Origin of the sequence: Mycobacteroides sp. PCS013 (genome assembly GCF_049532645.1) — a bacterium.
GTDB lineage: Bacteria > Actinomycetota > Actinomycetes > Mycobacteriales > Mycobacteriaceae > Mycobacterium > Mycobacterium gwanakae.
Map to the genome: position 1 here is coordinate 4458714 of NZ_CP150131.1, position 224281 is coordinate 4682994.

The 224281-nt window shown below is 64.5% G+C and carries 227 protein-coding genes, 6 tRNA genes, 1 other RNA gene and 4 pseudogenes (2 of these 238 only partly in view); 138 read left to right on the forward strand and 100 right to left on the reverse strand.

The genetic code is table 11. From position 1 onward, the window contains the following. Positions 1-62 carry the beginning of an arabinosyltransferase domain-containing protein gene (locus tag RHO23_RS22130; protein WP_423488362.1) on the reverse strand. 3229 nt of this gene lie to the left of the window's left edge, so the window shows 62 of its 3291 coding nt (coding positions 1-62); the start codon lies at positions 60-62; its stop codon lies off the left edge, out of view. Positions 63-254: 192 nt separating this feature from the next. Between RHO23_RS22130 and RHO23_RS22135 the strand changes: the two genes are divergently transcribed. Beyond that, positions 255-1412 (forward strand): ATP-binding protein, encoded by a 1158-nt coding sequence (locus RHO23_RS22135; RefSeq protein WP_070921998.1) that lies wholly within the window; start codon positions 255-257, stop codon positions 1410-1412. A 15-nt stretch (positions 1413-1427) separates the two neighbouring features. Here RHO23_RS22135 and RHO23_RS22140 read toward each other — a convergent pair whose 3' ends face one another. From RHO23_RS22140 to RHO23_RS22175, 8 genes are all read right to left on the reverse strand, one after another. Continuing rightward, on the reverse strand, positions 1428-1589 hold the full coding sequence (locus RHO23_RS22140) for a hypothetical protein (protein ID WP_227465404.1): 162 nt from the start codon (positions 1587-1589) through the stop codon (positions 1428-1430). A 128-nt stretch (positions 1590-1717) separates the two neighbouring features. After that, entirely contained in the window at positions 1718-4948 is a 3231-nt protein-coding gene (locus RHO23_RS22145) for an arabinosyltransferase domain-containing protein (RefSeq protein ID WP_057965344.1), read from the reverse strand. A gap of 19 nt (positions 4949-4967) precedes the next feature. Beyond that, positions 4968-6857 (reverse strand): galactan 5-O-arabinofuranosyltransferase, encoded by a 1890-nt coding sequence (locus tag RHO23_RS22150; protein ID WP_423488363.1) that lies wholly within the window; start codon positions 6855-6857, stop codon positions 4968-4970. A gap of 7 nt (positions 6858-6864) precedes the next feature. Then, on the reverse strand, positions 6865-7644 hold the full coding sequence (locus RHO23_RS22155; protein ID WP_030096096.1) for a decaprenylphospho-beta-D-erythro-pentofuranosid-2-ulose 2-reductase: 780 nt from the start codon (positions 7642-7644) through the stop codon (positions 6865-6867). An 18-nt stretch (positions 7645-7662) separates the two neighbouring features. Beyond that, positions 7663-9063 (reverse strand): FAD-binding protein, encoded by a 1401-nt coding sequence (locus tag RHO23_RS22160; RefSeq protein WP_423488364.1) that lies wholly within the window; start codon positions 9061-9063, stop codon positions 7663-7665. A 61-nt stretch (positions 9064-9124) separates the two neighbouring features. Further along, entirely contained in the window at positions 9125-9541 is a 417-nt protein-coding gene (locus tag RHO23_RS22165; protein ID WP_030096094.1) for a GtrA family protein, read from the reverse strand. A 257-nt stretch (positions 9542-9798) separates the two neighbouring features. Then, positions 9799-10623: an alpha/beta fold hydrolase gene (locus RHO23_RS22170; RefSeq protein WP_423488365.1), complete on the reverse strand. Its 825-nt coding sequence runs from the start codon at positions 10621-10623 to the stop codon at positions 9799-9801. Between the two features lie 76 nt (positions 10624-10699). After that, a complete protein-coding gene (locus RHO23_RS22175; RefSeq protein ID WP_081346315.1) occupies positions 10700-12133 on the reverse strand; it encodes a PLP-dependent aminotransferase family protein in 1434 nt (477 codons plus the stop codon). A gap of 49 nt (positions 12134-12182) precedes the next feature. Here RHO23_RS22175 and RHO23_RS22180 point away from each other — a divergent pair, with 49 nt between their 5' ends. From RHO23_RS22180 to RHO23_RS22190, 3 genes are all read left to right on the forward strand, one after another. Then, the gene (locus tag RHO23_RS22180) at positions 12183-12647 is read left to right on the forward strand and encodes a carboxymuconolactone decarboxylase family protein (protein WP_423488366.1); all 465 of its coding nucleotides are present in this window, start codon (positions 12183-12185) and stop codon (positions 12645-12647) included. A gap of 108 nt (positions 12648-12755) precedes the next feature. After that, positions 12756-13337 carry a hypothetical protein gene (locus RHO23_RS22185; protein WP_064407560.1) on the forward strand — a complete coding sequence of 194 codons (582 nt, stop codon included), beginning with the start codon at positions 12756-12758 and terminating at the stop codon, positions 13335-13337. A gap of 57 nt (positions 13338-13394) precedes the next feature. Then, on the forward strand, positions 13395-14888 hold the full coding sequence (locus RHO23_RS22190; protein WP_030096089.1) for a bifunctional phosphatase PAP2/diacylglycerol kinase family protein: 1494 nt from the start codon (positions 13395-13397) through the stop codon (positions 14886-14888). Here RHO23_RS22190 and RHO23_RS22195 read toward each other — a convergent pair. The 6 genes and pseudogenes from RHO23_RS22195 to RHO23_RS22220 form a co-directional block, all read right to left on the reverse strand. Continuing rightward, positions 14842-15520 (reverse strand): annotated as a pseudogene (locus RHO23_RS22195) (phosphatase PAP2 family protein). The gene RHO23_RS22190 and the pseudogene RHO23_RS22195 overlap by 47 nt on opposite strands. 2 nt (positions 15521-15522) lie before the next feature. Next, positions 15523-16350 carry an ABC transporter permease gene (locus RHO23_RS22200; protein ID WP_057965337.1) on the reverse strand — a complete coding sequence of 276 codons (828 nt, stop codon included), beginning with the start codon at positions 16348-16350 and terminating at the stop codon, positions 15523-15525. Further along, on the reverse strand, positions 16340-17284 hold the full coding sequence (locus RHO23_RS22205; RefSeq protein WP_070917029.1) for a glycosyltransferase: 945 nt from the start codon (positions 17282-17284) through the stop codon (positions 16340-16342). Before RHO23_RS22205 ends, RHO23_RS22200 begins: the two co-directional genes overlap by 11 nt. Further along, positions 17277-17873 (reverse strand): annotated as a pseudogene (locus RHO23_RS22210) (ABC transporter ATP-binding protein); the annotation flags it as partial. The pseudogene RHO23_RS22210 and the gene RHO23_RS22205, both read right to left, overlap by 8 nt. A gap of 203 nt (positions 17874-18076) precedes the next feature. Next, complete coding sequence (locus tag RHO23_RS22215; RefSeq protein ID WP_057965334.1) at positions 18077-18595, reverse strand: bacterial proteasome activator family protein; 519 nt, start codon at positions 18593-18595, stop codon at positions 18077-18079. Next, the gene (locus RHO23_RS22220; RefSeq protein WP_423488367.1) at positions 18592-20568 is read right to left on the reverse strand and encodes a DUF6541 family protein; all 1977 of its coding nucleotides are present in this window, start codon (positions 20566-20568) and stop codon (positions 18592-18594) included. The genes RHO23_RS22215 and RHO23_RS22220 overlap by 4 nt, the downstream gene beginning before the upstream one ends. Before the next feature lie 109 nt (positions 20569-20677). On the opposite strand from RHO23_RS22220, the gene RHO23_RS22225 reads away from it, so the two are divergent. Continuing rightward, positions 20678-21874, forward strand: coding sequence for a cysteine desulfurase-like protein (locus RHO23_RS22225; RefSeq protein WP_030096083.1), 1197 nt, complete (start codon positions 20678-20680; stop codon positions 21872-21874). Between the two features lie 12 nt (positions 21875-21886). Here the strand turns inward: RHO23_RS22225 and RHO23_RS22230 are convergent, their stop codons facing one another. Beyond that, positions 21887-22873: an NAD(P)H-quinone oxidoreductase gene (locus RHO23_RS22230; RefSeq protein WP_057965332.1), complete on the reverse strand. Its 987-nt coding sequence runs from the start codon at positions 22871-22873 to the stop codon at positions 21887-21889. 253 nt (positions 22874-23126) lie between these two features. Between RHO23_RS22230 and RHO23_RS22235 the strand changes: the two genes are divergently transcribed. Together RHO23_RS22235 and RHO23_RS22240 are read left to right on the forward strand one after the other, a co-directional pair. Continuing rightward, the gene (locus RHO23_RS22235; protein WP_231897178.1) at positions 23127-23480 is read left to right on the forward strand and encodes a MarR family transcriptional regulator; all 354 of its coding nucleotides are present in this window, start codon (positions 23127-23129) and stop codon (positions 23478-23480) included. Between the two features lie 31 nt (positions 23481-23511). Beyond that, positions 23512-23598, forward strand: a tRNA-Ser gene (locus RHO23_RS22240). Positions 23599-23773: 175 nt separating this feature from the next. On the opposite strand, the gene RHO23_RS22245 is transcribed toward RHO23_RS22240, so the two are convergent. Continuing rightward, positions 23774-24295: an OsmC family protein gene (locus tag RHO23_RS22245; RefSeq protein ID WP_070922008.1), complete on the reverse strand. Its 522-nt coding sequence runs from the start codon at positions 24293-24295 to the stop codon at positions 23774-23776. 115 nt (positions 24296-24410) lie between these two features. Here RHO23_RS22245 and RHO23_RS22250 point away from each other — a divergent pair, with 115 nt between their 5' ends. Together RHO23_RS22250 and RHO23_RS22255 are read left to right on the forward strand one after the other, a co-directional pair. After that, positions 24411-25211 carry a class I SAM-dependent methyltransferase gene (locus RHO23_RS22250; RefSeq protein ID WP_064407565.1) on the forward strand — a complete coding sequence of 267 codons (801 nt, stop codon included), beginning with the start codon at positions 24411-24413 and terminating at the stop codon, positions 25209-25211. 29 nt (positions 25212-25240) lie between these two features. Continuing rightward, positions 25241-25576 carry a cupin domain-containing protein gene (locus RHO23_RS22255; protein ID WP_070941807.1) on the forward strand — a complete coding sequence of 112 codons (336 nt, stop codon included), beginning with the start codon at positions 25241-25243 and terminating at the stop codon, positions 25574-25576. Between the two features lie 76 nt (positions 25577-25652). Here the strand turns inward: RHO23_RS22255 and RHO23_RS22260 are convergent, their stop codons facing one another. Both RHO23_RS22260 and RHO23_RS22265 read right to left on the reverse strand, forming a co-directional pair. Continuing rightward, a complete protein-coding gene (locus RHO23_RS22260; RefSeq protein WP_423488368.1) occupies positions 25653-27524 on the reverse strand; it encodes a family 2A encapsulin nanocompartment cargo protein cysteine desulfurase in 1872 nt (623 codons plus the stop codon). Further along, entirely contained in the window at positions 27511-28434 is a 924-nt protein-coding gene (locus RHO23_RS22265) for a family 2A encapsulin nanocompartment shell protein (RefSeq protein WP_046252175.1), read from the reverse strand. Before RHO23_RS22265 ends, RHO23_RS22260 begins: the two co-directional genes overlap by 14 nt. A gap of 418 nt (positions 28435-28852) precedes the next feature. On the opposite strand from RHO23_RS22265, the gene RHO23_RS22270 reads away from it, so the two are divergent. Continuing rightward, the gene (locus RHO23_RS22270) at positions 28853-30124 is read left to right on the forward strand and encodes a thioester domain-containing protein (RefSeq protein WP_070922009.1); all 1272 of its coding nucleotides are present in this window, start codon (positions 28853-28855) and stop codon (positions 30122-30124) included. Here RHO23_RS22270 and hisC read toward each other — a convergent pair. Next, on the reverse strand, positions 30121-31164 hold the full coding sequence (gene hisC, locus RHO23_RS22275) for a histidinol-phosphate transaminase (RefSeq protein ID WP_423488369.1): 1044 nt from the start codon (positions 31162-31164) through the stop codon (positions 30121-30123). The genes RHO23_RS22270 and hisC overlap by 4 nt on opposite strands. A gap of 132 nt (positions 31165-31296) precedes the next feature. Here hisC and RHO23_RS22280 point away from each other — a divergent pair. The 4 genes from RHO23_RS22280 (at position 31297) to RHO23_RS22295 (ending at position 32535) form a co-directional block, all read left to right on the forward strand. Continuing rightward, positions 31297-31385, forward strand: a tRNA-Ser gene (locus RHO23_RS22280). Positions 31386-31433: 48 nt separating this feature from the next. Then, positions 31434-31509 (forward strand) — tRNA-Arg (locus RHO23_RS22285). A 28-nt stretch (positions 31510-31537) separates the two neighbouring features. Continuing rightward, positions 31538-31969 carry an SRPBCC family protein gene (locus RHO23_RS22290; protein ID WP_070922011.1) on the forward strand — a complete coding sequence of 144 codons (432 nt, stop codon included), beginning with the start codon at positions 31538-31540 and terminating at the stop codon, positions 31967-31969. Between the two features lie 68 nt (positions 31970-32037). After that, the gene (locus tag RHO23_RS22295; RefSeq protein WP_264918346.1) at positions 32038-32535 is read left to right on the forward strand and encodes a DinB family protein; all 498 of its coding nucleotides are present in this window, start codon (positions 32038-32040) and stop codon (positions 32533-32535) included. A gap of 44 nt (positions 32536-32579) precedes the next feature. On the opposite strand, the gene RHO23_RS22300 is transcribed toward RHO23_RS22295, so the two are convergent. Then, positions 32580-33185, reverse strand: a complete 606-nt coding sequence (locus tag RHO23_RS22300) for a TetR/AcrR family transcriptional regulator (protein WP_070922013.1) — start codon at positions 33183-33185, stop codon at positions 32580-32582. Positions 33186-33298: 113 nt separating this feature from the next. Here RHO23_RS22300 and RHO23_RS22305 point away from each other — a divergent pair, with 113 nt between their 5' ends. The 5 genes from RHO23_RS22305 (at position 33299) to RHO23_RS22325 (ending at position 37956) form a co-directional block, all read left to right on the forward strand. Then, entirely contained in the window at positions 33299-33523 is a 225-nt protein-coding gene (locus tag RHO23_RS22305) for a hypothetical protein (protein WP_044104904.1), read from the forward strand. Positions 33524-33600: 77 nt separating this feature from the next. After that, positions 33601-35190 carry a GMC family oxidoreductase gene (locus RHO23_RS22310; RefSeq protein ID WP_264918355.1) on the forward strand — a complete coding sequence of 530 codons (1590 nt, stop codon included), beginning with the start codon at positions 33601-33603 and terminating at the stop codon, positions 35188-35190. Positions 35191-35258: 68 nt separating this feature from the next. After that, positions 35259-35552 carry a hypothetical protein gene (locus tag RHO23_RS22315; protein ID WP_030096068.1) on the forward strand — a complete coding sequence of 98 codons (294 nt, stop codon included), beginning with the start codon at positions 35259-35261 and terminating at the stop codon, positions 35550-35552. Beyond that, positions 35552-37450 (forward strand): alpha/beta hydrolase, encoded by a 1899-nt coding sequence (locus RHO23_RS22320; RefSeq protein ID WP_057963507.1) that lies wholly within the window; start codon positions 35552-35554, stop codon positions 37448-37450. Before RHO23_RS22315 ends, RHO23_RS22320 begins: the two co-directional genes overlap by 1 nt. Continuing rightward, the gene (locus RHO23_RS22325) at positions 37447-37956 is read left to right on the forward strand and encodes a hypothetical protein (RefSeq protein WP_081349424.1); all 510 of its coding nucleotides are present in this window, start codon (positions 37447-37449) and stop codon (positions 37954-37956) included. The genes RHO23_RS22320 and RHO23_RS22325 overlap by 4 nt, the downstream gene beginning before the upstream one ends. Here the strand turns inward: RHO23_RS22325 and RHO23_RS22330 are convergent. Both RHO23_RS22330 and RHO23_RS22335 read right to left on the reverse strand, forming a co-directional pair. Continuing rightward, positions 37953-38624 (reverse strand): histidine phosphatase family protein, encoded by a 672-nt coding sequence (locus RHO23_RS22330; RefSeq protein ID WP_064407575.1) that lies wholly within the window; start codon positions 38622-38624, stop codon positions 37953-37955. The genes RHO23_RS22325 and RHO23_RS22330 overlap by 4 nt on opposite strands. A 17-nt stretch (positions 38625-38641) precedes the next feature. Further along, entirely contained in the window at positions 38642-39334 is a 693-nt protein-coding gene (locus tag RHO23_RS22335; RefSeq protein WP_070916923.1) for an SHOCT domain-containing protein, read from the reverse strand. A gap of 48 nt (positions 39335-39382) precedes the next feature. Between RHO23_RS22335 and RHO23_RS22340 the strand changes: the two genes are divergently transcribed. After that, a complete protein-coding gene (locus RHO23_RS22340; protein WP_264918362.1) occupies positions 39383-40624 on the forward strand; it encodes an acyl-CoA dehydrogenase family protein in 1242 nt (413 codons plus the stop codon). Here the strand turns inward: RHO23_RS22340 and RHO23_RS22345 are convergent. The 4 genes from RHO23_RS22345 to RHO23_RS22360 all read right to left on the reverse strand — a co-directional run bounded on the left by RHO23_RS22345 (position 40608) and on the right by RHO23_RS22360 (position 44264). Further along, positions 40608-41909: a threonine/serine ThrE exporter family protein gene (locus RHO23_RS22345; RefSeq protein WP_264918364.1), complete on the reverse strand. Its 1302-nt coding sequence runs from the start codon at positions 41907-41909 to the stop codon at positions 40608-40610. The two genes, RHO23_RS22340 and RHO23_RS22345, sit on opposite strands and share 17 nt — an antisense overlap. Positions 41910-41930: 21 nt before the next feature. After that, the gene (locus RHO23_RS22350) at positions 41931-42299 is read right to left on the reverse strand and encodes a LapA family protein (RefSeq protein ID WP_046252196.1); all 369 of its coding nucleotides are present in this window, start codon (positions 42297-42299) and stop codon (positions 41931-41933) included. Positions 42300-42402: 103 nt separating this feature from the next. After that, on the reverse strand, positions 42403-43485 hold the full coding sequence (locus tag RHO23_RS22355; protein WP_264918368.1) for a dihydrodipicolinate reductase: 1083 nt from the start codon (positions 43483-43485) through the stop codon (positions 42403-42405). Beyond that, positions 43482-44264 carry an SDR family oxidoreductase gene (locus RHO23_RS22360; RefSeq protein WP_057963514.1) on the reverse strand — a complete coding sequence of 261 codons (783 nt, stop codon included), beginning with the start codon at positions 44262-44264 and terminating at the stop codon, positions 43482-43484. The genes RHO23_RS22355 and RHO23_RS22360 overlap by 4 nt, the downstream gene beginning before the upstream one ends. Positions 44265-44335: 71 nt before the next feature. Here RHO23_RS22360 and RHO23_RS22365 point away from each other — a divergent pair, with 71 nt between their 5' ends. From RHO23_RS22365 to RHO23_RS22385, 5 genes are all read left to right on the forward strand, one after another. Next, entirely contained in the window at positions 44336-44956 is a 621-nt protein-coding gene (locus tag RHO23_RS22365) for a TetR/AcrR family transcriptional regulator (RefSeq protein WP_057963515.1), read from the forward strand. A gap of 63 nt (positions 44957-45019) precedes the next feature. Further along, positions 45020-45952, forward strand: a complete 933-nt coding sequence (locus RHO23_RS22370) for an ABC transporter substrate-binding protein (protein ID WP_057967402.1) — start codon at positions 45020-45022, stop codon at positions 45950-45952. A 4-nt stretch (positions 45953-45956) separates the two neighbouring features. Next, positions 45957-47063 carry an ABC transporter ATP-binding protein gene (locus tag RHO23_RS22375; RefSeq protein ID WP_264918373.1) on the forward strand — a complete coding sequence of 369 codons (1107 nt, stop codon included), beginning with the start codon at positions 45957-45959 and terminating at the stop codon, positions 47061-47063. A 1-nt stretch (position 47064) separates the two neighbouring features. Further along, positions 47065-47718 carry an ABC transporter permease gene (locus tag RHO23_RS22380; RefSeq protein ID WP_064410109.1) on the forward strand — a complete coding sequence of 218 codons (654 nt, stop codon included), beginning with the start codon at positions 47065-47067 and terminating at the stop codon, positions 47716-47718. After that, positions 47715-48473 (forward strand): ABC transporter permease, encoded by a 759-nt coding sequence (locus RHO23_RS22385; RefSeq protein WP_044104900.1) that lies wholly within the window; start codon positions 47715-47717, stop codon positions 48471-48473. Before RHO23_RS22380 ends, RHO23_RS22385 begins: the two co-directional genes overlap by 4 nt. On the opposite strand, the pseudogene RHO23_RS22390 reads toward RHO23_RS22385, so the two are convergent. Then, positions 48408-49067: pseudogene (locus RHO23_RS22390) on the reverse strand (winged helix-turn-helix transcriptional regulator); the annotation flags it as partial. The gene RHO23_RS22385 and the pseudogene RHO23_RS22390 overlap by 66 nt on opposite strands. A 93-nt stretch (positions 49068-49160) precedes the next feature. Here RHO23_RS22390 and RHO23_RS22395 point away from each other — a divergent pair. Beyond that, complete coding sequence (locus RHO23_RS22395) at positions 49161-49970, forward strand: class I SAM-dependent methyltransferase (protein WP_423488370.1); 810 nt, start codon at positions 49161-49163, stop codon at positions 49968-49970. A 100-nt stretch (positions 49971-50070) separates the two neighbouring features. Beyond that, positions 50071-50619 (forward strand): putative glycolipid-binding domain-containing protein, encoded by a 549-nt coding sequence (locus RHO23_RS22400; protein WP_030096051.1) that lies wholly within the window; start codon positions 50071-50073, stop codon positions 50617-50619. Here the strand turns inward: RHO23_RS22400 and RHO23_RS22405 are convergent. Next, on the reverse strand, positions 50616-51575 hold the full coding sequence (locus RHO23_RS22405) for a prephenate dehydrogenase (RefSeq protein WP_423488371.1): 960 nt from the start codon (positions 51573-51575) through the stop codon (positions 50616-50618). The two genes, RHO23_RS22400 and RHO23_RS22405, sit on opposite strands and share 4 nt — an antisense overlap. A 71-nt stretch (positions 51576-51646) precedes the next feature. Here RHO23_RS22405 and RHO23_RS22410 point away from each other — a divergent pair, with 71 nt between their 5' ends. Further along, a complete protein-coding gene (locus RHO23_RS22410) occupies positions 51647-52177 on the forward strand; it encodes a tRNA adenosine deaminase-associated protein (RefSeq protein ID WP_046252206.1) in 531 nt (176 codons plus the stop codon). Further along, positions 52174-52632, forward strand: coding sequence for a nucleoside deaminase (locus tag RHO23_RS22415; RefSeq protein WP_030096048.1), 459 nt, complete (start codon positions 52174-52176; stop codon positions 52630-52632). Before RHO23_RS22410 ends, RHO23_RS22415 begins: the two co-directional genes overlap by 4 nt. A 61-nt stretch (positions 52633-52693) precedes the next feature. Here the strand turns inward: RHO23_RS22415 and RHO23_RS22420 are convergent, their stop codons facing one another. Both RHO23_RS22420 and RHO23_RS22425 read right to left on the reverse strand, forming a co-directional pair. After that, complete coding sequence (locus RHO23_RS22420; protein WP_064407584.1) at positions 52694-53026, reverse strand: hypothetical protein; 333 nt, start codon at positions 53024-53026, stop codon at positions 52694-52696. 190 nt (positions 53027-53216) lie between these two features. After that, positions 53217-53513: a hypothetical protein gene (locus RHO23_RS22425; protein WP_030096046.1), complete on the reverse strand. Its 297-nt coding sequence runs from the start codon at positions 53511-53513 to the stop codon at positions 53217-53219. Positions 53514-53871: 358 nt separating this feature from the next. Between RHO23_RS22425 and RHO23_RS22430 the strand changes: the two genes are divergently transcribed. Next, positions 53872-53962 (forward strand) — tRNA-Ser (locus RHO23_RS22430). Here the strand turns inward: RHO23_RS22430 and RHO23_RS22435 are convergent. Further along, entirely contained in the window at positions 53941-54402 is a 462-nt protein-coding gene (locus RHO23_RS22435; RefSeq protein WP_423488372.1) for a hypothetical protein, read from the reverse strand. The genes RHO23_RS22430 and RHO23_RS22435 overlap by 22 nt on opposite strands. 50 nt (positions 54403-54452) lie before the next feature. After that, a complete protein-coding gene (locus tag RHO23_RS22440; protein ID WP_423488373.1) occupies positions 54453-55004 on the reverse strand; it encodes a DUF4334 domain-containing protein in 552 nt (183 codons plus the stop codon). Between the two features lie 85 nt (positions 55005-55089). Here RHO23_RS22440 and tgt point away from each other — a divergent pair, with 85 nt between their 5' ends. Further along, on the forward strand, positions 55090-56310 hold the full coding sequence (gene tgt / locus RHO23_RS22445) for a tRNA guanosine(34) transglycosylase Tgt (protein ID WP_423488374.1): 1221 nt from the start codon (positions 55090-55092) through the stop codon (positions 56308-56310). Between the two features lie 63 nt (positions 56311-56373). Further along, positions 56374-57603, forward strand: coding sequence for a cytochrome P450 (locus RHO23_RS22450; RefSeq protein ID WP_423488375.1), 1230 nt, complete (start codon positions 56374-56376; stop codon positions 57601-57603). On the opposite strand, the gene RHO23_RS22455 is transcribed toward RHO23_RS22450, so the two are convergent. Genes RHO23_RS22455 through RHO23_RS22465 form a run of 3 tightly spaced genes read right to left on the reverse strand, consistent with a single transcriptional unit; the run spans position 57600 to position 61035 of the window. Continuing rightward, positions 57600-59054: an ABC transporter permease subunit gene (locus RHO23_RS22455; protein WP_423488376.1), complete on the reverse strand. Its 1455-nt coding sequence runs from the start codon at positions 59052-59054 to the stop codon at positions 57600-57602. The two genes, RHO23_RS22450 and RHO23_RS22455, sit on opposite strands and share 4 nt — an antisense overlap. Before the next feature lie 44 nt (positions 59055-59098). Further along, positions 59099-59974, reverse strand: coding sequence for a tRNA glutamyl-Q(34) synthetase GluQRS (gene gluQRS / locus RHO23_RS22460; protein ID WP_423488377.1), 876 nt, complete (start codon positions 59972-59974; stop codon positions 59099-59101). Continuing rightward, positions 59971-61035 (reverse strand): ATP-dependent DNA ligase, encoded by a 1065-nt coding sequence (locus RHO23_RS22465; RefSeq protein WP_423489278.1) that lies wholly within the window; start codon positions 61033-61035, stop codon positions 59971-59973. Before RHO23_RS22465 ends, gluQRS begins: the two co-directional genes overlap by 4 nt. A gap of 18 nt (positions 61036-61053) precedes the next feature. Here RHO23_RS22465 and ligD point away from each other — a divergent pair, with 18 nt between their 5' ends. From ligD to RHO23_RS22480, 3 genes are read left to right on the forward strand one after another with little or no spacing between them, the layout of a single operon-like run. Continuing rightward, entirely contained in the window at positions 61054-62082 is a 1029-nt protein-coding gene (gene ligD / locus RHO23_RS22470; RefSeq protein ID WP_423488378.1) for a non-homologous end-joining DNA ligase, read from the forward strand. After that, positions 62082-63338: a glycosyltransferase 87 family protein gene (locus tag RHO23_RS22475; RefSeq protein WP_423488379.1), complete on the forward strand. Its 1257-nt coding sequence runs from the start codon at positions 62082-62084 to the stop codon at positions 63336-63338. Before ligD ends, RHO23_RS22475 begins: the two co-directional genes overlap by 1 nt. Beyond that, positions 63338-63844, forward strand: a complete 507-nt coding sequence (locus RHO23_RS22480) for a hypothetical protein (RefSeq protein WP_264918400.1) — start codon at positions 63338-63340, stop codon at positions 63842-63844. Before RHO23_RS22475 ends, RHO23_RS22480 begins: the two co-directional genes overlap by 1 nt. Here the strand turns inward: RHO23_RS22480 and RHO23_RS22485 are convergent. From RHO23_RS22485 to RHO23_RS22495, 3 genes are all read right to left on the reverse strand, one after another. Continuing rightward, positions 63841-64530: a hypothetical protein gene (locus RHO23_RS22485; protein ID WP_264918402.1), complete on the reverse strand. Its 690-nt coding sequence runs from the start codon at positions 64528-64530 to the stop codon at positions 63841-63843. The two genes, RHO23_RS22480 and RHO23_RS22485, sit on opposite strands and share 4 nt — an antisense overlap. Before the next feature lie 25 nt (positions 64531-64555). Next, a tRNA-Ser gene (locus RHO23_RS22490) sits at positions 64556-64644 on the reverse strand. 5 nt (positions 64645-64649) lie between these two features. Next, positions 64650-65831 (reverse strand): MFS transporter, encoded by a 1182-nt coding sequence (locus RHO23_RS22495; RefSeq protein ID WP_264918404.1) that lies wholly within the window; start codon positions 65829-65831, stop codon positions 64650-64652. Between the two features lie 137 nt (positions 65832-65968). Here RHO23_RS22495 and RHO23_RS22500 point away from each other — a divergent pair, with 137 nt between their 5' ends. The 8 genes from RHO23_RS22500 (at position 65969) to RHO23_RS22535 (ending at position 77117) form a co-directional block, all read left to right on the forward strand. Then, positions 65969-67348 carry an alpha/beta hydrolase gene (locus tag RHO23_RS22500; RefSeq protein ID WP_234798240.1) on the forward strand — a complete coding sequence of 460 codons (1380 nt, stop codon included), beginning with the start codon at positions 65969-65971 and terminating at the stop codon, positions 67346-67348. 66 nt (positions 67349-67414) lie between these two features. Next, a complete protein-coding gene (locus tag RHO23_RS22505) occupies positions 67415-68389 on the forward strand; it encodes an NADPH:quinone reductase (protein ID WP_264918407.1) in 975 nt (324 codons plus the stop codon). Positions 68390-68513: 124 nt separating this feature from the next. Continuing rightward, positions 68514-69062 carry an SRPBCC family protein gene (locus tag RHO23_RS22510; RefSeq protein WP_423488380.1) on the forward strand — a complete coding sequence of 183 codons (549 nt, stop codon included), beginning with the start codon at positions 68514-68516 and terminating at the stop codon, positions 69060-69062. After that, positions 69059-70624: an AMP-binding protein gene (locus RHO23_RS22515; RefSeq protein ID WP_057963532.1), complete on the forward strand. Its 1566-nt coding sequence runs from the start codon at positions 69059-69061 to the stop codon at positions 70622-70624. The genes RHO23_RS22510 and RHO23_RS22515 overlap by 4 nt, the downstream gene beginning before the upstream one ends. Then, entirely contained in the window at positions 70624-71829 is a 1206-nt protein-coding gene (locus RHO23_RS22520; protein WP_057967020.1) for an FAD-dependent monooxygenase, read from the forward strand. Before RHO23_RS22515 ends, RHO23_RS22520 begins: the two co-directional genes overlap by 1 nt. Continuing rightward, positions 71830-73770: an FAD/NAD(P)-binding protein gene (locus RHO23_RS22525; RefSeq protein ID WP_423488381.1), complete on the forward strand. Its 1941-nt coding sequence runs from the start codon at positions 71830-71832 to the stop codon at positions 73768-73770. After that, complete coding sequence (locus RHO23_RS22530) at positions 73767-75143, forward strand: lyase family protein (RefSeq protein WP_423488382.1); 1377 nt, start codon at positions 73767-73769, stop codon at positions 75141-75143. The genes RHO23_RS22525 and RHO23_RS22530 overlap by 4 nt, the downstream gene beginning before the upstream one ends. Before the next feature lie 186 nt (positions 75144-75329). Continuing rightward, positions 75330-77117 carry a helix-turn-helix domain-containing protein gene (locus RHO23_RS22535; RefSeq protein WP_423489279.1) on the forward strand — a complete coding sequence of 596 codons (1788 nt, stop codon included), beginning with the start codon at positions 75330-75332 and terminating at the stop codon, positions 77115-77117. Here the strand turns inward: RHO23_RS22535 and RHO23_RS22540 are convergent. Then, on the reverse strand, positions 77013-78299 hold the full coding sequence (locus tag RHO23_RS22540; protein ID WP_030096027.1) for an IS701 family transposase: 1287 nt from the start codon (positions 78297-78299) through the stop codon (positions 77013-77015). The genes RHO23_RS22535 and RHO23_RS22540 overlap by 105 nt on opposite strands. 314 nt (positions 78300-78613) lie before the next feature. On the opposite strand from RHO23_RS22540, the gene RHO23_RS22545 reads away from it, so the two are divergent. The 6 genes from RHO23_RS22545 to RHO23_RS22570 are packed head-to-tail and all read left to right on the forward strand — an operon-like array spanning position 78614 to position 85637. Continuing rightward, complete coding sequence (locus RHO23_RS22545) at positions 78614-80239, forward strand: carboxylesterase/lipase family protein (protein ID WP_423488383.1); 1626 nt, start codon at positions 78614-78616, stop codon at positions 80237-80239. A gap of 16 nt (positions 80240-80255) precedes the next feature. Then, positions 80256-81437, forward strand: coding sequence for a 3-deoxy-7-phosphoheptulonate synthase (locus tag RHO23_RS22550; protein WP_070922031.1), 1182 nt, complete (start codon positions 80256-80258; stop codon positions 81435-81437). Beyond that, entirely contained in the window at positions 81431-82189 is a 759-nt protein-coding gene (locus RHO23_RS22555) for a 2,3-dihydro-2,3-dihydroxybenzoate dehydrogenase (protein WP_030096024.1), read from the forward strand. The genes RHO23_RS22550 and RHO23_RS22555 overlap by 7 nt, the downstream gene beginning before the upstream one ends. A 3-nt stretch (positions 82190-82192) precedes the next feature. Then, complete coding sequence (locus RHO23_RS22560) at positions 82193-82828, forward strand: isochorismatase family protein (protein ID WP_070916902.1); 636 nt, start codon at positions 82193-82195, stop codon at positions 82826-82828. Next, the gene (locus tag RHO23_RS22565) at positions 82825-84681 is read left to right on the forward strand and encodes an anthranilate synthase family protein (protein ID WP_423488384.1); all 1857 of its coding nucleotides are present in this window, start codon (positions 82825-82827) and stop codon (positions 84679-84681) included. Before RHO23_RS22560 ends, RHO23_RS22565 begins: the two co-directional genes overlap by 4 nt. Before the next feature lie 5 nt (positions 84682-84686). Further along, positions 84687-85637: an amidohydrolase family protein gene (locus tag RHO23_RS22570; protein ID WP_423488385.1), complete on the forward strand. Its 951-nt coding sequence runs from the start codon at positions 84687-84689 to the stop codon at positions 85635-85637. Here the strand turns inward: RHO23_RS22570 and RHO23_RS22575 are convergent. After that, on the reverse strand, positions 85634-86089 hold the full coding sequence (locus RHO23_RS22575; protein WP_030096020.1) for an acyl-CoA thioesterase: 456 nt from the start codon (positions 86087-86089) through the stop codon (positions 85634-85636). The two genes, RHO23_RS22570 and RHO23_RS22575, sit on opposite strands and share 4 nt — an antisense overlap. 124 nt (positions 86090-86213) lie before the next feature. On the opposite strand from RHO23_RS22575, the gene ffs reads away from it, so the two are divergent. Together ffs and RHO23_RS22585 are read left to right on the forward strand one after the other, a co-directional pair. Continuing rightward, positions 86214-86310: signal recognition particle sRNA small type (gene ffs, locus RHO23_RS22580), an RNA gene on the forward strand. Between the two features lie 47 nt (positions 86311-86357). After that, entirely contained in the window at positions 86358-87641 is a 1284-nt protein-coding gene (locus RHO23_RS22585; protein ID WP_030096019.1) for an aminotransferase class I/II-fold pyridoxal phosphate-dependent enzyme, read from the forward strand. Here RHO23_RS22585 and RHO23_RS22590 read toward each other — a convergent pair. Together RHO23_RS22590 and RHO23_RS22595 are read right to left on the reverse strand one after the other, a co-directional pair. Beyond that, positions 87638-88294, reverse strand: coding sequence for a hypothetical protein (locus RHO23_RS22590; protein WP_057967032.1), 657 nt, complete (start codon positions 88292-88294; stop codon positions 87638-87640). The two genes, RHO23_RS22585 and RHO23_RS22590, sit on opposite strands and share 4 nt — an antisense overlap. Positions 88295-88327: 33 nt before the next feature. Continuing rightward, entirely contained in the window at positions 88328-89053 is a 726-nt protein-coding gene (locus tag RHO23_RS22595) for a hypothetical protein (RefSeq protein ID WP_064407605.1), read from the reverse strand. 95 nt (positions 89054-89148) lie between these two features. Between RHO23_RS22595 and RHO23_RS22600 the strand changes: the two genes are divergently transcribed. Then, on the forward strand, positions 89149-91155 hold the full coding sequence (locus RHO23_RS22600; RefSeq protein WP_064410113.1) for a DNA polymerase III subunits gamma/tau: 2007 nt from the start codon (positions 89149-89151) through the stop codon (positions 91153-91155). On the opposite strand, the gene RHO23_RS22605 is transcribed toward RHO23_RS22600, so the two are convergent. From RHO23_RS22605 to RHO23_RS22625, 5 genes are all read right to left on the reverse strand, one after another. Next, positions 91152-92462, reverse strand: a complete 1311-nt coding sequence (locus tag RHO23_RS22605) for a class I SAM-dependent methyltransferase (protein ID WP_030096015.1) — start codon at positions 92460-92462, stop codon at positions 91152-91154. The two genes, RHO23_RS22600 and RHO23_RS22605, sit on opposite strands and share 4 nt — an antisense overlap. After that, on the reverse strand, positions 92459-93829 hold the full coding sequence (locus RHO23_RS22610) for an FAD-binding oxidoreductase (RefSeq protein ID WP_064407606.1): 1371 nt from the start codon (positions 93827-93829) through the stop codon (positions 92459-92461). The genes RHO23_RS22605 and RHO23_RS22610 overlap by 4 nt, the downstream gene beginning before the upstream one ends. A 76-nt stretch (positions 93830-93905) precedes the next feature. Continuing rightward, entirely contained in the window at positions 93906-95180 is a 1275-nt protein-coding gene (gene eno / locus RHO23_RS22615; protein ID WP_064407607.1) for a phosphopyruvate hydratase, read from the reverse strand. Then, entirely contained in the window at positions 95177-96151 is a 975-nt protein-coding gene (locus RHO23_RS22620; protein ID WP_064407608.1) for an aminoglycoside phosphotransferase family protein, read from the reverse strand. The genes eno and RHO23_RS22620 overlap by 4 nt, the downstream gene beginning before the upstream one ends. Beyond that, complete coding sequence (locus RHO23_RS22625) at positions 96138-96809, reverse strand: TetR/AcrR family transcriptional regulator (RefSeq protein WP_193601851.1); 672 nt, start codon at positions 96807-96809, stop codon at positions 96138-96140. The genes RHO23_RS22620 and RHO23_RS22625 overlap by 14 nt, the downstream gene beginning before the upstream one ends. 91 nt (positions 96810-96900) lie before the next feature. Between RHO23_RS22625 and RHO23_RS22630 the strand changes: the two genes are divergently transcribed. The 3 genes from RHO23_RS22630 to RHO23_RS22640 are packed head-to-tail and all read left to right on the forward strand — an operon-like array spanning position 96901 to position 99425. Next, positions 96901-98094, forward strand: a complete 1194-nt coding sequence (locus tag RHO23_RS22630) for an acyl-CoA dehydrogenase family protein (RefSeq protein ID WP_057963549.1) — start codon at positions 96901-96903, stop codon at positions 98092-98094. A gap of 13 nt (positions 98095-98107) precedes the next feature. Beyond that, on the forward strand, positions 98108-98929 hold the full coding sequence (locus RHO23_RS22635) for an enoyl-CoA hydratase/isomerase family protein (protein WP_064407609.1): 822 nt from the start codon (positions 98108-98110) through the stop codon (positions 98927-98929). A gap of 49 nt (positions 98930-98978) precedes the next feature. Next, positions 98979-99425: an SRPBCC family protein gene (locus RHO23_RS22640; protein WP_064407610.1), complete on the forward strand. Its 447-nt coding sequence runs from the start codon at positions 98979-98981 to the stop codon at positions 99423-99425. Here RHO23_RS22640 and RHO23_RS22645 read toward each other — a convergent pair. Beyond that, entirely contained in the window at positions 99422-100165 is a 744-nt protein-coding gene (locus tag RHO23_RS22645) for an Rv3717 family N-acetylmuramoyl-L-alanine amidase (RefSeq protein WP_030096007.1), read from the reverse strand. The two genes, RHO23_RS22640 and RHO23_RS22645, sit on opposite strands and share 4 nt — an antisense overlap. Before the next feature lie 205 nt (positions 100166-100370). Here RHO23_RS22645 and RHO23_RS22650 point away from each other — a divergent pair, with 205 nt between their 5' ends. Continuing rightward, on the forward strand, positions 100371-100715 hold the full coding sequence (locus RHO23_RS22650) for a YbaB/EbfC family nucleoid-associated protein (protein WP_030096006.1): 345 nt from the start codon (positions 100371-100373) through the stop codon (positions 100713-100715). Beyond that, the gene (recR, locus tag RHO23_RS22655) at positions 100708-101316 is read left to right on the forward strand and encodes a recombination mediator RecR (protein ID WP_030096005.1); all 609 of its coding nucleotides are present in this window, start codon (positions 100708-100710) and stop codon (positions 101314-101316) included. The genes RHO23_RS22650 and recR overlap by 8 nt, the downstream gene beginning before the upstream one ends. A gap of 16 nt (positions 101317-101332) precedes the next feature. On the opposite strand, the gene RHO23_RS22660 is transcribed toward recR, so the two are convergent. The 5 genes from RHO23_RS22660 to RHO23_RS22680 form a co-directional block, all read right to left on the reverse strand. Next, the gene (locus RHO23_RS22660; protein WP_064407611.1) at positions 101333-102034 is read right to left on the reverse strand and encodes a hypothetical protein; all 702 of its coding nucleotides are present in this window, start codon (positions 102032-102034) and stop codon (positions 101333-101335) included. 32 nt (positions 102035-102066) lie between these two features. Then, positions 102067-102687: a hypothetical protein gene (locus tag RHO23_RS22665; RefSeq protein ID WP_415384054.1), complete on the reverse strand. Its 621-nt coding sequence runs from the start codon at positions 102685-102687 to the stop codon at positions 102067-102069. Between the two features lie 188 nt (positions 102688-102875). Next, entirely contained in the window at positions 102876-103589 is a 714-nt protein-coding gene (locus tag RHO23_RS22670) for a type 1 glutamine amidotransferase (protein ID WP_030096002.1), read from the reverse strand. Further along, on the reverse strand, positions 103586-104854 hold the full coding sequence (locus RHO23_RS22675) for a MurT ligase domain-containing protein (RefSeq protein WP_423488386.1): 1269 nt from the start codon (positions 104852-104854) through the stop codon (positions 103586-103588). Before RHO23_RS22675 ends, RHO23_RS22670 begins: the two co-directional genes overlap by 4 nt. A 113-nt stretch (positions 104855-104967) precedes the next feature. After that, entirely contained in the window at positions 104968-105528 is a 561-nt protein-coding gene (locus tag RHO23_RS22680) for a hypothetical protein (RefSeq protein WP_423488387.1), read from the reverse strand. 285 nt (positions 105529-105813) lie between these two features. Here RHO23_RS22680 and RHO23_RS22685 point away from each other — a divergent pair, with 285 nt between their 5' ends. The 5 genes from RHO23_RS22685 to RHO23_RS22705 are packed head-to-tail and all read left to right on the forward strand — an operon-like array spanning position 105814 to position 110699. After that, entirely contained in the window at positions 105814-106260 is a 447-nt protein-coding gene (locus RHO23_RS22685; protein ID WP_078284953.1) for a MarR family winged helix-turn-helix transcriptional regulator, read from the forward strand. 24 nt (positions 106261-106284) lie between these two features. Then, complete coding sequence (locus RHO23_RS22690; protein WP_070941843.1) at positions 106285-107352, forward strand: phosphotransferase family protein; 1068 nt, start codon at positions 106285-106287, stop codon at positions 107350-107352. Then, on the forward strand, positions 107349-108530 hold the full coding sequence (locus tag RHO23_RS22695) for an acyl-CoA dehydrogenase family protein (protein WP_423488388.1): 1182 nt from the start codon (positions 107349-107351) through the stop codon (positions 108528-108530). The genes RHO23_RS22690 and RHO23_RS22695 overlap by 4 nt, the downstream gene beginning before the upstream one ends. 34 nt (positions 108531-108564) lie before the next feature. Further along, complete coding sequence (locus RHO23_RS22700) at positions 108565-109548, forward strand: DEDDh family exonuclease (RefSeq protein ID WP_030095996.1); 984 nt, start codon at positions 108565-108567, stop codon at positions 109546-109548. Next, on the forward strand, positions 109548-110699 hold the full coding sequence (locus tag RHO23_RS22705) for a serine hydrolase domain-containing protein (protein ID WP_064407616.1): 1152 nt from the start codon (positions 109548-109550) through the stop codon (positions 110697-110699). The genes RHO23_RS22700 and RHO23_RS22705 overlap by 1 nt, the downstream gene beginning before the upstream one ends. A gap of 7 nt (positions 110700-110706) precedes the next feature. Here the strand turns inward: RHO23_RS22705 and rpsR are convergent, their stop codons facing one another. Genes rpsR through rpmB form a run of 4 tightly spaced genes read right to left on the reverse strand, consistent with a single transcriptional unit; the run spans position 110707 to position 111659 of the window. Continuing rightward, positions 110707-110952: a 30S ribosomal protein S18 gene (gene rpsR, locus RHO23_RS22710; RefSeq protein ID WP_057963556.1), complete on the reverse strand. Its 246-nt coding sequence runs from the start codon at positions 110950-110952 to the stop codon at positions 110707-110709. After that, positions 110952-111257 carry a 30S ribosomal protein S14 gene (gene rpsN, locus RHO23_RS22715; protein ID WP_030095993.1) on the reverse strand — a complete coding sequence of 102 codons (306 nt, stop codon included), beginning with the start codon at positions 111255-111257 and terminating at the stop codon, positions 110952-110954. The genes rpsR and rpsN overlap by 1 nt, the downstream gene beginning before the upstream one ends. 1 nt (position 111258) lies before the next feature. Continuing rightward, on the reverse strand, positions 111259-111423 hold the full coding sequence (rpmG, locus tag RHO23_RS22720; RefSeq protein ID WP_030095992.1) for a 50S ribosomal protein L33: 165 nt from the start codon (positions 111421-111423) through the stop codon (positions 111259-111261). Continuing rightward, positions 111423-111659, reverse strand: a complete 237-nt coding sequence (gene rpmB / locus RHO23_RS22725; RefSeq protein WP_030095991.1) for a 50S ribosomal protein L28 — start codon at positions 111657-111659, stop codon at positions 111423-111425. The genes rpmG and rpmB overlap by 1 nt, the downstream gene beginning before the upstream one ends. A 131-nt stretch (positions 111660-111790) precedes the next feature. Here rpmB and mrf point away from each other — a divergent pair, with 131 nt between their 5' ends. Both mrf and RHO23_RS22735 read left to right on the forward strand, forming a co-directional pair. Beyond that, a complete protein-coding gene (mrf, locus tag RHO23_RS22730; RefSeq protein ID WP_070922041.1) occupies positions 111791-112978 on the forward strand; it encodes a ribosome hibernation factor-recruiting GTPase MRF in 1188 nt (395 codons plus the stop codon). Further along, entirely contained in the window at positions 112978-113220 is a 243-nt protein-coding gene (locus RHO23_RS22735; RefSeq protein WP_030095989.1) for a type B 50S ribosomal protein L31, read from the forward strand. Before mrf ends, RHO23_RS22735 begins: the two co-directional genes overlap by 1 nt. A gap of 71 nt (positions 113221-113291) precedes the next feature. On the opposite strand, the gene leuA is transcribed toward RHO23_RS22735, so the two are convergent. After that, complete coding sequence (gene leuA, locus RHO23_RS22740; RefSeq protein WP_057963558.1) at positions 113292-115115, reverse strand: 2-isopropylmalate synthase; 1824 nt, start codon at positions 115113-115115, stop codon at positions 113292-113294. Between the two features lie 186 nt (positions 115116-115301). Here leuA and RHO23_RS22745 point away from each other — a divergent pair, with 186 nt between their 5' ends. The 4 genes from RHO23_RS22745 to RHO23_RS22760 all read left to right on the forward strand — a co-directional run bounded on the left by RHO23_RS22745 (position 115302) and on the right by RHO23_RS22760 (position 119497). Continuing rightward, positions 115302-116339: a hypothetical protein gene (locus RHO23_RS22745; RefSeq protein ID WP_064410116.1), complete on the forward strand. Its 1038-nt coding sequence runs from the start codon at positions 115302-115304 to the stop codon at positions 116337-116339. Positions 116340-116485: 146 nt separating this feature from the next. Further along, a complete protein-coding gene (locus RHO23_RS22750) occupies positions 116486-117361 on the forward strand; it encodes a hypothetical protein (protein WP_423489280.1) in 876 nt (291 codons plus the stop codon). A gap of 88 nt (positions 117362-117449) precedes the next feature. Continuing rightward, positions 117450-118055 carry a TetR/AcrR family transcriptional regulator gene (locus RHO23_RS22755; RefSeq protein WP_064407619.1) on the forward strand — a complete coding sequence of 202 codons (606 nt, stop codon included), beginning with the start codon at positions 117450-117452 and terminating at the stop codon, positions 118053-118055. A gap of 74 nt (positions 118056-118129) precedes the next feature. Continuing rightward, positions 118130-119497, forward strand: coding sequence for a flavin monoamine oxidase family protein (locus RHO23_RS22760; protein ID WP_423488389.1), 1368 nt, complete (start codon positions 118130-118132; stop codon positions 119495-119497). Positions 119498-119503: 6 nt separating this feature from the next. Here RHO23_RS22760 and RHO23_RS22765 read toward each other — a convergent pair whose 3' ends face one another. Beyond that, positions 119504-120106, reverse strand: coding sequence for a nitroreductase family protein (locus RHO23_RS22765; RefSeq protein ID WP_423488390.1), 603 nt, complete (start codon positions 120104-120106; stop codon positions 119504-119506). A gap of 86 nt (positions 120107-120192) precedes the next feature. Here RHO23_RS22765 and RHO23_RS22770 point away from each other — a divergent pair, with 86 nt between their 5' ends. The 5 genes from RHO23_RS22770 to RHO23_RS22790 all read left to right on the forward strand — a co-directional run bounded on the left by RHO23_RS22770 (position 120193) and on the right by RHO23_RS22790 (position 124758). After that, the gene (locus RHO23_RS22770; protein ID WP_030095982.1) at positions 120193-121458 is read left to right on the forward strand and encodes an aspartate kinase; all 1266 of its coding nucleotides are present in this window, start codon (positions 120193-120195) and stop codon (positions 121456-121458) included. Beyond that, positions 121455-122492, forward strand: coding sequence for an aspartate-semialdehyde dehydrogenase (locus RHO23_RS22775; RefSeq protein ID WP_030095981.1), 1038 nt, complete (start codon positions 121455-121457; stop codon positions 122490-122492). Before RHO23_RS22770 ends, RHO23_RS22775 begins: the two co-directional genes overlap by 4 nt. A 62-nt stretch (positions 122493-122554) precedes the next feature. Beyond that, entirely contained in the window at positions 122555-122968 is a 414-nt protein-coding gene (locus tag RHO23_RS22780; RefSeq protein WP_131727312.1) for a hypothetical protein, read from the forward strand. A 227-nt stretch (positions 122969-123195) separates the two neighbouring features. Continuing rightward, positions 123196-124209 carry a DUF4185 domain-containing protein gene (locus RHO23_RS22785; RefSeq protein ID WP_423489281.1) on the forward strand — a complete coding sequence of 338 codons (1014 nt, stop codon included), beginning with the start codon at positions 123196-123198 and terminating at the stop codon, positions 124207-124209. A 63-nt stretch (positions 124210-124272) separates the two neighbouring features. Beyond that, positions 124273-124758 (forward strand): hypothetical protein, encoded by a 486-nt coding sequence (locus RHO23_RS22790; RefSeq protein ID WP_070922043.1) that lies wholly within the window; start codon positions 124273-124275, stop codon positions 124756-124758. Here RHO23_RS22790 and RHO23_RS22795 read toward each other — a convergent pair. Continuing rightward, complete coding sequence (locus RHO23_RS22795; protein WP_070916871.1) at positions 124755-125588, reverse strand: alpha/beta fold hydrolase; 834 nt, start codon at positions 125586-125588, stop codon at positions 124755-124757. The two genes, RHO23_RS22790 and RHO23_RS22795, sit on opposite strands and share 4 nt — an antisense overlap. A 56-nt stretch (positions 125589-125644) precedes the next feature. Between RHO23_RS22795 and RHO23_RS22800 the strand changes: the two genes are divergently transcribed. The 6 genes from RHO23_RS22800 (at position 125645) to RHO23_RS22825 (ending at position 129703) form a co-directional block, all read left to right on the forward strand. After that, positions 125645-125995 (forward strand): DMT family protein, encoded by a 351-nt coding sequence (locus RHO23_RS22800; protein WP_030095976.1) that lies wholly within the window; start codon positions 125645-125647, stop codon positions 125993-125995. A gap of 46 nt (positions 125996-126041) precedes the next feature. Beyond that, complete coding sequence (locus tag RHO23_RS22805) at positions 126042-126470, forward strand: Fur family transcriptional regulator (protein WP_030095975.1); 429 nt, start codon at positions 126042-126044, stop codon at positions 126468-126470. A 21-nt stretch (positions 126471-126491) separates the two neighbouring features. Beyond that, positions 126492-127955, forward strand: a complete 1464-nt coding sequence (locus tag RHO23_RS22810) for a catalase (protein ID WP_217339963.1) — start codon at positions 126492-126494, stop codon at positions 127953-127955. A gap of 61 nt (positions 127956-128016) precedes the next feature. Further along, the gene (locus tag RHO23_RS22815; protein ID WP_064407626.1) at positions 128017-128445 is read left to right on the forward strand and encodes an organic hydroperoxide resistance protein; all 429 of its coding nucleotides are present in this window, start codon (positions 128017-128019) and stop codon (positions 128443-128445) included. Next, entirely contained in the window at positions 128445-129059 is a 615-nt protein-coding gene (locus RHO23_RS22820) for a sensor domain-containing protein (protein ID WP_064407627.1), read from the forward strand. Before RHO23_RS22815 ends, RHO23_RS22820 begins: the two co-directional genes overlap by 1 nt. Continuing rightward, entirely contained in the window at positions 129056-129703 is a 648-nt protein-coding gene (locus tag RHO23_RS22825; protein WP_057963566.1) for a sensor domain-containing protein, read from the forward strand. The genes RHO23_RS22820 and RHO23_RS22825 overlap by 4 nt, the downstream gene beginning before the upstream one ends. Before the next feature lie 98 nt (positions 129704-129801). Here RHO23_RS22825 and RHO23_RS22830 read toward each other — a convergent pair whose 3' ends face one another. Beyond that, positions 129802-130935: a nitronate monooxygenase gene (locus tag RHO23_RS22830; RefSeq protein WP_030095970.1), complete on the reverse strand. Its 1134-nt coding sequence runs from the start codon at positions 130933-130935 to the stop codon at positions 129802-129804. Between the two features lie 182 nt (positions 130936-131117). On the opposite strand from RHO23_RS22830, the gene RHO23_RS22835 reads away from it, so the two are divergent. Then, on the forward strand, positions 131118-132443 hold the full coding sequence (locus tag RHO23_RS22835) for an ammonium transporter (protein ID WP_217339961.1): 1326 nt from the start codon (positions 131118-131120) through the stop codon (positions 132441-132443). On the opposite strand, the gene RHO23_RS22840 is transcribed toward RHO23_RS22835, so the two are convergent. After that, on the reverse strand, positions 132427-133041 hold the full coding sequence (locus RHO23_RS22840; protein WP_423488391.1) for a methyltransferase family protein: 615 nt from the start codon (positions 133039-133041) through the stop codon (positions 132427-132429). The genes RHO23_RS22835 and RHO23_RS22840 overlap by 17 nt on opposite strands. Positions 133042-133163: 122 nt before the next feature. Here RHO23_RS22840 and RHO23_RS22845 point away from each other — a divergent pair, with 122 nt between their 5' ends. From RHO23_RS22845 to RHO23_RS22860, 4 genes are read left to right on the forward strand one after another with little or no spacing between them, the layout of a single operon-like run. After that, a complete protein-coding gene (locus tag RHO23_RS22845) occupies positions 133164-133817 on the forward strand; it encodes a sensor domain-containing protein (RefSeq protein ID WP_064407629.1) in 654 nt (217 codons plus the stop codon). Between the two features lie 49 nt (positions 133818-133866). Continuing rightward, a complete protein-coding gene (locus RHO23_RS22850; RefSeq protein WP_423488392.1) occupies positions 133867-134793 on the forward strand; it encodes a PfkB family carbohydrate kinase in 927 nt (308 codons plus the stop codon). Positions 134794-134837: 44 nt separating this feature from the next. Beyond that, positions 134838-135500 (forward strand): sensor domain-containing protein, encoded by a 663-nt coding sequence (locus RHO23_RS22855; protein WP_423488393.1) that lies wholly within the window; start codon positions 134838-134840, stop codon positions 135498-135500. A gap of 3 nt (positions 135501-135503) precedes the next feature. Next, positions 135504-136148, forward strand: coding sequence for a sensor domain-containing protein (locus RHO23_RS22860; protein ID WP_217339958.1), 645 nt, complete (start codon positions 135504-135506; stop codon positions 136146-136148). Here RHO23_RS22860 and RHO23_RS22865 read toward each other — a convergent pair. The 4 genes from RHO23_RS22865 to RHO23_RS22880 are packed head-to-tail and all read right to left on the reverse strand — an operon-like array spanning position 136133 to position 140328. Then, complete coding sequence (locus RHO23_RS22865; RefSeq protein WP_423488394.1) at positions 136133-137017, reverse strand: N-acetylglucosamine-6-phosphate deacetylase; 885 nt, start codon at positions 137015-137017, stop codon at positions 136133-136135. The genes RHO23_RS22860 and RHO23_RS22865 overlap by 16 nt on opposite strands. A gap of 1 nt (position 137018) precedes the next feature. After that, positions 137019-138032 (reverse strand): SIS domain-containing protein, encoded by a 1014-nt coding sequence (locus RHO23_RS22870; protein WP_046252274.1) that lies wholly within the window; start codon positions 138030-138032, stop codon positions 137019-137021. A 14-nt stretch (positions 138033-138046) separates the two neighbouring features. Next, complete coding sequence (locus tag RHO23_RS22875) at positions 138047-138949, reverse strand: N-acetylglucosamine kinase (protein WP_109535864.1); 903 nt, start codon at positions 138947-138949, stop codon at positions 138047-138049. Next, complete coding sequence (locus RHO23_RS22880; protein ID WP_423488395.1) at positions 138934-140328, reverse strand: sugar porter family MFS transporter; 1395 nt, start codon at positions 140326-140328, stop codon at positions 138934-138936. The genes RHO23_RS22875 and RHO23_RS22880 overlap by 16 nt, the downstream gene beginning before the upstream one ends. 52 nt (positions 140329-140380) lie before the next feature. Between RHO23_RS22880 and RHO23_RS22885 the strand changes: the two genes are divergently transcribed. Next, entirely contained in the window at positions 140381-141268 is an 888-nt protein-coding gene (locus RHO23_RS22885) for an LLM class F420-dependent oxidoreductase (protein ID WP_423488396.1), read from the forward strand. On the opposite strand, the gene RHO23_RS22890 is transcribed toward RHO23_RS22885, so the two are convergent. Then, positions 141237-141677: a nuclear transport factor 2 family protein gene (locus RHO23_RS22890; RefSeq protein ID WP_423488397.1), complete on the reverse strand. Its 441-nt coding sequence runs from the start codon at positions 141675-141677 to the stop codon at positions 141237-141239. The genes RHO23_RS22885 and RHO23_RS22890 overlap by 32 nt on opposite strands. A 59-nt stretch (positions 141678-141736) precedes the next feature. On the opposite strand from RHO23_RS22890, the gene RHO23_RS22895 reads away from it, so the two are divergent. The 8 genes from RHO23_RS22895 to RHO23_RS22930 all read left to right on the forward strand — a co-directional run bounded on the left by RHO23_RS22895 (position 141737) and on the right by RHO23_RS22930 (position 148998). Then, complete coding sequence (locus RHO23_RS22895) at positions 141737-142516, forward strand: SDR family NAD(P)-dependent oxidoreductase (RefSeq protein WP_030095957.1); 780 nt, start codon at positions 141737-141739, stop codon at positions 142514-142516. A gap of 35 nt (positions 142517-142551) precedes the next feature. After that, positions 142552-143790 (forward strand): ergothioneine biosynthesis glutamate--cysteine ligase EgtA, encoded by a 1239-nt coding sequence (gene egtA, locus RHO23_RS22900; protein WP_070922051.1) that lies wholly within the window; start codon positions 142552-142554, stop codon positions 143788-143790. Beyond that, positions 143787-145082, forward strand: coding sequence for an ergothioneine biosynthesis protein EgtB (gene egtB / locus RHO23_RS22905; RefSeq protein ID WP_423488398.1), 1296 nt, complete (start codon positions 143787-143789; stop codon positions 145080-145082). The genes egtA and egtB overlap by 4 nt, the downstream gene beginning before the upstream one ends. 1 nt (position 145083) lies before the next feature. Next, positions 145084-145764, forward strand: coding sequence for an ergothioneine biosynthesis protein EgtC (gene egtC / locus RHO23_RS22910; RefSeq protein ID WP_423488399.1), 681 nt, complete (start codon positions 145084-145086; stop codon positions 145762-145764). A gap of 2 nt (positions 145765-145766) precedes the next feature. Beyond that, positions 145767-146717, forward strand: coding sequence for an L-histidine N(alpha)-methyltransferase (gene egtD / locus RHO23_RS22915; RefSeq protein ID WP_423489282.1), 951 nt, complete (start codon positions 145767-145769; stop codon positions 146715-146717). Further along, positions 146714-147784, forward strand: coding sequence for an ergothioneine biosynthesis PLP-dependent enzyme EgtE (gene egtE, locus RHO23_RS22920; protein ID WP_423488400.1), 1071 nt, complete (start codon positions 146714-146716; stop codon positions 147782-147784). The genes egtD and egtE overlap by 4 nt, the downstream gene beginning before the upstream one ends. 169 nt (positions 147785-147953) lie before the next feature. Continuing rightward, a complete protein-coding gene (locus tag RHO23_RS22925; protein ID WP_064407640.1) occupies positions 147954-148439 on the forward strand; it encodes a hypothetical protein in 486 nt (161 codons plus the stop codon). 28 nt (positions 148440-148467) lie between these two features. After that, on the forward strand, positions 148468-148998 hold the full coding sequence (locus RHO23_RS22930; protein WP_423488401.1) for a hypothetical protein: 531 nt from the start codon (positions 148468-148470) through the stop codon (positions 148996-148998). Here the strand turns inward: RHO23_RS22930 and RHO23_RS22935 are convergent. Then, positions 148995-150470, reverse strand: a complete 1476-nt coding sequence (locus RHO23_RS22935) for a glutamate-cysteine ligase family protein (RefSeq protein WP_070953136.1) — start codon at positions 150468-150470, stop codon at positions 148995-148997. The genes RHO23_RS22930 and RHO23_RS22935 overlap by 4 nt on opposite strands. A gap of 195 nt (positions 150471-150665) precedes the next feature. Between RHO23_RS22935 and RHO23_RS22940 the strand changes: the two genes are divergently transcribed. From RHO23_RS22940 to glpK, 8 genes are all read left to right on the forward strand, one after another. Continuing rightward, a complete protein-coding gene (locus tag RHO23_RS22940; protein WP_030095948.1) occupies positions 150666-150965 on the forward strand; it encodes a hypothetical protein in 300 nt (99 codons plus the stop codon). Further along, on the forward strand, positions 150962-152119 hold the full coding sequence (locus RHO23_RS22945) for a hypothetical protein (RefSeq protein WP_030095947.1): 1158 nt from the start codon (positions 150962-150964) through the stop codon (positions 152117-152119). Before RHO23_RS22940 ends, RHO23_RS22945 begins: the two co-directional genes overlap by 4 nt. A 38-nt stretch (positions 152120-152157) precedes the next feature. After that, positions 152158-152787, forward strand: coding sequence for a TetR/AcrR family transcriptional regulator (locus RHO23_RS22950; protein WP_081336308.1), 630 nt, complete (start codon positions 152158-152160; stop codon positions 152785-152787). A 178-nt stretch (positions 152788-152965) separates the two neighbouring features. Next, positions 152966-154171 carry a lipid-transfer protein gene (locus RHO23_RS22955; protein WP_064407643.1) on the forward strand — a complete coding sequence of 402 codons (1206 nt, stop codon included), beginning with the start codon at positions 152966-152968 and terminating at the stop codon, positions 154169-154171. A 16-nt stretch (positions 154172-154187) separates the two neighbouring features. Continuing rightward, entirely contained in the window at positions 154188-155039 is an 852-nt protein-coding gene (locus RHO23_RS22960; RefSeq protein ID WP_057968984.1) for a MaoC/PaaZ C-terminal domain-containing protein, read from the forward strand. Between the two features lie 27 nt (positions 155040-155066). After that, a complete protein-coding gene (locus RHO23_RS22965) occupies positions 155067-155945 on the forward strand; it encodes an SDR family oxidoreductase (protein ID WP_070953137.1) in 879 nt (292 codons plus the stop codon). A gap of 91 nt (positions 155946-156036) precedes the next feature. After that, entirely contained in the window at positions 156037-156849 is an 813-nt protein-coding gene (locus tag RHO23_RS22970; RefSeq protein ID WP_418026090.1) for an MIP/aquaporin family protein, read from the forward strand. Next, a complete protein-coding gene (gene glpK, locus RHO23_RS22975) occupies positions 156842-158356 on the forward strand; it encodes a glycerol kinase GlpK (RefSeq protein ID WP_064407646.1) in 1515 nt (504 codons plus the stop codon). The genes RHO23_RS22970 and glpK overlap by 8 nt, the downstream gene beginning before the upstream one ends. A 75-nt stretch (positions 158357-158431) precedes the next feature. On the opposite strand, the gene RHO23_RS22980 is transcribed toward glpK, so the two are convergent. Next, positions 158432-159160, reverse strand: a complete 729-nt coding sequence (locus tag RHO23_RS22980; RefSeq protein WP_423488402.1) for a PadR family transcriptional regulator — start codon at positions 159158-159160, stop codon at positions 158432-158434. 139 nt (positions 159161-159299) lie between these two features. On the opposite strand from RHO23_RS22980, the gene RHO23_RS22985 reads away from it, so the two are divergent. Further along, positions 159300-159674, forward strand: a complete 375-nt coding sequence (locus tag RHO23_RS22985; protein ID WP_046255452.1) for a hypothetical protein — start codon at positions 159300-159302, stop codon at positions 159672-159674. Between the two features lie 4 nt (positions 159675-159678). Then, entirely contained in the window at positions 159679-160938 is a 1260-nt protein-coding gene (locus tag RHO23_RS22990) for a cation:proton antiporter (RefSeq protein ID WP_423488403.1), read from the forward strand. A 368-nt stretch (positions 160939-161306) separates the two neighbouring features. Here RHO23_RS22990 and RHO23_RS22995 read toward each other — a convergent pair. Continuing rightward, a pseudogene (locus RHO23_RS22995) lies at positions 161307-161618 on the reverse strand (RDD family protein); the annotation flags it as partial. Positions 161619-161704: 86 nt separating this feature from the next. Between RHO23_RS22995 and RHO23_RS23000 the strand changes: the two are divergent. Beyond that, entirely contained in the window at positions 161705-162697 is a 993-nt protein-coding gene (locus RHO23_RS23000) for a stage II sporulation protein M (RefSeq protein WP_057965852.1), read from the forward strand. A 3-nt stretch (positions 162698-162700) separates the two neighbouring features. On the opposite strand, the gene RHO23_RS23005 is transcribed toward RHO23_RS23000, so the two are convergent. The 5 genes from RHO23_RS23005 to RHO23_RS23025 are packed head-to-tail and all read right to left on the reverse strand — an operon-like array spanning position 162701 to position 167838. Continuing rightward, positions 162701-164050, reverse strand: coding sequence for a DUF58 domain-containing protein (locus RHO23_RS23005; RefSeq protein ID WP_423488404.1), 1350 nt, complete (start codon positions 164048-164050; stop codon positions 162701-162703). Continuing rightward, positions 164050-165024, reverse strand: coding sequence for an AAA family ATPase (locus RHO23_RS23010; protein WP_030095934.1), 975 nt, complete (start codon positions 165022-165024; stop codon positions 164050-164052). Before RHO23_RS23010 ends, RHO23_RS23005 begins: the two co-directional genes overlap by 1 nt. Next, positions 165021-166181, reverse strand: a complete 1161-nt coding sequence (locus RHO23_RS23015) for a DUF4350 domain-containing protein (RefSeq protein WP_423489283.1) — start codon at positions 166179-166181, stop codon at positions 165021-165023. Before RHO23_RS23015 ends, RHO23_RS23010 begins: the two co-directional genes overlap by 4 nt. After that, positions 166163-166810, reverse strand: a complete 648-nt coding sequence (locus RHO23_RS23020; RefSeq protein WP_423488405.1) for a DUF4129 domain-containing protein — start codon at positions 166808-166810, stop codon at positions 166163-166165. The genes RHO23_RS23015 and RHO23_RS23020 overlap by 19 nt, the downstream gene beginning before the upstream one ends. Then, positions 166810-167838: a glycerophosphoryl diester phosphodiesterase membrane domain-containing protein gene (locus RHO23_RS23025; RefSeq protein ID WP_070916827.1), complete on the reverse strand. Its 1029-nt coding sequence runs from the start codon at positions 167836-167838 to the stop codon at positions 166810-166812. Before RHO23_RS23025 ends, RHO23_RS23020 begins: the two co-directional genes overlap by 1 nt. Positions 167839-168134: 296 nt before the next feature. Between RHO23_RS23025 and RHO23_RS23030 the strand changes: the two genes are divergently transcribed. Continuing rightward, positions 168135-168833: a class I SAM-dependent methyltransferase gene (locus tag RHO23_RS23030; protein WP_070922064.1), complete on the forward strand. Its 699-nt coding sequence runs from the start codon at positions 168135-168137 to the stop codon at positions 168831-168833. On the opposite strand, the gene RHO23_RS23035 is transcribed toward RHO23_RS23030, so the two are convergent. The 4 genes from RHO23_RS23035 to RHO23_RS23050 all read right to left on the reverse strand — a co-directional run bounded on the left by RHO23_RS23035 (position 168830) and on the right by RHO23_RS23050 (position 172704). Continuing rightward, positions 168830-170158 carry an HNH endonuclease signature motif containing protein gene (locus RHO23_RS23035; protein ID WP_264918529.1) on the reverse strand — a complete coding sequence of 443 codons (1329 nt, stop codon included), beginning with the start codon at positions 170156-170158 and terminating at the stop codon, positions 168830-168832. The two genes, RHO23_RS23030 and RHO23_RS23035, sit on opposite strands and share 4 nt — an antisense overlap. A gap of 92 nt (positions 170159-170250) precedes the next feature. Further along, on the reverse strand, positions 170251-171075 hold the full coding sequence (locus RHO23_RS23040) for a DNA-3-methyladenine glycosylase family protein (RefSeq protein ID WP_264918531.1): 825 nt from the start codon (positions 171073-171075) through the stop codon (positions 170251-170253). A 38-nt stretch (positions 171076-171113) separates the two neighbouring features. After that, positions 171114-171719 (reverse strand): hypothetical protein, encoded by a 606-nt coding sequence (locus tag RHO23_RS23045; protein ID WP_030095927.1) that lies wholly within the window; start codon positions 171717-171719, stop codon positions 171114-171116. Positions 171720-171816: 97 nt separating this feature from the next. Next, positions 171817-172704 carry an HNH endonuclease gene (locus tag RHO23_RS23050; protein ID WP_423488406.1) on the reverse strand — a complete coding sequence of 296 codons (888 nt, stop codon included), beginning with the start codon at positions 172702-172704 and terminating at the stop codon, positions 171817-171819. A 168-nt stretch (positions 172705-172872) separates the two neighbouring features. Here RHO23_RS23050 and RHO23_RS23055 point away from each other — a divergent pair, with 168 nt between their 5' ends. The 3 genes from RHO23_RS23055 (at position 172873) to RHO23_RS23065 (ending at position 175374) form a co-directional block, all read left to right on the forward strand. After that, complete coding sequence (locus RHO23_RS23055; RefSeq protein ID WP_264918534.1) at positions 172873-174111, forward strand: acyltransferase family protein; 1239 nt, start codon at positions 172873-172875, stop codon at positions 174109-174111. Between the two features lie 72 nt (positions 174112-174183). Further along, complete coding sequence (locus tag RHO23_RS23060; RefSeq protein WP_423489284.1) at positions 174184-174876, forward strand: Rv0518 family GDSL lipase; 693 nt, start codon at positions 174184-174186, stop codon at positions 174874-174876. 15 nt (positions 174877-174891) lie between these two features. Continuing rightward, on the forward strand, positions 174892-175374 hold the full coding sequence (locus RHO23_RS23065) for a hypothetical protein (protein ID WP_264918537.1): 483 nt from the start codon (positions 174892-174894) through the stop codon (positions 175372-175374). Positions 175375-175381: 7 nt separating this feature from the next. Here the strand turns inward: RHO23_RS23065 and RHO23_RS23070 are convergent, their stop codons facing one another. The 7 genes from RHO23_RS23070 to ponA2 all read right to left on the reverse strand — a co-directional run bounded on the left by RHO23_RS23070 (position 175382) and on the right by ponA2 (position 181970). Continuing rightward, on the reverse strand, positions 175382-176098 hold the full coding sequence (locus RHO23_RS23070; RefSeq protein WP_264918538.1) for a GNAT family N-acetyltransferase: 717 nt from the start codon (positions 176096-176098) through the stop codon (positions 175382-175384). Between the two features lie 160 nt (positions 176099-176258). Further along, positions 176259-176843 carry a hypothetical protein gene (locus RHO23_RS23075; protein ID WP_030095914.1) on the reverse strand — a complete coding sequence of 195 codons (585 nt, stop codon included), beginning with the start codon at positions 176841-176843 and terminating at the stop codon, positions 176259-176261. Positions 176844-176912: 69 nt separating this feature from the next. Continuing rightward, the gene (locus RHO23_RS23080) at positions 176913-177056 is read right to left on the reverse strand and encodes a hypothetical protein (RefSeq protein ID WP_046252311.1); all 144 of its coding nucleotides are present in this window, start codon (positions 177054-177056) and stop codon (positions 176913-176915) included. Between the two features lie 181 nt (positions 177057-177237). Next, positions 177238-177311, reverse strand: a tRNA-Pro gene (locus RHO23_RS23085). 102 nt (positions 177312-177413) lie between these two features. Next, positions 177414-178484 (reverse strand): PLP-dependent cysteine synthase family protein, encoded by a 1071-nt coding sequence (locus RHO23_RS23090; RefSeq protein WP_064407660.1) that lies wholly within the window; start codon positions 178482-178484, stop codon positions 177414-177416. Position 178485: 1 nt separating this feature from the next. Continuing rightward, positions 178486-179448, reverse strand: coding sequence for a metallophosphoesterase (locus tag RHO23_RS23095; protein ID WP_030095911.1), 963 nt, complete (start codon positions 179446-179448; stop codon positions 178486-178488). A 101-nt stretch (positions 179449-179549) separates the two neighbouring features. Then, positions 179550-181970: a transglycosylase/D,D-transpeptidase PonA2 gene (ponA2, locus tag RHO23_RS23100; RefSeq protein ID WP_057967178.1), complete on the reverse strand. Its 2421-nt coding sequence runs from the start codon at positions 181968-181970 to the stop codon at positions 179550-179552. Positions 181971-182227: 257 nt separating this feature from the next. On the opposite strand from ponA2, the gene RHO23_RS23105 reads away from it, so the two are divergent. Further along, positions 182228-182545 carry a WhiB family transcriptional regulator gene (locus RHO23_RS23105; protein ID WP_030095909.1) on the forward strand — a complete coding sequence of 106 codons (318 nt, stop codon included), beginning with the start codon at positions 182228-182230 and terminating at the stop codon, positions 182543-182545. A gap of 85 nt (positions 182546-182630) precedes the next feature. On the opposite strand, the gene RHO23_RS23110 is transcribed toward RHO23_RS23105, so the two are convergent. Both RHO23_RS23110 and RHO23_RS23115 read right to left on the reverse strand, forming a co-directional pair. Further along, the gene (locus RHO23_RS23110; protein ID WP_030095908.1) at positions 182631-183752 is read right to left on the reverse strand and encodes an ArsA family ATPase; all 1122 of its coding nucleotides are present in this window, start codon (positions 183750-183752) and stop codon (positions 182631-182633) included. Then, a complete protein-coding gene (locus RHO23_RS23115) occupies positions 183749-184777 on the reverse strand; it encodes an ArsA family ATPase (RefSeq protein WP_264920080.1) in 1029 nt (342 codons plus the stop codon). Before RHO23_RS23115 ends, RHO23_RS23110 begins: the two co-directional genes overlap by 4 nt. A gap of 61 nt (positions 184778-184838) precedes the next feature. Here RHO23_RS23115 and RHO23_RS23120 point away from each other — a divergent pair, with 61 nt between their 5' ends. From RHO23_RS23120 to RHO23_RS23135, 4 genes are read left to right on the forward strand one after another with little or no spacing between them, the layout of a single operon-like run. Next, on the forward strand, positions 184839-185000 hold the full coding sequence (locus RHO23_RS23120; RefSeq protein WP_044104864.1) for a DUF4177 domain-containing protein: 162 nt from the start codon (positions 184839-184841) through the stop codon (positions 184998-185000). Beyond that, positions 184997-185470 carry a RidA family protein gene (locus RHO23_RS23125; protein WP_030095906.1) on the forward strand — a complete coding sequence of 158 codons (474 nt, stop codon included), beginning with the start codon at positions 184997-184999 and terminating at the stop codon, positions 185468-185470. Before RHO23_RS23120 ends, RHO23_RS23125 begins: the two co-directional genes overlap by 4 nt. Further along, on the forward strand, positions 185470-186258 hold the full coding sequence (locus tag RHO23_RS23130; RefSeq protein WP_423488407.1) for an MBL fold metallo-hydrolase: 789 nt from the start codon (positions 185470-185472) through the stop codon (positions 186256-186258). Before RHO23_RS23125 ends, RHO23_RS23130 begins: the two co-directional genes overlap by 1 nt. Positions 186259-186264: 6 nt before the next feature. Next, entirely contained in the window at positions 186265-187110 is an 846-nt protein-coding gene (locus RHO23_RS23135) for a DMT family transporter (RefSeq protein ID WP_030095904.1), read from the forward strand. A 12-nt stretch (positions 187111-187122) separates the two neighbouring features. On the opposite strand, the gene crp is transcribed toward RHO23_RS23135, so the two are convergent. Together crp and RHO23_RS23145 are read right to left on the reverse strand one after the other, a co-directional pair. Beyond that, complete coding sequence (gene crp, locus RHO23_RS23140; protein ID WP_030095903.1) at positions 187123-187797, reverse strand: cAMP-activated global transcriptional regulator CRP; 675 nt, start codon at positions 187795-187797, stop codon at positions 187123-187125. Between the two features lie 91 nt (positions 187798-187888). Beyond that, positions 187889-188227, reverse strand: coding sequence for a hypothetical protein (locus tag RHO23_RS23145; RefSeq protein WP_030095902.1), 339 nt, complete (start codon positions 188225-188227; stop codon positions 187889-187891). Between the two features lie 172 nt (positions 188228-188399). On the opposite strand from RHO23_RS23145, the gene nth reads away from it, so the two are divergent. From nth to marP, 4 genes are read left to right on the forward strand one after another with little or no spacing between them, the layout of a single operon-like run. Continuing rightward, the gene (nth, locus tag RHO23_RS23150; protein ID WP_423489285.1) at positions 188400-189191 is read left to right on the forward strand and encodes an endonuclease III; all 792 of its coding nucleotides are present in this window, start codon (positions 188400-188402) and stop codon (positions 189189-189191) included. Position 189192: 1 nt separating this feature from the next. Further along, the gene (locus RHO23_RS23155; protein ID WP_081346288.1) at positions 189193-189846 is read left to right on the forward strand and encodes a TlpA family protein disulfide reductase; all 654 of its coding nucleotides are present in this window, start codon (positions 189193-189195) and stop codon (positions 189844-189846) included. Between the two features lie 3 nt (positions 189847-189849). Beyond that, positions 189850-190614 (forward strand): NUDIX hydrolase, encoded by a 765-nt coding sequence (locus RHO23_RS23160; RefSeq protein WP_030095899.1) that lies wholly within the window; start codon positions 189850-189852, stop codon positions 190612-190614. Continuing rightward, complete coding sequence (marP, locus tag RHO23_RS23165) at positions 190611-191873, forward strand: acid resistance serine protease MarP (protein WP_030095898.1); 1263 nt, start codon at positions 190611-190613, stop codon at positions 191871-191873. The genes RHO23_RS23160 and marP overlap by 4 nt, the downstream gene beginning before the upstream one ends. Here the strand turns inward: marP and RHO23_RS23170 are convergent. Then, positions 191847-192809, reverse strand: a complete 963-nt coding sequence (locus tag RHO23_RS23170; RefSeq protein ID WP_057966437.1) for an alpha/beta fold hydrolase — start codon at positions 192807-192809, stop codon at positions 191847-191849. The two genes, marP and RHO23_RS23170, sit on opposite strands and share 27 nt — an antisense overlap. Before the next feature lie 32 nt (positions 192810-192841). Then, positions 192842-193366, reverse strand: a complete 525-nt coding sequence (locus tag RHO23_RS23175; RefSeq protein WP_030095896.1) for a phage holin family protein — start codon at positions 193364-193366, stop codon at positions 192842-192844. Between the two features lie 236 nt (positions 193367-193602). Here RHO23_RS23175 and RHO23_RS23180 point away from each other — a divergent pair, with 236 nt between their 5' ends. Then, positions 193603-194298 carry a hypothetical protein gene (locus RHO23_RS23180; RefSeq protein WP_030095895.1) on the forward strand — a complete coding sequence of 232 codons (696 nt, stop codon included), beginning with the start codon at positions 193603-193605 and terminating at the stop codon, positions 194296-194298. Between the two features lie 9 nt (positions 194299-194307). Here the strand turns inward: RHO23_RS23180 and acs are convergent, their stop codons facing one another. After that, the gene (gene acs / locus RHO23_RS23185; protein WP_423488408.1) at positions 194308-196254 is read right to left on the reverse strand and encodes an acetate--CoA ligase; all 1947 of its coding nucleotides are present in this window, start codon (positions 196252-196254) and stop codon (positions 194308-194310) included. A 184-nt stretch (positions 196255-196438) separates the two neighbouring features. Between acs and RHO23_RS23190 the strand changes: the two genes are divergently transcribed. From RHO23_RS23190 to RHO23_RS23210, 5 genes are read left to right on the forward strand one after another with little or no spacing between them, the layout of a single operon-like run. After that, positions 196439-198058 carry a peptide ABC transporter substrate-binding protein gene (locus tag RHO23_RS23190; protein ID WP_070941865.1) on the forward strand — a complete coding sequence of 540 codons (1620 nt, stop codon included), beginning with the start codon at positions 196439-196441 and terminating at the stop codon, positions 198056-198058. Next, on the forward strand, positions 198055-199107 hold the full coding sequence (locus tag RHO23_RS23195) for an ABC transporter permease (protein ID WP_406801082.1): 1053 nt from the start codon (positions 198055-198057) through the stop codon (positions 199105-199107). The genes RHO23_RS23190 and RHO23_RS23195 overlap by 4 nt, the downstream gene beginning before the upstream one ends. Further along, positions 199100-200014, forward strand: coding sequence for an ABC transporter permease (locus RHO23_RS23200; protein ID WP_423488409.1), 915 nt, complete (start codon positions 199100-199102; stop codon positions 200012-200014). Before RHO23_RS23195 ends, RHO23_RS23200 begins: the two co-directional genes overlap by 8 nt. Positions 200015-200032: 18 nt before the next feature. Continuing rightward, entirely contained in the window at positions 200033-201658 is a 1626-nt protein-coding gene (locus RHO23_RS23205; protein WP_423489286.1) for an ABC transporter ATP-binding protein, read from the forward strand. A 40-nt stretch (positions 201659-201698) separates the two neighbouring features. Beyond that, positions 201699-202442: a hypothetical protein gene (locus RHO23_RS23210; RefSeq protein WP_057966441.1), complete on the forward strand. Its 744-nt coding sequence runs from the start codon at positions 201699-201701 to the stop codon at positions 202440-202442. A 411-nt stretch (positions 202443-202853) separates the two neighbouring features. Here RHO23_RS23210 and RHO23_RS23215 read toward each other — a convergent pair whose 3' ends face one another. Next, the gene (locus RHO23_RS23215; RefSeq protein ID WP_046252336.1) at positions 202854-203735 is read right to left on the reverse strand and encodes an HAD-IB family hydrolase; all 882 of its coding nucleotides are present in this window, start codon (positions 203733-203735) and stop codon (positions 202854-202856) included. A 385-nt stretch (positions 203736-204120) separates the two neighbouring features. Here RHO23_RS23215 and ssd point away from each other — a divergent pair, with 385 nt between their 5' ends. The 7 genes from ssd to RHO23_RS23250 are packed head-to-tail and all read left to right on the forward strand — an operon-like array spanning position 204121 to position 208614. After that, positions 204121-205194, forward strand: a complete 1074-nt coding sequence (gene ssd / locus RHO23_RS23220; RefSeq protein WP_064410122.1) for a septum site-determining protein Ssd — start codon at positions 204121-204123, stop codon at positions 205192-205194. Beyond that, positions 205191-206351 carry a TadA family conjugal transfer-associated ATPase gene (locus RHO23_RS23225; RefSeq protein ID WP_064407667.1) on the forward strand — a complete coding sequence of 387 codons (1161 nt, stop codon included), beginning with the start codon at positions 205191-205193 and terminating at the stop codon, positions 206349-206351. Before ssd ends, RHO23_RS23225 begins: the two co-directional genes overlap by 4 nt. Continuing rightward, positions 206348-207121, forward strand: a complete 774-nt coding sequence (locus RHO23_RS23230) for a type II secretion system F family protein (RefSeq protein ID WP_064407668.1) — start codon at positions 206348-206350, stop codon at positions 207119-207121. Before RHO23_RS23225 ends, RHO23_RS23230 begins: the two co-directional genes overlap by 4 nt. Beyond that, positions 207118-207702 carry a type II secretion system F family protein gene (locus RHO23_RS23235; protein WP_064407669.1) on the forward strand — a complete coding sequence of 195 codons (585 nt, stop codon included), beginning with the start codon at positions 207118-207120 and terminating at the stop codon, positions 207700-207702. The genes RHO23_RS23230 and RHO23_RS23235 overlap by 4 nt, the downstream gene beginning before the upstream one ends. 51 nt (positions 207703-207753) lie before the next feature. Continuing rightward, positions 207754-207945 carry a DUF4244 domain-containing protein gene (locus RHO23_RS23240; RefSeq protein WP_030095883.1) on the forward strand — a complete coding sequence of 64 codons (192 nt, stop codon included), beginning with the start codon at positions 207754-207756 and terminating at the stop codon, positions 207943-207945. A 41-nt stretch (positions 207946-207986) separates the two neighbouring features. Further along, positions 207987-208271: a TadE family type IV pilus minor pilin gene (locus RHO23_RS23245; protein WP_321179133.1), complete on the forward strand. Its 285-nt coding sequence runs from the start codon at positions 207987-207989 to the stop codon at positions 208269-208271. A 31-nt stretch (positions 208272-208302) separates the two neighbouring features. After that, positions 208303-208614 carry an Rv3654c family TadE-like protein gene (locus tag RHO23_RS23250; RefSeq protein WP_423489287.1) on the forward strand — a complete coding sequence of 104 codons (312 nt, stop codon included), beginning with the start codon at positions 208303-208305 and terminating at the stop codon, positions 208612-208614. Between the two features lie 36 nt (positions 208615-208650). Here RHO23_RS23250 and RHO23_RS23255 read toward each other — a convergent pair whose 3' ends face one another. Further along, positions 208651-209262, reverse strand: coding sequence for a TetR/AcrR family transcriptional regulator (locus RHO23_RS23255; RefSeq protein WP_064407672.1), 612 nt, complete (start codon positions 209260-209262; stop codon positions 208651-208653). Positions 209263-209392: 130 nt separating this feature from the next. On the opposite strand from RHO23_RS23255, the gene RHO23_RS23260 reads away from it, so the two are divergent. The 3 genes from RHO23_RS23260 (at position 209393) to RHO23_RS23270 (ending at position 213699) form a co-directional block, all read left to right on the forward strand. After that, the gene (locus RHO23_RS23260) at positions 209393-209854 is read left to right on the forward strand and encodes an MmpS family transport accessory protein (RefSeq protein ID WP_030095879.1); all 462 of its coding nucleotides are present in this window, start codon (positions 209393-209395) and stop codon (positions 209852-209854) included. After that, positions 209851-212793, forward strand: a complete 2943-nt coding sequence (locus RHO23_RS23265; RefSeq protein WP_064410123.1) for an RND family transporter — start codon at positions 209851-209853, stop codon at positions 212791-212793. Before RHO23_RS23260 ends, RHO23_RS23265 begins: the two co-directional genes overlap by 4 nt. A 66-nt stretch (positions 212794-212859) precedes the next feature. Then, on the forward strand, positions 212860-213699 hold the full coding sequence (locus RHO23_RS23270; protein WP_064407673.1) for a class I SAM-dependent methyltransferase: 840 nt from the start codon (positions 212860-212862) through the stop codon (positions 213697-213699). Positions 213700-213720: 21 nt separating this feature from the next. Here RHO23_RS23270 and RHO23_RS23275 read toward each other — a convergent pair whose 3' ends face one another. The 3 genes from RHO23_RS23275 to RHO23_RS23285 are packed head-to-tail and all read right to left on the reverse strand — an operon-like array spanning position 213721 to position 215681. Beyond that, positions 213721-214089: a hypothetical protein gene (locus RHO23_RS23275; RefSeq protein WP_423488410.1), complete on the reverse strand. Its 369-nt coding sequence runs from the start codon at positions 214087-214089 to the stop codon at positions 213721-213723. Further along, entirely contained in the window at positions 214086-215006 is a 921-nt protein-coding gene (locus RHO23_RS23280) for a carbon-nitrogen hydrolase family protein (protein WP_064407675.1), read from the reverse strand. The genes RHO23_RS23275 and RHO23_RS23280 overlap by 4 nt, the downstream gene beginning before the upstream one ends. Before the next feature lie 30 nt (positions 215007-215036). Further along, positions 215037-215681, reverse strand: coding sequence for a TetR/AcrR family transcriptional regulator (locus RHO23_RS23285; protein WP_423488411.1), 645 nt, complete (start codon positions 215679-215681; stop codon positions 215037-215039). A 46-nt stretch (positions 215682-215727) separates the two neighbouring features. On the opposite strand from RHO23_RS23285, the gene RHO23_RS23290 reads away from it, so the two are divergent. Together RHO23_RS23290 and RHO23_RS23295 are read left to right on the forward strand one after the other, a co-directional pair. After that, the gene (locus RHO23_RS23290; RefSeq protein WP_064407677.1) at positions 215728-216687 is read left to right on the forward strand and encodes an alpha/beta hydrolase; all 960 of its coding nucleotides are present in this window, start codon (positions 215728-215730) and stop codon (positions 216685-216687) included. Positions 216688-216780: 93 nt separating this feature from the next. Then, positions 216781-217884, forward strand: coding sequence for an NADH:flavin oxidoreductase/NADH oxidase (locus RHO23_RS23295; protein ID WP_064407678.1), 1104 nt, complete (start codon positions 216781-216783; stop codon positions 217882-217884). Here RHO23_RS23295 and RHO23_RS23300 read toward each other — a convergent pair. Further along, positions 217881-220190, reverse strand: a complete 2310-nt coding sequence (locus RHO23_RS23300; protein ID WP_064407679.1) for a DEAD/DEAH box helicase — start codon at positions 220188-220190, stop codon at positions 217881-217883. The genes RHO23_RS23295 and RHO23_RS23300 overlap by 4 nt on opposite strands. A gap of 341 nt (positions 220191-220531) precedes the next feature. On the opposite strand from RHO23_RS23300, the gene RHO23_RS23305 reads away from it, so the two are divergent. The 3 genes from RHO23_RS23305 to topA form a co-directional block, all read left to right on the forward strand. Next, positions 220532-220735 (forward strand): cold-shock protein, encoded by a 204-nt coding sequence (locus RHO23_RS23305; protein ID WP_005064941.1) that lies wholly within the window; start codon positions 220532-220534, stop codon positions 220733-220735. 115 nt (positions 220736-220850) lie between these two features. Further along, complete coding sequence (locus RHO23_RS23310) at positions 220851-221429, forward strand: hypothetical protein (RefSeq protein ID WP_030095869.1); 579 nt, start codon at positions 220851-220853, stop codon at positions 221427-221429. Between the two features lie 186 nt (positions 221430-221615). Further along, on the forward strand, positions 221616-224281 hold the 5' portion of the coding sequence (gene topA, locus RHO23_RS23315; protein WP_030095868.1) for a type I DNA topoisomerase. The gene runs 112 nt beyond the window's last position; only the first 2666 of its 2778 coding nucleotides appear in the window; it begins with the start codon at positions 221616-221618; the stop codon falls past the right edge of the window.

Below are 224281 nucleotides of genomic sequence, written 5' to 3' on the forward strand. Positions count from 1 at the left end.
GAAATCAGACGTGCCCGCTGGGCTGTACCTGCTGTCGCGGACTTTGAAAGCGGCGAAGGCACGAGGGCGATGGTATGTGACGAAGCTTCGGGCGCCTCAATGCAGCGCGCCCGGTTGGCCGGATTGAGACCTCACCAGCTGGATACTTATTGATACCTTGGTAGGAGTATCAAAAAGTATCCACGCTGTCGGTCGCATCTGATACTTGTTGATACAAGGCAGCTCAGTATCGATAAGTATCAGGTGGAACACGTATGCAGCCCAGCCCGTACACACCAGGTCAGGTGGCGCGCGACGTGGTCGGGCGCACGGAACAGCTTGCCGAGATCGGTGAGCGGCTGATGTATATGACCGAGCTCGGCCGGCTGATCGGGCGCATCCGCGTCGACACCGGCCCACGTGGGGTGGGAAAGACTTCCCTATTGCGCGAGGTGCAGCGCGATGCGGAGGCGCGCGGCGTGGTGACGGTGTGGGTCACCGCTGGAGGAGATGAGCCACTCGCGTCGGCCATTGCGACGCAGATCCGCATGCGGGGGGCGGCGTGGAAGAAGAAGTCACGCGGCCGCCTGCTTCGCGCCATCGATCAGGTCAATTTCACGGCCGGCGTACCGGGTGTGGCCCAGATCGGTGCCACCGTCAAACCGGCGCAAGGCGGCCAGGCCGAGTCGTCGTTCAAGGAACTGATTGTCGAGACCGTTACGGCCGCCCGTGAGGAGGGACACCGCGGACTGGTGTTGCTGATCGACGAGATCCAGGACGCCGACCGGGCCGGGCTTCGTACGCTGGCCGTGACGTGGCAGGACCTGCAGGCCGAGGCCGCGGCCCTGCCCGCCGGGGTTTTCGCGGCGGGTTTACCGCAGACACCCGAGATCATCAGTGCTGCGGCGACATTCAGTGAACGGTTCGCTTATCGCACGCTGCAGCGTCTTGGCGCCGACGCGTCTCGGGTGGCGCTCGTCAAGCCGGCCGGGGAAGCGGGAGTCGGGTGGTCGCCGGATGCGCTCGATGCCGTTATCGCGCAGACGAGCGGGTATCCGTACACCCTGCAGCTGTACGCCGACGCCGCATGGGCGCGCGCCGGTTACCCGGATCCAGGGGGTCAGATCCGGATCGCCGACGTGGAGCACGCCGCCCGACAGGTCGCCGAGGATATGGACGCGCTGTTTCGCGCGCGCTGGAACAACGCCACACCGGTGCAGCGGCGCTTCCTGTCGGCGATGGCGCAGGCGTTGTCCGATGATCGTTCGGCCAGCCGGGCCGATATCGCGGCCGCCATGGGCCGGGATTCGCGGGCGATCAGCGCCGCCCGCGCCGCACTCATCGACAAGGGCTTGATCGCCGTCGCGGGCCACGGACTTCTCGAGTTCACCATCCCTGGCTTCGCGGATTTTGTTCGCGCTCAAGAGGGCTGACGCAGCGTCGGCGAATTAATCGTTGTGCGGTGACTTCTCCCGGACCACTCCGGAGCGTTCGCACTTGGGATCGACCTTCACCGGGTGATACGGGCAGGGCTCACCGCCGGCTACGGCAGGGGAGGCCGCCACCAGGGACGTCGTCAAACACACGGCCATCGCGAACTGCCGGACCATCGCAGGAACCTTCCTCTGGGATCTCTTTGGAGACAACCCCATTGAAGTTGGCGGGCCCTGCTACTGGCTTCCGATAAGTTGCCAGTCTCTGTCGGAAATCGGCCAGGTTTCGGCGCTGATGCTGCGCGCTATCGACTCTTACGCAACGGCGCGGGTGTCCAGAGTCCGCTGTGCACAGCGGTTCCGAGCTGTAGCTGTGCCACGGTGGCGTTCCGGTAATACGGCGTAAAACGTTGCAACGCACCCCAGTCGCGGAACCAGTCGTTCTGCAGATAGGTTGGTACCGGAGTGGCCTTCAACAGCAGCTCGGTGATGCCCAGTGGGCCGCCACCGAGGTAGTCCATCACCGGTGAGTTGGCCTCCGCGCCGAAGCGGTCGGGGAGGATGCGCCACTTCGGGATCTCGATGACCCCGTTCTTGTGGTCGAACGGACGCTGGCAGGGGAAGGCAAGTCCCACAAGCCAATCCAGGAAAACCGGATCAGCTCCCACAACGGCCTGCAGTGAACGCAACGACGGCACACGAGGCGGGGTGACCGCGATCCAATGTTGCGGTGCCAAGTCGTCATCGGTCACCAGTAACCGGATTCGAGTGGCGCTCGTCGGGATGGCATCGCGAGACATCCGTAGGTTTCGCCAAGCCGGGGAGGGGCCCAGGTCAGCAAATGAGATGGCGCCCATGACCTTTCCGTCCTCACCGGCGAACTGCACCTGCAGCTCTACCGGGTCGAACCGGCCCGCGGCCGCCAATACGACCAGCGGCTTGGTGGCGTCCTTGGGGGGCAGCCGGTACCACGCCGACTGCAGCCGGGCGGGACGTTGACTGCCGATCTGATAGCTGCCCATCACGGGCGTGGTCTCGGGCCTGAGGTCGAAGGGCAGGCGTGCCCGCGATCCGTTGACACCGGCGACGACGGTGGTGCCGCCCTCGGTGCCCTCCTGGCTGCCGTTGACGTTGTTACCGCTCTTGTCGCGTGCGACGAAGCTGTCCGAGGCCTGGGGGTTGTTCTCTTCGTCGGCCGAGACATCCGAAGGAATCCCGTTGGGATCGAACATGATGTTGGTATCGGCGGCCAGCGCCTGCCCGATCGGGGCGTCGATCGGTTGCAGCATCCCGGCGTTCGGATCCTCCTCGACCAGCACGTCGTTGGCCAGCCCGCAGCCGTTTCCGCGCAGTGCGTCGAGGTTGGAACGTCCGACGGACCAGGCCGGGTACTGGTTGACCATGCCCGCGGTCAGCGAGAAGACCGACCAGATGACGACGATCCAGGTGCCGACGGCCAGAGGAGACTCGGCGATGCGTGCCAGCACCGGATGCACGGGTGTGCGGCCGGGGTGGTCGCGGCCGGTGAAATGCATCCATGCCGCTGTCAGAATGGCGAGCACCGACAGTCCGAAGAAGACGGTGCTGATGCCGAAGTGCCATTGCGGGAAGGAGTTCGACCACGGCACGCCGAAGTTGGAGACGTACCACCACCCGTTCACGCTGGAGAACGAGAGGGAGAGGACGAACAGCACGATGGCGGCGTACAGCGTGCGGTTGCGTGGTGAGCGCATCGCTGCGGCGGTCACGGCCACGGCGGCCAGCGCGCCCAGTGATCCCGCCAGGCCCGCGAACACCCCGAAGTGGTGTGTCCACTTGGTGGGAGTGAACATGATCGCGATGAACGAGATCAGCGTGATGCCGATGATTCGCCGGCTGGGGCCGCTTGCGGTGCCGGGGATCTTGTTCTTGCGCAATGTCATCGCCACGGCCACGCCGAGCGCGATGAGCAGGGCCAGCACCGGGAATCGCCGGGAGATCGCGCCATCTGTGGTGGGCAGGAACAGCCGTTCGTAGCGCACGTGTTCGTCGAACCAGTTCAACGACGGTCCCACGGCCGACTTGAGTGCGTTGGCCTGGATCTCACCGACCAGGGTTTGATCCCGGAAGATGACGATCAACGTGACCAGCCCGGCTGCCAGGATCGGTGCCAGCAGCGCGGCGTAACCGAACCGTTTGGCGCGCTTGCCCACGATGGTTCGTAGCGGTCCGATCGCGACCAGCAGCGCACCGATGGAGGCGATACCCGTCGGTCCGGAGAACAGGGTGAGCGCACCGATGATGCATGCGACCGCGGCGGGAAGGAGCCGGTTGGTGGCGATCGATCGCTCGACCGAGCACCACGTCAACAGGATGCCGACGGCGATGATCGGTTCGGGCCGCAGGCCGTTGTTGAACGGCAGCCAGAACGCCAGGAACATCGCGGCCGCCGTCCATGGCACCACCGGATTGGTGCGCGCGGCGTGGCCCAGCCGCGGGATCACCTCGCGGCTGATGACGGCCCAGCACAGCACGCCCATGATCAGGGTGGGCAGCCGCATCCAGACGCTGGCGGTGCTGATGTGCGCCCAGAGGGTCAGCAGGTCGTAGTACCAGCCGAACGGCGACTCGGGGGTGCCGAACCAGCGGTAGTAGTTGGCCATGTAGCCCGAGTGCTCCGCGACGCGGGCCATGGTGAGGATGTAGCCGTCATCGGAGGTATTGGCGCCCACGAAGTGCCACCACACCAGTACCGCGCCGACCAGCGCGTCGAGCGGTCTGGGCTTCCACCAGCCCTCGGGCATGAAGCGCTTGTGCTTGCGCCCGTCGGCCGTATCGAGAGTGTGCAGCGCGATCAGCGAGATGCCGGTCAGCAGGACGCCCAGGATCATCGCGATGAACTTGATGACGGTGGGGGAGCTGCTGTAGCGGGTGTCGACGGTGGCGGAGAGGTGCAGGCCCGCCGGAGCGGGTCCGGACAGGTCGGTGAACACGCCGACGATCTGGGGCCGGAAGTCGTACCCGCCGCGCTCCCCGGCGCGGGGCTGTCCGGGTTTGGCGTCTTTGGGACCCTGCGTCAGGCCGACGAACTGGCCGGTCACCTTGTCCGAATGCGCGATGACTTGGAGTTGTTGGCAGTTGGGGCCGGTGACCTCGGACAGGGGGGCAGAGACCACCGGCACATTGCGCACGATCACCACGAGGTCGCCGCCGATGCGCTGGATCAGCATGCCGCGGTCCACCGCGTTGGGCGCCTGCTTGGGCACGGTCGAGAGCAGCACGGTGTTGTGGCCCTCAAGCCCCTTGGCCGCCGCGCAGGGCACGGTGATCGTGAGGTCGGTGGGTACGTACCCGATGAGGGGCGCGTCAACACTGGTGAGGGTGCCGTTCTGCGGCCAGTTCAGCTCAGCGGTGTCCTGCCGGACCGGCAGCAGCGGAGTGGCAATGGCCAACACTGCGCCAAGAAAACCGGTGACGATCGCGATCAGCCGGGCCCTGCGGTAGTCGCCGTCGCCGTTGCCGGCGACCTTCTCCGTCGCGTTGCCCTGAACCGTCACGGAGGAAGATGTTAGTTGGCTACTTAGAGGGGACCCGCACAACCAGGACGAAGGGCCCTATGGTGCGCACGGTGAACCGCGGGTCGGCGAATAGCTGTTTATTCAGTGTGACGGTGTACCGCTTCACGTTCGGCTGGTTGGGGTAGACGTCCTTGGCGAGTCGCAGGGAGTAGTTGTCACCGGTTTGGCGCATGAGCAGCACGGTCGGTGCCCGCCAGGGCAGCGCGTCCAGTGCACGGATCATTTCGTCGGCGGTGTGCAGGTCTTCCCAGCTCTTGATAGCGGCCGCGCGCTTGTCGAACTGGGCCAGCGGATTCGCGTAGTGCGGGGTGAGCCCCTGGAAACCGTAGTAGGGGTAGAACGCCAGGAAGCTGTAGTCGGCGGTGAGCACCACGACCTCATCGCGCGGCTTGCCGGTGATCTCGGTGATCGCCTTGTCGATGGCGCCGTAGTGACTTTCCGGGCCGGGCGGGCGGCGGTCGGCGCGTTGTCCGGTGCCGTCGGTATCGGCATACGCGATGACGATGTCATTGCGGAGCACATTGGGGATGTCCTGGCTGAAAGCCAGCGCGCCGGCCAGGCCGATCACGGCGGCCACGATCTTCGCGGATTTGGCGCGCACCGCGGCCCAAGCGGCGACTTCGATGAAGGCGAACACGCCCGCCGCGGCGAGCAGCACGGTGAGGGTGGGCACGAGCCGGAAGGAGAGCAGGGTGGTCTTGGCGAGGGTGGCCAGCATCGAGAGCAGCGACCACAGATAGACAGACCCCACACCAATGGCCAGCGCACCGGCCCGCGCCGAGGTTCGTGCCCGCACCACCAGCCAGACCGTTCCGAGCAGACACAGCCCGCCGAGCATGGTGGGCTGCAGCATCGGGAAGGCCAGTTCGGCACCGTCATTGGGCAGGTAGTGCTGTGCCGATGCCGCCTTTTCCAGAGAGGCCCGGGAGACCGCGATCAGGTAGGGGCCCCAGAACACCAGCGCCACCGCGATGGCGATGGCCGCGATGGCGAGCCAGCGCAGCAGGGGCTCCTTGACGGCGGGCCACCAACCGTCCCGCCGGACGCGGCTGATCGCCACTACCTTGGCGGCCACGGTGATGGCCAACGCGCCGTACGCGGTGAGCAGTGTGTAGAACAGCGCCGCGAACCCCAGGAATAGGCCGACACCGGCCACCGCTGCCCAGCCGCTGCCTGCGGGTGCGCGTAATCCGCTGTAGCCGAGCACAAGTACCGGTGCCAGCAGCACCGTGATGATGGCGCCGTACGGCTCGGCGGACGTGTACGCGAGTGTGACGGCGGCCGTCGCAGTAGTCACGATGAGTGCGTACTCGAAGCGAATCATCTTGTTCCACAAGATGAATGCCGCACATACCGCGATCGCCAGCGAGGTGATGGCCCACGGCTTGTACATCTCCCAGCCTGCGGTGCCGGTGAGCGCCGCCAGGCGCCCGCCGATCCAGAACCAGCCTGCCGGATAGAACGGTGGCATGTCGGGGTAGGTCATATCGTGCAGCGCGGGCGAGTCGGTGAACCGTGTCAGGTACTCGGTGCGGAACTGCTGGTCCACCGAGACCCCGAACAGGTACAGCTTGGTGGCTCCCAGGGGCATCCCCAGCGTCACGACGGTGAACGTCGACAAGAAGAGCAGGGAAAGTATTTTCGCGACGGCCTGGCGTCCGCTGCGCCAGAGAGCCCCGGCAAGCACCAGTCCGGCGATGGCGCCGAACTGCCCGACCGTGGTCAGGGCGTGCAGCTGGTTTGACGATCCGAAGGCCGGCCACTCCACCCGGGCGATCGCGAGGAGTGCGACGACACTGACCGCCGAGGCCGTGACGGCAGCAAGCGCCAGGTCCTTGGTGGTGTCTAAAACGTGCCGACGTGACGCCTCTGCTGTCTGGGCCGTCATCTCGCGCCTAGACAGGCAGCTTGCGGAAAATGGGGCGAGGAACGTGACGCAGTACCGACATCACAAAGCGCCATTGACCGGGCGCCCAGATCAGCTCCTTGCCCGCGGCGGCCGACGCCACCACCAGCTCGGCGATCTCTTCCTTGTCGACGGTGAACGGTGCCTCCTTGGCGCCGGTGGCCTTCCAGTGTTCGATCGTCGTGGTGGTACGCACCTGGCCCGGGCGTACCACCAGTACGCGAACACCGAACTCGCGCAGGGCTTCTCCGAGACCGAGGTAGAACCCGTCGAGCCCGGCCTTGGTTGAGCCGTAGACGAAGTTGGAGCGGCGCACCCGCTCACCGGCGACCGAGGACATCGCGATGACCTGGCCGAAGCCCTGTGCCTTCATCTTCTGGCCGATCAGCACGCCGACGGAGACGGCGGCGGTGTAGTTGACCTGTGCGCTCAGCACCGCCTTGGCCTGGTTCTGCCAGAGTTCCTCGGCATCGCCGAGGACGCCGAAGGCGACGATGGCGACATCCACATCGCCCTGTGCCCAGGCGGATTCGATCAGAGCGGGGTGGCTCGCGGTATCGACGGCATCGAAGTCCAGGTACTCGACGGACTTGGCTCCGGCAGCCTCGATCTGTGCGATGGCGGCCGCGCGCTTGGGCGCGTTGGGCAGGTCGGCCAGGATGACGCGTGCGTGCGCGTTCTTGAGGTAGCGCTCGACGATGGCCAGGCCGATCTCCGAGGTGCCGCCGAGTAGCAGGATGGTCTGGGGGTTACCCGTTGCGTCAATCATTTTGGGGCGGAAGCCTTTCTAGAGCAGCTCGAGGCGGCGGGCCATATCGGAGGCGAACACGCCGTGGGGGTCGGCCTTGCGCCGGGTGGCGATCCACTCGTCGACGCGCGGGTACATCTTGTGGAACTTCTCGGCACTCACCCGGGAATCCTTGGCGGTGTAGACCCGGCCGCCGAACTCCATGGCGCGGGTGTCGAGCTCGTTGAGGAACTCGTTGACGCCGGGCTTGTTGGGGAAGTCCATCGCGACGTTCCAGCCCTTCATGGGGAAGCTCAGTGGCGCTTTGTTTCCCGGGCCGAACAGCTTGAAGACGTTGAGTGCCGAGTACTGGCCCTGGGTCTGGATCCACCGGATGATGCCCTTGAACTCATCGAGCGCATCGGGCGGAACCAGGAACTGATGTTGCGCGAAACCTGCTGGGCCGTAGGCATATTGCCATCCGGTGGTGATGTCGAGCATGTGGTAGAACTGCGTCAGATTGACGATCTTGCCCTGGTAGTTGCCGCTCATCCGGTAGAACGCCTCGCCGATCGCCATGAGTGACGGCTTGATCATGAAGTTGACCGGGAAGAGGTCGGGGAAGCCGGGCAGTTGCGGCGCACTGAATTTCAGTGGATCCTTGGCCAGCTTCGGGGGCAGCTGATCCAGTTTCGCGAGACTGCCGCGGCTGACGGCCGCCCGGCCCAGCTTCGGTGCCGGATTGATCAGGTCGAACCACGCACTGGAATAGGTGTACTGGTCTTCGCTGCCGTCCTGGTGCACCGCGATGGTCTCGTCCAGGTCCCGGGTGGCGACGCCGTCGGCGATGAAGTAGGCGGTTTCGGTGCGCGTCATGGCGATGCGTGCGCGAACGACGATGCCCGTCAACCCGTTTCCGCCGACGGTGGCCCAGAACAGCTCGCTGTCGGGTCCGTCGGGGGTGATGGTGCATACCTCGCCATCGGCCATCAGCAGGTCCAGAGACACCACGTGGTTTCCGAAGCTTCCGGCGCTGTGATGGTTCTTGCCGTGGATGTCCGAGCCGATGGCACCACCCACGGTGACCTGGCGGGTACCGGGCAGCACCGGCACCCACAGGCCGAAGGGCAGCGCGGCCTTCATCAACTGATCCAGGCTCACACCCGCATCGACATCCGCGATGGCGGTCTCGGCGCTGATCGAGTGCACCCTGTTCAGCGGAGTCATGTCGACGACGATTCCGCCCCCGTTGCACGCGTGATCGCCGTAGGAGCGGCCCAGGCCGCGCGCGACGATGCCACGACGCAGGTGCGCGGGGCTGGCGGCGCTGGCATCGGCGACCTGGCGTACCGCCTCGGCGATCACATCGACATCGGGAGTGGAGAGCACGTGCGCGACGGTGGGCGCGGTGCGACCGAACCCGGTCAGTGCGCGCTGGGTCAGCGGGAGGTCTGTAGACATATCAGTCAAAAAGCGTACTTGAGCCGATCGGAGGGCAGGAGCGAAGCGACCGGCGGACGACTCAGCGCAGCCGGAAAATCACGGCGCGCTGGACGATGAAGTTGATGACAGTCGCGGTGCCCTGAGCGATGACAAAGGCCACGAGCACCGCGGTGGGCGTGTAGTTCAGCAGCCCCAGGAACAGATGGTTGAGGCCCACCTGGACGAAGAAGGTCGTCAGGTACAGCGCCCACACCGCGATCAGCCGGGCGGTGCTGGGCGGCGCCTGGAACGTCCAACGCCGGTTGATCAGGTAGGCCGTGGTGGTGCCGGCGATGAAGCCGATGGCCTTGGCGAGGTCGGGCTGCACCCCGGCGACCTTGTAGAGCAGCACATAGAGCCCGAAGTCGACGACGGCCGAAAGCCCACCGGTGATGACGAAACGGGTCGCTTGAGTGGTCAGCGACAGCGGAGCCTGCTCGGCTGGGACACCTGACACGGGCCAGAGCCTATGCCAGGTGCCTGGCGACAGCGCCAATCAACGGGCCCCGCGCACGACTTTCCGCGCGCGGGTAGGGTCCCAAAGGGTTCTCTAACAAGATTGCTGGAACATCGATGCGTGAGGGGCAACCATGACGACTCCAGAGCACGGAAGGCACGAGCGGGCCGAAGGCGAAGGACTTGATCCGCTGATCGACCTGTCCCGCGATCCCAACCCGGGAGTCCCCGACCACGCCAAAGACGACGAGTAAGCACTCACACTCGTTGCGGGACGAACGCCTCGATCTCCTTCACCATGAGCTCGGGCTGGTCCTCACTGACGAAGGTGTAGCTGTCCGGTACCTCGACGAGTCGGGCGTCGGGCAGTAGCTGCACCCATCGTTGCGCATGCGCGAACGGGAAGAATGGCAGCTTGCGCGGCCAGAGCAGCAGCACCGGCTTGTCGAAGGTGCGCAGTGTCTCGGCCGCGGCCAGCGTGTCGTGGTAGTCGATACCGCGCAGGAACGCCCGCACATCGCGCCGCACGGCCTTGTTCTGTAGCAAGGGCCGGACCCACTCGCCGAGCACATCCTCGGGGATGGAGTGCTTGGCAAGGGTGTTACCGAGAGCGCGTTGCGCGATCTTGAGCCGGAACGGGCGCAACACGAAATCGGTACCGGGAATACGTGCCCAGTACTGGAAGATGCGAATCGACATCGGCAGGAAGTTGTCGAACGAGTCGCAGGGGGTCAGCACCACCCGCCCGATCCGGTCGCAGCCGTCCGCGAGGAGCAGCTGTGTGATGGCGCCTCCGGTATCGGTCGCGACGATGGTGACGTTGTCGAGGCCGAGGGACTCGATCAGTTCCCGGATCAGCCCCGCCACCGAGCGTGGGGTGAGGTTCGCGCTCGCGTTCATCGGAGTCGCGTGCGCGCCCAGGGGGAGATCCGGTGCGACGCATCGGAACCGTTGGCTCAGCGGTTCGGTGACCTTGCGCCACATGGTGCTGGTGACGAACAGTCCGTGTACGAAGACGATCGCGGGACCGTCGCCGTCATCGCGGTAGTGGATGGGGCCAGCGGAAGACTCGAAGATGGGCATGCCTCAACCATGGCGTTGACCTGCTGCCATGACGAGGCACGGCACTGCCAGACGGTGCCACTCGGATGCCTGCGCGCTAGAGGCCCGCGGCCGCCAGCACACCGCAGAGCGCGTCGACGGCCGGTGCGAAACCATGATCGGCAGGTGTGCCGAAGCTGACGACCACCCCGTCCGGATCGGGGATATGCGGACCGGCCTGGGGGTGCCGCAGCCGCGACAGCCCGGCCAGCGCCACCCCCGCCTCTCCTGCTCGATACAGCACATCGGGTTCTGCCCCGTCGGGCAGCGTCAGCAGCAGATGCAGTCCGGCCGAGAGCCCACGGACCCCGACGTCGTACTCCGAGAGTCGTGCGACGAGTTGGTCGCGCCGGCGCCGGTATCGGCCGCGCATCCGCCGGATGTGCCGGTCGTAGTGGCCGCCGGCGATGAAGTCCGCCATGGTCAATTGCGAGATGGCGTCGACGTACCACTGCCCGCCCCCGGCGGCCGCCACGGCGGCGTCCACCAGGTCCGGTGGCAGCACCATCCAGCCCAGGCGCAGCACCGGGGCCAGGCTCTTGCTCGCCGAGCCGAGGTAGACGACGCGATCGGGGTCGAGGCTTTGCAGCGCGCCGACGGGCTGCCGGTCATACCGGAACTCGCCGTCGTAGTCGTCTTCCAGGACGTAGGAATCGGTGCGGCGCGCCCAGTCCACCACTGCGGTGCGACGAGCCGGGTGCAGCGGCAGCCCGTGCGGAAAATGGTGGGCGGGGGTGATCATGGCGGCGCGCACGTCGAGGGTGTCAAGGTCGCTGACCACGGCGCCCTCCTCGTCGAATCCGATCGGGATGCTGGAGCCGCCCGTGGCTTCGATGCAGTCGCGAAAGATGAAGAGCCCGTACGCTTCCAGAGCGATCGGCTGGATCAGTCCATACATGCGGGTGAGGATCTCCACAGCATGACGGGTGCCCGCGCAGACGACGACCGAATCCGGTGAGGTTCGCACGCCCCGCACCCGGCCCACGTATTCGGCGACGGCAGAGCGCAATTCAGGACGTCCGCGTGGGTCGCCCGCGCGCAGGGCCTCGTGGGGCGCGTTGCTCAGCGCCCGGCGCACGGAGGTGACCCAGTCGGTGCGGGGGAAGGCGGTGACGTCTCCGGAGCCGGGCATGAGGTTATGGGGCGGCGGAGAGCCCGCACCGCGTGATCGCGGCGGCAACTGGTTCTGGACCCGATTGACCACCCGGGTTCCCGAGCCCTGCCGCGATTCGAGCCAGCCTTCGGCGACAAGCTCCGCGTAGGCCTCGGCGACGGTGTTGCGCGCCAGTCCGAGATCGACTGCCAGGGTGCGGGAGGGCGGCAGCATCGCACCCACCGTCAGGCGCCCGGACCGGACTGCTTCGCGGAGAGCGGTGATCAACACATCGCGTACGCCGCGGGCACCGGGGGTGATGGCGTGACGCAGGTCCAGATGCAGATCGTGGCTGAGGGGACGCGGTTCCGGTATTCCCGAATTGGCCCACGAACTCATGGTCAGATTGAACCATGAGTATGGGCCTTTCTGCTTCTACCGTTAAGGCATGACAAGCACCCTGAATGCCCCAAGAATCCGCATGGACAAGGTCTCGCCCGAGGTTTACGAGGCCATGATGGCGTTGAGTATCGCCTCGGCCAAGGACGTCGAGCCCAGCCTTGCCGAGCTGATCAAGATCCGCGCCTCTCAGCTCAACCACTGTGCGTTCTGTCTCGATATGCACACCCACGATGCCCGCAAGCAGGGAGAGACCGAGCAGCGCATCTACCTGCTGAATGCCTGGGCCGAGGCAGGCGACATCTACACCGAACGGGAGAAGGCCGCACTGGCCCTCACCGAGGAAGCCACCGTCCTTTCCGCTGGTGAGCACGTGTCCGATGCGACCTACGCGCGCGCAGCGGCGGTATTCACCGAGCGGGAGCTGGGGCAGATCATCGGGATGATCCTGACGATCAACGCCTGGAATCGCATCGCTGTCACTACCCGCAACGCACCTCCGAGGCGTGGCTAGATTTGCCACATTCTTCGCCGTCGGCGTGACAGAAGCGTGATCGTTTCGTAATCTGACCGGGTGATCTCGGCGAGATGGCGTGCGAACGACGGTGGGAAGAGGCCCGCGATGCCGCTCTCTCGCGTCGCGGGCCTCGGCCTGTCACTCGTTGCCGGTGCCGCCGTGATGGGGGTAGTGAGCGAAGTTGGGAAGCCGGACGTCCAGCTTTCACTCAAGCCGGAAGAGAAGGCGATCGTCCTGATCGCCGACCTGCCGCGTGCGCAGCGGGACCGGCGCTATGTCTCGGCCGAGGCGCTGGCCCTGGAGGCTAGGGCCAGAGCCATCAAGCCATGCTCGACGGTGTTGGCAGGTGCACAACCGGCGGTGGCGCAAGCGGGCAATTTCTTGAAGACGATGTTCGGCATCGGTGATATCGGCGGTGCCAGCGGGCGTGGCGGCGGCGGTGACCATGGCCGCGGTCTGGCCCTGGACTTCATGACGAGCTCCAACACCACCGGTACGGCGCTTGCGAACTTCGTGCTTGCCAACCGTGATCGGTTGGGAGTGACGTACGTGATCTGGCAGCAGCGGTACAACGACGGCAATGGCTGGTCGATGATGGAGAACCGCGGCAGTCCGACCGCCAATCACATGGATCACGTGCACGTCTCGTTCCGCGCCGGCGCGAAACCGCCCGCAGTTAGCTGCTGATATCAGCCACCCGCGATAGACAGCGCCGAGGTCCCGTGCGCAGATATGTTGAATTCCATGGGTTTCTTGCCATCTCGTAATTCTCTGCGCGGTCTGCGGCAGATTGGTGACGGTCTCGGCACACTCGACCGAGAAGTGTTCGAAGCGATTGCGGAGTCACCGAGTCCGCTGCTGGACACCGTCATGCCCCGGCTCACTCGCGCTGCCGACCATTCCAAACTGTGGATCGGGATCGGCGCCGGGCTGGCCATGTTCGGCAAGCCGGCCATGCAGCGCGGCGCCACGCGTGGCCTGTTGACACTGGCTGTGACGAGTGCGGTCACCAACCAGGTGGCCAAGCGGCTGCGGCGGCGCGCTCGTCCCAACCACCTCTCGGTGCCGCTGATGCGGCGCAGCAGGCGCATCCCCACGTCGTCATCACTGCCCTCGGGCCATTCGGCGAGTGCGGCGGCCTTCGCAGTGGGCGTTGGCCTCGAAAGTCCGCCGGTGGGCTTTGGGCTCTCGCTCCTTGCCGGATTGGTGGGTCTGTCGCGCGTGGCCACTGGTGTCCACTATCCCGGCGATGTGTTCGCCGGATTCGGGATCGGCGCGGGGATAGCGGTGCTGGGTGCACGGGTGGTGCCGCCCATCGCGCCGGCGACCGTGCGCGCGGCAGATCCGCTGCGGGTGGTGACTGCCGCACGGCCCGAGGGCGAGGGCGTGGTCTTGGTGGTCAATCCGGCCTCCGGTGACGGAACCGGGCAGCGGATCCTGGATCAGGTGCGGAAAGCCTTGCCGCGCGCTGAGATCGTCGAACTCGACAAAGACGATGACGTGATCGAGGTGATGCGCAGCGCGGCGGGCCGGGCCGAAGTGCTCGCGGTGGGCGGCGGTGACGGCACGGTGGCGTGCGCGGCCGGTGTTGCGGCTCAGACCGATACACCGCTGGCGGTTTTCCCCGGTGGCACGTTCAACCACTTCGCCAAGGACATCGGCTGTGACAGCGTGGCCAAGACGGTCGATGCCATCCGCAGGGGCAGCGCCAGCCGCGTCGATCTGGTCTACCTGAACGAAGACCAGGTGGTGATCAACACCGCCAGCATCGGTTCCTATCCGAAGTACGTACAGATCCGGGAGAAGCTCGAACGCCGGATTGGCAAGCCGCTGGCAAGTGTGTACGCGATGCTGCACATGCTGCGGCGCGATCATCCCGTACGTATCCGGTTCGATAACAAGACCATTCAGACATCACTGTTCTTCCTGGGCAATTCGGTCTACTTGCCGGCGGGTTTCGCCCCCTCACTGCGAAGCCGTCTGGATGACGGGTTGATCGACGTGCGCATCCTGGAGACTGGCCGCAGGTTCAGCAGCGTGCGAATCCTCTGCGCGTTGGCATTCGGCCGCTTGCAGCGCAGCCCGCTCTATCACGAGCTGCAGGTGCCGGAGTTCACGTTCACCGCGGTGGATGGTCCGACCGTGATTGCGCATGACGGTGAGGCCGGCGACAAATACCCGGAGGCGCGCTTCAAGGTTCGCTACCGGGCGCTGGCGGTGCTCCGCCCGCTGCCCTGAGGCCAGGGCGGCAGCACCAACAGGCAGGCAATGAAGTACGCGTATCCCAACGCCCACCCTGCCAGCACGTCCGAGGGGTTGTGGACGTTGAGCAGAACTCGGCTGACGCCGATCGCCAGAATCAGCACACCACCGAGCACCGCGAGCCAGGGGCGCAGCGCGGCAAGCGCTTTCGGCAGAAAGACGGTGAGCAACGCCAGCACGCCGACCATGACGCCCAGGGCATGTCCAGACGGGAACGAGGATCCGTACGCATCGACCAACCTGGTCGCCGGGCGCGGGCGGCCCGCGAGCAGTTTCGCCAACTCGGTCACCAGCGCGCTGAGTTCCACGGTGATCAGCAGGAACATTGCCGGGCGTCGCTGACGCTGCACCAGCAGCACGACGATGACGACGGCCACCGCGATGCGGAATGCCCCCGGACCCAAGGCAGTGGCGAACACGTCCCAGGCGGTGACCCAGCCTGGGTGCGCGATTCCGTAGTCATGCGCGGGGGCCAGTGCCGCGATGTCCAGTCGAGACAGCCAATCCCACTGCTGGGCATAGCCGATCCAGAGCAGTGCGAAGACGATGAAGGCGGTGCCGGCGGACACCGGCAGCCAGCGGTGTTCCCGCGCGCTTATCTCTGGCATGACTAGACCCAGTATGGGACCCGGGCGCGGTACTGGCGCATCACCAGGATCGCAACGGTCCAACCGACGACGGTGATGGCGATCGCGATGATCCAGTGGTGCAGCTGCTGATCGAGCCCGAGCAGCGGATCGCGGATGATGGCCAGGAAATGCACGAACGGGTTGAGCTGCACCGCGGCGGCCAGTTTTCCGGCCCGCTCATTGAGCATGCTCTCGTTCCAGATGATCGGCGTCATGAAGAACAACAGCTGCACCAGGCTGCCCAGCAGTGGAGAGATATCCCGATAGCGGGTCGCCAGCACACCGAAAACCAGTGAAACCCAAACACAATTCAGGGTGATCAGTATCAGCGCGGGAATGAAGCTGAGATCGGTGATATGCCAGTGCGGCGGATACACGGCCACGACGACGAGAAAGATGATGATGTTGTGGGCGAACAGCAGCAGCTGCCGCCAGACCAGTCGGTAGACGTGCACGCTCAGCGGTGTCGGCAGCTGCTTGATCAGTCCTTCGTTCGCGACGAAGACGTCCGAGCCCTCCAAGATCGCGGCATTGAACAGATTCCAGACAATCAAACCGATGGTCACGTAGGGCAGATGTTCGGCCAGCGGGAGTTTGAACAGCTGCGAATACAGCAGGCCCATCGCCAGGGCGGTCGAGCCGGTGGCGATGGTGATCCAGAACGGCCCCAGTACCGAGCGGCGGTAACGCTGCTTGATGTCCTGCCAGCCCAGCTGCAACCAGAGCTGCCGGTGCTCGAAGCCTTCCGACAGGTCACGCCATGCACGTTTGAAGGTGCGGGAGTCCGAGGCGAGGTCCTCAATCGTCATGTCGCTCCTGTACTGAGGGAGTCGGGTTGCCGGGCCGTCCGAACTGCTCACGTCGGCCCAAGCGCCGCAACGCGATCCAGTCGCGCAGTCCGGCAACGTCGCGGCGCGTGATCAGGAAGTACCACCCGAAGCGCACCCATTCCTGCGGCAGCAGCTTGCGCATGCCGGGCTGGGACATCAGGTACCCGCGGTTGCGGTAGGTGAAGTACCGCTTGGTGGCATCGTCTGGATACTGGGTGTGCATGCGCCCGCCCAGAATCGGCTTGAACTCGGCGGCGCCGTTGGGGTGCAGGTATGTCGTGTCCAGGCAGGTTCCGAACGGCAGACCCGAGCGCACGAGCCGCCGGTGTACGTCCACCTCGTCGCCGCGCACGAACAGGCGCAGATCAGGAACGCCCACGGCCTCCAGGGTTTCGGCGCGAAACAGTGCGCCGTTGAATAGCGAGGCGATGCCCGGCAACAGGTCTTGGCCCGCCTCGGTGCGCAGTTCCTCGACCCGTCGGCGCCACACCAGTCCGCGACGCAAAGGAAACGCCAGCCGGCCGGGGTCATCGATATCGCACACCACCGGTGACACCTCGGCGAGGCGATGCTTCCGGGCACAGGCCAGCAGTGTCTCGAGAACATCGGTGCCGCCCGGGCGGCCGTCGTCGTCGGCAAGCCATACCCAGGCAGCGCCGAGGGTGAGCGCATGCAACATGCCGAGCGCGAATCCTCCAGCGCCACCGAGGTTCCGGCGGGAACCCAGGTATGTGGTGGCGATGGGTTGGCCATCGACCAGGGCCTTGACGGCGGGATCGTTGTCGTTGTCCACCACCACAAGATGGTTCGGCGGGACGGTCTGCGTAGTGACGATCTTGAGCGACTCGGCCAGTTCCGCGGTGCGTCGGTAGGTGACGACGACGGCGACAACACCGCCGGTCGAGTCACTCATGGGCGTCTTCGGCCAGAATCTGGGCCACGTGATCGCCGGCCTCGTTGCCTTCGTAGGCGCGGACCACCTCTTCGATGCCGCCGCTCATCTTGATGGTGCCGTGGTCGATCCACATCGCCGTGTTACACAGTCGGGCCAGAAATTCGTTGGAATGACTGGCGAAGACGAGCATGCCGGACCGTTCCACTAACTGCTGCAAACGAATTCGTGCCTTTTTCATGAACTCGGCATCAACCGCTCCGATGCCCTCGTCGAGCAGCAGGATCTCCGGGTCGATGCTGGTGACCACGCCCATCGCCAGCCGGACGCGCATACCGGTGGAGTACGTGCGCAGCGGCATGGAGAGGTACTCGCCGAGTTCGGTGAAGTCGGCGATCTCTTCGACCTTGGCCTGCATCTGTTTACGGGTCTGCCCCAGGAACATGCCGCGGATGATGATGTTCTCGTACCCCGAGATCTCGGGGTCCATACCCACGCCCAGATCGAATACGGGCGCCACCCGCCCCTGGACGTACGAGCTGCCCCGGGTGGGTTCGTAGATTCCCGAAAGAAGCCGCAGCAGAGTCGATTTGCCGGCGCCGTTGTGGCCGACGAGCCCGACACGATCGCCCTCCTTGAGGGACAACGTGATGTCTCGCAGCGCCTCGATGACCACGACGTTCGATTCGTTGCGGCCGATGGCGCCGCCTGCCTTGCCGAGAAACGCCTTCTTCAGCGAGCGCGATTTGGCGTCGAAAATCGGGAATTCCACCCACGCCTCGTGGGTCTGGATACGGACCATGTTCCCGGGGCTTACAGGTACTGGCCGGTGCCGCTGCCGCCGCCCTGTGCGGGTACGGAAAGACCGGGCGGCAGAACACCTTGACGCATCTGCTGTAGCTGCGCGCGCGCCGCCATCTGCTGAGCGAAGAGAGCGGTCTGGATGCCGTGGAACAGCCCCTCCAGCCAGCCCACCAACTGTGCCTGCGCGATACGCAGCTCGGCGTCGGAAGGAATGCTCTCCTCGTTGAACGGCAGGGCGAGGCGCTCCAGTTCCTCGCGGAGCTCGGGGGCCAATCCGTCTTCCAGCTCGGCGATGGAGGCGGCGTGGATCTCGCGCAGCCGGGAGCGGCTGGCATCGTCGAGAGGAGCAGCGCGCACCTCCTCGAGAAGCTGCTTGATCATCGTGCCGATGCGCATCACCTTGGCGGGTTGCTCGACGAGATCCGTGATGGACGGGTCGTCGTCGGCGCTGTCGGCGGCCTTGTCGGCATCGCCGGCGCCCAGAATGATCACCTGGTCGTCGTCATCGTCCTGACCGGGATGGGTCATCTGTCACCTTCCGCCTGTGGTTTCCGATCGCCGACCCACTCGTAGATCTGGGCGGCGCCGTTGTCGTACAGCTTTCTCCATGATCGGGATATGTCCAACGACCTTAGTCCGTCGGGAACCTTGAACCCCTGGACCACGGGAGTACTGGTCATGACGTAGCGAATGTTCAGCGCGTGCACAGCGGCGGTCACGCGCCGATCGGTATCGGCGTCGTCGGCGTAGGCCCAGAAGATGTACCGGTGATAGCCCGGACCCTGTTGCTGCGGGAAGTCGTAGTGCGTCCACAGCGGGTGCAGTCCCGCCACCGCGTACATCCAGCCCGAGCCGTCCACGTTTCCGTCGCCGATGGTGGTGTCTTTGGCACCCGGCAGGGTGGCCAGGTAGGCGAAGGCGTCGAGCTTCTTGGGCCCGACCATCACCTGGTCGTATTTGGCGCCCACGAGGTACTTGTGCGGCAGGAAGTAGTGCCGGGCGGAGAAGGCGCAGACCACGGCCAACGTGATGGCCGTGGCCACGAGCGCCCATTGTCGGGCGCGCTCCCCGCGCAGCCTCGTCAGCACGGCGTAGGCCAGCGTGAACAAACCGATCCCGGCGGCCGGGGCCAGCAGCAGACACACGATGGCCGACAGCCTGCGCGGGTCGCTGTAGAAGGCATCGGAGAACAGGGCCACCGCGCGGCCGATGAAGCCGCCAAAGGGTGTGGAGGAGTGGACAATTGCCACGATCAGCAGCAGCCAGACGGCAAGTGGCCAGTACATCCGCTTCACGATCAGGACGACAGCGCCGAGAAGGGCCAGCCAGAGCAGGGCGGACTGCACCGGGTAGTCGGCGAGATGGCGGGTGTGCTGGGTGAGGGCGTCCAGCAGCGCACGCTTCTTTCCCCACGGAGTGGTGAATTGGTGTCCGGCGATGATCTCGGACAGCTGGAGCAGGGTGCGCAATTGCGGATAGAGCAGCACCAGAGAGACGACACCGGCAATGGCCAACGGCAAGAACCCATTTCCCACCCGGCGCCGGGGCTTCTTTTCCTTGCCGCGGTATCGGGACAGTGGTGCAAGGAGCCACCAGGCGGCCACGAAGACGACCGCCACGATGGCGCCCGAGGTGTGCACCGAGGCGATTCCCACGAATGCCAGCACCGCCACCGGTATGCGGCTACGGTCGGCGACCACGCTCGTGACGGCGATTACCGCGGGACCCACCAGGGCGAAGGACACCAGGTTCGGCACGGCTGCCACGTAGAACTCCACGTAGGGCAGCGCCGTGAATGAGGCCGAGAGTGCAGCGGCGGTGGCGGCGCAACCGGCCTGGAAGGTGCGGCTGGTGCGGCCGCGCAGCATCTGCCAGGCCAGCGCCGCGGCGCTGAGCGGGAAGAGCAGCGACCCGGCCACCGCGTACAGCGTGTAACTCGTCGTGGGAGCCGCGCCAGTCAGTTGGCTCAGCACCGCGGCCAGCCCGTGGAAGGCCGACGGGTAGTAGAGCGTCGCGTGTGTCTCGACGTTGCGGAGGTCACCCATCCGGGTCGACGATGCTTGCCCGGTGTCGAGGATGTAGCGGATGGTGTTCCCGTGCCACATCGAGTCCCAGGTACTCGGGACCGATTGCCAGTTGGTCAGTCCACGCACGAATGCGTAGAAGATGAGCCCGGAGCCGATCGCGATGCCGAAGGCGACCGCGATCACTGCCGCACGACTTTGTGACGGGAATTGTTCGGCGTGCTCTTTTGGCCGCAGCCAACGCCACAGCAGCCGAGCGACGACGATCGCGCCCAGGAGCGCAAACCCGGCGGAGACTGAGTTCCACGGTATGCCGATTGAGCCGAAGGTGACGATGCACAGCCCAACTAGCCCATAGGTCAATGCAGGTGCGGTGACGGCGGCCGAATGTGTTGGTAGCCCGAAGGCTCGGCCAATCAGCCAGCCTGGGATGAACAGCAACAGCAGTGCCGTAGCCACCCCGAAAGCGAACGACATTGCTCTAGTATGACTACACGAGACGGCGCCGTTAACCGTCGTCCGTCGGGGCGTGGTGCAACGACGGGTTCAGCGCCGTGACCTGTGGTGAGCATCTAAGGTGTCTGGCATGGCTTATGACGTCGCCCGGGTGCGTGGTTTGCACCCGACCCTCGGCGACGGGTGGGTACATTTCGATACCCAAGCCGGGATGCTCATCCCCGATGCGGTTGCTACGACTGTATCCACAGCGTTCCGGGGATCCTTTTCCGACACGCGGGGTCCGCACCCCAGCGCGCGGCGCAGCGCTGCCGTCCTCGAGGCCGCCCGGCACGCTGCCGCCGATCTGGTGGGTGCCGACGCGCGCGGGGTGGTGCTGGGCAGTGACCGCGCCGTTCTGCTCAACTCCCTGGCGGAGGGGTCGTCCTCCAAGGCGGGGCTCGGCTATGAGCTGGTGGTGTCCAGGCTCGACGAAGAGGCCAATGTGCAGCCGTGGCTGCGTTCGGCCAACCGATACGGCGCCAAGGTCAAGTGGGCCGAGGTCGATATCGAGTCCGGTGATCTGCCGTCCTGGCAGTGGGAGTCTTTGATTACCAAGCCGACCCGGCTGGTGGCGGTGACGGCCGCTTCTTCGACCCTGGGAACGGTGCCGGATCTGCAGCAGGCCACCAAGCTCGCGCACGCGGTTGGTGGCCTCGTGGTGATGGACTGTTCCAGCCTGGTGCCGTATCGCGCCTTTGATATCGAGGACCTGGACGCCGATGTCGTCGCCTTCAACGCGACGGCATGGGGTGGACCACCGGTGGGCGCGTTGGTCTTCCGGGATCCTGCGCTGCTGGATTCGATCAGTTCGATTTCGCTCAACCCGTTGGCTAGCGGGCCCGCGCGCCTGGAGCTGGGCGGGCATCAGTTCGCGATGCTGGCTGGCCTGGTTGCCAGCGTGGAGTATCTGGCCGGTTTGGACGAGTCCGCGTCGGGCACCCGGCGTGAGCGGCTGCTGACGTCCCTGACTTCGGCGGGCGCGTATCTGGATTGGCTGTTCCGGTATCTGGTGAGCGCTCTGCGGACTCTGCCACGGGTCATGGTCATCGGGGCTCCGGAGGACCGGATTCCCGCGCTCAGCTTCACTGTGATCGGGATTCCCGCGGATCGGGTGGTGCAGCGACTGGCCGACAACGGAGTGTGTGCGATCGCCAACACCAGCTCGCGGGTGCTCGACGCCATCGGTGTGAACGAGATCGGCGGCGCGATAACGGTTGGGTTGGGGCACTATTCGACGGCCGCCGAGGTCGACCAGCTGGTGCGCGCGGTCGCCTCGCTGGGCTGACCCGCCACCGGGTCAGAGCGTCAGTAGCACTTTTCCCACGATCTCTCCGCTCTCCAGCAGGCGGTGCGCCTCGCCCGCTTGGCTCACCGGGATCTCGGCGCCCACGATCGGCAGGACCTTTCCCGCCTCGACAAGCGGCCACAGGTCCTGGGTGACGGCATCGACGATCGCGGCCTTGCCGGACGGTCCGTCCAGTGGCCGTCCGCGCAGCGTGGTGGCGGTGATAGAGCCGCGTTTGGTGATCAGCTTGGCGATGTTCAGCTCGGCCACCGCGCCGCCTTGCATACCGATGATGACGAGATGTCCGTCATTGCCGAGAGCATCGACGTTCCGGTCCAGATACTTCGCTCCCATGATGTCCAGGATGAGGTCGACCCCGGCACCGTCGGTGAAGTTGTGAACTGCCTGTACAAAATCGGTGGCCCGGTAGTTGATGGCCAGATCGGCACCAAGATCACGACAGGCGTCGAGTTTGTCGGGGGTGCCTGCGGTAATCGCAACCCGAACGCCGAGCGCCTTGGCCACCTGAATGGCATGGGTGCCGATTCCGCTCGAGCCACCGTGAATCAGGATGGATTGTCCGGCAGCCATTCTCGCCGTCATCACCAGGTTCGACCACACGGTGCAGGCGACTTCGGGTAGCGCCGCCGCGACATCAAGGTTGATGTTTGAAGGAATCGGCAGTACCTGGCCGGCCGGTACCACCACCTTCTCGGCGTACCCGCCGCCGGACAGCAGTGCACAAACAGCTTGTCCTACAGCCCATTCCGATACATCTGCGCCAACCTGGGCGATAACTCCCGAGCATTCGAGTCCCAAAATGTGGCTCGCGCCGGGTGGCATCGGATACAGGCCCTGGCGCTGTAGCAGATCCGCGCGGTTAACTGCGGCGGCCGTTACATCGATCAGTATTTCGCCTGGTCCCGGAGTTGGGTCGGGAACTTCGGTCCAGCACAGCGCTTCTGGCCCACCCGGCTGGTCAACGGTGATAGCGTGCATAGCATCCAGACTATGCCGAGCTATTGGTGGTCGCCGGGTTATCAGACAGTGCGGGTGGAGGCGCGGTCGAGGCCATGGCTTGGTCGACGGAGGGGGATGGTGCATGAGTACACGTTCGGAGAGCGAGGTCCCGGGACTTGACCTCGCCGAATTTCGTTCGTGGCAAAACTTTTGGATAGCGACTAACCGGTTGTATTTTTTATTGAACCGTAAAATGGTTGCTTCGCATGGTATTTCGTTGACCGACTTCCAAGTGCTTCAGCAATTGTTGCGGTCAGCTAACGGTAGTTGCCGGATGGGGGATATCGCGACCAGTCTGTTGGCCTCGCGTAGCCGGATCACGCACCAGGTGCGCCGCCTCGAGGAACAGGGGCTGGTGAAGCGGGGGTCGATGCCCCAGGACCGCCGGGCGGTCTTGGCGGCGCTTACCGAGCAGGGCCGCACGCTGGGCGAGGCGGCGATGCGTACGTACTCCGAATGTGTCCGCGAGCACTATCTGACCCGCCTGACCCGGCCACAGCAGGCGGCTATCGCCGAAAGCTTCCGGCGAGTGGGTGAGGGGGCCGAAGAGGCGCTCCACGACACCGAGAGCCGCGGCGGGGAGTAGATCGCTCTGCGGAGCCGCTAGGCTTGCCGACGGTGGCGTGGCAGAGCGGCCTAATGCACTCGCCTTGAAAGCGAGAGACGGCTAACACCGTCCGGGGGTTCAAATCCCTCCGCCACCGCTCTTAACGCCGCAGTTGGCTGTGTGCAGCCGCGGACGTTCCGGTTCCCGGCCCGGCTCGAACGGGCTGCCTCCCTCGCCGGCTGCGGACGCAGCGGACCGCGCGTACCGGTTAGCGCGGTCTAGGGCGGGGCGCCGCCGATGCTGCCAGGGAGCGTTCGCGCCCGGCAACGGGTTTACGACCGCGGCCGCGTGATGAGTTGTGTACGTACTGGGGTGGAGCCGGTGGTCAGATCCAGCACGGGGCAGTGTGCGTCCACGGCCTCTTGTAGCTCGCGGTACCGCTCGTCGCTGTCCGGCCCCGAGACCGTCACGGTGACGCGGATCTGCTGGAAGCCGGGCCGGATGCTGTCGTCCAGCCCGAAGAACCCGCGTACATCGAGGTCACCCTCGGCGCTGGCGCTGAGCGAATCGACTTGAACCCCTAGTCTTTCCGCCCAGAAGCGATAGGTCACCACTTGGCAGGACAGCAGCGATGCCAGGTAGTACTCGACGGGGTTGGGCGCGGTGTTCTGTCCGCCGAGACCCGGTGGCTCGTCGACGTGCACGCGGTACTTGCCCAGGGCGATTGCGCTACCGACCGTGCCCTCCGGTTGGGCGGATGCCTTGAACACCACCGTTGCGGCGGCCTGGTTGTCGGCTACTGCCGCGCGGGTCGCATCGGTGATCGCGTTGAGGGATGTCGTCGAGGCAGTCACGCGCGGTGACGTTAGTGGGACCGGTGCCGCGCTGGGAGGTTTGCGTCCGCGGTGAATCCAACCGGCCATGGACGTAGGCCTATTTAAAAGGAGAAGTATCCTCTAAATTGGAGTCATGGCTGACAGAGAAACACTTCCGCTGGCTGGGCGCAGAGACGAAGATCTTCCCGGGCACTGGCTGTTGGCGCGGCTGGGCAAGCGCGTCCTGCGCCCGGGCGGCCTTGAACTGACCACGCGGCTGTTGGCCGCCGGGAAGGTGACTGATGCCGATGTGGTCGAACTCGGGCCGGGTCTTGGCCGGACCGCGCGCGACATCGTGGCGCTGCGCCCGCGGTCCTATGTCGGTGTCGACGACACCGCGGCGGCTACCCAATCGGTACGTGATGTGGTCGCACCCTGTGGTGGGCGCGTGATCGTCGCGGATGCCGCCAGCACGGGCCTGCCGGACGGTAGTGCCGACGTCGTCGTGGGCGAGGCGATGCTGACGATGCAGAACGACAAGGCCAAGCGGGCCATCGTGGACGAGGCCTATCGGGTGCTACGGCCGGGCGGCCGGTACGCGATTCACGAGCTCGGGCTCACGCCGGACTCCGTGGATACCGCCACCAAAGACGAAATTCGCCGTGCGCTGGCTCGTTCCATCAAGGTCAACGCTCGGCCGCTCACCGTGGCCGAGTGGAGCGAGCTGCTCAAGGCCTCGGGATTCGAGGTGGTGAGCACCGACCGGGCGCCGATGGCACTGCTCAACCCGCGTCGCGTCATCGCCGACGAGGGCGTATTCGGAGCCCTGCGTCTGCTGAAAAACGTTCTCCTGCATGGTGCGGCGCGCAAGCGAGTGCTCACCATGCGCCGTACGTTTCGTGAACACAGCGACGCGATGACAGCGGTCGCTTTGGTCGGTGTGCGGCCCGAATGATCGGGAGTCCACAGGTAAGGGAGGCAATCATGGATGTCGTGTCGATAACGGACTTGGGGGATGCGCAGGTCGAAATAGCGCGAAGCGCGCATAGCGGCCGGGCTGCACATACCGTGCACGGCGGTAGCGGCCACGCGCTGCGGCAGGTGGTCATGGCGCTGGCGGCGGGCCGAAAGCTTGCCGAACATGAGAATCCCGGTGAGACAACCCTGTTGGTGCTCAGTGGGAAGGTGGAGCTGTCGGCGGTATCCACGAAGGCCGCGCTGGCCACCGGCGACTACGTGATCGTTCCGCCGGAGCGCCATGACCTCACGGCACTGGAAGACTCGGCGGTGTTGCTGACAATTGTGAGCCGCGCGAGCTGAGCCCGCCGAGTGCATACCAGGCGCAGGGGGTTTCGGTGAGATGCCTGCGTGCGGTATGCGCTCGGCGAACTGAGCCTTACGCCTTGGGTCCGCCGCTTTCGGCCAGCCGCCGCACCGCGTCGATGAAGACGTCGATCTCGTCGAAGGTGTTGTAGAACGCGAACGAGGGCCGCACCGTCTGCTCCAGTCCGAGCCTGCGCAAAATCGGCTGCGCGCAATGGTGTCCGGCACGCACCGCGATGCCGTCGGCGTTGAGCGCCTTACCGACTTCCACCGGATCGTGCCCGTCGAGCACGAACGACAGCACCGATGCCTTGTGGTCGGCCGTCCCCACCAGCCGCACACCGGGGATGGCAGCCAATTGCGGTGTCGCGTACTCCAGTAGCGCGTGCTCGTACTCGGCGATCCGGTCGATGCCGATGCGCTCGACATACCGCAGCGCCTCGCCCAGTCCCACGGCGTCGGCGATGTTTCCGGTGCCGGCCTCGAACTTGTTGGGCGGCCCCTGGAACACCGCGCGCTCCAGGGTGACATCGGCGATCATGTTGCCGCCGCCTTGCCACGGCGGCGTCTCCGCCAACGCGTCTTCGCTGCCGTAGAGCACGCCGATCCCGGTGGGGCCGTAGATCTTATGACCCGAAAAGACGAAGAAGTCGGCACCCAGCTCCTGCAGATTCACCGTGAGGTGCGGCACCGACTGCGCGCCGTCGATGAGCACGCGCGCGCCGTAGCGGTGCGCGATCTCGACGATCTGCTTGGCGGGCGTCACAGTTCCCAGCGCATTGGAAACCTGGGTGGCCGCAACCAGTTTGGTGCGCGGACCGACCAGATCCTCGAGCTCGGAGAGCAGCAGGTTACCGGCGTCGTCCACCGGAGCCGCCTTGATGACGGCGCCGGTCTTCTTCGCGATCAATTGCCACGGAACAATATTGGCGTGGTGCTCCAGGTGGGTGATGACGATTTCATCCCCGTGTCCAAGGTTCTTACTGCCCCAGGCATGCGCCACCAGGTTGATGGCCTCGGTGGCGCCGCGCACGAAGATGATGTTCTCGTCGGCCTCGGCGCCCAGGAACTTGCGGGCCGCGCCGCGCGCATCCTCGTATGCATCGGTGGCCCGTGCCGCCAATTCGTGTGCTGCACGGTGGATGTTCGAGTTCTCGTGCTGATAGAAGTGCACCAGGCGATCGATCACCGATTGCGGCTTCTGCGTGGTCGCGGCGTTGTCGAACCAGATCAGCGGCTTACCGTTGACGGTCTCGGACAGGATCGGGAAATCTGCCCGTATCGACGCGACGTCGAAGGCGCGTGCGTCTTCGTGGATCGGCGCCGCGGCCGGCGCTCCACCCAGGAAGTAGTAGTTCGACTCGTCGCCCCCCGTTGGTGCCACTGGCGGTGTCCACCCCAGATCCGGCACGGAAAGCGCCTCTGAGTGTGGGGTCACCCGTGGTGAAGCGACGGCTGGGGCCACCACAGGGGTGGCGAGCACCCCGGGGATTGTCGGCACCAGGCCCGAGGGGACCGCGAAATCGGCGAGACCGGTTGTCGGATAACCCGTTGCGGCGGTGTGGGCCGCAGAGGTGCCCGATGTCAGGTCACCGCCACCGCCGCGAGGTGCCACCGGCACCGCTCCGGGAATCCCGTCGGGGGTCGCCGAACTGAAAGCCGCGACCGGCGGGGCCACCGTTGCCGTCGACAGGGCGTCGGCGACGGGTGCGGGTGCGTATGGACTGGCCAACGAGCCCGCCGTGGCCGCCGCGGAGGAACCGGCCGTCGCGTCGGGGACGTTGCCCCTGGGCGCGACGGGTACCGCCGGTCCCGGGGTGTCGATACCCGGTGCTCCGGTAGGTGTGGCCTCCCAAAACAACTGAGTGGCCAATGCCGACAGCTCCGCCGCAGAGGGGAAGCCCGGCGGGCTGTCGGTTACGGGAATCGCGTCACTTGTAGACATGGAACTTGTCCACCTGCACGTCGTCGAGAACGGCCAGTGCGTCATCAGTCAGCACGGCCAGCGACGAATACAGGGTGACGAGGTATGAGGCGATGGCCGACCGGTTGATTCCGGTGAACCGCACCGACAATCCCGGTGCCTGCTCGCCGACCAAGCCGGGCTGGAACAGGCCGACAACGCCCTGGCGCTCCTCGCCGGTACGCACCAGCAGGAACTTGGTCTTGGCGTCCTTCACCGGAACCTTGTCCGACGGGATGATCGGGATGCCGCGCCAGGTGATGAACTGCGCGCCGAACAGGCTCACGACAACTGGCGGCACGCCACGGCGGGTGGCCTCACGGCCGAACGCCGCCACACCCAGCGGATGGGTCAGGAAGAAACCGGGGGTCTTCCACACCTTGGTAATCAGGGCGTCCAGGTCATCCGGTGTGGGAGCGCCACCGAGGGTCTTGATGGTCTGCTCGGGTGTTGCCTGAGCCAGCAGGCCGTACTCGGCGTTGTTGATGAGCTCGCTTTCCTGACGCTCCTTGATGGACTCGATGGTCAGGCGCAGCTGCTGGGCGATCTGGTCGTGCGGGCTGGAGTACAGGTCCGAGACCCGGGTGTTGATGTCGAGCAGCGTCGAGATGGTGCGCAGCGTGTACTCGCGCGGGTTGGTCTCGTAATCGACGTAGGTCTGCGGCAGTGGGGCCTCGTTCTCACCCTGCTCTTCGCTGTGGATCGCCACCTTGTCGGGGTTGATGACGCGGTTCACCCGGTAAATGCCCGCCTCGACGGGTACCCAGTTCAGCAGATGCAGCAGCCACCGCGGGGTGATCGTCGACAGCTGGGGGACGGTCTTGGTGGCATTGGCTAGCTGCCGTGCGGCGAGATCGCCGAGGGCCTGGGATTCATTCTTGGCAGCGGGCACAGCGGTTTCCTCCTCAGCGAATGGGATCAAGACCTGATGTCTGAAATCCTAATCGCGATTGGGGCGGCGCATCAGGTAACGAACACCCGTGCGCCAAACTCCGGGCGGCCGGTTCACGGCGACCCGCCGGGTCGCCGTGAACCCGTATCGCATTCGCTCGCTCCAGGGAAGCGGCGCCGGTGGAAATCCAGGCGCGCGGCCGCGGATCCGTAGACTGGATGCATGCAGCACGTCGCACAGTCGCACCGACTCCGGGCGATCAGCGCGCTGCGCGCCGACAGCTTCGGGGCGCGCAGCGCCGCCGTGTGTTGCTGTTGTTGTTGATTCCCTAACCCCGCCCCTGGCACCCGGGATCGCCGTCTACCGACGTTGACGAGCTCCTGGGCTGCAATCCGCCGGCACAAGGATCAACCAACCCATGACCACTCATTCTTTGCTATCGCTCGTCGAATGGCCGTCTGCCCGCATCACTGGCAGGCGTCACGGCCACCACGCCGAGGTGCTCCCGCAGCGCCTGACGAGGTACCGCGGGGGCACCTATTCGTCCACTGTGGACGAGGTTGTGTTCACTGACGGAACTTCTGCTCGCACAGATTTAATTCGCCTGAACCCCACTATCGCCGCGTACTCCCTCGATATCGCGGGGATCGCCCCCAACCTGCCCTCGGGCTACGCCGTGGCCGACTGGCTGTCGGTGGCGAACCTGCGGGCCCGCACCCGCGAATCGCAGGTGGCGTGGATCTTGGCCAACTCCTTCCCGGCGCTGTCGACGGCACAGCTGAGCCGCCGGTTGCGCGCGGCGGGGTACCTGGGCGAGGCGAACATCAAGGATCACGAGGCCATCGCGGGAACCCAGGCCGCCATCTGGTTCCTCACCAATGGGGTAGAGCTGGACACCGCGGCGCGCAATGTACCCACGGCTACCCGAAAGTCCCCGTCGTTCATCGAGTTCGAATTCAAGGAGCGTCCACAGCTGGGCGGTCTGACGGTGCGGACCAGTGCGGGGCAGCAGCCGGCCAGCGTACGGCTGCACGCATCCGTGAATGGGGCCGTGTGGCGCGAGGTGTCCTCCTCGGAATTGAACTTCACCGAAGGTGAGGCGCAGTACGTCAAGACACTGGGCGTCGGTGCGACGGTCGCCGAAACCCAGCACGGTGCACCGGATCTCGGATATCGCTTCTATCGCCTGTACGTGCAGGGCGGTACCGCAGATGTCGAAGGTGTCGAATTCTGGTTGCATGATGCGCGCAATCACCGCAATGCCGACCGGGTGGTGCAGCTGTACCGCTATCTGTTGGAGCAGTCGTTGATCGCCGCCGGTCGGGTGGATCAGGTCCCCGCGATCGATGATTCGCAGGCGGTGATGGCCGCAGGCCTGATGGGGCCGTTCGTCGTGGATTCGCAACGTCCGGTGTTGCTTTCGTTGTCCGAGGGTGCCAAGGCGATGGACATCTCCGGTGCGGAGCTCACCGGACTGGTGGACCCGGGCACCCGCTTTTACGTGCGTCCGGCGGAGTGCGTTGCGGCGGTGACGGTCTCGGTGGTCGACCCAGTGTCGACCGCCCGGGTACTCACCGGCGTGGCAGAGGGGCCGTTGACGCCACTGGCGCTCGTGCTGCCCGGTGCGCGCGAAGTTGTCGAACTCACTGTCGAGTGGGCCGAGACCACGCAACTGTCACGGGTGAGTTAACGCCAGGAGCGCGCGAACTCTAGGAATGCGTCGTTCTCTTCGGGTGCGCCGATGGTGACTCGCACGCCGTCGGCACCGAAGGGGCGCACGATGATTCGGGCCTCGGCGGAGGCTTGTGCGAACTCCGACGAGCGATCGCCCAGCGGTAGCCATACGAAGTTGGCCTGCGATGGCGGCACCTGGTATCCCGCCTCCCGGAGTGCTTGGGTCACTCTTGTGCGTTCGGCGACAACATCATTGGTCCGTGCGAGGAGTTCCTCTGCGGCGCCCAGGGAGGCCACCGCCGCAGACTGAGCGAGGCTGGACGCGCTGAACGGCACGTACACCTTGCCCAGCGTGGTGATCACATCGGGATCGCCGATCGCGTAGCCCACCCGCAGGCCGGCCAGGCCGTAGGCCTTTGAGAAGGTGCGTAACACAACAACATTGGGATGTTCGCGAACAAGGGCAATGCTGTCGGTGAAGTCTTCGCGCACATACTCGATGTATGCCTCGTCGATCGCGATGAGGATGTGGGGCGGTACCGCCTCGACGAACCGGCGCAACTCTGCGGGTGGGACCACGGTGCCGGTGGGATTGTTGGGATTGCAGACGAAGATCAGCCGGGTGGCGTCCGTCACCGCGGCGGCCATGGCCGCCAGGTCGTAGGTGTGGTCGGTCAGCGGCACCTGAACGGGGGTGGCCCCGGCGACCCGCACCACTAGCGGGTAGGTCTCGAAGGACCGCCAGCCGAACAGCACCTCGTCACCTACCGTGGCGGTGACCTGTACGAGCTGCTGGCACAGGCTCACCGATCCGCATCCGACCGCGATGTGTTCGGGCGGCATGTCCACGTGTTTGGCCAGGTGTGAGCGCAGCTGGGCGTAGCCGTTGTCCGGGTAACGGTTGATCTGCGCGGCTGCCTCGACGATGGCCGTGTGGACGCTGGGCAGTGGTCCGTGCACGGTCTCGTTACTGGCGAGCTTGATGGCACCGGGGACGTTGCGGCCGGGGGTGTACGCCGGCAGTTCGGTCAGCTCGGGGCGAAGTCGGGCAGGCACTGGAACAGACTATCTGTGCATGTTGGACCGGATGGCGACCAACGGCTTTGCCTTCCGGCCTCGCGGGCCTGTACTCTGTGCCCTCGGCGGTTCGGAATCCATTTATGGGTTCCGGTACCCTCGGGAAGTTCAGGAGGCGTGCCAGAGCGGCCGAATGGGACTCACTGCTAATGAGTTGTCCCCTTTACGGGGGACCGGAGGTTCAAATCCTCTCGCCTCCGCGTCGGTCTGCAGGCCAAACCTGTTGACCTGCAACAATTGAATAGCACGCGCCCGTAGCTCAACGGATAGAGCATCTGACTACGGATCAGAAGGTTAGGGGTTCGAATCCCTTCGGGCGCACCAGGACTTCTTCACGAGTGAGTGAGAAGCAATGACACAGATTCAGCGATATTTCCCCCACCCACCCCATGAGGTGTGGTCGGCTCTCGTCGATCCGGCTTCGTGGTGGGGCAAGCCTGATGCCCCACCGGTCGATGTCGCCGTGGGGAGCGCTTTCACGATGACGACCGTTCCCGTGGTGGGCACGCGGTTCAACGGCGTATTCGAGGTTGAGTTTCTCGACGCCGTTCCCTACGAGCATTTGACCTTGGGTCTGCTAGCCCACGCGTCTACAGGTCAGTCGGCGCGCTGGACGCGTCATGTGGCCTTTCGCGAGCACGAGGGCGGCACTCTGTTGACGGTGACGAATAGGGGCGTCAATCTCGACGACGTCGATGAACGGATTCTGCTCCGGGTCGTCAAAGAGATTCAGGCGACCGAGTTGTACGGCATCGCCAAATTGTTGGATCAGCCGCGCCCGTGATCCGGAGAAAGTGCATGGGTTCGCTGCGCCTTGCGAGACCGCGCTACCTGCGTCGATAGACTTCCGGCATGACAGCGGCGCGTACGACGGAGTCGGCTACGTTCGGCGCGTGCCTTCGCGATCAGTTCGATGTGTTCCTTGATGAGCACAGGTCCTTGCTCCACGAGTGTCTCGACGGTTTGACCGAGGAGGAGGCGCGGTGCTCGCTGGTTCCTTCCCGCACCACGCTCCTGGGTTTGGTCAAGCATGTGACGTTTGTGGAGGAGGTGTGGTTCAACGAGGCGATCACATGTCGCTCCCGCGCTGATCTGAGGCTTCCATTGACCCCCGACGAGTCGTTCCTTCTGGAACCCGCAGATGACATCTCGTCTGTACAGCGCCGATACCGCGAGGTTTGTGCCGCATCGAGGCAACGGGTCGCTCCACTTGCATTGGACGATCTGGTCATGGGGAACAGACGCGGTCCATTGCCCCTGCGCTGGGTGTACTTGCATGTGCTTAGGGAGTTGGCACAGCATTGCGGCCACGCTGACATCTTGCGAGAGCAGATCATCGCGCAGCGGTAGTCCGGTCCGCCGAACTGCATGGCGTCCCCGCCACGCGCCCCGTGCTAAGCCCCGGGCGCCGATAGTCCGCCGCGCAGCTGTCGGAAGCCCTGTCGGACAAGCTCTTCGGGTTCTCCCCGTAGTCCAGCGTCGGTGCTTGCCAACTGGATGATCGTGGAAAGCACCGCGTAGGCGGCATTGCAGACCAGGCGCGGGTACAGGTCGAGATCTCGGTCCAGGCCGGTGCGCCGTGCGACTTCGGAAAGCACGGAGCCGTCTTCATTGCTCGGTTCTGCCGCGGCATGGGCGGCCAATCCCGGGCTCAGCTTGGCAAGGCGCGTGACTGCGACAACGGTATCTACGGCCTCGGACGTGACCAAGCCCAGCATGGTTGCCTCGAGTGAATCGATGATCGGTTCATCGTCGGGGCGTGAGCACAGCAGCTCCACTCCCGTGTCCCCGTATTGGCGCATTAAAAACAGTACGGCGTCTTCCTTGCTGGTGAAGTAGTTGCGGAACGTGCGGGACGAGACGCGCACCGCGTCGGCGATCTCGTCGACGGTGACGGCGGCGAGGTCCCCGCGTTCCAGTGCCAGCTCCAGTGCGGCGCGACTCAACGCCAGCTTGGTCTCGGACTTCTTCTGCTCGCGCAGGCCATTGGGCGGTGGCATGTGGCCATCGTAACAAACCTTCCTTTTTAGGAAACTTTTCCAAAAACGGAAGCGTTCTACGGGTATGTCCGGCATCGCGGTGAGGCCGGGGGCACGAAGAAGAGGCGATTGACATGAGGAAAGCACTGGCTTCCCTGGGCATCGCCGCCGTACTGGCGGCCGGGGGCATTGCCCTTGCCGGTCCCGCTGCGGCGGCGCCCTGCGGCAAGGTTGTGGTGTGGGGTAACGGCGGCGGCGTGTGCGAATCCGACTTCGCGCCCGATGGCAGCTTCACTCGATGCGACACCGTGTACGTGCTCGGAATCGGGGGGACGAACTGCTATCGGGTGTACCCGTAGGCGCGCAAGAGTGGCACCTGGGACGTCCTGTACCAGAAGCTTCCCGGCACGGTGTCCAGTCCGCTAGCGTCGCCACCATGGTTGAGGACCTGACAGCTGACTACGTCATCGTGGGCGCCGGATCGGCGGGGGCACCGCTGGCCACCCGGCTCGCCGAACGCACCAACGACCAGGTGCTGGTTCTGGAGGCGGGGCCCAAGGACAAGGACATGGGAATCCACATTCCCGCCGCGTTCTCGAAGCTGTTCCGCAGCGATGTCGACTGGGACTACCTCACCGAACCACAACCGCAGCTGAACAACCGCCAGATCTATTGGCCGCGAGGCAAAACGCTGGGCGGCTCGTCGTCCATGAACGCGATGATGTGGGTCCGTGGATTCGCGGCCGACTACGACGACTGGGCGGCGGTGGCCGGTGATCAGTGGTCTTTCGCGAACGTTGCCCCCTACTTCAAGCGCATCGAGACGGTGGAGGGCGCGACCGAAAGCGACGAGGGCACCGAGGGCGCGCTGAAGATTTCCAAACAGCGCAGCCCCCGCTCCAGCACCGCGGCGTGGCTGGAGGCCGTCAAGGAAGCGGGATTTGACGTCGAGCGGGCCAATACTCCTGAACCCAAGGGTTTCTCGGAGACCATGGTGTGCCAGAGCGGCGGACGCCGGTGGAGCACCGCGGACGGTTACCTCAAGCCGGGTCTGCGGCGCCGGAACCTGAACGTGGTTACCGAGGCCCAGGTGCGCCGGGTGCTGTTCGACGGCACCAGAGCCATCGGTGTGGAGTACGTGCGTGACGGCATCACACACACCGTGCGCGCGCGGCGCGAGGTGATCTTGAGTGGTGGCGCCATCAATTCTCCTCAGCTGCTGATGCTTTCGGGTATCGGTGATGCCAAGCACCTTGGTGAGTTGGGAATCCCGATCGTGCACGACGCCCCGCAGGTTGGCCAGAATCTGCTCGACCATCTGTGCTGCCCGGTGGGTTACGAGGTCGAGGCCGACTCGCTGTACAGCGCGGAAAAGCCGCTACAGCTCGCCAACTACTTCCTGCGCCATCGCGGCATGCTCACCTCGAATGTCGGTGAGGCCTACGGATTCCTGCGCAGCCGGGCCGATCTCGCGCTACCCGACCTGGAGCTGATCTTCGCCCCCGCGCCATTCTTCGATGAAGGCTTGGGGGAGGCCACCGAGCACGCCATCGTGATGGGCCCGATCCTGCTCAAGCCCGAGAGCACCGGTGAGATCACGCTGACCTCGCCCGATCCGCTGGCCAAGCCGCGCATCGACCCGCGCTACCTCAGTGATAGTGCTGGACAGGACCGCGCCGCGATGATGTTCGGGCTGCGGACCACCGCCCGTATCGCCGAGACGCCGTCGATGCGGGCGATACTCGGCAAGATCCTGCGGCCGAGGAATCCCAGCGACAATCTGGAGGAGACGCTCGTCGCCGCGCTGCAGAGCAACTCACACACCCTCTATCACCCCGTGGCTACCTGCCGGATGGGTGCGGACGAGGCCAGCGTGGTTGCTCCGGATCTCACGGTGCGCGGTGTGCAGGGACTTCGGGTGGTCGACGCCTCGGTGATCCCGAGCCTCATCCGTGGTCACACGCACGCTCCGTCGGTGTTGCTCGGTGAGAAAGCTGCCGATTTAATTCTTTCTCCACAAGCATGAAACCGATCCGCGTCTCCGAACGTCTGACTGGATAGAGTCAGCAGTTGAGGAGTTAGCGGAGGGAAATCATGAGCGACGAGTTCGGTGTCCGGACCGAGGAGCTCGCAGCCATTTCCAAGACATGGCTGGGTGAGACGCTGCACATCAACGACATGCCATGGACGTCATTTCAGGATGCCTCGGGTTCCGGAAGTGAAGTCCTGGCTGCCATTCGTGACACCGCCTCGCCCGGAATCAAGGCGATGTCCTCGATTGCCCGCAGGTTCTCCGACATGGCAGGGCTCGTCGATACCTTCGCCACCAACGTGACGGCGCAGGACGAGAAGACCGCCACGTCGTTCGATGCGCTGAAGCCACGCTGATGCGCCCGACGATCAGTCAGCTCCGCGGCTGGAATCTCGACGCGCTCAGCAAGGCCGCTGACATCGCCCGCGACAACGCCCGGACGCTGGATGCGTCCTTGGACTCGTGCGACCGCGTCTTCAACGACGCATCGGGCTGGTTTGGCAAGACACACGATGCGGCCCGGATCAAGGTCGACCAGGAGCTCGACCACGGTCGCGAGGTCCGGAATGTCCTGAACCGGTTATCCGATGACGCTGAGGACGCGGGACGAACTCTTAAGCACGCCAAGGAATACACGCTTCAAGATGTGGACGCTGCGGTCGCCGAAGGGTTCACGGTCACCGATACCGGAGAAGTCAGCCACCCGGATTCTGCGAAGGCACAGGCGGCCGCCGACCATCAGCGCCGGATTCAGGCGGGCCTCGACGAGGTGGCCCGTCTGGACGAGTTGTACGGCCGGAAGCTGCGGGAGGCCGTCAACGATCTGGAGGCCATGCGCGACGGGCAGCAGGATGTCACGCTGCCGACGGGCGAGAAGATTGATCCCGATGCACTGGTCGACCGGGTTCGCGGTATGTCTGAGGAAGAGCGCCGCGCGTTCCTGGAGGGTCTGCCACCCGAGACGGTGCACCAGATGGTCATCGCCGATCCCGAGTTCATGGGGAACACCAACGGTGTTCCTTTCGATGTCCGCGCGGACGCCAATGAGATCAACATCAGGAACGCGCTCACCGACGAGCTGCAGAACCCGTCGCCCAATCAAGCGCGCGTCGATCAGCTCCGGGCGATGCTTGAACCGATGGATGATCCGTTCGCAACGATCCCTGCCGGAGGCTCTCCCGCCGACTTCAAGATCGATCGTAAGTTCGTGATGTTCTCGACAGAGGGCAATGGCCGGATGATCGAACAGATCGGCGACCTCAAGCCCGGCGCACCCGGTGTCGGGGTTTACGTGCCCGGCACCAACACCAACCTCAACGGCAGCAGAAGCAACCACGACTCGGCGGTCAACCTGGCCAAGCAGAGCGGGTCGCCGGTCTTCCTCTATATGGAGAACGATTTTCCGCAGGGGCTGGACAAGGCGACGGACCCGTCTTACGGATTGGCGATGGCGCCGCAACTCGTCTCGTTCGGCAAGGAACTCGACGCCGAGGTCGCCCGCCATGCGCCGGGTACGCCAACCACGTACATCGGACACTCGTATGGCGGCTCTGTTGTCGGTACCGCCGAACAGATGGGTCTGCGCGCCGACCGCGTGTTGTACGCGTCGTCCGCCGGCACGGGCATCCTCAGCACCGAGTGGCATAACCCCAACCCGAATGTGCAGCGGTTCTCCATGACTGCCCCCGGCGACCTCATCGGCGCAGCACAACTCGCGCCCCGTGACAGCGATATCCCCACCAGATTCTCCCCGTTCCCCGGGGTGAATCTGGATCTGCCGCCGGTGATTCCACGGGCGCCGGACGGCGATATCGGTAACCCGCACGCGGGTAATCCGCTTGGTGGAGACCCGGATTCGATTCCCGGCGTCACCCGGCTGGACACCGGCTACTACAGCGACGACAACAAGGATCATCCTGGCGAGGTGGTGTTCGGCCCCAAGGGGCACGGCAGCTACTGGGACGACCCGAAATCTGATGCCTTCCAGAACATGGCGAACGTGATCAGGGGCGGTGAGGTGACCACGTACGTCGAACGGGGTATCGAGTCGAACAACGTCGACATCAACCTCGGAGACGACAGCAGCCTGAACGAATCGGTGAAGGACATCGCCAAGGCGTACGGCGATCAATGGTTGTCGGGGGCCAAGATCGGCCCGATCACGTTGCCGACCAATCCCAAATGGGAAGACCCCTACGGCAATCCGCACGTCACCGACAACCCCGGTCTTGGCCGGAAGGTGCAGGTCCGATGAGGCGCGCATGGACGATTGCGATGGCGGGGCTGACGATGCTGACCGCGGTTTCGTGCAATCCCGGTGCGGGCGGCGAGCAAGGAGGTAGTACGAGCATGGAACCCACGACGGTCAAAATGTCCGATGCGCTGCGGGTCACGGCCGAGAATCTGTCGTTCGTCACGGCGGAGAAGGTGCAGCCGGGTGTCAACGACGTCGAGCGGATGGGCTGCCGTACGAGCTACAACTCGGCCCTCCCGGAGGGGCCACCGTGGTGGTTGCGCCTGCAGCGCGATTTCGCGGACCCCACCCCGGAGCTGATCTCGGGCGTGCTGGATCGCCTCGAATCGCTGTCCAGCAAGGGCTTTCGCCGTCAAGAAAGCAAGCGGCCGGAGCCTGAGCCGGTGAACAGCCGGACCTACCGTGATGATGCCGGTTACATCGTGAGCGCCCGCGAAGACATTCGCGGCAATGGGGTTCGGGTGTACGTCGTCACCGCGTCGTCGCCCTGCGCCAACGAGGACTAGCGGTAGGTCACCAGATCCCTGTTGCCGCCGTCGCCGATCAGGTGGGTGTGGTCGTTGAAGGAGAGCAGGCTTAAGCCGCGCTTGCCGTTGACCAGTGAGGTGATCGATGAGTTGATGACAACACGTTGTGCGGTAAGCCAATTCGAGACGTTTCCGCCCCACAGATCGGCGACGATCATCCCGATGACCCCGGCTGAGGTGGCCACCACGGTGTCACCGTCACGTTTGGCGGCATCGGACATGGCGTCGAGCACGCGCTGCTGAAACCTGGTGTAGCTCTCCGCGTATCCCCCGGAGGAATCGGTGCTGGCCCACTGCGCCAGACCGTCCTCCAGGATGGCCTGCGTGTCACCCTTGGCCAGGCTCTTGACGGTGTTCACCGACGCCAGACGCCGCATCCGTGAATTGCCGACGATCTCCTTGTAGTCGTATTCGTCCCAGCGGTCATCCTGCTGCGGCTCGGATCCCAGCGCGAGCGCGATGGCCTCGCCGGTCTGCCGCTGTCGCTTCATTCCGCCGTGCAGGAGCCGGGTGCCGCTCAGGCCGCGGCGGGCGAGCTCGGCTGCCACGGTATCGGCCTGTCGCTGTCCGGCGCTGGTCAGCGGGCTATCGGGGCTGCTGGAGTAGTTGGCAGCCTGACCGTGCCGGACCAGGTAGATGACGCCCATGCGGGCAATCGTATCGACTAGCCGCCGCCGAGCACCCGCCGCTTCTCGGCCTCGAACTCGGCTTCGGTAAGCGCTCCGGAATCTCTCAGGGCAGCAAGGGATTTAAGTTGTTCGATGCGCACACCGTCGTCACTGGGTTCATAGGAGGATGTGGGCTGCGGATTGTTCAGCGGTGATGGTGGCGAGGAACGAGTGGAACGCACTCTCGTCAGCACGTAGGCGATCCAGCCGAGCGCTGCCACTCCGAGTAATCCGGCGAAGCCCCAGGTGAGCGCCCAATAGGGACTGCCGTGCCCGAAGGCCAGACGCGGGCTGACGAACCCGCTCACGTCACCGTCGACCTGCACGTTGTAGGTACCGGCGGCGGGGATCTGCGCGACCCACACCCGTCGGCGGGCATCGCCGTTCACCGTCGTCGAGCTTCCGATGCTCTCGCGCACCTGGGGTTCGGCCACCCCGGGCGGCGGGAAGAGCGACATGCCGAGCTGGGGGATGAGCAGCCCGTTGTCGCCGGACACCCACGAGTGAAAGCTGACAGTCACCTCACCGGCGGGCAATTCCAGCTGGGTATTGCCCGGGATCTTCACCTCGCCGTAGGCGTCGAACTTGTCGAACACGAAAACATTCAGGATGAGGGTGGCGATGACGCCGATGACCCCACCGATGGTCATCGTGGTCAGTGCCAGTACCGAGGTCCGGCGCATGCTCATGTGCCGAAGTCTGTCACGTGCCGCGTCAACCGCCCTAGCATCGGACAGATGGACTTCGCTCCCTCCGCCCGCGCCGCCGAACTGACCTCCGCCGTCCGCGAGTTCATCGACGGGGAGATCATGCCGGTGGAACGTACGGTGCTGGCCCACCACGACGCGATGCTGGGTGCGCGCGCCGGCACGACGGCCGAGCTGTGGGAAGTCCCAGCGGAGCTGGACGGTTTGAAGGTGAAGGCGCGCAACGCCGGGTTGTGGAACCTCTTCCTGCCGGATCCGGAGTTAGGCGGCGGCCTGTCCAATTCCGAGTACGCGCCGCTGGCCGAGCAGATGGGACGGTCGCTGTTCGCCCCCACCGTGTTCAATTGCAACGCACCGGATTCGGGAAATATGGAGGTGCTGCACCGGTACGGCAGCCAGGAGCAGAAGGAGGTCTGGCTCGAACCGCTCCTGGAGGGCGATATCCGGTCCGCGTTTTGTATGACGGAGCCCGACGTGGCTTCCTCTGATGCCACGAACATGGCGGCCACGGCCATCGTCGACGGTGACGAGGTGGTGATCAACGGCCGCAAGTGGTGGAGCACCGGTGTCGGTCATCCCGACTGCAAGGTGATCATCTTCATGGGGTTGACCGACCCGGACGCGCATCGATACGCGCGCCACTCGATGGTGCTCGTCCCGATGGACACTCCGGGCGTCACCGTCGAACGGATGCTGCCGACTATGGGGTTCTACGACGAGCCGGGTGGACACGGCGTGGTGTCGTTCGACAACGTACGGCTGCCTGTCGATGCCTTCATCGCGGGACCGGGCAAGGGATTCGAGATCGCCCAGGGACGGTTGGGGCCTGGCCGCGTGCATCATGCGATGCGCCTGATCGGCCTGGCCGAGGTGGCCCTCGAGCATGCGTGCCGACGGGGACTGGACCGCACCGCGTTCGGAAAACCGTTGGTGAACCTGGGCGGAAACCGGGAGCGCATCGCCGACGCTCGCATTGCCATCAACCAGACCCGGCTGCTGGTGCTGCATGCTGCCTGGCTGCTGGACACCGTGGGCATCATGGGCGCGCTGTCGGCGGTATCCGAAATCAAGGTGGCCGCACCGAACATGGCTCAGCAGGTCATCGATATGGCTATCCAAATCCACGGTGGTGGAGGCCTTTCCAACGATTTCCCGTTGGCGGCCGCGTGGGTCAACGCCCGCGCGCTGCGGCTGGCCGACGGTCCCGACGAGGTGCATCGTGGTGTCGTGGCCCGGATCGAGCTGGCGAAATACGCTACCGACGGACAGTGAGCGCGTAACGCATCCCACGGTGCAGGCTCGCCCCCACCAGAAGCCCCAGCGCGATCGAGAAGATCGCCATGCAGGTATCGAGCAGTGCGGTGAGGTTCGCATGTCCGGTGGCCGCGACCTCGCTGACGTTCACGAAGCTCAACGCGCCGGGCACCAGGCACCAGAAGGCGGCCAGTAGCAACACGATTGCCGAAGGCGCCCCCTTGAAGCGTGCCGCGAACAAGGCGAAGGGAACGACAGCGACCGCTCCGATGAAGCCCGTCATGGCGGGTGCCAGAAAGAGACCGCCGAGGCGCTGTCCCAGCATGGCGACCCCGATCGCCAGCACCAACCAGATCAGTGATCCGCGGGGCGCGGACTTGTACAGGTAAAACCCCACCGCTATGACAGGTACGGCCAGGGCGATCGTCCAGCTGCCCAGCGGCGGTCCCAGCGGCGAGGGCTCTGGCGGTCCAGCGACTTTCACGCCGATCACCACCCCGAATGCCAGCAGCATCAGTTGCGCGATGCCGTACACGATGCGCGTGGACCCGGCCATCAGCTGGGTGCTTGTCAGCTCCAGCGCCCCGATGGTGAGGGTCACCCCGGGCAGCACGGCGATCAGGGCGGGCGCCACCACGCGGGCAAGCCCCTCGCTGGGCACGTTCGCCACGATGAACGTGCTGATGACCGTCACCACGAAGGCGGCGACGGCGGGCATGGTGGCGGCGAGGGTGGGCATGGGGTTGGTGGCCAGCATCAGGACGCCGACGATCAGGCCCAACACCAGATAGGCGGGCAGAGCCGAAGAGGTTGGTGCCAGCGCGAGCCCGAAGCCGAGGGTCAAGATGGTGTGTCCGATGACGGTGACGGCCGTCCCGAAACGGGGTTTCAAACAGCGGATCTCGTAGATACGTGCGATCGCGTCGGCCGGGGCGATCGCCCCGGCGACGGCCATGTCGGCGATGGTGTCGATGTGGCCGGCCTGGTCCAACTGTGCTGTGCTGCGGGTGGATTCCTCCACTTCGAGCTGGCCGGTGACGCCGTCGATCTGAATGATCAGCACCGTCGGCAAGACGACGGCGCGCAGCTCTTTGTCGGTGTACTGCGGTGCGATGTCATGCAACTTGGCCAACACCAGGTTGGTGGGCTGACCGACTTCCAGCATCGCGATACCGAGCATGCGCAGCATCGTCACGACTTCGGCGTCGTCGAAATGTTTGGCGTCAGCCAGGGGTACGGGCTTGTCCTTGAGAGCCTTCCGGACAAGTGTCTGCACCCGTCCACGCCCGGTCAGCGCCGTCATGCGCCGAACTGTAGTCGGGTGTCAGGCCTTGAGGTTCTTCTTCGCCGCGCGCCGCAGCTGGATGATTCGCACGCCGCCGACCAGGGCGGTGAGCGCTGCTCCGGTGATGGCCGCGAACAACACCGTGATGCCCAGCGGCATCTGGATCTCCCAGGAGAGGAAGTGGGTGGTCGTGTCCGTCAGGTTCTGCAGAATGAACACCAGCAGCAGAATCAGGATCAGCAGGCCAAGGATGACGCCGGTCCAGGTCGCCGCCGCGCGGGTCCGCTTGACCGCATCTTCCTTCTTGACGGCCTTCGCGGGGGGCAGAGGCGCCTGCTCGCCAACGGGGACATCGATGGATGTGTCGGCAACCGGAGAGTCCGGAGTCGTACCGGGGTCACTGGTCATATGTCCATCATTTGCTACATAGGCGGTTATTGCAAGCGCCCACGGTCGGCTTTTCGCGGAAACTGCCCCCCGGATACCGCGAAAAGCCGCCGCTTGGCGCAGGTCAGGCGCGGATAGTTCCTTGGCCCGCGATCAACGGCAAATCCAGCGGTGTCAGGAAGCCCGGTTTAGCGCCGATGACCGCTGGTATCGCGTTGATGGCCCGCATCCCGGTGGCGAGGCAGCCGCCGATCGCGCCGTCGCCGGTGCGTTCGTCGCGGAACACCGTCTCCTGGGTGATGTTCGGACTGCCCTTGATCTCGATGCGGTAGGCGTCGTTGTCGACTGACTGTGCGCGCGGCCAATGCGGTGCGGTGTCATTGGTGATCCGATTGACGTGCTCGATGACGAGCTTCGGCTTACCGCCGACCCACCCACGGATCTCGAATCGCACCGCGGCACAGTGGCCCGCCGCGATGATGCCGGTGTTGGGTTCCGCGCCGTAGGCGATCTCGGTTGGCGTCGCCCATTTTTCGTAGACGGTATCGATCTTGTCGAGTTTGACTCCGACGGCGTCGGCGATCATCGGAATGGTGTGGCCCCACGCGAGGATCAGCACCTCGGGTATTTCCAGCACCGCCGGTTGGTCCATGGGCGCGCCCAGTCCCATCGGCATGCTGAAATCGCCGTTGTAGTACTGGTAGTCGAGGAGTTCCTGTACCAGAACAGAATCCACCCGTCCGCCCACGCCGAGCAGGGTCATGGGGAACAGATCGTTGGCGAAGCCGGGGTCGATGCCGGTGGTGAAACAGGAGGTCTGGCCGTCCTCGCAGGCCTGTTTGATATCGGCGAGCATCTCGGGTGGGCACACCTGCGGGTACACCCACGGTGTCATCGCGGTGGAGACGATGTTGTGCCCGCTGCGCAGTGCCCGGGACATGTTGTCGATGTTCTCCAGCGCGTACTGCGCCGTCGGCCCGAAGTACGCGACCGTGCCCTCGGTGCCCAACGCAGCATCGATGTCGGTGGTGGCGGCCAGTCCGGTCGGATGGCTACCGACGAGTGTTCCGACGTCCACACCGTCCTTGGCCGGATCGTGCACCAGTACGGCAGCCAGCTCGAATACCGGATGGTCCAATAGCTCGCGGATCACCAGCTTGCCGACAACTCCTGTGCCCCAAACGATGACGGGATACTTATCACTCATGCGAAAAACTCTCCTGCGTTGACGAACAAGGTCTGCCCGGTCACCATCCGGGCCCGGTCGGATGCGAAGAACACCACCGCATCGGCGACGTCTTCATCGGCGGGCATCTCGCCCAACGGGAATTTGGCCGTCAGTTCGGCCAGTACTTCCTCTTGCGTGATGCCGCGCTGCTGGGCGACGAGGCCGATGTACAGCTGAATCGGCGGGCCATACATCCACGTCGGCACCACCATGTTGAGACGAATCTTGTGTGGCCCCAGCTCCTTCGCGAGCTGATACATGGCGTTCTGCAACGCTCCCTTGGATGTCGCATACGCGGACTGGGGTAGCTGCGGATGGAACGCCGACTGCGATCCGATGAAGACCACCGACCCGCCGTTCTTCTTCAGCTGCGGTACGGCCACCTGAACGAGTTGAAGCGTGCCCACGACATTCGTGCTGAGCATCGCCTGCCACTGGGACAGATCCGCGCCCTCGATGCCGCCGAACACGTCCTCTTTTGCGGCGACATTGACCAGTGCGTCCACCGTGCCGAACCGCTCGACGGCGGTGTCGATAAGGCCCTGGCACGCGGACGCGTCGGTGATGTCGGTGACCGCCCAGGCAGCGGTGCCGCCCGAATCATCGAGTTCGGCGGAGAGTTTTTCGAGGTTTTCCTGGGTTCGCGCGCCGAGCACCACATTTGCGCCGTCCTGGTGCGCCTTGAGCGCGACCTCCCGCCCCAATCCGGTACCTACACCGGATATCACCACCGTTTTTCCGGAAAGAAGTCCTGTCATCGGCTGCCTTTCTCTCTGTGACCCACGCCACCAACCTTCTTAATACGTAACATGGTGTACCGTTATTTGCAATGACTACTGACGAGTTACCCGCGGGCAGGGGGCGCCGCCGCAGTTCCGATATCGACACCAAGGCGCTTGCTGCCGCGCGTGAGCTCCTGGTGGAGCAGGGGTGGGATGCCACCACTATGGTTGCGATCGCCGAGCGGGCCGGCGTGGGAAAGCCCGCGCTGTACCGGCGGTGGCCCTCCCGTGCGCACCTGGTCTTCGAGGCGGTGTTCGGTTGGACCGCACCCACCCGGGAGATAAGCGCTGCGGCAGGAGTGGGCGACTGGGTACGCCAATCCTGCTCGTACACAGCGGAACTCTTCGAGCGACCCGATGTCATTGCGGCCGCCCCCGCCCTTCTCGGCCAGATGCGTACCGACCCCGAGCTGGGGCAGGCGCTGTGGGCAAGCTTCGGCGAGACGGGTGCCGAATTGCTGTCGCAGGTGATGCGTGCACAGCGTCCGGACGTTGGTCAGCAGGAGGCCCACGACCGGGCCAACGCCACCATGTTGATGATCATCGGAGCGAACGTCCTCGCGCGCCAGCTGCTACCCGACGACCAGGCGGAGGCGGTTATCAAATATTTGCCAGAGCTCCTGGCGGGCTCGGCCGAAGGACCCGCGGCGGCGGCGTCGCCGGGTTAGCCACCGGAATCTTCCTGACGCTAAAGCCGGGCATGACGGCGGTTGCCCGGTTACTGTCGGAGGATGCGCAGGGCCGCACGACTCTTCGCTGCCGTCATGGCAGCGGTTGTCTTCAGTGGCTGTGGCAGCGCCAATCCTCTGGGCGGAGGCCCGCTTTCGGGTGACCTCAACACCCTGATCGTCGGCTCGGCCGACTTCCCCGAATCTAAGACCGTGGCCGAGCTGTATGCACAGATATTGCAGACCAATGGTTTTGACATCACCAGGCAGCTGGGCATCGGTAGCCGCGAGACCTACATCCCGGCGGTTAAGGACCATTCGATCGACCTGATCGCCGATTACACCGGAAATCTGCTGCGCTACTTCGATCCTGAGGCCACCGCTACCAGGCCCGATGATGTCGAGCTGGCGCTGCTGCGCAAGCTCGATGGCGATCTGGACATTCTGTCCCCATCACCGGCCTCGGACGCCGACACGCTGTGCGTCACCAGAGCCACCGCCGACCGATGGAATCTGCACTCCATCGCCGATCTCGCCGCGCACTCGGAGGAGGTAACAGTCGGTGCACCTTCGGAGTTCCTGCACCGCAGTGTCGGGTTGGCCGGCCTCAAGGCCAATTACGGCCTGGATGTTCCGGAATCGCGATTCGTGGCGATCAGCGATGGTGGCGGACCGGCGACGGTGCGGGCGCTGTTGGACGGAACGATCACCGCGGCCAACATATTCAGCACCTCGCCGGCCATCGCCGAGCATGATCTGGTGGTGCTTGAGGACCCCAAGTTCACCTTCCCGGCGGGCAATCTGGTGCCGTTGGTCAACGCGCAGAAGAAATCCGAGAAACTGAAGAAGGTGCTAGACGCGCTCTCCGCGCGTTTGACGACGGAGGACCTCACCAGGCTCAATGCGGAAGTCTCCGGTAACAACGGTGTCGACCCCAAGGAAGCTGCGCAGAAGTGGTTGACGGACAAAGGTTTCGACAAACCGATAGGGAACTGATCGCGTGATCACCTTTGAGAACGTCACCAAGAGGTACCCCGATGGGACCACCGCTGTCGATGATCTCACCATGCACGTCGACGAGGGTTCGTTCACGGTGTTCGTGGGGCCGTCGGGCTGCGGCAAGACCACCTCGATGCGGATGATCAACCGGATGACCGACCCGACGTCCGGGGTACTGACTGTCGACGGGGCAGATGTCCGCACCGTAGATCCGGTCAAACTGCGGTTGGGCATCGGGTATGTCATTCAGAACGCGGGCCTGATGCCGCACCAGCGCGTCGTCGACAATGTGGCGACGGTGCCGGTGTTGCGGGGCGAATCCCGTCGTGCCGCACGCAAGGCAGCTCTTGATGTTCTGGAAAGGGTGGGGCTCGATCCCAAATTGGCCAGCCGGTACCCGGCGCAGCTCTCGGGAGGTCAACAACAACGTGTCGGTGTGGCGCGTGCCCTCGCTGCCGATCCGCCGATCCTGTTGATGGATGAGCCGTTCAGCGCCGTCGACCCGAATGTGCGCGATGACCTGCAGGCCGAGATGCAGCGCCTGCAGGCCGAACTCAACAAGACCATCGTCTTCGTGACGCACGATATCGACGAGGCCGTCAAACTCGGGGACAAGGTGGCGGTTTTCGGGCCGGGTGGCGTGCTGCAGCAGTATGACGAGCCCGAACGGGTGTTATCCAATCCGGCAAGCGATTTCGTCGCCGGTTTCATCGGCCGCGACCGGGGCTATCGGGGCCTGCAGTTTCGTGATGCGGGCGATCTGCCCCTGTACGAGATCAGGCAGATCTTCGAATCCGAGGTCCACGACCTCATCATCGCGCCGCGCAGCTGGGTGCTTGTCTGCAATCCCGACGGCACCCCGTTCGGCTGGATGGACGATGCAGGCGCGGAGGTCTACCGGTCCGGAAAATCGTTGTACGACAGTGTGATCGCCGGAGGGTCATTGTTCGGACCGGACGGGACATTGCGGCAGGCTCTGGATGCCGCGCTGTCCTCGCCGTCGGGGTTCGGGGTGGCCACCGATGAGGATGGCCGCGTCCGCGGCGGCGTCCGCGGGGATGACGTTCTCATCGCGCTGGATCGGCAACGCCGTACCGGGCAGCGGTGAGATGCGTTATCTCTTCACTCATCTCGGCGATGCCTGGCAGCTCTCGCTGATCCATATGCGGCTGTCGCTGGTCCCCATTCTCATCGGATTGGCCATCGCGATTCCGTGCGGCGCACTGATTCACCGGCATCGGACGGTGCGGCGGGCTACCACGGTGATCGCCAGCATTGTGTTCACCATTCCCTCACTAGCGTTGTTCGTGGCGTTGCCGCTCATCATTCCCACCCGGATCCTCGACGAAGCCAACGTGATGGTGGCGCTAACGCTGTACACCACGGCGCTGCTCATTCGGGCCGTGCCCGAGGCGCTCGACGCTATCGCTCCCCAGGTGCGCGACGCGGCCACCGCAGTGGGATACCGCCCGCTGGCACGCCTCGTCCGGGTCGAACTCCCGCTATCCATACCGGTGTTGGTGGCAGGCCTGAGAGTTGTTGCCGTCACGAATATCTCGATGGTCTCGGTGGGCTCGGTGATCGGCATCGGTGGCCTGGGCACCTGGTTCACCGAGGGTTACCAGGCCAACAAGAGTAGCCAGATCATCGCTGGAATCGTCGCGATCTTCCTGCTGGCCGTCATCGTGGATTCACTCCTGGTTGTTCTCGGCCGCGCTGCCACGCCGTGGACCAGAGCGGCGAAAGTCGTGGGTGCACGATGAACTTTCTCTCCGATGCGCTCGGCTACATATTCACCGCGTCCAATTGGACGGGCCACAGCGGGCTGGGTGTGCGGATCGGTGAGCACCTGCAGTACACCGCGATCGCGGTGCTGGCCGCGGTCATCATCGCGGTGCCGATCGGTCTGATCATCGGGCACACGGGCCGTGGCACCTTTCTGGTGGTCAGCGCGGTCAATGCGCTGCGCGCGCTGCCGACACTGGGCGTGCTGCTGTTGGGAGTGCTGCTGTGGGGCCTGGGTTTGGTGCCGCCCACCGTCGCGCTGCTCCTGCTCGGGGTGCCGCCGCTGCTGGCGGGAACCTATTCCGGCATCGCGAACGTGGACCGCACGGTGGTGCAGGCCGCGCGGGCCATGGGGATGACGGAACGTCAGGTGCTCTTCGGTGTCGAGTTACCCAACGCCTTACCGCTGATTCTGTCGGGCTTGCGGACGGCGACCTTGCAGATCGTCGCGACGGCGACCGTGGCCGCCTATGCCAGCCTCGGCGGACTAGGCCGGTACCTCATCGACGGCATCAAGGTGCGACAGTTCCACTTGGCATTGGTCGGCGCCCTTTTGGTGACCGCGCTGGCGCTGCTGCTGGATGCGTTCCTTGCCTTGGCGGTGTGGCTGTCAGCTCCGGGCACCGGGCGGCTGCGATGGGCTCCGCGTGATCTCGGCGGTGACTCTGGGGCGGGGGACAGCGGCGTAGAGGGGCGGGTCGAACCACGTCGGCAGGCCGCGACACAACCGTGACGGCCCGCTGAAGGCCACCTCACCGGAGCGCAACACATCCGACCACGCGGAGTCGCCGCGCCACACTCGAGTCAGGCTGCGGAGCTGAGCCGTCACGCCGATGTTCACGTCAAAGCCCGGGTCGGCATCGCAAAGGTCGGCAGCCTCGGGTGTGATGATGAGCCACCAGTGCCGTTTGTCGGCGGTGACGTCGCCGAAGCGGAAATGCAGCACGGTGCGGCCCTCGGGGACCGCGCTGCCGATGACGTGACGGCGCATATCCCAGAGCAGCAACTTGGGGTCCAGATCCTCGTCCCCGATCTCACCGATCCACCGGATCCCCCACTGGCTCAACATCTCGACGATGGGGCGCAGCTCACGGCCGGCGTCCGTGGGTACGTAGCGGTTGTCGTGGCGTTCGGCGATCCCGGCGCGCACCAGCCGGTCCAGCCTCTTGGACAGCAGAGACGGGGACATGCGGGGCACTCCGCGCCGAATATCGTTGAAATACTCACTGCCGAGCAGTAATTCACGCACGATCAGCAGAGTCCAGCGCTCGTCGAGCAGCTCCATCGCCTTGGCGACGGGGCAGAATTGGTAATACGACGCACCCATGGATGAACGGTAGGCCGCCGATGTCACGGTGACCAGCCCCAGTACAGATCTTGTACTAGCCCAGGTGCGGCGATCTGCCTAGCGTCAATATGTATGAACACGGAAACAGCCCAAAGAGTTTCGCTGTGGGCCCTGGGCAACTACGCCGCGGTGGCCTCTGAGGTGATCGCACCGCTGGGGCCGGTCCTCGTCGAGGAGTCCGGCGTCGTCCCCGGCGCCCGAGTATTGGATGTTGCGGCCGGATCCGGGAATGCGGCAATCCCCGCCGCGGGTATCGGCGCGAAGGTGGTGGCCTCCGACCTGACTCCCGAGCTGCTGGAGGTGGGGCGCGCCGTGGCGGCGCGGGCCGGTGCAGAAATCGATTGGCGGGTCGCGGACGCTCAGGCGCTCCCGTTTGGTGACGACGAGTTCGATGTCGTGATGTCCTGCGTCGGGGTGATGTTCGCTCCGCGGCATCAGGACAGCGCCGATGAACTGATCCGCGTCTGCCGGCCGGGCGGAACCATCGGTCTGATCAACTGGACACCGCAGGGATTCATCGGCCAGATGTTCGCGACCATGAAGCCGTTCGCGGCTCCCGCCGCGCCCGGTGCACAACCCCCGCCCTTGTGGGGAGACCCGGCTCATGTGCGAGCACTGCTGGCGGACAGGGTCACCGAAGTCATCGTGGAGCCGCGGACGTTGGTGGTGGACCGATTCGCCACCGCCGAGGAGTTCCGCGACTTCTTCAAGGCTTGTTACGGGCCGACGATCGCCGTCCATGCCGGTATCGCCGGTGATGCGGACAAGACCGCCCAACTCGACGATGCGCTTGTCGAACTGGCGCGACGGCATGATCGCGGCGACGGGCGGCTGTCGATGGACTGGGAGTACCTGCTGTACGTCGCGCACACGAGGAAGTGATTCGGAGGCGCCAAGGGCTCACGAGGGATCAATTTGCGCGGTCGCCTACGGTAGACGGGTGAGTAACCCCAGCCCGATGGACCCGGCGACTGGGCCCGCCGTGCTGACCTGGCGTGCCCACGACGCGTCGCGCATGGAGTCCACCCGCGTTCAACTATCGGGTCGACGCATCCGCGCACACGGCCGTTTTGTGGCCGGTGCATCCGAGGCGCACCCCGCGTTCAGTGCCTCGTACGACCTGGTGACCGACGAGACCGGTTCCACCAATCGGTTGTCCCTGTCGACCACCGTGGCCGAACGGGAGCGGCAGCTGTCGATCGCCCGGGACGAAGAAGGCATGTGGACCGTGCAGAACCACGAGGGCGCGACACGCTCGGCCTTCGACGGCGCATTGGACGTCGATGTGGTGTTCAGCCCCTTCTTCAACGCGCTTCCGATCCGTCGCACCGGCCTCTACCAGCAAGAAGGCAGCACAGTGCTGCCGGTCGTGTACGTGACCCTGCCTGATCTGGTCGTCAGCCCGGCCACCATCAGCTACCGCAACGACGGTAAGGGCATCAAGGTGGTCTCGCCGGTCGCAGACACCACGGTCACCGTCGATGACGAGGGGTTCCTGCTGGAATACCCCGGGCTTGCCGTCCGGATTTAGGGGACGACCCGCAGCACGCCGCCCTGCCGTCCGGCTTCGGCGAGTCGCTCGCGCCAGTCGGTGTCGGTTCGGCTGACGCCGCTGATGTCGAACCGCGTGTGCGCCTCGTAGCGTTGCCGCGCGGCGTAGCCGGCCTCCACCAGCAGCTCGACCGAATTCTCCGCGTTCAGGGTGTTCCACGTCGCCGCCAGCAGCGCCATGGCCTCCTCCAGGGCCGGCAGCACGCCGTGTGGATTCGATTCGCACATGGCGCGCACCAGTGACGGATCGGTGGCAGCGACTCGCGTGCCGTCCCGGAAGGATCCGGCGGCCAGTGAGTAGGCCAGCGGCACCCCGTCGGCGGTGACGGCCAGGGCTTCGGCGAGCAGGTGCGGCAGGTGTGAGACGGCGGCGGCGGCGGCATCGTGCTCATCTGAGCGGGCCGGAACCACCACGGACCCGCAATCCAGGGCCAGCCGAGTCACCTGTGCGAACACCTGCGGATCGACGTCGTCGTCAACGCTGACGACCCATGTCGCGTCGCGGAAAAGCTTGGCGTCCCCGGCGCCCCAGCCCGACTCTGTTGTGCCCGCCATGGGATGGCCACCGACGAATCGTTGTGCCAAACCGTGCTCGGATACCTGTTGCAGTACAGCGGATTTCACGCTGGTGACATCAGTGAGTGGACATTCCGGGGCCAGCTCCGCGATGCGGGTCAGCAGCGCGGACAGGGCCGGGACCGGCACCGCGAGCACGATGAGTGCCTGGGCGTTGCGCGCGCGCCGCAGCGCCAGGTCCAGATCGGTGGTGGCATCGAAACCGGCCGCCCGCGCGGCCTCGGTGCCCTCGGCGGAGCGGTTGTACCCCCAGACGTGGCGCCCTGCGGCGGTGGCCGCGCGGACCAGGGATCCGCCGATGAGTCCGAGGCCAAGTACGCAGATCGGGGGGCGTTGGTGGTCGTGTTCGGCGGCGTTCACCACACCAGGTTGGCATACGTGACCAAGTTGTTTGTGGTCACAACCCAGGTTGGGGCATTACCGTATTGCCCATGGACGCACAACGTGCCAAGGCCGCAGGGCCCAGCGCCGAAAGCCTGGAGGGTTTCGGCGTGGCCGTCGTTCGTGAAGAGGGCCGCTGGCGAGTGACATCGTTGAAGGCTGGGGCGCTTACCGATTTGGCGGCGGCGGAAACCGAGTTACGTGAATTACGCAGCGCTGGTGCGGTGTTCGGCTTGCTGGATGTTGACGAGGAATTCTTCATCATCATCCGCCCGGCGCCTTCGGGAACGCACCTGCTGATTTCGGACGCCACGGCGGCGGTTGACTATGACATCGCCGTCGAGGTGCTCGACAGGCTGAATATTCCTGTCCCGGAGCTCGATTCCGATGAGCTGGACGAGGTTGACCCGTGGGAGGAAGGCGATTTGGGCCTGCTCTCAGATATCGGGCTGCCCGAGCCGGTGCTCAGTGTGATTCTCAGCGAGACCGATCTCTACCCCGATGAGCAGCTCGGCATGATCGCCGCGCGTATGGGCTTTGCCGATGAGTTCGGTGCGGTGCTCGACAAGCTGGATCGGTGACGTTTCCAGACGACGAGGCGCTGATTCGCGCCGCATTGGTAGCCGCCGCGCAAGCCGGTGCCGAGGATGTGCCGATCGGTGCGGTGATTTACGCCGCGGACGGGACCGAATTGGCGCGCGCCGCCAATGCTCGTGAACGCCTGGGTGATCCGACGGCACATGCCGAGGTTCTCGCCTTGCGGGAGGCTGCGGCGAAACATGGCGACGGCTGGCGGCTGGAGGGCGCGACGCTGGCGGTGACCGTCGAACCGTGCACCATGTGCGCGGGGGCGTTGGTGCTGGCGCGTGTCGGCCGGGTGGTGTTCGGGGCGTGGGAGCCCAAGACCGGGGCCGTGGGATCGCTGTGGGATGTGGTGCGTGACCGGCGCCAGGCTCACCGGCCCGAGGTGCGTGGCGGCGTGCTTGCCGAGGAATGCGCGGCCCTGCTCGAGAACTTTTTCGCGGCTAAAAGATAAGTGGCCCGCCCGGCGCGGTGAGTGGTCGGGGTCGCGCGCCGGACGGGCCGATTCGGGAGGCTTACCGGTGCCAGTCGTTGCCGGGGCCGCGGTCCGGTCCGTGATCAGGGCCACGGTCAGGTCCGCGGTTGTCACCGGGGCCGGGGCCGTTGTTGCGCCAGCGGCCGTCGTCACCGCGCCAGTCGCCGGGACGGTCGCGGTCGAGGATGCCGTCGGCGTGGCATTCTCCCCAGTTCATGTTGAAGCCCCAGATCGGGTTCCAGAACTCGCCGGGGCACCAGTGGTACGTGGGCGCCGGAAGCTCTGGAGCCGGAGCGGCATTGGCGGTGGCGGCGAGGCCGAGCCCGCCGGCGGCTATGGCAGCGGAAGCGGCGATTCCAACGAGAATTTTCATAAGGAAAGCAAAGCATTCAAGGCTGGCAATATCTGGCCTTTATGCGTACAGTGCGCTGTAAAAATGCTGTCAATCAACATATTTGGTTACCAGACAATAGTGTGCGTTCCTGGCCCAGTCATTTCATGGCAAACAACCCCGACCGCCAGAATTGATCCGGCGGGCGGGGTTGTTCATCGACGAAGAGGGGTTACGGTCTCCAGTCGCGGTCGTGGCCACGTCCCCAGTCGCCGCGGTCGTGGTCATGCCAATCGCCGCGGTCTCCGTGCCAGTCACGGTCGTGCCAGTCGCCGTCGCGGTCGCGGTGCCAGTCGTCGTGGCATTCGCCGAATTCCCAGTTGAATCCCCAGATGGGATTCCAGAACTCGCCCGGGCACCAGTGGTAGTTGGGGGCGGGCAGTGCCGGTGCTGCATTGGCTGTCGCCGCCAACCCCAGCGCGCTCGCGGCGATGGCGGCGGATGCCGCGATTCCTACAAGAATCTTCATTGGTCAGGGCCTTCCACACTTGATGGTGTTGATCTCAGTTGTGCCGATCCCCGATCTGGTGTCGACCGCCCGACGGCGTCCGCCCGCCCCGACGAGGCGGATGCCGTGAGATGCCAACGAGGAACCTGCACATGCTTGATGGAAAACCACTTTCCTTGGAGCCGCGCCGCCGAATTCGTACAGCACGCTGGGAGTTTCCTGCCAGCCATGCGACTTCACGCATATGGACAGCACATTGCTAACACTGTCGGGTGATGGCGCGATAAAGCACGCTCACCCGTGGCGACGGTCCTTCTGTCGTTGGTAGTCGAGTCAACCGATTGGGGGATCGGGCCCGGGGGCCTGTAGTCTCTTCGGCGGTGGCGTGTCCGAGCGGCCTAAGGAGCACGCCTCGAAAGCGTGTGACGGGTAACCCCCGTCCGAGGGTTCAAATCCCTCCGCCACCGCCATATTCTTCGCCGGGTATCCGGTAGCGTTTCGCAAGCCACTCTTCGAGCAGGTGCGCGGATCGCGCCGTGCTGTCGGTCACGATGCGCATCAGCACCTTCTCGGAGTGATCGTTGATATCGACCCCCTTGAGGTAGGTCGTGAGGGTGGTCCCGTGCTCGGCGGCGGTGAGACGGTGACTGATGGTCCAGCGGGCCGGATCGCCTTCCCGCACCGTACCGACGAAGTCCACCGACAGCAGTTCGCCGGGATCCGCGGCGACGACCGTGCAGTCCCCGGTGCCGAGCAGGCGGGTGCCCAGGATGGCCGGGTGGGTGATTCGATACCGGCAACCGACTTCGGGCCGGAACCCGGTGGTCTGGAGGGACCACAGATCGGGATTGACCATCACACTCCAGACCTGAAGCGGTGCATAGGCGAAAGACCGCTCGAACAAGATCATTTCGGCGTCCTCACCCGCGCAGCTTAGACGGCGATTGCGGGCAACCGTGTTCAGTCGCGGCGCAACGTGAAGAAGTACGGCTGGTCCATGTCCCGCAGGTCCATGATGCCCAGCAGCGTGTCGTCATCCACCTTGCGGAAATGGTCGATGATCGCCTTGTGGTCGTAGACCATGGCCGCGCTGACGGCGCCGCGGAACTCGATATTGCGCAGCCGGGCGCGGTGCTTGTTGGTCCGGATCAGCGGCTTGAGCGCCGACAACGCGGTCGGCGATGTCCGCTTCACCATGGGGGACTCGGTCAGCCCGCTGATCCGGCCCGCGAGCCCCATCGGCGCCAGCATCGGATCGACCGCGAAGATATCGCCGCCACCATCGCTGAACAGCAGCGGATGCACATGATCCACATCATCGAACTGCTTGCCGTACCACCCTGACACCGTCAGGATGCCGTCCATCGAATGCCCGGTGGGCACCTCGCCGCCGTGCCAGCGCTGGCCGACCAGCTCATCTGATCGCACGGGCTCCAGGTTGTCGAAGAAGACCAGGGCTTCCTGGGTAGTGGTGCCCTGTTCCAGCGCATGCAGATCCGACGTCGATGTCATGACCCGAGCCTACGACTGCGATAAGCCGCGTGGGCGAAGAGCCGAAAGCCGGGAGGCCGACACGCCCAGGGCAAAATAGCCTTCGATGACTGACCAGTACTTCTCCATCGACGCCACCCTGCCGGGAACCGCGGGCCGGGCCGGGGTGATCCACACCCCGCACGGGGACATCCAAACTCCGGCCTTCATCGCCGTCGGAACCAAGGCCACCGTCAAGGCCGTCCTGCCCGAGACCATGGCCGCTCTCGGTGCTCAGGCCGTGCTCGCCAACGCCTACCACCTGTACCTACAGCCCGGCCCCGACATCGTGGACGAGGCCGGAGGGCTCGGTGCATTCATGAACTGGCCAGGCCCTACGTTCACCGACAGCGGCGGGTTTCAGGTGCTCTCCCTCGGCTCGGGGGCACGCAAGGTGATGGCGATGGAGGTCGACCGGGCCCGCGCCGACAATCACGTCGTTGCCGGTAAGGACAAGCTTGCCCACGTCGACGATGAGGGTGTCACCTTCACGTCACACCTGGATGGGTCGACGCACCGGTTCACTCCGGAGGTGTCCATGCAGATCCAGCATCAGCTGGGTGCCGACATCATGTTCGCCTTCGACGAGCTCACCACGTTGATCAACACCCGTGACTATCAAGAGAATTCGGTACAGCGCACCCACGAGTGGGCGCAGCGGTGCCTCGACGAGCACGAGAAGCTGACGCGCGAGCGCGCCGACAAGCCCTATCAGGCGTTGTTCGGCGTGGTGCAGGGCGCACAGTACGAGGATTTGCGGCGTCAGGCCGGACGCGGATTGGAATCGCTTGTCAGCGAGGAAGGTCGGGGCTTCGATGGCTACGGGATCGGTGGCGCGCTGGAAAAGCAGAACCTCGGCACCATCGTCGGATGGGTGACATCTGAACTGCCCGAACATAAACCGCGCCACCTCCTCGGGATCAGCGAGCCTGATGACCTGTTCGCGGCCGTGGCCGCCGGTGCGGACACCTTCGACTGTGTGTCCCCGTCCCGGGTAGCGCGCAATGCCGCCGTCTACACCCGCGACGGCCGGGTGAACATCACCGGATCCAAGTACCGCCGGGACTTCACCCCGATCGACGCCGAGTGCGACTGCTACACCTGCGCGCATTACACCCGGGCCTACATGCACCACCTGTTCAAGGCCAAGGAGATCCTGGCATCCACCTTGGCCACCATCCACAACGAACGATTCACCATCGGGCTGGTAGACCGCATTCGCGACAGCATCGTGGACGGCCGCTTCGAGGAGCTGCGCGAAGAGACCCTGGGGCGCTACTACCGCTGAATCACGACGGCCGGAGCGCCTGCGGTTCGGGCGCATCTCCAGATCCAGGCGCACACTGGACACATGCCTACTACGACTGACCCGGGCACCCTGCTACTTCAGGTGCTCGACCCGGCCAATCGTGCCAATCCATACCCGGTGTACCGCCAGCTGGTCGAGCAGACGCAGGCCGGCCCGGTGCACCCGCCGGGCATGGACGTGAGCGTGCTGGCGACCTTCGCCGACTGCAACGCCGTGCTGCGCCACCCGCAAGCGTCGTCGGATCGCCGTAAGTCGAAGATCGTCCAGCGCCAGCTCGCACAGAATCCCAACCTGATCGCCAGGCCCTCGTTCTTGGGGCTGGACGCCCCCGATCACACCCGGCTGCGCAAGCTGGCTGCGAAGGCGTTCGCACCCAAGGTGATCAATGCGATGGCCGAAGACGTACAGGCCCTCGTCGATCGGCTTCTGGAAGACATCGCGCGGCGCGGCACCGTCAACCTGGTCACAGATTTCGCCTATCCGCTGCCCGTCGCGGTGATCTGCCGGATGCTGGGGGTGCCGATCGAGGACGAGCCCGAATTCGGCAGGGCCTCAGCGCTGCTGGGTCAAGGGCTGGATCCGGTTTTTGCGTTGACCGGTCAGGCGCCCGCCAACATGAACGAACGATTCCAGGCGGCCCATTGGATGTGGGACTACTTCGCCAATCTCATCGCGGCCCGCCGGCGCAACCTCGGCGATGATCTGCTGTCGGCCCTGATCCAGGTCGAGGAGGCCGGTGACCAGCTCACCGAGGAAGAGATTATCTCCACCTGCACGCTGCTGCTCATCGCCGGACACGAGACCACCGTCAACCTCATCGCCAACGCGTCGCTCGCCATGCTGCAGACTCCGCAGCAGTGGAAACTGTTGGGACAGAACGCTGATCGCGCGGCGGCGGTCATCGAGGAGACACTGCGCTATGACCCGCCCGTGCATATGGTGGCCCGGGTCGCCGACGGTGATATGACGGTTGGTGGCTTCACCTTCCCCAGCGGTGAGTGGGTGCTGTTGATGCTTGCTGCCGCGCAACGTGATCCGGAGATCGGCCCGGATTTGGACGTCTTCGATCCAGATCGCGCCGAGATCAAACACTTGGCCTTCGGGCACGGACCACATTTCTGCCTGGGCGCTCCGCTGGCGCGGTTGGAGGCCAAGCTGGCGTTGAGCTCGATCACCGCACGGTTCCCCGATGTGCGGTTGACCGGTGAGCCCAGCTACAAGTCGAACGTCACGCTGCGCGGACTGGCCGACCTTCCGGTACGCGTCACCTAGTGGGCAACAGACCTGGCTAGACGTTCCTCGACGCGGTCCTGCACCACCGACATCGCCATGCAGACGATCCAGTAGTAAACGCCGGCGGTGACGTAGAGCGTGAAGAACTGGAAGGTGGGGGCCGCGGCAACCTGTGCCGTGCGCATCACGTCGGTCACCAGGATTGCCGATGCCAGCGAGGTGTCCTTCACCAGCGAGATCAGCGTGTTGGACAGTGGGGGCACCGCGACCCGACTGGCCTGCGGAATGACGATGCGCCACAACGTGGTGCGGTAACTCATGCCCAGACTTGAGGCGGCCTCCCATTGCCCGCGGGGGATGCTCAGGATGGACGACCGGATGATCTCGGCGGCGTAGCCGCCCACGTTGAGGCTGAAGGCGATGACCGCGGCGGGAAACGGACTGATCTTCACCCCGAATTCGGGCAGCGCGAAGAAGATCAGAAACAGCTGAAGCAGCAGCGGGGTACCCCGGATGATCGAGATGTAGATGCGGGCAAGACCGGAGAGCACCCGACGATCGGACATGCGGGCCAGCGCCACCCCGAGGGCGATGACCAGCCCGATCGTAAAGCTGATGGCGGTCAGCGGAAGGGTGACCGTGAGCATGGCCCGCGCCATCGGCCACAGGTTGTCCAGTACCAGCTGGGTGTTGGATCTTCCCTCGCCAGAGTTTCCCTGGGCCGCTTGCGATTTCGTGTCGCTGGCCGTCCCGCTTACGTTGGCCTTGAGGTACTTCTCGGAGATGCGGGTCAGTGTGCCGTCGGCCGACAACTGCTCCAGTGCCTTGTTCAACTCGGGCAGTAGACCGCTGTTCTTACGGGCCGCGAACCCCTGCTCGCTGCGTTCACCGGTGCTCCCGGCGATCTTCACCGCGGGGTCACCGGTGCTGGCCAGGTAGGCGTAGACCGCGATGCTGTCGTTGACCACGACATCGACCCGGCCCTGGCTCAACAGCGTGATGGATTGGGTGAAGCCCTCGACCGCCTCGACCCGGGCGCCGGCGTCGCGGGCTATCTGGGACCAGTTGCTCGTGGCATTCTCGGCCGCCACCTTGCCGCGGATATCGGCGAGGCTGTGAATGGTGTTGTCGTTGGCCCTGGTGACAATCACCCCCTCGCCGACCGCATACGGCGTGGACAGGTCGTACTTGGCCCGACGTTCCGGGGTGATGGTCACCTGATTGGCCACCACGTCGAACCGCTCGGCGTCCAACCCGGCGAAGATCGCGTCCCACGGGATCTCGACGAACTCCACGGGTCGGCCAAGTTTCTCGCCGACGGCGCGGGCGACATCCACGTCGTATCCGGTCAGCTCCCCGGTGCGCTCATCGTGAAAACTGAATGGCGCGTAGACGCCCTCGGTGCCCACCCGCAGCGATTCTTGTGCTTGGCCCCCACACCCGGCTACTGCCAGCAGTGTTAGAAGTGCGAGCGCGAGGGCACGAAACACCGCGGGAGGCTAACACAGTTCCGGTGCGGACAGGCTGCTTCGGATCAGCCCGGGTATATCCACGGGTCGTGCGGGATGCGCCGCACATCGAACTGTCCCAGCAGCTCCGCGGCATTGGCGGCTTCGTATCCGAGGGAGTCGCATATCAAATCGAAGGTCCGCCGCGCACCCAGATCGGCAACGGTCACCGCGCCATCGCGTTTGGCCAGCCGCGCGCCCGTGGTGTTCAGAACCAGCGGAACATGGGCGTACGTCGGCACCGGGTAGCCCAGCAGCGCACCAAGGTAGGCCTGGCGGGGCGCGGAGGCCAGCAGATCATCGCCGCGCACCACCTGGTCGATGCCCTGGGCGTGGTCGTCGATCACCACCGCGACGTTGTAGGCGATCACACCGTCGCCGCGGCGCACCACGAAATCGTCCACCAGGGCGGTGTATTCACCGTGTAGCGCATCCTGCACGGTGAAGGCAGAGTTCTCCGTGCGCAGCCGCAGTGCGGGCGGGCGTTCGGGGCGGGCCGCGCGGTGTTGTGCGCGCTGAGATTCCGACAGGTTTCGGCAGGTGCCCGGGTATGCGCCGGGTGGCGAATGCGGCGCCGTGGGCGCCTGGGCGATATCTTTTCTACTGCAATAACATTCGTACAACCGGCCGCGAGATTGCAGTGTCGCCAGCACCGACTCGTAGGCGGTGTTCCGATCCGACTGCCAGACCACGGGTTCATCCCACTCCAGACCGATCGCGGCGAGGTCGGCCAGCTGGCGCCGTGCCACGGTGGAGCTGGTGCGGGTGTCCAGGTCTTCCACCCGCATGAGGAACCTGCGGCCGGTCGAGCGTGCCAGCAGCCATGCCAACAATGCCGTGCGCAGGTTGCCTATGTGTAGGTCACCGGAAGGGCTCGGCGCGAATCGTCCGGCGCCGGTCACACCAGGCCCGGAACAATCTCGTTGAGACTGAACGCAACTGGCCGTTCGAGTTGTTCATAGGTGCAGGAACGTGGATCGCGATCCGGGCGCCAGCGGTTGAATTGCGCGGTGTGACGAAACCGCACGCCCTCCATGTGGTCATAGCGGACCTCCACCACCCATTCGGGGCGCAGTGCGACAAACGAGAGGTCCTTGCCGGCATTCCAGCGTGAGCCGGCGTTCTTCTGCGGAGTGCGTTCACCGGCCTGATGAGCCGCCCAGTTCCAGGGGTGATCCTCCAGATCAGTGACGAGCGGTTGCAGCTCCTGGAAGAGCCGCTTGCGTTCGGCCATCGGAAACGCGCCGATCACGCCGACCGAGGCCAGCACACCGTCGTCCTGGTACAGGCCGAGCAGCAGCGATCCGATGGCGTCATCACCGGACTTGTGCACCCGATATCCGGCCACCACGCAATCGGCGGTGCGCTCGGGTTTGATCTTGAACATCACCCGTTTGTCGGGCTGGTAGGCGAGGGTCAGTGGTTTCGCGATGAGGCCGTCGGTTCCGGCACCCTCGAACTCCTCGAACCAGCGCTGTGCCGTGACGTCATCGGTGGTGGCGGGGGTGAGATGAATCGAGGTGCCTGCCCCGGCCAGCGCATCCGTCAGGGCGGCGCGGCGCTCGCTGAACGGTCGTCCGGTGAAGTCCTCGTCACCCAGCGCGAGCAGGTCGAAAGCGATGAATGAGGCGGGCGTCTGCTCGGCCAGCAGCCGCACCCGGGAATCGGCCGGATGAATCCGCTGCTGCAGCGCCTCGAAGTCCAGACCCGACTCGGTGGCGATCACGATCTCCCCGTCGACAACGCACCGCGGCGGTAGCTCGGCCAGCACGGCCGTCACCAGCTCCGGGAAGTACCGGGTCAGCGGCTTTTCGTTGCGACTGCCCAGCTCCACCTCGTTGCCGTCGCGAAAGACGATCGACCTGAACCCATCCCACTTGGGCTCGTACGACGCGCCGTCCGGGATTTTCGCGACAGGTTTCGCAAGCATTGGCGCGATAGGAGGCATGACGGGCAGGTCCATTCCCATATGATGACGGTAATGCCCACGCCCGCCGAGGAACTGGATGTCGACGGCATCGCCGTCCGGCTGAGCAACCCTGACAAGGTGTACTTCCCTCAGTTGGGGGCTGATGGCGGCACCAAGCGACATCTCGCCGAGTACTACCGCACCGTCGCGCTTGGCCCGATGATGAGCGCGGTGCGGGAGCGTCCCACGCATCTGCAGCGCTTCCCCGACGGCATCGACGGCGAAGAGATCTACCAAAAGCGCTTGCCCAAGCACTATCCCGACTACCTGGACAGCTGCGAGGTGACGTTTCCGTCCGGCCGCACTGCCGAGGTCCTGCGGGTGACCACGCCCGCCGCGATCGTGTGGGCGGCGCAGATGGGCACGGTGACGTTGCATCCGTGGCAGGTGCGATATCCCGATCTGGACCACCCGGACGAGCTGCGTATCGATTTGGACCCGCAGCCGGGTACCGGATTCGACGAAGCCAAATCGGTGGCGCTCGATGTGCTGCGTCCACTACTGGATGAGCTGGGGTTTGTTGCCTATCCGAAGACTTCCGGCGGCCGCGGCATCCACATTTATCTGCGCATCGAGACTCGCTGGGACTTCATCGAGGTGCGCCGTGCAGGTATCGCGCTGGCCCGCGAGGTGGAACGGCGCGCACCCCGGAAGGTGACAACCTCGTGGTGGAAGGAAGAACGCGGCGAGCGCATCTTCATCGACTTCAATCAGAACGCGCGTGATCGCACGATGGCATCGGCCTACTCGGTGCGGCGCACGCCGATCGCCACCGTTTCCACGCCGTTGACGTGGGAAGAACTCGCCGACGCCGAGCCGGATGACTTCACCATCGCGACCGTGCCCGACCTGCTCCGGAAACGTCCGGACCCCATGGCCGATATGGATGATGCGCCGCAGTCGATCGAGCCGCTGCTTGAGATGGTAGAACGGGACGAGGCAAACGGACTGGGCGATATGCCCTACCCGCCGAACTACCCGAAGATGCCGGGAGAACCGAAACGCGTTCAGCCGTCCCGGGATACCGATAGGAAGCAGTAGTGACGGTCCGCAGGATGTCGTGGCGGGCGGCTGGCCTATGGCTGGCGGTCGGCGTTGTGGCGGTGCTGCTACAGCATTGGCTCATACCGCTGAATGCCCCGAACAGCTTCGGACTGTTCAGCAATGGTGGCGATCTGATGACCTACCGGTTCGGGGGTCTGCGGGTTCTGCACAATGAGCCGCTGTACGCCACAGAGATTCCGGATGCCGGATGGTTCACGTACACGCCGTTCGCAGGATTACTCTTCGCCCCTCTGGGTTTCGTGCCGTTGGGGACGGCGAAGGTTATCTGGTTCCTGGTGAATCTGGGGGCGCTGTTCGCCATCATCTGGCGGTGCTGGCGGGTTCTTGGATTCTCGGCCGATGGACCGTTGGCTGTCGCGTGTGTGGGAATGAACTTGGTGGCCTGGGATATTCAGCCAGTCCATGGAACCCTGTGGCAGGGGCAGGTCAATCTCGTGCTGGCCGCGCTCATCATCTGGGATCTCACGAGGCCAGCGGATGCGCGCTGGCGCGGTTGGTCGGTGGGTGTGGCCTCGGGGGTCAAACTCACGGCCATCATTTTCGTTCCCTACCTGCTGATCTCCCGGCAGTGGAGGGCGGCGGTGACGGCCATGGTCACGGCGGTGGGCACAGTGGCGCTGGGATGGATTGTGCTGCCTTCGGATTCGTCCGACTACTGGCTGGGTGCGGTGCGTACCACCGGCCACATCGGTTCCCTGGATCATCCTGCCAATGCATCGATAGGTGGTGCACTGTCGAATATCTATGCACCGCAATCGATGCCGACGTGGTTGTGGGTGCTACTCGCGGGCGGAGCCGCGCTGCTGGGAATGGCCGCCGCCCGCAGAGCGCACGGAGACGGGCGGGAGCTGCTGGCCGTCACGGTGGTTGGCATGGTCGGGTGCGTGGTCTCTCCATTGGCATGGGGTCATCACTGGGTGTGGACGGTGCCGTTGATGGTGTTGTTGGTCAACCAGATCCTGATCGCTCGTGATGCCCAGCGGTGGCGGTGGACGGCGGTGACGGTTGTGATCGCGGCGATCGTGTCCATGTGGTGGTACCTGGTGCTGTACGTCCGCGCGATGCGGATAAACCCCGATTTCGGGTCGTATATCACCGCGTGGGACGCCGTGATCGCACAGATGTCGCGTGGTGAAAGAGTTTTCGACTCGGCCTTCTTTCCGTTGCTGTTCCTTGCGGTGGCCATTTGGATACTGGCAACGCGATCTCGTCCTGCCGGTACCGTGCAGTAATGAAACGTTGGGCGGCCGCCTGTGCCGTGGCGCTTTTCGCGGTGAGCGGCTGCTCGGCCTGGGATGAGCCCAAATCCACCCAAACCTCCTATACGCCACAAAAGACCGGAGCGTCGCCGATCCGCTACGACTCCGAACCCTTGGAGCAGCGTTTCCCGAAATTGCCGCAGCCGGTGACCGGTGAGTGGGTCCAGGGCTTCTTCGGCGACGAGCCCCTGCCCGGTCCGAACACCACGTATTGGGTGGACGCCATCATCGAAATGCCACCCCAGCAGTTGGCCGCGTACGTGGCACCCTTCCGCTCCAGCATGGTCCTGGCCACCAGGCCACGTCTGTGGAAGACACTCGATGCGGGTGTGCCGTCCTCCGCGCAGTTCGAACGCAGCGACGAGCTTGATCGAATGTTGTCCACCAACACCGCGAAGGGCGGATGGGAGGTCAAGGCGTTCGCGCCTAAGGACGGTTCGGTGCTCGTCTTGTCCGCCCAGGGGAAGGACGCGATCTAGGACCTGCGGGTGCGACGGTTCCGCAGACCGCGTGCCGGTTCGAGTGCTTCCGCGTCCTCGACGTCCGGGGTGGCTTCGGTGTCCTGGGTGGTCTCGGTGTCTTGAGCGGCAGCCTCGACTGCCTCGTCAACCGCAGACTCCTCGGCAGGGGATTCGTCGGCCTTCGCGGTCTCGTCCGTGTCCAGTGTGGGCTCGGTGACCTCGGTGGGCTTCTTCTTGGCCGGGCGGGGCTTGCGTTCCTTTTCCGGGCTTTCGGCCACGAATGCCAGGTGATAGGCCGCGAAGGCCAGGATTCCGATCGCCCCGGCCGCGCCGTACGCCCCGAACTCCCAGATGCCGAACCGATCCAGGCTCAACCAGATCTCGGCGGTCGCCGTACCGATGATCAGCGCACCGGCCAGGAAATGGCCGATGAAGGCCGCCGCCCGCAGCGTGAGCGCGAGCTGCGGTGTCGCGAACTCAGGCCGGCGGGTCTGTCGCCACCGGATCAGGGCGGGGACACCGGCGGCCGCCAGCAGTACCCCGGAGACGATGCGCAGCCCGGTACCTAAGGCGTGGCTGGTGGTCCCGTTCAGTTCGGGCCAGCGGGGCAGCACGAAAAAGAAAAAAAGCAGTCCCGCGATCAAGGAGAGAGCGGCATGGCTGCTGGTCAGAACGATGGTCGCCGTCCGGCGTCCGGCAGCCATTGCCCTCCTTGATGCGGTCCTGCAGTGGCGGAGGATAGGGGATTTGAACCCCTGAGGGCTATTAACCCAACCCGCGTTCCAGGCGAGCGCCATAGGCCACTAGGCGAATCCTCCGTCGGTCATGGTAGCGGACTGCGCTGGGTGCCTATGTCCACCGTCGTCTTGACCGGCCCAGATGCATTCCGTCGTGAGCTCGCGACGAGCACTGCGCCGCCGATCAGCGCCGCCACCAGCACCCCGAGCAGGGGCCGGAATCCGAGGGCGTGGGCGAGGTAGGGCGCGGCGCTGGCGCCGAGAAAAACCGTGAAGCCGTACAGGGCGGTACCGGCGCCGCGCCGGGGCGCCGCCCGATCGCCGAACATGGTGACCATCGCCGTCGATGCGATGGCAATACCGGCGACGAAGATATTGCTGCCCACGATGATGACGGGAACGGAGCCCGCGCCCAGGGCCTCCACCGCAAGCCCGACAGCGGCTAGCGAGTACCCGACCAACGCACCGGTTTCGGTACCGACCTTGCCCACCCAGGAGCCGACGAACGGGGCGACCAGCATCCCGGGAATGCCTGCCAGCCGAATGGTGGTGCCCATGGACTCGGGCAAGTGCAACGCATCCACCAACTGGGTCGCCAGGCTCGTGTACATCGCCACGAACGACAACATCAGCACGAACACCGCGGCCAGCGGAACCGCGATGTCTCGGCGGGTGAGCAGACGGGCTTGCGCGGCGAAACCGGACACCACCCGTGCCGAGGTATCGCCGCCGCGCTGCTCCCGCATGACGAACGCCAGCGGTAGGACATTCAGCGCGAGTCCGGCCGCACTGACCCAGAACACCCATTGCCAGCCCCACGCGTGGGTGATGAGGGAGGCCATCACCTGCCCGAGCACCCCGGCCATCAGATACGCGGTGGATACCGCACCGATCGCGGTAGTTGCCGTCCGGCGGGGCAGCGCCTCTCCGAGATAGCTCAAGGCGGACGGAGAGAACGCACCACCGGCGAAACCCTGCAGCACACGGATCAATCCGAGCAACGCCGGTGTGGGAGCCCACGGCACCAGAAGGGTGAGCAAGGCCATCGCCGATACCCCGGCGATCAGCACACGCCGGCGTCCGAATCGATCGGTGACGGGACCGAACAGCAAGAATCCGGCCGCGTATCCGAAGAGTGCAGAGGAGAGGGCGGGCGTCATGTTGTGTCCGCCGTAGGACTCCGATACGGCATCTTGGATCGGAATCCACACGTAGAGCTGCATGGTGACCTGTAGCGCGCACAGCACGATCAGGACAACCCGCGTCATTTCTGCACTATTTGTCGGGCGGGGGTGCACCGGCAACCACCATGGGCATTGTCCGTCACCTCCAAGATTCGGCGATTCCCAGCAATTCTCCAGAATGCGCGGAACCTTCTTACAGGAAGGGCACCGACAATCATGGCGTGCCGCCGTCGGGGACATGGGTACTGGCCGCGTTGCCTGATTACGCGCGCAACAATCCGCTGTACGCGGGCCCCTCCCTGATCCATGGCTGGCTCCCGGTGGCGATTCAGGTCGTGGCGGCGCTGGCCCTGGTGGTTGGGCTCTATCGCCGACCGCGCAGCTGGCTGCGGGTGTGGGGGCCAGGCGCCGCGGTATGTGGTGCGGGCGCAGGCGCACTGGCGTATTGGTACATCACCTCTCAGGGGATGGCGGACAACCCGCCGCCGCTCATGTTGTGGATCTGGATCGGTTTTGCCGCAGTGGCTTTGGTTATCGCGATCGTCGGCTGGGTGGGCGCGCGGTGGCTGCGCCGAGGCGTGATGGTGCTGGCCGCCCCACTGTGCCTGCTGGCCGCGTTGACCGTGCTGAATCAGTGGATCGACTACTACGACACGCTGCGTTTGGCGTGGGCCGCGGTGACCGCGGGTCCGCTGCCCGGTGAGACCGATATGGCTGCGGCACAGGATCTGAAAGGCAAGGGGCCCACGGCAACCGGGCATGTGGTTCCGGTCGACATCCCGGCGGATGTTGCGGGCTTCCAACACCGAACCGAGTACGTCTATCTGCCGCCCGCCTGGTTCGCGAGTCCCGCGCCTCCGAAGCTTCCCGTGGTGGTCATGATTTCCGGAGCATGGTCGACACCGGCCGACTGGGTCCGTCAGGGAAACGCCGCGGGAGCCATGGACCGTTTCGCGCAGTCTCATGACGGAGTCAGCCCGGTACTGGTCTTCGTCGATACCGGTGGAACCTTCAACAACGACACCGAATGCGTGGACGGTCCTCGTGGAAACGTGGCCGCTCACGTCACCAAAGAAGTTATCCCGTATGTAAATTCCGAATTCGAGACGAATCCAAATCCCGAGAACTGGGGCGTCGCCGGGTGGTCGATGGGCGGCACGTGCGCGGCCGATCTGGTCATCACCCACCCGGAGCTGTTTCACTCCTTCATCGATATGGCCGGTGACCTCACTCCGAATGCGGGCACCAAGGAGCAGACCGTGGAGCGGCTCTACGGCGGCGACGAAAGGCAATGGGCGCTGTTCGACACGCTCACGGCCTTACACAGTCACCGTCGATACCAGGACGTGGCGGGGTGGCTGGACGTCTCGACAACCGCGAAGATCAGGGCGGGGCAGGAGCAACTCACCGGCCCGATCGCGGCTGCCCGGCTGTGCGATGCGGCGGTGCCCGTGGGGATCGACTGCGCGGTGGTGAGGCGCACCGGCAACCACGATTGGGCATATGCGCAGGAGGCATTTGCCCAGGCGTTTCCATGGATCGCCGGTCGGCTAGGAACTCCCGGGGTACCACGCGCCCCGTTGCCTGTGCCCAATGCGTGAATGGCAAGCATTGGCAACGTAATCCGTCACATTGTGGGTGCGCCAGACATACCGCAAGATGTGTGCATGCGCGCCGCCTACATCGAGCAGCGGGGACCCGCCGAGAACATCCGGTACGGCACGCTTCCCGAACCCGACATCTCGCCCGATGAAGTGCTCGTCAAGGTCGACGCGGTGGCGGTCAACCCGGTAGATACCTTTGTGCGTTCAGGCTCGTACCCCACCGCGATTCCACTGCCGTTTGTGGTGGGACGCGACCTGGTGGGCACGGTCGCGCAGCCGTCTGGGGGCTTTCGGGCCGGCGATCGGGTGTGGTGCACAAGTCTCGGGTATGACGGACGGCAAGGGGCCACAGCGGAGTTCGCCGCAGTCCCGGTGGACAGGTTGTACGAGTTGCCCACCGATGTAGATCCGGTGACGGCCGTCGCGGTGGCACACCCCGCCTCTACCGCCTACCTGGCGACCGTCGAGTACGGCGAGATCAAGGCAGGGGAGACGGTGCTGATCGTCGGCGCCGGCGGGAACGTGGGGTCGGCTGCCGTTGCCCTAGCGGCGCGATCCGGCGCGACGGTGATCGCGGTGTCCTCGGCGCGGAGCCGGGACAGATGTCTGCAACTCGGCGCTCACGAGGTGTACGACTACGCCGCCGATTGGGTACCGCTGGTCAGCAAGACACATCATGGTGCCATCGACATCTACCTCGACACCTCGGGTGTCAACGACGTCGTCGAGGCGGTGGATCTGCTTGCACCGCACGGCCGAATCGTCCTGATATCGGGTGACGGAACTCCGGAGACACAGCGGCCTGTCCCACTTGGGCCGCTGTACCGCAAGAGCGGGTCCATTCGCGGGTTTGTCATGTCCAGGGCCTCGACCCGCCAACTCGCCGCCGCGGCCCAGCGCATGGCGGTCCTGCTCGCCGAAGGCGAGCTTGTTCCGAATGTCGTTGATTTAATGCAGTTTTCGGAAGCCGCGAGGGCCCATCGACGTATCGAGACCGAAGTCATGGGCGGCACCCGTCTCGTTCTGCTTCCCGCCTGATTCCCGGCCACGACCAGGCGTTTGCGCCGATCCGGCTCGTGGACTTGACGGACCCGAAAACCAACTTGACGGACCTTTCGCGGATACATCGCTGCCCCCTACCGCCGGTGCCAGCCTTTGATGCGTGAGCCTCTTCGAAATCGAAACCAGCGCCTTCTGCGCCGCTTCCCCCGACGAGCTGTACGCATTGGTCAGCGACCTCCCCGAGAGTGGTCGCTGGAGCCCTGAATGCATTGGTGGACAATGGATATCAGGTGAACCGGGCCAGGTTGGTGCCCGCTTCCGTGGAAACAACAACCGTGCGACCGATGTCGTCGCCTGGGCGCCTGTGGTGCGCGGCGGCTGGCAGACCGAAAGCGAGATTGTGGCGGCCGAAGCGCCGAAGCAATTCAGCTGGTCGATCCTGAACCGTTCCGGTGAACTGCAGGAGAGTGTCTGGAGCTACTTCGTCGACGCTGCCGAGGGCGGATCGATCCTGCGGCACCACTACCGGATGGGCAGGCCCACCGAGGGCATCACCGAAATCATGTCCCACCTCGACGAAGAGGGTAAGGAACGTTTTGTCCGCGAATGGGGCGACAAACTCCGCGCCGATATGCAGACCACCGTGGACGCCATCGCGCGCATCACCGAGGAAGCCAGTGTTGTCCAGAAAGCCGGAGTATCCCAATGATTCTGCAGCGCATCGGAAACCGCGGTATCAAGCTCGGTACGCTCTTCGAGCGCGCGGCACGCAAGCACCCCTCCAACACGCTGACGCTGGACCATCGACCGTCGCTGGCCCCGCAACTGGAAGGCACGTCGACCATCGCTCAGGTGGCGGCGGCCGTTGATGACATCGGGCGGCGGCTACGCGCCGCCGGTGTCGTGCCGGGAGACAAGCTGGTCATCCACAAGTCCGACGGTTTTGATATCACGCTGGCGGCCTGTGCCGCGGCCCGCATCGGTGCGGTGCCGGTTCTGTTGTCCCCCAAACTCGATGGCCTGACCGTGGCGACCCTCATCGGGCGCGTCGGCAATCCGACCCTGCTGACCGATGCCGCCAAACTGGATGGTGACCTGGCCGGTCAGCCCATCGCCGAACTCACCTCCCGCGTGCTACTCGCCGAGGGTGAGCATCCCCAGGCCGTGACGCTGTCGGCACTTACTCCCGCCGCGGCTGCACCCGCCGTCGTGCCCAGCCCGCATGATCCCGCACTCATCACCCACACCTCCGGGACCACCGGGGTGCCTAAGCTTGCCGTGCATACCAACTTCACCTTCGAGGCGCGGTATCGGCCGCAAGCCGCCGTAGCGGCACTGGTGCGCCGCCGCGAACCCCTGGTCATCCATGTTTCCTTCGTACATTCGCGCCTGGTGACCGCGCTGGCCATCGCGATTCTGCGTGGTTTCCCCGTGGTGGTGCTCGTCGACGACGAACCCGAGCACGCCGCCGAGATCTTCCTGCGGGTGAAGCCGGGAATCCTTGAGGCCCATCCGAACACATTCATCAACTGGGAAGTGCTGGCCGACGATCCGCGGCGCCCGCTGGCCTCGGTCAAGTACTTCAGCAGCACCTTCGATGCCATTCACCCGCGCACCGTGCGTACCCTGCTGGCGGCCACGCAGCGCCGGCGCCCGCTCTTCGGGCAGCTCTACGGTCAAAGCGAGGTGGGGCCGATCGTCGCACGTGGCTTCAGCCGCCTGCGCTCTGCTGATTCCGATGGACGGTGCGTTGGCTATCCGTTCCCGGGCATGACCGATGTGCGGATCGTGTCGCGCAATGGGCAGCCGCCGTCGGCGGAGAATCCCGGCTACATCGAGGTGCGCACCGATGGGCGAATCCGTACGTACCTCGGCGAGCAAGATCGTTACGACAAGCAGCTCGACGACGGTTGGTGGCGGATGGGCGATGTCGGCTACCGCACTCGTTGGGGCTGCATCCATCTCCTTGACCGCGAGGTCGACCTCATCGACGGTTTCGGCAGCACCTTGGCCGCCGAGGACCGCCTGTTCCTGGCGGTGGATGAGCTCAGCGAGGTGATCATCGTTGCCGGCCCGGGCGGGCTCGCACAACCGGTCGTGTGCACGAAAAATGATGTGCCGCTGAATCTGAACGCGTGGGATGCGGCGGCAGCACAATTGCCGCCGATGGCTCCGCCGTTGCATCTGCGTCTTGATGAGCTGCCGCAGACAGCGACCACCAAGATCAAGAGACTGGAATTGTCGGCGCGGATCGGTGCGGGGGCCATCTGATGTCGCGGCTCATTGTGGTCGGCGGCGGTATCGGTGGCCTTGCCATTGCGTTGAGTGCCGCAGCCTCCGGTAACGACGTGGTCGTGTTGGAGCGGGCACGCGAGTTCGCCGAGATCGGCGCCGGTATCCAGCTTGCACCCAATGGATTACATGCTCTCGGCCTGCTCGGTGTGGGTGAGAAGATTGAGCGGATCGGCGTTCAGGTTGATTCGTTGCGGCTCTTCGACGCCACCGTCGACCGGTTGATCAACGCCATGAGCCTGGGCGCGGATTATCAGCATCGGTTCGACAGCCCCTACCTGGTGGTGCACCGCGCCGAGCTGCACCGCATCCTGGTGGATGCGTGCGCCTCGGACCCACGTATCGAACTACGCAGCCGTAGTGAGGTATTCGGATACCAACAGGATGCCGGGGGAGTGCGCGCACTGCTCGCCGACGGCAGCAGCGTGGACGGCGACGGTCTCATCGGCGCCGACGGCATCAATTCGTCGATCCGGCGGGCACTGCTCGACGACGGTGAACCACGAGTCGCCGGTATCACGGTGTACCGCACCACGGTGCCCATAGATCAGGTCGACGAGAGCCTGCAATCCAACTCGGTCACCTGGTGGACCGGGCCCGGATGCCACCTGGTGACCTATCCCATCGCGGGGGGCTCACTGCTGAATCTGGCGGCAAGCCGTACCGATGGCGTCACACAAGCGTTTTCAGGCGTCGAGGTCAGTGAGGCGCGAGTGCTGCGGGAGCTGGCGCCGTTGCGTGGAACGGCCCGCAGTCTGCTCGAACTGGGGCGGGAGTGGAGATCCTGGTCGCTCGTGGACCGCGATCCGGTGCGGCAGTGGTCCGATGGCCGCGTCGTGTTGCTGGGCGATGCGGCGCATCCGATGCTGCACTACGCGGCGCAGGGTGCCAGTCAGGCGCTCGAGGACGCGGTGGTTCTGGGCGCGCTCATCGGCGCCGACCCGGACAGGCTGCCCGGCAGATTCACCAGGTACGTCGAGGCGCGGCGTGACCGTACCGCCGATGTGACACTCGCGGCGCGGGACAGCATCGGCATTTGGCATGCGGCGGGCGACGCCGCCATCGAACGTAACGAGAAATTGGGTGCCATGCGTGATTCCGATCTGCATGACGAGTTGGCCTGGATGCATGGTGACACCGATTTTGGGCTGGCGGCAGTCACCTCGGCGGTAGGGGCGCGATAAATGTCGGACCAACAGATATGCATCATCGGTGCGGGACCGCGCGGTCTGGCGGTGCTGGAGCGTCTGTGCGCCAACGAGCGTCAAGCGCCCAGCGCGGACCGAATCGTCGTGCACGTTGTCGATCCCTATTCGCCGGGCGCCGGATCTGTCTGGCGCACCGATCAATCCTGGCATCTGTTGATGAACACCGTGGCATCGCAGATCACTGTGTTCACCGATGACAGCGTCGCCATCGAAGGGCCCATCGAACCGGGGCCGACGCTTTATGAGTGGGCACAAAGCCTTGCCCTGCTGGGTGATCCGTCGCGTAGCGGTGAGAAGGCCATCGCGGAGGCACGCACGCTGCGCTCCAACTCCTATCCCACGCGTGCCCTCTACGGTCATTACCTCAGTGACAGTTTCGCCCGTGTCGTGGGGTGGGCGCCCGAGCACATGACGGTGCGAGTCCATCGATCCCGTGCGGTGGCGTTGGCCGACACCCACGGTGATATCGATGGGCCGCAGGGGGTTCGGCTGGAGAATGGCACCAGGTTGCATGACCTCAGTGCCGTTATTCTCGCTGTCGGTCACGTGCCCGCCGGTCTGCGTCCCGGCGAGGCTCGAGCTGCTTCCCTCGCCCGCATACATGGGCTGACGTACGTCACACCGGCGAACCCGGCCGATATTGATCTTTCCACCATCAAAGCCGGTGAGCCCGTGGCGGTTCGGGGTCTGGGGCTGAACTTCTTCGACTACATGGCACTGCTGACGGTGGGTCGGGGCGGAAAGTTTGTCCGGGACAACGGCGATGACGGAGGCCGGCTGGTGTACCACCCGTCGGGACAGGAACCCATTCTGTATGCCAGCTCGCGCCGGGGGATCCCGTATCACGCGCGCGGTGAGAATCAGAAGGGATCTTCAGGTCGCTACTTTCCGCGGTTGCTCACGGTGGAACGCATCGCCCAGCTCCGCGAGAACCTCGGCGGTCTCCTGCAGTTCCGCCGCGATCTGTGGCCGCTCATCGCGCGAGAGGTGGAGTGTGTCTACTACGAAGGGCATCTGACGCAGCGGGGGCTGTCGGTGCAAGCCTTCTCCGAGCGGTACCTGCACGCTGACGAGAGCGAACTGCACGCGATCTTGTCCGATCATGACCTGCTCGAGATCGCCTGGGAATGGGACGACCTCGACCGCCCTTGGGGTAAGCGCACATTCAGTGGTCCGGATGAATTCACCGCGTGGATTCTCGAGCACCTGCGTGCCGATGTGGTGATGGCGCGCGAGGGCAATGTCGACGGTCCGGTGAAGGCCGCACTGGATGTATTGCGGGACCTGCGCAACGAGATCCGGCTCGCGGTGGACCACGGTGGGCTCGACGGTAAGTCGTACCGGGATGAGTTGGAGAGCTGGTACACCCCGTTGAATGCCTTTCTGTCCATCGGTCCTCCGGCCCAGCGGATCGAAGAGATCATCGCGCTGGTGGAGGCCGGGGTCATGCATCTGGTGGGACCACAGATGCAGGTGCGCTTCGACACTCACGATCCCGCCGTGGTCATCGAGTCACCCCTGGTGCCGGGCTCGGCCGTCAGGACCCGCACTCTCATCGAGGCGCGATTGCATGAGCCGGATCTGCGCCGCAGCAGTGATCCGCTGCTGATCTTCCTGCAGGAGACCGGTCAATGCCGCCCTTACGAGATTCCTACCGATGATCACAAGGCCTACCAAACCAAGGGATTGGCGGTGACCGAGCGTCCGTACCGCTTGATCGGTGCCGACGGCAGAGTTCATCCGCGCCGGTTCGCGTACGGAGTTCCCACCGAGTCGGTGCACTGGGTCACCGCGGCGGGTATCAGGCCGGGTGTGGATTCGGTGACCCTGGGCGACGCCGATGCCATTGCGCGCGCCGCCTTGGCCAGCGCACCCAGCCCGGTCGCGGATGTGGGTGATCACGGGGTGTTGGTGTGAGCGGTTTCCTGGAGACCGGATTGCTCTCACCTGTCAGCGCCGGCACTGTCGCCGAGGCTGAGCTGACCGATGCCGCGTGGCTGCAGGCGATGCTCGACGCGGAGGCCGCACTAGCTGCCGCGCAGGCCGATATCGGAGTCCTGCCCAGGGGGGCCGCGGATGTCATCGCCAAGGCCGTGGCCACCCACGATATCGACGTCCGCGCCGTGGCACTGTCCGCGCGGGAGACCGCTAATCCCGTTGTGGGTCTGATCAAAGAACTGACCCGAGTGGTGGGTGAGATCGATCCGAGCGCGGCCGATTACGTGCACCGCGGGTCGACCAGTCAGGACATCCTCGATACCGGCGCCATGATCCTGACCAAGCGCGTACTGGCACTTGTCGCCACGGACCTGGGTTATGTGGCCGAGGCACTCGCGGCCCTGGCGATCGAGCACAGGAATACCGTCATGGCCGCTCGCACACTGGCGGTGCAGGCGGTGCCGACGACGTTCGGGCTCAAGGCGTCTGGTTGGCGGGAGCTCATTCTCGAGGCACGTACACGTGTGCTCGCGGTCGCAGCCGCACTTCCGGTATCGCTCGGGGGCGCGGCGGGCACCCTGGCGGGGTACCTCGAGTACGCCGGACCGCAGGGCGCCGAACCCGGGGCGTTCGTCGAGAAACTGAACGCCGCCTTCGCGACCCGGACCGGACTGGCCCCGTCCGGGTTGCCCTGGCACGCGTTGCGTACCCCGATAGCCGATATCGGTAGCACCACGGCGTTTGTGGCGGGCGCTCTCGGCAAGTTCGCCATCGACGTTCTGACGTTGAGCCGCACAGAGATTGCCGAAATCGCCGAGCCGGCACCACCGGGGCGCGGTGTTTCCTCGGCCATGCCGCATAAGCGAAACCCGGTGTTGGCCACGATGATCAGATCGGCCGCACTACAGGTTCCGGCGCTGAGCACTATTCTCACGAACTCGTTGCTCAGTGAGGACGAACGGTCCGCGGGCGGATGGCATGCGGAGTGGTTGGCTTTGCGCGAATGTCTGCGTCTCACCGGAGGCGCGGCACAGACGGCCGTCGACCTGAGCCGTGGACTGCAGGTGCGTGCGCAGCGCATGTCAGACAACCTTGCGTTGCTCAGTGGGCAGCCCTCGGCCGAGCGGCTTTCGGCGGCACTGTCCCCGCGACTGGGCAAGGGTGCTGCGAAGGCCGCCGTCTCCGCTGTGGTCGATGCGGCGGTCGGGCGGGGCGTGAGTTTGCGCGAGGTGGCTGTTGCCCAGCCCGAGATCACCGCGTGGTTGAGCGAGACCGAGATCGATGAACTCTTGGACCCGGTCACCTATGTCGGAGCTGCAGGTCAATTGGTTGAGGGGGTCATCGAGCGCTAATTCCGAGGGAGCCACCTGCGGGAATTTTCCCTCACGTCGATTCTTTGCGAACTGTTCGCGCGCAAGAGTCTTGACGGTGCCATACCCCGCCCTTACCGTTGCCACGCACACACGGCAGACGGGTAGTTGGTATTGACTGACATACAGGTGAGTGGGGCACGCGAAGGAGGTCCCACCGCGTTAGCTGTGCTGCGGTTGTTGGCATCGGGAACCGCGCCCGATGTCTTCGAAGCACGGCTCAGGGAGATCGCCCGGGAATCCTCGCCACCGTGGAGTGCTGCGGATTTACACCGTGCCCGTGGATACGCCGAACGCATCTACGGGCTCATCGAGACACAGAATCAACGTGAGGCCCGGCTGTCCAACCTGGTCGGCGTGGCCATCGAGTTGCTCGGATGCCACGATATCGACGAGGCCTCGACCACTCTCGTGAAGCGGGCGCGGATCATGCTCGACGCCGACTTCGCGTTCATCTCGGTGCGCGATGACTCCGGACCCGAGGTGCGACACCATGTCCGCTACGTCGATGGGTCTACCACGGCGATCAATCGAAGCCTGTACTTCCCGATCGGCGACGACATCGGACTGGTGAGTCAGTACCGGCCCGGCCACGGTCCGGTGTGGACCGCGGATTACTCGTCCGACACCCGATTCAGCCGGGCCAGCGACGGCGACGCCGCCATGCGTTCCGAAGGTGTGCACAGCCTGATGATCATGCCGATGGAGCATGAGGGTCAGCACTTCGGGAACCTCTACGTCGGCTCGCGGACGGTGCGCAGCTTTACCGCCGCCGAGCGGTCCCTCTTCGTGAGTCTCTGCTCGTTCGCGGGTATCGCGCTGGCTCGCGCCGACGAATTCTCCAGCAATACCGCGCAAATCCGTGAGTTGGAGCAGCGCCTCGAGCTGCGGACCAAGCTTCTGGATGCCGGGGCCGGCCCCGGTGGCATGGACAGCTTTGTCCTTGCGGCGGCGGAACGTTTGGGAGTCGCGATGCGGGTGACCGGACATGACGGCGCCGAGATCGCCTCGTACAAATGGGAATCCGACCCCGAAGACTATGTGACGACCGCGCTCACAGTGGGCGACGACTACCACGGCGAGCTGTCGGTGGCCAGTCTGGACGACGCGCCGGTCTCGGTGTATCCGCTGAAGCTCCAGGATCTGGCCACCACGGCCGCAGTGGTCATGTCCGGCGATAATCGGATGTCGTTGTCGGTCTCCCAGTTGCGTGACGACCTGCTCCACGATGTACTAGATTCGCGTCAGCGCGACAATCGATTGGTTCAAACCTACGCCCGCCGTTTGTCTTTGGATCTCAACCAGCCGCATATCGTGGTGATCGTTCGACCCGAACGTGGTGGACTGGACCGCGCAGCACTGTGGTCGGCGTCATTCGCCTCTCGGGTGGGTGGACTACGTGCCACCCAGGACGAGGTGGTGGTGCTGCTCGTTCCCGGATCTGACCCGGGCCGGACCGCACAGGCGGTATGGGACGAGACCACCACGCACCTGCGCATGCCGGTCACGGTGTCTTCGGCGGGGCCCTCGGACCGTGTCGAGTCCATCGAGGAGACCTATCAGGACGCGCTGCGCTGTATGGACGCCATGAGTGCGTTGGGTGCACTCGGAACAGCGGCTGCCGCAAACGAACTCGGATTCCTGGGGGTGCTGTTGTCGCGCCACCAAGACGTGGAGGGATTCGTCAGATCGATGGTCGGTCCCGTCATCGACTATGACGACGAGCGTGACACCGACCTACTCCAGACGCTCGATGTGTATTTCACGGTCGGTGCCAGCCCCACCCGCGCCGCCAAGATCCTGCACACACATCCCAACACGGTGGTGCGCCGGCTGGACCGGGTGAACGAACTACTGGGTGACGGTTGGCAGGATGCCGAGCGCCTCCTGGACACGCAGCTCGCCATCAAGCTGTGGAAAGTTCGTGGTTCGCTGCTCACTCGCCAGACCGGGTGACACCAGGCATCCCACCGTCGCGGCGATCGACACGAGGGTGGCGTGACGGTGCCATCCGGTGAACGAACGCCCCGCGAAGTCCTGCATGCCCATGCGGTTCGCCAGGTGCAGGTATCCCTGCTGCACGTGATCGGCCAGCGCCACCTGGTGCGCCTGAGACGAGGTGGAGAACTCGGGGTCGTTGGTCAGCCAGAGTTCGGTGCGAGCCCGCGAATGATCCAGCGGTGTCATGCCGACGAGAGTCAACGGTGTCCGTGAACGGGCCGCGGACGGATCTGCCAGCTGAACCTTCGCGATACTGATCAGGTGGCGGCGCCCCTGGTAGACGTACTGTTCGGTGCGTCGCGAGCCCTTGGTGGCCTGCACGATTTGTGCTGCCGGAAGTACCCGGCCCTGATAGCCCACGAACGCCGGGTCGACAATCTGCAGTTGCAGGTCACCCGATACACGTGAGGTCGCGACCTGGTGGGTCAAGCTGCCGAACAGCTGGGTCAGATCTGCGCTGTTAGCGCCCAGCAGGTCGAAGACCACCGGGGCATTCGACGGCCGGGCCACCTTGAGGAACTCCTGGAAAGCCGTGAGTGCGCATCCGCTGACCGATTCCAGCGGGTAGTCCTCGGGGATCGAGGTCTTGGACTTCTTGGTGGCCGATTCCAGCCAGGGCTGCGAGAGATGCAGACGCCAGCTGACGGGCACCGCGAAGCCGTCGGCCGCCAGCCACACGCTGAGTGCCAGCTGACCGTTGACCGCGCGCCCGGCGCGGGGGCAGTAGCGGCGGTCCACTCCCACCGAGTGCACTCCGGCCTTGGGAATCAGCATCGGCGTGACCACCCAGGCGGCGGGGTGATAGGCGCTGGTGAGGTAGCTCGTCAGATCTCGACGGACCGACCACCAGTCCCACGTGGAGCTGTTGACGAAGTGATGCAGGTTCTGCTCACTCACCTCGCGCCCCATGGACTGGCCCATGGTGGCGGCCATGTTCCGCGCGGACTTGCGGCCGCGGACCTTCAGCAGACCGGTCACATAGTCCTCACCCTTGGCCCGCTGGTCGCACCGTGGCAGTGATCGCAGCACGTCGGGGCACACGTGCGCTGCCACCGACGCCATGGCGTCGACCGGAGAAACACGGGGACGTGTGTCGAACAGTTCGGGTGCGGCCTGCACCTTGGTCGCAGATGTCATGTCTGGAGCACCTCAATGAATTAGCGGGTGATCGATGTCGACCTCAGAATGGGCGAGATGCGGCCCTGGGAACAGGTATTGGCACCACACAAAGTGACGGACTATGCGTGTGGCCCGCTACACCCAACGCGGTGGACGAATAGGTGATGACAGATATGTGAACAACCCCGTGACCAGCGAATGATTAACCGCATCCTGAGTCACTAGGTGGCGCAATGGGGTGCTTGGGGGGTCAACTTGACGGATTGTCTCCGAACTGACGAATTGAATTCGCGATTGTTTGGTGCGCGACGCCCCATCTCGAAGATAGAGAGGTGATTACCCGGCGGGCGTTGCTAGGCACGACATTTGCGTTGGCTGGGGCGGCGGCACTTGCGGGCTGCGGCTCGCAGGCCAGCGCGGCGGATCCGCAAGTTTCGGTCACCGGTGGTGCGATCCGCGGGGGGACGGCCGGAAAGGTTCACGTCTTCCGCGGCATTCCCTATGCGCAGCCGCCGACCGGGGAGAATCGATTTCGTTCCCCGCGCCCGGCGATTCCGTGGCGAGATACTTTGAACACCACACGGTTCGGCTCCGACTTCATCCAGCCGGCCGGCGGTGACCCGGTGCGCCAGGAAGACGCGCTGTATGCCAATGTCTGGACGCCCACGGTGGACGCGGGAGCCAAGCTGCCGGTGATCGTCTATATCCACGGTGGCGGCTGGTCCCGGGGAGCGGGCAGTCTCCCGGTCTACGACGGGGCGGCGCTCGCCGAACGCGCCGGAGCTGTCGTCGTCAACTTCAACTACCGGCTGGGTGCCTTCGGCTTCTGCGGTCATCCCGCGCTCGAAGATCCTGACACCGGACTGCACACCAACTGGGGTCTGCAAGACCAGATCGCACTGCTGCGGTGGGTTGGTGAGAATGCCAAGGCTTTTGGCGGCGACCCGGGCAACATTACGCTCGTCGGCACCTCGGCAGGCGGTGCCAGCACCTGGCAATTGGCCCTGCACCCGCAGACCAGGCCGCTGCTACGCAGAATCATCAGCGTCAGCCAGGCTCATGTCTGGAGCCCGTATCTGAGCTTGACGCCCGACGATGCGACGGCGGTATTCGACGCACTGGCCGCGGCGCAGGGGGTTTCGGTCAAGAACCTCAAAGAGGTCCCGGCCGACAGGATCCGCGACTGGTGGGTGGGGCAGTTCGCCTTGCCGAGGTCGCAGCGCGTGGTCAAGAGCGGCCGGCAGTACCGCGGCCCGGTTCTGGATCCGGTGTTGCTTCCCGCCTTCGACGTCGATCAACCGATACCGGACATCCCCACCATCTCCATCTACACCAGCACGGAGGGGTCATTCTTCACCGGCCCCAACGCGCCCGACCCGCAACCGCAGCCGACGGATGCGGCGTCACTGCACGCTGCCTTCCGCGACATCCTCGAGCAGGGCGTATCGCCGTTATCCGATGCCACCGTTGCCGATGCTGTTGACGTCTATACAGATTCGGCACGACAAGATGGTCGGCCAACCGATCCGCTGTCGTTGTGGACCGAATTGTGGGGCGATGCGCTGATCCGGCACGACATCCTTGCCTTCACCCGCCGCGCGGCGATCGAGCGGCGTGCGCCGCTGTATCTGATGGAGTACGCACACCCGGTGAAGCCTCCATACTTCGGCGTACCGCATGAATCGACGTCACCTTTCCTCTTCGGCACCTACGCGCACCCTTCCAATGTGGCCAAGTTCGGCGACGGGCCGAAGGAGCGGGAAACCTCTGCCGCTTTCATGGATCTGGTCGCGGAGTTCGTACATGGCCGCGCACCGGCCAGTCCGCGGCTTCCGCAATGGGATCCGGTTGGCCAGGACTTGCGGCAGCTCGTGCTGCGGGACGGTGCCGGAACAATCGCCACCCCTACCAAGACCACACAGCTGGGCGTTCTTGACGCAGTCCAGTGGGGCAAGTGAATCAGAAATCAATCGAATGGAGATCACGGGAATGACTGCGCCATCACTGCTGCTCGACACGGGACGTGCAGTACAACAACCGGTCTGGGAGAACCATGCACACCTGGAACGTGTGCGTGCCGAACTCAGCGAGCTGCCCGCATTGATCGGGGCCGACGAGATCAGGACCCTGCGCACGCTGCTGAGCACCGTCGCTCAGGGCCGCGCCACCATCATTCAGGCGGGCGATTGCGCGGAGGATCCGCAGGAGTCGACCAATGCGCACGTGGCCCGCAAGGTGGCACTGCTCAACGTACTCGCCGGCACGATGCGGATGAAGACTCACCGGCCGGTGCTGCGGGTCGGACGCATCGGCGGCCAATACGCCAAGCCGAGGTCCAAGCCCACCGAGACGATCGACGGTGTCGAACTTCCCTCTTTCCGTGGACATCTCGTCAATGGTCCGCAACCTCATCCGGTGCACCGGCGCGCCAATCCGGATCGGATGCTCGCCGGCTATTGGGCCGCGAACCGGGTGATGGGTCATCTGGGCTGGCGGGTGCCGTCCTCGCTCTCGGTCATCGAGCCGCCGGTGTGGACGTCCCACGAGGCGCTGCTGCTGGATTACGAGGCTCCGCAGCTGCGCCGCGACGGCGAGAACCGCATGGTGCTCACGTCCACGCACTGGCCCTGGATCGGTGACCGGACTCGGCATTTGGACGGTCCGCATGTCGAATTGTTCTCGCGCATCGCCAATCCTGTGGCATGCAAGGTGGGTCCGTCGATGACGACCGAGGATCTCCTCGCTCTGTGCGACAAGCTGGATCCGGAGCACGAGAGTGGGCGGTTGACGCTGATCGCCCGGTTGGGTGCGGCGGCTGTGCGCGACAAGCTGCCGGAATTGGTTGCCGCGGTGCGTGAATCCGGACACCCCGTGATCTGGCTGTGCGATCCGCTGCACGCCAATACCGTGTCCACCGAGTCCGGGTACAAGACGAGGCATGTGCAGACGGCCATTGATGAGGTCCGCGGCTTCCGCGAGGTGCTTGCCGAGGCGGGTGTGCACGCGGGTGGGTTGCACCTGGAAGCCACACCCGACGACGTGGTCGAGTGCGTCCTCGACGGCTCGCAGAATCACGAGGTAGGTCAGCGGTATTCGACGCTGTGCGATCCGCGCCTCAACACCGCGCAGGCCACCGAAGTGGTGTCGGCATGGTAGCGGTGGTCACCGGCGCAGGCGGTGGAGTCGGATCTCGGGTGGTGACCACCTTGGCTCGTCGGGACGAGCGGGTTGTCGCGGTGGATGTCGATGAGGTCGCCATCAAACAGCTCGTCGAGTATGCCGCCGACGAGGGGTTGGACATCATCGGACAGGTGCTCGACATCACCGACGACACCGCGGTGGCCGTCGGGGTATCGGACATCGAGTCTCGGATCGGACCGATCACCTCGTTGGTGAATGGTGCTGGAGTGCTGAGAACAGGTGCAGCGGTGGAGTTCTCCGATGCCGACTGGGCACGGACCTTCGACGTCAACGTGCGCGCTCCCTTTGTTCTGAGCCGTGAGGTGGCTCGATACATGATCCCGCGCCGCGCAGGGTCGATCGTGACGATCGCCTCCAATGCCGCCCTGGTGGCCCGCAAGGGGATGACGGCATACGCCGCATCCAAGGCTGCGGCCAACGCCTTCACCAAGAGCCTTGGGCTGGAGCTCGCCGAGCATGGAATCCGATGCAACGTAGTGGCACCCGGCTCGACGGACACTCCCATGCTGCGCGCCATGCTGGGTGATTCCTCGGACTCCGGATTGGTTGCCGGCAGCCTGGACGACTTCAAGCCGGGGATCCCCCTGGGGCGCATCGCACAACCACAACACATCGCCGACGCTGTGGCCTTTCTTTCTTCCGACCAAGCCGCCCACATCACCATGCACACGCTGGTGGTCGATGGCGGCGCGACGTTAGGGGTTTGACCAATGACCACTGCCACCCGCGGCATCCCGATCATCGCCGAGTACGACCTGCCGACCGTGGATCTACTGCCTGCCAACACGGCGACATGGCAGATCGACCCCGCACGCGCCGTATTGCTCGTTCACGACATGCAGCGCTATTTCCTGGCGCCGCTGCCTGTGTCGTTGCGTGATCAACTGGTGAGCAATGTCGCGGCCATCCGCGACAGGTCGGTGGCCGCGGGCATCCCGATCGCCTACACCGCTCAGCCCGGCAGCATGACCCAGGAGCAGCGTGGCTTGCTCAAGGACTTCTGGGGCCCCGGGATGCGTGTGGACGAAGAGCACCGTCAGATCGTCGATCCGATCGCACCCGACGCGGGTGACTGGGTCTTCACCAAGTGGCGCTACAGCGCCTTCCACCGTTCGGCGCTGTTGGAACGGATGCACGCAGCGGGACGTGACCAGTTGGTGATCTGCGGCGTCTACGCACATGTGGGTGTGTTGATGACGGCGGTGGACGCGTTCACCAACGATATCGAGACCTTCCTGGTTGCCGACGCGATCGCCGATTTCGATGACGAATCACACTGGATGGCTTTGGAATACGCCGCACGACGGTGCGCCGTGCTGACCGTCACCGACGAGGTGCTGACATGAGCGATCTACTGGGACGTGTGTTGGCGGGAGCAACCGGGCCATTCGCCTTGCTGTACCGCCCGGAATCCGGCGCACCCGATGCCGTCGACGTCGTCACCGGCACGGTGACGTCCGTCGAGCGGATCGCCGACCTTCCGCTGCGCGACGGGCACGGTGGGCATGACCTGCTGGCCTTGGTGCCGTACCGGCAGATTGCCGAGCGCGGATTTGTAGCGCCCGATGACGGTGCTCCACTACTGGCGCTTGCCGTCGAGCAGCAGGAGTCGGCGCCGTTGTCGGAGGTATTGGACCGAATTCCCGAGTATCCGGTAGTGGTGGGCCACAGCGATTTCGACATCGACGACGAGGAGTACGCGCGTCTGGCCTCGGGAATCATCGCCGAGGAGATCGGCCAGGGGGCGGGCGCCAACTTCGTGCTCAAGCGGAACCTGTTGGTCCAGTTGCACGACTATTCGATCAACACCGCGCTGACGCTCTTTCGGAGACTGCTGGAACGGGAGAAGGGCGCGTACTGGACGTTCCTGGTGAGTACCGGCGAGCAGGTATTCATCGGCGCGACCCCCGAACGCCATATCAGTGTGCAGGATTCGTTGGCCGTGATGAATCCGATCAGCGGAACATATCGATACGGTGCCAACGGCCCGAACCTGGATGCGGTCATGGAGTTCCTCGCCGACACCAAGGAATCCGACGAGCTCTACATGGTGGTCGATGAAGAGCTGAAGATGATGGCCCGAATCTGCCCGGACGGTGGGCAGGTGCAGGGACCGTACCTGAAGGAAATGGCGCGGCTCGCGCACACCGAGTATCTGATTTCCGGTGTTACTGATCGAGATCCGCGTGAGATTCTGGCCGAGACGATGTTCGCGCCGACGGTGACGGGAAGCCCACTGGAGAACGCGTGCCGTGTCATTCAACGGTATGAGCCCAAGGGCCGCCGGTACTACAGCGGCGTTGCCGCATTGGTCAGCACAGATACCGCCGGTGTGCGGCAATTGGATTCGGCCATCTTGATCCGCACCGCGGAGATCGCACCGGATGGTGCGCTTACCGCCGGCACCGGCGCCACCATCGTTCGGCATTCCAATCCCGCGAGCGAGGCCGCTGAAACCCGCAGCAAGGCAGCCGGATTGCTCTCCGCTCTGACGACACGCCGGGAACTTCGCAGCCATCCCCGTGTTACGGAGGCGCTGGCTAGCCGCAACACCGGCATCGGGACCTTCTGGCTGGGACACGGATCGGGAGAGAACGCCGCGAGTCTGGTGGGCCGCACCGCGCTGGTGGTCGACGCCGAGGACACGTTCACCTCGATGATCGGATTGCAGTTGCGGGCCTTGGGTTTACGTGTGGATATCCGCCGATTTGACGAGGATATCCAACCCGGCGCACATGACATCCTGGTGCTCGGCCCCGGCCCGGGCGATCCGACGGCAATCGATGTTCCGAAGATCGCGACACTGACCGCCCTGACGAAGACCGCACTGACTCAGCGTATTCCGTTCCTATCGATCTGCCTGAGTCATCAGGTGCTCTGCCGGCAGTTGGGCCTGCCCGTTCGTCGTCGGGAGCAGCCCAATCAGGGTGTGCAACGGCAGATCGATTTGTTCGGAACCGAGCGACATGTCGGGTTCTACAACACCTTCGCCGCGGTGACGAGCGGCGAGTGGGTCGATACGCCCGCAGGACGGGTGCAGATCAGTGCCGATGCCGCGACAGGCGAGGTTCATGCGGTGCGCGCCAAGCGGTTTGCATCCATCCAGTTCCACGCCGAGTCCATCCTCACTCGCGATGGGGTAGGGATCTTCGGTGAGCTGCTCACGCCGCTGGCGACGGGAGTTCCGGTACTAGCATGACTGGTGTGCGCATAGACATTCACGCTCACCTGTGGTCTGACGACTATCTGTCGTTGCTCGACGAGTATGGGCGGGCCGGTACCGACGTCCATCGGGGCCTGGGTGCCGGGGCGACGCGTACCGATTTGGATGGACGTTTCGCGCTGATGGATGAGGCGGGTGTCGACCTGCAGATCCTCTCGGCTACACCCGCATCACCTCATTTCGAGGACGAGACCGCCGCCGTCGAGAGTGCCCGGTTCGTCAACGACGAGTACGCGAAGCTCGCCAGTGAGTATCCGGGACGGTTCCGCGCGCTGGCGTCACTGCCGCTACCCCACATCCCGGCCGCATTGGAGGAGCTGAGCCGTGCCATCGACGATCTGGGCATGTACGGCGCGTCGATCACGACCTCGGTACTTGGCCGGTCGATAGCCGATCCGCTATTCGATCCGCTGTACGAGGAACTGAATAGCAGGGGCGCAATACTTTTCGTGCATCCAGCAGGGTGCGGTGCGGACTCGTCCTTGATCACCGATCACTCGCTCACCTGGTCGATCGGGGCGCCGATCGAGGACACGATCGCCATCATGCACCTCATCGTCGCGGGCATCCCGTCGCGTTATCCGGATATAAAGATCGTGACGTGTCATCTGGGCGGGGCCTTACCGATGGTGCTGGAGCGCGCGAACCGTCAGGTGACCGAATGGGAAGCGACACACTGTCCGGAAGCACCCAAGGATGCCGCCCGGCGGCTGTGGTTCGACACGGTGGGGCATGACCACACTCCCGCGCTGCGAGCCGCTGTCGCATCGCTCGGCGCCGACCGGTTGGTATTCGGATCGGACTTCCCGTACCAGGGAGGCCCCCGGTACGTCAGTTCCGCGACCTACATCCAGGAGGGTCTGTCGGCCGAAGACGCGTCGCTGATCCTGGATCGCAATGGAGCTGAGCTGCTGGGGCTGGTCGGCGATTAGGCGTTTGTATCGGAGTGCGGTTGCGGTGCGCTATTCGATGCCGACTCGGAAAGGCGTGACCGAACATCCTCGGAGAATGGTGTCGAGAGGCGCGAGCTTTCATCCATCAAAACAATGACAGAGAGCGCTCTCGCGACACACCGGTTTTCCTGAAAGATGGCTTGGCGGAGTTTGAGTGAACTGCGCCCGACGGAATCCACCGCTGTGCCGATAGTTACTTGGCCTGGCCATAGCATCTCGCCCAGGAAATCGATCTCCAAACGTGCGATAACAAACGCCCTGTTTGGCTCCAGGATTCGTCTTGTGCTGTCGTGTAGAAACTCGACTCGCCCGGTTTCCAGCAAGGTGGAGAAAACGGAATTGTTGATGTGTCCTTGCCGGTCCGTATCGGCATAACGCAGCTTGTCGTGTGAATGCAGCGGAAACTCTGCAAGAGTTGGAATTTCAGCCATTCCCGCTGGTCCTTTCCTAAGCGAATTCGAGGGCACAGAGGGTATTGCCTCAATCCGATTTCACGATATCGGAAGGTAACACCCACCACGGTTCGGGGCGGTATGGCCCACCTACTAGACTGATCGCTGGACCCCGCGCGGCGTCTATCCTGTGAACTCCCCCAGGGCTGGAAGGCAGCAAGGGTCAACGGGCTCTGTCGGGTGCGCGGGGTCCCCTTTCCGAAGATTGCGACCTCCAGATGCCCCGCAGGGCGAATAGGGGAAAGCCGTGTCATTCTTGTCGCTCGGACCCGACGAACTCGCAGCTCAGCATCGGTTGCAGCAGGAGAACTACAGCCAGCTCAAGGCCAAGGGGCTCTCGCTGGACCTCACTCGTGGCAAGCCGGCACCCGAGCAGCTGGATCTGTCGAACGGCCTGCTGGCGCTGCCCGGTGACGGCGACTACCTCGACGGCAATGGCACCGATACGCGCAACTACGGCGGCGGTAACGGCCTTCCGGAGCTGCGTGCAATCTTCGGTGAGCTACTCAGTGTTCCCGCGCCTAACCTGATCGCGGCCAACAACGCCAGCCTTTCCCTCATGCACGACGTGATCGTGTACGCGCTGCTGCACGGAACCGTCGACTCACCCCGGCCGTGGGTTGAGGAGCCGTCACTGAAGTTCCTGTGCCCGGCGCCCGGATACGACCGTCATTTCGCGATCACCGAATCTTTCGGCATCGAGATGATTCCGGTACCGCTGCGCGAGGACGGCCCCGACGTGGACCTCATCGAGGAACTCGTCGCCTCCGACCCGACCATCAAGGGCATGTGGAGCGTTCCCGTCTTCTCGAACCCCACCGGAACCGTCTACTCGTGGGAGGTCGTTCGTCGGCTGGCCCAGATGAACACGGCGGCACCGGATTTCCGGCTGTTCTGGGATAACGCCTACGCGGTACACACCCTTACGCATGATTTCGTCCGGAATGTGGACTTGCTGGGGCTCGCCGAGACCGCCGGACATCCCAACCGCCCGTTGATCTTTGCGTCCACCTCGAAGATCACCTTCGCCGGAGCTGGCGTCAGTTTCATGGGCGGATCACTGGCCAACATCGCGTGGTACCTGCAGCACGCCGGTAAGCGCAGCATCGGGCCCGACAAGGTGAATCAGCTGCGGCACCTGCGCTTCTTCGGCGATGCCGAGGGCGTCAAGCTGCACATGCAGAAACATCAGCAGATCCTCGCGCCCAAATTCGAGCTGGCGCTTGAGATCCTGGACGACCGATTGAGCGAGAGCAAGATCGCATCGTGGAGTGAGCCCAAGGGCGGATACTTCATCAGCCTCGACGTGCTGGACGGCACCGCTAAACGCACGGTGGCCCTGGCCAAGGAGGCCGGGATCGCGCTCACCGAGGCGGGCGCCACGTTCCCGTACCGAAATGACCCGAATGACAGGAACATTCGTCTGGCACCGTCGTTCCCACCGCTGGAGACCGTCGGCGCCGCTGTCGATGGTCTGGCGACGTGCGCGCTGCTGGCGGCAACCGAGAAGCTGCTGGAGCGCGCCAACTAGGGCGCCTGCTGCACCTTGTCGATCTGTTTGTTGAGCAGCGTCAGCGCCAGCTTGTCGTTGTCGCTGGTCCAGGGCTCCATGGCGTGAAGGACCTTGACGGTCACCGTGGTGCCGCGTGGATGTGCGGTGAGCGTCTTGACGGTGATCTCGACGGTCTGTTCACCGTCCATGCCCAGGCCGCCGGTGAAGACGGCTGCGATCGCGTCCACGCTCGCTCCCGAGACCTTCTCCGTCTTGACGCTGCCGGTCCCGCCGATCCCGTCGAGGTCAAGCGTGACGGACCCACACCGCCCCGCCTTCTCCTGGATGGTCTGAAACGAATCGGCGATTCCTTTGCCAACCACGACGTCCACACGAAGAGACCCGTCCTCGTACTGTGCGGCGGCCTGATCGAAGGTGACCGTGTCGTGGTTGACGAACATGTTGCACTCGGACGGGCTGACCGTCGGGCCGTCATCACCCGGGCGCTCAAGCACCTCATAGGTGCCCGAGCCCTCGGGGAAGTCCTGTCGGGGCAGCAGGAGTTTGGCGGGATCACCCTTGGGCAGCCCGGGTGAACCGTCCGACTTCGGTTCACCCGAGACGACGCTGGTGCACGCCGATACGAGGATCAGGGCGGCGGATATCGCGCTGATGGACAGCGTGCGAGCCACGGGACTTCCCCCATCCGTCATGTGCGGATTCGCCTAGGGCGCCTTTTGCACCTTGGCGATCTGCTTGTTGAGTAGATCCAACACCAGTGCGTCCTGCTCGGGAGTCCACGGCTCGATGAATCTGTCGACCTCAATGCGGACGGTCGTGCCCCGGGGATGCGCGATCGCGATGTGCGACTCGACGCCGATCTGGTCGCCCTCAGGTCCGAGAAGACCGCCGACCTTGACCAACTTGGTCTCCGCTGAGGCACCGGGCAAATCGGAGATGGAGACATGCGCCTTCATCGCCACCCCGTCGCCCTCCATCTGGACGGATGCGCATTCCTGGGCACGCTTCGCGAGGTCGTCGAAGGACTGCTTGATACCGAGCCCGACACTGCTCTCCGCCATCACGGTGTCCGAGTCGTACTTGGCGCGCGCCCTGTCGTAGTCGCCGTCTCCCTCGGAGATGAACTCGTAGCACCCGGGCGGGTTGACCTTCTCCGGCTTGGACTTGTCCGCCTTGTCCTTGTCGAGTTTGAGCTTGTCTTCGATGGTGAACGTCCCATTGCCAGCGGGGAAGTCCTCCCGGGTCAGCAAAAGTGCGGTCGCCGGGCCCTCGGGCAACTTCACGGTCGGCTCGTCGGCCTTCTGGGTACTCGACGACGGCGCCGGTGACTCACTCGGCGATTCCTTGGAACAAGCGGAGGTGAATGCGAGTGCGATGACACTCGCGCCAACCGCCAACACAGTGTTCATATCAACGCGACGTGTCTTCATGCGCGGACTTTAGCGAACAAGATCACCCAATGTGGCCGTTTGTTCGTCAGGTGGCCCGCCAAGGTCGTCTGCGGTCGCCGGTACCCTTGCTCTCCGTGGCCCTGTACCGCAAGTATCGCCCGGCGACCTTCGCCGAAGTCATCGGCCAGGAGCACGTCACCGGACCGTTGACCACCGCGCTGGACGCGGGCCGCATCAACCACGCCTATCTGTTCTCGGGGCCCCGTGGCTGCGGTAAGACGTCCTCGGCCCGCATCCTTGCCCGCTCGCTGAACTGCGTGCAGGGGCCCACCTCGACGCCGTGCGGGGTCTGTGATTCGTGCGTGGCGCTGGCGCCCAACGGATCGGGCAACGTCGATGTCATCGAACTGGACGCCGCCAGCCACGGTGGTGTGGACGACACCCGTGAGCTGCGTGATCGGGCCTTTTACGCACCCGCGCAGTCGCGCTACCGCATCTTCATCATCGATGAAGCGCACATGGTCACCACCGCGGGTTTCAACGCGCTGCTCAAGATTGTCGAGGAGCCACCCGAGCATCTGATCTTCGTTTTCGCCACCACCGAGCCGGAGAAGGTGCTGCCGACCATCCGGTCGCGCACCCATCACTATCCGTTCCGCCTGCTGGCGCCCAAGACGATGCGGACGCTTGTCGAGGCCATCTGTGCGCAGGAGAACGTCGCCGTCGACGATCCGGTGTACCCGCTGGTGATCCGCGCCGGTGCCGGATCCCCTCGAGACACCCTGTCGGTACTGGACCAGTTGCTCGCCGGTGCGGACGAGGAACGCGTGACCTACCAGCGGGCTCTCGCACTGCTGGGCGTCACCGATATCGCACTGATCGACGATGCGGTGGACGCGCTCGCGGCCGGTGACGGCGCGGCGGTGTTCGGAGCCATCGAAGGCGTGATGGATGCCGGACACGACCCGCGCCGATTCGGCACCGATCTGCTCGAGCGTTTCCGCGATCTTATTGTTCTGCAAGCGGTTCCGGATGCGGTGGAGCGCGGTGTGGTCGATGCGCCACAGGACGTGCTGGAGCGGATGCGCGAGCAGGCCGAGCGCATCGGGCCCGCGACCTTGACCCGATACGCCGAGGTGCTGCACGCCGGGCTCGGGGAGATGCGGGGCGCGACGGCACCTCGGCTGCTGCTGGAAGTGGTGTGCGCCCGACTGCTGCTGCCCTCGGCCACAGACGCGGAATCTGCTGTGCTGCAACGTGTCGAGCGCATCGAGAAGCGCCTGGACATGTCGGTGCCCGAAGCCGGTGGGACAGGCGCGTCGCCGCGCTTTGTCCGCAAGTCCCAGGCCCCCAACGCCGCCCCGGCCGCCGAAACAACCGCACCGCCGGCCCCGGCGCCCGAGCCTCCCGCGCCGACTCCGCCGCCTACACCTGCTCCGGCTCCGGAACCCACCCCGCAGCCGGACCCAGTTCCAGCGCCAGAGCCTGAGCCAACCCCGGCACCTGCTCCGGCGCCCGAGCCGGCCCCGGAGCCGCCCTCACCGCCCGTTCCGGAACCAGAACCGGAACCAGAGCCAGAGCCAGTTCCAGCGCCAGAACCGGAATCTGCCCCCGAGCCGCGTCAGCCCGGGGCCCTTGACACCACTGCCGTGCGCAACGCCTGGGCCGAGATCCGATCCAAGGTCAGGGACCGCAGCCGGACCACCGAGGTCATGCTCTCCGGTGCCACCGTGCGTGCCATCGAGGGCAAGACCCTGGTGCTGTCCCATGATTCGCCACCATTGGCCAAGCGCATCACCGAGTCGCGCAATGCCGAGGTCATCCGGGAAGCGTTGAAGGATGCGCTCGGGGTGGACTGGGAGATCCGTTGCGAGGCGGGCAGTGCGGACGCCGGCGCCCCTGCCCAGGCGCCGAAAGTCAACAAGGCCCCACCGCGGGTCGTGACCCGGCCCAGCCGCCCGACGCCCGAGCCCGAGCCGGCACCCACACCTGAACCGGAACCCACGTCCCCGGAGGACGAGGAGGAGCAGATGCTCGCCGAGGCCGGGCAGGGCGAGTCGGGTCCGCGACGCGATCCCGAAGAGGTTGCGCTGGAACTACTTCAGAACGAGCTGGGTGCTCGCAAGATCGACCCCAGCTAGGGCTGCCACCACGGGCGCAGCGGCAGCGAGGACCCGCCGCGCGCATCAAGTTTGGTGGCCAGCACCTGGTGTAGCTGAACCACATTGCGCTCGAAGCCCAGTCGTGAACCGGCCATGTACAGGCCCCACACCTTCGCGGTGGCCTCGCCTACCTCGTCGACTGCCTCATCCCAGTGTTCGACGAGGTTGGCGCACCACTCCTTGAGCGTGAGTGCGTAATGGTGACGCAGATTCTCCTCGTGCAGCACCTCCAGGCCAACGTTCTGGATCTCGGTGATGATCTTCCCCGACCCGGTCAACTCCCCGTCGGGGAAGACGTAGCGGTCGATGAAATATCCTGCGACGGCCGAGGTTCGATTGTCCGGCCGGGTAATGCAATGGTTGAGCAGCAGGCCGCCGGTCTTCAGTCGCGACTGCAGAAACCGGAAGTAAGCGGGATAGTTCGCGATGCCGATGTGCTCGGTCAGCCCGATCGACGAGACCGCGTCGAACTCTCTTTCTGTGGTATCGCGATAGTCCGCATGGCGAACCTCCGCCAGATCCGAAAGGCCTTCGTCGGCAAGGGCTTTCTGTGCCCAGGCGGCCTGCTCGGCCGATAAGGTGACACCGGTGGCGCGTACGCCGCGCCGTGCGGCGTACCGGACCATCGATCCCCAGCCGCAACCCACGTCGAGCAACCGGTCTCCGGGTTTGAGCGCCAGTTTCTCGAAAACCAGCCGGTACTTGTTCTCTTGTGCCTCTTCCAGCGTGGCCTCAGCGTTCGGATAGCAGGCGCACGTGTAGGTCATGGACGGGCCGAGTACCCACTCGTAGAACGCGTTCGAGACGTCGTAGTGATGATGGATGGCCTCGGAATCGCGGGTCTTGCTGTGCCGGAATCCCTCGACGACCCGCCGCCAACGGGGCAGTGCCTCCTGCGGCGGCGGTGCGATGGGCCGCAGATGCTCGAAACCGATCGACCTGACGATGTTGGCCAGCACGCGCGCGGGCGGTCGCTTGAAATCCAGCCTGTCGGCCATGGCCTTCAACAGTTCATAAGGGTCGCCCGGGTGCACGCCCTGCATTTCGATATCGCCGGAAACATACGCCCGTGCCAGCCCCAGATCACCCGGTGCCGTCGCCAAATACGTTGTGCCGCGCGGCGTCAGTAGATCGAGCCCCAGTTCGGCATTCTCCGGTCCGGCCTTGCTGCCGTCGTAGGCGCTGAAGCGCAGCGGCAGGTCTCCGGCCGCCATGATTTCGAGAATCTCTGCCAGCGAGAGCTTACCGTTCTCGCCCCGGTCGTTCTTGGCCTGAGTCGTCGTCATTGTCGCCGTACCGCCTTCGCATAGAGATCCAGCAATCGGTTATCGGGGTCGTACATCTTCTTCAACGTCCGATAGTGCTCGCCGCCATACAGAGCCTCGAACTCTTCACGCGGATAGAAGGATTCGGAGTACAGCGATTTGTGTCCACCCAGTTCGCTGACCTTGTGCTCGATCCGCCGGTTGGTGGCTCCATCGACGGCGCCTGCGGGCACCGAGGACCAGAAGCCGATGTTGACGTACGTCTGGCCTGAGCGTATCGGATACAGCGGCCATCCCTCGTTGTCGCGTAAACGCAACGGACACAGCCATACCGGTTCAATGGGTACTTCGTCGAGGAACCATTGCAGAAACTCCGCGGTGTGACCGATCGGTACCTCGACGTCCTGGACGACGCGTTCCCGGGCTGGGCGCCCGTTGAACTTCTCGATGCGGTCGGCGATGTTGTACCGCTGATCAAGGCCGATCATCTTCCAGTAGACGCTGCTGCGCCGATACTTTCGCGGCCACAGCCTGCGGATGCGTGGATTTTGCGCGCCGAACGCGCGGGAACACCAGAACCAGTCGGTGTCCCAACGCCATAGGTAGTCGTGGATGCTCAGCCGATCGTGACCGGTGCCGTCCGCATGCTGGATCGAGCGATAGTAGATCTGTTGTCCCGTGTAATCGCTCACCGGGCCAGGCGCATCCGTCTGGGTGCCCAGACACAGGTAGGACTCCTCGTCGGTGAACACCACACCGTCCAGATAGTCCACTCGTTCGCCCTGGAAGGTCGCCGAATCCACGATCGACTCCATCGCTGCCACGAGTTCATCTAGGCTATGGAATCGGATGTGCCGCAGGGCAACAAACCGTTCGACGGGTTCGAGCTCGATGCGTAGCCGCACCGAGTAGCCCAGCGTGCCGTACGAGTTGGGGAAGCCTCGATAGAGATCTGCGTGTTCGTGCGCCGATGCGGTGACGATTTCGCCCGCGCCGGTGAGGATGTCCATGTCGAGAACCGACTCGTGCGGAAGCCCGTTGCGGAAGGACGCGGATTCGATACCGAGCCCGGTGACCGCACCACCCAGTGTGATGGTCTTGAGCTGTGGCACCACCAGCGGTGCGAGTCCGTGGGAAAGGGTGGCCGCGACCAGGTCCTCATAGGTACACATGCCGGCCACGTCGGCCGTGCGATTGACGGTGTCCACACTGATGACACCGGTGAGGCCCGAGGTATCCAGGCCCGGTGTAGTCGACTTTGCCCTTGCGCGGAACAGATTTGAGGTGGGCTTAGCCAAACGCACGGTCGCCGTCGTGGGAATGGCCCGGTAACTCCGTAGTAGCCGGTTCACTCCCTCGGCGTGCGCCGATCCTGACGAGATAGGCACAATTCCTACGCTAGCCCGGTTCTGCGCGTGGCGCACCCGAGAACGTGATTCGGATGCCAAGCGCGACCGTCGGAAACTAATCCAGGGTCAATCGTCCTAGCCGAATCGGTGCTCCGCCAAGCTGTTCGTCGATGCGGAGCAGCTCGTTCCATTTCGCGGTGCGTTCGGATCTGGTGATGGAGCCGACCTTGAGTTGCTCGGCACCCCACCCGACCGCGAGGTGCGCAATGGTGACATCCTCGCTCTCACCCGATCGCGCAGACACGATGGTGTCCCATCCGCAGTCGTGAGCGGTGTCGTGCGCCGACTTGGCGGCGCTGAGCGTGCCGGCCTGGTTGGGCTTCACCAGTAGTCCGTTACACGCTCCGGCCTCGGTTGCTCGGCGCACGCGCTCGGCATTGGTGACGGTGAAATCGTCACCGACTACCAGGACGCGGTGTCCCACTGTCTGGGTGAATTCCGCCAGGGCAGAGGGATCGTCCTCGGCGAGTGGATCCTCGATGGAAGCGATCGGATACTTATCTATCCACCCGATCAGAACCTCTGCCCACGCATCAGAGTCGAGCTCGGTGCCGTCGAGCCCGAGACGGTAGCGGCCGCCGCTGCCGAATTCGCTCGACGCGATGTCCAACGCGATCGTGACCTGGGCTCCCGGCTGCAACCCGGCCCGCTCGATGGAGGCGACCAGCAGTTCCAGTGCGTCCTCGTTGGAGTCCACCACCGGCCACCATCCACCCTCATCTGCCACCCCGGCGAGCCGGCCTCGCTCGGAAAGCAAAGCCCCGCATGCGCGATGGATTTCGGCGACCCAGTTGAGGCCCTGTTCGATGCTGTCGGCTGCCGCGGGCACTACCATGAAATCTTGAACATCGGTGCGACGCGCGGCATGGGCGCCCCCGCCGATCACCTGAATCTCCGGCAGCGGCATGGCGGCCGTTCGATCACCGATGAGATAACGCCACAACGGAATACCGTGCGATGCGGCTGCGGCGTGTGCGGCCGCCATCGACATGGCCACCGACGTGTTACCGCCGATGAGCGCGAACGCGTCCGACCCGTCAGCCGCGGTGAGCGCCGCGTCGACGGCCTTCTGGTCGGTGGCGTCGATGCCGACCAGATGCTCGGTCAGAGCGCGGGCGGCTGCCACCGCAGCGGTCACGTCGTAACCGGCGAAAGGGCTGCCGCCGTCCCGTAGATCGGCGGCCTCGCCGCTGCCCCGGGACGCACCCGCGGGAGCGATCGCCCGCCCGATGCTGCCATCGCCCAGCAGCAGCTCCGCCTCGACGGTCGGCCGCCCGCGTGAATCCCATACGCGTCGAGCGTGCACACCACTGATGTGTGTTCCGGTCATGGTCCCTCTAACTGTTGTGTGACGGCCAGCGGATCGGTGGCCGATTCATGCAAGGCCTGCCCTGCGCGGGCGCGCAGTGAATCGCGTTGAGAGGCGGACAAGTAGTCCACGGGCGATCGTCCGTCGATGCGAGCGAGAGCCAACGCGGGTAGGAGGCGCGCGGTCCGGGCGGCCACCGTATCCGGCGATTCCCAGGAGACGCCCGCCAGGTACGCGGTGCAGAGCCGGCGGCTCGTCTCCCACAACGGCTCGCGGTACTCCGGTTTCCATATCCGCTTGAGCAGCAGATGATTAAGGCAGAACGCGAGATCGAAGGCGGGGTCTCCGTACCAGGCACATTCGGCATCGGTCAGCACCGGTCCATCCGCGGTGACGATCACGTTCTTCGGGCTCACATCTCCATGCACCAGTGCGATGTGCGTACCGGCGAGGTCATCGGCCAGTTGGGAAAGGGCATCGGCGTGATCCGGCAGGCGCTCTGCCGGATAGCGCAGATACGGCTCGATTCGTAACGCCTCGAACAGGTCATCGGATGCGAATTCGCTTGCCACCGTGGCGTCCCCGGACGTGTGCGCATGCACGGCAACGAGGCGTACGCCGAGTTCCCTGCCCACCTCCGGATCGATACGCCCGTTCGCAAGATCTTCGCGCCAGGAGGCAATGGGCCCCAGATCTGTCATCGCGAAGGCGTGCAGATCTTCGACGGCCAGGACAACCCGGGGCGTGAAAGACGGAACGATCGTCGCCGCGCGCCGGAGATAACGCGCCTCAAAGATGTTGCGCTGCAACGGTGCGACCCAGTGAGCCTGTACCCGAAGCCGCTCGATGGCCCGCTTGACCACCACCGATTCGCCCGAACTCAGCCGAACGCGCCACACGTCGGAGGACACCCCTCCGGTCAATGGTTGTGCCTCCACAGACACAAATCCGGCGTGCGAGAGAAGCTCGACCACCCAGTCAGGTGGTGCCATGCGCACCTTCGGATTTCCACCACAGCGCGTTGAACCAGATGCGGGCGAGTGTGTCGATGGCCTCCTCGTCGGTGACCGAGCTGCGTCCGGTCTCCCCACCCTCTACCAGCCAGACGTAACAGAAGTAGTCCATCATCGCCCCGATCGCCGATGCGGTGATATCGGGATCCATCCCCGGGGAGTACTCGTGTTTCTGCAGTCGTCGAATGTTGTTGGCGATCATCGTGCGTGCCGGGGCGCGCAGGTCTCGCCAGTACTCGACGAATGTCGGGTCTATCTGCGCGGCCTGGAATACCCCGGAGAGCACAGGGGCATGGTCGCGATAGGTGGTCCAGTACACGGTGACGATGTCCCGGATCACGTCATATGGTGCGCGATCGCCCGTCTCGACGGTGTCGCCGCGGGTGTACGCCTCATCGCGGAACTCATCGACCATGGTGCGGAGAAGCTCGGCCTTGTCGGTGAAGTAATTGTAGAAAACCCCGACGGATTTCCCGGCCTCGGTGGTGATGTCGATGACCCGCGCCTCGGAGTACCCGACCCGGGAGATGACCTCGCGTGCCGCATCCATCAGGGCGCGGCGCGTGCTGCGGCCACGTTGTGTCGAGGGCTGCTCGGCGGCCACGGGCCGGATCGCTGAATCGCTAGACATCACCACCCCGCCAAGGCTACATTAAACCTGAATCGAGATTCAGTTTCAGTCCGATCGCGTGTCATTCCCTAATGATTGCGCAGGTTGCGAGGTTTTGATGACGAGTTCGACAGCAGTGCAGGCCGATGCCGTTCAGCGGGCGCGTGACCTCGCACCCGCTATCGCGGCACGGGCCCTCGAGGCCGAGCGCCTGCGCCGGATGCCCGACGAGACCATTGCCGAGCTGTCCCAGTCGGGTCTGTTCAGCCTGATGGCGCCGCGCCGCTATGGGGGCGACGAGGCCAGTCTGGAGACCTTGGTGAGCGCGGTCATCGAGGTGGGCAAGGTCTGCGGATCGACCGCCTGGACCTTCTGTATCTACGGAATCCACAACTGGCTCGCCGGGTTGTTTCCCGAGGAACTGCAGGACGAGATGTTCGGCTCGGTTCCGCCGGGGTCTCCGTTGCTGTTTCCGGGCAGCTGGTCGCCATCGGGTATCGCCACTCCCGTCGAGGGTGGCTACAAGATAAGCGGGCGTTGGCAATTCGGCAGTGGTGTCTGGCATTCGTCGTGGGCATCGGTTGCCGCGGTGGTGCAGCATGACGAGCCGCCGAAGTATCCGGATCTGCGCACCTTCATGATTCCCAGGAACGATCTCGAGGTCATCGACACCTGGTACACCTCCGGTCTGCGGGGTACCGGGAGCATGGACATCGCCGTCAGCGACGTCTTCGTCCCCGAGCATCGGGTGCAGGAGTTCGGTCCGCTGGCGCGCGGGCAGTCACCCTCGGCGGAACTGCACGGGTCTGCCATCTATCGGATACCCCTGTTCTGCGCCCTCTCCAATGTCGCGGCCGCGCCGGCGGTAGGGATGGCGCTAGGGACGGTGGAGCTGTTCACCGAGAAGATCAAGACCCGGGTGATGCGGTACTCGATGCAGGAGCAGTCCAAGCTGGCCACCGCGCACCGTCGCATGGGACATGTTGCGGCGCAGGCTGAGTCGGCACGCACCCTGCTGTTGCAGACGGTGCGAGATGTGGAGGACAAGCTGCGCTCCGGCGAGGGGCTGGCCACCGAGGATCGGGTGGCTGTGCGCCGCAACTGTGCCTACGTCGTCGAAGTCTGCAAACAGGCCATCGCCGAGGCGGTCGAGGCATGCGGTGCCTCCGCGCAATACGAGGACTCGCCGTTACAGCGCCACTTGCGCGATGTGAACACCTTGTCCACACACGTTGTCTACGACACGGATTCGGCCTACGAGCTGTTCGGCCGGGTGGAATTGGGACTGCCGCCGGGATCTGTCGCGTTCTGATGAGCACTGGCTCGTGAATACGCAGGTGCCCGAGCTCAACGGGTTGCGGTGTGCGCGCGACGATCGTGTCCTGACTGTCCTGATCGACAACGGTCCGCTCAATCTGCTGGACGAGCCACTCATGTCGAGCCTGTCACGGCTGGCTCGTTGGCTCGCCGAGCGCGACGACGTGACGGTGGTGCTGTTTGGCAGCGCCAATCCCGACTTCTTCATCGCGCACCTGAATGTCGAGATTCTGCAATCGGATTCGGCCCGTACTGCCGACTCGGTCGAATCCTTCCAACGGTTGGTCGGCAGATTCCGCGGGCTGCGCCAGGCCACCATCGCACTGGTTGAGGGCAGGGTCGCGGGCGGGGGAAGTGAGTTCCTCCTCAACCTGGACATGCGTTTCGCGGTCCGTGGCCAGGCCATCTTCAATCAGGTGGAGACGGGGCTGGGGATCGTCCCGGCGGGATCTGGTCCTCAGCACCTTCTCCAGGGGCTGGGTCGGGCGCGTGCGCTTGAGGTGATTTTGGGTCATGAGGATTTCGATGCTGATCTCGCGGAACGATACGGCTGGGTGAACCGTGCTCTGGACGCCGATGAGGGGTGGCCGTTCGTGAATCGGCTTGCCCGGCGTATCGCCGTCAATCCGCTCGAACTGATCGCGGGTGCCAAGAGCACGGTCGATGCGCTGGTCACCGACCTGGAGCCAGGGTTGGCCGCGGAGCGGGCAGCTATCGTCGCCGCATTCAAGGATGAGCACAGCACCCAGAGAATCGCGCGCTTTCTGCAACGGGGCGGTCAGACGGTGGACGGTGAACGTCGCCTCGGCGATCTCGTGGCCGACCCTTAGACTGCGACTACAACCAGTAGTAGAACCAAGTCGTAGCGAGGGAGAACTCATGGGTCAGGTCAGTGCGTCCAGTTCGGTGTTGATCAACGCGACGCCAGAGGCAGTGCTCGCCGCTGTTGCCGACTACCAGAATGTGCGCCCGCAGATCCTGTCCAGCCACTACCGCGACTACCAGGTGCTTGAGGGCGGTCAGGGTGAGGGCACCGTCGCGTCCTGGAAGCTTCAGGCCACCGAGTCGCGCGTGCGGGACATCAAGTCCAGCGTCAGCGTCGCCGGGCACACCGTCATCGAGAAGGATGCCAACTCCACACTGGTGACCAGCTGGACCGTCGCACCTGCCGGAACCGGCTCGACGGTCACCACCAAGACGGCGTGGACGGGCGGCGGTGGCATCAAGGGATTCTTCGAGAAGACCTTTGCGCCGTTGGGGCTCAAGAAAATTCAGGCCGAAGTGCTGGAAAACCTGAAGAAGACGGTCGAAGGTTCGGCGACCTAACCGCCGGGTGCAGGCGCCGCCGCCGGGTCTACACCCGGCGCCGGTGCGGTACCGCTGAGGTATGCCACGATGCCCTGAACCACGGCCTGCGCGTATTTGGCGCGGCCCTCGGGGCTCGTCATCATCGCCGAGTCCTGGGCGTTCTTCATGTTGCCGAGCTCGACGAGAACCTTCGGGTGCTGGGCAAGGTTGAGGCCCGCCAGGTCAGAGCGGCCATAGAGCCCGCCGGTGCCGATGTAGGTCGCTGGTGTCAGGCCGGCGGCTTGCAGGCTGTCACGCATGGTCTTGGCGAAGCGCAGCGTCGGCTCGCCCTGCACCGCGTTTACCGGCGGATTCGAGTAGTTGACATGGAAGCCATGACCACCGGCCGGGCCGCCGTCGGCGTGGATACTCACGACGGCATCGGGGTTGAAGCTGTTCTCGATCTCCGCGCGTTTGTCGATGCACGGACCGAGCTTGTCGTCGTCGCCACGGGTCATCGCGGTGCGCACGCCGAGTTGGGTCAGCTGCTGACGGATGAGCAGCACGGTGTTCCACGCGAAGGTGTGCTCCGGGTACCCGCCATCGGTAACGGTGCCGCTGGTCTGACAACTCTTCGTGCCGCCCCGACCGTCGGGCACCTGGTTGTTGATCGACCCGTCATTGGCCCCGTTATGCCCGGGGTCCAGCACGACGATGCGTCCGGCGATGCCGGGTGCGGCCGCGGCGATGGGCGCCGCCGGCGTCACGATCGGCAGCACCGAGACCGATGCCGCCGTCAACAGCGCCGTTCCCGCCAGGCCCATGGCGCGACGGAGCGGCACGGCACGCGACATCTGGTGTCCGAAACTCACTCGCACCTGGCCACGGTAGCCCGGACGGCGGCTACCCTTGTTGACGACCCGCCGAGGCCCGGCGAGCGTGACCAAGTTGATACCCGGTCGTTTGAGGCGAGAAGGAGATTTCATGCAACCCGGAGGCGCCCCGGATATGTCAGCCCTGCTCGCGCAGGCACAGCAGATGCAGCAGCAGCTGATGGCCGCTCAGGCGCAGATCGCAGCGGCCGAGGTCACCGGGGAGTCCGGTGGCGGCCTGGTGCGGATCACCGGCAAGGGCAGTGGCGAAGTGATCAACGTGCAGATCGACCCGAAGATCGTCGATCCCGAAGATGTCGAGACACTGCAGGACCTGATCATCGGTGCGTTGGCCGATCTGACCTCGAAGACACAGGAACTGGCGAGCCAGCGGCTGGGCCCGCTCGCGGGTGGCCTCGGCGATCTTGGCGGAGGGCTGGGATTGCCCGGTGTTTGAGGGCCCGGTCCAGGACCTCATTGACGAGCTGGGCAAACTGCCCGGGGTTGGACCCAAGAGCGCGCAGCGCATCGCCTTCCATCTTCTGGGTGTCGAGGCTCCCGATATCGATCGGCTGACCGCAGCCTTGACGCGGGTTCGCGATGGCGTTCAGTTCTGCGAGGTCTGCGGGAACGTCTCCGATAAGGAGCGCTGCCGGATCTGCTCGGACCCACGGCGCGATCTGGCATTGGTCTGCGTTGTCGAGGAACCCAAGGATGTGCAGGCGGTCGAGCGCACCCGCGAATTCCGCGGCCGCTATCACGTGCTCGGTGGCGCGCTGGACCCGCTCTCGGGTGTCGGTCCCGACCAGTTGCGGATTCGGGAGCTGTTGACGCGCATCGGAACCGACGAAGACGGGGTCTCCATTTCCGAGGTCATCATCGCCACCGACCCGAACACCGAGGGTGAGGCGACGGCCACCTACCTGGTACGAATGCTGCGCGATTTCCCCGGACTGACCGTCACCCGGTTGGCGTCCGGTCTGCCGATGGGCGGCGACCTGGAATTCGCGGACGAGTTGACCCTCGGGCGCGCCCTCTCCGGCCGCCGCCCCCTCTGAATTCCCTTGCTTACCTTCAAGGGACGATGAGGAACTGTGCCTGACCGGGATTGCCTTGTGCTCCCGACACCGTCACCGATGTCCCCGGATCACCGGGTGCGCCCGGGTTCGGTTGAGGCCCCGGTCCGCTGCAGTCCGATGAGGACGAAAACACGCCGGTGGTTGCGCCGTTAGCGCCGACCGATCCGCCAGGACCGTTACCGCCGCCGATCCCGCCGTTGCCGCCAGTGCCCGCCGACACATCCATCGGATGCGTGCCCAAGGACAGGTCGTGTTGGCATTTGACGAGGATGACGCCGCCGTTGCCGCCGGGGCCGGCGAAGTTTCCGTCCCCGCCGCGACCCCCGGTGCCGCCATTGCCGCCCGTTCTGCCGAACTCGCAGTCATCTCCGTCGCCGCCTTTGCCTCCGGTGCCACCGGTCCCGCCGACTCCACCCTGCCCGCCATTGCCGCCGCGGCCACCCTTGGCTTGAAGTGACACACCGTCCATGAAGGTCTCTACTTCGAAGTCGATGACGCCGCCGTGCCCGCCCGGGCCGCCCGGACCGCCGGCCCCACCGTTGCCTCCGGTTCCTCCGGTCCCGCCTCGAGTGGCGCAGTCGTCGTCAATCCAATTGCAGTTCGCCATGGTCCCCGCCGCGCCGGTAGGACCCTGAGTGCCCTGCGCGCCCGTCGCTCCGGCGTCGCCGTTCGGGCCATTGCTGATGATGTTCGCCATGGTGCTTACTCCTTGTGATGTCAGATCGCTGCTTATGCCAGGTTGCCGCGAACGGATGTCGCGCGAATCTTGATGTAACTGGAGGTGATAACTAGTCGTCCGCCGGTATGAATGCGGATGTCGTTGGCCCACAGGCTCTTCGCTTTCGACCCCAAGGTCAGCGTCGCGCTCCTGCCGATCTCGATATCTTTGAACAGCACGAGAACCAGCGGTATTCGGGTGGCATGTGCGGCGTACCGCTGGGTGAACGAATGGGTGATCTTCACCTCGAGGCTGTCGGCCTCCAGCGGCACTCCAAGTGCATCACTCACTGCGCGTGACAGATTCGTGTGCAGGGCCGGGCGGATCTCGCGGTAGAGCTGGCTGAGTCGCGCCGGGTAGCTCACTCGCCCCTCGCTCTTGCTCGCACACGGTGTGCAGCACGAGTCCTGGACGTCGGGGTGTTCGGCGACACTCTCAGCCATGCGACGGGCGATCTCACGTACCGCGAGATCATCCTCAGCTATGGCCTGGCGTGCAACGCTTTCCTCCAAGCGTTCGGGGACCAGGCGCAGGGTCTGAAGATCGTCGTATCCGGCGATGTCCAGGCGATGCGTCACCTCAGCCCATTCGCGGTCGCTGGGATCGACGATCACCGACTTCTCTTCTGGCACAGATAGACTGCGCCGCTCAGCCTTTAAGAACCGTGCTACGGAATCACTGGTCACAATCGCTCCTTTGGGCGTTCGGTATGGAACGTGAATGCCCACGGAACGTATTGCGCGTACGGCCGGGTCTGCGTGAGTAATCGACTACTCGAATTCGGTACCTGGTGCTCTGCCCATGAGAGGGCGGGGGAAGGCTAGCGGGCGGACAAGCGCTCTCGGCGCAGCCGCGCTACCTCGTCCAGGTCCAGCGGGGTCAGTTGCGGCACGTTCATGGCGCGCGCAAGTAACAGGTCCGCCAGCTCGGGATTGCGGGCCAGACACGGACCGTGCATGTAGGTGGCGATCACGCTGCCCTGCACCACACCGTCGGCACCGTCGCCGGCACGATTCCCGGCGCCTCGGCCGACCTTGGACAGCGGAGCCGCTGCGGGTCCCAAAACTGTTCCACCGCGGTGATTCTCGAATCCTGTCAGGGTGTCTTCGAGCTCATCCATGATGGGTACGCCGGCCAATTCGCCGATGGTGCGCTTGTCCTGCGGGCTGGTGGTGACATCGAGCAGGCCGACGCCTTCGACGCGCTCACCGGATGACGTTTCGTACCAATGCCCGAGCACCTGGATGGCCGCGCAGATCGCCAGCACCGGTGCACCGCGCTCGGCGGCGCGTTGCAGGCCCGGATGCGCGATGAGGTGACGGGTGGCGAGCCGTTGTGCGTAGTCTTCGGCCCCGCCCAGCGTGTACACGTCCAGGGAGTCGGGAACGGGATCTGCGAGGGTGATCTCCACGATCTCGGCGTCGATTCCGCGCATCCGCAGGCGCTGCCGCAGCACCACGGCATTACCCGAATCGCCGTAGGTGCCCATCACGTCCGGGAGTACCAGGCCGATTCGAACGGTGGATTCGCTCATACCGCACCACCTTTGGCCAGCGCGCGGTTGAGGTTGAGGAACGCCGTGTAGTTGGCGATCACGTCGACCTTGCCGGACGGACAGGCTCTGATGGCCTGAACAGGGTCGTGATGCAAGGTGTGCGTGACGCTGGCATAAGTCAGCCGCACCGCGAGATCGGTGCCGCGTTCGCCCGACGCGACGACGGGCGGCACGGTGGTCTGCGGGTTATCGCACGCGAAATGTTCAAAGTTGACATCCCATAGCCAGGACAGGTCTTCGCCGTCGGGGACCTGCCCGTTGACGGCGATGACGAGTCCGTCGGCGTCGGTGTCCACCATCGACAGCGCTTCCTGCCAGCCGGCCGGATTCTTGGCCAGCAGCAGTCGGACCGTGTGATCTCCGAGATCGATGCTCCGGTAGCGGCCGGCCACCTGATCGACCGCGGATACGGCATCGACGGCAGGGCCGGGGCGGGCACCGAGCTCAACTGCCCCGGCCACCGCGAGCGTTGCGTTTCCGCGGTTGGCGGTACCGGGCAGCGTCAGCGACATCGGCAGGCTGATTCCGCTGGGCCCATAGATGCGGTCGTCGTCGAACCACCAGTCCGGGTCCGGTCGGGAGAAGTCGGTTCCGGTACTGTGCCAATGGTTTCCGTCGCGGACGATGAGCTCGCCGCTGCGTGGACAGCTCACCGAATCACCGGCCCAGCCGCCGCCGGCGGCCACCCAGACGACATTCGGGTTGTCGTAGGCCGCCGAAGTCATGAGGACGTCATCGCAGTTCGCGACGATCACCGCGTCACGGTGTCGGGACAGCCCCTTGCGCAGAGTGCGCTCGATGTTGTTGATCTCGCCGACGCGGTCAAGCTGATCGCGGCTGAGATTGAGCAGCACGATGACTGCGGGGCGGATCGCGTCGGCGACATGTGGCACATGCATCTCGTCGACCTCGAGCACCGCCAGCTCGGCCTCGCGGGTTCCGGCCAGTGCCGCCACCAGACCCGCGTCCATGTTCGAGCCCTCGGTGTTGGTGGCCACTGGCCCGGTGGTCGCGAGCGCAGCGGTCAGCATGCGGGTGGTGGTGGACTTGCCGTTGGTGCCGGTGACTATGGCCGTGCGGCGGCCGACCCCCAGTTCGGCCAGGATGCCGCCGTCGAGTTTGAGGGCAACCAGCCCGCCGATCATTGACCCCGCGCCGCGACTACTGACACGCGAGGCCCAGCGCGCGGCGGAGCCCGCGGCGAGCGCGATTCGGCCGCGCAGCGATAGGTGCTCGATGGGCATCCGCGCAGTTTATTGGAGGCCCCTGCGAGGCGATGATGTCGCCGTCGTGGAGCAGGTGTGCACTGCCCGTGCGACCGGAGGTGATGGCCGCACGGGCAGTGCAGATCCAGCCTCTAGGCGACGGCGCGCTGTAGCGACTGCTTGACGTCGTTGACCGTGGCCTGAAGCGTGGCGCTGGCCTCTGCCAGCTGCTCCTTCTGCTCGGCAGTACCGGTCAGGGCGATGACGCGCGCCAGCCCGGCAATCTCGGCCAGCCCCGAGCGGAGCTTGAGGACATTGACGAGTTTGGGGAACAACTTGGTCCGGAGTGCTTGCGCGGTCTGGCTGGTGATGCCCCGCTTCGCGAGCACCTTCCGGCCGAAGTCGGTCAGGGTGGCCACGCCGTCGTCGGTCTTCACCACGCCGCGATGGGCCAGCCGTTCGAGGACACGCTCGACCACGGGCTCGGGAAGGGTGATCTCACCCTCGGTTGCATCCGAGACACGCTGCACGATCTGCGCGGCGCTGGCGGGCCCGTCGAGCAGCAGTGAGGCGGTGACGGCGCGCTTGATGCGGAATCCGAAACCGCCGGGACCGCCGGGGCCGAACCCCGGGCCGCCAAATCCGGGTCCGCCAAATCCGGGTCCGCCGAAGGCGGGACCGTGACCTTCGAAGCCTGCGAATGAATCAGACATCTAATTCTCCTTCTCTGAAGATCAGGCAGCTGACGTGTTGCCCGCTGAACCTGTATCAACTTCCTTGATACCTGCGCTGAATCCAGCATGTCAAGATTCTTGATATGAGTTGGCTGAGAATTTCGTAGTGAGCGGTAATCCATTGCACGGCAACAGTTTGTTCGCGCTGTCCATGTCGCGGCCTGGTCATCCTCGGTAGAAAGGCCGAGTTGCCTGGGCTTACCTTCCGAGCGTGCCCAGTCAAAGGGTGCGAGTCTGCGTGCGTCCTGGAAGGTTCATGCCAGGATGCTTGCGATGACTGAATCCGATGAGGTCGAGCCACTGGGGTACCTGATGTTCCGGGCTGGTGCCGTGATGCGTCCGCAGGTCCTTGCTGCGTTGCGGCCGCTCGGGCTCGGGATGCCGGAGTTCATGTGCCTGCGGATGCTCAACGAAAGCCCCGGGCGTACCAGCGCTGAGCTGGCGCGCGAACACAACGTCTCGGCACAGGCGATGAATCAGGTTCTCAACGGATTGCAGAACGTGGCGCTGGTGTCCCGGCCGACGGTGCCGGCCTCGGGGCGAGCGTTACCGGCCCGGGTCACCGCCAAGGGCAAGGCGTTACTCAAACGCGTGGAGTCGGCAATCCGGGCCGCGGAGGACGAGATGTTCGGCCGCTTGAGCGCCGAGGATCAGGGCGAACTCAGACGAATACTGGGGCGACTGATCGACGCTACCGGCGAAAACGCGTGACCATCCACCCAACCAACCAGCCGGTTGAGGTACGCGGCTAGGGTAACGCGTGTGTTCCGCGCCACAGCCGAGACGACGACGCAAGACTGGTCGGCGCTGTCGTCCTGGGTGGCGCGGCAGGGACACGTCCTCGATGCCTCGGCGGCGCGACAGTTCGCGGGCGGTAAGGCCAATCTGAACTATCTGGTGGCCCTCGACGGACGGCCGGCTGTGTTTCGCCGCCCACCCGCTGGCCCGATCGCCGAGGGCGCCAACGATATGGCGCGCGAATGGCGGGTGCTCTCGCGGCTCAATGCGGGATTCGCCCTGGCTCCGCGAGGCTTGTTGTATTGCGATGATCTTGACGTGCTCGGCGCCCCCTTCCAGTTTCTGGAGTATCGCGAGGGGTTGGTGATCGGTGGAGAACTGCCGGCAGGTCTTCCGGGCGAGGCTCCGGAGCGCATCACTGCCACCTTGATCGAGGCGATGACCTCGCTGCACGCGGTGACGCCGGAATCGGTGGGTTTGGGCGATCTCGGCAAGCCCGAGGGCTTCCTTGAACGTCAGCTCGCCGGCTGGACGCGCCGGGCACATGCGGTGTGGCCCGAGGGGTTGCCTGCCGTCGTCACGAACCTGACCTCGCGGCTGGAACAGCAGATCCCCGAGCAGTCGCGGGTCTCGCTACTGCATATGGATCTCAAACTCGACAACATGCTCGTCGACCGGGAAACGTTGTCGCCCAACGCCGTGATCGATTGGGATATGGCCACCCGGGGCTGCCCGCTCTTCGACCTGGCAATTCTGACGTCGTACTGGATGGAGCCGGGGGACCCGACCGCGGTGCGTGCCGTCAATCAGATGCCGACCACGACAACAGGGTTCGCGAGTCGTCGGGACGTCATCGATTCCTACTTCACGGTGGCTGGAATGCGGCCGCGCCCGTTGCACTGGCAGGTGGCGTGCGCGCGGCTCCGTTTGGGTGTCGCGTGGATGCAGCTATACCGCAAGTGGCAGTGCGGCGACCTCGTCGGCGCCGGATACGCGGATTTCGAAGACATCGCCATGGCTGTCCTTAGTTGGGCGGCAACACAATTCACCGAGGGAGAAATATGATCGATTTCAGCGTTCCGGAAGAGTTGGCCACGAAGGCACAGCGGGTGCGTGAGTTCGTCACCGACATTGTGATTCCCTACGAGCGCGATCCTCGGCTGACTGCGCACGGACCCACCGATGAACTGCGCGCCGAGCTTGTCGGCAAGGCTCGAGATGCCGGGCTGCTGACCGTGCAGGCGCCGGAATCCTATGGAGGTTGGGGCCTTTCGCATATCGGTCAAGCCGTGATCTTCGAGGCGGCGGGCTGGTCCACTTTGGGCCCCATCGCGATGAACTGCGCTGCGCCCGATGAAGGCAACATGTTCCTGCTCGGCAAGATCACCAACGAGGAGCAGTCGGAGAAATTCCTGCGCCCCGTCATCGAGGGGTATCAGCGCTCGGCGTTCGCGATGACCGAACCCGATGGCGCCGGATCGGACCCGTCACAGCTCAAGACCTCCGCCACCTTCGATGGCCAGAACTTCGTCATCAACGGGCGTAAGTGGCTCATCACCGGCGCGCGCGGCGCCAAGACGTGGATCATCATGGCCAACCTGGAGGCCAACGATCATCTGCCCGAGGGGCCCACGCTGTTCTTGTGTGACGGTGACACCGCAGGCATTGTGATCGAACGGATCATGAACACGATGGACCGCAACTACGCCGAGGGGCACGCGGTGGTGCGGTTCGACAATCTGACTCTGCCGCGGGAGGCGCTGCTCGGGGAGACCGGCCAGGCCTTCCGGTACGCGCAGTTGCGGCTCGCACCGGCGCGGTTGACGCACTGTATGCGTTGGCTCGGGGCCGCCGCCCGCGCTCAGGACATCGCCGTGAACTACGCGCGCACCCGGACCTCGTTCGGTAAGACCATCGGCGAGCATCAGGGAGTCTCCTTCATGCTGGCCGACAATGAGATCGCGCTGCATCAATGTCGTCTCACCATCTGGCACGCCTGCTGGATGATGGACAACGGGGCCAAGGGGCGGCACGAGAGCTCGATGGCCAAGTCGTTCGTGTCCGAGGAGCTGTTCAAGGTCACCGACCGGTGTGTGCAGGTGCTCGGCGGTATCGGCATCAGTGACGAGACGCCGGTGGAGATGATCTTCCGCGATATGCGTGCCTTCCGTCTGTACGACGGCCCCACCGAGGTGCACAAGTACGCCATCGGCCGTCAGGTGTTGCGTACCCCGCGCGCCTAGAGCGGCTTGTCGGTCCCACATGCCATCCTGAGTCATGCCGATCTGGGGGCAGACGCCCGACCACAGCCCCAAGTGGGTAGTGGTTGACCTGGAGACTTCCGGCTTTCAGCCAGGTCGGGCGCGTGTCATCAGTGTCGCGGCGTTGGCACTGGATGCCGACGGAAGCATCACCGACAGTGTGGTGAGTCTGCTGAATCCGGGTGTTGATCCGGGCCCCACGCATGTGCACGGCCTCACTCCGGAGATGCTGGAGGGACAGCCCGAGTTCGCCGATATCGTCCCTGACCTCATCGCGCTGCTGCGAGGCCGGACACTGGTCGCCCACAACGTCGGGTTCGACTACTCGTTCCTGGCGGCGGAGGCCGAACTGGCCGGTGCCGAGCTGCCCACCGAGGCGGTGATGTGCACGGTTGAGCTGACCCGGCGTCTCGACCTGGATACGCCCAATCTGCGGCTAGAAACCCTCGCCGCGCATTGGGGCGTCGAGCAGCTCAAGGCCCATGACGCGTACGACGACGCTCGGGTACTGGCCGAGGTGCTGCCGAAGGTGCTTGACCGCGCGCGGGAACGGGGAACGTGGCTCCCCATCCGCGAGACCACCCGCAAGCGCTGGCCCAACGGCCGTGTGACACACGAGGAGCTGCGCTCCCTCAAGACCGTGGCGTCTCGTCAGCCGTGTCACTGGCTCAATCCCGGCCCGTTCGTCGCCGGTCAGCCGCTGGTGCAGGGCATGCGGGTGGCCTTGAGTTCCGAGGTCGCTCGCACACATGAGGAGCTGGTCGAGCAGATCATGCAGGCCGGCCTCGCCTATGCCGACACGGTCGACGAAGACACCTCGGTGGTGATCTGCAACCAGCCAAATCCTGAGCAAGGTAAGGGATTTCACGCCCGGTCGCTCGGCGTGCCGCTGCTGGATGACGAGACGTTCATGACCGAGGTGCGGCGCGTTGTTGGCGGTACCGATGTCGAGCAGTTCACGGTTCCCAGCCGCGCCGGAGCGCAGTACTCACTGTTCTGATGCGCCGAATCCTCTGTGCGGTACTCGCGCTTGCGCTGCTCGTCAGCGGGTGTGGGACACACTCGGGCATTGCCGTCGCAGACCTGGACGCGCAGACGTCGGCCAAGCTCGACACCGCCATCAACGAGGTGCTCTCGAGCGCGGCGGTACCCGGTGCGATCGTCGGAGTGTGGGGACCCAAGGGGCAGTATGTACGGGCATTCGGGCTCGCGAACACGACGACCCGCGCACCGATGCGTACCGATTTCTATCACCGAATCGGCAGTGTGACAAAGACCTTCACGGTTACCGCGGTGCTGCAGCTTGTCGATGAGGGCAAGGTGGGACTCGATGATCCGATTGCCAAGTATGTCGACAAGGTTCCGGGCGGCGACAAGATCACCCTGCGTCAGCTCGCCCGGATGCAGAGCGGACTGTTCAACTATTCGATGTCCTTGGTCTTCAACCGTGACCTGGAGGCCGATCCACGGCGCCGGTACAGCACCCAACAGCTGCTCGACTACGCCTTCGCGCAACCGCCCAATTTCCCTGCGGGCCAGGGCTACGAGTACAGCAACACCAACGCCGTGCTGTTGGGACAGGTGGTCGAGAAGGTCAGTGGGCAGAGCCTACCGGCATTCGTGCGCGAGCACATCACCGAACCACTCGGCTTGAAACACACCAGTTTCCCCGACACCAACACCATCCCCGATCCACACGCGCAGGGATACACGCAGCTGACGCCGACCGGGCCGCTCATCGACAGCACGGATTGGAGTCCGTCGTGGGCGTCCTGGGCGGGTGCGATGATCTCGACGCTCGAGGACCTTCGGATCTGGGTGCCCGCGCTGGCAACGGGCAAGCTTTTGACACCGGCCACCCAGCAGCAGCGGTTGCAGACCGTGGCGATGCCGCCGGTTCCCGACGATATCCGTTACGGCCTGGGGATTTTCGATGCGCATGGATGGATCGGCCACAACGGCAGCATCCCCGGTTACCAGACGCTTGCCATCTACTCGCCCGCCGAACAGACCACCGTGGTGGCGCTGCTCAATACCGACGTGGCCAAGCAACCCGCGCAGCCCAGCACCTTGTTCGGTACCGCTATCACCAAGGTGATCAGTCCGGATCACGTCTTCCTGTTGGAGAACGCGATTCCACAGCCGCGCTGATCGGGTGTCAGGCGTAGGGCAATAGCGCCATCTCGCGGGCGTTCTTGATCGCGGTGGCGACCTGGCGCTGCTGTTGCACGGTCAGGCCTGTCACCCGGCGGGCACGGATCTTGCCGCGCTCGGATATGAACAGGCGCAGGGTGTTGGTGTCTTTGTAGTCGACCTCTGAAAGACCCAATTTGGCAAAGAGATTGGGCTTGGGTTTGGTATCGGCGACCTTGGCGCGACGATTGCGGGATGTCTTGGCGGCCATCACCAGCTCGCTTTCCGGACACCGGGCAGCGACCCGTCGTGCACGAGTTCACGGACCCGCACGCGGGACAGTCCGAACTTGCGCAGATAACCACGGGGCCGGCCGTCCACCGCATCGCGGTTGCGCAGCCGCACCGCGCTGGCATCGCGCGGCTGGCGGGCCAGCTCGGCCTGTGCCGCTATGCGCTGCTCCTGGGTGCTCAATGGCTGCCGGATGATCTCCTTGAGCTCTGCGCGCCGCTCGGCATAGCGCTCGACGATGGCGCGGCGCTGCTCGTTCTTGGCGATCTTGGATTTCTTGGCCATCTCAGCGCTCCTCTCTGAATTCCACGTGCTTACGCACTACGGGGTCGTACTTGCGCAGCACCATCCGGTCCGGATCGTTGCGCCGGTTCTTGCGGGTGACATACGTGTATCCGGTGCCCGCGGTCGACCGCAGTTTCACAATGGGTCGGATCTCGTTGCGCGCCATCAGAACTTCCGTCCCTGCGCGCGCAGCCGTGCCACCACGGCCTCGATGCCGTCTCGGTCGATCACCTTCATGCCCTTGGTGCTCACCCGGAGCTTGATGCGCCGGTCCTCCGAGGGCAGGTAGTACGTCTTGAGCTGGATATTGGGTGACCAGCGGCGACGGGTGCGGCGGTGTGAATGCGACACCGCGTTACCGAAGCCCGGCGACCGTCCGGTCACCTCGCAATGCGCGGACAACGGACCTCCATTCATGCCCATTTGATAATGGGAATCGTTTTCGACAAGTGTTGCTTGGGACTGTACCGTGAAGCTGTTGGTAATGAAAATCGTTTGCATTTAGGTGCAAAAGGGCTGGAAAAGGGAGAGTCATGCGCACGCCGGTGCTACTCGTGTCCGGACAGACCGATACCGACGCGGTCGTGGACGTGTTGGCGCGCGACCCGGGAACTGTCATCGTCAGGCACCGATTCGACGGGCATATCGTCAAGCGGACCGTCGCTGGGATCCGGGGAACTGCGGAGTCCGTTCTGGAACTGGCTCACGGCTGCGTGTCCTGCACGGTCCGTGATGACCTGCTCGTTCTGCTGCGCAAGCTCCATCGCCGAGACGACGTCGGGCGGATCGTCCTGCACCTGGAGCCGTGGCTGGAAGCCGATCCGATCTGCTGGGCGATCAACACCGTGCCCGTTCGTGTCGGACCGGGGTTCGTCGACGGACCGGCCGCCCGTGATGTCGAGATCGCCGGGGTGGTCAGTTGTGTGGACAGTGTGAACTGGTTGCAGCAAGCGCTCGGTGACGACGAACTCGAAGATGGCCGAACTGTCGCACAGGTGGTGATTGGACAGGCCGAGTTCGCCGACGTCCTGGTGGTTCGCAATCCAGAGCCCGAAGTGCTGTCGGTACTGCGGCGCTTGTCACCACGGGCCCGCATCACTGCCCGCATCGGTCGCGTAGAGCAGGCCCTTGATCATCTGGAAGAGGATGCACGGTGCGGCCGGTCCGACAATCCGCATGGCGCTCTACTCGGCGGGCAGCCCTCGCTGGCCGTTGACGGTCGCATCGCACTGGTGGAGTTCAACGCGCGCAGGCCCTTCCATCCGGAACGATTGCATGCCGCGATTGATCTGTTGCTCGACGGAGTGATCCGTACCCGGGGCCGGTTGTGGTTGGCCACGCAGGATGAACAGGCGATGTGGCTGGAGTCGGCGGGCGGTGGCCTCAGAGTTTCGGCGGCCGGGAAATGGCTGGCGGCAATGGATTCCGACGAGGTGCTGCGATCGGATCCGGAACGTCGGGCATTCGCCGATCTCATGTGGGACTACCGTTTCGGCGACCGCCACACCGCGATGACGGTGCTGGTATGCGGAGCCGACAGCGCCGAGGTGCTGGACGCATTGCGTGGGGCGCTGCTCACCGATGCCGAAATGGCAAGCCCCGCAAGGTGGCATGAATTCGACGATCCGTTCGGCGATTGGCATGAGGATCCGTGCGAACACGTGTCCGAGCTTGAGGCCTTCCTGTCCTACGGCGAGAACAACACAGAAGGGAACCACTGATGAAGCCCGGTATCCACCCCGATTATCACCCGGTCGTCTTCCAGGACACCACCACCGGAAAAATGTTCTTGACCCGCTCGACCGCGACGAGCACCCGCACCGTTGAGTTCGAGGGCCAGGAGTACCCGCTCATCACCGTTGAAGTGACGGCGGACTCGCACCCGTTCTGGACGGGCGATCGCCGGATCATGGATACCGCCGGCCAGGTCGAGAAGTTCCGCCGGCGCTACGGGACTCGTTAATCGAATCGAGAGCGAGCCTGGCGCGGAAAGTTGGCTAAGAATCTCCGCCAGGCTCGCTCTCGATGTGAGGTCTAGGCGCGCGCCGCACGGTTGACGGCCGATACCACCGCCCGCAGTGAGGCGGTGGTGATCGACGGTGCGATACCGACACCCCACACGGTCTGTGCCTCGCCGCCGTGGGGGCCGACAACCATGGCTTCGACATAGGCCGCCGCCTGCGCATCGTCACCGGCGCTCATGGCGTGCTCGGAGTAGTCCAAGACGTTGACGGTGTAGCCCACGCTCGACAGCGCATCGACGAAGGCAGCCAACGGCCCGTTGCCCGTACCGTGGACTTCAGTTTCCTTACCGTCGATCTTCACCACGGCGGCAATGGAATCCGTGCCGCCATCCTCCTCGGATGCGGTCACCTTCTGGCGAATCCGCTCCAGCGGAGTGATCGGCGCCAGGTACTCCTCGGCGAAGACGTCCCAGATCTCCTTCGGGTTCACCTCACCACCCTCGCCGTCGGTGATCCGCTGGATCGACTGCGCGAATTCGATCTGCAGACGGCGCGGCAGCACCAATCCGTGATCGGACTTCATGATGTAGGCGACGCCGCCCTTGCCGGATTGCGAGTTCACCCGGATCACGGCCTCGTAGTTGCGGCCGACGTCCTTGGGGTCGATGGGCAGGTATGGCACCTGCCACAGAATGTCGTCGACGTCGGAATCTGCCTCGTCCGCATCGCGTTTCATTTGATCCAGGCCCTTGTTGATGGCGTCCTGGTGGCTGCCGGAGAAGGCGGTGTAGACCAGATCGCCACCGTACGGGTGCCGCTCGGGAACCTTCAGCTGGTTGCAGTACTCGACCGTGTGCCGGATCTCGTCGATGTTGGAGAAATCGATCTGTGGGTCCACCCCGCGGCTGAACAGGTTCAGCCCCAGCGTCACCAGGCACACGTTTCCGGTGCGCTCGCCGTTGCCGAACAGACATCCCTCGATACGGTCGGCGCCTGCCTGGTAACCCAATTCTGCTGCGGCGACGGCGGTTCCACGATCGTTATGTGGGTGCAGGCTCAGGATTACCGAGTCGCGACGAGCCAGGTTGCGGCTCATCCACTCGATGGAATCGGCGTACACATTGGGGGTTGTCATCTCAACCGTCGACGGCAGATTGAAGATGATCGGGTTGTCCGGTGTCGGCTCGATGATGTCGCCGACGGCGTTGCACACCTCCAGCGCGTACTGCAGCTCGGTGCCGGTGTACGACTCCGGGGAGTACTGGAAACGCCAATGCGTATCGGGGTATTTGGCCGCTTCCTCAACACACTTGCGGGCACCATCGGTGGCGATCTTCTGGATCGCGTCCTTCTCACCCCGAAAAACCACGCGCCGCTGCAGGATCGACGTCGAGTTGTAGAAGTGCACGATCACCTTGGCGGCGCCCTCGCAGGCCAGGAACGTGCGTTCGATCAGCTCCGGTCGGCACTGGGTCAGCACCTGGACGGTCACGTCATCGGGGATGGCGTTCTCGCTGATCAGCTCGCGGATGAAATCGAAATCGGTCTGGCTGGCCGAGGGAAACCCGACCTCGATTTCCTTGAAGCCCATCCGGATCTGCATATCGAACATCCGGCGCTTACGCGCGGGACTCATCGGGTCGATCAGGGCCTGGTTGCCGTCACGCAGGTCGACCGCCGCCCATTGCGGTGCGCGGGTGATCACCTTGTCGGGCCAGGTGCGGTCGGGCAGCTCGATCTTTTCGACCTCATCGGCGAATGAGCGGTACCGATGCACCGGCATCGAGCTGTTCTTCTGGGTGTTCCACGCCGGTTGGTCGGCCGGAATGGGTCCATTCGGGGTGACGATGCTGCGGGGGGTGTAGTTGAACTCGTCTGAAGAGAAGCTAGTCATGGGAAGGCTCCGGGAGTTTGAGGGGTATCTCGACCGGCACGCCAACAACCCGCGACAGGAAGCCGGTCTGGATTAGACCCTGTCGCGGCGTCGGAGGAGGAGCGCCCGCTGCATAGACGGGACTCTACCAGCCGCAAGAAGCCCGATCATCTGGCAAGCTCGCAGAGCATGTGGGTACGGCGGGGGATGGTGACGCTGCTGGTTCTGCTGGTGGTCACCGGTTGTGCGCGCACTGTCAGCGGGCAGCCGCGGGGAGGAGAACCCGCGCCCGGCGCCGACTCCTTCTTTCACGGCGACCAGCCCGACTATGGACAGAAGCTCAATGCCACCGAGAAGGTGACGCTGGCCTATGCGCGTGCGCTACGGAGGGTGGATCCCTGCGGATTCGCCGCCAGTCTCAAGGACTTCGGAGACCCTGGACAGGTCGTTGGCGACTTTCCGATGTGTTATGCCAGCGTGAAGGTCACAGGTGATCCCGGTCTCACCGAGGTCTCCTACGCGTATTCGATGCAGGACAAGCGGGACGTCCCCGCGGCCTTCGTGGTGGGGTCTGTCCCGGTCTACGAGACCGGAGCAGATTGCGAGTACGAGGTACCGCTGGGCCTGGAGCGGCTGCCGGGGGCGCCCTCGAACCCGACGATGCAGGCCATGCTGTCGGTCAGTGCGTACCTGTACGGGTCGGACGAATACTCGGATCCGGACTGCCGGCTTGCCAAGCAGGTGATGACCGCGATCGCCAAGGAGCTGCCGTCGGGATTGCCGCCGCGTTCTGCGCTCAGCGCATATCCGATCAAACTTGCCGAACGCGATCCGTGCGAGATCCTCGGGGAGTATCCGGGAAAGGCGCAGAAGGTCTCCGTGGACCTGCTGGGCGATCCCTTCGGGTGTGATTTCTCGCTATCGGAAACCGATATCGAGTACACCGTGCAGCTGACGAGCAGCGTCGATGACTTCCCGGAGGAGTACACGAAATCGACCCGCGGCGGCGTGACGTATTTCCATAACGAGGATCCGAATCAGCTGACGGGGTGTCACGCGCTGGCGTTGGTGGGAGATCCGTTGTACCCCAAGGATGTCGGCGGCGGTGCGGCGAATACCGATGCCGACGCCTATTTTCCGGCCGTGGTCGCGAGCGCCTTCACGGAAGAAGGGCGGACCGATTGCGGGCAGATGCGGGAGATTTTGGACAAGGCGGTGCGACTATTCGCAAACTCCGCTCGATAGCGCTGGGCCTCGTCGCCGCACTGGCGATCGCGGGGTGTGCGAACGTGGTATCCGGTTCGGCCAAGGGAGGATCGCCCGCGCTCACGGGCGCGAGTCTGTTCGTCGGCGAGGTGGCCACATACGGTCAAACCTTCACGGAAACGCAGATGACCCTGTTGGCTTATCTGCGGGCGTTGCGACGGATCGATCCATGTGGCCTTTTGTTGATGCTCAAGGATATTGGCGCTCCGACCTACATTTCGGGAGATGTGGGTGGCTGTTTCGGTTCCATCAAGGTGACCGGCACGGCGTCCCCATCGAGTGTGGGTCTGTCACTGGTACTGGGTGACTATTCGCGGGAGCGGCCCGAATTCACGATCGGTGGCGCACCGGTGTTTCACACCGTGGGCACATGTCTGTACGAATTTCCGATCGCGTTGAACAAGCTTCCGAATGCGCCCGTGTTGAAGGGGACGCGGGTGCCGGCACTGCGCGTTGTGGTCGTCGACGGCGCCAGGGGCGTGCCCGCACCGAATTGCAAGATGGCACAGCCAGTTATCGGTGTGCTGGCCACGCTGAACCCGGCCGATATGCCTGTGCGTGAGGCATTGAGCGCGTATCCGATCAAGATCGCCGAGCGGGATCCGTGCGAGATTCTCGATGAGTATCCGGGCCGGGTAGATGATCTGAGAACGTCCCTGTTTGGCGACCCGTTCTCATGTCGATTCTCGTTGAAAGACAGCGATACTCAATTCGAATTCACCATGAGGACGGGCGTCGATCCGCCGTCGAGGCTGCACGAGGAAATCCGGGACGGTGTCGAGTACTTCCACGGTCAAGACGGCAGCATGTGCACCAGCATGGTGCGTCTGGGTAAGCCGTTGTACGCCCGCGACGTCCCGGGTGGTGCCATGCAGGAGAACAGCACCCCGGAGCGGATTTTCATCGAGGTGCTGAGCTTCTCGCTGAAGGCCGGGGACTGTGGATCTACCCGCGCGATGATCGACAAGGCGGTAGGGATCTTCCGGGGTTCGTTCGACTGAGGCGTGCACCGGGACACAATGGCGTCATGGACAGCGGCGCGGTCATCGAGGGGCAGGTATCGGCTCTGCTACTGACAGGAGTTCTGTGATGCCCTACGTCGAATCGGCGCAGCGGACCAGGGAAGCGGTCGCGGCCGCGCGTGTGGTGCTGATGCATGAAGGGGTGGGCCGCACCACCATGCGCGCTGTCGCCGGGGAGGCGGGCATCCCATTGGGGACGCTCCAGTACGTCTTTCCGAGTAAGCAGGGCCTGCTCAAGGCGGTGATCGAGGATGTCGTGGAGGAGATCTCGGGAGTTCTGCGCGGTGTCTCGGAAACCGAAACCGGCCTGGAGAACGCGATCCGGCACGGCGTGCGGAATTTCTGGTCACAGCTGGTCGACGAGCATCGCGATCTGCAGCTGGTCCAGTACGAACTCGTCACCCATGCACTTCGGACACCAGGCCTGGAGGATCTCCCGGCCTGGCAGTACGAGCGTTACACCCAGGTCGTCGCCCACTGGTGCCAGGAGGCGGCGCGACGGGCCGGAGAGCGTTGTGCGGTGTCTTTCGAGCGGTTGGCTCGGGTGCTTGTGGCCGGAATCGACGGCCTGATCCTGCAGCATGTCGTCAGTCCGGACCCGGCTCGTTCCGCTGAAGACCTCGACTCCCTGACCACGATGTTGATTTCACTCGCGGCGGTAACGCCCGCCTAGCGGCTCCCTTGCCTGTATCCGTTTCTCGCCTTACCCTGAATTCAGTCATACGACTGACTTGAATAGGAGATGGCATGACGGATGTGGATGTCGTGGTGGTCGGTGCCGGTCTCGCGGGGCTGTCCGCGGCCCGCACGCTTGTTGCCGCGGGAAAGTCCGTGCGCGTCCTCGAGGCCCGGGACCGAGTGGCGGGACGCAACCTGGGCGGGTTTCTGAGCAATGGCGTGCCGGTGGAAAAGGGCGGCCAATGGGTGGGGCCCACCCAAGACGCCGTGCTCGGCCTCATCGCGGAGCTTGGCCTGGAGACTTTCCCGAGTTACGAGGATGGCGACGCGCTGACCGTCCTGGACGGCCAGGCGATCCGATATCGCGACGGGCTCTTCGGACTTTCGCCGGAAGCCCTGGCCGAGGTGGGACGACTGTGGGTAAAGATCGAGGCCCTGGCCTCGACAGTGCCCCCGGAATCGCCGTGGCAGGCGCCGGATGCCGAGGAATTGGATCGTCAGACCTTCGACGCGTGGGTCACGGCCAACAGCGCCGACAGTGTCGCGACCCGCTTCTTCCGGTTTCTGGTGCCGGCCGTGTTCTCCGCGGAGGCGCCCGAGATGTCGCTCCTGCATTTCCTGATGTACCTCAAATCCTCGGGCAACAACCTGGCAGCGCTGCTTGCCATCGGCGGGGGCGCCCAGGAGCGCAGAGTCGTCGGCGGCACGCACCAGATCTCCGAACGCCTGGCGGCCGAACTCGGCGACCGGGTCCAGCTCGGTGCCATCGTCCGGACCATCGCGCAGGACGCGGACGGGGTTGCGGTCTCGTATGAGGACTTCCATGCCGCCACGAGGAGTGTTGTCAGTGCACGGCATGTCGTTGTCGCGGTCCCGCCGACCCTGGCGGGACGGATTCGCTATCTGCCGGCGTTGCCCGCTTCCCGCGACGGTCTCACTCAGCAGATCCCCGCCGGAGCGGTCATCAAGTTTCAGGTCGGGTACCAGACGCCGTTCTGGCGCGAGGACGGACTCAGTGGATTTGTGGCCAGCCTTGACGACGCGTTCAGTCCAGTCATGGACAACTCGCCGCCGGACGGGTCGTGTGGAGTGCTGGTCGGGTTCCTCGAAGGGGCTCATGCGCGCTCCGCCGCAGAGTTATCTGTCGCGCAACGGCGTCAGATCGTTGTCGACGCTCTGATCAAGTACTTCGGCCCGAAGGCCGCGGAACCATTCGATATCGTCGAACAGGACTGGACTGCAGAGGAATTCACCCGCGGATGCTACGGAGGACGGCTTGGTGCGGGCGTATGGACGCAGTACGGCAAGGCATTGACCGCACCCATCGGGCGTATCCACTGGGCGGGTGCGGAGCTGGCGCAGGTCTGGAGCGGCTACATGGACGGAGCGGTCCGATCCGGCAGGCAGGCAGCCGAAGAGGTGCTGGCGGCCGGGTGAGGCGCGCTAACCGCCGAAACTCTCGCCCCAGTGCTCGGTGAAGGCGATGTCGCTCAGCGCGGGGCGTTGCCGGGGGGCGTGATCGCGCTCGACGGTCGATTCGTCGGCACCGGCGTAATCCTCGAGAACAGGTCCGATCGCGACGACGGCGATGGGCCGCACGTTCTCGGGGATACCGAAGACGCCGGGTGCGTCGTCCGCCCGGAATCCGGCCATCGGATGGGTGTGCAGACCGTGCGAGCGCGCCTCGACACCCAGCTGGGCAATCGCCAGTCCGGCATCGACCGCCGCGTAGACGGCGGTGTTGTCATCATCTCCCAGGTCGGTGCTCACCAGCACGAGCGCTGCCGCAACTTTTGCGTAAGAGTTTCCCCGATTGAGCAGCTCGACCAGTGCCTCGTAGGTGGCGTCACCGCGCAGGCCCACGATGTATCGGACGGGGAAGCGCTTACCCCAACTGGCGGCCCACCGACCCGCTTCGAGCAGGGCTGTCAGGGTCTCGGGAGCCAGGTTTGCACCGGGATCGAAATGCCGCGGACTCCAGCGCGAGGCGATCAGCGGCTGGATCGGAACCGAGGTGATGGCGGTACGTTCGGTCGGGTTGCCCATACGGGCCAGGTTATCGAGTTGTCGTAACCCCTTATCCTGATGACTGGATCTCCCCCGACCCTGGCCGAACAGCAGGAAGGTATGCCGTGGCGCTCGTCGTCCAAAAGTACGGCGGATCGTCGGTCGCAACGGCCGAACGCATCCGCAGGGTGGCCGAACGCATCGTCGAGACGAAGAAGAACGGCAACGACGTCGTCGTTGTGGTCTCGGCCATGGGTGACACCACCGACGAGCTGCTTGACCTGGCTCAACAGGTCTGCCCGGCACCGCCGCCCCGTGAGCTGGACATGCTCCTGACGGCCGGTGAGCGGATGTCCAACGCCCTGGTCGCGATGGCCATTCACTCGCTGGGGGCCTCGGCGCGTTCGTTCACAGGATCGCAGGCCGGTGTCATCACCACCGGCAGGCACGGCAGCGCCAAGATCATCGACGTCACTCCCGGCCGGTTGCGCTCCGCCCTGGACGAGGGCCAGGTGGTGCTGGTCGCCGGATTCCAGGGTGTGAGTCAGGACAGCAAGGACGTCACCACGTTGGGACGCGGTGGCTCTGATACCACCGCCGTCGCGCTGGCCGCCGCGCTGAAGGCCGACGTCTGCGAGATCTACACCGACGTCGATGGGGTCTTCACCGCCGATCCGCGGATCGTGCCGAATGCGGCCCGGCTGGACAAGGTCAGTTTCGAGGAAATGCTGGAGATGGCGGCAGCCGGAGCAAAGGTGCTCATGCTGCGCTGCGTGGAATACGCCCGGCGATACAACGTTCCGGTTCACGTGCGCTCGTCGTATACCGACAAGCCAGGCACGATCGTCAGCGGATCAATGGAGGACATTCCTGTGGAAGAAGCGATTCTCACCGGTGTCGCACACGATCGTGGCGAGGCCAAGGTCACCGTCGTCGGGATTCCCGACGTACCCGGATACGCCGCCAAGGTCTTTCGTGCCGTGGCCGATGCCGAGATCAACATCGACATGGTGCTGCAGAACATCTCCAAGGTCGAGGACGGCAAGACCGACATCACCTTCACCTGCCCCAAGGAGAATGGGCCCACCGCGGTCGAGAAGCTGGACTCTCTGAAGAACGAGATCGGGTTCTCGCAGGTGCTCTACGACGATCACATCGGCAAGGTGTCGCTGGTGGGTGCGGGTATGCGCAGCCACCCGGGTGTCACTGCCGGCTTCTGTGAGGCGCTGGCCAAGGCCGGGGTCAACATCGAACTCATCTCGACGTCGGAGATCCGGATCTCGGTGCTGGTCAAGGACGATGAGCTCGACACCGCGGTCAAGGCCATCCACGACGCCTTCGAACTCGGTGGCGAAGAGGAAGCCACCGTGTACGGAGGTACCGGGCGATGACCTCCATTGGTGTTGTCGGCGCGACCGGGCAGGTCGGGGCCGTCATGCGAAAGCTATTGGAAGAGCGTGACTTTCCGGCGTCATCGGTGCGGTTCTTCGCGTCTGCCCGCTCCGAGGGCAAGAAGCTGACGTTCCGCGGCCAGGAGATCGAGGTCGAGAACACCGAGACCGCGGATCCTTCTGGATTGGATATCGCGCTGTTCTCCGCCGGGGCCACCATGTCCCGGGTGCAAGCACCACGGTTCGCCGAGGCAGGCGTCACCGTCATCGACAACTCGTCGGCGTGGCGCAAGGACCCGGACGTTCCGTTGGTGGTTTCGGAGGTGAACTTCGATCGCGACGTGCGTGGCGTGAAGCTGCCGAAAGGCATTATCGCCAACCCGAACTGCACCACCATGGCTGCGATGCCGGTGCTCAAGGTGTTGCACGACGAGGCGGGCCTCGCCCGGCTGATCGTGTCGACCTACCAGGCGGTGTCGGGCAGTGGCCTGGCCGGCGTGGAAGAGTTGGCCACTCAGGTACGCGCCGGTATCGCCGATGGTGAGCAACTGGTGCACGACGGCTCTGCCGTCAGCTTCCCGGAACCGGTGAAATATGTTGCACCCATTGCCTTCAACGTAATCCCGCTGGCCGGCTCGCTGGTCGACGACGGCTCCGGTGAGACCGATGAAGACCAGAAGCTGCGTCATGAGAGCCGCAAGATCCTTGGCATCCCAGAGCTTTTGGTGAGCGGTACGTGTGTACGGGTTCCGGTCTTCACCGGACACTCGCTCTCGATCAATGCCGAGTTCGAGCGTGAGCTGACGCCCGCGCGTGCCGCTGAGCTGCTTGGCGCGGCGGCGGGCGTCACCCTGGCCGACGTACCCACGCCGCTGGCCGCGGCGGGTGCCGACGAATCTCTGGTGGGCCGGATCCGTCAGGATCCGGGCGTTCCGGGTAATCGCGGTCTGGCGCTGTTCATTTCTGGAGACAACCTCCGGAAGGGTGCCGCGCTCAATACGATTCAGATCGCCGAACTGCTCGTCGCTAGCTGACTCACAGGAACTTCACGGGTTTTCCCTGGGCAATGGTCAGTCGGTTCGGCCATGCTCGGGGCATGACAACTCCAGACAATCCCGATACACCAACGAATCCGGTGTCTGTTCCGCAGGCACCCGCGCCCGCGCCGCGTTCGGCGAGTAACACCTTGCTGGTGAAGATCGCCGCCGTTGTCGGCATCGTCGCGGGTGCATTCGTGATCCTCGGCGTCACCTTCGGTCTCGGCGTGCTGGCCGGCTCGCAGTGCGGGCATGGTGGGCACGGCGGTCCTGGTGGCCCCGGTGAGCACGGCCGGCACATGATGTTCCAGCGGGACGGTCAGCCTCCGATGCTTCCCCCCGGTGGGCCGGTCATCATCGAGCGCGGTCCTGCGTTCATCCCGCCGCAGCCGCCCGAGCGTCAGGACCGGCGCGACCAGCCGCCGCCGCCCGCGCCCTCCACGCCACCCGCACCCTCCGCGCCGCGCCCCTGACCCGGGTCCATCGCGATCCGGCCGCCCGGCGCCACTGGCTACCCTGTCCTGGGATGGTTAGTGGCGCCTTGGCGTCGGATGGGAGATGAGGCGTGCGGCGCATCAGGGGCAGCACGATTCTGCTGACCGCGCTACTGACATTCACAAGCCTGCAATTGCCCTGCTTCCCAGCCGCATTCGCTGACCCGCTGCAGCCCGCGTCGCTGCCTGCGCTGGACCCCGGTGAGGTGGTGCGTGTTGGGCCGGTCGCGGGAACGGGCACCGCGACCTCCGACTACAACCTGGGCGCGACCGATCTGTGCGAGTTCATGGTTTTCACCGGCGGCATGCTGCAGATCTGTGGTGACAGCTTCGCAGGGCAGGGCGTGGGATACGGCGGCTGGTACTCGCCGGTGGCGCTACGCGTCGACACGGAAACGGTGCCGAACGCATCCGGTGTGCGTCACTCCGGTGTGCTGGGCACCGACCGCCCACTTTTGGAAGACCCGACGCCGCCGGGATTCTCGCAACTTCCCTCGGGCGTCATCGACATCAACGGGACTAACTGGCTGTTCATCGCCGTCACCAAAAACTTGGTTCCGCAGTCGACACGGTTGGTGAAGCCTGACCCGTTCCGTGCCGGATGGCCGACCGTGCCCGGATCGGTACGACCCGGTGATTACGCGAATGGCCAGCAGACTCAGATCAGCGGCTATTACGACCCGCTATGGACCCCTGAGTCGCCGAAGGGGTGGGTGTACATCGTCAGCGACGGATTCGATCGTTCGCGACCCGTGGTTCTGTACCGGGCCAAGCCGGACACGTTCACCGACCGCGCGACGTGGCAGGGGTGGGGCGCCGATGCTCACGGCAGGTGGGCCTGGGGTGCCGCCGTCACGCCGTTGTGGGATGACCACCTGGGCGAGCTGAGCATGAAGATGGTCGACGGACAGGCGGTGCTGTCCTACTTCAACCAGACCACGGGCAACGTCGAGGTGCGGGTTGCCGACAACCCCACGCGGCTCGGCGCGGTACCGGCGACCACGGTGGTCAACGCCGGAGCCTGGCCCGAGGTCGCCGACGAGCTGCCCGAGTCGTGGGACAACACCCTGGCCCAGCCGTATGGCGGATATATCGGGCCGGACTCCACGCTTGATCGGCTCAGCATTTACGTCAGCCAGTGGAACACCGATTCGCGCGACCATGCCCCCTATCGGGTGATCGAATTCGCGGTGAACCCGTTGCGGGCCGGTGTGGGCTAACTAACATCCGCTTGTTACCAGAGTTATCGACGCGTCTATGGTGGCTGGTTAGGATGGTTGCCGATGATTGCTAGCGGAACCTTGATCGACATCGCCGCCGATGAGTGGATAACTGGCGGGCAGGGTTCGCGTACCTTCGAATCTGTGGACGCTGAGGAGCTGGCAACCCGCGCAAGCGAGGCCCTGGCGTCTGGAGACGACAGCGAGGCGTTGCGTCTCGCCAATGATGCGCTGGAGCTGGAGCACAAGAATTCCCGGGCCTGGCGCATTCTGGCGTACTGCCTCGGCAGCATGGGGCGGCACTTCGATGCGATTGATTGCGCACTCTCTGCCGTGCGATACGGCGGCCATGACGCCATCAACCACTACACCCACGCGTGGGCGCTCAAGGGCGCCAGCAAACCGAACGAAGCCCTCTCGGCGGTCGATGAGGCCCTCGATATCGAGTCTGGATTTGCCGATGCGCTCGCACTGCGCGCGGTGATCCGCAACGAGCTGGGCGACCGGGCGGGGGCCATCGAGGACATGCGCAGGGCGCGGGCGCTCTAGCTCTCCAGCGGGTGCCGCTTGAGGAACTCGTCGATGAGGGCGTTGACCTCGTCGGGGCGTTCCAACGCGGCCAGATGCCCGGTGTTCTCCATGATCACGAACTCGGCCCCGGGGATCGCTTCGGCCATCAGCTCGGTCTCTGCGACGGGAAAGGTGGGATCCTCGCGCCCGGCGACAACCAGGATCGGTGTACCGATGCGCCCGAACAGCTCGCGTTGGTCGGGCCGTGCCGGCACCACGCTGTTGACCGCCCAATAGACCGAGTCGACGTTGAGATCGCGCAGTTCGGCGCGGATCGCCTGTTCTACCTGGGGGCGCTCGCGCATGATCGTGGGGCCGACGAAGGCCTTCACCGCGCGGGTGGTGAGTGGTTCGCGGAATCTGCCCAGCAGCCGGACTATCTCGGTGAGCATCCGAAACTCGACGGTCTGACGCATGTTGGCGCGCGAAGCGGTGGCGTTCATCAAGACGGATGCTCCGGCACGGCCGGGATGCAGTGCCGCGAAAGTTCCCCCGATCATTCCGCCCCAGGAATTGCCGACGATATGTGCGCGCTCGATACCGAGGGTGTCGAGGATTTGTTCGATGCTGTGTGCGCAGTCCTCGAATCGGAACATTCGGTGCAGGGCCTGGCTGTCACCATGGCCGGGCGGGTCGACGAGGATCACGGTGTAGCGGTCGGCGAAGTATCGGGCCTGTTCGGCCCACATGGACCCGGTCATCAGCAGGCTGGGCCAGAAGAGGATGGCGGGCCCGTTACCGCCGACCCGCACATGCAGGCCGCCGAGGCAGCTCTGGACGTACCGGTCCTGCAATGCGGCACCGCTCATGCGCAGCAGGCTAGCGGTTGTGGGCGGTTGACAGGGAAGATCTGCAGAATGTGGACATGATTGCTGCCCGGTTCCTGCCGCCAGTGCTGCTCATCTGCTCAAACATCTTCATGACCTTTGCCTGGTACGGGCATCTGAAATTCAAGGATCACCCGTTGTGGGTGGTGGTCCTCGTCAGCTGGTTCATCGCATTCTTCGAGTACTGCCTGGCAGTGCCCGCGAATCGTCTTGGCAGTGAGGTGTATTCGGGCGCCGAGCTCAAGGCGATGCAAGAGGTCATCACGCTAACGGTGTTTCTCGGTTTCGCGGTGTGGTACCTGGGGGAGAAGCTCACCCTGAATCACCTGGTGGGGTTCGTATTGATCGCCGCCGGGGCCTACTTCGTATTCAACGGCCCGTTCGGATAGAGACACCATTTCTTGACTCATTCCAGAAAAGGCGCATACTGGTGAGGTGACCGCAGTACAGCCCCCCGCCCCAGCCGCTGCATTGCGCAGGGCGGGACTGCGTGTCACGGCTCCGCGCGTCGCGGTTCTGAACGCGATTGCGGCGCATCCACATTCAACCGCAGATGTCATCGCGATGGTGGTGCGTGCCGATCTTGGGAAGGTGTCCACACAGGCCGTCTACGACGTGCTCAAGGCCTGTGTGAGCGCCGGGCTGGTGCGACGTATCGAACCGGCTGGTTCCGCGGCGCTCTTTGAGACGCGTATCGGCGACAACCATCACCATCTGGTCTGTCGCCGTTGCGGTGCCGTCACCGATGTGGACTGCACCGTCGGGCATGCGCCGTGCCTGGAGCCGTCACATACCGCGGGGTTCGTGGTCGACGAGGCCGAAATCGTGTTCTGGGGCCTGTGCCCCGAATGTCAGCCCAATTAATCAGGTTTCGAGGAGGTTTTCATGTCCATCCGTACAACCACGAACACCGGAATCGCAGTGGAGAGCGACGATGAGTCGTTGACCGCGGGCATCCAGGGCCCGGTTCTGTTGCATGACCACTATCTGATCGAAAAGCTTGCGCAGTTCAACCGGGAACGCGTTCCCGAGCGCATCGTGCATGCCAAGGGTGCCGGCGCGTACGGAGAGCTCGTCGTCACCGCGGATGTCTCGAAGTACACCAAGGCCAAGCTGTTTCAGCCGGGCGTGAAAACAGAGTCGCTGGTGCGCTTTTCGACGGTGGCAGGAGAACAGGGGAGTCCCGATACCTGGCGTGACCCGCGTGGTTTCGCCATCAAGTTCTATACCGAGGACGGCAATTACGACCTGGTCGGTAACAACACCCCCGTCTTCTTCATTCGCGATGCCATCAAGTTCCCGGACTTCATCCGCTCGCAGAAGCGGTTGCCGGGATCAGGATTGCGGGACCACAACATGCAGTGGGATTTTTGGACGCTGCGTCCCGAGACGGCACACCAGGTCACCTGGTTGATGGGTGATCGCGGGATCCCGAAGAACTACCGCCACATGAACGGATACGGCTCGCACACCTATCAGTGGGTCAACGCAGAGGGGGAGCGTTTCTGGGTGAAGTACCACTTCCGGACCGATCAGGGCCAGGATTTCCTGACCCAGCAGGAAGCGGATGCACTCGCCGGATCCGACGCCGACGCGCATCGTCGCGATCTGTGGGACGCGATCGAGCAAGGCAATTTTCCGAGCTGGACCCTCCATGTGCAGATCATGCCGGTGGCCGAGGCACAGGGATACCGGTTCAATCCGTTCGATCTGACCAAGGTCTGGTCCAAGAAGGACTACCCCTTGATCGAGGTCGGCAAGTGGACGCTCAATCGCAACCCGGGGAACTACTTCGTCGACATCGAGCAGGCTGCCTTCGAACCATCGAATATCGTTCCGGGAATAGGCTTCTCACCCGACAAGATGCTGCTCGGCCGGGTGTTTGCGTACGCCGACGCACATCGGTACCGGATCGGCACCAACTATGCGCAGTTGCCGCCCAACGAGGCGCGGGCCGCGACCGTGAATTCCTACTCCAAGGAGGGCGCGATGCGGTATCACTTCAATGATCCCGAGGTTCCGGTGTACGCCCCCAACTCTTTCGGGGGTCCGCATGCCGATCCGCAGGCAGCGGGCGACCTGGGGGTGTGGGATTTCGACGGCACCGCCGTGCGTGCCGGGTATGTCCAGCACGCCGAGGACGACGACTTCGTCCAAGCCGGAACCTTGGTCCGTGAGGTGCTGGACGATGAACAGCGCGCGCGGCTGGCGAGCAACATCGTGGGCCATGTGCTGGGCGGCGTCAGTGAACCCGTGCTGTCCCGGGTGTTCGAATACTGGAAGAACGTAGATGCGGAGCTGGGCAAGGCCGTCGAAGAGGGTGTTCGCGCCGGTCTCGACGCGCAGTAGGCAGTTCATGGATGGCGCCGGTTCTCTTCAAGGGGGCCGGCGCCATCCGTATGCTCGTCGTATGTCCAATGAGGCCGTCTACACCGCAGAAGCCACGTCGACCGGGGGAGGCCGTGACGGGCATGTGCGCTCGTCGGATGGCCGGATAGATCTAGACACCAGAATTCCAAAAGCAATGGGCGGCAACGGCGAAGGCACCAATCCTGAGCAGTTGTTCGCGGCCGGGTACTCGGCGTGTTTCTTGAGCGCACTCAATCTGGTGGCGCGTATCGCGAAGGTGCAGCTCGACCCCGCGACATCGATCACGGCGAAGGTGGGAATCTCCAAGACCCCGGAGGGCGGATTCGATCTGTCGGCCGAGCTGGATGGGTACCTGCCCGGGCTGTCCCAGGAGATCGCCGATGACCTGTTGGAGCAGGCGCATGAGGTGTGCCCGTACTCCAACGCGACCCGCGGCAACATCGAGGTGACGGTCAAGGCGCGGGTCTGATGCGCGGGTTCGTCGTCGCGGGGGTATCGGCGCTGGCCTTGGTGTTCGCGCCGGCGGCCCAGGCGGTTGGTCCGGATGCCGTCGTGCTCAAACCCAAGGTGGTGAATTCGATCGTCGGCACCGAACTTCCCGTCATCCGGACTGTCGAATCTCCGACGGCCGGCTATCAGGTGAGCGAACCGAGTTGTCTGAGCTTCGTCGATGTGGGGCTGGACGAGGTGTTCAACGGTAACGGCGAATTGGCCGAGTATCGCGGGCAGACGTCACAGAAATCGGATTCGGACACAACGTATTCCGTGAAGCAGGCGGTGGGAGTCTTTCAGCGCCCGATCGCCGCGGTGGATCCGGTTGTCGCGCTGTTGTTCATGGACAACTGCTACGGCGTACCTCTGGATGTGACCGACGGCCAGGGTGCGCGGGAAACGTGGACCATCACCAAGGGCAAGTCGGGAGACGCCACGGCCAGCTGGTCGATGGCCAGCGCCACCGGGACTACTTGCTACGTGCAGATGCGTGCGAAGCGCGAGGTGTTATTGCAGGTGAAGGCGTGTGTGCCGAAGAATGGCGAGAACATCGCCGCAGCCCTCGCCGATGCCATGGAGGGACGGGCATGACCATCAAGATCGCCTCTGCCGTGACTACTGCGACGGTGGTCGCGCTTGCGCTGGCCCCCGTTGCGGGAGCCCGTCCATCCGATCCGGGCGTCGTGAACTATGCGGTGCTCGCGCGCGGATCGGTGAGCAATGTCCTGGGGGCGCAGCTCGGGTCGCATAGTGAGTTCACTCAGCCGTTCCAGGCGTTCTCGGTGGATATCCCCGAATGCAACAACTGGTCGGACATTGGGCTCGATGAGGTGTACGCCGATCCGGATCTGGCCTCGTTCCGGGGTGCGACGACGCAAGACTCGGCCACGGATGCAACGCATTTGGTCAAGCAGTCGATCGGGGTATTCGCCAACAACGATGCCGCTGACCGCGCCTTCCATCGGGTGGTGGACCGCACTCAAGGATGCTCCGGTCAGACGGCCACCTTGCTCCTGAATGACGGCCGCCGCGAGGTGTGGACATTCACCGGACCAGCGGCCGGTGCCGCTGATGCCGCGTGGATGAAGGAGGAGGCCGGTCTCGACCGTCGCTGCTTCAACCAGACCCGCAGGCGCGAGAATGTGTTACTTCAGGCCAAGGTCTGCCAGCCGGGGAACGGCAGCCTTGCGGTGAACGTGCTGGCCAACACGATGCAAAACGGCCTGGGCCAGTAGGGGTAGGTGTCGCCGCGCAGGCCCGTTGATTCGCCGAGTGTGCAGATCCGGTCGAAATCTCGATGAAAATCGACCGGATCCACACACTCGATTGGTCCTTACACCGACGCGGCGGCCTCATTGAGTTCGTTGAGCGTATTGGTGGCCTCCAGGTACTCCTGAACCCAACGCTCGATGACCGCGGCCGACTTCTCCACCTTGGTGAACTGGCCGACGACCTGGCCGATCGGGTTGAAGGCGACGTCGATGGTCTGATCCGGGAACTTGTGAGTGGCTGCCACCGCCATCCCGGAAACCATGTACTGCAAGGGCATTCCCAGCGGTTCGGGATTGCCCTCGGTCTGCCAGGCCTCGGTCCAATCGTTCTTGAGCATCCGGCACGGCTTGCCCGTGAAGGACCGGCTCCGCACGGTGTCGCGGCTGGTGGCCTTGACGTAGGTGTCCTGTTGCACCGCGGTGTTCTCGGCCTCCTCGACCATGAGCCACTGCGAGCCGCTCCATGCGCCCTGCGCACCCATGGCCAGCGCTGCGGCGATCTGGTAGCCGCTGCCGATACCCCCGGCGGCCAGCACGGGCACCGGTGCGATCTCCTTGACCACCTGCGGCCACAGCACGATCGAGCCGACCTCACCGCAGTGGCCGCCACCCTCACCGCCCTGGGCGATGACGATGTCCACCCCGGCGTCGGCATGCTTGCGGGCCTGCTTGGGCGAACCGCACAACGCCGCGACCTTGCGGCCGGCGTCGTGGATGTGCTTGATCATGTCGGGCGGCGGGGTGCCGAGCGCGTTGGCGATGAGCGTCATCTTGGGATGGCGCAGCGCGATCTCCACCTGGGGGGTCGCGGTGGCTTCGGTCCAGCCCAGTAGTTGCAGGGCGTTGTCGTTGCCCTCTTCGACGGGTACTCCGTGGTCGGCCAGCAGCTTGCGGCCGAAATCCAGATGCTCCTGCGGAACCATCGACTGGAGCATCTTGGTGAGCTCTTCGGCCGACATGTTCGCGTCCATGCCCTCGTACTTGTTGGGGATGACGATGTCGACGCCATAGGGATGGTCACCGATGTGCTCGTCGATCCAGTTCAGCTCGATTTCGAGCTGTTCGGGGGTGAATCCGACGGCGCCCAGCACGCCGAAGCCACCGGCCTTGCTCACCGCGACGACGACGTCCCGGCAGTGGGTGAAGGCGAAAATCGGGAACTCGATGCCGAGTTCGTCGCAGATCGGGGTGTGCATGACTTCTCCTTGGGTGATGGGAAGAGGGGTAGGCGGAGGGCGGGATGGGGTCCCGGCAGCGGACTAGTAGGAGGGTCTAAAAACTGGAACGTGTTCTAGTTTAGAACAGGTCCTGCACGCCCGTCCGGCGGCTTCCCTACACTCACGCTGACCTAATCGCACGAGCCGGGAGTAGCCAGCGCATGTTTCCGCATATGGGAGTGCCGGACGCGGCCAATACCGCCTGGGTTCTGACGAGTGCCGCGCTGGTGCTCCTGATGACCCCGGCGCTGGCCTTCTTCTATGGCGGCATGGTGCGCGCCAAGAGCGTCCTCAACATGATGATGATGTGCTTCTCGGCCGTCGCCGTGGTGTGGGTGCTCTGGGTGGCCTTTGGGTACTCGATGGCGTTCGGTACCGACGTCGGTGGCGGACTACTCGGCGATCCGTTCCAGTTCGCCGGATTGCAGCATCTGTTCGAGGGCGACTACAAGGCCCCCTCGGTGCCGTTGTGGGGCCCGACCAACATTCCGGCGCTGGTGTTCGTCATGTTTCAGGCGGGGTTCGCCATGGTGACGGTGGCGCTCATCGCGGGTGCGGTTGCCGACCGGATGCGCTTCCTGCCGTGGATCGCGTTCACGGCACTGTGGGCAACTCTGGTGTACTTCCCGGTGGCGCACTGGGTATTTGCGGTTGAGGGCACCACGGCCGACAAGAGCGGATGGCTCGCGAACCTGGGCGTCCTCGACTTCGCGGGTGGTACGGCCGTGGAGATCAATTCGGGTGCTGCCGGATTGGCGCTGGCCATCGTTCTTGGCAAGCGGCGCGGATGGCCGCGCGAGGCCATGCGCCCCCACAACCTGCCTGCCGTCATGCTCGGTGCCGGGCTGCTGTGGTTCGGCTGGTTCGGATTCAACGCCGGTTCGGCGTTGGCCGCCGATGGCACCGCCGCGATCGTCATCGCCAACACCCTGGGTGCGGGCGCCATGTCGATGGCAGCCTGGCTGCTGGTCGAAAAGGTCCGGCACGGCAAGCCCACCTCATTCGGTGCGGCCTCGGGCGTCGTCGCGGGTTTGGTGGCCATCACGCCTTCATGTGCCGCGGTCACGCCCATCGGCGCGCTGGTGATCGGCGCGGTGGCCGGTGCTGTGAGCTCTCTTGCCATCGAACTCAAATACCGTCTGGGATATGACGATTCGCTCGACGTGGTAGGTGTGCACCTGGTGGGTGGCGTGGTCGGTACGTTGATGATCGGTGTTGTCGGCAGTGCCGCGGCCCCCGCCGGTGTCAATGGGCTGCTGTACGGCGGCGGGTTGCATCAGTTCTGGCTGCAGCTGGTGGGCGTGGCGGCGGTGCTCGCCTACTCGGTTGCGGTCACCGGGGTCATCGGGCTGGGCCTGCGTCATTCCATGGGCATTCGGTCGCATCCGCAGCACGAGTCCGATGGTCTCGACGACGCCGAGCATGCGGAGTCGGCCTATGAGCTGGCCACCACGCGCGGTGGTGGGCTTATCAACCCGGGGCTCTGAATCTGCCGATCCCGGGTAGAAATCGTCCGACCCGGGATCCGTAGTCGCGGTACGTCTTGCCGTGTGTCGCGAGTAGATATGGCTCTTCGACCACCCGTACCTGCAGTTCGATCGAGGCGGCGAGCAACACGAAACCGCTGAGGGCCAACAGGTTCGGGGTCATGAGGACCGACCCGGCCGCGAAGGTCAGCATTGCCGTGAAGATCGGGTTGCGCACCCAGCCGAAAACGCCGCTGCTCACCAACGTGGTGGTCTCACGGGTGTCGACGCCAACCCGCCACGATTCGCCCATGGTCTGCTGCGCCCCGATCGTGGCGACGATTCCCGTTGCCGCCAATGCGATTCCCGCGACTTGAAGGGATCGATGATCCAGTGCGGGAAGGGGCGCGATGAGTCCCGCCAGCTGCAGGATGGGTGCGAGCAGGGCGGCGATGATCGCGGCGATGAATCCCACGCCCGCGAACCACTCGCGTGACCCGGGGCGTCCGTGGAATCCGCGGACGCCGGTGGAGCCGGTGGCTCGCCACTGTCGGTAGCTCTTCCAGCCCAGCCCGGCGGCGATGAAGACCAGATAGACGACGAGCGCTGCCACGGCCATGAACTTCCCTCCATTAATGCATACATTCGCATGGAACAATATTTCGAGAGGAGTGTCAATAACCCAGGGGGTCATTCCCGCTGCTCGTCTAGGCTCCTGCGGTTATGAGGTCTGTTCTGGGGGTGGCGTCGGTTCTTTGTGTGCTGGCGATGGCGGCGTCGTCGGGCACCGCCTCGGCGAATCCTGACGAGTTACCGGTGCTGGTGGACGCGCTCCCCGGTCTGATGCTTGAGCCCGGGGACGTGAGTCCCGTCATGGGATCCGGCATGTCTGTATCCGGAGACTGGGCCGGGCTGGTGTCGGATCGGACCGACAGACCCGAATGCGGCAGTGTGGTTTTGGCGTCGGCAGCCAGTTACGAATCCTCCAATTACTTGTCTGGGCGGTACCGGTCATTGACGGACGGCCCGAGCTGGACGCGCTTGGTGGACCAGAGCATGGTGATCTTTCCCGAGTGGTCGGATGCGACGAACTTCGCGCTCGGTGAGGCGGATCGCTGGCGGGCCTGCGAAAACCAGCGGGTCACTTCGCTCCTGTCGCAACCTGACGGAAGCACGCGTCGTGAATGGGTGCAGCTTCGCAAGATCGTCCAGGTTCAGGAGGTTCTGGTGGTCGGGTACGCGTGGCCGACGGATTACGGCGGAGCCATGTACTGCCAGCACGCGCTCGCGCCACTACGGAACGTGGCTATCGACGTGCGGGTTTGTGGTCAGCGCGACGGGAACCGTGCACTGGACCTCATCCAGGCCCTGCTGCCGCGGGTGGCTCAGGCGTAGGAACACTCAAAGATGCTGTGACAAAACCTCTCTCGGGTAGCCTCGATGCGTGCCCGACAGAGATGGCCTCATCGTCTGTGGCGAGACGCTGGTCGACGTGGTGCCCGCGGCCGACGGATTGTGGCGCTCGGTACCGGGCGGTGGTCCGTACAACACCGCGATCGCCGCCGCCAGGCTTGGCACGCGAACCGCTCTTCTCACGCAGGTGTCTCACGACGTCTTCGGGCGCCGCTGCATCGACAACCTGACCGCGGCGGGTGTCGACGACTCGTTGGTGATACGCCATGACGTCCCTACGACATTGGCCATCGCGGAAGTCGACGAGCTGGGTGTCGCCCAGTACCGGTTCTATTGGCAGGGAACCACCAATGATGTTGCTCCACCATCGCTTCCTGTTGCGGCGCTCGCGCCGGTGGCGGTATGGGCGGGCTCGATCGCCAGCGTCCTCTGGCCGGGGCGCGAGGCGCTGCGGGCCTGGATAGTCGAGCACTATTCGGACGCTCCACTCATTTTCGATGTGAATGTGCGCCCAACGCTCCTGGGTGACCGCCAGACGTGTATCGAGCGCATCACTTCGTGGCTGGCTCTCGCGGAGGTGGCGCGGGCCAGCACCGAAGACCTCCAGTTCCTGTACCCGGGCGTATCGATCGCGGGTGTGGTGGGCCGCTGGTTCGATGATTACCCCCGCATCCAGATCGCGTTGATCACCTGCGGTGCGGCAGGCTCGCTGGCCTTCCGGCGGGGCGAATCCTTGCCGCTGCGCATCCCCGCCCACCAGGTCAGCGTCGTGGACACCGTCGGTGCCGGGGACACGTACACCGGCGCCTTCCTTGACGGGTTCTATCAGCGGCGGCTTGAGCTGTCCGAGGCGCTGCACCGGGCGGCGGTGGCGGCGGCCATCACCTGTACCCGTCCTGGAGCACGCCCGCCCGATTCGACTGAGCTGGCCAACGAGCTGCGCCGCATCGGGTCCTAGAGTTCAATACACAAGAAATCGGGGGCCGAGGCCAGGGGGTGAGTATGCGATCAGTGGTGGGGGCACTGGTGGCGGTACTCGGCGCCCTGCACCCGGCCGTCGCAGCCGCCGAACCATCGCCCCATGTGCCGCCTTCGGCGATCGACCGCCTGATGCTCACCAAGCGAGAGGCCGAACGGGTGATGGGCGTGGCTCTGCCCAATGTCCAGCGGCAAAGTGCCACCTTCGCATTGGACACCGATCGCCCGGACTGCGGAAGTGTGGTGTTGGCTTCGGTGTCGAGCTATGACAGGTCCCCTTACGTGGCCGCGCATTCCCAGGCACTCTGGGATCACGCCGGCTGGTTCACCCTGGTCGATCAGAACGTGGCCGTCTTCGGCACCGATGCGGAGGCCCGCGACTTCGCGCACAGCGAGGCCGATCGCTGGCGGGCGTGTGAGCATCAGACCATCAACGTCTCCGAGCTGGCCATCGACGGCACCACTCTGGTAGCGACGGTGGATATTCGGGATGTCACGCAGGTCGACAACCTGCTCGCGGTCGGCTATTCACGGAACGATTCGGCGTATGCGTCATGTCAGCATGTGCTTCTCAGCGAGCGCAACGTCACCATCGATATCCGAACGTGCTCAACGGTTTCCAAGAGTGACGGTGAGCGGGCATTCGAATTGATGAAGATCGTCGGTCCACGAGTGTGGGAGGCATAAGTCATGAGAGTTCCGGCATGGGCGGTCGTGACGACGATGGCGGGGATGCTTTTGGCGTCACCCGCGCACGCGGATCCGGGTTCGATCGTGCCGCCCGCCGCGATCGATGACCTGATGGTGACGCCGCAAGAGGCGTCGTCGGTGCTGGGAGTTGGCTTCCCGACGGTCAATCGGCTCAATGCGCTGCCAGATCTGTCGACGGACAGACCCGATTGTGGCAGCGTGATTCGCGCGTCCATCGCCACCTACGACCGCGCGCCGTACATGGCCGCGCATGACCAGCAGCTCGAAGATGCGGCTCCGTGGACCGTCCAGGTCTCGCAAAGCGTTGCGGTCTTCCCCTCCGACGACGCGGCCCGCGACTTCGCTTCCAGTGAAATGGATTTGTGGCAGCGTTGCGCGAACCAAACAGTGCGTGACGGCTTCCAGTGGCGATACATGATCAGTGCGCTGCGCCGTGATGATGACGCGATCGTGGGACCGTACGTGATGATCGCCGATAACGGAGTGCGTAAGGCGTGCACGCATCTACTGGTCAGAGTCCGTAACACCGTGACTGACATGCGGACATGCTCGGACGGTCCCGAGCGTTACGAGCGTGTTTTGCGCATCACCAGGATCATCGGGCCCCGCTACGAAGCGGCCTGAACACGCACCGCGCGAAGGGGATTGACGGACGTCTGCAGGGCGGCCACCTCGGGACCTGCCTGCGCCACCGCGAACCGATACAGGTCCGCCATGCTCGCGGTGCTGCCTGCAATGGTGCCGTCGGGCAGCCGCGCCTCGCCAGCTGCGACGGTGACCGGCAGCTGGCCCAATTGATAAGCACCATCGGGCATTCCGGCGGCGCACATCGCGTCGGTGACAAGAGCGATTCTGTCCGGTCCCACTGCGGCCAGCACCGTTCGGTAGATCGCGGGGTGGATGTGTACGCCATCGGCGATCAACTCGATGGTCACCGCCGGGCTCTCCAGGAGTGCCGGGATGGGGCCGGGCTCGCGATGGTGGATCGGGCGCATAGCGTTGAACAGATGAGTGGCGACGGTGGCACCGGACGAAATGGCCTGCAAGGTCTGCTCATACGTGGCATCGGTATGCCCCACTGCCGCCACTACGCCGCGCGCGACAAGCAACTCGATCGCCGGGATAGCGTCCGGGAGCTCGGGCGCGATGGTGACCATCCGAATATGCCCGGCGCCCGCGTCCAGCAGCCGCTCGAGCTCGGCAAGATCCGGTTCGCGCAGCAGCCGCGGATCGTGAGCTCCGGCATATCGCGGCGACAGCCAGGGGCCTTCCAGGTGTATACCGGCGATACCCCCGGTGCCCGCCGTGCCGGCAAGCACGCGCACGGCGTCGAGCAGGTCATCGGGCGCCAGGGTCACCAGGCTGGCCAGCATGCCGTCGGTGCCGTGGGACCGATGCCATTCTGCGGCAGTGTGATTGGCGTCCGGATCGTCTCCAAATGATGCGCCGCCACCGCCGTGCACGTGCATATCGAAGAATCCGGGCACTGTCATGTCAGAGCGTTTCGGTCACCTTGGATAGACCTCGTGGTACATCAGGGTCTTCTCCGCGGCCGATCGCCAATTGCAGGGCAAGCAGCTGCAGCGGAATGATGGCCAACATGGGCGAAAGCTCCTCGAGCGTCGGCTCCAGGGTGACGCCCAGCCCGGTGGCTGCCACCGCGTCCGCCGATCCCACGCAGCACACATCTGCTCCGCGTCCGGCCAACCGGTGCAGCACGTCGTTCATGGCCCGGCCGCCAACCCCATCGGGCACGATCGCGATCACCGGTACCTGTGGATCGATCATGGCCAACGGGCCATGCAACAGATCTGCCCCGGAGAATGCCTGGGCAGAAAGATAACTCGTTTCCATCAGCTTGAGGGCGGCTTCGCGTGCGGTGGGGTATGAATAGCCGCGACCAGTGGTGACCAGGCGTGAGGCGAAGCGGTACCGGGTAGCCAGCTGCTGCACCACGGCGCTGTGCAGGATTTCCTCACCGCGTTCCGGGAGCAGGGCGGCCGCGGTGTTATCGCGGCCCGCCACATCGGTGAGCAGCAGATACAGCGCCAGCAATTGCGCCGTGTACGACTTGGTGGCCGCAACCGCCAGTTCAGGACCGGCCAACACGTCCACGTGGTGTTCGGCAGCGGTGGCCAGCGCAGATTTCGGGGCGTTGGTCACGGCAACGGTCAGCGCTCCCTGCTCGCGTGCCACCGACAGCGTCTGCACCAGGTCGGGGGAGCCCCCCGATTGACTGACTCCGATTACCAGCACACCCGAAAGATCGGGCCGCGCACCGTAGGTCGTCATGGTCGAAGGGGAGGCCAGACCGGCCGGGACCTGCAGGATGATCTCGGTGAGGTACTTGCCGTACAGCGCGGCGTGGTCGCTGGTGCCGCGCGCGACGAAGAGCACGAAGCGCGGCCGGTACTCGACGATCTTGGCTGCTACCTCCGCGATGCCTGATCGGCCCTCCGAAAGCAGCCGCCCCCATACGGCAGGCTGTTGGCGGATCTCGTCAGCCATATGCGTCCCCGCGGTCATGCCTTCTCCAATCCGTCGACATCGACCCCGGCCAGGGCCAATGCTCCAAACACCGGTTCACGTTGCAGCACAGCGATATCCGAAACACCGGTGCTGCGTGTACGTTCGATGATATCGGCGACGAGGCCCGGTTGGTTGACCAGTAGGCCCCCGCCGAGTACCACAGGCAGTCCAGGGCCCAATCGTAGGCAGACACCCTCGATCAAGGCGGCCAAGTCGATGGCTGTTTGCCTGGTGATCACCTGTGCGGCGTCATCACCTGCCGAGGCGAGGTCGAAGACAAGCCCTGCCATCTTGGCCCAGTACCGGCGTTCGGGGTGGGCATAGAAATGATCCAGCAGCTGCGCGGGCTCGGTGACACCGCACTCCGTGGTGAACCGTTGCGAGAGCGCGTCGGGAGGATCGCCCCGATCGGACAAAGAGAGAGCGTGCCGCACAGCAGATCTGGATACGCCGTAGCCGCTGCCGTCGTCCCCGAGTAGGTAGCCCCAACCGCCGACTCGCGCGGTGGCACCGTCGCCGCGTTTTCCCCAGGCCACTGATCCGGTACCGGATATCACCGCGATGCCGGCCGCGAGGCCGCCCGCCGCCAGGATGAGCTGCGTATCGTGCACCGCGGTGATGTCGGCGTGAGGTGCATACGGTTGCAGCAGCCGAATCAGGGCCTGCGCGCCCTCGGGGGTATCCACCCCGGCCGACCCGGCACTCACGCGGGAGACATCGTCCCGGTTTAGCTTGGAAAAGATGTCGGCGAAAACGGTTTTCGCCTGCTCCTCGCTCACCGACTGCAAATTGGCGCTACCTGCCAGCGCCTCGCCGATCACCTTGCCGTCCGCGACGGCCAGTGCGCGGGTCTTGGACCCGCCGATGTCTATCCCAACTACTACGCCGCGGGCCACTTGCCTCCGCTTTCCCAGAAATGCCGGATCTCCTCAAGGTTGCGGCCCTTGGTTTCCGGTGCCAACAGATAGACGAACACGAGGGCGGCCAACGCCAGAGCGCCGAAGACCCCGAACGCCACGGTGCCGCCGAGTGCGGTCAACAACGTCAAGAAATACATGGAGACAACGGCATTGGCCACCAGGTCCGAAGTCAGCATGGCGCTGGCCCCATAGGAGCGCAGCCGTGCCGGGAAGCTCTCGCCCGCGTACACCCATACCAGCGAGCCGAACCCGAAGGTGAAGCCCACCGCAATGAGCACGATTCCCAGGAAGCCGAGAACTGTCAGCACACCACCGAATGATGATCCACCGATTGCGAATACGGTGACCAGCAGGGCGTCGGCGATGATCATGATGGTGATGCCGATCATGAGGATGGGACGGCGGCCCATCCGGTCGATGGTCGACATGGACACGAATACCGCCAGCAGCGCTGCCACCTGAACGAGCGCGGGCAGACCGAGCTTGGCGAAATATCCGGACATGCCCATCGCCTCGAAGATGCGAGGCCCGTAGTAGACGACAGCGTTGATGCCGGTGATCTGAATGAAGAACCCAAGGCCGACAACGAAAAAAGTTGCTCTGTTGTAGGGCGGAGTCACCATCTCTTTGAGTCGTGCCAGCACCGAACCGCCGCCTTCGGACCGCAGGGCGTCGGCGATCTCATCGAGCTCGTGGTCGACGTCGATATCGGGATCCACCGTGGTGAGGATCTCGCGTGCCCGTGCGCGGTCGCCACGCATCATGTACCAGCGAGCCGTATCGGGGAGCTTGCGCAGGGCGATCAATACCAGCACGGCGGGGATGGCTGCCAGACCCAGCATCAGTCGCCAGCTGCCCGTTGACGACAACGCCCAGGCGATGAGGTACCCGGCGATGATCCCTGTTACGCAGGCCAGTTGGTAGAGCACCAGCATCGAGCCCCGGATCTTGGTGGGGGAGGACTCGGCGACGAATACGGGAACCACCACCACCGACACACCCACCGTGAGCCCGAGCAAGAATCGCGCAGCGACCAGGGTGTTCAGGTCGACGGCCAGTGCGGAGAGCAGCGAGAAGATTCCAAACGTCGCCGCCACCAGGACCATTGACCGTTTCCGGCCGATCTTGTTGGACAGTGGGCCGCCGATGAGTGCGCCCACGATCTCGCCGATCACCACCGCGGTGGCGGCCACCTGCTGGTCATTGGTGGACAGATGTAGATCGTCGGTGAGGAACAGCAGCGCACCCGCGATGTTCGAGGAGTCGTATCCGTAGATGACACCCACCGCTGCGGCCGTCACGGCCACCATCAGACCCAGACGTGATGCTGAGCGGAGGTCGGTGATCAGGCTCATCCCACGTATTAGACACTGAGGATGCGGCAGGCACGGGTTATTGGAGGTGGCGGTGAAGATCGGTGTTGTTGCTCCGGTAGAGCTAGGGATGACCGCGGAACCCGACAAGATCCTCGAATTCGCGCGTGCCGCAGAGCGGCTGGGATTCACGGAGATCTCCGTGGTGGAGCATGCGGTCGTCATCGGAGACACGCAGAGCACCTACCCGTACTCACCGACCGGTCAGTCACACCTGCCCGATGATGTCGACATCCCCGACCCGCTGGAGCTGCTGTCGTTTGTCGCGGGTGCCACCACGACACTGGGGCTTTCCACCGGGGTGCTGGTGCTACCCGACCACCACCCCGTGGTGCTGGCCAAACGTCTGGCGACCCTGGACCGATTGAGCCGGGGGCGGCTGCGGGTCTGCCTGGGAGTCGGATGGATGCGTGAGGAGATCGAGGCGTGCGGGGGCGACTTCGACCATCGCGGCGCGGCTACCGATGAAGCCGTCGCGGTGATGCGCACACTGTGGTCAACCGATGGGCCTGCTGCATATGACGGGGATTTCTACCGGTTCCACAACGCCTATTCGTACCCCAAGCCTATTCGGCCACAAGGTGTTCCGCTGTACATCGGTGGCCACAGCAAGGCCGCGGCACGGCGCGCGGGGCGGCTGGGCGATGGCTTTCAACCGCTGGGTCTAGTTGGTGAGGAGCTGTCGGCCGCGCTCAATGTCATGCGTGCCGCGGCTAGCGATGCGGGTCGAGATCCCGTGAGTATCGACCTCGTGCTGGGGCACGGTCTGCATCGCGTGGATCAGGCGGCGCTGGAGCAGGCGCACCGGAGCGGTGCGGGACGAATGCTGCTGTCGGCGTCGCGGCGCGCCACGACGCTGGAAGCGGTGCTCGAGGAGATGGCCGCGTGTGCTAGCCGACTCGAACTGGCCGGTCCTCGCTGAACACCACGACCGGCTCGCGGCGGGTGAAGAGCCAACCGGCAGCTCCGCGCTCGTAGGTGTCGAGGTAGCGGACGGCCATCACGTTGTCGTGATGCTGGTCGCCACGCAGGTAGATGTGGTGGGCCATGCAATAGACCTCGCCCGTCGCGGTGTCGCCGCGGACAGTGGCCGTCTGCTGGCCCACAAGGTGATACGTCGCATGCAGCGGCGTGAGGGCCGCGACAATCGCATCCGCGATCGCCTCGCGGCCCCGCAGGGCTGCTGAATCACCTTTGCGCAGCAGGGCCGGGGGCCGGATCAGTTCGGCGTCAGCCGAGAACAGTGCGACGAGCGCGTCGACGTCGCGGCGGTCCGCGGCGCTGGCATACCGGGCGACGAGATCCTGGATGGCGAGTCGGTCATCGGTCACGGATACAAAGACTATGGGGCCTCGATCTCCCAACCAACTGATCGGTTAGGGTGCGGCTCATGGATATCAATGGTGTGTCTGCAATCGTCACGGGTGGCGCCTCGGGTCTGGGTGCCGCAACTGCTCGCCTGCTCGCTGAGCAGGGCGCCAAGGTCGTCATCGCCGACGTCCAGGACGAAAAGGGTGAGGCTCTGGCCAAGGAACTCGGTGGCGCGTTCGTGCACACCGATGTCACCAGCGAGGCCGACGGTATCGCCGCCGTCGACGCCGCCAAGGAGCTGGGCCCGGTGCGCGTCCTCATCAACTGCGCGGGCGTCGGCTGGCCCGGCCGCACCATCGGCAAGGACGGGCAGTACGCCTCGGCACACTCGCTGGACATCTTCTCCAAGGTCATCGGTATCAACCTGATCGGCTCGTTCAACCTGATCCGTCTCGCGGCCACCGCGATCAGCCAGGAAGAGCCGGTCGACGAGTTCGGTGAGCGCGGCGCCATCGTCAACACCGCCTCCGTCGCGGCGTTCGACGGCCAGATCGGCCAGGCCGCCTACTCGGCGTCCAAGGGTGGAATCGTGGGCATGACGCTGCCGATCGCGCGTGATCTGTCGGTCGTGGGCATCCGTGTCAACACCATCGCGCCGGGTCTCATCGATACCCCGATCTACGGTGAGGGCGACTCCGCGCAACAGTTCAAGGACCGCCTGGCACCGAACGTGCTCTACCCGCAGCGCCTGGGTAACCCCGAGGAATTCGCCTCGCTGGCCCTGGAGCTTGTCACCAACAGCTACATGAATGCCGAGACGATTCGCATCGACGGTGGAGCCCGCCTCCAGCCGAAGTAGCGCTACTTGTCGGTGGCCTATGGAACATTGGAGAGATGGCCACCACTTCGACAGTGGAGACACTGTCGAACGCGGACGAGGCTGCCGAGCACATCGCTCGGCAGTCTTTCGCCGACGCACATGTCGGCACGGTCGGGCTGGAGCTGGAATCTCATACCGTCGAGCTGACGGCTCCGCACCGCAGGGTCAGCTGGAATCGGCTGCATGACATCGCGGAGACCGTTCACGATCTGCCCGGTCGCAGCGCGATCACCTTTGAACCGGGTGGGGCCGTCGAACTCTCCGGACCCCCGCACGCAGATATCTGGTCGGCGATCTCGTCGATGCGGGCCGATCACTCGATCCTGACCTCGACGTACCGTGGCGCCGGGATTGCGCTGGCCAGCTTGGGCACCGACCCGCTGCGCACCCCCGAACGCGTCAATCCGGCAGCACGGTACGCCGCGATGGCCGGCCATTTCGGTGCTGCTGGTTTCGGCGAGACCGCGCTGCAGATGATGACCTGCACCGCGTCATTGCAGGTCAATCTGCAGTCCGGGACACCGCGGCAATGGCGGGACAGATTTGTGCTGGCGCAGCGGATGGGTCCGACGATGGCGGCGCTCTCGGCCTCCTCGCCGATGCTGGCCGGTCGGCGTACGGGGCGGCGAAACACCCGACAGTGGATCTGGGACAACCTGGACCCGCGACGCTGCGCCCCGGTCGAGATCGGCACCGACCCGACCGAATCCTGGGTCAGATACGCGTTGCGAGCACCCGTCATGCTGGTGCGAAACAAGGAGGGCGCCGATGCGGTTGTCACCCATGTGCCGTTCCAATCCTGGGCTGACGGGACCGTGCGGCTTGCAGGGCGCGCTCCCACCACCGACGACCTCGACTATCACCTGACCACACTTTTTCCTCCGGTGCGACCGCGCCGCTGGTTGGAGCTGAGGTACCTGGATGCCGCACCGGATTGGTGGTGGCCCGCGCTGGCATTCACCGCGGTCGCCGCGCTCGACCATCCGCAGGTCGCCGATATCGCCGCGGAGACGGTTGAACCCGTTGGTGACGCGTGGGAGGCGGCATCGCGAGCCGGCCTGGCCGATCCCGCCCTCCATGCGGCCGGGCGTCGGCTGGTGGCGGCGGCGTGCGCGGTGGCGCCGTCCGAGCTGGCCGCGGATATGGCCTTCCTATTGGAGCGTGTCGAGGAAGGCCGATGTCCCGCCGACGACTTCATGGACAATGTCGCGGAATACGGCGTGGAGCAAGCATTCTCGGGAGCAACGCAATGATCCAGGAAAAGCTGGCGCGCGACCTCGAAGCCGCGCGTCTGCGCACGCTGACCATCACCGATCATGACGATGCCGAGCTCCATCGTCAGTACGACCCCCTGATGAGTCCGCTGGTGTGGGACTTGGCGCATATCGGACAGCAGGAAGAACTCTGGCTACTGCGCGACGGTGATCCGCAGAAACCGGGAATGCTGCCCGGCGACATCGAGTCCCTGTATGACGCGTTCCGTCACACCCGGGCCAGCCGGGTGCAGCTGCCGCTGCTCTCCCCGGCACAGGCACGTTCCTTCTGTCACGAGGTGCGAGGCCGGGTTCTGGACCGGCTGGAGGCACTGCCCTCCGACGGATCGGCACGTTCGGACGAATTCACGTACGCCATGGTGCTCAGCCATGAACATCAGCATGACGAAACCATGTTGCAGGCCTTATCGATTCGTCGCGGAGCTGCCCTGCTGGAGCGCGTGGACCCGTTGCCGCGGGGGCGTCCAGGGGTGGCGGGAACCTCGGTGCTGGTGCCGGCGGGTCCATTCGTACTGGGCGTCGACGCGATCGACGAACCGTTCGCGCTGGACAACGAGCGCCCCGCACATGTGGTGGATCTTCCGAGTTTCCGGATCGGCACGGTTCCGGTGACCAACGCCGAGTGGTCGGCATTCATCGCCGACGGCGGATATCGGCGCGAGGAGTTCTGGACCGAGGCCGGATGGACACATCGGTGCATGGAAGACCTGACGGCGCCCAAGTTTTGGAACCGCGGCGGAACGCTGACGCGGTTCGGGCGTGAGTTGCGGAGAGCGCCCGATGAGCCGGTGCAGCACGTCACCTTTCACGAGGCGCAGGCCTACGCCGCCTGGGCGGGCGCGCGATTGCCGACCGAAGCCGAATGGGAAAAGGCCTGTGTCTGGGATCCGGAAGTCTCTGTGCGACGGCGCTTCCCGTGGGGCGAGGACCCCCCGGGCCGTGACCGGGCCAACCTCGGCGGAGGTGCCCTGGGGCCGGCCCCGGTCGGCGCCTATCCGGCATCGGCGTCGCCTTATGGTGCCGAACAGATGCTCGGCGACGTGTGGGAGTGGACCACCTCACCACTGCGGCCCTGGCCCGGCTTCACCCCGATGATCTACCAGCAGTACAGCGAGCCGTTCTTCGAAGGTTCCGGAGCCGGTGACTACCGCGTGTTGCGCGGGGGCTCATGGGCGGTGTCCCCATCGATCATGCGGCCCAGCTTCCGCAACTGGGATCACCCGATCCGCCGGCAGATCTTCAGCGGCGTTCGTCTGGCCTGGGACGTCTAGCATGTGTCGTCATCTGGGCTGGTTGGGTGAGCCACGGAGCCTGGCGTCGTTGATGCTGGAGCCGCCGCATAGCCTTGAGGTGCAGTCGTATTCACCCCGACGCCAAAAGCATGGTCTGGTAAACGCCGACGGGTGGGGTGCCGGGTTCTTCATCGACGGGGCACCCCGTAGATGGCGCAGTGCACGTCCGCTGTGGGGTGATGCGTCCTTCGCTTCGGTGGCTCCGGTGTTACGCAGCGGATGCGTGGTGGCTGCGGTTCGGTCCGCGAGTGCCGGAATGCCCATCGACGAGTCCGCGGCCGCCCCGTTCACGGATGGAACCTGGCTGTTGTCGCACAACGGGATTGTCGATCGCGGCGCGGTGGGCCAGGTATCGGGTGCGGAGTCGGTGGTCGATAGCGCGGTGCTGGCGGTCCGGATCTTCGCGTCGGGCCCGGAGAACCTGGGAGAGACGGTTCGGCGGGTCGGCGCCGCGGATCCCTCAGCGCGACTGAATATTCTGGCGGCCAACGGAAATGAGTTGATCGCCACGACCTGGGGTGACACCCTGTCGATTCTGGAGGCCGCTGACGGTGTGGTGGTGGCGAGCGAACCGTACGACGACGACCCGTCCTGGGTCGACATCCCGGACCGGAGATTGGTGCGGGTACGCGATGGGAAGGTAGAGGTGGCGCCACTATGACCATGACTCTGGAGAATCACCTAGCCTCCGGTGCGGCGGCCGAGGCGCTGCGCCGTGATGTCCGGCAGGGCTTGACCGCAGATGCGAAATCGCTTCCTCCTAAATGGTTTTACGACGAGGTGGGTAGCGATCTGTTCGACGAGATCACTCGGCTGCCGGAGTACTACCCAACGCGGACAGAGGCTGGCCTACTGCGTACTCATGCGGCCGATATCGCGTCGGCCTCGGGTGCCGACACCCTGGTGGAGCTGGGTAGCGGCACCTCGGAAAAGACCAGGATGCTGCTCGACGCGTTGGCTCCCAAGACATTCATCCCCTTCGACGTAGATTCCGGGGTGCTGCGCGCGGCGGGAGATGCTCTGGTCGCCGAGTATCCGGGGATGCGGGTGCGGGCCGTGTGTGGCGACTTCGAAAAGGATCTCGGGCGGATTCCCCGGGAGGGGCGGCGTCTCGTCGCCTTCCTGGGATCCACGATCGGAAATCTGACCACGCAGCCGCGGGCACGATTCCTGGCCGATGTCGCGGACACCCTGCAACCCGGTGAAATGCTTTTACTCGGAACTGATTTGGTGAAGGATACCGGCCGCCTGGTGCGCGCCTACGATGACAGCGCCGGTGTGACGGCCGCTTTCAATCGCAATGTGCTGGCGGTGATCAATCGTGAGCTCGATGCTGATTTCGACCTGGAGGCTTTCGAGCACGTCGCGTTGTGGAACGGTGACGAGGAACGCATGGAGATGTGGCTGCGCTCCGTGCGCGACCAGCGGGTGACCATCGAAGCTCTGGAACTCGTCGTAGATTTCGGGGCGGGGGAGATGATGTTGACCGAAGTGTCGTGCAAGTTTCGGCAGGAGGGTGTGGCGCGGGAGTTGGCCGCTGCGGGCCTGCGCCAGACTCATTGGTGGACAGACGATTCCCATGACTTCGGACTGTCGCTGGCGGTGAAACAGTGAGCTTGGGTGAGGTGTGGCGGCAGGTCCGGCCACCGGTTCTCGGTGTGCACCTGGATTCGGCCGCCTGCTCACGGCAGAGCGTTGACACCATTCGGGCGGTGGCTCAGCACGCCGAACACGAGGCGCAGATCGGCGGATACGTGGCGCAGGAAGCCGCGGCCCCGGTACTCGAGGCTGGACGTGCCGCAGTACGTCACCTGACGGGCATGCCCGAGGCGCAGGTGCAATTCACCACCGGCGCCGCCGATGCCCTGCGTACGCTGCTGCAGTCGTGGCCGGTCGATGCCGGACGGGTTGTCGCCTGTCTGCCCGGTGAATTCGGCCCGAACCTGATGATCATGAACCACTTCGGATTCACTCCGGTGTGGTTGCCTGTCGACGGAGACGGCCGCGCCGATGTTGACGGGATCGAGGCGTTTCTGCGCCGCGAGAAGGTAGATCTGGTGCATTTCACCGTTGTCGGTAGCCACCGTGGCACCGTGCAGCCCGCCGCCGAGGTGGTCGCGTTGGCGCGTTCGGCCGGGGTGCCGGTCGTTGTCGATGCCGCGCAGGCACTGGGACATATCGATTGCACGTTCGGCGCCGACGCCATGTACGCACCATCACGTAAGTGGTTGGCCGGTCCGCGCGGTGTGGGCGTGCTTGCCGTCAATCCAGCTCTTGCACATCTGATTCCGCAATGGGCCGGCCATGTCGAGGCACATGTCGCGGGCTGGGTGGGGCTGTCGGTCGCGGTGGGGCAGCATCTGGCGGCCGGTCCCTCGGAGGTTCAGGGCGCGTTGACTGAGCGTGGACGGGCGGCCCGAAAGATACTGGGAGAACTCGACGATTGGCGAGTGGTGGAGTCGGTGGACGAGCCCAGCGCCATCACCACACTGGAGCCCATCGGGGACATCGACGTCGTCGCGGTGCGAGCGCACCTCATCGAGGAGCATGCGATCGTGGCGACCGCTGCTGAGATCGTGCGAGCACCGTTCGAGATGACCAAGCCGGTGTTGCGGATCAGCCCGCATGTCGATGGCACCGATGAAGAGCTGGAACAGTTGGCCGAAGCGCTCCGGGCGTAACCGGTTGGAGCGGGGTAGCTTGGTGCGATGGGGGCTGGCTCTCGCAACTAGATTAAACCTGCGTATACTTATGAATTAAGTGTTACAGCAACATTCAAATCTGGGGGTTGATGTGCTAAAAGAGTGGGTGGTTGCGGTTAGTGCAATTGCCGTTGGGGGATTGCTGGGGATGTCGGTTGTGGCCAATGCTGAGCCGCCTAAGAGCCCGTATCCGGATCTGGGTCGATACGCCAAGGTGGACTTCGAGAGTTACCGCCTGTCGCCTGATGATGACGATTACTGGTTCAGCACGTCTGCCGGACTGAACTGTGGGATCTGGGCGGACGGCAGTTTTGGGTGCACCGGCGCGATACCGGGTGCTCCGGCAGGAGCCAATCAGATTGGCTGGTTCCAGGGGGACTGGCAGCCACACTTCGATGAAACGCAGCAGCCGAGATTCGTTAACCCTCAGGGGCGCGCGCAACGAGTTATTCCGCGCCACAGCTACATCGTGGTGAATCAGTCGGCCGCCTCGGTGACGTGCGCGGTTACGGATACCGACGGTGTCTATTGCTTCAAAACAGGCTTCGGGAAGGGTGGAAGTGGCGCCTACGCGGCTGCCCGATTCATCGTGAGCCCGCCGGTGACTTACATCGGTGAGGCACCCGCCAGCTAGGTAAGGCAACCGGGTTAAGGAGGGGTACATGAGGAAAGTAGCTGCATTACTGGGAGTTTCGGCTGTTGCTGCCGGGGTGGTCACCGCTGCTGTCGCGTCCGCAGATCCACAGGCGAATCCGTATCCGGATGTCAGCCGCTACGCGAAGCTCGACACGGAAGGTTTTCGACTCGGATCCGATAGTGACAATCTCTGGTTCAGCACTCCGCGCGGGCTCAACTGCGGGATATGGACCGACGGCAGCTTCGGCTGTAACGGGCCGATTCCGGGTTCTCCGGCAGGTACCAATCAGATTGGGTGGTTCGTCGGTGACAGTCAGCCGCACTTCGATAACACCTCGACAATAAGATTCGTGAATCCCGCTGGGCTGCAACAACGTACGCTTCCACGCAATAGATACATCGAATTGGGGAAGACGGTCTGCGCCGTGAGCGACAACGACAGCGTCTATTGCGGGTGGACCCAATACCGATACGGGAGTTCGAACGACACGAGCCAGTTCATTATCGGCCCCGACAACACCTTCCTAGGCGCACCGCCGTCGAAGGATGGCGGCTAGATCAGCTTCCAAGTGTGCACCGGTTCGTTGGAATGCATGTGTTCGCAATACATCCGGAGCATCTCGCTGAGCGCCGCCTTGCGAGTCAACCCGCGCTCTTCGAGCGCGCCGACGGTGTGGGTCTGCCAGGCTGCGCCGTTGATGCCCGATTTCGCTCGCGCCTCAATGACCCCGAGGTAACGATCACGCACCTCAGTGGCCACCCCCCAGCGTTGCAATCCTTCGTGTGCCATGGGCAGCAGGTGTCGCAGCGTCAGTTCATCGGCCGTGATCTCGCCGACGCCGGGCCAGTACATTCTGGCTTCTGCGCCACGCCGTGCACCCTCCAGGAAATTGTCATGTGCCGTAGCGAAAGTCATCTTCGTCCAGACCGGACGATCATCCTCGGACAGGGCTCGAAGCGCGCCGTAGTAGAACGCGGCATTGGCCATCACATCGATCACCGACGGCCCGGCGGGCAGCACGCGATTTTCCACGCGTAGATGCGGTGTGCCGTCGACGACGTCGTAGATCGGGCGGTTCCAGCGATAGACCGTTCCGTTGTGCAACCGCAGTTCCTGAAGTCGAGGCGCCCTCCCCGCCGCGAGCTCGGCCACCGGGTCCTCATCGGAGATCTCCGGCAGCAGCGATGGGAAGTAGAGGACGTTCTCTTCGAACAGGTCGAAGATCGAGGTGATCCAGCGCTCGCCGAACCACACCCGTGGGCGCACCCCTTGCACCTTGAGTTCCTGGGGACGGGTGTCGGTGGACTGCGTGAAGAGCTCGATGCGCGTCTCCGCCCACAGGGACTTGCCGAAGAAGAATGGTGAGTTGGCGGCCAGCGCCAACTGGGGGCCCGCCAGCAGCTGGGCGGCGTTCCAGTTGGCGGCGAAGTCGTCGGGGGCCACCTGCAGATGCAGCTGCATACTGGTGCACGCCGACTCCGGGGCGATGGACGGCGACCTGACGCTGAGCCGTTCTGCACCGGTGATGTCGATCTGCATGTCCTCACCACGGGCGTTGAACACCGCGTCGTTCAATGCCCGGTATCGGGAGGACGGGCTCATCCACGCGCCGTCCAGATGTTCGGGCATGACCGTTGGCAGGATGCCGATCATCACGATGTGGGCGCCGCGCTCGCCGGCCCGCCGCTCCGCCGCGTTCAGGCTCGTGCGCACGTCGTCTTCGAGTTCCAGGGCCGCCGAGCCGGGGAGTGCGCGGGGCGGCACATTGAGTTCGATGTTGTAGGCGCCCAGTTCCGTCTGAAAGGCCGGATCGGCGATCGACGCGAGGACTTCGGTATTGGTCATCGCCGGCTGGTAATTGCCGTCGACGAGGTTGAACTCGATCTCCATGCCGGTCAGCGGTCGTTCGAAGTCGAATCTGGACTCCGACAGCATGGTCTCGAACACGTCCAGACAGTTCTGCACCTTGGTGCGATAGGCCCGGCGGTGCTCACCGGTGAACTGGGTGCGTGCGACTTCGTCGCCCATGGGTCGTATTCTTCCCCACCGGGGGGCTAGGACCTGGTGATTCGCCCGTACGCGGCCCCGGACGATTCGGCGAAAAAAGGTTGAAAAACATGGAACCAAATCAGCAGCAGCGCCGTCGTATCTGATCAGAGGCACAATCTGGCGACGAACCGCGCCATCGTGTGCGCGTGGGACCGGTTCCTTGGGGAGGTATCTATGAGCGACATCATGAAGGCCAACGGTGCCGAGATGGCTCGGCTGGCGAGTCGCGTCGCAGGACGTGCGAAGGATGCGTTTCCCGATGTTGATTTCGAGGCGGCGGCCAACGCGGTTGCCGGTACCGAGTTCGCTGAGGTGCTGCGGGCCGTCAGTGCGGCACTCAAACGCGCCGGGGGCGGTGCGTCCGAACGCATCGAGGGCATTTCACACTTTGTTCAGACCAGTTCGGGCTCGTTGACGGGCCAGGACGCCGCTAACGGCAGGCAGGTCACCAGGGCCGGAGAGGTCAGGCTGTGAGACCGACGATTTCGCAGCTACGTGGGTGGGATGTCGCCAACCTGGACGCTGCCGCAAAGGCCATCGAAGATGCCAGCAAGAACCTAGACCTGTCCATCGACGGAGTGGTCCGCGATCTGGACTCGGCAGAGTCGTTCTGGAAGGGCAAGTCCTTCGCGGCGGCGTATGACCAGGCATCGAGCGAGCAGTCCTCGACCAACCGGCTCTCATTCGCGATCGGCAATGTGGCCGAGGCGGTCCGTGGCGGGCACTCGGCACTGACTGCGGCGCGTGACAAGGTGATGGCGCTGGTGGACGAGGCCAACGCGAAGGGCCTGCAGGTTGCCGACGACGGCACGGTCACGGCTCCGCAGGGCAACAGGGATCTGCAGGCCGAGGCCCGCCGGCTGACCGATGCGATTCGTCAGGCCCTGAAGTCGCTTGAGGAAGCCGATCGCGCCTCGTCGAATGACCTGCGCAAGGCATCGGAGACGGTCGACGCGGAGCACAAGGCGGCCAGCACGCAGCCCGCGGCGTTCGTACCGGCCAGCAGTGGCGGTGCGGCAAGCGGCTCGATGCGGGCCGGCAGCAGTGGATTCGGTGGCGGCAGCGGCGGTGGCGGCGGTTTCGGTGGGGGCCATGGTGGCGGCAGCGGGGGCGGCCACGGTGGCGGCGGGGGCCATAGCGTGCCCGACGGGAGCTACTCCAACACCGGTGCTCCGTCGTTGCGTCCGTCGGGTCCGTCGGTGTTCATGAATCTGGACGCCGGTCAGATGGACGTCGCGCGCAAGATCATCGAAGAAGGTCTGCGTCGGGGGCTTTCGCCCGAGGCGATTCAGATCGCGTTGGCCACCGCACTCACCGAGTCCGGCTTGCGCAGCCTCGCGAACTCCTCGGTTCCCGACTCGATGATGCTGGCCAATGACGGTGTGGGACATGACCACGACTCGGTGGGTCCGTTCCAGCAGCGTCAAAGCTGGGGTGCCACAGCCGATTTGATGGATCCGACGAGGTCGGCGGGCAAGTTCTACGACCAGTTGGTGAAGGTGTCCGGCTGGCAGGACATGAGTGTTGCCCAAGCCGCGCAGTCGGTTCAGCGCTCCGCCTTCCCTGACGCGTATGCGAAGTACGAGGCGCAGGCCGCGCAGATCTTCCACCAGGTCACCGGCCGATAGTCGCGTTGCCCGTCGGCTGACTGTGGTGCAATGTGGGCATGGCCACGCCGCGACGCACCCAGGAGGAACGTTCGGCGGCGATGCGTTCCCGCTTGCTTGAGGCGACCATCGACTGTCTCGTCGAGTTCGGGTATTCCGGCACCACCACTTCGCGTATCGCGAGTCGCGCCGGTGTCACGCGCGGTGCGCTGATCCATCACTTCCAGTCGAAGTCGGAACTGATGGCTGAGTCGGTGCGCCATCTCGCGTTCAAGCGCACCCAGGCGGTGCTCGAAGAGCTGATGGCCATGGATCAATCCGCCGACTCTGTTGAGCGGTATCTCGACGTGCTGTGGCGGATTCATCAGGGGCCGTTGTTCACCGCGGTGGTGGAGCTGCTTATCGCGGCGCGGACCGAGCCTGACCTGCGTGTGCACCTGGACCAGTTCGAAAAGATGGTGCTGCACAATCTGTCGGCGTTGCATGTACTCGACGACGAGGATCCGACGTCTCCCCGAGATCGGCGTGACTTCGGTCTGCTGGCCATGGACATCATCCGCGGCATCCTGGTCAGCAGCTTGACCGCGTCTCAGGAAACCCGCGACCGTCGCTGGTCCAGGGCCAAGCAGATGCTGGAGCTGCGGCTTCGGGCGCCGCAGCTCGATACGCAAAAACAAACTGTCCTGTAGGTAAATGCCCGGGGTGATTCCGGGCAAGTTTTATGCACGTTCACCAAGTTAATCGTTCCATGGACCAGGCCTTCTTCGGGTTGACGATACATCTGTACCGGACCCTTACATTCAGGATAGAACGTATGTTACGTTGACGAAGCCCCCATCGAAGTGCGCGCAAAAGGAGCTTGGAACGATGCCCCCAAAGGCCCCCGAAAAGGTTTTCGTCATCGGCGTCGGGATGACGAAGTTCGAGAAACCCGGACGACGTGAGGGCTGGGACTACCCGGCCATGGCCAAGGAATCGGGCACCAATGCCCTGGCCGATGCCGGCATTGACTACGACAAGGTGGAAGCCGCCTATGTCGGGTACTGCGCGGGGGAGTCCACCTCCGGTCAGCGTGCCGTCTATGAACTCGGCATGACCGGCATCCCGGTCACCAACGTCAACAACAACTGTTCAACCGGCTCGACCGCGCTGTTCAATGCGGCGCAGGCCATTCGCGGTGGACTCGCCGATGTCACGCTGGCGCTGGGATTCGAGAAGATGCAGCCCGGATCGTTGGGCGCGACCTTCACCGATCGCGAGCAGCCCATGCAGCGGCACATCGAAGCCCTCGCCGGGTTGTTCGATTTCGCCTTCCCGCCTGCGCCCTGGATGTTCGGCGCCGCCGGTCGTGAGCACATGCAGAAGTACGGCACCACCGCCGAGCACTTCGCCAAGATCGGTTACAAGAACCACAAGCATTCGGTGAACAACCCTTACGCGCAGTTCCAGGAGGAGTACACCCTTCAGGACATCTTGGACGCCAAAGAGATCTACGCACCACTGACCAAACTGCAGTGCTCGCCGACCTCCGACGGATCGGGCGCGGCCATCTTGGCCTCGGAGCGGTTCGTCGAGGCCAACGGGCTCGGTGACCGTGCCGTGGAGATCGTCGGGCAGGCGATGACCACAGACACCCCGGGAACGCTGGAATCCAAGTCGGCGATCACGCTCATCGGATTCGATATGGCCAAGCTCGCTGCGCAGAAAGTGTATGAGCAGGCTCAGATTTCGGCCGACGACGTGGACGTCATCGAGTTGCACGACTGCTTCTCGGCCAACGAACTGATCACCTACGAGGCGTTGGGACTGTGCGCCGAGGGCGAGGGCGGCAAGCTGATCGACAACGGTGACACCACCTACGGCGGCCGTTGGGTGGTCAACCCGTCGGGTGGCCTGATCTCGAAGGGGCACCCGCTTGGTGCGACCGGTCTGGCGCAGTGCGCCGAGCTCACCTGGCAGCTGCGCGGTGAGGCCGACAAGCGCCAGGTGGCCGACGCAAAGGTGGCGTTGCAGCACAACCTGGGCCTCGGTGGGGCGTGCGTGGTCACCGCCTACAAGCCGGCCAACCGCTGAAAGGGGTTGGAAAACAATGGCTGACACCAAATACCCGTTCAACAACGATGGCCTGGACCAGTGGGGCGCCGAGGAGACCATTGAGGTCGACAAGGATCGCCTGATCGCCTATGCCGAGGCCACCAACGACCCGATCGAAGAGCATCGCAAGGGGGAGGTGGCACCACCGGTTTTCGCGGTGGTGCCCATCTTCCAGTCACTCGTCGGAACCACAATGAGTGTCGTTCCCTACCAGTTGATTCCGCGTGTGGTGCACGGCGAGCAGTTCTTCCGGTTCCACCGGCCCATCAAGCCCGGCGACACGCTGGTGGCCAAGTCGAAGATGACCGGCTACGAGGGTATGGAGAACGGCACTCGCGGCACGGTGTATGCCGAAACGCGCGATGCCTCGGGCGATCTGGTCAACGAACAGTACGTGACGTTCTTCTTCCGCAAGTACGACGTGGGTGAGACACGCGGTGTGCTTGGCCCGAACGTTGTGCTGGATGAGGCGATCAAGGCCAACGCGCCAGCCGCCTCCCTGGTACAGCATGTCGATGATGACCAGACGTTCCGGTACAGCCCGGCCTCGGGTGATCCGATGCCGATCCACCTGGACAACGATGCCGCGGTGGCGGCCGGATTGCCCGGCATCATCGCGCATGGGTTGTGCACCATGGCATTTACCTCGTGGGCCGCCCTGACTGAGCTGGCCGACTCACGCACCGAACGTCTCAAGGAGCTGGCGGTGCGCTTCGCCAAGCCGGTGCTGCCCGGGCAGGACATCACCACCAGCTTCTGGAAGAACGGTGCCGCCGGCACCTATTCGTACGAAACGAGCGTCGGCGACGATCTCGTCATTAAAAACGGCCACGCCGTTATCGCCTAAGTCATCGCAGAAGGAGAGGGAATCACTATGGGACAACTTGACGGACGGGTGGCGGTCATCACCGGTGCCGGACGTGGCATCGGCCGTGAGCACGCGCTGCTCTTCGCCAGGGAAGGCGCATCGGTGGTCGTCAACGACCTCGGCGGCGCCAACGACGGTTCCGGATCGGATGCCGGGCCCGCGCAGGAAGTGGTCGATGAGATCGTGGCCGCCGGAGGCAAAGCCGTTGCGAACACCGACAACATCTCGAGCTGGGCCGGAGCCTCGAACCTGGTGAATCAGGCCGTCGAAACCTTCGGACAGCTGGACGCCGTCGTGAACAACGCGGGCATCCTGCGGGACGGCTTCGTCGCGGGCCTTGAGGAGGATCAGTGGGATTCGGTCATCCAGGTGCACCTCAAGGGGCATTTCGCGGTGCTGCGCCACGCAGCCGAGTACTGGAAGGCGCAGTCCAAGGCTGGCGCCGATGTCAAGGCCACCGTGGTGAACACCGCATCGGATTCCGGTGTGACACTGCCGAATCCGGGTCAGGGTAACTATGGTGCGGCCAAGGCCGGTATCGCGGCGCTGTCCTGCGTCGCAGCCGCCGAGCTGGAGCGGTACGGGGTCAAGGTCAACGCGATCGCGCCGGTGGCGCGCACGCGCCTGACGCTGGCTACGCCGGGTATGGGTGCGATCTTCGCGGCGCCGGTGGAGGAGGGGCAGTTCGACATGTTCAGCCCGGCCAACATCTCGCCGTTGGTGGCCTACCTGAGCACGGAGAAGAACCCGTGGACCGGTCAGGTGTTCAAGGTGACCGGTGGATCCATCCAGCGGCTCAAGGGTTGGTCGGTGACCGACACCGCCGAGACCGACGGGCCGTGGAGCATTGACCTGGTGCGCGAGAGCGTCGAGCCCTGGAAGTAGGAGTTTCTTAACGCGAACGGTCCCCCGAAATCGGGGGACCGTTCGGCGTTTTCAGGTGTGTGCGCGGCGGCCCGCCCCTAGATTCGGAGTTATGAGGCACACCGGTCAACTCGCCGCGGAGTTCGTCGGCACGCTGATCTTGATTCTGTTCGGCTTGGGTGTGGTCGCACAGGTGGTGACGGCCGGTAACGAGGACTACGGCAATCACAACTCCATCGCCTGGGCCTGGGGCATGGGAGTCGCCTTCGGCATTTTCGCCGCCGGGCGGATATCCGGCGCGCACCTCAACCCGGCGGTGACGCTGGCGTTGGCGGTGTTTCGTGGATTCCCCTGGAAACAGGTGATTCCGTTCATCCTGGCCCAGACGGCGGGTGCGTTCGTGGCGGCGCTGCTGGTTCGGTGGAACTACGGAAGTGTGTTGTCGGCTGTGGATCCCGGGCACACCATTGCGACGCAGGGGGTTTTCTCGACGCTCCCGGGTAACGGCGCCCTTGACGTGAGCCTGTGGGGCGGCCTGCGCGACCAGATCATCGGCACCGCGATCCTGTTGTTCCTGATCTTCGCCATTTCAGACCGGCGCAATGTCCGTATGCCCGAGTGTCTTTTGCCGTTCGCGATCGGGGCGGTGGTCGTCGGTCTGGGCATGGCATGGGGGTCCATCGCGGGGTATGCGATCAATCCGGCCCGCGATTTCGGGCCCCGGCTGGCGTCTTATCTCACCGGTTTCGATACGGCCTTCCTGGACCAGCACGGCGCCCAGTACTGGTGGGTGCCGATAGTCGGACCACTCGTCGGGGGCCTGTTGGGGGCCGCCCTGTACCGCTATCTCGTGGAAGCATTCCTGTACGCAGACGATTCTGAAACCCAATCACCGTCGCACACCGAGGAGTTCGCCAATGGCTGATTTCGTGGCATCGATCGACCAGGGCACGACCAGCACGCGTGCCATGATCTTCAACCACCGGGGCGAGGAGGTCGGCCGCCACCAATTGGAGCATCAGCAGCTGCTGCCGCGGGCAGGTTGGGTGGAGCACAATCCGGTGGAGATCTGGGAACGCACCTGGTCTGTGCTGGCCACCTCTCTGAACGTGACCGGATTGTCGTCGGGGGATCTGGCTGCCGTGGGAGTGACCAATCAGCGCGAGACCACGTTGGTGTGGAACCGTCATACCGGCCGGCCGTACTGCAATGCCATCGTGTGGCAGGACACCCGCACCGACAAGATCGCGGCGGCGCTGGACCGTGACGGCCGCGGTGACGTCATCCGGGAGAGGGCCGGATTGCCTCCTGCCACATACTTTTCCGGCGGCAAGTTGCAGTGGATTCTGGAGAACATCGACGGTGTGCGCCGCGACGCGGAGAACGGGGATGCGCTCTTCGGTACCCCCGATAGCTGGGTGATCTGGAACCTTACCGGTGGCATCCGTGGCGGGGTGCACGTCACCGACGTGACCAACGCCAGCCGCACGATGCTGATGAACCTGGAGACCCTGGATTGGGATGACGAGCTGCTGTCGTTCTTTTCCATTCCGCGCCAGATGCTTCCGCCGATCAAGGCATCCTCGCCGGTGGAGCCCTTTGGTGTGACGACCCATATGGGGCCGCTGGGTGGTGAGGTGCCCATTGCCGGCGACCTGGGCGATCAGCAGGCGGCGATGGTGGGGCAGGTGTGCCTGAGCCCCGGCGAGGCCAAGAACACCTATGGCACCGGAAACTTCTTGCTACTCAACACCGGTGAAGAATTGGTCCGCTCGCGCAACGGGTTGTTGACCACCGTCTGCTACCAATTCGGGGACAACAAGCCGGCGTACGCGCTGGAGGGTTCCATCGCGGTCACCGGCTCGGCGGTGCAGTGGTTGCGGGATCAGCTCGGCATCATCAGCGGCGCCGCACAAAGCGAGGATTTGGCGCGTCAGGTCGAGGACAACGGCGGGGTGTATTTCGTACCGGCCTTCTCGGGCTTGTTCGCGCCGTACTGGCGTTCGGATGCCCGCGGCGCGATCGTGGGCCTTTCCCGGTTCAACACGAACGCGCATTTGGCGCGCGCCACGCTGGAGGCGATCTGCTACCAGAGCCGCGAAGTGGTCGAGGCTATGGAGGCCGACTCGGGTGTGCACCTGGAGGTGCTCAAGGTGGACGGCGGGATCACCGCCAACAAGCTCTGCATGCAGATCCAGGCAGACACCCTGGGCGTGGATGTCGTCAAACCCGTTGTCGCCGAGACGACCGCTCTCGGTGCTGCCTACGCGGCGGGCTTGGCCGTCGGCTTCTGGAAGGACGTCGACGACCTTCGGCGGAACTGGCAGGAAGACGAGCGTTGGAGCTCCTCGATCAGCGAGGAACAGCGCGCGCATGGGTTCGCCGGCTGGAAGAAGGCCGTGCAGCGCACGCTGGATTGGGTCGAGGTCTAAGTAATTGGCCGAGTGTCGACTTCTCGGGTGAAAGTTCGAGAGAACAGCCCGAAAAGTCGACACTCGACAGGTGAGCTAGTCGGTTTCGCCCAAGATGCCGTAGATCTGCTTGCGAGCAGAATTGACGATCTCGATGATCCGCTGCTGCTGTTCGGCTGAGGCGGCGTGGGCCGATTGTGCGACCGCGCCCATCAGCTGACCGAGTGCGGAACGAAGATCGAGCACCGATGGGTCGGCGTCCTCATTGATCTTGTCCCAGGGCGGGGTGTCGAGTTTGGCCGCGCCCGCTTTGCCTTCTTCGGTGAGCTCGAACTGCTTGCGGCTGCCGCTGCCCTCGGCCTCGACGATGAGGCCCTCGTCAACGAGCAGTTGCAGTGTCGGGTAGACCGAACCGGGGCTTGGCCGCCAGATGTTGTTACTGCGTTCGGCGATCTCACGGATCATCTCGTAGCCGTGCATCGGGCGTTCGGCGAGCAGCGCCAGGATGGCGGCCCGGACGTCGCCGCGCTGGCCACGTCCCCGTCCGCGTCCACGCGGCTGGTCACCGAAACCGAATCCGAAACCAGGGCCGAAGCCCGGACCGAATCCGCGTCCAAACCCCGGCCCGAACCCGCGGTCCATGAACGCGCCGGGTCCGCGTCGCCCAGCCCAGGCTTGATCCTGGAACTCGCCGCGCGAATCGCATTCGTGACGACGACCGCCGTGGCGCCGACCTGGTCCGCGACGTGTGGGGTCGAAACCGAATCCGAAACCAAATGGTGTGTCGGGCCGAAACTGTTCGGCCCTTTCCTCATGGGAAGTCATGTGTATCTCCTTGTGCTTGGGGGAAGACGTTCTCGCCTCTCGATATATAACGATATATCGGAATCGATCGTGATGCAACGAAAACTTTCGGAGACGATTTCGAGAGCTGCTGCCAGCTACGCGCCGTAGGGTGACCGCCATGACGGTGAAGTGGCTGGAACAACCCGAGGACCACGACTACGCGGCGGCCGTGGATTACCTGACGCTCGTCGGTGAGGCCGATGTGGTGAAGCGGACCGTGAAGGCGCTGCGCAATGCGACGCTGGAGTACCGCAAGGCCAAGGACATTCTGCGGGCGGCTCACCTGGAGATGCTTCCCAAGACCAACGCTCACGTGGCGCGCGACCTTGCGAAGATCGCCAAGGACAAGGCGTTGTCCCCCATCCTGCTGGTCCGGGGTGACGCACGTTCCGGGGCGCGGCTGGAGATCGCCGACGGCTACCACCGGGTCTGCGCCAGCTACATATCCGACGAAAATACCGATATCCCCTGCCATTTGGTTTCCTGGCAGTAGCTCCATGAGCGGATTTGGATTTCCGACCCTGGCGATCGTCGTCGTCGTCGGAATGGTCGGGCCGCTGCTCGCACTCAATACGCGGCTGCGGATCCCTGTCGTCATCGGCGAATTACTAGCCGGAATCATCGTCGGCCGCACCGGATTTGGCTGGATCGATGCATTCGATCCTACGTTCAAGATGTTCGCCGACGTCGGATTCGCGCTGGTCATGTTCGTCGCCGGCACGCATGTGCCCATACGCGATAAGACAATGGTGGCCGCACTGCCCAAGGCGGCCCTGCGCGCCATCGTGGTGGGCGCGGTCGGTGCGGTGTTGGGAGTGTTGCTGGCCAACGCGTTCCACACCGGACATGCACCGCTGTACGCGGTGCTCATCGCGTCCTCCTCGGCGGCGCTGGTATTGCCAATCATCGACTCGCTGAGCCTGGAAGGGCCCAAGGTATTGAGCACCACCGCGCAGGTGGCCATCGCCGATACCGCATCGATTGTTCTGTTGCCCTTGGTTATCGACCTCAAGCACGCGCCCCGGGCGGCCGTCGGTGCGGTGGCCGTGGCGGCCTGCGCGGGCATTGTTTTCGTGATCCTGCGCGCGCTCGATCAGGCCGGAAAGCTTGACCGGTTCCACGATTATTCAAAGCAGCGCCGGGTGGCCATGGAGCTGCGGATCAGCCTGGCCATCGTCTTCGGGCTGGCGGCGCTGGCCGTGGAGACCCACGTGTCGATCATGTTGGCCGGGTTCGCACTGGGCCTGGTCGTCGCGGGCATCGGGGAGCCGCGCCGCCTTGCCAAGCAGCTGTTCGGCTTCACCGAAGGCTTCTTCTCGCCACTGTTCTTCGTCTGGCTGGGGGCTTCCCTGCACGTGCGCGAGCTCGGTGAGAACCCCAAGCTCATGCTGCTGGGGCTGGGCCTGGGTGGCGCGGCCGTGTTGGCACATATGGTCGGCCGGATCTTCGGACAGCCGGTATCGCTGGGTGCGTTGGCGGCGGCTCAGCTCGGCGTGCCCATCGCGGCGGCCGCGATCGGTGAACAGCAACAATCATTACTGCACGGTGAGGCCGCGGCACTCATCTTGGGGGCGCTGGTCACGATCGTCGTGGCAACGCTAGGCGGCTCGCTCTACGCGAAGGCATCTACCCGGAATCAGCCAGGGGTGGCGAAACCTGAAGGCCCTCGCGGAGACTCGGAGGGTTCTGACGCTGCCGATGCTGCGGGTGGTCCGGCCCAGTCCGCCGGTGGGACAGGCGACGGCGCTGCAGGGTAGGCGGGCTGCATGTGTTCCAGCGCGCGAAGGTGACGTTCGGCGAGCACCGCGGCCAGCATGAACTGTGGAGGCGTGCCGGGCGGCGGTGGCGGTGCGATGCTGGCAAGCACATCGGTGGAGATCTGATAGAGCATCTGGTCGCGCGTTTGTGGCGCCAATTGCCCTGCGCGGTTGAGGAATTGGCGGGCAAGATTCGCTTGTTCGGTGGTGAGCCCCGACAGCTGTAGCGTCTGCGCCCATTCGGCCAGCGGTGGTGGCATCACCGGTGGCGGAGGTAGTTTGGGACCACGCTCGCTGATCACCATGGTGCCCGCGAAGATGTCGCCCAGACGTTTACCCTTGGCCGACACCAAGCTGCTGATCACGGCGGGTGCGCCCATGAACATGAAGATCTCGACCACGGCCGCAAGGGCGCGGATGACGGCTTGCCGCAGGCGTTCCGGGCCTCCGTCGTCGGATACCACCCGCAATCCCATGGCCATCTTGCCCAGCGAGCGTCCCCGGGTGGACATCTCCCAGATGACGGGATAGCCGACGAGCGCCAGCACGGAGTAGGCGATGCTGAGCGCGCCGGCCAGCGCCTCGTCGAACTGCGAGAGCGAGAACGCGACGACGAAGATTCCGGCATACAGCAGGATCACCTGCACGAAGATGTCGATGAACGCGGACACCACCCGCACCGGAAGCTGGGCCACCTTGACGTCCAAGACAACCGCGTCACCCGTCACCAACTCGGACATCACTCGAGACTACTAGTATTTGCCAGATGGACGTGGACGCATTTGTCGCCACTCACCGGGGGACATGGGACCGGCTGGAGCTGCTGCTCAAGCGCAGGCGCAGCCTGAGCGGTCCAGAGATCGATGAGCTGGTCGAGCTGTACCAGCGGGTGTCGACGCACCTGTCGACCGTGCGGTCGTCCTCCGGGGATCCGGCATTGGTCGGGCGGTTGTCCAACCTGGTTGCCCGGGCACGTTCGGCCGTCACGGGAGAGCACGCCCCGCTGTGGCGTCACTTCATCCGATTCTGGACGGTGTCCTTTCCCGTGGTCGCCTACCGGAGCTGGCGGTGGTGGCTGGGCGCGACGGTCGCCTCGATGGTGGTGGCAGTCGCCGTCGGCATCTGGGTGATGCACTCCGCCGAGCTGCAATCGGTGATCGGAACACCCGATGAGATCGCGCACCTGGTAAACGAGGACTTCGAAAACTATTACAGCGAGCATCCGGCCGCGGCCTTCGCGCTGCACGTGTGGATCAACAACTCGTGGGTGGCGGCGCAGTGCATCATTTTCGCCGTGCTGCTGGGCATTCCCATCCCGTTCGTCTTGTTCATGAATGCGGCGAATGTGGGCGTGGCCGGTGGTTTGATGATCGCGGCGGGCCGCGGCGATGTGTTCTTCGGCCTGATCCTCCCGCACGGTCTCTTGGAGCTCACGGCGGTGTTCTTGGCCGCGGGCGCGGGAATGCGCCTGGGATGGAAGGTTATTGACCCCGGCGATCGGCCCCGTGGACAGGTGCTGGCCGAGCAGGGCCGCGCCGTCATGTCGGTGGCGGGCGGACTTGTCGGGGTACTGCTGGTGAGCGGTCTCATCGAGGCGCTGGTCACCCCGTCGCCGTTGCCCACATTCGCACGTGTGGCAATCGGGGTGATCGCGGAGGCGCTGTTCCTGGCCTATGTGGTGATTCTCGGTCGCCGCGGGGTGGCCGCCAACGAATCCGGCGATATGGAAGACGCTCCCGACTACGCTCCGGCTTCCTGAGCGCTACAGGCGTCCGGACGCCTTCAACGACAGATACCGGTCGGCAAGAGCGGGGGCGATCTCGTCCGGCGGGGCGTCGACGACCTCGACACCCTGACGGCGCAACAAGGTGACGATGCGCCGGCGTCCGCCACGGGTACGTTCGGCAGCGGCCGCGTCGTAGACCTGCTCGACGTCCAGTGTCCTGATATTTCCTAGCCCCGTGGAGTTCTCAGGCATCACCATGTCCTCGACACGTGGATCGCTGACCGCGGCCACCAGCAGATGGTGATGGCTGGTTAGCTGGGGAAGCAGCGGTAGCAGGCCCTCCTCCAGCGCCTCGGGATTCAGGTCGGTGAGCAGCACGATGAGCGAGCGATGACGGGATTTACGACGAATGGTGGCCACGAGATCGCGGGCGTCGGATTCCACAAGCGACGATTCCAGCGGCGCCATCGCGTTGACCACCAGCGGAAGTAGTTCGTTGCGCGATGCACCGGACACCTGCGAGCGCACCGCGCGGTCGTGCGCCAGGAAGTCCACGCGATCTCCGGCGCGAGATGCCAATGCCACCAACAGCAATGCGGCGTCCATCGCCCAGTCCAACCGCGGCCACCCGGAGGGATCACCCGATGTCGGGTCGACGCCGATGCGTCCCGCCGAGGTGCGACCGGTGTCCAGCACCACGAGGATGCGGCGGTCTCGTTCCGGGCGCCAGGTGCGTACCACCACGTCATTGCGCCGGGCGGAGGCACGCCAGTCGATGGACCGGACGTCATCGCCCACGACATACTCACGCAGCGAATCGAATTCGGTGCCCTGGCCCCGGATGAGCACAGGGATGGCGCCTTCGAGTTCGCGTAACTTGGCGAGGCGGGACGGCAGATGCTTGCGGCTCAGGAACGGTGGCAGCACGCGCAGCTGCCAGGACACGTCGTGACGTCCCTGCCGCCCGGCCAGCCCCAGTGGTCCCACCGTACGCACGGTCACGATGGCCGGCCGGTGATCGCCACGACGTAAGGGGTGCAAGGAGGTAACGATCTGTGTGCGTTCGCCATTGCGCAGATTCAACCGGTGTGCTCGCGGTGTGGCACGCATGCTCGGTGCCCAACTGTCTCGGACCGATCCGCGTACCCGGCGGCCCGGATTCTGGATCTGCAGGGCGATGTCTGCGGATTCACCAAGCCGGATGGAATCCGGCCCCGACCGGACAAAGGTGAGACGGCGCGGGCTGGCGGCGGCGACGATATCGATGACGATCAATACCGCGAGCGCCAGGAGTAGCAGCCAGAACAGCCGAACCGGCCACGGCGACACCAGGATCAGCAGCGCGCCGAGCAGCGCCGCCAATCCCGCGCGTCCGGTGAGAATCACTAGCGCGGCACCGGAACCGTGACGAGGATGCCGTCGAGCACACGATCCGAGGTGGCGCCCTCCAACTCCGCCTCGGGGCGCAGGCCGATGCGGTGACGCAGCGTCGGACGCGCCATCGCCTTGACGTCGTCCGGAGTGACATAGTTGCGGCCGGACAGCCACGCCCACGCACGGGATGTCGCCAGCAGGGCCGTCGCCGCGCGCGGGGAGGCGCCCAGCTGCAGCGAGGGCGACTGGCGGGTGGCGCGGATGACGTCGACCACGTAGGCGAGCACCTCCGGGGCCACCAGCACGCGGCCCACCGCGGCGCGTCCAGCCTCCAGGTCGGCGGCAGAGGCGACCGGAGTGACATGGGACAGGTTGCGGGGGTCGAATCCGTGCGCATGCCGCTCCAGGATGGCGATCTCCTGATCACGTTCCGGCAGAGACACGTTGAGCTTCATCAGGAAGCGGTCCAACTGAGCCTCGGGCAGTTGATAGGTGCCCTCGTATTCGATGGGATTCTGGGTCGCGGCGACGATAAAGGGATCGGGGAGCGGCCGTGGAGTGCCATCGACCGTCACCTGACGCTCCTCCATGGCCTCCAGTAGTGCCGCCTGCGTCTTGGGCGGGGTGCGGTTGATCTCGTCGGCCAGCAGCAGATTGGTGAACACCGGACCGGCCCGGAACTCGAATGCTGCGGTGCGTGCGTCATAGACCAGGGACCCGGTGACGTCACCCGGCATCAGGTCGGGAGTGAACTGCACCCGCTTGAACTCCAGGGACAGTGCCGCCGAGAGCGTACGCACCAGAAGGGTTTTCGCGACTCCGGGGACGCCTTCCAGCAGGACGTGCCCGCGGCACAGGAGCGCGACGACCAGTCCGCTGACCACGGAATCCTGCCCCACGACCACGGTGGCGATTTGTTCGCGCAACGCGGCCAGGGCATTGCGCGCGGCGTCCTCAGAGTTCCCGGTGGTGGTTGCCTGTGTCACGATTCGCGTACCTGCCTTTCCAGAAGATCCAGTTGTCGAGTCAGATTGGTGAGCTGTTGGTCGTCCGACGGGACGGGGCCGAACAGCACATGGTGAATCTCGATGGGGTTACGGCCTATTCGCGAAGCGACGGTGGTGGTGACGACCTGCGGCGTCTCGTCGACCGGGAGGCCGAGCCGGCGCACGATCCGGTAGGTGGCGGCCTCGCGCAACGATGCGGCGGCGAGATCGCGGGCACGGCGCGACCGGTAGAGGCGCCCGCGCCCCTCGGTGGTTTCCGAAGCGCGCACGATCACCGGGAGCTTTTCGGCGACCACGGGCCCTAGGCGGCGGCCCCGCCAGAGAGCGAGCAGCAGTACGACGATGCAGAGCTGCCAAATGGCCATGCTCACTTGGTCGGGGATCAGATCGCCCATCGATTTCGGTTGGGCGCTGGTGCCCACCTTCGGCCGTTCGGGGACGTACCAGACCAGGTGCGAGGAGCGGCCAGCCAGATTCATGGCCAATGCCGCATTGCCCTGCTTGGCCAGTTGCAGGTTGGATAGCAGGGTGTCATCGCCCAGCACGGTGATGGTGCGGGTGCCCTCGGGATAACGCAGCAGAGTGCCGCCGTAGCAGCTAATTTGGCCGGGACCCGGGTTGGTGAATGTGTAGGTGGGGCCGATGTATGTCTGAATGGTCCCGGCCCGCTGAGCTTCCCGGAGATCGCAGTCGGGTTCGACGATCTCATCGCTTTGGTATGAGGTGATGCGTGCCTGCGAGGCCAGCCGCTCACGGGTCGCGGAGTACGGCGCCAGCAGCAGACGATCCCCGGGAATCGCAACCAGAGAGTCCAGTATCTCGTCGGTGAGATTCCCATTGTCCAGCACCATGAGCTGGCTGTCGGGTCGCATCGCGGCACGGACCTCGGCGATGGTGGTGGCGCGTGTGACGGTGACACCGCGGTCGCGCAGCAGTTGCGCGAGAGCGTGCCCGCCCCGCTGGGTCACGGCTTCGGGGTCGAGATAGCCCTCGGGCCGAGGCGATTTGGTGACCAGTAGACCCGTGACGACGATGGCGACCAATGCGGTCAGGATCCATGCCCAGGTGCGCCAACGGTCCCGGAGACGGGGAGAGGTGGCGGTGCTGGTGCTGGTGGTCACCGCACCGCCTCCCAGCCCGTCATCGCGCCCGGTTCTGTGGATGTCAACAGAACCGGGGCATCGCGGATATGGTCGTCCAAGTCGGCGATCTTGCGATAGGACTGTTCGGTACCGGGGCGTTCGCCGTAGCTCACGTCATTGAAGATTTCGGCACTCGATCGGAATTCTGTTGCCAGTGAGGGTAATTCGCGTGATGCGTCGGCGGCTAGCTCGTTGGCGGTACGTCCCGGCACCGGGGTGAGGATCGTGCGTTCTTCGAGTTGGCGTGCCACGGCGCGCAGCCGGTGCCGGATTGCCGAGGCCCAGTCACCTTGGGATGCGGCGAGTTCGGCCGCCGCTCGATGCTCCGCCGCGGTGAGCTCGGCTGATTCGAAGAGCCCGAAATCCGCGCCGCCCTTGGTCCGGATGGCGCGGCGGGCGATGCGCACCAACAGCACCACGACGGCGATGACGATGAGCGCGGTGACGACGATGGTGAACCAGCCGCCGGGAACCTCGCTGGCCCGGAACTCCAGGTAGTTCAGGTGTTCGATGATCCAGTTGACCAGACGGTCCAGTGGCGAGGGGTGCGCGTAGATCGGTTTGGCGAGTTCGTGTTGGGCCGCCTCGGCCGCTGAATCGCGGTCGATGTCGACGGTCGGCATTACACCTGAACCGGGGGATACGCGGGCAGCCACAACGCATCAGGATCGATGCCGGGTTGTCCGAGGCGCTCACGCGTTCTGGTTTCGGTTTGCAACACGAGATCGAATGCCTCGGTGCGCATTCGCTGATCGGTGTAGAGCAACACGTTCACCGCGGCGTTGAACGGCAGCGTGATGATCTGGGCGACGATGACACCGACACTGGTTAGCGCCAGACCCAGGAGCATTGTCGTGCTGCTGGTATTCGATGAGCCCAGGCCCATGCCGATCTGTCCGCCGAGGCTGAAGGGCATTCCCAGGATGCCGGCCACGATGCCGACGATGATGGATGTGAGCAGCAGAATGCCAAGGAGGCGCCAATAGCCCTTGCGTACCAAAGATATTGATCGGCCGATTGCGCCGAAGACAGTCTGGCGCTCCAGGATCAAAACTGGGGACGCCAGGGCGAAGACGGGAATGAGATAGAAGTACAGCGCCAGGAAGCCGAACCCGAGCGCGAAGCCCGCCGGTACCGCGCCCCACGGGCCGACGGTGAGGGCAAGCCCGACCACTCCGGCGATACCGATCGCCAGAGGCAGGGTCAGCAGTAGAGCGGAGAGGAACGCCAATCCGATGAGCGCCCAGATGCGGGGTTTGGCACGCTGCCAGGCCGCCGAGGGCGTGGTGTGTTCACCGAATACGGAGCGTCCGACGGTGACTGTCAGCATGCCGCTCAGGACGATGGTGACCAGCATGGTGATCACGTAGCCGATGGCCGCGCCGCCGAAGTATCCGATCCCGAATGCGGCGGCGAACGCGTCGTCACTGTTCGCATCGAAGCCGCCGACACCGCTGAGCAGTCCCAGGATGGGTCCGGCTTGCAACGCGAAGGTGAGCAGCTGGCTGATGACCACGACCACGGCGGTGAGACCAATCGTTGCCTTGGGGTTGGCGCGAATGGCGGCGACGGCCCCGTTGTACAGCGCGGACAGATCCAGCGGGCGCAACGGGATGATGCCGGGTTTCAGTGCCGGTGGCGCCGGTGTCACCCAGTAGGGAACCTGCGGCGGCCCCTGATATCCAGGCGGTGGTGGTTGATACCCAGGGGGTGGCGGCTGGTATCCGAATCCCGGGGGTGGATATCCGTAGGCCGGGGCGGGTGGATAGCCAGGCGCAGCAGGAGGGTAGGCGGGTGGGGGTCCCGGGGGTAGCGGAGACGGAGTGACGCCCCCCTCGTCGTTGCTCATTGCTCCATTTTGGCGGCTGAGGGCGTTCCTGGCAATTGCCTCTCCATTTTAATGTCAACACCCTTGACATATGTCAGGCGAGTTGACATTCTGGAGGTATGACTGAGAAGAGCGCCACACAGGAATTCGATCTCGCGTTTGAGGCCGCGTACCGCGGCGAGCGTCCCGACGGTTTGGGTGTCCGGCCGCCGTGGAGCATTGGTGAACCGCAGCCCGAGATCGCGACGCTGATCGCCGAGGGCAAGGTGCGCGGGGAGGTGCTTGACGCCGGTTGCGGCGAAGCGGCGACCGCGCTGTATCTCGCCGAGGTGGGACACACCACCGTAGGTCTGGACTCCGCGCCCAAGGCCATCGAACTGGCGAAAGGCTATGCGGCCGAACGCGGCCTGACCAATGCCAGCTTCGCGGTCGCCGACATCTCGGCCTTCACGGGATATGACGGACGGTTCGACACCATCATCGATTCGACGCTGTTCCACTCGATGCCTGTCGAGCTGCGCGATGGCTATCAGCGTTCGATTGTCCGTGCCGCGGCGCCGGGTGCACGCTACTACGTACTGGTCTTCGATCGCGCCGCGTTCCCGGCGGGATCACCTGTCAATGCCGTCACCGAAAACGAACTGCGGGATGCGGTTTCGAACTACTGGGCCATCGATGAGATCCGCCCCGCCAAGATCTACGCAAACTTCAACGGATTTGAACCGGGTGTGGCGCAGGGGTTCGCACGGCACCAGGTCGAGCCCGATGGCCGGTCATCGGTGCCGGCGTGGCTACTTTCGGCGCACCTGGCGGGCTAGAAGTCCAGGATGAACCGCTCGGGGTGGTGGTAGTCGTTGGTGCGGGACTGACCGGTATCGAGATGCGGCGGCGGAATCCATTCGGTGATCCCGTTACTGCGGCGTTTTCGGGTGGTCCAGCCCTGTTGGAGCAGCCGATGATGCGGGCCGCAGGCGAAGGTCAGGTTGTCGATGTCGGTCGGTCCGTCGTCGCACCAATCGTCGACATGATGCACCTGGCAGAGATAACCGGGCACCGTGCATCCCGGCGCCGAACAGCCACGATCTTTGGCGTGTAAGACAATTCGCTGATCGGCGGTGGCGATCCTTTTGGACCGACCCAGGTAGAGCGGGCGGCCGTCGTCGTCGAATATCGCGAGGTAATGCAGGGCGTGGGCAGCCATCCGGATCAGGTCGGGGATAGGCACTAGGTTGCCGCTACCCGATATCGCCTGACCGGCTGCGCTCTGCATCTCGCTCAGCGTCGTTGAGACCACGACGGTGACGGGCAATCCATGATGTGAGCCCAGCTTGCCCGAGGCCAAGGTGCTGCGCAGGCACGCTCGTAGTCCGTCGTGGTTTCGCTGGGCGGTCGTTCGTGTGTCGCGCTCGGCGACTGCCGCGTCGGGTTCGCCTTCGGTCGTGGGAGATTCATCGCGAGGATCGCACATGCCCGGCGCCGCGAGCTTGCTCAGCACGGCGTCGAGGTAGGCGCGCGTCTCCGGATCCAGCAGGCCGCTGATGGCGCTCATTCCGTCGGTTCCCTGACGTCCGATCGATATGCCCCGCATGCGGGCACGGTCACCGTCAGAGAATCGTCCGTCGGGATTGATCAGAGACGCGATCCGGTCGGCGCCGGCGCGGAGTTGTTCCGGGCCGAATTCGGTTCCCATGGATGCCAATCGCTGCTCGGCAGACTCGCGGGTATCGGCGTCGATCGCGTCGGGCAAGACGTCGAAGAACCTGCGGATGATCCGCACGTGCTCGTCGCCGAGGCGTCCCTCCCGCAGTGCGTGGGCGGTACGCGGAAGAAGGGGTTGTAGGGGCTCGCCGGTGAATGAATGCCGCGGGCCGAGATGTGCGGCATCGGCGAGGCGGCGCCGAGCGGTTGCGGTACTTATCGAGAGGTGCCGTGCCAGTACTTCTGCGAATGTCGTACCGCCCAACGCGATCGGTGACCCGCGTTCCACCAGCCGGGCCGTGAGTGCGTGTGAGGCCGCGGTGATCTTGCGCTGTGCGATTTCCAGTTGCCTTAGTGCGGAGATCAACTCGGGATTGTTGAGCTCTTCGCACGACGACTCGACGACAGCCGTGGCTGTCGCCAGTAGATCGTCGATTGGACTCATGGCTGAAGGCTATGGATGACGACCGACAGCTGGGCGAGGTTATCCACAACCACGATGGCCATCCACAAGTGAGACGAACCGCTTGTCGAATGTCAGAAGTTGCGGTAGTCGCGCACCGGCATCCGGGATCCGCGTCTCTCCGGCTTGGGTGCCATAAGTTCGATGAGTCGAATGACTCGATAGCGTTGTCCGGCATAGGGTTCTAGAAGTTCCAGCATGCCGGCATCGTCCGTCTTATTGCCGGTGAGCACGAATCCCACCTGCCCGGCGATGTGGTAATCCCCGACGGGCACGGCGTCGGGATCGCCGAGCGCGCGACTGCGGACCTCGGCCTCGGTCCACGGTCCGATGCCGTGGACCGAGGTCAGGTGCTCTGGCTTGGTTTCCACGTCGATGTTGGCGGCGATGCGGACGGTGCGCATGCGGACCGGTTCCGCACCGGACTTGTGCCACTCCCACGACGGGATGTCGAGCCATTCTCGTTGGGGTGGTGGAACCTTGGCGCAGCCGATGTCGGTGCCGACACGGTTGATGAGATACCGCCAGGCACGCCAGGCCTCTGCGCCGGGCACCTTCTGTTCCAGCACGGCGGGAACGAGGGCCTCCCACACGCGATCGGTGGCGCCAAGACGGACGCCCTTCGCGCCCTGGATCAGCCGGGTGACAACCTCGTGTTTAGGTGTGAGCGCTTCGGGTTCGTCGTCGGCGCCCAACAGGCGTGGCAGGCGATCGAGCAGCCACTCGGCACCGTCACCGTAGGCCCGGCCGATGACGGTCCTATCTTCGCGTGAGATCGTCAGTACCCCAGGGCCATCCGGGGTGTAAGTGCCTCGGGTGATGGATCCGCCGGGGGACACCCGATACGTGGGATCAGTCGAGCCGCGCCGGTGGATGCCGAGGGTTCGGCGTATATCCAACGGCCACGGTGGAGTCCACTCACGGATGAGCGGAGCTGCTAGGCCCCCGGGCAGAACTTCCAGCCGCCGGTCTCCTTCTTGAACTCGATGTCGTGCTTGCCCTTGGCATCGGTGATGTGAATGACGGCGATGTCGCCGTCGATATCGAGGCCGGTGATCTTCGAGGGGCCATTGTCGGCCTTGGTCAAGGCGTTGAGATCGGGAGCCTGCCCACTTCCGGCGATGTCCTTGAACGCCTCGCGGTACTTGGCGCAGAAGAAGGTGAGCATCTTCTTGAAGTCGTTGGCCTTGGCGGCATCGGCCATTCCGGAGATGGTCTGCTTGATCGCCTTGATGTCCTCGTCCTTGTTGGAGCCGGAGGAGCGGGGCGAGTCGACGATCTGGTCGTTGGCAGTCGTGCGGGTGCTCTGGGTGCTGGAGTTGGTGGTGGTGAGGCCGAGTACCAGCAGGGCGATCAGAAAGATACCGAGCGAGCCACCGACGACGGCCAGGGCCTTCTGCTGCGGGGTCAGTGGCGGCCGGGGAGGCTTGGGGGCGGGGGCGTAGCCACCGGGGGGCTGGCCATAAGGGCCGGGCTGCGGGTATCCGGGGAACTGCTGTTGAGGCTGCTGGTACTGGCCGTGGGGGTACTGCGGTTGCGTCATCTGCGTATCTGTCCTAGCGCGGCTGCGGTCATGGCGTTCCATGCCAGTGTGCCGGATAGGCGCGGTGGAGGTGCCGCTCCGCCAAGAACTATGCGGACTAGCCCGCCGTGCGGAACTCTTCGAACCTCTCGGCGAGCCGGTCCTTGCAGGGGAGATCCGCGCGACGAGGCGGTAGTGACAACGTGCGGCCATCCATTTCCTGGAGCCCATGCTTCAACATTGGCCCGTCGTTTTCTTCCATGAGTTCGCGGTTGATGCTGACTGTGTAGTCCGGCGAAATTCCAAGGAGATTCGCGTCGTACGCGGCGTGGTGAATTTTGCAGAGGCTGAGTCCGTTTTCGACAACAGGCAGTCCATTGGGTTTGTTGTCGCCGATGATGTGTGCGGCGTCGAGGAGCTTCCCATGTCTCAATGTGCACACAGTGCAACGCTGTTCGTAGGCCATGAGGATTCGGCCACGGAACTCAGGTTGATGCAGCCTTAACTTCACAATGCGTTCTGCGTACTCGCGCTCTGCGGGCTTCAAGTGCAAGGGGTCTGCAACAAATCGCAAACTCTCGTCCAGCGCGAGCATGAATCGGCGTTGAGCGACATCGTCGGCCACGACATAGACCGGGAAAATGGGGACGAACACGGCCTTCTTTATCTTGCGTAGAAGAATGATAGGCAGCGCGAGTTCGTAGGCGCGACGCAGTTTTCGATTACTGCCGTTTGTGCTGCCTACTCGGTAGTCGTAAGCGAACAAAGAATCACCAATATCGGTGTCGGAGTACGGGCTATCGGGGCTGGATACCACAGATAGCGTCGCATTCAGATCTGCGGGATTCCAGATACCGCCGCTTTGGTCGATAACTCTCCGCACTTCGCCGTTGTCAATCTGGAGGGCCTCAAGATCGGCTCGAGTGGCGACCCCTTGCTTGGCGCGGATTTCAGCTAAGCGATCGAAGATCATTCTGCGGAGTTGCAGCTCGATCTCGCTGTCCATTAGCCGAGTGTCCCACGCGTTCGCTGAGTCTTCCGCCACCACACACTCGAGGAATACGGCACCTTCCTGGTCGCGCTGATACCCTCCGAAGACGGTCTGTTGGGGACGCAGGGGAGGCGCGCGACCGGCCGGCAACGAAATATGCCTGGTAGAGCAGAGATGAGATTAGTGCGCGGCGGAGAGATCAAGGCCCTCACAGGGCTTCGCATCATCGCCGCGCTCTGGGTTGTGCTCTTTCACTTCCGGCCCCTGCTGGAGGACGCGGTCCCCGGATTTCGGTCCGCGCTGACCCCCGTTCTCGACTGCGGCGCCCAAGGTGTTGATCTCTTCTTCATTCTCAGTGGGTTCGTGCTGACCTGGAACTATCTCGACAAGATGGGCGATCGCTGGTCAACCCGCGAGACGCTGCACTTCCTGTGGCTGCGTCTGGCCCGGGTGTGGCCCGTGTACCTGGTCACCATGCATCTGGCCGCGCTCTGGGTCATCTTCACCATGCACGTCGGACACATACCGCCCAAGGACGTCAACGGATACGACGCCATGAGTTACGTGCGCCAGCTCTTCATGGTGCAGCTGTGGTTCCGTCCGTACTTCGACCTGTCCAGCTGGAACGGTCCTGCGTGGTCGATCAGCGCTGAATGGCTGGCTTACCTGCTCTTCGGGGGCCTGGTCCTTGTCGTCTTCCGGATGGCGCGCGCGACCCGCGCCCGCAGCCTCATGGTTCTGGCCGTGGTGGCCTCGCTGCCACCGGTCATCATCCTGCTGCTGACGGGGCAGTTCTACACACCGTGGAGCTGGTTGCCGCGCATCGTTATGCAGTTCACCGCAGGCGCCCTCGCGTGTGCTGCGGTGAGCAGGTTGCGGCTCACTCACCGTTCCCGCCATATTGCCGGCTACGTGGCGATCGCGATCATCGCGGCGATCGTGGGCTCGCTGTACTTCCTGGATGCCCACCCGATCTCCGGAGTCACCGACAGCAGCGGAGTGGTGGACGTGCTGTTCGTACCGCTGGTGATGGCGCTGGCGGTGGGCATTGGACCGCTACCGACACTGCTCTCCACGCGCATCATGGTCTACGGCGGTCAGATCTCCTTCGGGCTCTACATGGTGCATGAGCTCGTGCACGTCTCCTGGACATGGGCCACCAAGCAGTTCGAGCTCTCACTGACCGACCCCGGCGGCGGTTGGATCGTGATCGGCCTGATTGCGCTCTCTGTAGTGCTGTCCATGGCGCTGTATCACGGCGTGGAGGAACCCGGACGGCGCTGGATGCGCCGCATGATCGGCGTCACCAAGCCAGCGATCACCGATCACCATGTTCCGCACAATGGCCATAAACACCAGGTGTCCGCGGACGTGACGGACTCCGATCGGGAGCCGGTGTCGACCGGTGTAACGAGTCGATAGTTTCAAACGAATAACGCTGTGCCGCAGCCGGGTTTGAGGCCCCCTAAAATGCTGGGGACAGTGGAGGTAGCAGTGGTTCGTCTGGCGGCGTTCGTCATCGCATTCGTGTTTCTCTTCGGGGTGGCTGCCCCGCAGCCCGCACCGGCGCGCCCCTACCGACTGGCCTACTTAGGTTCCGGACTGAACCATGTCGCAGTGGTCAGCGATTCGTACACCACCGGCACCAAGGAAGGCGGCCTGGGCGCCAAATCGTGGACATCGCTGGCGTGGCGGATCTTGGGGCGCGAAGGTGTCCGCATCAACGCTGACGTCGCCGCTGAAGGGCGCGCCGGATACGGCGTGCGCGGTGACCACGGCAGCGTCTTCGCTGACCTCACCGACCGGGTAGTGCGTCCCGACGACGAGCTGGTGGTGTTCTTCGGTTCGCGCAACGACCAGGATGTCGATCCGGACGTGTATGCCGAGGCGACCCGTCGCACGCTGGCGTCGGCACGGCGCACGGCGCCGGCGGCCAAGCTGCTCGTGATCGGCCCACCGTGGCCGACGGCCGACGTACCCGACGTGGTGCTGCAACTGCGCAACATTCTGTACGGCGAGGCCCATGCGATCGGTGCGTCGTGGGTGGATCCGCTGGCCGAACGCTGGTTCGTGGGGCACCCGGAGCTGATCGGCTCGGACGGTGTGCACCCCAACGATGCCGGGCACGCCTACATGGCCGACAAGATCGCCCCGCTCATCGGTACCCGGCTGACCCGTCGGCTCTGAGAGTAGAGTCCAGGCATGAAGCGGATCGTGTGGGTGACCGGAATTGCCTTGGCAGCGTTCGCTTTTACAGGCTGTGGTTCAACATCGCCGGAGCAAGAACCCGTGTCCACGTCGGCCGCGCCATCCGCGCCATCGCTCCCCGAGCCTTCGCACAAGGTGGTGCCGCCGGGCGGTGTCTACTGGAATCCGGTGACCCAGCAGCCGGAAGAGAAGCCCACGCAGATCGTGCTGACCCCTGCCGACGCCGGAGACATGCTTGTCGATATCACCTGGGACAGCTGGACGCAGCAGCAGGCGACTGGGAAGGCAGTCCGCGCGACCAAGGACTGTGTCCCCGACTGCGCGACGGGTGGGACAACCCGTCGGGACGTCACGCTGACCTTCCAGGACTCGAAGGCGCTTCCCGATGACGCAGGCTGGTGGCAGTTCACCAAACTGGTGATCACGGGCAGCGCCGGCAAGTCCGAAACCATCGATATGCCCATGACCGCGCAATAGGAGCGCGCTAGTCGGCGATCACATCCAAGGTGCCGAATAGCGTGAGCCCCGCAGCACGAGCCAGCGCACTGGACGCGGCGTTGTCCACCTGGCATCGGTACTGCGGCTCGTAACCCCGCGCACACGCGTACCGGAACACGGCACGCACCAGCTGCCGGGCGTGGCCTCTGCCGCGGAATATCGGCAGCGTCAGCACTCCGAGGTCCATGATCGCCGCGCCCTCCCACTGATAGATGCTGGAGACGGCGACGAGGCGGCCGTTGTCGAAGGAGCCGAACACGGCCCAATGACCCAGCTCCACTTGGGCGTTGTCCAAGTCATCCACCGAGGCAACCGATTCGAATGCCGAGAAGATTGCCTTGTCGTCGGCTGTGAGCTGACGGACATCGCCCGTGGGTACCTCGGCCACGAGTGCATCGCGCGCATCGTTGGTGAAATAGAAGAGGTTGTCCGCCCCGTGCATTGCGATACCGGCTTTACCTGCGCTTGCCCAGAAGTAGGGCTCCGAAAGATCCTGTGCACCATCGATTTCCGCGCGTTCGGCGAGTTCGGGGACGAGGGTGATGCTGGTCTTACGGTCGACCGTCTTGAGCACTATCAGCCGGCTGTCCTCGTCGAGGTCGGGGCAGACGGCGAGTTGGAAATCGTCGTCGGTGTGCAGGACGGTGCCCCGGCCAAGGTAGCCATGCCAGAAGTCGGTGATGATGGGGGAGAAGTCAGGCATCGGCTCTATCTTCTTGAAGGTAATCGGTTATGGCACAAACGGATCCAGCCTAGAGACCGTGCTGAGGCGGTGCCACCGAATATTGCAGTGCGCCCAAAGAATCAGGCCGCCCACGTCCCGAAGGACATAGGCGGCCTGATCTGTGTGCAGTTCTAGGGCGTCAGCCCATCAACGACGTCAGCAGTGGGTTGCCCGAGGTCTCGGCCCGCTTCTCGGGGTCGGTGCAGTCCTTCCACTTGCCGTTCTCCAGCACGAACTCGCGCTGCTGATTGGCGGTCACGTCGTGGCCCTGAGCGGTGACCCCGGCGGTCGCCGTCGGTCCGGTGACGTTGATGTCGTGGACGTCGTAGGTGACGCCGGACAGCACCTCCTTGGCTGCCGCGCGGAACGACGAACGGTAGGCCTTGTCGTCATTGTTCTGGATCGCGGTGGTCAGCGCCTGGGTGGTCGGCCCGGAGACCCCGGCTGCCGACGCCACGGCGCTGATCATGCTCGGCCCGTACCCAGCGACCTGACCGATCGGGGGGATCTGATCATCAGCAGACTTCGAGGCGATCGTGCCCCGGTACTTGTCGCAGAAGAATGTCGAGAGGGTGGCGTTGTCGAGCGACTTGATGGCCGAAGCCTCGCCCGAGATGATCTGCCGGATCTGCTGGTCATCGGCGGGTGCGGCGGCGGCCAGCGCCGGTCCGCTGAGGGCGGCCGCCAGCGCGATCACACCGGCGCCCACAAGGCGATTCTTCATGTAAAGCTCCCATTCGTCGGGTTTTGTCAAACCTTACCGAAAGAAATGTCGTGTGCTTCCGCTTAGCTGTTACCGGTACATAGCGACCAGGAGCACCACCGCTGCCAGCAGGCCGATCAGCATCACGGCCTTGCGCAGCTTCCAGACGATAAGCAAACCGATAGCGATGGCCGCGAGGGCGACGGGATTCGACGCGAGTTCAGAGACGGCCATGCATCCACCATGTCACGGCGGCGGGAGTCCCAGCTGGTCCGCCATGCTGATGAAAAAAGGCCCGACCGGGGAATTCCTGGTCAGGGCCTTACTTCCAGCGTCGGGGTATTCGGCGCCATGCGCCTCCTACCTCTTTCCTCGCCTCAGGTGAACGAGCACGCTCGTTCACCTCTCAGCTCAGTCGGGGTGGCGGGATTCGAACCCACGACCTCTTCGTCCCGAACGAAGCGCGCTACCAAGCTGCGCCACACCCCGCTTTGAAGCCAGGCAAGGGTATCGCATCGAGGGCTTCGGTCGCGAATGCGTTGACTCGCGTGCACCCAAACCGGATGTGACGTGCCCTTATCGTCCCGGGGCCTAACCCCACCGGCCGGTGTTCTCGAACTCGGCCAGACGCTCCGTCGGGGCCAGCAGATCGAATCCCTGCTCGGCGACCCAGGCGTCATCGAAGTAGGTGTCGGCATACCGGTCACCGGTGTCGGCCAGCAGTGTCACCACCGACCCGGGGACACCGTCCCGCACCATTTCCGAGAGCACCCGGAACGCGCCGGACAGGTTGGTTCCCGTTGACGCACCCACCCGACGGCCCAGCACGGTGCTGGCATGCCGCGTGAGCGCCACCGACTCCGCATCGGGTATCTGCTCCATACGGTCCACCACGGTGGGCAGGAACGACGGCTCGACGCGAGGACGCCCGATGCCCTCGATACGCGATGAAATCCCGGTCACCACATCATGTCCGGCGATGTAGGACGGGTAGAACGCCGAGTTATCCGGGTCCACCACACACAGTTTCGTGGGGTAGCGGCGATAGCGGATGTACCGTCCGATGGTTGCGCTGGTACCGCCGGTACCGGCCCCGACCACGATCCACGTTGGCAGCGGGTGCTTTTCGTAGTGCATCTGGGTAAAGATCGATTCGGCGATGTTGTTGTTGCCGCGCCAGTCGGTCGCACGTTCGGCGTTGGTGAACTGGTCCAGATAGTGTCCACCGGATTCGTCCGCGAGCCGCTGTGCCTCGGCATAGACCTGCTGTGCCTGGTCGACGAAATGGCAACTGCCGCCTTGAGACTCGATCAGGGCGATCTTGCTGGGACTGGTCGAAGCCGTCATCACCGCGATGAAAGGCAGCCCCAGCAGCTGCGCGAAGTAGGCCTCGGACACCGCGGTCGAACCGGACGAGGCCTCCACGACCGTGGTGCCTTCCCGGATGAACCCGTTACACAGCGCATACAGGAAAAGTGAACGCGCCAAACGATGTTTCAGGCTGCCGGTGATGTGAGTGGACTCGTCCTTGAGATACAGCTGCACATCCACGGTGTCGGCCCAGGCCGCAGGCAACGGGTACCGCAGCAGGTGGGTGTCGGCGCTACGACGGGCGTCCGCCTCGATCAGCCGGACCGCGTTATCGGCCCACGCGCGGCTCACGTCACTGCGCGGTGGCGCTGGGCAGCCGGTCGCCGGATTCGGCGTCGGTCCCTTGGCCGTCGATGCGCGCAGGCACCAGGGTCAGCAGCGTCGCCTCCGGACGGCAGAAGAACCGCATCGGCGCGAATGGCGATGTGCCAATACCCGCCGACACGTGCAGCTGCATGTGCGAACCCCAGCGCGACGGACCCTTCACCCGGGAACGATCCAGTTCGCAGTTGGTGACGATCGCTCCATAGAACGGCAAGCACAGCTGCCCGCCATGGGTGTGACCGGCCATCACCAGCTGGTAGCCGTCCTCGGCGAAGCGGTCGAGCACCCGCGGCTCGGGCGAATGGGTCAGCCCCAGCCGCAGTGTGGCCAGCGGATTCGGCATTCCGGCGATGGTGTCGTAGCGGTCCCGGTGCAGATGCGGATCATCGACTCCGGCGGCCGCGATCCGCACCCCGCCGACCTCCAGCTCGTGCCGAGTGTGGGTCATATCGTGCCAGCCGCGCTCGGTAAACGCCGCGCGCAGATCCTGCCACGGCAGCGGTTCCCCGTGCTTGCGCTCATCGCTCTTGTACAGGTATTTGGCGGGGTTCTTCAGCCGCGGGCCGAAGTAGTCGTTGCTTCCGAAGACGAAAAGTCCTGGGACCGAGAGCAAATCCCCCAGGGCCTGCACGACAGAAGACACCGCCTTGGGGTGGGCCAGGTTGTCGCCGGTATTAATCACCAGGTCCGGCTGCCACTGCGCCAGCTCGCGCAACCAGGCCTGCTTGAGGTGCTGGCCGGGACGCATGTGGATATCACTGATGTGCAGCACCCGTAGCGGGGAGGCTCCGGGGTCGAGTACATCCATCGTTGCTTCGCGGACGGTGAACGCGTTGCGTTCGATGATCGACGCGTACCCGATGCCAAGCGCGGCCGAACCTGCCGAATAAGCGGCCGCTCGCTTGATAACCGTGTTGAACGACGTGTTCATCATCCGAGAGTAACTCCGAAAGCTGAGTGACCCTTGATCACCAGCGCAAAACGTGGCGAATTTCTCGTCGTGAACGGCGTGCGCGAAGACGGGCAGCTAGCTCACGGGGGCGGCGCCAGCACCGGCACGGTGATCGGCGGCAGACCGGGGATGTTGACGACCGTCGTCGTCATCTCGCCCGGTGGGCCGCCCAGGCCCGGAATGACGATAGGCGGCGGCGCCGGCGGGATGCCGTTACTCAGCAGGATGGTGACGGTCGAGCCCGGGATGGTTGTTCCAGATGGGCTGGTGCCGACGACCTCGTTGAACGGCGCGGTGCTGTTCACCACGCTGGCTTGGTCAGCCACCTTGAATCCGGCCTTCTTGAGAACATCACGTGCCTCGGATTCGCGCAGTCCGTTGATACTGGGCACCTTGGAGCCAGGACCTCCGTCGACGTACCGCGGTTCGGTGGGAGGCAGGGCCGTAGGGCCGTAGTTCTCGGCGATCGGTTTCATGGCTTCGAACCAGGCCCGGGCGGGCTCATTTCCGCCGTACAGGTTTCCGTCGCCGCACTTGCGCAGCGGGAAGGAACACAGATCGCCGGGGGAGGTCGAGTCGTCGAAGATGTAGCTCGCCGCGGCCAAGTTGTTGGTGAATCCCAGGAAGGCCGAAGACCGGTGCGCTTCAGTGGTTCCCGTCTTACTGGACAACGGCAGGCTCCAGCCGACCGAGCCTGCTGAGCCCGCGGCGGTGCCGCCGGGCTGATCGTCTTTACTCAGCGCGTTCGCGAGGGTGTTGGCGAGCCCGGTGGGTACCGCCTGCTCGCAGGCCTCGGTGGTGGTCGGGACCTCTTTGCCGTGGCGGTCGAAGACTTTGTCGATCGGATTGGGTGGGCACCACTTGCCACCAGAGGCCAAAGTGGCTGCCACATTGGATAGTTCGAGGGCGTTCACCTGGATGGGGCCCAGTGTGAACGAGCCCAGGTTGTACTTCTTGATGTAGTCGGCCAGGCTCTCGTCGCCCTCGGGGTCATAGGGCTTAGCGGTGCCCGCCTGGGCGTAGGAGCGCATGCCCAACTTGACGGCCATGTCGACCGCCTTGGACACGCCGATCGACTGAATCAACTTGGCGAACGCGGTGTTCGGCGAGGTGGCCAGGGCGTCGGTGACGCTCATCGGGGAACGGTAGTTACCGACGTTCTTGACGCACCAGGTGTCCTTGGGGCAGCCCTTGGTGCCGTCGCTGCTGCCGAGACCCTTGGCCGAGAAGGTGGGCGGCACATCGAGCACGGTGTTGATGCCCATGCCCATATCCATGGCGGCGGCGACCGTGAAGATCTTGAAGATCGATCCGGCGCCGTCGCCGACGAGGGAGAAGGGCTGCGGCTGCATCGTCTCGTTGGCTGCGCCATCCAGTCCATAAGTGCGACTGGATGCCATGGCCATGATGGGGTGGCTGGTCTGTCCCGGCTTGATGACGCTCATGACATCGGCGACACCGTTGAGACCCGGATCGGCGACGTGGGAGACCGCCTGTTTCACCGAGTTCTGCACATCGGGATCCAGGGTGGTGCGGATGAGATATCCACCCTTCATCACCTGGTCCTTGCTGATACCCGACTTGGCCAGGTAGTCGAGCACGTAGTCACAGAAGAACGCACGGTCTCCGGCGGCTATGCATCCGCGCGGCAGCTCATTCGGCTGGGGCAGCACACCGAGGGGTTGCGCCCTGGCCGCCACCAGTTCGGCCTTCTTTTCCGGGGCGTTGGCGATCATGGTGTCGAGCACCAGGTTGCGGCGGGCCAGCGCACGTTCGGGGTTGACGTAGGGATTCAGCCCGGAGGTGGACTGCACCATGCCCGCCAGCAGCGCCGCCTGCTGCCAGTTCAGGTCCTTGGCGTCGACGCCGAAGTAGGTCTGTGCGGCGTCCTGCACACCGAACGAGTTGTTACCGAAGGACACCAGGTTCAGGTACCGGGTCAGGATCTCCTGCTTGGTAAAGGTGCGGTCCAGCCGCAGCGCCATCCGGATCTCGCGCAGCTTGCGCGCGGGGGTGGTCTCGATGGCGGCCTTGCGTTCGGCGTCGGTCTTGGCCACCACCAGCAGCTGGTAGTTCTTCACGTACTGCTGCTCGATGGTGGAACCACCGCGGGTGTCCTCGTCACCGGAGGCGTATCCGGCCAGGCCGCCGAGCGTGCCCTTCCAGTCGACACCATTGTGCGAGGTGAACCGCTTGTCCTCGATCGACAACAGGGCCAGCTTGATGGTGTCGGCGATCTGATCGGCGGGCACCTCGAATCGCCGCTGCGTGTAGAGGTAGGCGATCTTGTTGCCCTTGGCGTCTTCCACGGTGGTGACCGCGGGTACCTCGCCCTCGAGCAGCTGGGTGGACCCATTGGCCACCACATCGGAGGCGCGGTTGGACGCCAACCCGAAGCCGCCCGCGAGGGGGAACATCAATCCGGCCAGGATGACCGCCGCGATAAGCCCGCATCCCGCGAGCTTCGCGAGGGTCACCGACTCAGGCGGGCGTTCTGGCATAGGCACAGGGTACGTGGCCTCCCCAGAGGTGTCTGCCGGTAGTTCATCGCCCCGCCGGGCCCCGGCGGGGCGATGAAAAAGACGTTGTCGGCACAACCGTCCCAAAAAATTCGGATCAGGTGTTGCGTTGAAGATCTCTGACCACTAACTTGATCTCACGGTGTGATTCAAGTTACACACCAAGCGGAGTGTGGCCCACGCCTCTTATGGGCCGCTAGTGACAGAAGGGATTGCCAGTGTCAGCTTCACGGCCAGCCATGAGTGCGTTGCATACGGCGGTATCAATCGATGGTGGAGAAGCGCGCATTGCCTGGGTTTCACAGGCCAGATGCAGACAAGGCGACCCTGACGAGTTGTTCGTCCGCGGGGCAGCGCAGCGCAAGGCAGCAGTGATCTGCCGGCACTGCCCGGTCATGATGGAATGCGGCGCCGACGCGCTGGACAACCGCGTGGAGTTCGGTGTGTGGGGCGGACTGACCGAACGGCAGCGTCGCGCGATGCTCAAGGCTCACCCCGAGGTGGATTCCTGGGCCGACTTCTTCGCCGCGCAGCGCAAGCACAAGAGCGCGGTCTAACTAGTTCTTTTCGTCGAGTGTCGACTTCTCGGGTTGTTCTCCTGAACTTCCGCCCGAGAAGTCGACACTCGACGTGTATCTGGGGTTAAGAGGCGACGCCGGTGATCTGATCGGCGATCGCGCGCAGCGCATCCACGTCGGACACATCGAACGGGAGTGAAGGCACCCCGACGATCGGAACCGTGGGATTGGCGCTCGTAAACCGCGACAGCAGCCGGATCTCCCGCTTGGCGGTGGCCGCGCGCTCGGCATGAACCCGCAGCACCGCCGCCGGCAGGCTGTACTCGCCCGACTCTTCAAGGTTGTCCGCGACATCAACGGCGCGCTCGACGGTCAGGGTCGACAGCGTGGGATGAGTGCGGTTGAGGATGAGGCCGGCCAGCGGCATACCCTCCTGGGTCAGCCGCTCGACGAAGAAGGTGGCCTCACGCAACGCATCGGGTTCGGCGGCCGACACCACGACGAACTGGGTGCTGCGCCGGCGCAACAGCTCATAGGTGCGGTCAGCCTTCTCGCGGAATCCTCCGAACGTGGAGTCCAGAGATTGCACGAACATTGAAGCGTCGGAAAGTAATTGCGATCCGAGGACCGTCGACAGCGCTTTCATCGCCAGTCCGACGGCTCCCGTGACGATCCGGCCCAAGCCGCGGCTGGAGCCCAGCAGCATCTTCCAGAGGCGTCCATCCATGAAGCTGCCCAACCGCTTTGGTGCGTCCAGGAAGTCCAGTGCGTTACGCGACGGCGGGGTATCCACCACGATCAGATCCCATTTGTCTTCATGGAGAAGCTGCCCGAGCTTCTCCATGGCCATGTACTCCTGTGTGCCCGACATGGAGGTGGCGACGGTCTGATAGAACTTGTTGTCCAGAATCGATTGTGCGCGATCGGATCCCGCGTGCTGGACCACCAACTCGTCGAAGGTGCGACGCATGTCCAGCATCATCGCGTACAGCTCGCCCTTGATGCCCTCGATGTGTACCTGCTGCGGGGTGTTACCGAGCGCTTCGATGCCCAGCGACTGCGCCAACCGGCGGGCCGGGTCGATGGTCAGCACCACAACGGTGCGGCCGTACTCCGCGGCCCGTAGCGCGACCGAAGCGGCCGTGGTGGTCTTGCCGACACCACCGGCCCCGCAGCAGACCACGACGCGGTTCTTGCGGTCTTCGAGGATGGCCGCCATGTCCAAGACGGCAGGTGTGTTGCTCATCGGACTCCCTGCTCGGCCAGGCTCTCGGCCAGTTCGTAGAGGCTGCCCAGGTCGACGCCGTCGGCCAGGGAGGGCAATTCCAGTCGCGGTATCTGCAACTCGCCGAGCAGTTCCTCGCTCTCGGCCCGTGCCCGCATCCGGGTCGCGTGCTCGATGGTCTCGGTGAGCAGACCGGCGAAGTCGGCGTCGGAGAGGGTTACGTTGTTATCGGCCAACGCTTTACGAACCGCGTCGGCGTCAATGACACCTTCGGCGGCCTTGTCCAGATCTGCCGGCGACAGATGCGGCACCACGGTTCGGTTGACGATGACACTGCCGATTGGTAGGCCCATCCCGCTCAGTTCGGCGATGGCCTCGGCGGTCTCCTGCATGGGCAGGGCTTCAAGCAGAGTCACCAGGTGGATGGCCGTCTGATCCGAGTGCAGCAGCTTGCGCACCCCCTCGGACTGCGAGTGAATGGGGCCGCCCTTGGCGATATCGGATAGCGCCGACGTCACATCGAGGAAGCGGGCGATCCGGCCGGTGGGCGGGGCGTCGACCACGACGGCGTCGTACACATGCCGTCCGGACTTGTCGACGCGGACGATGCATTCCTTGATCTTTCCGGTGAGGATGACATCGCGCAGACCCGGCGCGATCGTGGTCGCGAACTCGATGGCGCCGATGCGCTTCATCGCACGCCCGGCCAGGCCGAGGTTGTAGAACATCTCGAGGTACTCCATGAACGCCGTCTCGATCTCCACAGCGAGCGCGTTCACCGCTCCGCCGCCCTCGGCGGTGGCGATCTTGAGTTCCTTGGGCGCCAGCGGAGGTACGTCGAAAAGCTGGGCGATGCCCTGCCGGTTTTCGACCTCGACCAGCAGCACCTTGCGGCCGCCCGCGGCGAGCGCCAGGGCCAGGGCCGCGGCGATGGTGGACTTTCCAGTCCCGCCCTTGCCGGTCACAAAGTGCAGTCGCGCATTCGCGACTCGCGCGGGCCAGGCGTTGGCTGAGGTCCCTGCGTCGTCGTCAGGGGAAGTGTTCACCACGCACGCATGCTAACTGTCCACGATCGACTGCCAACGACGAACGCCCTAGGGTGCGTGTATGACCGAACGCACCGTATGGGAGTACGCCACCGTCCCGCTGTTGACACACGCCACCAAACAGATCCTGGACCAGTGGGGAAGCGATGGCTGGGAGCTGGTGAGTGTGCTGCCGGGGCCCACTGGTGAACAGCATGTCGCCTACCTGAAGAGGTCGAAGTGAGCACGCATAGCGCCCGGCTGGCCGAGCTGGGAATCGAGCTGCCCGCCGTCGCCGCACCCCTGGCGGCGTACCAGCCCGCGGTGCGCAGCGGCAACCACGTCTACACCTCCGGACAGCTGCCCATCGTGGACGGCAGTCTGGTCACCGCCGGAAAGGTCGGCGCTGAGGTGTCCCCGGAGGACGCCAAGGCCCTGGCCCGCATCTCTGCTCTCAACGCCGTCGCCGCAGTGGACGCACTTGTCGGGATCGACAACGTCGTGAAGGTGGTCAAGGTCGTCGGATTCGTCGCATCGGCATCGGGTTTCACCGGTCAGCCCGGCGTGGTGAACGGGGCATCGGAGCTGCTGGGTGAGGTGTTCGGAGACGCGGGTGTGCACGCGCGCTCGGCCGTGGGGGTCGCGGAGCTGCCGATCAACGCCCCGGTGGAGGTGGAGATCATCGTGGAGGTCACAGCGGAAGCATCCGCCTGATGACCCATCCCGCCTACGGGCAGCTGCGTCCGGTCACCGAAACCGCTTCGGTGCTGCTGGCCAACAACCCGGGGATGATGACGCTGGAAGGCACCAACACCTGGGTGCTGCGCGCCCCGAGCAGCGATGAGATCGTCATCGTCGACCCCGGCCCGGGTGTCGCGACCGGTGACCCCGATGTACACGTCGAGGAGCTGGCGAAAATCGGCAAGGTGGCACTGATTCTGGTGAGCCATCGGCACTTCGATCACACCGGCGGCGTCGACAGGCTGGTCGAACTGACCGGTGCGCCAGTGCGCGCGGCGGACCCGGCCTGGCTGCGCGGCGATTCGGTGGCCCTGACCGACGGCGAGCACATCGACGTCGCGGGCTTGTCCATCTCGGTGCTCGCCACACCCGGGCATAGCGACGACTCGGTGTCCTTCGTTCTTGACGACGCGGTGCTGACGGCCGACACCATCCTCGGGCGGGGTACGACCGTCATCGCGCAGGACGGTGGAGGCCTTGATGACTACCTGGAGTCGCTGAAACGTCTTGAGGGCCTGGGCAAGCGCACCGTGCTGCCCGGTCACGGTCCGGAGTTGGGTGACTTGTCGGCGATATCGGCCGAGTATCTGGCACATCGCGAGCAGCGTCTCGACCAGGTGCGCGGGGCGCTGGCCGCACTGGGTGAGGATGCCTCGGCTCGGCAGGTCGTTGAATTCGTCTATACGGATGTGGACCCGTCGCTGTGGGGCGCCGCGGAATGGTCGGTGCAGGCGCAGCTGGACTACCTGCGCGCCGTCTAGCCAGCGGTGAACACCATCCCATTGGCCCTCACGGGCTCGCTCAGCTGGGGCATCAGCGACTTCATCGGCGGGCACGCGAGCAAGCGGCGTTCCACTCTCGCGGTACTGGCACTGAGCCGGCCCGTCGGGCTTGCCGTGGTGAGCCTGGTTGCGCTGGTCACGTCCTCATCACATTTCGACGGCCGCACGCTGCTGGGAATGCTTTCCGGCCCAGCGGCTTTCACGGCGCTTTACGCGTTGTATCGCGCACTTGCCATCGGACCGATGGGCGTCGTCTCGCCCATCGCGGCGGTGGGTGCGGTGGTGCCAGTCCTCTGGGGCGCCATGATCGGGCAGTCGCTGTCGGGACTGACCTATCTGGGGCTGGCGGGCACCCTTGTGGGCGTCATGCTGGCCTCCGCTTCACAGGGGCTGGACGGGCAACGCCCGGGCAGACAGGTGCTCATCTGGTCGTTCTTCTGCATGGTGATGTTCGGTGTCTGCATGATCCTGCTGGCCGAGGCCGGCAGGTACCACCCGGTTGAGGCGGTCGTGGTTTCCCGCGCGACCGAGGTAACGCTGATCGCGGTGCTCGGGGCATTCAGCTGGAAGAACCTGCGGGCCAATCTGCGCCCGCCGTTCGGGGCGGTGCCCTTCGCCGGTGTGCTCGACACCTCAGCGATTCTGTTGTTCACGTACGCCTCAGCGCACGGAAGCCTCGGCATCGCGGCGGTGCTGTCCTCGCTGTACCCGGTGGTGACGGTGCTTATCGCCCGGGTGGTGCTTCATGAGCGGCTCAGCCGGATTCAACAAGCCGGCGCGGTGCTCACGCTGGTGTGCGTCGCGGTGGTGGCGTTGAGCGCATCACGCTGACGCGCGCAGAAACTAGCGCGCGCGGCGAGCCAGCCGCTCCGAGTCGGAGATCAAGACGCTCTTGCCCTCCAGCCGGATCCAGCCGCGGTGCGCGAAGTCGGCCAGCGCCTTGTTCACGGTCTCGCGGGATGCACCCACCAGCTGAGCGATCTCTTCCTGTGTCAGGTCGTGCGTCACGCGTAGCGCGCCGCCCTCCTGGGTACCGAACCGCTGGGCCAGCTGCAGCAGCTGCTTGGCCACGCGACCGGGCACATCCGTGAAGATCAAATCGGCCAGATTGTTGTTGGTGCGGCGCAGGCGGCGAGCCAGCACGCGCAGTAGCTGCTCGGCGATCTCCGGACGGTCGGCGATCCAGGCGCGCAACGCGTCCCGGTCCATCGACACAGCGCGCACCTCGGTGATGGTGGTGGCGCTTGACGTCCGGGGTCCGGGGTCGAAGATCGACAGCTCACCGAACATGTCCGACGGACCCATGATCGTCAGCAGGTTCTCACGGCCGTCGGGTGACCGGCGTCCGATCTTCACCTTGCCGGTGATGATGATGTACAGACGGTCGCCAGGCTCGCCCTCGGCGAACACCGTGTGCCCGCGCGGAAAGTCAACCGGCTGCAGCTGCTTGGTCAGCGCCGAGATGGCACTCGGTTCGACACCCTGGAAGATTCCGGCCCTGGCCAGGATCTCGTCCACGTTTGCCCCTTACCCAAATTCGTTAGTCATGCTTGCGCTGGCCTACTCGACATGAGTCTAGAGGCCAAGTCGCTAAAGAACGTGATCCAAGCTACACCGCTGCGCCACCGGCACGCAGTGAATCCACCACCGAATGCCGCGAGCGCATCGAGGACACACCCTCTTCACGCAGGCGATTCATCGTTGAACCGTTGATTCGTGGCTGGTTGTAGCCGTTTGTGGTGGCCTCATACACCGCCTCCAAGGACGGCTCGATGCGCTGCAATTGCCGCCGGTGCAAGTCCTCGATTGCTGACGGCATGCCGTCGCGCGCGAGGCGATTCATATCCGAAGGACTGGCTTGGTCCAGGAAATCGGCGACCTCGCTCGGCTGCAAGGTATGCCGCATCAACCCGGCTTCCAGCTTCCCGAGCCCAAGGCTGGCAAGCATGAGAAGTCCGGGTACCAACAAACCGAATAGGCCCGACACGGGTTGAAGTAAACACGCCCAAGATCTCGACGAGGTCACGAAAAACAACCGGTTTGTCCTGCGCAGGGGTGTAATCGGTGGGCACGCTCGCCCCTCCCGTGTCCTCAGCTCCCGCTACCCTGGGCTTGTGTCACTGACCGGATCGGCCTCTAAGCCCAGAGCGAAATCGACGGTAAAGACGCCAGCTCCGGTCCGAACCTGGAAGCCTGAGACGCACACGGGATTGGTCCGTCGGGCGCGGCGAATGAATCGCACTCTGGCGCAAGCATTTCCGCACGTCTACTGCGAGCTCGACTTCACCAACCCGCTGGAATTGGCGGTCGCGACCATTTTGTCGGCGCAATGCACCGATGTCCGGGTCAACATGGTGACGCCCGCGTTGTTCGCCAAGTACCGCACCGCGGAGGACTACGCGGGAGCCAACCGGACCGAACTCGAAGAGATGATCCGAAGCACCGGCTTCTACCGGAACAAGGCGAACTCGATCATCGGGCTGGGCACCCAGCTGGTGGAGCGATACGGCGGTGAGGTGCCGCCGCGGCTGAAGGATCTGGTCACCCTCCCCGGTATCGGTCGCAAGACGGCGAATGTTGTCCTGGGCAACGCCTTTGACATCCCGGGCATCACCGTCGACACGCACTTCGGGCGACTGGTGCGACGCTGGCGCTGGACCGAGGAAGAAGATCCGGTCAAGGTCGAGCACATCGTCGGAGAGCTGATTGAACGCAAGGAATGGACCCTGCTCAGCCACCGGGTGATCTTCCACGGTCGGCGGGTATGTCATGCCCGCAAGCCCGCATGCGGTGTCTGTGTACTGGCCAAGGACTGCCCGTCGTACGGACTGGGCCCGACAGATCCCGAGCTGGCCGCGCCGCTGGTGAAGGGGCCGGAAACCGAGCACCTGCTGGCCCTTGCCGGGTTGTGACGTGTCTCGGCTCAGCACCGGGGCGCGGTGGACGATCGTGGGGATGGTGCTGGTCGCGGCGCTGATCGCCGTCATGTTGTCGCAGCAACACGATCAGCGGCGGCGCGCGCCCCAAGGGCAGGATCCTGTCGCCGCCCGCGAACGCCGGGACGCCGACACCCCCGAAGCCCTCGCGGAACTGTTCCGGCAGGCGCAACTGCCGCCATGTCCCAACGCCGACAGCGCACCGGGGACGCGCGAGCTGGCCGGGATAACGCTGGAATGCAGTGGGGCCCCGGTGGCGGTCGGTCCCGTCCTCGCCGGGCGGCAGGTGGTGCTGAACCTGTGGGCCTACTGGTGCGGTCCCTGTGCCGATGAGCTGCCGGCGATGGCCGAGTTGCAGCGCCGCGCGGGCGACAAGCTCACCGTCGTCACGGTGCATCAAGACGAGAACGAGGCGGCCGGGCTGGCCAAGCTCGCCGAGCTACACGTCAGGCTGCCGATGATCCAGGATGGGGCCCGGCGCATCGCCGCCGCGCTGAAGTCACCGAATGTCATGCCCACGACCATTTTGATTCGAGCGGACGGTAGCGTTGCCCGAGTGCTACCGCGTTCGTTCACTTCGGCGGATGAGATCGGTGCCGAGGTGGAACAAGCGTTGGGAGTGAGGTTCTAGGTCGTGACTGCCGATGAGCCGCTTACGCGAAGAGGATTGGCGACCGCGCCACTGACGCCCGGTGCCGCTCCAGACTGGATGCGACCGCTGGTGGACAACGCCGCGGGTGTCAAGGACATCTACGGCCGTGGCGTGCACCCCGCGATCAAGGCGGTGCTGCGGGCGCGCAAGTTGCCCTCTTCCGGGCGCCCGGCGGCGGTGCTGGTGCTGGTGTCCGCCGACCAGGCGGTGACCGACCCCACCGAGGCGGATCTGTTGCTGACGGTGCGCGCATCGACCTTGCGGCAGCACAGCGGTCAGGTGTCCTTCCCTGGCGGTGCTACCGATCCCGGTGACGCAGGGCCGGTGGGAACCGCATTGCGCGAGGCGCAAGAGGAGACGGGGCTGGACCCGGTTCGCGTGCAGCCGCTGACGGTCATGGAGCCGCTGTTCATCCCGCCATCCGGCTTCCACGTCTCTCCGGTGCTTGCCTACTCGCCCGACCCAGGACAGGTTCTTGCCGTCGATCCGGGCGAGACCGCCGGGGTGTCACGGGTGAAGATCGGTGACCTGGTGGATCCGGCGAATCGAATCATGGTGACTAAGAAGACATTTGGTATTCGTTACAGTGGCCCGGCCTTCTTGTTGCCGGGGATGCTGGTGTGGGGCTTCACCGGGCAGATCATCTCGGCGATGTTGGAGGTGTCCGGTTGGGCACAGCCATGGGACACTCGTAACCTTCGTGATCTTGATGAGCTGCTGGCCGAGCACCTGGGAGGGTCGGTATGAATCTGAATCCATCACAGTGGCTCGATATCGGCGTCATCGCCGTCGCGTTCATTGCCGCGGTGTCCGGATGGCGTTCCGGCGCACTGGGTTCCTTGATGTCATTCGTCGGGGTGATCCTGGGCGCGGTAGCCGGCGTGATGCTGGCCCCGCATGTGGTGGGCAACCTGGACGGGGCACGTACCCGGTTGTTCGCCTCGCTGCTGCTCATCCTGGTGTTGGTGGTCATCGGCGAGGTGGCGGGCGTGGTGCTGGGCCGGGCCATGCGTGGTGCCATCAAGAATCGGGCGCTGCGCGCCGGCGATTCGGTGGTGGGAGTGGTGCTGCAGGTGGCCGCCGTGCTGGTGGCCGCATGGCTGCTGTCGATTCCGATGCAGAGCTCCAATCAGCCGAATATCTCTGCGGCAGCTCGTGAATCGAGGGTTCTCAGCCAGGTCGACAAGTACGCCCCGGACCAACTCCGCAAGGTACCCAACGACCTGTCCAAGCTGCTGGACACCTCGGGTGTGACCGGTGTGTTGCAGCCGTTCGGTAAGACCCCCATCGCGGCCGTCGACGCCCCGGATTCAACGTTGGTGGACGGTCCGGTGGTGCGGGGCGCCGAGCCGAGCGTTGTGAAGATCAAAGGCATTGCCCGCAGCTGCCAGAAGTCCCTTGAGGGAACCGGATTCGTCATCGCCCCGCACCGGGTGATGTCGAATGCGCACGTCGTGGCCGGTACGAACAGCGTCACCGTCGAGTCGGCCGGGCAGACGTTCGATGCCACCGTGGTGGCCTACGACCCCAACGCCGATATCTCGATCCTCGCGGTTCCGGATATGCCGGCCACGCCGCTGGTCTTCGCGCCCAAACCGGCCAAGACCGGGGACGACGCCATCGTGCTGGGCTACCCGGGTGGCGGGAACTACAAGGCGACACCGGCGCGGGTCCGGGAGATCATCGAGCTGAACGGCCCGGACATCTACCGGTCCACCACGGTCACACGTGAGGTGTACACCGTCAGGGGCTCGGTGCTACAGGGCAATTCGGGTGGTCCGTTGATCGACACGGAGGGGCGTGTGCTCGGTGTGGTCTTCGGGGCGGCGATCGATGATGACGACACCGGCTTCGCGCTGACCGCCAAGCAGGTCAAAGATCAGCTCGCCAAGGCCGAGCTCTCCGAGCCCGTCGCCACCGGCAGTTGCATCTCCGCGCCGGAGGCCAACAAGTCACCGCAGCCCGTCAGCGGACCGCAATCACCGGCGCCCAATAAAGCTCCCTAGGTGCTCGTTGACGGTGCCGGGGTCTTCTTCGTGGCCGTAATGTCCTACCCCGCGCAGCGCGACGAATTGGCCGTGGGGCGCGAAGGACAGTGATCGGTGCACCGGGTCGGCGAGCACATACGGATCGCTGTCGCCGCGCATGTGAAGTACCGGGACGGATAGTTCACGGTTCATTGACCTCATGAAACGCCAACCCTCGCTGCGCAACTGGCTACGCACCGCCCACCGCTGATACTCCAGCGCGCAATGGGCCACCCCGGGGATGGCGATCGCGGTGCGCAGCTGCTGGATGGTCTCGGCGAAATCGTCGGTGGTGGTCCAATGCTCGCCCGCCCGTAAGCGCACCAGACGTTCCAGCTCGGCACCTCGATGACGTGTCAGGGTGCGCTCGGGAAGGATGGGCAGCTGGTAGCGCATCAAGGACGGCAATAGCGCGCCTCCCTGTCCGGTTCTGCGGAATGTGGCGGTGCGCAGGGCGATCGGGTGCGGCGAGCTCACCACCGCGATGGCGTCGACGAGGCGTGGATGCAGGTTCGCGGTGGCCCAGCAGACCAGTCCGCCCTCGGCATGCCCGACCAGCGTGGCCGACGTGTGTCCCAGGGCGCGGATCAGCCCGGCGGTATCCCCGGCCAGCGTCCATCCGTCGTATCCGCGTGGCGGCTTGTCGCTGCCCCCGTAGCCGCGGAGGTCGACCGCCACCACGCGGGCATCTGTCAGCTCGCGAAGCTGATGCCGCCACGACCACCAGAAGGACCCGAACCCATGCAGCAGCAATACGAGTGGCCTGCTGGTGACGGCCACGGTTGGTGTGTGAGGAGCATCGGCTTCCACCACATGGAACCGAATGCCGTTGGCATGTACGTCAAAATGGCGCCACGGGCCGACGATGCGGACCACGGATGGGTCGGGGTGACGTGCCGTCTGGTCGAACAGCATGGATGCGTCGGTGTCGAGCCGACTTCAGTGGGCTACCAGCCCGACGGGTCTGCGGGCTTGGCCGACTTGGTCAGTGCGGGAGTCTCATCGTCGCGTGAGGTGAACACGGTCCGTGTTTCCTTGACGGAGGCGATGGTGTCGCGTGGTCCTCGGATTCGTCTGACCTGGAGGAAACCGATCAGCACCGCGAGGATGGCGACGAACACCATGGCGGCGAAGATGATCAGGTACGCCGCCCAGGCGGGCAGCCAGATCTTGAGGATCTCCGCGGCGAAAAAGAAGAAGAAGAACGTCGAATAGAACAGGACGACGAGAGCCGCGATGAAGAAGATACTGCCCGCGACACCCTTCTTGACGTCCCGGACGACCTCGGCGCGGGCCAGTTCCACCTCGGCACGCACCAGGGCGGAGACCTGGGTGGTGGCATCACGGACGAGATTGCCGATGGTGGGTTCTCCGGTGCCGGTCGCGTTCGGATCGGACAGCGGAATGGCGGCGACGGTGATCGGAACACCATTGCTGTCCGTGCGGTAGTTGCGGCTTCCAGGGCTGCTCACTGTGCTCCCTCCGTGTCCCTTGCGGGTCCGGTGTGATGTCGTGCGGCCTATGTTGCCACGTCGGTGGCGTTAGGGCTGCGGCGCGTCTGGCCTGGGGCGTCGTTACCCAATCGATAGCACTGTGACAGAAGTGACCAGTGTGAATCTTGTTTAGAATGGTGTCAGGCATGGCCGACGGGGGAGAGATGCGGCCGGAACGAGAGAGGCTGCGCGACATGAGGTCATTTGGACGGCATATGCGGTACGGATTGCCGGTCCTGATCGCACTGTTTGGCCTCGTCGTGGGCACGATTCCGGCTGGCGCGGCTCCCGCCGCCGGAGCCGATGACAAGGTGCCCATGGGCGGCGGGTCTGGGCTCATCATCAACGGTGACACCCTCTGCACGCTGACGACGATCGGCCACGACAACAAGGGCAATCTGGTGGGCTTCACCTCGGCTCACTGTGGTGGTGCCGGTTCGCAGGTGGCCTCCGAGGACTTTCCCAAGAAGGGTGTGGTGGGAAAGTTCGTCAACGGTAACGAGCAGTACGACTACGCCACCATCCAGTTCGATCCGGAAAAGGTGCAGCCGGTGTCCACCTACAAGGGGTTCGCCATCACCGGAATCGGACCGGATCCGCAGCCCGGTGACATCGCGTGCAAGCTGGGCCGCACCACCGGTAACTCGTGCGGCGTGACCTTTGGAGCCGGAGCCGAGCCCGGCACCTTCATCAATCAGGTCTGCGGGCAACCCGGGGACTCGGGTGCGCCGGTCACGGTGAACGGACAGCTGGTGGGGATGATCCACGGCGCCGCTACCAAGCTGCCGGTGTGCGTCATCAAGTACATCCCGCTGCACACGCCGACCACCACGTACTCGATCAACACCGTGCTGGCCGATATCAACGCTAAGAACCGCACCGCCGGAGTGGGTTTCACCCCGGTCGGCTAGCTCACGGCGCTACTTGCTGGCTCTGATCGCCTCGAAGACGCTCGGGTCGACCAGCGTCGAGGTGTCGCCCAGCTCGCGTCCCTCGGCCACATCGCGCAGCAGCCGCCGCATGATCTTGCCGCTGCGGGTCTTGGGCAGCTCGGGTACCACGTGAATCTCGCGCGGCTTGGCGATGGGCGAGATCTCCTTGGACACCTGAGCTTTCAGGTGTGAGACGAGCTCATCGCCCTCGACGGTGTGACTGGCCTTGAGGATCACGAACGCCACGATGGCCTGCCCCGTCGTCTCGTCGGAGGCGCCGACGACGGCGGCCTCGGCGACACCGTCATGTCCGACGAGCGCGGATTCCACTTCGGCAGTCGAGATTCGGTGGCCGGAGATGTTCATGACGTCGTCGATGCGCCCCAACACCCAGATGGCACCGTCGCTGTCGTAGCGTGCGCCGTCTCCGGCGAAGTACCAGCCCTTCTCGGCATAACGGGACCAGTAGGTCTCCTTGAACCGCTCTGGGTCGCCCCAGATACCGCGCAGCATGGACGGCCACGGCTGATCGAGCACCAGGTATCCGGTGACCGGTTCATCGCCGCTGGCCGGCTCCAGCCGATTCCCGTCGTCATCAACAATTTTCGCGGAGATACCGGGTAGCGCACGCATCGCCGAACCAGGCTTGGTGTCGGTGACACCGGGCAGCGGGGAGATCATCGCCGAGCCGGTCTCCGTCTGCCACCAGGTGTCCACGATGGGGGTGCGGTTACCGCCGATGACCTCGCGGTACCAGCGCCATGCCTCCGGGTTGATCGGCTCACCGACGCTGCCCAGCAGTCGCAGGCTGGACAGGTCGTGCGCGAACGGGATGTCGCGTCCCCACTTCATGAACGTACGCACCAGCGTGGGAGCGATGTAATAGATAGTGACACCGTACTTTTCGATGATCTCGAAATGCCGGTGCTCGTTCGGCGAAGTGGGTGTGCCCTCGTAGACCACCTGGGTGGCGCCGTTGGACAGTGGGCCGTAGACGATATAGGTGTGGCCGGTGACCCAGCCGATATCGGCTGTGCACCAGTACACGTCGGTCTCGGGTTTGAGGTCGAAGATGTTGAAGTGTGTGTACGAGGTCTGCGTCAGGAAGCCGCCCGAGGTGTGCACGATGCCCTTGGGCTTTCCGGTCGTTCCCGAGGTGTACAGCAGGAACAGCGGATGCTCGGAATCAAAGGATTCGGGCGTGTGGGTGGTGTCGGCGTGAGCGACCGTCTCGTGCCACCACAGGTCGCGTTCCTGGGTCCAGTCGACGGGAATCTCGGTGCGGCGCACCACCAGAACATGTTCGACGGAACTCGGCTCGCCGCCCAGCGCTTCGTCCACAGCGGCCTTCAGTGGGGCCGCGGCGCCGCGCCGCCATTGGCCGTCGGAGGTGATGACCAGCTTGGCCTCGGCGTCGTCGATGCGCGCCCGCAGTGCCGCGGCGGAGAATCCCGCGAACACCACCGAATGCATCAGCCCCAGCCGCGCACACGCCAGCATCGCCACGATCGCCTCGGGCAGCATGGGCATGTAGATGGCGACCCGGTCACCGGAAACCAGGCCGAGGTCGGTCAGATAGTTGGCCGCCTGGCTGACCTGAGCCAGCAGCTCGGCGTAGGTGATGGTGCGGGTGTCGCCGGGCTCGCCCTCCCAGTGGATGGCGACCCGATCACCATTGCCGGCCTCCACGTGCCGATCGACGCAGTTGTAGGCGACATTGAGCTTGCCGCCGACGAACCACTTCGCGAACGGTGCATCGGACCAGTCGAGTACGTCGCCGAAAGGCTCGCTCCAGTGCAGCCGGCCAGCCTGCTGTGCCCAGAACCCGAGCCGATCTTCCTCGGCCGCCTGATAGAGGTCGGCGGTCGCGTTCGCAGTCGCCACGAACTCCGGCGACGGCGGGTAGCGATCCGGCTCGGTGCTGATTTCAGTCATCTGATCTGGCCTTTCTGCCCTAGACAGGTCCGCCCGAAAGCCTAGTGGGCGGCCCCGGTTACCGAGAAGTAATTGAGGCCGTCGTTCAGATCCGGGCGTGGCGGTGTGTCGATGGAGAGACATCGGCGTGTTACCCGCCTATGGTTCGTCCTACCTATTTCAGCTACCGAAGGGCAGGGTGAGGATGCGGTTTCGCCGACTGGCCGTCGCGTTGCTCGTCGGCATTGTCGCGCTCCTGCCCACCGGCTGCGGTGACCTGGTGACTCCGGCACCCCCGGGGTACTTCAGCATGTACATCACCGAACCCGAGCACACCCTGGTCCCGGGAAACACCACCGAGAATCAGGGTGGTCGGATCCTGCGCTCGCTATTTACCGCGCTGGTCGAGTTCAACAACGACACCGCGGAGGTGGAATACACCGGCGTGGCCGAATCGATCACCAGCCACGACAACGTCAATTGGACGATCAAGCTCAAGCCGGGATGGACGTTCCATAACGGCGAACCGGTGACCGCCCAGTCCTACGTGGATGCCTGGAACTACACCGCCTTGAGCACCAACGCCCAGGGCTCCTCGAGTTTCCTAGCCAATGTCGACGGGTTCGGTGATCTCCAGGGAGATCCGAAGAACAAGATCCCACCACGGGCCACCCAGATGCGCGGACTGCACGTCGTGGATGACGTGACATTCACCGTCCGGCTCAACACCCCGTTCGCCATCTACCCGATGACCTTGGGATACACCGCTTTCCTGCCGCTGCCCAAGGCCTTTTATCGGGATCCGGCCAAGTTCGGCGTGCACCCCATCGGCAATGGCCCCTTCAAGGCCGACGGCGACTGGGTGCGTGGAATCGGGTTCACGCTGAGCCGTTACGACCAGTACGCCGGTCCGAAGAAGGCCAAGTCCAAGGGCTTGATCTGGCGGGTCTACACCGAGGGCCTGACCGCGTACACCGATATGCAGGCCGGTGCCCTCGACATTCAGCTCGATCTGCCCGACTCCGCCTACGAGAACGCCCGGGCCGAATTCGGGTCGGCCTTCCTGGAGCGGCCCCGCCCGGACATCACCTCGCTGGGGTTCCCGATGTACGACCCGCGGTACAAGGATGTACGTGTGCGCCAGGCGATTTCGATGGCCATCGACCGCGAGGCGATCACCCAGGTAATTTTCTCCGGCACCCGCACTCCTGCCACGTCCTACGCGTCGGCGGTGGTCTATGGGTACCGCAAGGGGGCGTGCGGAAAGCTGTGCGAGCTACACGTCGATGAGGCCAACAAACTGCTCGATGACGCTCATTTCGACAGGAGTAAGCCCATTGAGCTGTGGTACAGCTCATCGAGCACCGGAGCACTGTCGTGGGTGCAGGCCATCGGAAACCAGCTGCAGTCAAACCTGAAAGTGCCCTACATCCTCAAGAGCCTGCCGTGGTCGCAGTTCCTGCCGTTGCAGGACAGCGAGGGGATGACGGGGCCGTTCCGGTCCGGCTGGGTGATGGACTACCCGTCGATCTACAACTTCCTGGAGTCGTTGTACGGCACGGTGGCGCTGCCACCGGCGGGTTCCAATTACGTGTTCTACAGCAATCCGGCGTTCGACGAACTGCTGCGGCAGGGGAACAACCAGCCGACCGTGGAACTGGCCACCAAGGCGTATCAGAAGGCAGAAGACCTGTTGTTCAAGGACCTTCCGGCCGCGCCGCTGTTCTATGAGGTCAATCAGGCGGTGCATTCCAAGCGGGTGAGCAACGTCAAGATCAGCATCCAGGACTGCATCGAGTACGCCGATGTGGAGGTCGTGCAATGACCGGACGCAAGTGGCCGCGATCGCTGATCAACGAAAGGGTTGATAGGCGGGGAGTGGAGCGTGCACTCCCGGTTCCGTGGCTCGATGATGTGCTGGACGTTCGGCGGCTTTGGCAGAACGCGGGCTTGTTTCGTTATGTGGTAAAACGGCTGTTGCTGGCCATTCCGGTGCTCATAGGCACGTCGCTGCTCATCTACTCTCTGGTGTACGCGCTACCGGGTGATCCCATTCGGGCGTTGGCGGGGGACCGTCCGTTCACCCCCGAGGTCATGGCTCAACTACGGGAGCGTTTTCATCTCAATGATCCGTTCCTGGTGCGCTACGGCAAGTACATCGTGGGCTTCCTGCATGGTGATTTCGGTACAGATTTTCAGGAACGCCCTGTTGCACAAACTGTTTCACAACGCCTGCCGGTGACGTTGAGGCTCACGGTGGTGGCCGTGGCATTCGAGACGATCATCGGCATCACGGCCGGAGTGCTGTGTGCGGTGCGCCGGGGATCGTTCTACGACAACCTTGTTCTTGTCACCACGACGCTGCTGGTCTCGATGCCCGTGTTCGTTCTGGGCTTCCTGGCGCAGTACCTGTTCGGCTTCAAGCTCGGCTGGTTCCCGATCGCCGGAATCCGGGACGGCTGGTACAGCTTCCTGCTGCCGGGGCTGGTGCTGGCCGCGTTGTCCATGGCCTATGTGGCTCGGCTCACCCGAACCTCGATGTTGGAGACCATGGATGCCGACTTTGTCCGGACCGCCCGTGCCAAGGGCATCTCCGAATCACGCATTCTGTTGCGGCATACGCTGCGTAACAGCCTGATTCCCGTTGTCACATTCATCGGCGCCGACGTGGGTGCGCTGCTGGCGGGCGCCGTCGTCACCGAATCGGTGTTCAACATCCCTGGGTTGGGGAGGGCGACATTCGATGCGGTGCGCAACCAGGAGGGCGCCGTCGTGGTGAGCATCCTGACGCTGATCGTCTTCTTCTACATCTTCTTCAATCTCGTCGTCGACATCCTGTACGCGCTGCTGGATCCGAGGATTCGCTATGAGTGACCCCATACATGCCCCCGGCCCGGTCTCGGGCCCTGATGCCGCCGCCGAATCGTTGGTGGAGCAGGCGGATCTTTGGGGAAACGCCTGGAAGTACCTGCGGCGCAGTGGCTTCTTCATCACCGGGTCGATCCTGCTGACGATTCTGGTCCTGATGGCGTTGGTCCCGCAGTTGTTCACCTTCGGAAAGGACCCCCGGGCCTGCGATCTCTATCAAGCGCGCAAGGGGATCAGCGCGGCGCACTGGCTGGGTACGGACCTACAAGGATGCGACTATTACGCCAACGTGGTCTATGGGGCACGGGTGTCGCTGACGATCGGCCTGATCGCGATGGTGGGTGTGCTGATCATCGGTGTGCACGTCGGTGCGCTGGCGGGATACTTCGGAGGTTTCGCCGACTCCACGCTGTCCCGGTTGACTGATGTCTTCTACGGTATCCCAACGATTTTGGGTGGCATGATCCTGCTGTCCGTCGTCGGTCATCGGACGGTGTGGAGCGTCGCGGGCGCGCTGATCGTGTTCGGCTGGATGACCTCGATGCGGCTGGTGCGATCCAGTGTGATGACCATCAAACAGAGCGACTACGTTCAGGCCGCCATCGCGCTGGGAGCGCCGACGTGGCGAATCCTGCTGCGGCACATACTTCCCAATGCGCTGGCGCCCGTGCTGGTGTACGCCACCATCGCGGTGGGCAGCTTCATCGCGGCGGAGGCCACGCTGACCTATATGGGCATCGGGCTGGAGCTGCCCGAGATTTCGTGGGGGCTTCAGATCAACGATGGACAGTCCCGTTTCGCCACCACGCCGAGGCTGGTCATCGTTCCGGCCTTGTTCCTCTCGGCCGCCGTGCTCGGCTTCATCATGGTTGGTGACGCCCTCCGTGATGCTCTCGATCCGCGGAGGAGGTAGGCGGTGCCCGCAGATTCCGTGGTTGAGATCGAGGATCTCTCGGTCGACTTCGAGGTAGACAAACAATGGGTGCCGGCGGTCAAGGGTGTCTCGCTGACGGTCGCCAAGGGCAAGGTGCTCGCCATCGTCGGTGAATCCGGCTCGGGGAAATCGACCACTGCCATGGCCATTCCGGCATTGTTGCCGTCCACCGCGCGGGTGGCGGGCAGCATCAAGCTCAACGGTGCCGAGCTGCTGGGGGCCACCAATGACGAACTGCGCGAGGTCCGCGGCAAGGATGTCGCCGTCATCTTCCAGGAGCCGATGACGGCGCTGAACCCGGTCTACACCATCGGTTGGCAGATTGCCGAGGCCGTACGTGCGCACAAGAAGATGACGCGCAGGCAGGCGCGCGAGCGCGCCATCGAGTTGCTGGAGCTGGTGGACATGCCCGAGCCCCAGCAGCGGGTCAAGCATTACCCCCATCAGCTTTCCGGAGGGCAGCGTCAGCGCGCGATGATCGCGCAGGCACTGGCCCTGGACCCGGGGCTACTCATCGCCGATGAGCCCACCACTGCGCTGGATGTGACCGTGCAGGCCGAAATCCTTGATCTCATGCGTGATCTACGGCATCGCATCGAGGCCGGCATCATCCTGATCACCCACGATATGGGTGTCGTCGCCGACATGGCCGATCGCATCATGGTGATGAAGGACGGTGAGGTTGTCGAGGAGGGTGATGCCGACAGCATCTTCCACCGGGCGCAGCAGCCATACACGCAGCAGCTGCTGGCATCGGTGCCGCATCTGGGTGCGACATTGGGCGACGCCGACGAATCATCTTTACCGGTAACCGATCTGGCGCTGAGCGTGGAACATGCCGTCATCGAGTATCCGGGAAAGGGTGGCAACTTCCGGGCCATCGACGACGTGTCCTTCTCGATCGGCAGAGGGGAGGTGGTGGGCCTCGTCGGCGAGTCGGGTTCTGGGAAATCCACCATCGGACGCGCTGCGGTGGGCCTACTCAAGGTGGCTTCGGGCACTATCTGTGTTGCCGGGCAGGATATTTCGACTGCCAACCGTAAGCAGCTGCGTGATATCCGGAGCAAGGTGGGGGTGGTGTTCCAGGATCCGGGATCGTCGCTGAATCCGCGATGGCCCATCGGCCAGTCGATCGCCGAGCCGTTGACCCTGCACACCGATATGGACCGCTCCCAGCGGGAAAGCAGAGTCAAGACGTTGTTGGAGCAGGTGCAGCTGCCCCCGAACATGCGAAACCGGTTCCCCCACCAGCTTTCCGGAGGCCAGCGGCAGCGGGTGGGCATCGCGCGGGCGCTGGCGCTGGAGCCAACCCTGCTGATCGCCGACGAGCCAACCTCGGCGCTGGATGTCTCGGTGCAGGCCCGGGTGCTCGAACTCTTTGCCGAGCTGCAACGTGAGCACGGGTTCGCATGCTTGTTCATCAGCCACGACCTGGCGGTTGTCGAATTGGTGGCAAGCCGCATCGCGGTGCTCAACCACGGTCGTCTTGCCGAATTCGGTTCTGACAAACAGGTATTGACCGCACCCACCGATGACTACACCAAACGGCTGCTGGCGGCTGTTCCGGTACCCGACCCTGAGCAGCAGCGAATCCGGCGCGAGGAGCGCAAGGCCCTGCGGTGAGTCTCGTATGCGGCGAGTCATTCAGTACCGTTAGTGGACCATGACTGATCCACTCGCGCCGCTGGCCGCCCTGCCGGGAGTATCCGACGCTGCCGAATCCGCCCGTGATGCGTTGAGCAAGGTGCACCGTCACCGCGCCAATCTGCGGGGATGGCCGGTGACCGCGGCCGAGGCTGCGGTGCGGGCGGCCAGGTCTTCGTCGGCGCTGGATGGTGGCACGATGAAGCTAAGCGCCGATGGTGCGGTGGAGGACCCGATACTGGCCGGCGCGCTGCGGGTCGGTCAGGCGCTCGATGGTGACGCGCTCACTCAGTTGACCGCGGTGTGGTCGCGTGCTCCACTGCAGGCATTGGCGCGTCTTCATGTGTTGGCGGCCACTGGAATGGCGGACGAGGACACTCTGGGACGCCCGCGCCCCGGCGTCGACACCGATCGGCTGGAGTTGTTGGCGCAACTTGCATCGGGTGGAACATCGGTGTCCGCACCGATTCTCGCGGCGATCACACACGGGGAACTGTTGGCGCTGAATCCCTTTGGTTCTGCCGATGGTGTGGTCGCCCGCGCGGCGTCCCGATTGGTGACGGTCTCACGTGGGCTGGATCCGCACGCGCTCGGTGTCCCCGAGGTGATGTGGATGCGGCAGTCCGGCAGATACCGTGAGCTTTCCTCCGCATTCGCCGCAGGCACACCCGAAGCCATCGCCGCCTGGATCATCTTCTGCTGTCAGGCATTAACGGCGGGTGCGGCAGAGGCGACATCGATCGCCGACAGTGCGAAACGCTGAACCGGACTGGTCTGAACATTAAAAACGGGCGACGGTCCGAATGAATCGGCCCGCCGCCCGTTAGCACGGATCCTCCGGTTACCAAGCGTGCAATGTGGGTTGTGTGGGTGGCCTCGGCGCTTTCACGACGCTTCCAACTCGGACTTCACCCAAGAAGTCTGATGAATTGTCTCTGTTCGCGATTACGCAGGCCCACAACGCTTCTGCCCTTGTCGCGGCGTGCTCCGCGTGGGTGCCGTGGTCCGTGCTGGGAATCCTAGGTCGGGAGATCGATCCTTCTCTTCCGGGTCGACCTTGGCCTTGCCAGGCTTCCGTACCTACTTTCTACACTGAGACGACGGTCACATCAAGGGGTAATTCGTTTGGTCACTGCATTGTTACGTGCGTGCCGAAAGTGACATGTGTCTAGTACTACGGCCGTAGCTTGCGAATCAGCGAATAGGTAAGTGCGCCAGCGGCGATCGCGCTCAGCCCCACGGCCGCCGTGGTGGCGGCCGCCGCGCCGGAGGGAACGGGTATGCGGTCGCCCAGCGACACGGGCCGTGAGAACGTCAGCACCGGCCATCCGCGTGCCATGGATTCCTTGCGTAGCGCCCGGTCCGGGTTGACGGCTGTCGGGTGACCGACAGACTCCAACATGGGCAGGTCGGTGATCGAATCGGAGTAGGCGTAGCAGTGCTCCAGCGGGTAGCCCTCGCGCTTGGCGAGTTCCTGGATCGCGGCCACCTTGCCTTCCCCGTAGCAGTAGAAGGCGACATCTCCGGTGTACTTACCGTCCTCCACCACCATGCGCGTGGCCATGGCGTGGGTGGCGCCGAGTGCGCGCGCAATGGGGGCCACGATCTCTTCGCCGGACGCCGAGACCACCACAACATCACGGCCGCAGAGTTTGTGATCGGCGATCAGATCGGCCGCCTCGGCGAACACCAACGGATCGACGATGTCGTGCAGTGTCTCGGCCACGATCGCCTTCACCTGTTCGACATCCCACCCCGTACACATGTTGGTGATGTGTGTGCGCATGCGATCCATCTGGTCGTGATCGGCACCCGACAGCAAGAAGAAGAACTGCGCATAACTCGATTTCAAGACGGCGCGTCTATTTATTAGGCCCTGGTCGAAGAACGGCTTGCTGAAGGCGAGGGTGCTCGACTTTGCGATCACGGTCTTATCCAGATCGAAGAAGGCCGCCGTTCTGGGGGCTTGGCCGGCGTCCGTGGGCTCACTGATGGCCGCGGCATCCCGGTCTTCGACAGACGGAGAGGATCCGGGTGCCGTTGCGTGGTCGGTCACAGCTCGAGGATAGATCTCATGGATTACATCGTCGGGTCCATCAGTAAAGTCCCAGTTCAGCCGGGGTAGTCTGGTAACGCGGCTACGCCAGAAGAAGGGTTGCCTTTCTTTGGCTTTTTTCAGCCGATTGGTCTTGCCACCCTCACCTGGTTCGTGTGTATAGTGGGGTTACTCGGCTATGCCGAGTGTGTCTCAGCCCGACCCCCCGGGGCTGAAGCACGACGACCCTCGCCTCCTCCCCCCCTGGCGAGGGTCGTCCTCTTTTCTGGGGACGTTTATCACCGATTTTTGCGGCTCATCCCGGATCTATCCACAGATTCGTATCCATCCCCAATCTCGATGAGGCCCCTGGCGTTCACGTCGCGCAACCTTGATGGTGAAGCGCGTGGAGGCAAATGCGGGGGAGCCGATCGTCGTGGCAGTCGGCGATGGACGGCTTGGCAACGACATCGAGCGGATCGTCGCCGCGACTGGCAGGCCACTGATCACCGCTACCGATGCCGGTTCGATCGGCAGACAGGCCTGGACCCGCGCGAGTGCGGTGCTGCTCGATGGAGCCGACCCGTCGTTGGAAGCTGTGATCAGACTGCCTCGCCGTGCGCGGGTGTTACTCATCTCTGGGGACGAGCCGACAAGTGAGATGTGGCGCAGAGCGGTCGCGGTGGGTGCCGAGCAGGTGCTCACGTTGCCCGAGGACGAAGTCAGGCTCATCGAGGCATGTGCGGCGATGCCGGTCAGCGCCTCGGCGGGTCGCGCCCCGGTGATTGCGGTGGTGGGAGGACGCGGTGGTGCCGGTGCATCGGTGCTGTGTGCGGCGATTGGTCTCTGCGTGCCGGGCGGTGCGCTCATTGTGGATGCCGATCCGTACGGAGGCGGAATCGACCTACTGCTCGGATGGGAGGACGTCGAGGGCCTGCGCTGGCCGGACATCGATATGCGCAGTGGTCGAGTGGGTTTCGATGCTCTTCGACGTGCGCTGCCGCATCGGCGCGGGCTTGTTGTGGTGTCGGGCGACAGAACGGGTGGCGGAGGCAACACGGAGGCGATCGGTGGAGTCATCGATAGTGCACGCGACGCCGGCGTGCCGGTGATCATCGACCTTCCGCGGCGTCTCGGTGCGACAAGCGTGGCCGCACTTGAGCGCGCGGATCTGGTGGTCGTGGTGACACCTGCCGAGGTGCGAGCCTGCGCGGCCGCTGCGCTTGTGACCAGCGCGATACAGCTCATCAATCCGAACGTCGGCGTTGTGGTGCGAGGTCCGGCTCCGAGCGGGTTGCGGGCGGCCGAGGTGGCCGAAATTGTGGGGGCTCCAATGATCGCCGCGATGCGGCCAGAACCGAATCTCGGCAATCGCCTCGACAACGGCGGTCTGCGATTATCGAGCCGTTCACCGTTGACGGGTGCCGCGCACGCCGTGCTGGCGCTGGTCTCGCGGGAGGGCACGGGGGCGGCGGCATGACCGGTTCGCTGATCGATCGCGTTCGGGAACGGCTCGCGACCGAGAACGCGACGCTGCGTCCTACGGCGGTAGCGGCGGTGATACGCGCTGAATCCGGTGGCGTACTGGGTGATAGCGATGTGCTGCATAACATAAAGGAGCTCCAAAGTGAGCTGGCCGGTGCGGGCATCCTCGAGCCACTGTTAGGTGCGGACGGAGTCACAGACGTCTTGGTCACCGCGCCGGATCGGGTCTGGGTGGATGACGGTCAAGGATTGCGGCTCACCGCAGTGCGATTCGCCGACGAGGCCGCCGTGCGGCGACTCGCGCAGCGGCTGGCTCTCGCGGTGGGGCGACGTCTCGATGACGCGCAACCGTTTGTCGACGGTCAGCTGACAGGGATCGGCCCACCGCGTTCAGTGGTACGCCTTCATGCTGTGCTGGCGCCGATCGCGGTGGGCGGAACATGTGTCTCACTGCGCGTATTACGCCCGACTGCTAAGGGTTTGGATCAGCTGATCGCTGATGGCACCGTCGCTGAAGACGCTGGAGTCTTGCTTCGCGGGATGCTGGCGGCCCGGTTGGCGTTCCTCGTGACGGGGGGAACTGGCGCGGGTAAGACGACGCTGCTTTCGGCCCTGCTCGGAGCCGTCCATCCATCGGAACGCATCATCTGCGCCGAGGACGCCGCCGAGCTCGCGCCGGGTCATCCGCATGTGGTCACGTTGGCTGCACGCACCGTCAACGTCGAGGGGGTGGGAGAGGTCACCCTCCGCCAGTTGGTGCGGCAGGCGTTACGGATGCGACCCGATCGCATCGTGGTGGGAGAGGTGCGGGGCGCCGAGGTGGTTGAGCTACTGACCGCACTGAACACCGGTCACGATGGAGGTGCGGGAACTGTCCACGCAAACGCCCCGGCAGAGGTCCCGGCAAGACTGGAAGCGCTCGGAGCGTTGGGTGGGCTCGATCGTGCCGCGCTCCACTCGCAGTTCGCCGCGGCCATTCAGTGCGTATGTCACATCAGGCGGTTTGGGAACATTCGGAAACTGACTGAGATCGCGGTGGTGTGCAAGGGCGACGACGGGATAGCGCGGGTGATACCCGCGTGGAATCTAGACGGTGGGCCTCGTTCCGGCGCGGAGCGATTCGATGCATTGATCGCACGGGGTGTTACATGACACCGCAGGCCCTACTGCTGCTCTCTGTCGCGTTACTTGTTGCACCGCAAAGGCATTCACGCCTACAAAGGAGGACTTCCTCGCGGCGGTGGAACTGGAAACTGGCGGCAGCCCCTATGGGAGTGCTGGTGCTGGCGGCCCTGTGGTTGTTGCCTCTGTCGGTGGTGATCGCGGTGGGGGTGGTGGGTGGAACCTTGTGCATGTGGTGGAGTCGCCGCTCCCGGCTGAAGGTCCAGTCGAAGGAACTGGCTGTTTTGGAGTCCGGCCTTGATGTGCTCGTCGGCGAGCTGAGGGTTGGCGCGCATCCGGTGCACGCATTCGAAATCACTGCGGCGGATCTTGGCGGAACGGTCGGGGAGGTGTTCGCGGCTATGGCCGCACGCGCACGTCTCGGGGTGAAACTGGATCCGGCGATGCCGAGACTGGGGCCATTGGCGGGCCAGTGGGATCGGATCGGCAGCGGCTGGGCACTGGCCCAGCGGCACGGTCTCGCGGTTGCCGATCTGCTTGACGCATGTAGGACGGACCTGCAAGAGCGGCAACGATTTACCTCACGTGTTAACGCCGGGCTCGCCGGGCCTCGCGCGACCGCGGCAGTGCTCACCGGTCTGCCGGCAGCGGGAATCGGGCTGGGGCAGATGATCGGAGCCAAACCGCTCGCCGTGCTGAGCTCAGGTGGGTTTGGTGGTGTGCTGCTCGTCGTTGGGGTGGCACTGGCGTGTGCAGGTCTGCTGTGGTCCGACGCTATTACGGGGAAGGCATTGCGATGACCGCAGCGCTGCTGATGCTGGCCGCGGCGATTGTGACCGCGCCGGGAGCGTTGCGCGCTCGGGTCAGGCTGTCGCGTGCCGACGCAATTGTCTCTGCCGATCGCCGCGTGGCTGAAAAAGGTTTATTGGGAATGGCATTCAGTCTTGATGTGCTTAGCGTGTGTCTTCGATCGGGGATGCCGGTCGCAACCGCCGCGTTAGTGGTGTCGTCGTGCGCGCCGTCGGAACTGGCCCGCATCCTGAATCGCGCCGGGGAGATGCTCGCCTTGGGAGCCCCGGCGTCTGCTGCCTGGGCTGACTCGGGACCGTCGGATGATCCGGGATGCGAGCAGCGGCAGGCGTTGACCAGGCTGGCGCGGCGATCAGCCGACTCCGGTGCGGTGATGGCTGATGGCATCGCCTCGTTGGCCACTCAATGTCGCAGGGATGCGCTGGATTCGGCAGTGGCCACTGCGGAACGGGCCGGTGTGCTTATCGGGGCGCCGCTGGGTCTGTGCTTTCTGCCAGCCTTCGTCTGTCTGGGCATTGTGCCTGTCGTCATGGGTTTGGCGCGGGATGTGTTCAGTAGTGGCGTGCTGTGACCCGCGGACCGACCGCGGGGTTGAGAGGGAGGGAATCCATTGATACGCAACATCTTGACGACGCTACGTCGGCGGATGGTGGTGGTCGTCGAGTCAGAGGACGGCATGTCCACCGTCGAATACGCGATCGGGACGATCGCGGCGGCGGCCTTCGGAGCGATCCTCTACACGGTGGTCACCGGGGACTCGATTGTCAGTGCGCTTACCAACATCATCACGCGCGCGCTCAACACCGCCGTCTAGCGGGCGACACCGGAGCGGTTACCGTCGAAGCCGCGTTCGGTATCGCAGCATTGGTGACGGTACTCGTGTTGTGTTCTGCGGGTATTCAAGCGGTGTCGATGCAGGTGCGTTGTGTGGACGCCTCGCGTGAGGCGGCACGGTTGGTCGCCCGCGGTGACGAAGGCGGTGGGAGAGGGGTCGCACACCGCCTTGCTCCTCGCGGCGCAGTGGTCGAGGTTCGGCGCGACGGTGATTACGTGGTGGCGCGGGTTACCGCGAGAAGCCGGTTGTTGCCCGCCATCACGATTGCCGCCGAATCGGTTTCCGCGATGGAACCCGAGGGCTGAGGAAGGCTCGGCGACCATCGTCGCGGTGGCGATGATGGTCGTGCTGCTGGCGCTGACCGCAGGAGGCGCCGTAGTGGGCTCGGCGGTGGTGGCGCGGCATCGCGTGCAGGCCGCCGCTGATCTATCTGCGCTGGCTGGTGCACAGCGTGCGCTGTACGGCGCGGCTTCCGCCTGCGACAAGGTGGCCGTTGTTGCCCGGAGGATGGGCGCCACTGTCAACAGCTGCGTAGTTGAGGATCTCGATGTTTTTGTCGGGGTGAGTGTTCCGGCGATGTTGGGCCGGTTCGGTGTGGGTCCGGCCCGGGCGGCGGCCCGTGCAGGCCCGGTCACCGGCGACGTGTGACGGCGATACTGATCAGCGTTTGTTGGTTGATTGCGGTCAATCGAGATAGGGAGCCACGGCGGCGTAGAAGATTTCGACGTTGATGTCGATCATGTGTTGGCGGTCCAGGTCGGGGCGAGATCGCCACCAATGCCCGAGACGCTCGGCTGCACCGGACATGGCGTGCGCGAGTCCTTCGGCGAAAAGCTTGGGTATGCCGGGATGATCCCTGGTGATCAATGCGTAGGTCGTCTTGATGTTGTCCAACCGCAAGGCGGAGAGTTCTTCGCGCGACTCGGCGGGCAACACTGCGGCGCTGCCGTATATAAGTTCCCACCGCTCGGGGTGAGTCTCCAAGAGCTCGAAAAACACGTTGGCAGCGGCGGCGAACTGGTCGCGCACGGTCAGCGTGGGATCTACCCGCTGTATCAGCGTCTGCGCAAAGTCAGCCTGTGCGCGCCGCGCGCACGCCAGGTATGCGCCATCTTTGGTTGTGAAGTGACGGTAAGCGATGGGCTTGGTGACACCCGCGCCCTGGGCGATATCGCTCAACGAGACGGCGGCGAAGCCGCGCTCGAAGAACAACCGCTCGGCGGTGTCCAGCAGGTGCGCGTGGCGCTCTGCCCACGGACGACGCGAGCCCACGCCAGACGTCAAACCTGCCTCCATGGTTCCACAGCCTAGCCGACTTGTTACTTGCGGTAACAAGAGCTATGTTACCGAAGGTAACAACGACGACGAGCGGCAAGGAGGATCGCGTGTCCGCTATCCATCCCGTCCAGGTCAGGGGTACTCAGCTATGAGTCGGCACAAACAGTCGCGGGGCCGTGCCGGTCGACTTCTCGGCACGTTGTGGATGCCTTTGGTGGCGCTCATCGTCATCGTGGTCGTTGGCTTCGGAGTCAATCGGATTCGGGAGAAGTCGCAGGCAATCAGCCATCCGCCGACCACCCGTCCGATTCCGGCCACGGTTGTTCAGATCAATCCCAAGAACGTCACCTACGAGGTGTTCGGCAATCTGGGAACCAGCGGGAAGGTGTCCTATGCCAACCTCAACAGCGAACCCGTCGACGTCGTGCTGACTGCATTGCCGTGGTCGGTCTCTGAAACCACGATGTCGTCGGCCGCGTCGCTGAGCCTGGTCGCCCAGGTGGACGGGGACTCGCTGGGCTGCCGCATCCGGGTCAACGGCGAGGTCCGCGAGGAACAGGTTGTCAACCATGCCAGTGCCGCGGTCGCATGCACGGTGACGGCAGCATGACGTCGGGTCAGCAGCCGCCGGAGGACGCGACGACCGGTCCGGTACTGGTAGCGCCTGCAACGCCGGTGGCACAGGAACCCGAGAAGCGCCCTGGGCCTGCGCGATTGCTCCGCGTGCTGGCGATTCCGGTGGTGATCTTCTGGGTGCTGGCGGCCGCAGCCCTCAACATTTTCGTGCCCACCCTGGAAGAAACGACCGCGGCCAATGCCAAGGCGATGATTCCCCGTGACGCACCCTCGTCGGCCGCTGCCATCACGCAGGGGCAGGACTTCGAAGAGTCTGACTACACCAGCATGGCGGTAGTCGTTCTGGAGGCTCAGGGCCGCACGCTCGGCGAGCAGGACCACCGCTACTACGACGAGATGGTTCGCCGTCTACTCGATGATAAAGAGCACGTGCAGTCGCTCATGAATCTGTGGGGCGACCCTGTTACCAGGTCGGGTCAGCAGAGCGCGGACGCGCAGGCCGCAACGCTCACGGTGCGTCCTGCCGGAGATTTGGGTGACGCCGACTCGAACAGGTCGATCAAGGCCATCCGCGGCATCATCGAAAAGCTGGACAAGGACAAGCCCGAAGGGCTCACGGTCTACGTGAGTGGGCCGGCACCCTTGGCCTCGGACACTCTCAATGCCGCCGACGAGAGCATGGTCACGCTGACGATCGTCACCATCGTGGTGATCATCGCGATGCTGCTCATCGCCTACCGCTCGTTCACTCGGGCGATCATCCCGTTGATCGGAGTGTTGATCACACTGGCCACGGCCCGTGGCGTGGTCTCCCTTCTGGTCGAAAACCACGTCATCGGGATCTCGTCGTTCGCGATGAACATGGCCGTGTCCTTGGTTCTCGGTGTCGCCACCGATTACGGGATCTTTTACCTGGGCCGTTTTCAGGAGGCCCGGCGCGCGGGGGAGGACCGGGAGTCCGCCTACTACACCTCGGTGCGCAGCGTGGCCCACGTTGTTCTGGGATCGGGCATTGCGATATCGGGTGCGTGCCTGTGCCTGAGCCTGACGACCCTCGACTACTTCCGGACGTTGGGGCCACCGTGTTTTGTGGCAATGGTCGTCGCCGTCATCGCGGCGCTCACGCTGGGGCCGGCCCTGTTGACACTGGGTAGCAAGATCCCCTGGCTCTCCGAGCCGGCCAAGACCAGCCCGGTATGGCGCAAGCTGGGCACGGCGATCGCCAAGTGGCCTGTCGCGATGATTGCGGTTGCAGCGCTGGTGATTCCACTGTGTATCGCGAACCTGGCCAACTACACGGTGAGCTACAACGATCGCGATTACGCTCCCAAGAGTGTCGAGTCGTCTCGCGGCTATGACGCCGCAGACCGGCATTTCCAGCCGAGTCAGCTCTCGATCGACACCCTGTACATCAAGGCCGATCACGACATGCGCAACACCACCGACATGATCAGTCTCGACCGGATCGCGAAGAACATTGTTCGTACGCCTGGCATTTCGATGGTGCAAAGCATTACCCGGCCCAATGGCCGACCGCTGGAACACGCCTCGCTGCCATATGCGATGGGCTCGATGGGCACCAAGATCGGTCAGAATCTGGGGTTCCTGAAAGACCGCGTAACCGACATCGACACCATGGCCGCCCGGATGGGGGACATGATGGAGTTGAGCAAGAACATGGCGAACATCACCGGCCAGCTGTCCGCGGGTACGCAGATGTCCGTGGAGGCTTCCCGGGGTCTGAAGGCTGCGATGGAGAAGACCCGCGACAACCTGTCCAACTTCGATGACTTCTTCCGTCCGATACGTAACTATTTGTATTGGGAGCCTCACTGTTTCGACATTCCGATTTGTTGGGCCATGCGCTCGTTGAATGAATCGGTCGACAACATCGACGAAGCGACCTCGCAACTGGGCCCGATGGTGGACGGGCTGAGCATGGTTGATGCGGCCACTCCGCAGATGATCACGCAGCTCAATGCCATGGTGCAGAACATGGCTGTCATGCAGCAGCTGACCTTGACGATGCAAAGCCTCTTCCACGCCACCATCGCCCAGCTCGAGCCCATGATCGACCCGATGGTCGATATGGGTAAGGCTTTCGACAACGCCAAGAATGACGACTTCTTCTTCATGCCGCCGGAGTCGTTCAAAACTAAGGACTTTCAGACCGGATTGAAATTCATGATGACCCCCGACGGCAAGGGTGCACGGATTCTGATCTACCACGAGGGTGAAGCGATGAGTCCGGAGGGCATTGATCAGATTCAGCGCGCCGAGTCCGCCGCCCACGAGGCGATCAAGGGGACATCGCTGTCCAATGTCGATCTGCTGGTAGCCGGTGCATCCGCGAATTACCGTGATGTACAAGCATTTTCCATGAACGACATCTTGACGATGATGTTGGCCACGTTCGGGCTGGTGTTCCTGATCGTCATGGTGATCACCCGCACGCTGGCCGGTTCGGTGATTGTCCTGATCACTGTGGTGCTGTCTTTCCTGGGCTCCCTCGGTTTGGCGGCATTCATCTGGGAAACCTTGATCGGTATCGAATTACATTGGCTGACGCTGCCTATTGCGTTCATCGTGCTGGTGGGCGTGGGTTGCGACTACAACCTGCTATTGCTCTCCCGATACCGCGAAGAGCTCTCTGCCGGAATACGCACGGGTCTGATTCGTACCATCGCAGGCTCAGGCAACGTTGCCGTCACCGCGGCATTCGTGCTCGCCGGCACCATGCTGGCCATGCTCTCCAGTGATGTGGTCAACATCGGCCAGGCGGGGTCCACTATCTGCATCGGCCTGATCTTCGACATGATGATCGTCCGGCTGTTCCTGGTCATGCCGTTGGCCAGGCTGCTGGGGCCCTGGTTCTGGTGGCCGCAGAAACTCCCCGCCCGGAAACGCGCCACGTTTAGAGATGAGCCCGAACTCGGCCCGCAACCGGACGAGCCCACTACCGCAACGGTTTAACAGAACCATGACCTGATCATTGTCCGTACAGCTAAATAGGTTGTACGCGCCAATAGGATGGCAGCCATGAGTGACAGAGCTGGTTGGTTGGGTGCGAATCGGGCCAACTGGAACGAGCGGGCCGCAATTCACGCGGCACGTGATGGCTCGGGGTATCAGGTGCAGGACTTCGTCGACAACGGCTCGTTGCTCTCGGATGTCGTCAGTTTCGACCTGCCGGTGCTCGGTGACATCGCAGGCAAGAACACCGTGCACCTGCAGTGCCATATTGGGACAGACACGATTTCGTTGGCCCGCCTGGGTGCCGTCGTGACGGGCCTGGATTTCTCACAGGACGCTATCCGGGAGGCTCGGACACTGGCCGCCGAGACGGGCGATGTCGTGACCTTTGTAGAGGCAGACGTTCACGATGCAGCAAAAGTACTGCCGTGCAATAGCTTCGACCTTGTCTACACCGGAATTGGGGCGCTGTGCTGGCTTCCTCGCGTTGACGCGTGGGCGGAGGTGGTTTCGGCGCTCCTTGTTCCCGGTGGGGTTCTAGTGATCCGCGAAGGTCATCCGATCTTGTGGTCGATGGATGATTCCGTTGGTGACGAGTTGCGTCTGCGATACCCGTACTTCGAGCATGACGAACCGTTGGAATGGGACGACGGTCAAACATACGTCCCTACGGACAAGGTCATTCAGGCTTCGACGACCTACGAATGGAATCACTCTCTCGGCGAGATCGTGACGGCTCTGATCACGAGCGGTCTACGCATCGATCTCCTGATCGAGCACGATAGCGTTCCCTGGGAGGCACTTCCCGGCCATATGGCGCCGCGGCCCGGAGGTGAATGGGCGCTGAGCGAGCGGTCGGGTGTCATGCCCCTGACGTACACGATCAGGGCCACGAAGACGGCCTGAAGCGGGCTGCGGCTGCCAATCCTATTGGACTGCAACCAAAGCCAGACCGCCACTGGTTGCCACGAATGAGGCGAACGTGACGGCCTTGAAGACTGCGGTGGACGCGACGTTCTCCTTGAACGCCATCGGCAGAAACAGGGTTGGGTTTAGCAGCGCGCCAAAGACCACGACGGCGGCCAGCCAGCTGGGCATTCCCGGCACGGCGAGACCCACCGCGATCAGGAGTATTCCCATCATGATGTAGTCCAGGTGGGCCTGGAGGAACCTGCGGCCGTTCGTCACGCCGATGCGCTTTAGCAGTTGCGGGGCAAGGAAGTTGGCGGCCACCGCCCTACCCATCATTGCCCCGAATGCCAGCTCGAGGAGGCCGATGCGGACGACGAGGTTCATGCGCCGACCATGTTTCTGCGATACCATCGCCGGCCATGCCACCGTTGGTAATGCCATGCGGCGGTGGGCAGTGCGCCGCGGGGATGCAGCCAGAAACGGTCGGGAATCTCGGCCAGGGGTGCCTGGCGTCCGAGGTCGATCTCGCCGAGGAGGATGCCCTGGCCCTGTTCGGGGCGACGTTCGGCGATGACGTGCCCGGCACCGTCGGTGATCAGGGTGGAACCCTCAAAATGCCCCCGATACTCAAGGGGTATCCAGGGCATGGCGCAGCGGAAATCGCCGACGTGGGCAGCGTGAACAACGGGTGCTCCAACGTATTTGGCGAACGTGCCCGCCGCGGCCCGGGCGGTCTCGTGGTTGCGGCGTTCCATCCCCTCGAAGGTCGCGCGTGGGTGCCATGGAGGTACCGACCACCAGCCGGAACCGGTCATGACCAGATCAACCCGTGAACGCATGCGTTGTGCGGTGCGGGTGCGCATCAGCTCCCAACACACGGCAGCCCCAACGTCATACGCGCCCGCACGGAACACCCCGTCGTCCTGGCCGCCGATGTAGAAGGAGTTCTCCCACATGGTCGGCAGGTCTTTGTCGTGGCGCCCGACCACTCCCGTCGCATCCGCTGCGACGTAGGCGTTGCGGACGTGCCCATCCCCGTCCCGACACAGGAACGAGCCGCCGACGAGCGCGTCGTAGCGACGGGCCAGTGAGCACAGCAGTTCGGTGGCCTCTCCCGAGAAGGGCAGGGTGGCATTTTTCAAGGAGGGGTCGAAAGCGATCCCGCTGGTGAAGAACTCGGGCAACGCGATGATGCGTGCGCCGGATTGGCCGGCCTTATCGGCGAGCGTGGAGCACCGGTCCAGATTCGCGGCGACATCGCCGATGACTGCTTCGAGTTGGATCGCCGCCGCCAGCACCATAACCGAACGCTACTACAAAACTGAACGCTCCTACAAGACTTTGGTGCGGACGAGGCCGCGCTCGATGATTTCGCGCCCCAAGGCCAAGACGCGTTGCATCTCGGCGGGCTCAAGGCGCAGCCGGTCAGGACGCAAATTGAGCGACAAGACGCCATTCCATGCGCCCCACAGAAAGATGGACGTCCGGACCGGATCTGCGCAGTGCAGCTCACCCGCGGCGTCGGCGCGGCGGAGCACATCAGCGATGTCGCCGACCAGCGACTCGACCTTGTCGGCAATCCGGCGCTCGACCTCGTCGGCCATATCTCCGGGGGGAACGTCGAGGGTGCGCAGGGCGATCATGCGGAAGTACCCGGGGTTCTGCAGATGGAAATCGCAGTACGCGTCGCTGGCCGCACGCAGTTCTTCCATCGGCGTGCGCCCCTCGCCAAAAGCCCTGGCCATCGCCTCCTCATTGACCAGCAGCGCGCGCTCGACGAGCGCGAGATAGAGACGCTCTTTGTTTTTGAAGTGGTGATAGATCGAACCGACCGCGAGATCGGCGGTATCGGCGATCGCGTCCATGGTGACCGCATGGAACCCGCGCTCCACGAAGAGTCCTTCGGCCGCGTCGAGGATTGCCGCTGTCGTGACGGCGGTGCGGCGGTCTTGACGTCGACCCTTGGTCTCAGGCACCCACCGAGGTTACGGGTGTGCGATCCCCGAGCGGTAGCGTTAGCGGATGGTCGTCACCCTGCACCCCAAGTCGGGTCTCAAGGCCCGGTTGCCGTTTTTGTTTGTGCTGCTGTTCGTCAAGCCGCTGTTGATCCTGTTTCCGATCCTCGACGCCGGACTTCGCCAGCTCAAATGGCTGGACCAGGGTGCCCAACGGGGACCCGATGCGCCCGGTATTCAGCGGACGCGGATCGCCCTGGTCGACCGGCCTACGGATCTGATGGTGCCGGCGGGGACGCAAGCAAGTGATTCCGATACGGCCATCCTGTATCTGCACGGTGGCGCCTTCATCGCGTGCGGGCCCGCCACCCACCGCAAGATCACCGGCTTGCTGGCGCGCCAGCTTCAGATCCCGGTATACGTGCTCGACTACCGGCAGCTGCCGGTGGCCGGGGTGGGTACCTCGGTGGCAGATGCGGTGCAGGCCTATCGCGAGCTGCTGCAGGACTACACGCGGGTGGTCATCGTCGGTGACTCGGCCGGCGGGTACCTGAGCGGCAAGGTCATTGAGTATGCGCACACCCATGGACTTCCGAAGCCCGTTGCCTATGTCGGGTATTCGCCGCTGCTGGATCTGGACCTGGCGTCCAACCCGGCCAGCACCAGCCGCCATGACGCATATTTACCCAAGGGCAAGCTCGCTAAGCTCGCACCCAAATTCGACAGGGGCCCAGTGGAATTCACTGGCGAGCGGCGGGTGATTTCGGTGCCTGTCGAGGCGTTTCCGCCTACGCTGCTCATCACCGCGCAGGACGAGTTCCTGGAGCCGGATGCTCTGGAGCTCGCCGAGAAGCTCACCACCGCAGGCGTGGTTGCCAAGGTGCACAGCTACTCGTGGCAGCTGCACGCTTTCCCGGCCATCGCGGTCTCGCGCGATACCGCTGAGGCGGTCGTGCTGTCTGCCGACTTCGTGCGGGAGGCGCTCTCCGCTGTCGAGCAGGGACCGGCAACCGAACAGGCAGGCTAAATAGGCCGCGGGAAGCATCCCGCGCCTGTCTGCGTTGGATTGTGCCGGGCCAGCCAGGCTGGCCGTCGACCCGACGCGAGGAGCCTTCGCACCATGAGCCTGCTGTTCGAGCCGTACCGGCTGCGTGACATCACCATTCCCAACAGGATCTGGATGTCGCCGATGTGCCAATACTCGGCCGACCCCACCGGTCCCTTGACCGGTACACCCAACGATTGGCACCGCACTCACTTGATCAGCCGGGCGGTCGGTGGTGCTGGGCTGGTGTTCACCGAGGCAACCGCCGTCAACGCGCGAGGGCGACTCTCCCCGTACGACACCGGGCTGTGGAACGACACCCAAGAGCAGGCCTGGGCCTCCATCGTGGGCGCCGTCAAGGAGTTTGGCGCGATTCCCGGGGTACAGCTCGGGCATGCCGGACGTAAGGCGTCTACCGTCGCACCATGGGACGGGCATCTCTCACTGAACCCCTCAGATCCATTGAGCTGGGAGACAATTGGACCCACTAACGCGCCGTATGGTGACTTCGAGCCGCCGGTGGCGGCCACGCCCGCTGATCTCAACGCGATTATCGATGACTACGTGGTTGCCGCGCAGCGCGCGTTGCGGGCGGGCTTCCAGGTGCTTGAGGTGCATGCCGCCCACGGCTACATTCAGCACCAATTCCTCTCTCCGGCAAGCAATACCCGCACCGATGAGTACGGCGGGTCTTTCGCCGGCCGGGTGAAGCTCACCCTGGACACTGTTGCGGCGGTACGTACGGTCTGGCCCGAACACCTGCCGCTTTTCGTCAGGGTGTCGGCCACTGACTGGGTGTCCGAGGAGCCCGGGCTGGAGTCAGACAGCTGGACGCCCGACCAGACCGTCGAGCTGGCCAGGCTGCTGCAGGCGCGTGGGGTGGATCTCATCGACGTGTCGACAGGCGGCAACGTGCCACATGTCCGGATTCCTACGGGGCCCGGATATCAGGTGCGATTCGCCCGTCGTATCCAGACCGAAACAACGCTTCCCGCAGCCGCGGTCGGCATGATCACCGAGCCACACCAGGCAGAATCGATCCTCGCCGCCGGCGATGCCTCCGCGGTGTTGCTGGGCCGCGAACTATTGCGCGACCCGTATTGGCCACGGCGCGCCGCCCGGGAGCTGGGCGCCGAGCTGAGCCCGGTGGTTCCCAAGCAGTATGCCCGCGCCTTCTAGCCGGGTAGTCGAGACAGCACCAACCGCAGCACCTTGACGGCTGCGGCCTTGTCCAGTGGGGAGTTTCCGTTGCCACACTTGGGTGATTGCACACAGGACGGGCACCCGGCCTCGCATTCACACGCCTCGATGGCGTCAGCCGTGGCACCCAGCCAGATCGCGAGCTGCTGATATCCGCGGGCGGCAAAACCCGCACCACCCGGGTGGCCGTCGTACACGAACACCGTTGGTAGCCTGGTTTCGGCTTGCAGCGCGGTGGACACTCCGCCGATGTCGCCACGATCACAGCTGGCCACCAACGGCAGCAGGCCTATCGCGGCATGCTCGGCCGCGTGCAGGGCGCCGGGCGTGGCCAGTGCCTCGATGTCGATGCTCGCCAACGCTTCCGGGGTGATGGTGTACATCACCGCCTTGGTGCTCAGTGTTGAGGAGGGCATATCGAGTTCGACGAAGTCCAGGATCTCGCCGGTCGCAAGCTTGCGTAGATAGCCGATCACCTGGTGGGTAACGTCCACCGGCACCAGCCCTATCTGGATGTCACCCAGATCGATCCGCTCGCCCTCGCCGGTGATCGCGATATCGATGGTCGATCGGGCGAACGTCGAATAGTCTGGAGTGGCGTTGTGCACCAAAGCGATTCCATCACCGAAATCGAGCGAATCGACCAGATAGGTCTCGCCGGAATGCAAATAGACTGCGCCCGGATGCACTGTCGCAGGGGCCCGCCCGGAATCGACGGTTCCCAACACTCGCCCGGTATCGGCCTCCAGGATCATCACCTGTCCGCCGATAGATCCACGGATATCCACCGCCGCATACGGATTGAGGCCGGGGGTCGCAAAGTATCCGCCGGGCCGCTTGCGTAGTAGCCCGTCGTCAACGAGCTGGGCGACCACATCTCCAGCATCCAGGGATCGCACATCGTCCTCTGTCAGCGGTAATTCGGTTGCCGCGCACAGCAGATGGGGGCGCAGCACATGCGGATTGGTCGGATCGATCACCACCGCCTCAATCGGCTTGTCCAACAGCGCGCCCGGATGGTGAACCAGGTAGGTGTCCAGCGGATCGTCGCGAGCGACCAGTACCACCAACGACCCCTGTCCCCGGCGCCCGGAGCGTCCGGCCTGCTGCCAGAATGAGGCCACGGTGCCCGGAAAACCCGCCACCACAACGGCATCCAAACCGGCGATATCGACGCCCAGCTCAAGAGCGTTCGTGGTCGCCGCACCGGTCAACGTGCCCGTCGACAACGCCTGTTCCAGCGCCCGGCGGTCCTCCGGTAGATAGCCCGCCCGGTACGCCGCCACTTGCGACGCCAGTGCCGGATCGACCTCCGCGAGCCGATGGGCGGCGCCGAGCGCTGTCATCTCCGCGCCCCGCCGCGATCGGACGAATGTCAACGTTCGCGCGCCCTCCTGGACCAAATCGGCGAGCAGTCGGGATGCCTCGGTGCTTACCGGGCGTCGCACCGGTGCCCCGTTCTCTCCGGTGATCGGAAGCAGCGGCGGTTCCCAGAGCGCCACCGTGCGCATCCCGTGTGGAGAACCGTCTGCGATGACTTCTTCGACCGGCTGACCGATCAACGCGTGCGCCGCGGCGCCCGGATTAGAGGTTGTGGCGCTGGCGAACACCACTGTTGGATGCGAACCATAGCGTGCGCACAAGCGCAGCAGTCGCTGCAGCACGAGAGCCACATTCGACCCGAAAACTCCACGGTAGTAATGACATTCGTCCACCACCAGATAGCGCAATCCGCGCAGGAATGCCGACCAGCGGGTGTGGTTGTGCAGCAGTGACACGTGCATCATGTCGGGATTGGTGAAGATCCACCGCGAGTTCTCGCGCGCGAACCGCCGCAACTCGTTGGAGCTGTCGCCGTCATACGCGCAGGGCAGCACTCGATCGAAACTGTCGATCCCCGTGATCAATTCGCGTATCGAGCGCAACTGGTCGTGGCCGAGTGCCTTGGTGGGTGCGAGATAGAGCGCACGGGCCCGCGGCTCTGCGGCCAGCGCGGTCAGAATCGGCAATTGATAGGCCATCGACTTCCCGGAAGCGGTGCCGGTGGCTACCACCACATGGCGGCCCGCGAATGCCAGCGAGGCGGCGGCGACCTGGTGCGACCACGGATCGGTCACTCCTTGGGCGGCAAAAGCAGTGATCGCGTCGCGGTGTACCCACTGCGGCCACACCGCGACCTCGGCATTTCGAGCAGGAATATCGCAAATATGCCGCACCGGAGTTTCGCCGCTGGGTGTACCGGCCACGATGAGATCCAGCAGTTCACGGCCATAGCCGACGGTCACCGCAAAACCCCTCGTGACCTGCACACTTGTGCCAAAACGGTGTCGAGTTCGCTACCGCATCTGGCCATAATGCCAGGGTAAGGCAGGCCAAAAGGGGGCCGAAGTTTCGCCACTGTTCACCGAACTTCCTATCAATTATCTGGCTCACCGCTATCGCCAACGCTCTAAACATGCTCTACTTAGGGCGGTCGCAGCTTCTGTGTTCGTGTTTTGCACTCGCAGGATCGACGTTGCGGTCGCGGTTCCTGCGAGGGTCTTCTTCACGGGGTATGGCGGTCGGAACGGGGCCCGACGTACCGAACGGCGCGTCGCACCCGGTGTAAGAGAAGGAAAATCAAGAAATGCCACAGGGAACTGTGAAGTGGTTCAACGCGGAAAAGGGCTTCGGGTTCATTGCTCCCGAGGACGGCTCCGCCGACGTCTTCGTCCACTACACGGAGATTCAGGGCAACGGATTCCGTACCCTGGAAGAGAACCAGAAGGTTGAGTTCGAGGTAGGCCAGAGCCCCAAGGGCCCCCAGGCTACCGGCGTCCGCGCCGTCTGACCCACATCCGTCGAAGGAACGCCCCTGGCCATGGCCGGGGGCGTTTCTCGTTCCAAGAATCTCTCCGCGCGCGGGTAGGGCCTACTGGTGCGCGGAGAAAGTACTGTCTGTGACTGTGAGCCAGCTGTCCTTCTTTTCCGCCGAATCGGTGCCTCCCGAGGTCACCGATCTGGCGGGGCTGCTGGCTGGACCGGGCCAGGTTGTGGTCAGTGGCGCGGGCGCCCGGATCTCGGTGGTCGTGGACCAGCCGTGGCGTGCGCTGGCACTGGCCGAGATGATCACCGAAACCGGTTTACAGGCCGAGGTCGGTCACACCGACGAGAACCATCCGCTGGTGCGTACCGCCATCGATCCCGCGGTGCTCCCGATCGCGCGTGAGTGGACTCGGGGCGCGGTGAAAACCGTCCCAGCGCAATGGTTACCGGGTGCTCGTGAATTGCGGGCCTGGGTGCTTGCGGCGGGCGCACCGGAAGCCGATCGGTACCTCCTCGGACTGGACCCGCACGCTCCCGATACCCATTCGACGCTGGCGGCCGCGCTGATGCGCGTGGGCATTGCCCCAACGTTGATCGGAACACGTGGCGCCAATCCCGCGTTACGAATCAGTGGGCGACGCCGGCTGGGGCGGCTGCTCGAAAACATCGGCGAACCACCCGGCGATACCGATGCATTTCGTGTTTGGCCGAGGGTATAACCGGGTTTTATCAGCGGTTTAACGGCGACACGGACACACTTTTAGCCACCCTGACATCGGGAATACCGAAGCCGATATGAAAGGCTAGGTTTGCGCAATTGGCGCGGGGGTGTCATCTTGTGACCACGGTGGACCGCCCCCACACCGTACATATGCGGCTGAATGCGCAGGTAAGGAGACGAAGCAGTGCGACGGCTCGTCATCGTCGAATCACCGACGAAGGCCCGCAAGATCGCTGGCTACCTCGGCGACGGATACGTCGTCGAGTCCTCGCGTGGCCACATCCGGGACCTGCCCCGTGCCGCTGCCGACGTTCCGGCCAAGTACAAGTCCGAACCCTGGGCTCGACTCGGGGTGAACGTTGACGAAGACTTCGAGCCGCTTTACATCGTCAGCCCCGATAAGAAGGGCACCGTCACTGAACTCAAGGGCCTGCTGAAGGACGTTGACGAGCTCTATCTCGCAACGGACGGTGACCGCGAGGGTGAGGCCATCGCCTGGCACCTGCTGGAGACTCTCAAGCCCAAGGTGCCCGTCAGGCGCATGGTCTTCCACGAGATCACCGAACAAGCCATTCTTGCGGCCGCTCAGGACCCCCGTGACCTCGATAACAACCTCGTCGACGCACAGGAGACCCGCCGCATCCTGGACCGGCTCTACGGCTACGAGGTCAGCCCCGTGCTGTGGAAGAAGGTCGGCCGGAACCTGTCCGCCGGGCGCGTGCAGTCGGTGGCCACCCGGATCATCGTTCAGCGTGAACGCGATCGCATGGCGTTCCGCAGCGCCGGGTACTGGGATCTGGGTGCCGAACTGGACGCCGGCAGCGAGGCCAAGCCTCCGCGTTTCAACGCCCGCCTGCTGAGCGTTGACGCGCTGCGCGTGGCTTCCGGTCGCGACTTCGACTCGCTGGGCCAGGTCAAGAAGGCCGACGATGTGCTGGTTCTCGACGAGGTGCGGGCCAACGCCCTGGTCGCCGGACTGGCTCAGGCCACCCTGACGGTCGCCTCCGCCGAGGAAAAGCCGTACACCCGTAAGCCCTACCCGCCGTTCATGACATCGACGCTGCAGCAGGAAGCCGGCCGCAAGCTGCGGTTCTCCTCCGAGCGCACCATGAGCATTGCGCAGCGGCTGTATGAAAACGGCTACATCACTTATATGCGTACCGATTCCACGACACTGTCCGAATCGGCATTGACTGCCGCGCGCAGTCAAGCCGCGGAGTTGTACGGAAGCGAATATGTGCACCCGTCGCCGCGGCAATACACGCGCAAGGTGAAAAATGCGCAGGAAGCGCACGAGGCTATTCGTCCCGCAGGCGAGACTTTCAAAACTCCGGGACAATTGCATTCACTGATCGACAATGACGAATTCCGTCTGTACGAGCTGATCTGGCAACGCACCGTTGCCTCGCAGATGGCCGATGCACGCGGGACCACGCTGAGCCTGCGATTGGCCGGCACCGCCACCTCCGGCGAGCAAGTGGTGTTCACCGCCAGTGGCCGCACCATCACCTTCCCCGGCTTCTTGTCGGCGTACGTCGAGACCGTGGATGAGCTAGCCGGTGGCGAGGCAGACGACGAGGAACGTCGTCTCCCGCAGCTCAAGCAGGGCCAGACCGTCACTGTCGCCGAGCTGTCCGCGGACGGACACACCACCAATCCGCCCGCTCGTTACACCGAGGCCTCGCTCATCAAGGCGTTGGAAGAGTTGGGTATTGGGCGTCCGTCGACCTACTCGTCGATCATCCGGACCATCCAGGACCGCGGCTACGTGCACAAGCGCGGCAGTGCGCTGGTGCCCTCATGGACCGCGTTCGCGGTGATCGGACTGCTGGAACAACACTTCGGCCGGCTGGTCGACTACGACTTCACAGCGGCGATGGAGGATGACCTCGACGAGATCGCCTCCGGTAACGAACGGCGCACAAACTGGTTGAACGCCTTCTACTTTGGTGGCGAGCATGGTGTCGAAGGTTCGGTCGCCCGCGCCGGCGGACTCAAGCGCCTGGTGGGTGTGAACCTCGAGGAGATCGACGCCCGCGAGGTCAACTCGATCAAGCTGTTCGACGACGACCAGGGGCGCCCCATCTATGTGCGGGTTGGAAAGAACGGCCCGTACCTGGAGCGAATGATCACCGGCGATGACGGGGAACCGACCCCGCAGCGCGCCAACGTCAAGGACGGCGTCACCCCCGACGAGCTGACCGTCGAGATGGCAGAGCAGCTGTTCGCGATTCCGCAGGAGGGCCGGACGCTGGGTGTTGACCCGGAGTCCGGGCACGAAATCGTCGCCAAGGATGGACGTTTCGGTCCCTACGTCACCGAGGTGTTGCCGGCACCGCCGGAGCAGCTAGACGCCGCCGAGGCGGATGCGAAGCCTAAGCGCGGCGCCAAGAAGGTGGAGGGGCCCAAGCCGCGTACCGGCTCGCTGCTGAAGTCCATGACGTTGGAGACGGTGACGCTCGAGGACGCGCTCAAGCTGCTGTCCTTGCCGCGCGTGGTCGGTGTCGATCCCGCAAACGGCGAGGAGATCACCGCCCAGAACGGACGGTACGGCCCGTACCTCAAGCGCGGCACCGATTCTCGATCGCTTGCCACCGAAGATCAGATGTTCACCATCACCCTCGACGAGGCGCTGAAGATCTACTCCGAGCCGAAACGTCGTGGTGGTCAGGCGGCTTCGGCGGCTCCGCTGCGTGAGCTCGGTGCGGATTCGGCGACCGGCAAACCGATGGTGATCAAGGACGGCCGCTTCGGCCCGTACGTCACCGACGGTGAGACCAACGCCAGCCTGCGTAAGGGCGATGACGTGCTGTCGATCACCGATGAACGTGCCTCGGAGTTGCTTGCCGA

Bases quoted from the DNA above. Each gene is read 5' to 3' on its own strand.
- RHO23_RS23260 (WP_030095879.1), top strand. From the start codon at position 209,393: ATGAGTCGGCACAAACAGTCGCGGGGCCGTGCCGGTCGACTTCTCGGC.
- RHO23_RS23295 (WP_064407678.1), top strand. From the start codon at position 216,781: ATGAGCCTGCTGTTCGAGCCGTACCGGCTGCGTGACATCACCATTCCC.
- RHO23_RS23270 (WP_064407673.1), top strand. From the start codon at position 212,860: ATGAGTGACAGAGCTGGTTGGTTGGGTGCGAATCGGGCCAACTGGAAC.
- RHO23_RS23210 (WP_057966441.1), top strand. From the start codon at position 201,699: ATGACTGATCCACTCGCGCCGCTGGCCGCCCTGCCGGGAGTATCCGAC.
- RHO23_RS22300 (WP_070922013.1), bottom strand. From the start codon at position 33,185: ATGCCACCGCCCAATGGCCTGCGCGAGCAGAAGAAGTCCGAGACCAAG.
- RHO23_RS22320 (WP_057963507.1), top strand. From the start codon at position 35,552: ATGCGCCCGACGATCAGTCAGCTCCGCGGCTGGAATCTCGACGCGCTC.
- RHO23_RS23110 (WP_030095908.1), bottom strand. From the start codon at position 183,752: ATGAGCAACACACCTGCCGTCTTGGACATGGCGGCCATCCTCGAAGAC.
- mrf (WP_070922041.1), top strand. From the start codon at position 111,791: ATGCGCACGCCGGTGCTACTCGTGTCCGGACAGACCGATACCGACGCG.
- RHO23_RS22525 (WP_423488381.1), top strand. From the start codon at position 71,830: ATGTCGGACCAACAGATATGCATCATCGGTGCGGGACCGCGCGGTCTG.
- RHO23_RS22550 (WP_070922031.1), top strand. From the start codon at position 80,256: ATGGAGATCACGGGAATGACTGCGCCATCACTGCTGCTCGACACGGGA.
- RHO23_RS22155 (WP_030096096.1), bottom strand. From the start codon at position 7,644: ATGATTGACGCAACGGGTAACCCCCAGACCATCCTGCTACTCGGCGGC.
- RHO23_RS22925 (WP_064407640.1), top strand. From the start codon at position 147,954: ATGTCGGTTGTGGCCAATGCTGAGCCGCCTAAGAGCCCGTATCCGGAT.
- RHO23_RS22340 (WP_264918362.1), top strand. From the start codon at position 39,383: ATGGACTTCGCTCCCTCCGCCCGCGCCGCCGAACTGACCTCCGCCGTC.
- RHO23_RS22870 (WP_046252274.1), bottom strand. From the start codon at position 138,032: ATGGCTGACGAGATCCGCCAACAGCCTGCCGTATGGGGGCGGCTGCTT.
- RHO23_RS23130 (WP_423488407.1), top strand. From the start codon at position 185,470: ATGACCCATCCCGCCTACGGGCAGCTGCGTCCGGTCACCGAAACCGCT.
- RHO23_RS22670 (WP_030096002.1), bottom strand. From the start codon at position 103,589: ATGAGCGAATCCACCGTTCGAATCGGCCTGGTACTCCCGGACGTGATG.
- RHO23_RS22255 (WP_070941807.1), top strand. From the start codon at position 25,241: ATGGATGTCGTGTCGATAACGGACTTGGGGGATGCGCAGGTCGAAATA.
- RHO23_RS22640 (WP_064407610.1), top strand. From the start codon at position 98,979: ATGGGTCAGGTCAGTGCGTCCAGTTCGGTGTTGATCAACGCGACGCCA.
- RHO23_RS22410 (WP_046252206.1), top strand. From the start codon at position 51,647: ATGGACGCACAACGTGCCAAGGCCGCAGGGCCCAGCGCCGAAAGCCTG.
- egtC (WP_423488399.1), top strand. From the start codon at position 145,084: ATGTGTCGTCATCTGGGCTGGTTGGGTGAGCCACGGAGCCTGGCGTCG.
- RHO23_RS23275 (WP_423488410.1), bottom strand. From the start codon at position 214,089: ATGAACCTCGTCGTCCGCATCGGCCTCCTCGAGCTGGCATTCGGGGCA.
- RHO23_RS22705 (WP_064407616.1), top strand. From the start codon at position 109,548: ATGCGCCGAATCCTCTGTGCGGTACTCGCGCTTGCGCTGCTCGTCAGC.
- RHO23_RS22435 (WP_423488372.1), bottom strand. From the start codon at position 54,402: ATGATCTTGTTCGAGCGGTCTTTCGCCTATGCACCGCTTCAGGTCTGG.
- RHO23_RS22685 (WP_078284953.1), top strand. From the start codon at position 105,814: ATGCTTGCGATGACTGAATCCGATGAGGTCGAGCCACTGGGGTACCTG.
- RHO23_RS22765 (WP_423488390.1), bottom strand. From the start codon at position 120,106: ATGGGCAACCCGACCGAACGTACCGCCATCACCTCGGTTCCGATCCAG.
- egtA (WP_070922051.1), top strand. From the start codon at position 142,552: ATGGCCACCACTTCGACAGTGGAGACACTGTCGAACGCGGACGAGGCT.
- RHO23_RS22650 (WP_030096006.1), top strand. From the start codon at position 100,371: ATGCAACCCGGAGGCGCCCCGGATATGTCAGCCCTGCTCGCGCAGGCA.
- RHO23_RS22810 (WP_217339963.1), top strand. From the start codon at position 126,492: ATGTCCATCCGTACAACCACGAACACCGGAATCGCAGTGGAGAGCGAC.
- RHO23_RS22465 (WP_423489278.1), bottom strand. From the start codon at position 61,035: ATGGACCTGCCCGTCATGCCTCCTATCGCGCCAATGCTTGCGAAACCT.
- RHO23_RS22815 (WP_064407626.1), top strand. From the start codon at position 128,017: ATGTCCAATGAGGCCGTCTACACCGCAGAAGCCACGTCGACCGGGGGA.
- RHO23_RS22555 (WP_030096024.1), top strand. From the start codon at position 81,431: ATGGTAGCGGTGGTCACCGGCGCAGGCGGTGGAGTCGGATCTCGGGTG.
- RHO23_RS22485 (WP_264918402.1), bottom strand. From the start codon at position 64,530: ATGGCTGCCGGACGCCGGACGGCGACCATCGTTCTGACCAGCAGCCAT.
- RHO23_RS22950 (WP_081336308.1), top strand. From the start codon at position 152,158: ATGGCCACGCCGCGACGCACCCAGGAGGAACGTTCGGCGGCGATGCGT.
- RHO23_RS22135 (WP_070921998.1), top strand. From the start codon at position 255: ATGCAGCCCAGCCCGTACACACCAGGTCAGGTGGCGCGCGACGTGGTC.
- RHO23_RS22565 (WP_423488384.1), top strand. From the start codon at position 82,825: ATGAGCGATCTACTGGGACGTGTGTTGGCGGGAGCAACCGGGCCATTC.
- RHO23_RS22990 (WP_423488403.1), top strand. From the start codon at position 159,679: ATGAGCGGATTTGGATTTCCGACCCTGGCGATCGTCGTCGTCGTCGGA.
- RHO23_RS22930 (WP_423488401.1), top strand. From the start codon at position 148,468: ATGAGGAAAGTAGCTGCATTACTGGGAGTTTCGGCTGTTGCTGCCGGG.
- marP (WP_030095898.1), top strand. From the start codon at position 190,611: ATGAATCTGAATCCATCACAGTGGCTCGATATCGGCGTCATCGCCGTC.
- RHO23_RS22935 (WP_070953136.1), bottom strand. From the start codon at position 150,470: ATGGGCGACGAAGTCGCACGCACCCAGTTCACCGGTGAGCACCGCCGG.
- RHO23_RS23035 (WP_264918529.1), bottom strand. From the start codon at position 170,158: ATGAGTCCAATCGACGATCTACTGGCGACAGCCACGGCTGTCGTCGAG.
- RHO23_RS22385 (WP_044104900.1), top strand. From the start codon at position 47,715: ATGAACTTTCTCTCCGATGCGCTCGGCTACATATTCACCGCGTCCAAT.
- RHO23_RS22480 (WP_264918400.1), top strand. From the start codon at position 63,338: ATGAAACGTTGGGCGGCCGCCTGTGCCGTGGCGCTTTTCGCGGTGAGC.
- RHO23_RS22540 (WP_030096027.1), bottom strand. From the start codon at position 78,299: ATGACATCTGCGACCAAGGTGCAGGCCGCACCCGAACTGTTCGACACA.
- RHO23_RS22630 (WP_057963549.1), top strand. From the start codon at position 96,901: ATGACGAGTTCGACAGCAGTGCAGGCCGATGCCGTTCAGCGGGCGCGT.
- acs (WP_423488408.1), bottom strand. From the start codon at position 196,254: ATGACTGAAATCAGCACCGAGCCGGATCGCTACCCGCCGTCGCCGGAG.
- RHO23_RS22675 (WP_423488386.1), bottom strand. From the start codon at position 104,854: ATGCCCATCGAGCACCTATCGCTGCGCGGCCGAATCGCGCTCGCCGCG.
- ponA2 (WP_057967178.1), bottom strand. From the start codon at position 181,970: ATGCCAGAACGCCCGCCTGAGTCGGTGACCCTCGCGAAGCTCGCGGGA.
- RHO23_RS23190 (WP_070941865.1), top strand. From the start codon at position 196,439: ATGCGGTTTCGCCGACTGGCCGTCGCGTTGCTCGTCGGCATTGTCGCG.
- RHO23_RS23250 (WP_423489287.1), top strand. From the start codon at position 208,303: ATGATGGTCGTGCTGCTGGCGCTGACCGCAGGAGGCGCCGTAGTGGGC.
- RHO23_RS23050 (WP_423488406.1), bottom strand. From the start codon at position 172,704: ATGGACAGCGAGATCGAGCTGCAACTCCGCAGAATGATCTTCGATCGC.
- RHO23_RS22760 (WP_423488389.1), top strand. From the start codon at position 118,130: ATGACGGATGTGGATGTCGTGGTGGTCGGTGCCGGTCTCGCGGGGCTG.
- leuA (WP_057963558.1), bottom strand. From the start codon at position 115,115: ATGACTAGCTTCTCTTCAGACGAGTTCAACTACACCCCCCGCAGCATC.
- RHO23_RS22225 (WP_030096083.1), top strand. From the start codon at position 20,678: ATGGCTTATGACGTCGCCCGGGTGCGTGGTTTGCACCCGACCCTCGGC.
- RHO23_RS22865 (WP_423488394.1), bottom strand. From the start codon at position 137,017: ATGACAGTGCCCGGATTCTTCGATATGCACGTGCACGGCGGTGGCGGC.
- RHO23_RS22880 (WP_423488395.1), bottom strand. From the start codon at position 140,328: ATGAGCCTGATCACCGACCTCCGCTCAGCATCACGTCTGGGTCTGATG.
- RHO23_RS22505 (WP_264918407.1), top strand. From the start codon at position 67,415: ATGCGCGCCGCCTACATCGAGCAGCGGGGACCCGCCGAGAACATCCGG.
- RHO23_RS23065 (WP_264918537.1), top strand. From the start codon at position 174,892: ATGAAGCGGATCGTGTGGGTGACCGGAATTGCCTTGGCAGCGTTCGCT.
- RHO23_RS22980 (WP_423488402.1), bottom strand. From the start codon at position 159,160: ATGACTTCCCATGAGGAAAGGGCCGAACAGTTTCGGCCCGACACACCA.
- RHO23_RS22795 (WP_070916871.1), bottom strand. From the start codon at position 125,588: ATGAGCGGTGCCGCATTGCAGGACCGGTACGTCCAGAGCTGCCTCGGC.
- RHO23_RS22365 (WP_057963515.1), top strand. From the start codon at position 44,336: ATGACTACTGACGAGTTACCCGCGGGCAGGGGGCGCCGCCGCAGTTCC.
- RHO23_RS23225 (WP_064407667.1), top strand. From the start codon at position 205,191: ATGACCGGTTCGCTGATCGATCGCGTTCGGGAACGGCTCGCGACCGAG.
- RHO23_RS22790 (WP_070922043.1), top strand. From the start codon at position 124,273: ATGATTGCTAGCGGAACCTTGATCGACATCGCCGCCGATGAGTGGATA.
- RHO23_RS22260 (WP_423488368.1), bottom strand. From the start codon at position 27,524: ATGTCTACAAGTGACGCGATTCCCGTAACCGACAGCCCGCCGGGCTTC.
- RHO23_RS23200 (WP_423488409.1), top strand. From the start codon at position 199,100: ATGAGTGACCCCATACATGCCCCCGGCCCGGTCTCGGGCCCTGATGCC.
- RHO23_RS22140 (WP_227465404.1), bottom strand. From the start codon at position 1,589: ATGGTCCGGCAGTTCGCGATGGCCGTGTGTTTGACGACGTCCCTGGTG.
- RHO23_RS23265 (WP_064410123.1), top strand. From the start codon at position 209,851: ATGACGTCGGGTCAGCAGCCGCCGGAGGACGCGACGACCGGTCCGGTA.
- RHO23_RS22605 (WP_030096015.1), bottom strand. From the start codon at position 92,462: ATGACGACGACTCAGGCCAAGAACGACCGGGGCGAGAACGGTAAGCTC.
- RHO23_RS22745 (WP_064410116.1), top strand. From the start codon at position 115,302: ATGGTGACGCTGCTGGTTCTGCTGGTGGTCACCGGTTGTGCGCGCACT.
- RHO23_RS23180 (WP_030095895.1), top strand. From the start codon at position 193,603: ATGCGGTACGGATTGCCGGTCCTGATCGCACTGTTTGGCCTCGTCGTG.
- RHO23_RS22360 (WP_057963514.1), bottom strand. From the start codon at position 44,264: ATGACAGGACTTCTTTCCGGAAAAACGGTGGTGATATCCGGTGTAGGT.
- RHO23_RS22270 (WP_070922009.1), top strand. From the start codon at position 28,853: ATGACCACTCATTCTTTGCTATCGCTCGTCGAATGGCCGTCTGCCCGC.
- tgt (WP_423488374.1), top strand. From the start codon at position 55,090: ATGACTGACCAGTACTTCTCCATCGACGCCACCCTGCCGGGAACCGCG.
- RHO23_RS23080 (WP_046252311.1), bottom strand. From the start codon at position 177,056: ATGGCCGTCTCTGAACTCGCGTCGAATCCCGTCGCCCTCGCGGCCATC.
- RHO23_RS23255 (WP_064407672.1), bottom strand. From the start codon at position 209,262: ATGGAGGCAGGTTTGACGTCTGGCGTGGGCTCGCGTCGTCCGTGGGCA.
- RHO23_RS23020 (WP_423488405.1), bottom strand. From the start codon at position 166,810: ATGCCGACCGTCGACATCGACCGCGATTCAGCGGCCGAGGCGGCCCAA.
- RHO23_RS23195 (WP_406801082.1), top strand. From the start codon at position 198,055: ATGACCGGACGCAAGTGGCCGCGATCGCTGATCAACGAAAGGGTTGAT.
- RHO23_RS22860 (WP_217339958.1), top strand. From the start codon at position 135,504: ATGAGAGTTCCGGCATGGGCGGTCGTGACGACGATGGCGGGGATGCTT.
- RHO23_RS22395 (WP_423488370.1), top strand. From the start codon at position 49,161: ATGAACACGGAAACAGCCCAAAGAGTTTCGCTGTGGGCCCTGGGCAAC.
- RHO23_RS22840 (WP_423488391.1), bottom strand. From the start codon at position 133,041: ATGGCCGTGGCAGCGCTCGTCGTCTATCTGGTCTTCATCGCCGCCGGG.
- RHO23_RS22425 (WP_030096046.1), bottom strand. From the start codon at position 53,513: ATGAAGATTCTTGTAGGAATCGCGGCATCCGCCGCCATCGCCGCGAGC.
- RHO23_RS22185 (WP_064407560.1), top strand. From the start codon at position 12,756: ATGCCGCTCTCTCGCGTCGCGGGCCTCGGCCTGTCACTCGTTGCCGGT.
- RHO23_RS23095 (WP_030095911.1), bottom strand. From the start codon at position 179,448: ATGAACACGTCGTTCAACACGGTTATCAAGCGAGCGGCCGCTTATTCG.
- RHO23_RS22800 (WP_030095976.1), top strand. From the start codon at position 125,645: ATGATTGCTGCCCGGTTCCTGCCGCCAGTGCTGCTCATCTGCTCAAAC.
- rpsN (WP_030095993.1), bottom strand. From the start codon at position 111,257: ATGGCCAAGAAATCCAAGATCGCCAAGAACGAGCAGCGCCGCGCCATC.
- RHO23_RS22595 (WP_064407605.1), bottom strand. From the start codon at position 89,053: ATGAAGACACGTCGCGTTGATATGAACACTGTGTTGGCGGTTGGCGCG.
- RHO23_RS22970 (WP_418026090.1), top strand. From the start codon at position 156,037: ATGAGGCACACCGGTCAACTCGCCGCGGAGTTCGTCGGCACGCTGATC.
- RHO23_RS22305 (WP_044104904.1), top strand. From the start codon at position 33,299: ATGAGGAAAGCACTGGCTTCCCTGGGCATCGCCGCCGTACTGGCGGCC.
- RHO23_RS23120 (WP_044104864.1), top strand. From the start codon at position 184,839: ATGACCGAACGCACCGTATGGGAGTACGCCACCGTCCCGCTGTTGACA.
- rpsR (WP_057963556.1), bottom strand. From the start codon at position 110,952: ATGGCCGCCAAGACATCCCGCAATCGTCGCGCCAAGGTCGCCGATACC.
- RHO23_RS23000 (WP_057965852.1), top strand. From the start codon at position 161,705: ATGGACGTGGACGCATTTGTCGCCACTCACCGGGGGACATGGGACCGG.
- RHO23_RS22940 (WP_030095948.1), top strand. From the start codon at position 150,666: ATGAGCGACATCATGAAGGCCAACGGTGCCGAGATGGCTCGGCTGGCG.
- RHO23_RS22965 (WP_070953137.1), top strand. From the start codon at position 155,067: ATGGGACAACTTGACGGACGGGTGGCGGTCATCACCGGTGCCGGACGT.
- RHO23_RS22620 (WP_064407608.1), bottom strand. From the start codon at position 96,151: ATGGCACCACCTGACTGGGTGGTCGAGCTTCTCTCGCACGCCGGATTT.
- egtD (WP_423489282.1), top strand. From the start codon at position 145,767: ATGACTCTGGAGAATCACCTAGCCTCCGGTGCGGCGGCCGAGGCGCTG.
- RHO23_RS22560 (WP_070916902.1), top strand. From the start codon at position 82,193: ATGACCACTGCCACCCGCGGCATCCCGATCATCGCCGAGTACGACCTG.
- RHO23_RS23145 (WP_030095902.1), bottom strand. From the start codon at position 188,227: ATGCTTGCCAGCCTTGGGCTCGGGAAGCTGGAAGCCGGGTTGATGCGG.
- RHO23_RS22160 (WP_423488364.1), bottom strand. From the start codon at position 9,063: ATGTCTACAGACCTCCCGCTGACCCAGCGCGCACTGACCGGGTTCGGT.
- RHO23_RS22755 (WP_064407619.1), top strand. From the start codon at position 117,450: ATGCCCTACGTCGAATCGGCGCAGCGGACCAGGGAAGCGGTCGCGGCC.
- RHO23_RS22350 (WP_046252196.1), bottom strand. From the start codon at position 42,299: ATGACCAGTGACCCCGGTACGACTCCGGACTCTCCGGTTGCCGACACA.
- RHO23_RS23305 (WP_005064941.1), top strand. From the start codon at position 220,532: ATGCCACAGGGAACTGTGAAGTGGTTCAACGCGGAAAAGGGCTTCGGG.
- RHO23_RS22515 (WP_057963532.1), top strand. From the start codon at position 69,059: ATGATTCTGCAGCGCATCGGAAACCGCGGTATCAAGCTCGGTACGCTC.
- RHO23_RS22960 (WP_057968984.1), top strand. From the start codon at position 154,188: ATGGCTGACACCAAATACCCGTTCAACAACGATGGCCTGGACCAGTGG.
- glpK (WP_064407646.1), top strand. From the start codon at position 156,842: ATGGCTGATTTCGTGGCATCGATCGACCAGGGCACGACCAGCACGCGT.
- RHO23_RS22695 (WP_423488388.1), top strand. From the start codon at position 107,349: ATGATCGATTTCAGCGTTCCGGAAGAGTTGGCCACGAAGGCACAGCGG.
- RHO23_RS22345 (WP_264918364.1), bottom strand. From the start codon at position 41,909: ATGACGGCGCTGACCGGGCGTGGACGGGTGCAGACACTTGTCCGGAAG.
- RHO23_RS22200 (WP_057965337.1), bottom strand. From the start codon at position 16,350: ATGACGATTGAGGACCTCGCCTCGGACTCCCGCACCTTCAAACGTGCA.
- RHO23_RS22330 (WP_064407575.1), bottom strand. From the start codon at position 38,624: ATGGGCGTCATCTACCTGGTCCGGCACGGTCAGGCTGCCAACTACTCC.
- RHO23_RS22355 (WP_264918368.1), bottom strand. From the start codon at position 43,485: ATGAGTGATAAGTATCCCGTCATCGTTTGGGGCACAGGAGTTGTCGGC.
- RHO23_RS22290 (WP_070922011.1), top strand. From the start codon at position 31,538: ATGACACAGATTCAGCGATATTTCCCCCACCCACCCCATGAGGTGTGG.
- RHO23_RS22220 (WP_423488367.1), bottom strand. From the start codon at position 20,568: ATGTCGTTCGCTTTCGGGGTGGCTACGGCACTGCTGTTGCTGTTCATC.
- RHO23_RS22295 (WP_264918346.1), top strand. From the start codon at position 32,038: ATGACAGCGGCGCGTACGACGGAGTCGGCTACGTTCGGCGCGTGCCTT.
- RHO23_RS23235 (WP_064407669.1), top strand. From the start codon at position 207,118: ATGACCGCAGCGCTGCTGATGCTGGCCGCGGCGATTGTGACCGCGCCG.
- RHO23_RS22335 (WP_070916923.1), bottom strand. From the start codon at position 39,334: ATGAGCATGCGCCGGACCTCGGTACTGGCACTGACCACGATGACCATC.
- ligD (WP_423488378.1), top strand. From the start codon at position 61,054: ATGCCCACGCCCGCCGAGGAACTGGATGTCGACGGCATCGCCGTCCGG.
- RHO23_RS22150 (WP_423488363.1), bottom strand. From the start codon at position 6,857: ATGACGGCCCAGACAGCAGAGGCGTCACGTCGGCACGTTTTAGACACC.
- RHO23_RS22420 (WP_064407584.1), bottom strand. From the start codon at position 53,026: ATGAAAATTCTCGTTGGAATCGCCGCTTCCGCTGCCATAGCCGCCGGC.
- RHO23_RS22835 (WP_217339961.1), top strand. From the start codon at position 131,118: ATGTTTCCGCATATGGGAGTGCCGGACGCGGCCAATACCGCCTGGGTT.
- eno (WP_064407607.1), bottom strand. From the start codon at position 95,180: ATGACCGGAACACACATCAGTGGTGTGCACGCTCGACGCGTATGGGAT.
- RHO23_RS22830 (WP_030095970.1), bottom strand. From the start codon at position 130,935: ATGCACACCCCGATCTGCGACGAACTCGGCATCGAGTTCCCGATTTTC.
- RHO23_RS22955 (WP_064407643.1), top strand. From the start codon at position 152,966: ATGCCCCCAAAGGCCCCCGAAAAGGTTTTCGTCATCGGCGTCGGGATG.
- RHO23_RS22380 (WP_064410109.1), top strand. From the start codon at position 47,065: ATGCGTTATCTCTTCACTCATCTCGGCGATGCCTGGCAGCTCTCGCTG.
- RHO23_RS22495 (WP_264918404.1), bottom strand. From the start codon at position 65,831: ATGACGCGGGTTGTCCTGATCGTGCTGTGCGCGCTACAGGTCACCATG.
- RHO23_RS22660 (WP_064407611.1), bottom strand. From the start codon at position 102,034: ATGGCGAACATCATCAGCAATGGCCCGAACGGCGACGCCGGAGCGACG.
- RHO23_RS23070 (WP_264918538.1), bottom strand. From the start codon at position 176,098: ATGCCTGACTTCTCCCCCATCATCACCGACTTCTGGCATGGCTACCTT.
- RHO23_RS22315 (WP_030096068.1), top strand. From the start codon at position 35,259: ATGAGCGACGAGTTCGGTGTCCGGACCGAGGAGCTCGCAGCCATTTCC.
- RHO23_RS22440 (WP_423488373.1), bottom strand. From the start codon at position 55,004: ATGACATCGACGTCGGATCTGCATGCGCTGGAACAGGGCACCACTACC.
- RHO23_RS22855 (WP_423488393.1), top strand. From the start codon at position 134,838: ATGCGATCAGTGGTGGGGGCACTGGTGGCGGTACTCGGCGCCCTGCAC.
- RHO23_RS22680 (WP_423488387.1), bottom strand. From the start codon at position 105,528: ATGTCTGATTCATTCGCAGGCTTCGAAGGTCACGGTCCCGCCTTCGGC.
- RHO23_RS22190 (WP_030096089.1), top strand. From the start codon at position 13,395: ATGGGTTTCTTGCCATCTCGTAATTCTCTGCGCGGTCTGCGGCAGATT.
- RHO23_RS23030 (WP_070922064.1), top strand. From the start codon at position 168,135: ATGACTGAGAAGAGCGCCACACAGGAATTCGATCTCGCGTTTGAGGCC.
- RHO23_RS22775 (WP_030095981.1), top strand. From the start codon at position 121,455: ATGACCTCCATTGGTGTTGTCGGCGCGACCGGGCAGGTCGGGGCCGTC.
- RHO23_RS23105 (WP_030095909.1), top strand. From the start codon at position 182,228: ATGAGTGCGTTGCATACGGCGGTATCAATCGATGGTGGAGAAGCGCGC.
- RHO23_RS22575 (WP_030096020.1), bottom strand. From the start codon at position 86,089: ATGGCTGAAATTCCAACTCTTGCAGAGTTTCCGCTGCATTCACACGAC.
- RHO23_RS23280 (WP_064407675.1), bottom strand. From the start codon at position 215,006: ATGGTGCTGGCGGCGGCGATCCAACTCGAAGCAGTCATCGGCGATGTC.
- RHO23_RS22325 (WP_081349424.1), top strand. From the start codon at position 37,447: ATGAGGCGCGCATGGACGATTGCGATGGCGGGGCTGACGATGCTGACC.
- RHO23_RS22215 (WP_057965334.1), bottom strand. From the start codon at position 18,595: ATGACCCATCCCGGTCAGGACGATGACGACGACCAGGTGATCATTCTG.
- RHO23_RS22230 (WP_057965332.1), bottom strand. From the start codon at position 22,873: ATGCACGCTATCACCGTTGACCAGCCGGGTGGGCCAGAAGCGCTGTGC.
- RHO23_RS22175 (WP_081346315.1), bottom strand. From the start codon at position 12,133: ATGAGTTCGTGGGCCAATTCGGGAATACCGGAACCGCGTCCCCTCAGC.
- RHO23_RS22370 (WP_057967402.1), top strand. From the start codon at position 45,020: ATGCGCAGGGCCGCACGACTCTTCGCTGCCGTCATGGCAGCGGTTGTC.
- RHO23_RS22895 (WP_030095957.1), top strand. From the start codon at position 141,737: ATGGATATCAATGGTGTGTCTGCAATCGTCACGGGTGGCGCCTCGGGT.
- RHO23_RS22310 (WP_264918355.1), top strand. From the start codon at position 33,601: ATGGTTGAGGACCTGACAGCTGACTACGTCATCGTGGGCGCCGGATCG.
- RHO23_RS22180 (WP_423488366.1), top strand. From the start codon at position 12,183: ATGACAAGCACCCTGAATGCCCCAAGAATCCGCATGGACAAGGTCTCG.
- RHO23_RS23045 (WP_030095927.1), bottom strand. From the start codon at position 171,719: ATGACGCAACCGCAGTACCCCCACGGCCAGTACCAGCAGCCTCAACAG.
- RHO23_RS23230 (WP_064407668.1), top strand. From the start codon at position 206,348: ATGACACCGCAGGCCCTACTGCTGCTCTCTGTCGCGTTACTTGTTGCA.
- RHO23_RS22825 (WP_057963566.1), top strand. From the start codon at position 129,056: ATGACCATCAAGATCGCCTCTGCCGTGACTACTGCGACGGTGGTCGCG.
- RHO23_RS22205 (WP_070917029.1), bottom strand. From the start codon at position 17,284: ATGAGTGACTCGACCGGCGGTGTTGTCGCCGTCGTCGTCACCTACCGA.
- RHO23_RS22750 (WP_423489280.1), top strand. From the start codon at position 116,486: ATGACCCTGTTGGCTTATCTGCGGGCGTTGCGACGGATCGATCCATGT.
- RHO23_RS23170 (WP_057966437.1), bottom strand. From the start codon at position 192,809: ATGCTGTTCGACCAGACGGCACGTCACCCCGACCCATCCGTGGTCCGC.
- RHO23_RS22520 (WP_057967020.1), top strand. From the start codon at position 70,624: ATGTCGCGGCTCATTGTGGTCGGCGGCGGTATCGGTGGCCTTGCCATT.
- RHO23_RS23075 (WP_030095914.1), bottom strand. From the start codon at position 176,843: ATGAAGAATCGCCTTGTGGGCGCCGGTGTGATCGCGCTGGCGGCCGCC.
- RHO23_RS22700 (WP_030095996.1), top strand. From the start codon at position 108,565: ATGCCGATCTGGGGGCAGACGCCCGACCACAGCCCCAAGTGGGTAGTG.
- RHO23_RS22780 (WP_131727312.1), top strand. From the start codon at position 122,555: ATGACAACTCCAGACAATCCCGATACACCAACGAATCCGGTGTCTGTT.
- RHO23_RS22735 (WP_030095989.1), top strand. From the start codon at position 112,978: ATGAAGCCCGGTATCCACCCCGATTATCACCCGGTCGTCTTCCAGGAC.
- egtB (WP_423488398.1), top strand. From the start codon at position 143,787: ATGATCCAGGAAAAGCTGGCGCGCGACCTCGAAGCCGCGCGTCTGCGC.
- RHO23_RS22250 (WP_064407565.1), top strand. From the start codon at position 24,411: ATGGCTGACAGAGAAACACTTCCGCTGGCTGGGCGCAGAGACGAAGAT.
- rpmG (WP_030095992.1), bottom strand. From the start codon at position 111,423: ATGGCGCGCAACGAGATCCGACCCATTGTGAAACTGCGGTCGACCGCG.
- RHO23_RS22170 (WP_423488365.1), bottom strand. From the start codon at position 10,623: ATGCCCATCTTCGAGTCTTCCGCTGGCCCCATCCACTACCGCGATGAC.
- RHO23_RS22820 (WP_064407627.1), top strand. From the start codon at position 128,445: ATGCGCGGGTTCGTCGTCGCGGGGGTATCGGCGCTGGCCTTGGTGTTC.
- RHO23_RS22450 (WP_423488375.1), top strand. From the start codon at position 56,374: ATGCCTACTACGACTGACCCGGGCACCCTGCTACTTCAGGTGCTCGAC.
- RHO23_RS23290 (WP_064407677.1), top strand. From the start codon at position 215,728: ATGGTCGTCACCCTGCACCCCAAGTCGGGTCTCAAGGCCCGGTTGCCG.
- RHO23_RS22985 (WP_046255452.1), top strand. From the start codon at position 159,300: ATGACGGTGAAGTGGCTGGAACAACCCGAGGACCACGACTACGCGGCG.